Source organism: Ruminococcus flavefaciens AE3010, assembly GCF_000526795.1.
GTDB lineage: Bacteria > Bacillota > Clostridia > Oscillospirales > Ruminococcaceae > Ruminococcus > Ruminococcus flavefaciens_D.
Genome location: NZ_JAGT01000001.1, coordinates 395,001 through 625,686, shown reverse-complemented (window position 1 = coordinate 625,686; position 230,686 = coordinate 395,001). Strand labels below are relative to the sequence as shown.

Here is a 230,686-nt window from a genome sequence, read left to right as displayed (position 1 = left end):
AACATGATTCCATGGGTGAAGTAAAGGTACCTGCGGATAAGTACTGGGGAGCTCAGACCGAGAGAAGCCACGAAAACTTTCTTATCGGTGTAGGCATTGAGACGATGCCGAGAGAGATAACTCATGCTCTGGGTATACTGAAAAAAGCTGCTGCTCTTGCAAACCATGAGCTGAGGCCCGAAAAAATGACGGCTGAAAAGCTTTCGGCTATCAGTCAGGCTTGCGACGAGGTCATAAGCGGTTCTCTCAATGAACATTTCCCACTTGTCGTATGGCAGACAGGAAGTGGCACTCAGTCCAACATGAACACCAACGAGGTCGTTGCAAACAGAGGAAACGAGATCGCAGGCTCAAAGCTGCTTCATCCAAACGATGATATCAATATGAGCCAGTCATCGAACGATACATTTCCGACTGCAATGCATATTGCCGCTGTACTTGCAGTAGAGGATAAGGTGATACCTGCTGTTGATACTCTTATGGAGACTTTTAAGCGCCTTGAAAAAGAAAATGAGGGCATCGTAAAAAGCGGCCGTACTCATTTACAGGACGCAACTCCTATCAAGTTCTCACAGGAGATAAGCGGCTGGAGAGCTTCACTTGAAAAGGATAAGAAAATGCTCCTTGCAGCCTGCGACGAGCTCAAAGAGCTTGCAGTGGGCGGTACAGCAGTAGGAACAGGTCTTAATGCGCCAAAGGGGTTTGCTGAAAAGGCTGCTGAAAAGATAAGCGAGCTCACAGGCAAAAAATTCATATCTTCGCCTAATAAATTCCACTCTCTTACTTCAAAAGACGAAATAGTATTCGCGCACGGCGCTCTTAAAGCTCTTGCTGCTGATATGATGAAGATAGCAAACGATGTAAGATGGCTTGCATCTGGCCCCCGTGACGGACTGGGAGAAATATTTATTCCCGAGAACGAACCGGGCTCGTCAATAATGCCGGGCAAGGTCAATCCTACACAGTGCGAGCAGGTAACAATGGTCGCAGTACAGGTAATGGGAAATGATGTTACAGTAGGTATGGCAGCTTCTCAGGGCAACTTTGAGCTCAATGTGTTCATGCCTGTATGTGCATATAATTTCCTGCAATCCGCAAGACTTCTTGCTGAGTCGATAACATCATTCAACAAGAACTGTGCTGTCGGCATAAAGGCTAATAAGGAAAAGATGCATCATAATTTACATAATTCACTCATGCTGGTAACTGCTTTAAATCCTTATATCGGCTACGAAAATGCTGCAAAGACAGCCAAAAAAGCTTTTAAGGACAATATTTCCCTCAAAGAAGCATGCGTTGAACTCGGTTTCCTTACTGCCGAGCGATTTGATGAAGTATTTCATCCCGAAGAGATGGTCTGATCATTTTAGAAAGGAAGCGCATATATGGAAACATTTACATATTATCCGGGGTGCACTCTGAGAACGAAGGCTAAGGATCTTGATACTTATGCAAGAAAAAGTGCCGAATTTCTTGGTATCGCACTTGAAGAGCCCGCTGACTGGCAGTGCTGCGGCGGCGCGTATACGACTGCTAAGGACGAAATAGCTACAAAGCTTTCAGCAGTAAGGACGCTCAACTCTGCAAAAGAGAATAACAGACCGCTTATCACTGTCTGTTCAGCCTGTCATAATGTAATAAAGCAGACTAATTACGATATATCAAACGATGAGGAAATGGCGGCAAAGGTCAATAATTACCTTAAACTTGATGAACCGTATAACGGCGAAACAACAGTGTATCATTACCTTGAAATGCTTCGTGACGTTGTTGGATTTGATGACCTTGCTCAGAAGGTTGTTAATCCTCTTAAAGGGAAGAAGATCGCCGCATATTACGGCTGCCTGCTTCTTCGTCCGTCGAAAGCTCTTGCTATGGATGATCCTGAAAATCCCAGTATAATGGAGGATTTTATTAAAGCTATCGGCGGCACACCTGTTATATACGCCCAGAGGAACGAATGCTGCGGGGGCTATATCACTCTTGAGGACAAGGCTCAGGCTGCTAAAAGAAGCGGCGCTGTAATGAACTCTGCTCAGGATCAGGGAGCTGATATGATCATTACAGCCTGTCCGCTGTGTCTTTATAATCTGAAAAAGAACTCGGATTCAGAGCTTCCTGTGTACTATTTTACAGAGGTACTCGCAGAAGCGCTTGGCTTGAAGGAGGATCAGAATGGATAATAATTTAAAAGAACAGGTCCTGCGTTCAAGCGGAGTAAATGTTCTCAAATGCATGCGCTGCGGTAAATGTTCGGGAACCTGTCCCTCATATGACGAAATGGAATATCATCCGCATCAGTTCGTATACATGGTGGAGCGCGGCGACATTGAGACCTTGATGAATTCAAAGTCCATATACAAATGTCTTACCTGCTTTGCCTGCGTTGACAGATGTCCCCGAAATGTTGAACCTGCAAAGGTGGTTGAAGCTGTACGTCTTGCCGCTGTTCGTAAGCAGGGTAACAACCATATGAACCCGAATCAGATACCTGAAATGCTTGATGACGATCTGCCACAGCAGGCTATCGTTACAGCATTCAGAAAATACATAAAGTAAGGAGAGACAGCACCATGAAGAGAATAGGCGTTTTTGTCTGTCATTGCGGTACCAATATCGCTGCAACGGTAGACGTCAAAGCTGTAGCCGAAGCGCTGGGGCATGAGCCTGGGGTTGTTATCTCTCAGGACTATCAGTATATGTGTTCCGAGTCGGGACAGAATCTTGTAAAGAATGCTATAAAGGAGCATAACCTTACAGGTGTCGTAGTTTGCTCATGTTCACCGAGAATGCACGAGAATACATTCAGAAAAGCAGCTGCTTCCGCAGGTCTGAACCCATATCTTGTTGAAATAGCAAATATTCGTGAACAATGTTCATGGATACACAAGGATATAGCTTCTGCGACTGAAAAAGCAATTATCCTTGGCAAGGCAGCAGTTGCAAAGGTACATCTCAATTCACCTCTGACAGCAGGCGAGAGCCCCGTAGTCAAGAGAGCTCTTGTAATTGGCGGCGGCATTGCAGGTATCCAGACTGCACTTGATATTGCCGAAGCAGGCTTCGATGTTGATATTGTGGAGAAGAATCCTACTATCGGCGGTAAAATGGCTCAGATAGACAAGACCTTCCCCACACTTGACTGCGCAGCGTGTATCCTTACACCTAAAATGGTTGAAGCTTCTCAGAATGAGCATATAACCATACATTCATTCAGCGAAGTTGCTGATGTCAAGGGCTTTGTGGGTAATTTCACAGTAAAGATAAAGAAAAAGGCACGTTTCGTTGATGAAACAAAATGTACGGGCTGCGGTCTCTGTACCGAGAAATGTCCCATGAAAAAAGTCCCCAACGAGTTCAATATGGGACTTGATAATCGTACAGCCATATACATTCCTTTTGCTCAGGCTGTTCCTAAGGTCGCAACTATCGATCCGAACCACTGTATGATGCTTTCAAAGGGCAAGTGCGGTATCTGTTCCTCAGTATGCTCCGCAGGTGCTATCGACTACAAGCAGGAGGACAGATTCATTGAGCAGAAGTACGGCGCTATCGTTGTTGCTACGGGCTTCAATCCTATCAATCTCGACAAGTACGACGAATTTGCATACAATCAGTGTCCTGACGTTGTTACATCACTGGAGCTTGAAAGACTTATGAATGCCGCAGGTCCTAACGGCGGCACACTGCTTCGTCCTTCCGACAAGACCCACCCTCACAAGATAGTTTTCGTACAGTGCGTAGGTTCAAGATGTGACGACAGCAAGGGCAAGCCTTACTGCTCAAAGATATGCTGTATGTATACAGCAAAGCATGCTATGCTTATCCGCGAGAAGTACCCTGATACTGAGGTATACGTATTCTACATAGACGTTCGTACTCCCGGCAAGAACTTCGACGAATTCTACCGCCGTGCTGTCGAGCAGTACAACGTACACTACATAAAGGGCATGGTGGGCAAGGTAACACCTCGTTCCGACGGTAAGATTGACGTACAGGCTTCCGACCTGCTGGCAAATGAACAGCTCCACATCGACGCAGATATGGTAGTTCTTGCAGCTGCCATCGAGCCTGACAAGACAGCACGTCCGCTGGCTACAATGCTCACAACTCAGATGGACACAAATGACTTCTTCACCGAAGCTCACCCTAAGCTTCGCCCTGTAGAGAGCGCTACAGCAGGTATATTCCTTTCAGGTGCATGTCAGGGACCAAAGGATATCCCCGAAACAGTTGCACAGGCAAGTGCTGCTGCTGCAAAGGCTATCGGACTTCTTGTAAAGAACAGCATAACCTGCAATCCCTGTGTTGCTCATTCGGACGAGCTCATGTGCAATGGCTGCTCGTCATGCGAAAAGGTATGTCCTTACGGCGCGATAACATATATCGACAAGGAATTCAAAATGCCTGACAGAACCATCGCTGTCCGCAGAGTTGCAAGTGTTAACCCTGCTGTATGTCAGGGCTGCGGCGCTTGTACAGTCGCTTGTCCTTCGGGAGCTATGGATCTCAGCGGATTCTCTAACAGCCAGATCATGTCGGAGGTGGACGCAATATGCAAGTAAATGATAATAAAGATTTTCAGCCGCTGATCGTTGCGTTCTGCTGTAACTGGTGTTCATATGCAGGCGCCGATCTTTCAGGTACAAACAGACTGAATTATCCCGCAAACGTCAAGATAATCAGAGTACCCTGCTCATGCAGAGTAAATCCCATGTTCATACTCAGAGCTTTCCAGCGCGGAGCTGACGGTGTTATACTCTGCGGCTGCCACCCGGGTGACTGCCACTATACATCGGGCAACTACTTCACAAGAAGAAGAATGACACTGCTGTTCAGTATGCTTGATTTCCTTGGAATTGAGCGTGACAGAACAAGAGTTGAGTGGGTATCGGCAGCAGAGGGCGCTAAGTTTGCTGCTACCATGAACGAGTTCACCGAGGCTGTAAGAAAGCTCGGACCAAACCGCAGATTGGAGGACCTGAGATGCAGGAAGCAATGATAAATAAAGCAAAGCAGCTTCTGGCTGACGGTACTGTAAGCCGTGTTATCGGCTGGAAGAGGGGAGAATTCGCTTATGACATTACCCCTGCTGTATTTGAAACAGCCGAAGAGCTCGATAAAGAGTTCGTATATGATGATTTTACAGCTGCAAATGTATCCAAGTACCTCGTAAAGGAGAGCAAAAAAGAGGGCAAAATCCTCGTATTCTTAAAGCCCTGCGATACATACAGCTTCAATCAGCTCACAAAGGAACACAGAGTTGTTCGTGAGAACGTTTATATAGTGGGTATCCCGGGCGGTCCAAAGCTTGACGCCGAGAAAATAAAGGCTAAGGGCATAACAGGTATACTCAGTGTGAAGAACGAGAACTATACGCTGAAAATAGATACTGTTTACGGCGAGGAGAAAATGCCGTTCTATGAAGCAGTCCTTGATAAGTGCGCTTCCTGCAAGAGCAAGAAGCACGTTGTCTATGACGAGCTCATGGGCGAGGAGGGCGACGTTCTCGACTCCAACCGTTTCGATATGGTTGAAAAGCTGGAGAATATGGCTGCTCAGGAGCGCTATGACTTCTGGCGTGAGCAGCTTTCCAAGTGTATCCGCTGTAATGCGTGCAGAAACGTCTGTCCGGCCTGCACTTGTGAGAAGTGCGTATTCGATAATCCTGATTCGGGCGTTGAGAATAAAGCTCCCGCTGACAGCTTTGAGGAGAATATGTTCCATATAATCAGAGCTTTCCATGTTGCGGGAAGATGTACAGACTGCGGCGAGTGTTCAAGGGTATGCCCACAGAATATCCCGCTTCATTTGCTGAACCGCAAGTTCATAAAGGACATCAATTCACTTTACGGCGAATATCAGGCAGGCGAGGATACTACCTCACGTGCTCCGCTTAACGATTACAAGCAGAACGACTGCGAAGCCTCTGTAGTACACGAAAGGGGAGTTGAATAATGCTGAAAATATCACTTGACAAGCTTGATAAGCTTTTTGAAGCTATTTCAGCTTCACAGACTCTCTATATTCCTGTAGACCGCGAGGACGGAGTTGCCGAGTACAAGAAGTACGAAGGCGGCATGAAGCTCAGCAGCGCTCTCAATACTCTTCGCAGTGCAAAGGATTTCTTCTTCCCTCAGACCGAGAACCTTGTTGACTTCAAAATGGAAGGCAAGAGCATTGAGGTAGTAGATGTACGTGAGGAATCAGAGGACTTCGTAATATTCGGCGTCCGTGCCTGTGACGCAAGAAGCTTCACCATACTTGATAAGGTGTTCCTTGCAGAGCCTGTGGACAGCTTTTATAAGAACCGACGCGATCACGGTACAGTAGTCACCATGGCTTGTACACGTCCTGCCGAGACTTGTTTCTGCGGAACATTCGGCATAGACGCAGCTGCTCCCGAGGGTGACGCGGCCTGCTACAGCGACGGCGAGAGCCTGTTCATAGAGGCACATAACGAAAAGGGACAGAAGTTCATCGACAGTATCTCATCACTCCTTGAAGAGGGCGACACTTCAAAGCTTGAAGCTGCACGCACCAAAACAAGAGAGATACTGAAAAAGCTCCCTCTTGCAAATCTTACTACTGACAATTTCGGCGGTGACAAGCTCAACGAATACTTCAGCTCTGACAAGTGGGGAGAACTTTCCGAAAGCTGTCTCGGCTGCGGTACATGTACATTCGTATGTCCCACCTGTCAGTGCTACGATATAAAGGACTTCAATACAGGTCATGGCATAAAGCGTTTCCGCTGCTGGGATTCATGTATGTATTCCGATTTCACAAAAATGGCACACGGCAACCCGAGACTTACTCAGCTTGAGCGTTTCCGCCAGAGATTCATGCACAAGCTTGTATATTTCCCAGCAAACAATAACGGCGAATTCGGCTGTGTAGGCTGCGGAAGATGTCTCTCAAAGTGTCCGATATCCATGAATATCGTCAAGGTAATGAAAGCATTGGAGGTAAAGTGATGAATAACGATACATTGATACCTTACATTGGTGTAGTTACCGATATAAGACAGGATACTCCCGATGTAAAGACATTCAGAGTTGTTTCTCCCGAGGGCGGAAAGGTCTTCGAGCATATGCCGGGACAGTGTGCAATGCTTTCCATTCCGGGCGTTGGCGAGGCTATGTTCTCTATAACCTCTTCTCCCACAAACAAGGAATTTATGGAGTTCAGCATAAAGAAGTGCGGCTGCCTCACCACATGGCTCCACGCTATGGACGTAGGTCAGCAGATAACTATCCGCGGACCATACGGCAATGCTTTCCCTGTTGAAACAGACTTAAAGGGCAAGGATCTTCTCTTTATTGCAGGCGGTATCGGTCTTGCACCTCTCCGTTCCGTTATCAACTATGTACGCGATAACCGTTCCAATTACGGCGACGTGCAGGTAATATACGGTTCCCGTTCAAAGGATGACCTCGTTGACTATCAGGAGATAATCGACGAGTGGATGGCTGATCCTAATATCGAGGTTAATCTTACTATAGACAATCCGCAGGAGGGTTGGGACGGTCATGTAGGCTTTGTTCCCAACTATGTCAAGGAGCTTAATCCTTCCACAAGCAAGACAGTTCTTGTCTGCGGACCGCCTATAATGATAAAATTTACCCTTGCAGGACTTAAAGAACTGGGCTTCACAGAAACTCAGGTCTATACTACCATGGAGCTTCGCATGAAGTGCGGAGTTGGTAAGTGCGGACGCTGCAATATCGGTAATAAGTATGTCTGCAAGGACGGTCCTGTTTTCCGTTTCGATCAGCTTGGGGAACTGCCCGACGAATATTAATAAGGAGAAATTCGCATGGATAATATGTTGAATGTTTACCTGTTCGGCAAGAAGTATGAAGTGCCTGCAGGTCTTACGATAATGACAGCTATGGAATATGCAGGCTATGACCTTGTAAGAGGCTGCGGCTGCCGTAACGGTTTCTGCGGAGCTTGTGCTACCATATACAGAATAAAGGGCGAGATAGAGCTTCACGGCTGTCTTGCCTGTCAGACAGAGGTTCAGGAGGGAATGTACGTTGCAACTCTGCCCTTCTTCCCACTTGAAAAGAGAGTTTACAATATCGAGGAAATAAAACCCACACAGCAGATAATGATGCAGCTCTATCCCGAGATATACAGCTGTATCGGCTGTAATGCCTGTACAAAGGCTTGTACTCAGGAGCTCAACGTTATGCAGTATATCGCATACGCTCAGAGAGGGGAGTACGACAAGTGTGCAGAGGAGAGCTTTGACTGCGTAATGTGCGGAGTATGTTCTTCACGATGTCCCGCAGGCATTTCCCACCCACAGGTAGCTATGCTTGCAAGACGTCTCAACGGCAAGTACATAGAGCCTGAGTGTGGACACCTCTCCGACAGAGTTAAGGAAGTAAACGAGGGTATCTTTGATAAGGAGATCGAAGAGCTCATGACCAAGGCGGTAAACAATATCGAAGAGATCAAGGATATGTACAACCACCGCGAGATAGAGAAGTAAGGGAGCGAGAGCATGTACAAGATAGATAAACTTAACGAGCTTGCAAAGGTAGTTGCAGCTAAGAGAGCAGAAAATGCAGCTCTTGAACCAAGACGTATGACAGCTGAGGAGAAGGACGACCTCCTCGCTCATTTCCACCCTGACTACAAGCAGGACGAATTCACTGTTCTTTCCGCAGGCGTAAACAAGGGCGATAAAGTTCCTACACAGCTTGCTGCGCTTTTACAGGGCAAGAGCCGTATCAGCGCTGACGACGTAGACCTTACAGCTCCCGATTATGAGACAGACGTGCTTATAATCGGCGGCGGCGGTGCAGGAGCATCTGCTGCCATCGAAGCTGATGAAGCAGGCGTAAAGGCAATGATCGTTACAAAGCTCCGTATAGGTGATGCTAATACAATGATGGCTGAGGGCGGTATTCAGGCTGCCGACAAGCCTAACGATTCACCTGCGATCCACTTCCTCGACGCTTTCGGCGGCGGTCACTTTGCAGCAAAGCCCGAGCTTGTAAAGAAGCTTGTTACAAAGGCTCCCGAGGCTATACAGTGGCTCAACAAGCTTGGCGTTGAATTCGATAAAGAGCCTGACGGCACAATGGTAACAACTCACGGCGGCGGTACTTCTCGCAAGCGTATGCACGCTGCAAAGGACTACTCAGGCGCTGAGATAATGCGTACTCTCCGTGATGAAGTCATAAACCGCGGTATCCCTGTTATCGACTTTACAGCTGCAATCGAGATAATCCTTGATGAAAACGGCAGGGCATCAGGTGCTGTGCTTATGAACATGGAAACAAAGGAGCTTCTCGTTGCCAAGGCTAAGACTGTTATTATCGCTACTGGCGGCGCAGGACGTCTTCACTATCAGGGCTTCCCGACTTCAAACCACTACGGCGCAACAGCTGATGGACTTATCCTCGGCTACCGTGTTGGTGCAAAGCTTCTCTATGCTGATACATTGCAGTATCACCCAACGGGTACAGGCTATCCCGAGCAGATATTCGGCGCACTCGTTACAGAAAAGGTCCGTTCACTGGGCGCAAAGCTTGTTAATATCGACGGTGATGTATTTATGCACCCACTTGAGACCCGTGACGTAACAGCCGCTTCGATTATCCGCGAATGTACAGAGCGCGGCAAGGGCGTGGAGACAAACCTCGGCAAGGCACTTTGGCTGGATACTCCCATGATAGAGCTTATCCACGGCGAGGGTACTATCGAGAAGCGTATCCCTGCAATGATGAGGATGTTCGGCAAGTATGGCATCGATATCCGCAAGGAGCCTATTCTTGTATACCCAACTCTTCACTACCAGAACGGCGGACTTGAAATATCCGACGACTGCGCTACAGGTGTAGAGAACCTCTATGCGGCAGGCGAGGTAGCAGGCGGTATCCACGGCAGAAACAGACTCATGGGCAATTCTCTCCTTGATGTCATCGTATTCGGTCGTAACGCAGGTATTTACGCAGCTGCAAAGGCTAAGGAAACAGCTGCTCCCGCAAAGCTCACACTTGCTCATATCGAGAAGTTCAACAAGGAGCTTGAAGCAGCAGGAGCTGCAAGCGAAGTAGCATCACCTATGCTTCTCCCCAAATATGCAAGAAAAAAATAATTTTAATGGGACGCTGTAAAAAGCGTCCCATAAATACGTATAATATAAAAGAAAGTTAAGTGATATAAATGGATTTTTTTAATGGAATTCTGTCGATTCACGGCGTTTCCTTCCTTATGCTGTCGGTCATTACTATTGCAGCACTTGGCTATATCCTCGGAAGAATAACTATAAAAGGCATTTCTCTGGGTACAGCAGGCGTTTTCATCGTCGCACTTATCTACGGCTGCATTTTTTATAAATACCTTTCGGCTGAGATAAATACCGACTTCGTTGGAAATGCTCTGAAAATAGTTGATAATCTCGGACTTATCCTGTTCGTTACGGCAGTCGGCTTTATTGCAGGCCCTAATTTCTTCGGCAACTTCAAGAAAAACTTCAAGTCCTATGTTATTCTTGCAATAATCATTATCCTGAGCGGAGGACTTTCCTGCGCAGGCTGCATCATGGTAGGCAGAAACTTCACTGACCTTGACAGCGAAGAGTTTACCGCAATGCTGACAGGTATACTTTCAGGTGCTCTTACAAGTACTCCCGGATTCTCGGCTGCCAAGGACGCTGTCGGAAGTGATCATCTTCAGAGTATCGTTTCCGTTGGCTATGCGATCGCATATATCTTCGGAGTTATTGGCGTTGTTCTGTTTGTACAGATCATCCCCAAGCTCACAAAGGCTGATATGGCAAAGGAAAGGGAACTGCTTGCACCTACAGCTAAAAAAGAAACAAGGGAAAAGAAGATGTTCAAGCTCATCGAGATGGACAGCTTCGGCATAATGCCATTTGCACTTGCTGCATTTTTCGGCATAATCATTGGTTCATTCAAATTCGGGAACTTCTCACTTTCAACAACAGGCGGATGTCTGCTTGTATCCCTTATATTCGGACATTTCGGACGCATCGGCAAGTTCTCCATAATGCCTAAGGATTCTACCCTCAAGGTATTCCGTGAGCTTGGACTCATGTTCTTCCTTATCGGCGCAGGAGTATCGGGCGGAGCAAAGTTCGTACAGTATTTTGATGCAGTATACTTTGTGTACGGTATGATAATGACTATCGTACCTATGATAATCGGATATCTGTTTGCTAAGTACGTTCTGAAGCTGAGCCTTCTCAATAACCTCGGATCTATCACAGGCGGTATGACATCTACCCCTGCCCTCGGTACTCTTATCAGTACAGCAGGTACAGAAAACGTTGCTTCCGCATATGCTGCTACATACCCCGTAGCTTTAATTTCAGTTGTACTGGTATCGCAGTTCCTGATAATCTTATTCAAGTAAATAAAGAGCACTTCCATATCGGAAGTGCTCTTTTTATCAGAGACGATAGGGAGGATAATCCTTATTTTCTTACTCCTTTTTATAGAAAAAAGAAAATATAAATAAGATATGGAAAATGCCTTTTATGCTCCCTGAGCCTTCCTGAAAAAGAAAGCCTGAGATTTTGTCACAGGCTCTTTTTTATTATTTTACACCGTACTTTTCTCTGTATTCGAGCATCTTATCAAGGTATTCCTTGCCCGGAACGATATCGTTCTTAATGGCCTCGATGATATCCTCCATAGTAACGATAGGGTAGACGATAACGCCGAAGTCTCTCTTGACTTCCTGAACAGCAGAAAGCTCACCTGTGCCTTTTTCCATACGGTCAACAGTGATGACCATACCTGTTACATTAACATCAGCAGCAGTCATAAGCTTTGGCATAGACTCGCGGAGAGCCTTTCCAGAAGTCATAACATCGTCGATGATGACAACTCTTTCGTTATCTTCGAGAGCCTTTCCTACGAACATACCGCCTTCGCCGTGGTCCTTTGCTTCTTTTCTGTCGAAGCAGTAGGAAACGTCGAGGCCGAACTTATTGCTCAGAGCAACAACAGCAGATACAGCCAGCGGGATACCCTTATATGCAGGTCCGAAAAGGGTATCTACAGGGATATCATTTGCTTTGATGCACTCGGCATAGTATTCACCAAGTTTTGCAAGCTGAGCGCCTGTTTTATAGTTTCCGCAGTTGATGAAGTAAGGAGCCTTTCTTCCGCTTTTCAGCGTGAACTCGCCGAATGTAAGCACACCGCAGTCCACCATGAATTTTATAAAGCTTTCCTTGTAATTCATTATGTATACCTCCGTATTAAATTAATTATCGTTTTATGCTGCTATATTGCCTCATAGATATGACCGCAAAATGGACAGCGAGGGTAATCAAGATCAATCTCTGCACCGCATTCCACACAGACCTTTTTAGGTAGGATATCAATGTTATCATCGATGTCCTGATTATACTTGCCCGCAAAGCCTGTAGGGTGAGTAACGGGGAAAACTCCGATAAGCATACCACATTCCGAGCAGTAATATCCGAGAGTAGTATCCACAGGGACTTCACATAACTTGTTGTCTCCTTCGTAGAACGTAGAGACAGGATACTCGAGAGAAGCTCCTCTTGTTGGGATACCGCGCTTTTCAATTTTAAAAAAAGCCCTTTATCATTGGTTTGCCGCAATGGATCATTAGATCATCCCTCCTTAAAACATTATAATACCATTATAGTCCTTTTTCGTGAATAATTCAAGACGATAAGCAAAAATAAAATAAAACTTCCTAAAAGTATTGCAAAGAATAATAAAAAGAGGTATAATATATGTAACTGCCGTAACGGCAAATCATAGCGCAGTGTGCCTTGAAAAAGCCGGCGCTTAATTATTTCAGGAGTATATATGGCTAAAAAGAAAAGCATAACAAGAATATCTGACAAGAAACGCGGCAGACCAAAGGTCAGGTTCAGCTTTTGGGGACTTATTTCGATTTTTCTGCTCTCGTTTGCCGCGTGTTTCATATTATATATGGTTGCGGCAAACTTCAATGAGAATTTTTTCAGTGATGAATTTGAAAATGTTGTTGTTGAAGAAAAACCTCCCGCAGAGTCGGACGGAGAAAGCTCAGGCGGTTCAGACGGTTCGGCGCAGACTGTTCAGCAGAACGGCTCTTCCGTTACAAATCCGATAGCTCAGTCTCAGCCAAGGGACAGCTCATATCTTGATTCCTGCTGTCTGGTAACAGACAATACTCTTATCGATATGGGAAAGTATACGGGACTTACGGATATTATCGGAAGCGGAGAGCTCGGTGCGGCGAACTGCAACACTTATACGTTAGAGTCTTCATACGGAACTAAAACCGTATATGAGATACTGCAAATCAAGAAGCCCGAAGTTGTTTACATCATGCTTGGAGATGATATCGGAACATCATCTGTAGATGACATGATATCAAGCTATACCGAGTTAGTAAAAAACGTAAGAGGCTATCTCACAGACGCAGATATATACATTATGCAGCTTCCGCCCGCGAGTGAGGGAGGCGCCATTGATAACGGAGTTATAAACGAATTCAATACAAAGCTTCTCTCTATTGCAAACACAAACAATGTATACTGCATAGACACCAATACAGCTCTAAAGGGAGTTGACGGAAATATCTCAAAAGAATTTATAAGCACTGATACAGGTGCTCTTACCGAAAAAGCATATAAAACCATTGCCGAATATGTGCTTTGTCATATTGTATAATTTTTCGCCCAAACACTATATATAGTGTTTGGGCGTTTTACTGTCTGTAGACCGCTTCAAAGCTCGGAATATCGCTAAAAGCCTATTTTATAAATGATTTATGCACGAATATTCTAAAAACTTCCGCCTTTTCAACAGTTACATTGTCTATAACCTACATTGACATTCATTGAATAATGCTATATACTTATAAAGAACGATTGAAAAGAGAGACACTATATATTGTGTTTGGAGGTATGATAAAGAAATGATAATCCATATTATTAAAAGAGACGGAAGAAAAGTTCCTTTTAATATAGAGAAGATCGCAAACGCTATCTTTAAGGCTGCACAAGCTCGCGGAGGTACAGATTTCAACGTTGCAATGGACGTTGCAGTCGAGGTGTGCAGACTGTATGAGGAACAATACCCGGGAAAAACTCCAACTGTTGAAGAGATCCAGGACCTCGTCGAGAAAGTTCTTATCGAAAAAGGTCACGCTAAAACAGCAAAGGCATATATTCTCTATCGTTACGAGCGTACACGCTCACGTGAGATGAAGACCAATCTGATGTGCGTACTTAACGAGCTGACTTTCAGTCCTGCAAAAGACAGTGATATAAAGCGTGAGAACGCTAATATAGATGGCGATACAGCTATGGGCACCATGCTCAAATACGGTTCTGTATCCGCAAAGGAATACTATGAAATGTATGTCCTTGAGCCTGCACACGCAAAGGCTCACCGCGAGGGCGATATCCATATACACGACCTCGATTTCTATACTCTGACTACCACATGTACACAGATCGATCTTAAAAAGCTTTTCACTAACGGCTTTTCCACAGGACACGGCTTCCTCAGAGAGCCAAACGATATTGCAAGCTATTCTGCTCTTGCCTGTATCGCTATCCAGTCCAACCAGAACGATCAGCATGGCGGACAGAGTATCCCTACTTTTGATTATGCAATGGCTGACGGCGTAAAGAAAACATATGCGTCAAGATATACACAGAATGTTGCAAGAGCTCTGTCGCTTATAGGCGGAGTTGAGAACGAGTTTGAAGCAATAGATGAAATAAAGAAAGAGATGTCAGAAAACTTCGGACTTAAACCAACACTTGCCAATGATAACGGCTATAAGGAAAAGGAACTGGAGCTTCTGCTGAAGTATACAGATAAGGAAACTGCGGAGAAAATTCAGGCTTTCGCTACAAGAAACGCTGAAAAAGAGACCGACAGAGCTACTTATCAGGCTATGGAGGCGCTTATCCACAACCTTAATACCATGAACAGCCGTGCAGGCGCTCAGACACCTTTCAGCTCTATAAATTACGGTACAGATACAACTCCTGAGGGAAGAATGGTAATAAAGAACGTCCTTCTTGCTCAGGAAGCAGGTCTCGGCAACGGCGAGACTCCTATCTTCCCGATACACATATTCAAGATCAAAGAGGGCATCAACTACAATCCTGATGATCCTAACTATGATCTGTTCAAGCTTGCCTGCAGAGTTTCTGCAAAGCGACTTTTCCCGAATTTCTCGTTTATCGATGCACCGTACAATCTCCAGTATTACAAGGAGGGCAATCCTGATACTGAGATAGCATACATGGGCTGCCGTACAAGAGTAATCGGAAACAACTACGATCCTTCAAGAGAGATCGTTACAGGCAGAGGCAACCTCAGCTTTACATCTATAAATCTTCCTCGTCTTGCTATCAAGGCCGACCATAACGTTGGTCTGTTCTTTGAAATGCTCGAGGAAAAAATGGAGCTCGTTATCGACCAGCTCATGCACCGCTTCAATATTCAGTCTCAGAAGAGAGTAAGAAACTATCCGTTCCTTATGGGACAGGGGATATGGATCGATTCCGACAAGCTGGGTCCTGATGATACAGTAGGTGAAGTACTTAAACACGGTACGCTATCTGTTGGCTTTATCGGACTTGCTGAAACCTTAAAGGCTCTTATCGGAGCTCATCACGGTGAGAGCGAAGAGGCTCGTGAGCTCGGTCTCGAGATCATTTCTTCAATGAGAAAGCGTCTTGACGAGGAATCAAAGAGAACAGGTCTTAACTTCTCACTTCTTGCAACTCCTGCGGAAGGTCTTTCAGGTCGTTTTGTACGTATGGATGCCAAGAAGTACGGTATAATCGAAGGTGTTACAGACCGTGACTATTATACAAACTCATTCCATGTACCTGTTTACTATCCTATCAGTGCATTTGAGAAGATAAAGATAGAGGCTCCTTACCACGAGCTTACTAACGCAGGTCATATAAGCTATATCGAGCTCGACGGCGATCCCCTTGAGAACCTCAGCGCATTTGAAAAGATCGTTCGCTGCATGAAGGAGTCGGGAATAGGCTATGGCGCTATCAACCACCCTGTTGATCGTGACCCTTGCTGCGGATACACAGGCATCATCGGTGAGACCTGTCCCTGCTGCGGACGAAAAGAGCATTCCGACAATGTTGCGTTTGACAGGATACGACGAATCACAGGCTATCTTGTTGGTACACTGGATCGTTTTAACAACGGAAAGCGTGCAGAAGAGCATGACCGAGTTAAGCATAATGTATAAGGTGATATAATGGAACTCAGAATTGCAGGAACCGTCAACGACTCAATAGTTGACGGTCCTGGAATAAGATTTACTGTATTTGTTCAGGGCTGCCCGCATAACTGCAAGGGCTGCCATAATCCACAGACTCATGATTTTGAGGGCGGAACTGTTACTACAACAGAAAAGCTTCTTGAAAAGATAAAAGGGAACCCATTGCTTGACGGAGTAACATTCAGCGGGGGAGAGCCCTTTTGTCAGGCAGAAGCTCTGGCTGATTTAGGCAGAGAGATAAAAAAGCTGGGACTTGATATAATAACATATACGGGCTATACGTTTGAAAAGCTTTTTGAAGAGCGCGATCAGAATCATTGGGGAGACTTGCTTGCTGTGACCGATTATCTCATAGATGGACCGTTTATCCTTGAACAAAAGGATTGGGAAATAAAATTCCGCGGAAGCTCCAACCAGAGATATATCGACTGTCAGGAAAGCCTTAAAAACGGAAAAGTTATCGAAAAAGAACCATAAAACACCCCCACCCGTAAAGCGGGTGGGGTGTTTTACAATTTGCATAATATTGAGCATAAATAATTATCTGTATTTTTTATTAGAAAATATTGACATAAATGTATAAATGATGATATAATTAAATTATCGGTATATCCGAAATAATTTTATATGTTAAGGAGGCAATTATATGGAATCAATCAAAAAATATGTAGCAGAAGTAATAGGTACATTCGTGCTTGTTCTTCTTGGCTGCGGTACGGCAATGCTGGTAGGCTGTGACGCAAAGAACGGCGGGGGATATATACTTACTGCTCTCGCATTCGGACTTGTTATTGTCGGTATGGCTTATTGTGTAGGCAATATTTCTGGATGTCATATCAATCCTGCAGTATCGCTTGGAGTTCTTTTGAGCGGAGGAATGACATTTACTGATTTTGTAGGCTATGTCGTTTCACAGTGCCTTGGCGCGATCGCGGGAGCAGGTACATTAAAACTCATCTTTGATCTTGGTGATGTTACAGATATGACAGGAGGATACGGTGCTAATGGTCTCGCAGGTGTAAATGGTAATGCAGGCGCAGGTGTGATCGTAGAGATAATCCTTACATTTATATTTGTACTTACTATTCTCGGAGTTACATCAAAGAATGCTAAGCACGGTTCATTCGGCGGACTCATAATCGGTCTTACACTTACACTTGTTCATATTTTCGGAATAGGTCTTACAGGTACATCTGTAAATCCTGCAAGAAGCCTCGGTCCTGCACTTTTAGCAGGTGGAGATGCTATCAGTGATCTTTGGGTATTTATCGTAGGTCCATTTGTTGGTGCGGTTATCGCTGCAGTAGTTTATAAATGTCTTGAGCCAGCTGCTAAAGTGGCTCCTGCACCTGTAGAAAAAGCTTCTCCTGTTAAGAATAACGCTCCTGCAAAGACAAATAATCACAATAGCAGCAAGAAAAAGAAAAAGTAATTTCAGAAAGCTCCCGTAACAGGGAGCTTTTTTATAGCTGTTTTCTTGAAATTGTATCACAAAAATGATATAATAAGACTAACGAAAAAAGAGACAAAGTTTCACCAAATCAAAGTTTGGTGAAACTTTGATAAGAGATAAAACGAGGGGACTATATTATGGAAAGATTATTCATTATGGATCAAAAAGACTATGATGATAGTTTTGCGCGTTTCAGACGTCCGTCAGTTCGCGGAGTAATAATTAAAGATGGAAAAATAGCATTAGTTTATAGCAAGAAATATGATTATTATAAGTTTCCCGGCGGCGGAATTGAAAACGATGAAGATCATATAACAACTCTTAAACGTGAGGTTCTTGAAGAAACTGGCTTAACTGTTATAGACGGCTCGGTTATGGAGCTTGGATCAGTGCTGCGTATCCAGAAAAGCAGATTTGCTGAGAATTTGATCTTTGAACAGGAAAACTTCTATTATCTGTGCAATGTTGAAAAATCTGTTGCAAATCAGTACCTTGATGAATATGAGCTTGATGAAGGCTTTACTCTGAAATATGTATTGCCGGAGCTCGCTATATCTGTAAATCGCACTCACGATCACGGAGATTACGATCTTTTAATGCTTGAACGTGAAGCGCGAGTTCTTGGATATCTTGTTGAGAAAGGTTATTTATGAAAAATTTAAACAATAACGCAAATCCTGAATTTTTAAACGAATATCTTGTGCATATAAAGATCGTTCAGCTTCTGGCACAGCGTACAATTGAGGAATACTACACAGATATACGCCTTTTTTTAAGGTATATCTACGAATGTAACCATAATACAGGCAAAGATATCGAGGATATTGATATTCGGGATATGACTGTTGAGGAGCTTCAGAAAATCTCGGTCAGTGATATTTATAATTTCATCTTTTATACATCCGATGAACGTCATAATAAGGACAGAGCTCGTTACAGAAAGCTTTCTTCACTTAGAAATTTTTTCAAATATCTTGAAAAAGTAGCTCATATTATAAAGGAAAATCCTACAAAGGACCTTGATGTTCCTGTTCCGAGGGCTTCCCTGCCGAAATTTCTTTCTCTTAACGAAAGTATGCGTTTGCTGCAGACAGCTGATACAGCTGATTCTAAACGTGATTATTGTATTATAACTCTTTTTCTGAACTGTGGCATGCGATTAAGCGAGCTTGTTGGTATCAATATCTCTGATATTGATTTCTATGAGAATCGTCTTAAAGTTCTCGGTAAGCGCAGCAAGGAACGAATGGTTTACCTTAATGATGCATGTGTTGATGCGCTGCAGAAGTATCTTGCGATCAGGAAAAATAATCCTAAAGCAGCTGATGAACCTGCTTTATTTATAAGCAATCAAAACAGGCGTATCTCCAAGCGCAGAGTTCAGCAGATAGTTGAGGATACTATTAAAAAGGCTGAGCTTGACGGCAAGGGTATTACAACACATAAGCTAAGACATACAGCTGCAACTCTTATGTATCAGTACGGAGATGCTGATGTTCTTACTCTAAAGGAGCTTCTCGGACACGCAAGCATTTCCACTACAGAGATATACACGCATTTAAATGACGAAAATGTCAGAAACGCTATTGAAAGCAATCCTCTTTCAAAAATCAAATCAGATGATCCCGACGATAAATAATAATTCCGAATTGTGGGTTTGGTGTTGCAAAATCCTTTAATATGTAGTATAATATTGTGGGAGATTTTGTAGATAGAAAATCGGAGGTAACTTTTATATGTGCGGAATCGTAGGCTTTACGAATAATATTTATAACTCAAACGACGTTCTTGAAAAAATGATGGACCGCATAAGACACAGAGGTCCTGATGCCGAGGGAAAATATATAGATGAGGATATTGCTCTGGGGCATCGCAGACTAAGTATCATCGATGTCAGCTCTTCGGGAGACCAGCCTATTTTTAATGAAGATTCCTCGCTGGTGATCGTTTTTAACGGCGAGATATATAACTATAAGGATATACGTCAGGAACTTGTTAAAGCAGGTCATAAATTCAGGACCAATACTGATACCGAGGTGCTTATACACGGATATGAGGAGTTCGGCGAAAAGCTTCTCAATAAGCTGAGAGGCATGTTTTCCTTTGTAATATGGGATAAGAACAAAAAGGAGCTTTTCGGCGCACGCGATTTCTTTGGTATCAAACCTATGTACTACGCAAATATGAATGGTACATTCATGTTTGGTTCCGAAATAAAGAGCTTCCTTGAACATCCAAAGTTTACAAAAGAGCTCAATACAACCGCACTTGAGAACTATCTCACCTTCCAGTTCTCCCCTACTTACGAGACGTTTTTTAAAAATGTTTACAAGCTTCCCCCTGCACACTATTTCAAATTAAAGGACGGTCGCTTTGAAGCCAAACGCTACTGGGACGTTCACTTTAATGCAGATGAAAAGCCTTCTCTCGACGAATGGGTAAATAAGATATCCGATACCTTCCACAACTCGGTAGAAGCACATAAAATAGCTGATGTTGAGGTAGGTTCATTCCTTTCCAGCGGTGTTGATTCAAGCTATGTTGCAGCAATTGCAGATGTTGACAAGACATTTACTGTAGGCTTCGGCACAGATGAAAAGTACAATGAGATTGGCTGGGCAAAGAACTTCTCAAAGGCTATAGGCAAAGAGAATACAAGTAAGGTTATCACTCCTGAGGAGTACTGGGATAACCTTTCAATGATACAGTATCATATGGACGAACCTCTTGCAGACCCGTCAGCTATCGCCCTGTATTTTGTCTGCAATATTGCATCTGAAAAGCTGAAAGTAGTTCTTTCAGGCGAGGGCGCTGACGAGATATTCGGCGGCTATAATGTTTACAGTGATCCAAACGGTACAGTTTATGACAAGCTGCCGCGGTTTGTAAAACGCGGTATAGGTAGCATCGCTTCCAAGCTTCCCGCTAAGCGCGGAGTTAATTTCTTCGTCCGCAAGGGCAAGGACGTTGAGGAGCGCTTTATCGGTAACGCTTATATGTTCAGACCCGAGGAGCGCAAGGAACTTCTGAAGATCACTACAGACGCTCCCGAGCCGACAGTTATTACGAAGCCCTTTTATGCCAATGTCAAGGGCAAGGACGATGTTACAAAAATGCAGTATCTCGATCTGCATATGTGGATGGCAGGAGATATCCTCCTGAAAGCCGATAAAATGAGTATGGCTAACTCTCTGGAGCTTCGCGTTCCTTTCCTTGATAAAGAGGTCATGGCTTTAGCCGAGAAGATACCTACAAAGTATCGCGTAACTCACGATAAGGGCACGGACGAGACAAAGTATATCACAAAGTATGCTATGCGTCTTGCCGCAAAAAAAGATACTCCCGAGCAGACAGCAAAAACAGCTGCAAAGAAAAAACTGGGCTTCCCTGTTCCTATAAGAGTATGGCTCAAGGAAGATAAGTACTATGAGCTTGTTAAAAGCTATTTTGAAAGCGAGAGCGCACAGGAGTTCTTCAATATCGCTCCCCTGCTGAAGCTTCTTGACGACCACAGAGAGGGAAAGGCTGATAACAGCCGAAAGATATGGACAGTGTTCATATTCCTTATCTGGTACAAGGTCTATTTTGAAAATAACGGAAAATATTGATCAAACGGAGATATTATGGCAAGTAAAGTTACATACAAGTACATTAAACAGAATCCTGATATCATGGAGTATATCCGCAGAGCCGATCAGGCTCTTGAAGCACTCGGCTATACCGAGCATTCCTTTCCTCATGTTGAAAGAGTTGCTTATACCTCGTCCATGATACTTGAAACTCTGGGATACGATGAAAGAACTGTGGAGCTGGCAAAGGTGGCTTCAATAATGCACGATATCGGTAATGTTATAAACCGAGTTGACCATGCGCAAAGCGGTGCTGTTATGGCTTTCAGACTGCTTGACAGTCTGAGCATGCCTGCTGATGAGATATGCTCTATAATATCAGCTATAGGCAATCATGACGAAGGTACAGGACAGCCCCTTGATCCTATTTCTGCGGCTATGATAATCGGCGACAAGACCGATGTGCGCAGAAGCCGTGTCCGCAATACAGATCTGCTCACATTTGATATCCACGACCGCGTAAATTACGCTGTTGTACAGTCGGCTGTTAAATTCAACGATGATAAGTCGTCAATTATTCTTGAGCTTCAGATAGATACTGAGATATCCTCTGTTCTTGAATATTTTGAGATATTTATGAAGCGTATGCTCCTTTGCAGAAGAGCTTCGGAATTCCTCGGAGTTCAGTTTGAAATGATAATCAACGACAGTAAAATACTGTAATTATAAACGGAGGTATAAAATATGTTTTCGGAATATCAGCATCTTATAGATCTGAACGATTATCCTGTTTCATGGTGGAAAAAGGTGGTAGAGCTTGGTGAGGAGATATACAAGGCTCCTGCTGATTTTGCCCATGTGTGCGACGGAAAGATCATGGCTACACTTTTCTATGAGCCGTCCACACGTACACAGATGTCCTTCCAGACAGCTATGATAAGACTTGGCGGTCAGATAATCGGCTTTGACAATCCCGCAAATTCTTCTGTTGCCAAGGGCGAGACAATTAAGGATACCACAAAGATCGTCAGCAATTATGCAGATGTTCTGGTCATACGTCACCCTATCGCAGGAGCTGCCAAAGCAGCTTCACTTACGGCTGACTGCTCCGTTATCAACGCAGGTGACGGCGGACACCTCCACCCTACTCAGACTCTTACTGATCTGCTCACGCTGAAGATCGAGAAGAAAACTCTTTCGGGACTTACTATCGGTATGTGCGGTGATCTTCTCAACGGAAGAACTGTTCATTCTCTCTGCAAGGCACTGAGCATGTTCCCTGACAATAAATTCGTGTTCATATCTACTAAAGAGCTTGGTATGCCTGCTTATATCAAGGATATTATCAAGGCAAACGGAAGCAAGTACAAGGAAGTAAAGACTCTTGAAGAAGCTATCGGCAGTCTTGATGTGCTTTATATGACAAGAATACAGCAGGAGCGCTTCGCAAGTGAGGAAGAATATCTTGCTCAGAAAGATGTCTATGTTCTTGACAGAAAGAAAATGATGGGGGCTAAGAAAGATATGATCGTAATGCACCCCCTGCCGCGAGTTGACGAGATCACTGTTGAGGTGGACGACGATGAGCGTGCAATGTACTTCAAGCAGGCTAAATACGGTATGTATGTGCGTATGGCACTTATAATGACTATATTAAAGGAGAAGAAGTCCTCCGAAACACTGAATGGCAAGGTTTTCAGCGGAGTTCGCTGTTCAAATCCGAAATGCATAACCAATCACGAAGAATATCTCCCCAAGAGCTTCCGTTCAAGCGGTGACGAAACGCTCCTTGAATGTGAATACTGCGATGAGAGAAAGCTTATATAACTAAAAAAGCCACAGCTTTATGCTGTGGCTTTTGTTTATGGATCGCATCGATGTATGACCTTTACAGGACATGACTCCATGCAGAGACCGCAGTTCGTGCAGTTGCTGTGGTCGATATAAGCATGGAAATTATTTACGATGATAGCTTCGTTAGGACACTTTTTCTCACATATCCTACAGCCTATACAACCGTTCTTGCATACAAGCTTAGTGACTTTTCCGTTGTCGTATGAAGCGCACAGAACGTCCACACGTTTTGAAACAGGCTTTATCTCTATAAGCTCATTTGGGCATGCCTTTGCACATTGTCCGCAGGCTCCGCAAAGAGAAGGAGTTACCTTAGCAATACCGTTTATGATTTTGACAGCATCGTGCTCACATACCGCAACACAGTCACCAAGACCGATGCAGCCATACTTGCACATTCCGCTTCCGCCGTAAAAACGCTTTACAGCTTTGCAGGACTGTACTCCGTCGAAAAGGAACGCCTTCTGTGTAGCATTACAGTCGCCGCTGCAGTGTACAACGGCTGTCATGGGCACAACTTCAGCAGCTGCAGTTCCGAGAACGGACGCTATCTGATTAGCGGCGTCACTTCCTCCCGGACGGCAGAGGTTTGTTGCTGCGCCTTTATTAACTATAGCCGAAGCATAATCAGAACAGCCCGCAAAACCACAGGCTCCGCAGTTTGCCTGCGGCAGAGCAGCGTTGATCTTTTCTATTCTTTCATCGATTTTCACGTAGAAAACTTTTGCAGCTATTGTAAGCAGTACTCCTGCAAGTATGCCGCAGCCGCCGAGAATAAGAGCAGGGATAAGATAAGTCAAATCGTCTCCCCCTTTCACTTGATAAGTCCCGCAAAGCCCATAAAGCTTATTGAGACTATAGATGCAGCTATCAGAGTTGCAGGAACTCCCTTGAAGGTCTCAGGGATATCAGCGTATTCAAGCTTTTTGCGAACTCCCGAGAAAATGATAAGTACTATCATAAAGCCCAGTCCGCCGAAAAGGGCGTTTATTATTGACTGGAAGAATGTATAATTGTTATCGATGTTAAGCACTGTAACGCCGAGAACAGCGCAGTTTGTTGTTATGAGCGGAAGATATACGCCCAGTGAGCTGTACAGTGCCGGTACGCACTTTTTGAGGAAGTTCTCGACGAGCTGTACAAAAAGCGCTATAACAAGGATAAATACCACTGTATCGAAGTATTCAAGTCCATTGGGTACGAGAATACCATGATGAATAGGATATGTAACTATAGTTGCACATATCATTACGAAGGTAACTGCGATTCCCATTCCTGCTGCGCTGTCAAGCTTTTTTGATACGCCGAGGAATGGACAGATTCCCATGAATTTGGAAAGCACGAAGTTATCTGTCAGCATTGCCGAGAGCATTATAGCAAGTATAGTTTTCAATGACAGTCACCTTCCTTTCCACAGTTTTTAGCATTTGGACATCCGCCACAGCCAAGCTCCTGAGGGGGCTTTTTCTTTTTGAGTTTATTCACAGCTGCAATTATCATACCAAGTGTAAAGAAGCCGCCTGCTGGCATGATAAAGAACAGCATAGGATTCTCGCTGAGTACGGGCAGGGTAAGTCCCATCCATTTTCCTGCGCCGATTATCTCACGAACAGAGCCCATGAGGAACAGAGCAAGTGTAAAACCTGCACCCATGCCGATAGCGTCAAAGGCAGATGCTATAATACCGTTTTTGCTGGCAAACATCTCGGCTCTGCCGAAGATGATACAGTTTACGGTAATAAGCGTGAGGTAAATACCAAGGCTGTCATATAGGCTCGGCACGAAGCCTTCAAGCAGGAAGCCTATGAGCGTAACAAAGCTTGCTATTATTACAATAAAAGCAGGTATACGTACCTTGTCTGGGATGACCTTTCTGAGTGCGGAAATAACGATGTTAGAGCCAAGGAGAACGAATGTGGTCGCAAGTCCCATACCTATTCCGTTCATAGCCTGTGTTGTAACGGCAAGTGTAGGACACATACCCAGCAGCATTACAAGCGTCGGGTTTTCCTTTATAATGCCCTTTGTAAGCTCCTTGACAAGCGGAGTTTTCTTATCAGCCACCGAGTATCGCCTCCTTGTTCTCATTGTATACTTTAAGTGCAGTATCAACTGCATGCTTCATACCGTTGGAAGAAAAAGTTGCACCGCTTATGGCGTCAAAGCTGTCTGAGGGCTGAGTAAGTCCGTAAAACTGCTTTCTGAAATCAGCCTCATCATGGACCTTTGAACCAAGACCGGGAGTTTCGCCAAGAGAAACGAACTCTATTCCCGAGATACTTCCCTGCTGGTCAAATCCTACAAGTATGTTTATACCGTCCTTTGAGTAGCCGTCAGTACATATCTGGATAACGGTTTTCTTATCCGGGGTTACAGCTATGGTCTGTATCTCATCATATCCGCATTTCAGCTGCACTACCCTGCTTTCGGTCTTTCCGAAGAGAGCTTCAACACTGCTGCTGAATTTCTGAGCTTTCTGGTCTGCTATACGGTCTTTTGTGAGCTCATATGCATACACAAGAAGCAGCGAAGCTACAACACATATTATTGTAAGTACAACGGTAGGCTTTACCTTATCCTTCATTCTTCTCAGCCTCCTTTGCACCAAGTACCTTTGTTCTTGTAAGCTGCTCTATATAAGGAGTAAGAACATTCATAAGCAGAATTGAGAACGAAACTCCCTCGGGATATGAACCGAAACGCCTTATAATAAAGGTTATGATTCCGCAGCCGAGACCGAATACTATTTTGCCTTTAGTAGTAATAGGAGTTGTGGCATAGTCTGTAGCCATGAAGAATGCTCCGAGGAACACACCGCCTGCAAGTATCTGATAAACGGGATCAGAGCCGCTTATCCAGCTTAAAACGAACAGGCTTCCTATAAACGAAAGCGGAGCTGCAAGCGAGATTATCTTTCGTGCAGCAAGGTAAAGTCCGCCGATAAGAAGTGCCGCGGAGCAGGTCTCACCAAGACAGCCGCCGCATTTACCAAGGAAAAGGTCAAGGTATGAAGCTGCATTATCCGTGCCTGCAAGAGGAAGCGGAGTTGCACTTGATATAGCATCAAGGTCTGTATGAGTGAATGGCTCTACCCATCTGGTCATTGCCGCGGGGAAACTTATCATAAGTACGATTCGTGCTGTTATGGCAGGATTTGCAAAATTCTGCCCAAGTCCGCCGAAAAGCTGCTTGACAATGACGATCGCAACAAAAGAACCGATAACTGCCATCCAGTACGGCAGAGTCGATGGCAGATTCATTGCGAGAATAAGTCCTGTTACAACTGCTGAAAGGTCGCCGATAGTATTATCGCGCTTCATCATCTGGCGGCAGACATACTCGAAGAATATACAGCTGCCTATACATACCGCTGTCAGCGGAATAACACGCATACCGAAGAAATATATCGCCGCTCCCCATGCAGGAAGAAGAGCGATTATAACGTTCAGCATTATATTTGTGGTTTTAGTGTAGTTCTCGTCATGGGGGGACGGAGAAACAATAAGCTTATCCATTGGTCTTCCTCCTCCTTACTTTCTTGGGATAAGTGCTTTTGCAAGCTGATTTGTTTCTGCAAGCTTTCTGTTTGCAGGACATACATATGTACAGCTTCCGCAGTTCATACAGAGCATTACCTTGAGCTTCTTGAGCTCCTCAACATTGCGTATCTTATAAGCTCTGTCTATATCGGCAGGCATAAGTCCGAGAGGACATACTCTTACGCAGCGTCCGCAGCGGATACAGCTTGAGGTTTTACGCTCATCATAATGATTGAAAGCAAGAAGTGCATTGGAAGTCTTAACAACAGGCATATCTATATCTGGCACGCTCATACCCATCATGGGACCGCCTGCAATAAGCTTTTTGATAGAGTCAATATCTGCTTTGCAGAATTCAAGGAGCTCTCGAAATGAAGTTCCGATAACTGTGCGGACATTCTTGGGCTCCCCAACTGCGTTTCCGTCGATAGTAAGGCGGCGCGTTACAAGAGGCATACCTGTCTGCATATAACGGTAAAGGAATGCAACTGTAGAAACGTTCATAACTATAACGCCTGCATCAGCAGGAAGCGAGCCCTCGTTTACAATCCTGCCCGTCGAGTTATAGATAATGACCTTTTCGGCCCCCTGCGGATATGCAGAGGGAAGAGTGATTATATCGATAGTATCATCGTTTTCAGCCATAGCTGTGAAGTTCTTTATCGCCTCTGGCTTATTGGCTTCAATTGCAAGCTTTGCTGTCTTGATTCCGAGCTTAGACTTTACCAGATTGATACCGTTGATGATGTCCTGTGGATTCTCCATCATTTCACGATAATCCGCAGTTATGTACGGCTCACATTCGGCTGCGTTGATTATAAGAGTATCGATATCGGCTTTGGGATTGAGTTTTATATGCGTGGGAAAACCTGCACCGCCAAGTCCGCAGGCACCGCTCTGTCGAACTGCCTTTACAAAACTTTCTTTGTCGGTAACAACAGGCGGCTTTACTTCATCCGAAACTGTCTGAAGTCCGTCTGTTTCGATCTCTATCATCTTACAGACTGTTCCCATTACGTTACGATAATCGGTTATTGCAGTTACTTTTCCGGAAACTCCCGAATGAACAGGAGCACTGAATGCCGCATCGGTATCGCCTATTTTCTGTCCGACAGCAACTGTGTCTCCGACCTTTACAAGCGGCTGACATGGAGCTCCCATAGTCATTGACATGGGAATAGTAACTTTTTCAGGAACAGGAAAATCTACAGTAGAGCTGTTTTCCGTATTTTTACGGTGTTTCAGCTTAATACCGTTAAGTTTTTTCATAAAATTCTCCTTGATATAATGGCTGAATATGAGCCATATTTTTTTCAAAATAAGCTGACGTTATGATTCAGGGCAAAAAAGCCCATACATTAATATTATATATGAAATTCACATAATATTCAAGAGGTTTTTGCAAAAAAAAATCTATATTTAAATTTAGAAAATGCAGGCAATAAATAAAAGACACCCGAAGGTGTCTTTTTAACTAATTATTTTTCTCTCTTTTTAAGTGAAATCAAGAATGCAGCTGACGAAACTCCGAATGCTGTCAATACAGCATATATTGGCTTGCTGCCTGTTTTGGGAGAATCTGTCTTTTTAGTAGCAGTGGCTATTTTCGATGTAGTCGCTACTGTTGTAGTAGTAGTTTTGGAAGCGTCTGTAACATCCAGTGATGTTGTAGCTGTAGTCGTGGTAGTTGTAGTAGTCGTGGTAGTTGTAGTAGTCGTGGTAGTTGTAGTAGTCGTGGTGGTTGTAGTAGTTGTGGTGGTCGTAGTAGTCGTGGTGGTCGTAGTAGTTGTGGTAGATGTGGTAGTTGTGGTAGTTGTAGTAGCTGTGGTAGTTGTAGTAGCTGTGGTAGATGTGGTAGTTGTGGTAGATGTGGTAGTTGTGGTAGATGTGGTAGTTGTGGTAGTTGTGGTAGTTGTTGTGGTGGTAGCCGTGGTAGTTGTTGTGGTGGTAGCCGTGGTAGTTGTTGTGGTGGTAGTCGTGGTAGTTGTTGTGGTGGTAGTCGTGGTAGTTGTTGTGGTGGTAGTCGTGGTAGTTGTTGTGGTGGTCGGTGTGGCAGTAGTTGTTGTTACCTCTTCCTCAACAAGCATTTTGGGATTGAATGAAGAATAACCGAACTGTATACCTCCATCAAAGGATTTGGCTATTGTTGCACCTGCAACGTGTCCACCCTCATCTCCTGTACCGTCTGCATTGGGAGCAAGCGTCGAACCTTGTATAGAACCAAGATATTTGAACTTTGTGGCGTCCTTCAGGTTGTAAAGGACAGGCATGTTTTCGCCCTTGTCCTGCATTAATTCTCCGTCGTCGCCATAGAGCTTCATATTAGTCAGCGGAAGCTTTACATCGTCTCCCGGAACATTTATTACAAGATAAGAGCCCTCGGGGATATAAACGTCGATCTGTAAATATCCCGAATTGAAGATCTTAGCTTGTTCTTCATCGAGATTTATAACATTCAGATTTTTATCTGTTCCTGTGAAAGTCCAGCCTTTGTCATAATCCTTGGCAATTCCGAGATGAGCATTTGGAGTCAGCTCTGAAAGATACTTGCTTCGCTGATTGAGAAGCTCAAACTCTATATCGAAATCAATGAGCTCACCGACATACACCTCGCAGTGCCCTGCATTCATATGGTCTGTTATTTCCTGACTTATTGTCCCCTCGCTGCCCATAACGAAGTTTTTGTCGTCAGGCTGGAAATTACGGAGCGTATCACCGCCTATAACGACTTTAGCAGCTTTTGTTCCTTTATCAAGCTTAGCACCGACGGAATACGATGCAATATCACCAATATTTGCGTTTCCGCCTGCCGCAAGTCTGCCCTCACAGTCGGAGCCACGTGCGGCAAAATCATCATGCAGGAACACCGAGAACTGTGAAGCTGCTCCAAGAAAATACTCATTTGTATCACTAATGCCAAGAAGCGTTTCCTTGTTCTGATCGGTGACCTGCTGCATTCCTTGATCATCAGGCTCGATGCTGTGAGTAATTATCGGGACAGCTCCCATAATACACACGGACGTGATAATACTCAGAAAGCGCTTAAAATTATTTTTAAACATAAGCATATCCCCTTTTATATATTTTGTATAATTATACCATAATTCAACAAGAAATTCAATAAACATTTTCAACAAACATTATATAAAGTGATAAAATGCTATTAACATTTTTGTCATAAAAATAAAAAGACTCCTTCGTTTAAGAAGAAGTCGGAGAATATGACCCAAAAATAAAAAGCACCTGCTGTTGCAGATGCTTCGAGAGGCGCCACCCAGATTTGAACTGGGGATCAGGGTGTTGCAGACCCACGCCTTACCACTTGGCTATAGCGCCGTCTTTGGAGCGGATTACGAGGCTCGAACTCGCTACCTCCACCTTGGCAAGGTGGCGCTCTACCAGATGAGCTAAATCCGCATAATGGCGACCCCGAACAGATTCGAACTGTCGACCTCCTGCGTGACAGGCAGGCGTTCTAACCAACTGAACTACGAGGCCAAAGAATTGGTGGGGACTACAGGGCTCGAACCTGTGACCCTCTGCTTGTAAGGCAGATGCTCTCCCAGCTGAGCTAAACCCCCACTTTTTCTTCCGTTCATCGGTTAATCAGTTCCGACGACTTTAATATTATATCACGAATACTTTTGTTTGTCAAGCTTTTTTTGGAATTTTTTCAAAAAAATTTTTTGTGCTTAGTATTACGCCTTATATCGTCTCATATTATGTAAAACCATGTCTCGTCGGGATCCACTTCTGCTTTCTGTACAGGTATCTGTGAGTCAAAATTATATCTGAGCTCCTGATTTTTTATGCTTACCTTTGCGCCTGCAGGTATGGAACGAGTGATAAATGCGTTACCGCCAATTACAGCATTCTTGCCTACAACAGTTTCTCCGCCGAGTATTGAAGCTCCCGAATAGATAGTGACGTTATCCTCAATTGTAGGATGACGCTTTTTGTTACGAAGGGACTGTCCGCCTCTTGTTGAAAGCGCACCAAGAGTAACTCCCTGATATACTTTTACGTTATCCCCTATTTCTGTTGTTTCACCTATAACTATTCCTGTACCGTGGTCGATAAAGAAATATTTGCCTATGGTAGCTCCGGGGTGTATGTCTATACCTGTTTTGCTGTGAGCATGCTCAGTCATTACACGTGGGATAAGCGGCACACCCAGCAGAAACAGTTCATGAGCCAGTCTGTTGACCAGTATAGCATATAAACCGGGATAAGAATAGATTATCTCATCTTTATTATATGCAGCAGGGTCGCCGTCATATGCAGCCTGAACATCAGTTTCGATATAGCTTCTTATTTTTGGAAGCCTGTCAAGAAATTCAAAGGTGATCCTTTCAGCATTCTCGTTTATTTCATTTTCATCAAGATCAACATATTTTTTATCATAGCGAAGTACAATGGAAATCTGACGGATAAGCTTAAAAATTACATCTTCAAGTATCATGGTGATATTATTGCGCACAGTGTAGACGCGATAGCTTTTATTGCGGAAATATCCGGGGAAAACGATTCGTCTCAGTGATTCTATTATACCAACAATATCATCGTTGTCGGGGTGATCAAAGGTCTTTACTTCATCAATAGTCCTGTTACCGTTATAATCCATAAGAATTTTTTGGGTAAGCGAATTAATATTATCTTCGAGCTTATGCATTCTCGTCACCTCATACGCTTAATTATATGTACAACTCTGTTCATTTTATACTTTTTATTATTATACATCATTTTACTTATATAGTCAATAGGCATTATATGCGTATTTTTACTTGACTTTATCAAAAATTAGCGTTATAGTATAATATGAATAAAATTAAGCGAGGGATATCATGAACAGCAGCATAGACAGCTCCATAACAGGAGAATTCAGCAAAAGCATATGGTCAAAATTCCGCAGGGGCATCGAGGAGTACAGACTTATCGAAAATAATGACAGGATAGCTGTATGCATTTCAGGCGGCAAGGACTCCATGCTAATGGCAAAGTGTATGCAGAGACTTCAGAAATACGGGAATATTGATTTTGATGTTGAATATATAGTTATGGATCCCGGTTATGCCGATGAAAACAGGCAGAAGATCATAGAAAATGCTGATCTGCTCGGGATACCTGTCAATATAAAGAATACGAGGATATTTGAATCAACGGAAAAAGCTGAAAAGCACCCCTGCTTTTTATGTGCAAGGCTTCGCAGAGGCTGGCTTTATAAAACTGCTCAGGAGCTTGGCTGCAACAAGATTGCTCTGGGACATCATTTTGATGACGTAATCGAAACTATCCTCATGGGTATGCTGTATGGTTCACAGGTGCAGACCATGATGCCAAAGCTTCACAGCGAAAACTATGAGGGGGTTCAGCTCATACGGCCGCTGTATCTTGTACGCGAAAATGATATTATTCGCTGGTGCGAATACAATAAGCTTGAATTCATACAGTGTGCCTGCCGCATCACAAAAAGCGAGGGCAGTTCAAAGCGTGCAGAGATAAAATCACTTTTGCATCAGTTAAGGCTGACAAATCCTGCTGTTGATATGAATATATTTCGTAGCGTGGAAAATGTGAATCTACAGACACTTATATCATATCATCGCGGCAGCGAGACACATCATTTCCTCGACGATTTTGATAAGGGGCTGAGCATTAAAGGCACTAACAACTTCCAAAATAACGAAACGGAGCCAAAGCAATGCTGAAAACTTTTCGCGGCAGTTTTATGCTCCTGCTTGCAGCTTTGATATGGGGTACTGCTTTTGTGGCTCAAAGCAAGGGCATGGATTATGTGGAGCCGTTTACGTATAACGCTGTACGAACTCTTCTCGGCGGTGTTATTTTGATGCCTATAGTATATTTATTCGGAAGAAAAGGACACAAAAGTGCTAAAGCATACAGCAGCAAAATAAGTTTGTTAGGAGGTATCTGCTGCGGACTTGTGCTTTTTGCGGCAAGCTCATTTCAGCAGTACGGAATTGCCTTTACTTCTGCGGGTAAAGCGGGCTTTATAACGGCGCTTTATGTTGTTATTGTCCCGATAATCGGTATAGTAACAGGACGTAGACCGAATATAATGATATGGATATGTGTTTGTATCGCAGTTCTCGGCTTTTACCTGCTTTGCATTGAAGAAGGCTTCGTGCTTTCCAAGGGCGATCTCTTTGTATTAATATGTGCATTTTTTTATTCGGTACATATTATATTTATAGATCATTTCAATTCAAATGGTGCAGATCCTGTAAAGATGTCTTGTATACAGTTCTTTACCGCGGGGACAATTATGCTGATCTGTATGTTTATCTTTGAAGAGCCGGCTTTAAAAAGCGTTTTCGATGCTAAATACACTATTTTGTATACAGGAATAATGTCCTGTGGCGTTGCTTATACATTGCAGATAATAGGTCAAAAATATACTGAGCCTGCTGCTGCAACGCTTATAATGAGCCTTGAATCTGTATTCGCAGCATTAGCAGGCTGGATAATACTTAACGAACACATGAACTTAAAAGAATTTGCAGGCTGTTCGCTTGTATTCGCTGCTGTTGTACTTTCACAGCTTGATATCGGCTCAAAAAAACAAATATCTCTCAATAAAAAGGGCAATACATGAGTATTGCCCTTTTATACTGTAACATTCTTTGTAATAAGCAGCCTTTCGTTTTCTATGTCAAGCTTCAAGCTGTCCCCTTTTGCTATTTCGGAGTTGATTATCATATTTGCAAGCTTATTTTCCACAAGCTCGACAGCTTTACGCTTTATTTGACGTGCTCCGTATCTGGAAGTTCCTTTTACTGCTGCCAAGGATTCAATGACTTTGTCGGTAAACTCTATCTCTATCCCTATTGAATGTGAGCGCTTTCGCAGATCATCAAGAGCAAGTCTGCTCAGCTTCAACAGGTCGTTTTTTTCAAAGCTTTCAAATACAACGATCTCGTCAAGTCTGTTCAGCAATTCAGCTGAAAAATACCTTTTTACAGCTTCCAGTGCCTTATCCTCAAGTCTTTCCTGACAGTCTTCTGCAAAGCCAAGGGAGCTTTTGCCTATCATTTCTTCTGCACCGATGTTGGAGGTCATAATAATTATGCAGTTTCTGAAACTCACCTTTCTCATAAGTGAATCTGTCAGCATGCCGTAATCAAGTATTTGAAGAAGAATATTCAGGACATCTTTCTCGGCTTTTTCAACTTCATCGAATAATACAAGTGAATAGGGAGTACGTCTGATTTTTTCACACAGATTATTATCGCTGCTGTCGTATCCTGCATAGCCGGGAGGGGCTCCGATTATCTTTGAGACTGAATGTTTCTCCATATACTCTGACATGTCAACCCGAATGAGATTGTTTTCACTGTCAAAAAGACATTCGGCAATCGCTTTTGACATTTCGGTTTTTCCCACTCCCGTAGGACCCGCGAATAAGAGAGAAGCAATTGGTCTGTTAGTGTCACGCAGTCCCGCTTTTGCACGATATATTGCGTTTGTGACCTTTTTCACTGCGCGTTCATGACCTATGATTCGTTCGGAAAGGACATCTTTCAGTTTTTCGAGTTTCTGTGATTCCTGTGATGTTATTTTGCTTGTGGGAATACCTGTTTTCAGTGAAATTACAGTATTAAGATCATCTTCGGTAACATGGAGTTTTTTATTAGCTTCAACAACTTCATTCAGCCTTGAAAGCCTGACCCCGTCCATATCAATAAAGTCGGTATCTTTTGTGAGCTTTTTGCAGCTGTTTTTTATTTTTGCCAATGCGCATGCTTCATCAAGTATATCAATGGCTTTGTCAGGCAAGAATCTGTCTGTAATATAGCGCTTTGAAAGCTCTACCGACAGATCAATTATTTCGTCGCTTATCTTTATATCGTGGAAGGATTCATACTTTTTACGGAGACCTTTTAGTATCTCTATACAGCTGTGATTATTCGGTTCGTTTACCTTTACTGCCTGAAAACGGCGTTCAAGTGCGGCGTCTTTTTCGATCGTCTTTCTGTATTCGTCAAATGTGGTAGCACCTATGAGCTGAAGCTGTCCCCTTGCCAGCTGAGGCTTCATAATATTTGCAGCATCTATGGCACCTTCGGCGGCTCCTGCACCTACAATGGTGTGAATTTCGTCTATAAATAGAATAATATTCTTAGCTTCTGCGGCTTCTTCAATACATGATTTCACACGTTCCTCAAAGTCTCCGCGATATTTTGCTCCCGAAAGCATCGAAGTCAGATTAAGTGAAAAAATAAACTTGTTTTTCAGATTATCAGGGACGAGATTCCTTATAAACATTGCCGCAACGCCCTCAACTATTGCGGTCTTTCCTACGCCTGCTTCTCCAATTAGACAGGGATTGTTTTTAGTCCTGCGTGAAAGTATCTGTAAGATACGTTCAACTTCGTTTTTTCGTCCGATAAGCGGATCATTCTGGTTAATGACTGTAATATCTGTAATATTCCTTCCAAATCTGAAAAGATTAGGAAGCTGCGAGGGTTTTGGCTTCAATGATTCGTAGAGCTTTATGTTCATCTCCTCATTCGTTATATTTCTGAGCCTGTCGCATAAATAAGGTATATCTGCGCTTATATGCTTTAGCACCGTGCAGGCACTGCATGATGATTCCTTTATCAAAGCAGCAAGAATATGCTCGGGAGCGGCTTTCTGTGCTCCTGCGTCTGCTGCCGCTGAATATGCTACTTCAAGGATACGCTTGGTAGCTGTTGTGAAAAAACGCTGATTTAGAATAGAAGGCGTTCCCCGCCCTACCATATCGATTATCTCTTTTTCAGCGTCTGAATAGCATATTCCACTTGCAAAAAGCATTTTGGCCGCTTCCGAGCCTTCATCATCAAGAATAGATAGGAGGATATGCTCGCTGCCTACATAGGTATGTCCCAGCTCAGAGGCGTGATCAATGGCGCCTTCGATTATGAGTATGGCTTTTCTTGTGAATTTTTCGTTATTTATCATGGCTTGCTCCTTTATAATGTTCTATATATATTATGCCATTATATCAGCGCGATAACTGTCGAAACAGCGTCTGCAATAAAAACTGTAACACTTTTTTTGCTATGGCATACTATGTACTATAAAGCGAAGAAAACGCTTTAAATACATTATTCAAGGAGCTTTTTATTATGTGCAATTCATGTTTTGGCGGAAACAACTGCTGGTGTATCATTCTCTTAGTACTTCTCGTTATCATCCTCTTTTCGGGCTGTGGCAATAATGGCTGCGGCTGTGGTGACTGCGGCAGCAATAACGGCTGTGGCTGCGGCTGTTAAATCAAGCAAAAAAGGGACTGCACATGCAGTCCCTTTCGTTTATTCAGCTTTTAAAAGCTTGTTTCTTCTGTTGATAAGCAAAGGCTGTGTTTCATTGATAACACAATCAGCTGTAACAGTTACCTTAGCAATGCTTCCGTCAGACGGAACGGTAAACATAGTTTTCATAAGGATAGATTCAAGTATGGAGCGAAGTCCTCTTGCACCTGTCTTCTGAGCAATAGCTTTCTTAGCGATCTCAATGAGAGCTTCATCGTCTATCTCAAGCTCGATATCATCATATCTGAAAAGCTTCTTATACTGCTTGATAAGAGCGTTCTTAGGCTCAGTAAGTATTCTTACCAGTGATGCCTCATCAAGCTCTTCAAGAACAGATATAACAGGCAGTCTTCCTACAAACTCAGGAACCATACCGAATTTTACAAGGTCCTTCGGAACGACTTTTTTGAAGATGTTTTCAGTCTCAACATTGTGAGTATTGATATCTCCGCCGAAGCCGATAGGAGCTTTTCCTATACGCTTCTGTATCTGCTTTTCAAGTCCGTCAAAAGCTCCGCCGCAGATAAACAGGATATTCTTTGTGTTTATCTGGATAACCTCCTGATTAGGGTGCTTTCTGCCGCCCTGAGGAGGAACATTTGAAACAGTTCCCTCAATGATCTTGAGAAGAGCCTGCTGAACGCCCTCACCGCTTACATCACGTGTAAGTGACGTGTTTTCGGACTTTCTGGCTATCTTATCTATCTCGTCAATGTAAATGATTCCGCGCTCTGCTGATTTGATATCAAAGTCTGCTGCCTGGATCAATCTGAGAAGAACGTTTTCAACGTCATCACCGACATATCCCGCTTCGGTTATAGTAGTTGCATCGGCAATAGCAAAAGGAACATTAAGAAGCTTTGCAAGAGTCTGGGCAAGAAAGGTCTTGCCGACGCCTGTAGGACCGAGAAGAAGTACATTGCTCTTCTGGAGCTCAACACCGTCCTTGTCGGAAAGGTCCTTGTCGTTTTCCTGACTCATTATGCGCTTGTAATGATTGTAAACTGCAACAGAAAGCGATATTTTCGCATCATCCTGTCCGATCACATATTCATCAAGAAAAGCCTTTATCTCCATAGGCTTCATGAGTTTCATTGCAGAAACATCATTATCATTTTCTGTTTTTGATGCTTTTCTGTGCGCTTTAGCTACACCAGAACCATAGAGCATTTCATAGCAGTAAGTTACGCATTCATCACAAATATTAGATGAACCTGCCGAAAACATACTGCGAACTCTGTTTTCCCCTTTGCCGCAAAAGCTGCACGATTTAAACGTTTCAGCCATTTAAAAACCCCTACCTTTTTGTGATAACCTTATCGATAAGCCCGAATTCAAGAGCTTCCTGAGCTGTCATATAATTGTCTCTCTCACAAGCTGTGTGTATCTCTTCCACAGTCTTGCCTGTATTATTTGCGATTATTTCTTCCAGTCTGTCTCTTGTACGCTCGAGATTCTTAGCGTGGATCATAATATCTGTCTGCTGACCGCCGAGACCGCCGCCGATAAGAGGCTGGTGGATCATTATCTCACTGTTGGGAAGAGCGATCCTCTTGCCCTTTGCACCGGAAGAAAGCAGGAATGCTCCCATGGAAGCAGCCATACCGATACATATTGTAGAAACATCGCACTTGATGTAGTTCATAGTATCATATATAGCCATTCCTGCGGTTACAGAACCGCCCGGGCTGTTTATATAGAGTGAAATATCCTTTTCCGAATCCTGACTTTCAAGATAAAGAAGCTGAGCAACAACGACGCTTGCTGTGGCGTCATTGACCTGATCGGAAAGCATGATTATTCTGTCATTGAGCAGACGGGAATATATATCGTATGATCTTTCTCCTCTGCTTGTCTGTTCTACGACATAAGGTACAAGTACGCTCATAGTTTATCGCCCTTTCTTTAAAAACAGTTGTCCCACATAAGCTGCGGGACAACATGATATTTTTATGATTAATTGTCGAAAAAGCTATTATTCAGCCTTTTCTTCAGCAACAGTGTTGTCTACTACAGCATTTTCCTTAACGAGTTCGATAGCCTTCTGAACTCTGAGATCAGTGATATAATCCTCAACAGGGATAAATCTCTTAACTGTTTCAACGTCAATGTTATTAGCTGCTGCGATCTCGCCGAGGCTGTTGTTGAGCTCTTCGTCAGAAATCTGGATATTCTCGAGATCAGCGATCTTCTCAAGAGCAAGTCTGAGCTTAACCTCATTTACAGCTCTGTCTCTGTATGTCTCTCTGAATGAATCCATGTCCATTCCGGTGTACTGGAAGTAGAGCTTGATGTCCATGCCCTGCTGCTGGAGCTGCTGCTCGAATGATCTCATAAGAGAATCGATTCTCTGCTCATACATGCAATTCGGGATAGGAGCGTCAACCTTGCTGATAAGAGCTTCCATAACAGCGTTCTCAAAACCTGACTCAGCCTGCTGTGTAGCAGCTTCCTCAAGCTTTGTCTTGATGTCGTCCTTATATTCTGCTACTGTTTCAAACTCTGTAGCGTCCTTAACGAGATCGTCGTTGATCTCAGGGAGCTCTTCATAGCTGATAGCCTTGAGCTTGCACTTGAATGTAGCGTCCTTGCCTGCATAATCAGTCATCTGATAATCCTCAGGGAACTTGACATTTACATCGAACTCATCGCCGATGTTGTGACCAACGATCTGATCCTCAAATCCGGGGATAAACTGACCGCTGCCGAGACGAAGAGGATGATCCTCGCCCTTGCCGCCTTCAAATGCCTCGTCGCCGAAGAATCCCTCAAAATCAATGATAACTTCATCGTCGAGCTGAGCTGCTCTGTCTTCAACAGAAACGATACGAGCGTTCTTCTTTCTGATGATGTCGATCTGCTTATCAATATCTTCCTCAGTGATCTCCTTAACTTCCTTAGGAGCCTTGATTCCCTTATAATCAGCTATCTCGATCTCAGGCTTTGTAACGCATACAGCCTTGAGCTCAACGCCCTGAGCCTTATCGATAGAAGTAACTTCAACATTAGGTCTGTCAACGAGAACAAGACCTGTCTCCTTAACAGCTGCATCTATTTCAGGACCGAGGAGTGAATTGATAGCGCCCTCATAGAAAGCACCCTCACCGAACTCTCTCTCAGCAAGCTTTCTGGAAACCTTGCCCTTTCTGAAACCTCTGATCTGGATATTCTTCTTCTGACGCTGATATTCTTTTTCAACAGCAGCCTCAAAAGCGTCTGCGTCAATTGAAATTACTAACTCTGTAGTATTCACATCTGTCTTGTTTGATGATTTTAAACTCATATTGATACGTCCTCCAATATTTATATAACATACTTGGTATATTATACCACATTTCCAAAATTTTTTCTACTAATTTCCAACACTTCTGTATAATGCACAATTTATAAGATTTTCTCAGGGATAAATTGTAAATAATCGCCTGCAATGAGATGAAAATTCACATCATCATAAGTATTTTTTACACACAGATCATGTGCGGAACGTCCGTGAATGTGACCGTAGTAGCAATCTTTTATCTTGTAGCGATAAAGGACTTCAAGTATGTCATAATTAAAATTTGTAGCAAAAATAGGCGGATAGTGCAGAAAAACAATAGGTTCGAGTTCTTCTGCAATTGCGGACTTTATTGAGGTTTCAAGCCTCTGTACTTCCCTTTTCAGGACTTTTTCGTCCTGAGATTCCCCGGGCATATTGACCCAGCCTCTTGTGCCGCAGATACCGTATTTTTCGTATGCATAATGATTATTATGCAGTATTTTTATTGTATCAAGCTTCTCGGAGGAAAGGAACTCTTCCATTTTTCGCATGGTAGTCCACCAATAATCGTGGTTGCCCTTGATTATTATCTTTTTTCCAGGAAGCTCGTTGATGAACTGAAAGTCAGGCAATGCTTCGGCAAGAGACATTCCCCACGAAATATCTCCCGGAAGCACCACTGTATCATCATCGTTTATAAGGTCGAGCCAGTTCTTTTCGATCCGTTCCTGATAGTTCTCCCAACCGCTGAAGATACTCATTGTCTTTTCGGGAGCACCCTTGCACAGGTGAAGATCAGCAAGTACAAATAAGCTCATCTTATTCGCTCAGAGTTCTGAGCACATAATCCTTCTGATCGGCTTTATCTATGATATCGTTGAAGCGCTCGGGCTTGTTTCTGAGGTCAGCCAGAGCAGAAGGTACAGGAATATCCGAAAGCTCTGCTATCTTGTCTACCTTGGAGTATTCATCAATGTCTGATACCTTGCCCTCAAGAGCTTCAAGAACAGCAGCGCTGAACTTGTAAGGACTTGCAGTTGAAGCGATAACAGTCTTTGTTGTATCGCCTGTAGATGCCTTATAGTTGTTATATACATTGACTGCAACAGCTGTATGTGTGTCGCAGGTATATGAATATTTCTCATATATAGAGTGGATAGTTTCCTTTGTCTGTGCGTCGTCACAGAAGCCTGCTGCAAATTCGTCTGCAAGTTTTGCCTTTACGTCAGCATTTACTTCATATTTGCCCTCAGAAGCAAGCTTGCCGAACCACTCGCGGATCAGAGCGTCATTCCTGTCTGTCATGAGGTAAAGAAGTCTTTCAAGGTTGCTTGAGATAAGAATATCCATTGACGGTGAAACAGTTGCGTAGAACTGTCTGTTTCTGTCATAAACGCCTGTATTTATAAAGTCGGTGAGTACGTTGTTGATGTTTGAAGCGCAGATAAGCTTGTTTACGGGAACTCCCATGTGCTTTGCATAGTAAGCGGCAAGGATATTACCGAAGTTGCCTGTAGGAACTACAATGTTTATCTTGTCGCCGAGAGTGATCTCGCCGTCCTTGACAAGCTCAGCATAAGCTGATATATAGTAAACTACCTGTGGAACAAGACGTCCCCAGTTGATGGAGTTTGCGCTTGAGAAAACCATGCCCTTTTCATCAAGTGCTTTCTTTACATCATCGTTAGTGAAGATATCCTTAACGCCGTTCTGGCAGTCGTCGAAGTTGCCCTTGATAGCGCATACGCCTACATTTGAGCCCTCCTGAGTTTTCATCTGTCTCTTCTGCATGGGGCTAACGCCGTCCTCGGGATAGAAAACAAGGATAGAAGTACCCTCAACGTCCTTGAAGCCTTCGAGAGCAGCCTTACCTGTATCGCCTGATGTAGCAACAAGAATAACTATCTTCTTGTCAAGCTTTATCTTCTTTGCGGATGTTGTAAGGAAGTATGGGAGTATCTGGAGCGCCATATCCTTGAATGCACAGGTAGGACCGTGCCAGAGCTCCAGCATATATGTACCATCGAAGAGATGTGCCATCTCTGCAATGCTTTCTGTTTCAAAGTTCTTTGTGCTGTACGCATTATCGGTACAGTAATGTATCTCGGCATCTGTAAAATCAGTGAGATACTTAGCAAACACATAAGCAGCTCTGTCGGCATACTTCATTTCGCCGATAGATTTTATTTCGTCAAGAGTGAGCTGAGGTATGCTCTCGGGAACAAAAAGTCCGCCCTCTGCTGAAATACCCTGTGTAATGGCTTCAGCGCTGCTGACCTTGACGTCGCTGTTTCTTGTGCTGTTGTAGAACATATTTATCACCTTTCAAAATATGAAATTATAGCCTGTTGTATCATAGGCATTGATTATATAATCAATGCTGAGCACCTTTCCGGCCGAAACGATGACTTGTGCGACATCAAATCTCGGCTGCAGCATATTTGGGTGCTTACAGCAATAATCAGCGGCTGTTTTTATTATAAGACCGCGTTTTCTGTTGTTGACTGCTTCAAAGCCTGATACCATGCTGTCTGGTTTTCTGGCTTTGACTTCAACAAATGCGATATAGTCGCCGTTTTCGGCAATTATATCTATTTCTCCGCCTTTTATCCTGTAGTTTCGGGCGGCTATTTTATATCCTCGCTCGGTTAGATAAGCACATACGCTTTCTTCGCCAAGCTTTCCTATTTCATTTTTAGTCATAAAGCTTTTTCAGGAATGTTTTGCGGTGAACATCTGATACACCGTATTCCGCCAGTTTTTCATAATGGAGCTTTGTACCGTAGCCTTTGTGTTGGGAGAAGCAGTACTCGGGATACTTTTCGTCAAGCTCACGCATATATCTGTCTCGGGAGACCTTTGCGAGAATAGATGCAGCCGCTATGGAAGCTGATACCGCATCGCCGTGTATGACGAATCTGCTCTCGCATTCAAGCTGTGGCAGTCTGTTTCCGTCGATAAGTGCTAAATCAGGGTGAACTCCAAGTCCGTCAACAGCTCTTCTCATAGCCAGCATTGTTGCCTGAAGAATATTCAGTTCATCTATTTCCTGCACGCTTGCTGTTGCCACGCAGTAAGCATCGGCTTTTGCTATGACTTCATCATAAAGAAGCTCTCTGCGCTTTTCAGAGATCTTCTTGCTGTCATTGAGGTAGTCTATAAGGGCATCGTTATTCAGAATAACCGCAGCGGCATAAACATCACCTGCAAGCGGTCCCCTGCCTGCCTCATCGACTCCGCAGATAACATGGTATTCCTTTCGGAGCTCGGCATCGTAGTCAAAAAGCTCCTTGTGAAGAACTATTCGTGCCATTACTGCTCCTTTTGCGGCGGTGCTTCAAGAGTGATTTTTCCAAGCTTACCGCTTCTGAATTCATCGAGCACTGTTATTGCAGCTCGTTCTGTATTTATTTCGCCGCCTGAGATCATCATGCCGCGTTTTTTTCCGACCTTTTCAAGGAGTTCAAGCCCCGTATCATCGTCGGAAAATTCTATTTTATAGCGTTCTTTAACAGAATTGGGATAGCTTTCTGCCAAAAATACCAGAAGCTTCATTGCCAGAGTTTCAATATCGAGTATATCATCGCTGATAGCGCCTGTAAATGCAAGTCTTACAGCGACGTTCTGATCTTCAAACTTAGGCCACAGTACACCCGGCATATCCAGCAGCTCAGTGTTGTTATCGAGCTTCACCCACTGCTTTGTGCGTGTAACGCCCGGTCTGTCCTCGACCTTAGCACGCTTAGAGCCTGCTAACTTATTTATAAGAGATGACTTTCCAACATTTGGGATACCAACTATCATAAGGCGGACGGCTGCTCCTGTCATGCCGTTTTTGGCACGCTTGTCCATTAACTCTTTTAAAACTGTGTTTTTTATAGCAGGAAGTATCGACTTTAGTCCTTTTCCTGACTTACAATCAACAGCCAGTGCTGCACAGCCGCAATTTTTAAAATAATCTATCCAGCGCTGTGTTGTGCTTTCATCGGCAAGATCACATTTATTGAGCAGGACCATTCTCGGCTTGCTTTTTGTAAGCTTGTCCATTTCAGGGTTGCGGCTGCTCAAAGGAGTACGAGCGTCCAATATTTCTACAACTGCGTCAACAAGAGAAAGATTTGAAGATATCAGACGTCTTGTTTTTGCCATATGCCCAGGAAACCACTGGATCTGTTTCATATCGCTGTTATCCATAAATGCCTCCTGAATGCTTTTTAGTGAACGATCAGAAAATAAGAAACTTGAAGTCCTTGATAGGTGAATATCTGATAAGTGCCTTGCCGTATATCTGGTCTTTCTTTATAAGACCTACATCACCGCAGCGGCTGTCAGAAGAATTTCTTCTGTTATCACCCATTACGAAATAGTATCCATCAGGTACGGTGATCGGGAAATCAAACATTCCTCCGTCCGAATCAACGGTTTCTTTTATGTAAGGTTCGTCAAGCACCTTGCCGTCAACTATAACCTTGCCGTTTTCTGCGTCAATATCGATAGTCTGTCCGGGTTCAGCTATTACTCTCTTGATTATACACTCCTTGAGTGATGAACCTGTTATATCTCTTTCATATATGCTTCCGTCATCATTGAGAAGATAAGCTTCGTCATTGTTGATAACGATAATATCTCCGTAGTGCGGACCACCGTAAATAGTTGTCATAAAGATCCTGTCATTATCCATAAGGGTGTTGTTCATGGATCTTCCCACAACATTTACAGGGTGAAGCAGATATGTAAATATCATAACTATTACGAATACAGTAACAAGCGTAGATTCGATGATCTCAAGAATATCATCAACTATCTTGCTCTCCTTTTCCTCAGCTTTCTTATCTATATCATCTTCATCAGCAGAAGCGTTTTCGATTTTTTCAGCAGCTTCAGCTGTTTCCTCGGAAACTTCATCTGCTTTTTCTTCAGCTTCAACAGCAGCTTCGGATATTACTTCTTCGGTATTTTCAGATAAATCTTTTATTTTATCAGCCATATTTGCCGCCTCCGGACTATTTTAAAAAATATGAAAATGTAGCAAAAAAGGGACTTTAAGTCCCTCAAGGAAAGAAGATGAGTCAGCCGAATTGATTCGGCTGAACTCAGTCTGCAACCTGTTAGCGGATCTGTTCCTTAACCTTAGCAGCCTTACCAACTCGGTCTCTGAGATAGTAGAGCTTAGCTCTGCGAACTTTACCGTATCTTACGACCTCTACCTTGTCAACAACAGGAGAATGAAGTGGGAATACTCTTTCGATACCGCAGCCGTGAGCAACACGTCTTACAGTAAATGTTTCGTTGATACCGCCGTGCTTCTTAGCGATAACAGTTCCCTCGAAAACCTGAATACGGCTCTTGTCGCCTTCCTTGATCTGTACGTGAACCTTTACAGTATCACCTACGTTGAACTGTGGAACATTTTCCTTCATGCTTGATTCGCTGATTAACTTGAGTGCATCCATTTTATTTTCCTCCTAAAATTTCCGAACATTCTTACCTGTCCCGCATTGACCGTTCAGCATTCGGTTCATGCAGGAATAAATAATAAATAGGTGTACACAGTACACAGGCTCAAATAATGAGCATCAGGCAGCGGACTATCCGATTTAATGTCTTTCGGCATTAACCCTCATTCGGGCATAAAAATACCTGAACGGATTTCAAATGCTTTTATATCATACCATACTTTAACAGAAAATGCAAGAGTTTTTTTTGAAAAAAATAAAATTAATATATTTACTTCTTTATAAGTACAGCATATGAGGCGGAATGAAGTATTTCAAAGGTCTCGGGAGCGATTTTTTCAAGCAGCTTCATGTGCTCATTCTCCCATGCTGCAACATCTTCGTCGCTGAGTGAAGCGCCTATTCCACGGCAGGCTTTCATTCTGCCGTTCCAGCTTTCGCGTGTGAAAGGCACCATGAGATCATATTCCTCACTGAATTCGATGTCGAAGTACTTCTCGGCGATATCAGGAACGTAAATAGGTCTGCGGGTATATCCTCCGCCTGTCCACTGAGGATTGTATTCAAGTACAAGTCTCTCGCTCTCTCCTGCGATCTTGTCCTCGTCAGGGAGCCATGCCATGAAAAGAATAACAAGCCTGCCGCCTTTTTTCAGAAGCTTTGCAAGCTTAGGGATAACGACGTCATAATCAAAGTAGAAAAAGCACTGACAAGCTGTTATAACGTCAAAATATTCCTCAGGAAAGTCTATATCCTCTGCAGCCGAAACGATAAAGTCTATTTTCATTCCGTCCTTTTCAGCAAGTACTTTTGCCTGAGCTATCTGATTAGCAGAAATATCAGAGCCTGTCCATTCAGCTCCGTATTTGTACATATTTCGCGGCACAACACCTGTTCCTGTTCCGAGGTCAAGTGCTCGCTGACCTTTTACACAAATTCCCTTTTCTGCTATCTTCTCAAAGAAAAGCGGCGGGTAAATATCGCGGTATTTAGCGTAGTCTAATGATGTGCGTCCCCAATCGAAAGCCTTTCCGCCGTCGATGTTCTTGTTGGTAATATTCATTGTGTTACTCCTTTTAGTTATTCAAATACTGTATTATCGGCACATAATATAGCGGTTCTGCGAATGTTTTCGGTTTCAAAAGCGATGTCTGTCGTTTTCTTCAGCGCTTCAATGAAGAGTGTGGGGTTGTAATTGGTCTGAGTACCTGCGGGAAGATACATGGATATATCCACCGATCTTTCGGTCTTATTGCAGGTCAGTATCTCCATATCAGGCTTTATATCAACGGTTTTAATGCCTTTTTTGGTCTTTTTTTCGATCAATATTTCGGGACTTGCGATTAGTTTGTTTACATCTGCATAAAGTGAGTCAACGGCGTCAGAAACAAGGGAAAAGCTGTATTCAGCCTTTGCTATGGCTGTTATCTTCTGCTTTTGCTCTGCGACCTTAATTATACGCATGCCCTCTGGCATTACAGAATTCAGCTTGTCTTTTATCTCGTCAAAGGGGATATCCTCGTTCAGATTGAAGTCAAGTATCTCGCAGCTGCTCTCAAATCCAAGTGAGAGCGCCAGTGCAAAGCTGTAATACGGGTGAGGATTGAAGCCCTCTGTGTACCATATAGGCAGACGGGAGCGTCTGAATGTTCTGAGCATACAGCGGTTCAGATCAAGGTGGGAAATATATTTTGCACGGCCGCATTTCTCAAAAGTCGCTCTAACACGTATCAAAAACATTCCCTCCCAACTTTCTTATTTACGCCGCAGCCCGAACATCTCAGGCGGCAGTTAGGCGTAGTTTTGGACTGACGGGCTGTCTTGTTCTCACGGACAAGGAATTCCTTTGACACAAGATAGTCAAGATGGTCCCATGGCAGTATCTCGTCGTACTCAAATCTTCGGTTTGCATAGAATGACGTATCTATACCGCATTCCTCAAAAGCTTCGAGCCATTTGTCAAAATGGAAATACTCGTCCCAGCTGTCAAATTTGCAGCCTTTTTTCCATGCGGCATAAACTGCCTTGCATAGCCTGCGGTCACCCTTGGCAAGTATGACCTCAAGCATGCTTACATCGGGGTTATGATAGCTGACTTTTATCTTTTTGGTCTTTATGGAATCAAGAAGCAGTTTCTGTTTATGCTCTATCATTTCACGGGTATCCTGCGGCTCGAACTGGAATGGTGTGAATGGCTTCGGAACAAAAGTCGCACAGCTTATGGATATCTGTACTCCCCTGCCCTTGGGTCGATTCTCAATGCTGTAATAGAGGTCGATTATACGATTTGCAAGCTCTGCGATGCCTACAATGTCTTCATCGGTCTCTGTAGGCAGTCCCATCATAAAATAGAGTTTTACGGAAGAATATCCGCCCTCAAAAGCGATGCGGCAGGTATTCATTATTTCTTCTTCGCTTACATTTTTGTTGATAACGTCACGGAGACGCTGTGTACCGCCCTCTGCCGCAAATGTAAGACCGCTTTTGCGGACTCTTTTTATCTTTTCAAGGAGTGATTCCGAGAAATTATCGACTCTCAGCGACGGCAGCGACAAATTGATCTTCTCGCTTACAGTGTAATCAAGAAGCTTTGTCAGCATAGGGTCTATCTCAGAGTGATCGCTGGTACTGAGGGAAGCCAGTGATATTTCATCATAGCCTGTATTTTTACACAGGTTTTTGGCAGATCTGCAAACTGTTTCAGCATGCTTTTCGCGGAAAGGTCTGTAAATAAAGCCTGCCTGACAAAAACGGCAGCCTCTTATGCAGCCTCTCAGGACCTCTACCGATACTCTGTCCTGAACTATCTCAGTAAATGGTACAACAAAGTTATCGGGATAATATACTTTATCAAGATCTCTGATTATACGCTTGCGTATGACTTCGGGAGCACCGTTGGTGGTTTCTATATGGTCGATCGTGCCGTCATCTTTATAGACAAATTCATAGAATTTCGGTACGTATACACCCTCTATTTGACAGGCTTTGCGCAGAAATTCGTCTCTCGTAGCTCCTTCTTTCTTCAATTCATAATACAGATCCATGAGTTCGAGGTTGACTTCTTCACCCTCACCAAGAACGCATATATCAAAAAAATCAGCAAGGGGCTCGGGATTGCAGACACACGGACCGCCTGCGATCACTATCTGTGTAAGCTCCTGTGTCCTGTCCTTTGAGAATATAGGGATACCTGCAAGATCAAGCATATTCAGAACATTGGCATATGAGAGCTCGTACTGCATAGTAAAGCCTATAAAATCAAAATCCTTTATGGGATCAAGGCTTTCCAGTGCGTAGAGAGGAATATCATTTTCACGCATTACTGCTTCAAAATCCTCACTTGGAGCAAAACAGCGCTCACACCAGTAGTTCTCGCGCTCATTGGTAAGAGAGTACAGTATCTTCATGCCAAGATGTGACATTCCGATATCATATGTATCAGGAAAGCAAAATGCAAATCTTACATCTACCTTTGACTTGTCTTTTATAACGCTGCCCACTTCTCCGCCTATATATCGTGAAGGCTTCTGGACTTCCAGAAGATGTTTTTCAATCTTATCTTTAAGCATATTTCCTCCGTGCATCAGTATCTTTTTTCAGCAGGTATCAGCGACATGAAGCTTCTGTACTCGCCGTGCCAGCCTATAGGAACGAAATTCTCAAAGCTTTCGGGCTTCGGAAACTGAGAATACATGGTATTTCGGTCAAAATCAATATAAAGGGAAGCGTCATAGTCCTTTTTGCGGTCATCGTGAGCAACTATCCTGAGCAGTCTGAGCTCGTCTGCTGAGTATCTGCAATTGAAAAGATGCGCAAGAAAGCTGCTTGCTGTAAATCCGTCCACGACTTCGATATTCCAGCGCTTTTCACAGAACTGCTCATAGCTTCCGATATCAGCTTCAAGCTGTGCCTTTGTCTTTCCGCTTCGCTGATATGCAAGCTCCCATACGGAATACAGCTTTTTATAATCCATTTTCCACAGATTTTTGGGAGCAACATACCATTCAAAATGTCGCTTGAACATTACTCCCACTACTATATTTTCACCGTATTTCGGCAATACCTTCTCTATCTGTTCCATGATCTTCGGAAAGCTCCTTTTCAAAACATATCATATCACACAATTGAACACCCGCTTCGATTATTGGGTGGTCATAGTTATCAATAAAAAAGTTCTTGATAACTCCGCATTTTCTGAAGCCGCATTTTTCATAAAACGGCACGGTCAGCGGACTGTCTCCCGTACCGACAATGAGCCTTTTGAAAGCTCCTGCAAATTTACTTTCTATGAATGAGATAAGCGTTCTGCCGAATCCATGGCGTTGTACTTTCTCCGAAACGGCGATGTTTTTCAGTTCAAGAGTGAAATCGCCTTCGTCGGTAACAACACAGACTGCGCAGACCTTATCATCATCTTTCAACACAAAAAGTCTTCCTCTGTCAAGGTACTTCATTATCATTTCTTCCTGTTCGTCCCCAAGGATAAGAAGCTCCATATAATCGGATTTGCAGGCTGAAATTTCGTCTATATGGATCATTTCATGCTTTCCTCATTGAATCGTTTGGGGAGAAAATCAGCAAGGCTGTGCTCACCGTCAGCGAGTAATATTTTGAAGTCGTCTCCGCAGAATTCACTGAGAACCTGTAAACAGGCTCCGCATGGGGAGCAGGGCTTGGAGAAGTCATTGTTTCCACTGCCTGCAATGGCAATGGCTTTAAAATCGGTATATCCCTCCGAAACAGCCTTGAATACAGCTGTGCGCTCGGCACATATGGTCAGTGAGTAAGATGCGTTTTCAATATTGCAGCCTGCAAATAGCTTGCCATCCTTTGTAAGAAGAGCTGCTCCTACAGTGAAATGTGAATAGTTAGAATAAGATTTCTCAGCGGCTTTTACAGCTGCTGCAAAAAGCTCCTTATTGCTCATTAACTCACCTTCCCTTGCCCACCTTGCGCTTTTTGCCGTCGGGCGTCATAATGTATGTATGTTCAAGCTGTGCAGCGAGATTGCCTGTTACAGCTCGGCGATATTCGTTTCTGAGCTCGGTCTGCTCGGCTTTTTCGGCTTCTGTCAAGCCCTCTGACTTTGATTTGCGTGCAAGCTCGTTTATACGGTCGATTTTTTTCTGATCCAATTTAAACACTCCCAGATTAATATATTTTATATTGTAACACGGATTCGCAGTAATTTCAAGTATTGTACTGGATTTTTTAATTTGTATATGTTATAATGAAAACTAACCAATTCGTTACAAAGGAGATAAATATGAAAACTGCACTTGTCACAGGCGGAGCAGGCGGTATCGGAGAGGCTATCTGCCGACGTTTGGCTGCTGACGGATATTTTGTATATGTAAACTATGCTCATTCTGCTGAAAAAGCAAAGCATATCGCCGGAGAGATAGGCGGAGAAGCTGTCTGCTTCGATGTCTCTGAAGCTGAAGCGGTCAAAGAAGCTTTCGGTAACATCGGAAAGCTTGATCTCCTTGTCAATAACGCAGGCGTATCAGCTATTGAGCTTTTCAACTCAATGTCACAGGATATAGCCGATAAGATATTGAATATCAATCTTAAAGGAGCTATGAACTGTGCAAGAACTGTGCTTCCGCAAATGATAAAGGCAAAAACAGGCAATATAATCAATATCGCTTCTATGTGGGGGCAGTGCGGAGCTTCCTGCGAAGTGGATTATTCTGCGTCAAAGGCAGGAATGATAGGTTTTACAAAGGCACTTGCAAAGGAAGTGGCGCCGTCGGGAATCCGCGTTAACTGCGTATCGCCCGGCTTTATAATGACACAGATGAACAAGAATTTCTCATCAGAAGATCTGGAACTGATAAAAGAGGATATCCCCCTTGGAATATTCGGCAAACCCAAGCATGTCGCAGACGCTGTAGCATTTCTGGCTTCTGACAGCTCAGAGTATATTACAGGTCAGGTGCTTGCGGTAAACGGCGGAATGGTAATATAGGAGTGATTAAAATGAATGAAAGACTTGAAAAGCAAATCGGATTTATACTGGAACTTGACAAAATGAAGAATCTGTACCGTCAGACCTATGTTCTGCATGAGAACAGAAAGGAAAACGATGCAGAACATAGCTGGCATATCGCTATAATGGCGATATTGCTGTCAGAATATGCAAATACCGATATTGACGTTACAAGAGTTATTAAAATGCTGCTTCTGCACGATATTATCGAGATAGATGCAGGAGATACATACTGCTACGACGAAGCAGGAAATTCAACTAAAGCCGAGCGTGAGGAAAAAGCTGCACGCAGGATATTCGGACTTCTTCCGGAAGATCAGTGTAAGGAATTTTACGGACTCTGGCGCGAATTTGAGGACAGTGTTACCAAAGAAGCAAGATTTGCAGCTGTTATGGACAGGCTGCAGCCGCTTTTGCTGAATTATACAAAGGGCGGTATTTCGTGGACGGAACATGGTATTCACAAGGAACAGGTATTGAATAGAAACGAAGCTTATTTCCACGAAGCCGATGAACTTTCACAGCTTATCAGATCAGTCATTGATGATGCGGAAAAGAAAGGCTGGCTCAAATAGCAATCCACAATATGCACAATTTTTACAGCTGAATGTCGTACACCTTTACCAATGCGCCGAATTTCGTGAATAAATGATGATAATTTTTTCGATAACTTGAAGTTTATAGCGTATTATGTTATATTTATAATGATAGATAATATATATACCTGTACTGTGATTGAAAAAAGGATGATAACTTTATGAAGAATAAAAACAATTTGAATGTAAGTTCTCCTGCCGAAAAAGAGAAAACTTCGTTCATGAATGATATAAATGACCCTATTGAGGCTGCTATGGAGTCTCGATCCGAAGACAAAAAGCATTTTTCTGCATTCAGGAGATTCAAAAACAAGCGCGAAGAGAATACAACTAAATATCATAAGTTCAATTTTTTCCTTATGCTCATTTTCCCAATATTCATCTGCTGTATGGCAGAAATTAATCAGGGAAAATATATCAAGCCCTTTCTCAATTTTGCAGCCGACAGACCTACTGTTTTGCTGTTTGACTTTCTGCTGACAGGTGCAGTCTTTGCTTTTTTGCTCGGAATATTCAAAAAGGGCTGGATCGCTATACTGGTGCATAGTATCATATATATGGCGCTCAGTACTACGGAGCTTTTCAAGTACGGCACCAATGGAAACCACCTGATACTTTCTGATATGAAGCTTCTGAGAAGCGTAAAAAGTCTTACATCTTTTGCATATATCAAGATAACGCCAAGACTGCTTATATATTATGCCATTGTTATATTGTTTGTACTCATTGCATTATACTTTAATCCACAGATAAAGGCTTCACCAATGCGCAGGATCGCTGTTTGCTGCGGTTGTTTGCTTCCGTTTGCTGCACTTGTCATATTACCATCGTTCTATAATCCTGTTTATAAGACCTTTAAATTGGATACTACAAGTGCTACCAACGCCTTTAAACTTAACGAAAAGTTTGAAAATAATCATTTTCTGGCTTTTCTTGTACAGACTGCAAGCGAAAGCTACTCAAACAGGATCGTTGTCCCTGAGGATTACAGCGAGGAGTACATCGACGAAATAATGGATATCCCCGTTGACACCGATGAGGACTTCAATGGCGGCAAAAAGCCTAATGTTATAGTGATAATGAGTGAATCATATGCTGATTTCCGTGCTTTTGACCAGCTTGATATCGACGAAAAGTATTACAAGTATTTTGATGAAGCTATTTCAGAAGGACATGGCGGTACAGCTATAACTCCTACTTATGCAAGCTGGACGGTGCGCTCTGAGTTTGAACTTCTTTTCGGACTCCCTGTAAGAGGTATCAATACTCCAAATATGCCGCAGAGAGAGCTTGCTGACCGAGCACAGCCTGCACTTGCTCAGTATTATAAGGCATGGGGATACAACACTATTTATGTCCACCCGTTCCAGAGCAATTTCTACAGCAGATCAAGGATATACGGTCACTTTGGCTTTGAGAAAATGATATTCCATGACGATCAGGCAGGTATTTCGGATTTTACGGTTCCTGTTAAACATTTTGGTACATATGTTGACGACTCAACTGTGTTTGACCAGATAATAAGCGAGATCAAGAGTTCAAAGAAGCCTATTTATCTCCATACTACCACAATGCAGAATCATCAGCCTTACAATCAGGGAGAAGATCCTGATGATGAATTCACCAATTATCTCACATGGTTAAGTCATACAAATGACGGTCTGAATGATTTCCTTGCGGAGCTCAAAAAAATAGACGAACCTACACTTGTATTCTTTGTGGGAGATCATTTCCCGTCACTCAGAGGTGAAACGAGTGTATATAATCAGCTTGGACTTACAGGAGCAAACTGTGACGCGCTGTATCAGCAGAAGTACTTCTTCTGGAGTAATTATGACGCTGATTTTTCATATATTCCCGATAATGAGGTCTCGTTTTTCTATATTCCTTATGTTATTCTGAATATTATCGATGCACCGAGGGATGCTTTCATTGAGAAGATGAACGATTTTATGGAAAAACTGCCTGTTTATTCAAACGAATACAACAGCGAGATCCCAAGAAATGAAGAGCTTGATATACTTACAATCGACCGAGTTGTAATGGAAGAGTACTCGCCGTCCCCTATCCCTGAAGAAGAACTCACAACTCAGGATTAAGGAGAGATCTATGAAAGAACTTACCAAAGGAATTACAGGAACATCGGAACTTACTGTAACTGAAAGTGAGATGGCAGTAAATGTTGGAAGCGGAAGCCTTGAAGTGCTTGCAACTCCCGTAATGATAATGCTCATGGAAAAGGCAGCGTGCAGCTGCATTGCAGAATATCTCGAGGGAGACGAAACGACTGTCGGAACAGAGATGAATGTAAAACATATCTCTGCGACTCCTAAAAATATGAAAGTATGCGCTGAAGCTGAACTCAAAGAGGTAAACGGCAGAGAGCTTGTATTTTCTGTAAAAGCTTATGACGAGGCGGGAGATATTGGCGAGGGTATCCACAAACGATTCCTTGTTTACGGCGAAAAATTCACTGCCAAAACATACTCAAAATTATAAAATATAAGGTTTACTCATTCGAGTGAACCTTTCTTTTAATTTGATGTTTCTTTTATATCGCTTCTTGTATTTTTGCGTTCAGCAGTAACATTTTTAGCTTCTTGAAGCGTTACCTTAATTTTTATATCCATTCCGTTTCGTGATACGGTGAGATTAACAGTATCTCCTGCCTTGTATTTATTTTTTATCTCGTTAAGCTCCTGTGTTGTGGCAACGGCTTCTCCTTCAATATCAATAATAACATCGCCGATCTTGATACCTGCAAGGTCAGCTGCACCGTCCTCCTGCATGGATATTACAAAAACGCCTACAGGAATATCCCAGTAACGTGACTCTGCTTCGGTAATATCCTTTGTACTGATTATACCAAGCTGAGGTCTGCCTGTAACGTATTTGTAGTTTATAAGATCATCAATAATACTTTTGGCTTCTTTGATAGGTATAGCAAAACATAATCCCTCAACGCTTGCCGAACTTGAACTGTAGCTTGAAGAGATCTTTGCAGAATTGATACCGATGACCTGTCCGCAGCTGTTGAGCAGGGGACCTCCTGAGTTACCGCTGTTTATTGCTGCATCGGTCTGTATAAGGTTCATCTTTTTCTCGTTTATATTGATCTTTCTGTTCAGAGCTGAAACGATACCGCTTGTGACAGTTCCGAAAAGATCAAATCCAAGAGGATTACCTACTGCAATGACAAGCTCGCCGACTCTGAGCTCGTCGCTGTCTCCGAGAACGGCGGGAGTCAGTCCTTTTTCGTCTACCTTGAGGACTGCAATATCGGTTTCGGGATCATAAGCGATTATGCTTGCTTCATGCTCGGTCTCGTCACTGAAAAGCACGGAAACATCAATGGCCTCGCCTGCTTTGTATTCTTCATCATAGACCACATGTGAATTCGTAACAATGTATCCGTCCTCAGTTATAACGAAACCGGTACCTGTAGTTCTGAAACGCTGGATCTGAGGCTGAGGATTCCAGCCCCAGATGCTGAAAGTCTGCTCCTGCTCATACTCAAATGTCGAAGCCACACCGACAACCGACGGCATTATAGAATCAACAATATCAGGCAGCGGTTTTGCATCTGATCTGGAGGCGAGCTCGATAAGACTGGGCAATGGTTCTTTGTCTGCATCTGCAGACTTATCTTCCGCAGGTTTTTCAGGAACAGTACGTGAAGGGATACCTGTGTATTCTGCAACGAGCTCGTCTTTAGTTACTCTGAGGAATTTATAAGCCTTTACGCCGCAGAATCCCAAAACAGCAACGGCAAGAACTGCCACTGCACCTTTAAGAACAGTATTTTTTTTCTTTTTTGCTGGTTTTTCCGAATTTTCGGAAGTAAATGCATATGATGAACTTGTATCGTATTTTGATTCAGTGCTGTTCGCACTGTAGTCAAATGATTTTTCACTGTTTTCAGAAGAGACGCTGTCAAATATATCACCGGCTCCATTGCTGTCAAAGCTGCCGGAAGAAAAGGAATGTTCCCTATCATTGTACTTGTCTGACATACTGCTCGTCCTTTCTACATAAAGTCACTATTTTATATTATAAACATTTTTGTGATAAATATATGATAACATAAAGAAAAATACAAATTTTATATGCTTTTATCTTCCGCTCAAAACAGAAAAGCCCCGATATATATCGGGGCTCGAATTATTCTGTTTTATTTTATTATATAAAGCGACTTTCATCACTTTGCTGAATTACCCTTTGGACTCACCCTTTCGGATCAGATATTTAATGTGTACCACTTTTTCATGTACATCATTCCTTTTTAAAAAGTAATTAAGCGATATAGTTTTACTCCATTGGAATCACCTATAAAGTTGTATTTATCCGATATCAACGTCGAATATTTGCAATTTCATAAAGTAATAACCTATTTTCTCATTGGACTCTACCTCTTCTGAAAGATTTTTCGCAATATATCTAAAGACTCATTGTCGAAATTTCAGATAACTCTGTATCTAAAGATATTAGACATGAAGCCGTTTAGATCAGCAATACGTCAGCCTCGTAATCGAATTATAAAGCCTTTTTGAGCTATTATCAATGGAACAAGCACGCAGCCTATATTCCCTTTTTACTGAATCCAATTACTCAGCAAGCCCGCCGGCTTCACGCAGCTGTGCGAACTTTTCTTCCATTGGACTCACACTCCCTTCCGCGTATTATCATTTACATTGAGGCTTTCGCCTCAGTCCAAGTAAATACAGCTTGGATCGCTCATCTGAGCTCTCCTATTCTTTGATTATATATTACCACACTTCTTGTGCATTGTCAATAGAAATCACATAATTATCACAAATATTTAGTGTAATTCGGCGTATCTAACAAGTAAAGCAGCTTCTCATTGGTAATATTATCAATAAGCAGCTCAATGAATTTACCTCTTGATTTTTAAATATTTTTAGTGTATAATTAAATCATCAAATAGCGTAAGCTGGAATGGAGATTATTATGTCAGAAATGAATGAATACACACCTGACCTCTTTGAGCTTATCGATGAGGAAGGCAATAAAAAACAGTTTGAACTTTTTGATGCAGCAGAGATAGACGGCGAACAGTACTTTGCTATGCTGCCTGCTATTGAAGATGAGGATTTCTTAAACTCAGACTGTGAGCTTGTTATTCTGAAATCGATTGAAGAAGACGGTGAAGAAATACTTGCTTCAATAGACGATGATGATGAGTTTGAGACTGTGTCAGCATTCTTTATGGAAAGATTACAGGACGCTCTCGAAGAATAAGATATTTTCATCGAATTTTAATAATTTTACATAGATTTGCTATTGATTTTTTGAAATCTTTATGATATAATAAATATAGAAAAGAAAATATTCTGCCTTGTTCGGGTAAATATAGTTTTTATAATCCAACACATAATTCAAGGGAATTCAGCTCCGTATGTGGACTGCAGACCTCCCGCTTGCGGACGAAGGGAGCGAGAAGCATAAGGGCGTTTACCCACCTGCTTCGTGCGGGTTTTATGCACTATATGACGGCAAGGCGGATTTTTTTTACCCTTTCATAGCTTTTTGTTTAACGGCTGACTTAAAAGTGTGAGGGGGTGATATTGATAATGTCTCTTGTTATGACGATACCTCCTTTGTTGTTTTAGTTTGGTTGGCAGACCGCATCTATTATAACAAAGGAGGTATGTTTTGGCTAATAGCTAAAGCTTTTTGTATTTCGATGAAAAGGCATAAGTAAATAAAAAACCGATACTCAATGAGTATCGGTTTTTGGGGTATGCTGATCGCATTGGTCTGAGTGACGGGACTTGAACCCACGGCCTCTACCACCCCAAGGTAGCGCGCTACCAACTGCGCCACACCCAGACGGTTACTTTATCGCAATCAACGATATATATTATATCACCATTATTATAGTTTGTCAAGCACTTTTTTGAAAAAAATTAAAATCTTTTTTATGCTTTGAAAAATCAGCAAAACGGATTATTTTTATTGTGCCTGTTGCTATTTATATATTTTTATGTTATAATGTTGAATGGAAGGAGATGAAAGAATGTATAAAAAATTTATTAAAGCCTCTTTGTTGGCTGATGTTCTCTCATTTCTTTTGTATGCATCAGGTACATGCGCTTTTGCAGCTGATAGCTCCGGCAAGACAGATGTACCAAAGGGAGTTATCATACTTATAATGATAGTCGTTTTTATCAGCTCGGCTGTAACCGCAGGTTTTGCAAGCTATAAAATAAAAACCGGAAGAAATAAAGCATCTGGAAAAGATAATACACAAAATACAAAAGATCAATAAAAGGAGTCATATATTATGGATATTGATCTTTATATCGACTTTATCTATCATGGCTTTTACAGACTTGAAGATATAGAAGAAAGATTTGAAGAGTATCATTCCATGGCAATTGAAGCTTCTTCTGAACTTGCTGATGATGAAGTTATCCTTTTTGCGATATATGCCTTTGACGAAGAGACAGAGCAGTTTATTTACGCAAACTTTATGCTGCGTAAGCTTAAACTTGATCATTACGCAAGAGTATGTCAAAGGCTTTCAAAATTTTGCAGATTATTCTGCATCTGGCAAAGTTAGGTGGTAATTCAATGAGTTTAAAAAATATTGCGGCAGCTGTATTTTCGGCTGTTTTTGTTTCGGCAGCGGGGCTTGCTGTATTTGCGGCAGGTTCAGTCTCAACATTAAACGGCAATAACGCCGTAGCTGCAACTACAGTTAATACTACAAATTCTTCGGGAACTGCTTTATCAGCGACCTCTGAAACAACAACTACAACTGTTACCACTGAACCTACTACTGAGCCCACAACTCTGAAAACATACTATATAAAGTTTCTGGACTTTGACGGAAAGCTAATGACTACTCTTGAAGTCGAAGAGGGCGATCCTATCAATTACAGCTCTGTTGATACATCTTCTCTTCATAAGCACTTAGGTGTTAATACTGAGCAGGCTTTTTCGTCATGGGATATAAAACCGTCATTTGCGGATCAGGATTATACTATCCATGCATTATCCCAGACGGCTACAATTACATTCAAAAAACCGCCGCAGAAGTACCGCTATTTCTCCGCAAGAGGCAATGTTATTCTTGACGGTCTTGAAGTATCGGTTACAAAGACAGTTCAGAAACCCGAAAAAGATAAAAACGGCAATTATATCGTTGAAGAAAATATTGTAGATATTTCTGCAAGCTGTAAAGCCTCCCCTTCTTCTCTTGCGGAAGCCTTTGCAAAATCCGATAAAGCTACAATAACCGTATACCCTCTCGGAGATAAAAAATCCATCTGTCAGTTCGATATCATCTGCTACAGAGACCTTGGCGATGTCAATGAGGACGGTTATATCAACTCAACGGACGCTTCTGCTGTGCTTACTGCATATGCAAATATGGCTGCATCGAAAAACTACACCGTGTCCGATAAGTTTGTCAGTCTGGCTGACGTAAATATGGACGGCAGTGTAAATGCCCGTGATGCTTCTCATATACTGAATTATTATGCCAAAACATCTACTACCACTGAGTTTATGGACTGGGAAAGCTTTTTCGATTATGATAAAATACTCGGTAAAAAATAATATGGTTTATCGGTATGAATAAAGAATGGTCCGTACTTAATAAAACTATGCAGCAGCTCCTCAAAAAGGAAGATACATATAAAGGTGGTATTGACGCTTTATTTAACCTGAGGGATCAACTCATGGAGGTAATGGATTCTTTCAGAGCTGAATTGTCCCGCGAAGACTTTAACGCTATACCTTTTATGAACGCAGACGGTTATCACAGTAAGACTATCGCCTATTCCATGTGGCATATATTCCGTATTGAAGATATAGTTGCACATACGCTTATAAACAGTGATGAACAGTTATTCTTTGCTGAAGGCTATCAAAAGCGTATAAACTCCCCTATCATTACAACAGGAAATGAGCTTGTAAAAGAGGAAATAACTGATTTTTCCATGCAGCTCGACATTGATGAGCTGTACAGTTATATACATGATGTAAAAAGCAGTACAGAAAGCATTATCAGCAGCATTCCCTTTTATATGCTAAAAAACAAGGTATCCGTAGAAGGTAGAAAAGCTCTTGAAGCCTCAAACAGTGTGAGCAAAGATGAAAACGCTGTCTGGCTCATAGATTACTGGTGCGGTAAGGATATCCGAGAACTTATCCAAATGCCCTTTTCACGGCACTGGATAATGCACACGGAAGCTGCGATACGTATAAAAAACAAAATCAAAAAATAATTTAATTCCTGAAAGTGTATCAAACTACTTTCAGGAATTTTTTCTTGTCTGCTTTAATAAAAATTTTTATGAACTTTTTTCGTTTTTCCTATTGAAATTTATAGAAATATAATGTATAATTATAAAGTAATGCTTTTGCGCAGAACACTATTATTAAAGGAGTGCTTAAAATGTACAACGATCTTATGGATTCAATCGGTTTCGTTAGCAGCTATGATCCTGCTGTAGGCGAAGCTATGGGCAAGGAGCTCGCTCGTCAGCAGAGAAATCTTGAGCTCATCGCAAGCGAAAATATCGTTTCTCCGGCAGTTATGGCTGCTATGGGAAGCGTTCTTACTAATAAGTATGCTGAGGGTTATCCCGGAAAGCGTTACTACGGCGGTTGCCAGTGCGTTGACGAGGTAGAGGCTATAGCTATTGAGAGAGCATGTAAGCTCTTCGGCGCTAAGTTCGCAAACGTTCAGCCACACTCAGGTGCTCAGGCTAATACAGCTGCATATTTCGCAGTTCTTCAGCCGGGTGATACAGTTCTCGGTATGAGCCTTGCAGACGGCGGACACCTCACACATGGTTCACCTGTTAACCTCTCAGGTAAGTATTTTAACTTTGTTTCATACGGTCTCGACGATGAGACAGAGATGATAAACTATGATACAGTACAGGCTCTCGCAAATGAGCACAAGCCAAAGCTCATCGTTGCAGGTGCAAGTGCTTATCCAAGAGCTATTGACTTCAAGAGACTTCGTCAGATCGCTGATTCAGTAGGAGCTCTCCTCATGGTAGATATGGCTCATATCGCAGGTCTTGTTGCAGCAGGCTGCCACGAGTCCCCTGTTCCTTATGCTGATATTACAACAACAACTACACATAAGACTCTCCGCGGACCAAGAGGCGGACTTATCCTCACAAACGACGAGGCTCTTGCTAAGAAAATCAACTCTGCCATCTTCCCGGGAACACAGGGCGGTCCTCTGATGCACACTATCGCTGCTAAGGCTGTATGCTTCGGTGAGGCTCTCAAGCCTGAGTTCAAGGACTATCAGCAGAGAATCGTCAAGAACGCAAAGGCTCTTGCTGACGGTCTCGTAAAGAGAGGCTTCAACCTCGTTTCAGGCGGTACAGACAACCACCTAATGCTGGTTGATCTCCGTCCTTTCAGCATCACAGGTAAGGAGCTTGAGCACAGACTTGATGAGGTTTACATCACAGTAAACAAAAACGCTATCCACAATGATCCTGAGAAGCCTTTCGTAACAAGCGGTATCCGTATCGGTACTCCTGCTGTTACAACAAGAGGTCTGGGCATCGAGGAAATGGAAAAGATCGCTGAGTACATCTACCTCTGCGCTACAGATTTCGAGAACAAGGCTGACGAGATCCGTGCAGGCGTAAACGCTATCTGCGAGAAGTTCCCACTTTACAAGTAATCAAAAGCCAATAAGGGACGGACGAGCTGTCCGTCCCTTGATTTTTATAATTATAGGAGTATACTATGAAACGCGAACTCGGAATAGCCAGATGCGGACTGGCTTGCTGCCTGTGCTCTGAAAATGTTGAATGTAAAGGCTGCAAACGTGACGGTTTTCTTGATCTTTCATGGTGCAAGGACGCAGAATGGTGCGTAAACAGAAAATGCGTAATTGAAAAGAACATAAACGGCTGCTATGAGTGTGAACCGAAAGACTGCCGCAAAGGTTTATATGCGGATAAAATAAAAGCTCGCGCTTTTGCGGAATATGCAAGAAGATTTGGCGTAGATGAGCTTCTGGACTGTCTTGAAAAAAACGAAAAAGCAGGTATTGTTTACCACAGAGAGGGCATTATCGGCGATTATGACGATTTCGACGACATCGAAGCCCTGATACGTTTTATTCAAACAGGCAATCGCTGATTCATAATATGAGAATTAACATAAAGTCGCTCTATCTTTGCGTTAAAGACATGGAAAGAGCTATAAAGTTCTACGAGGAGCTTTTTGAGCAGAAAGTAACCGAAAAAGACGATGTTTACAGCGTTTTCGATGTAAACGGTTTTCGATTGGGCTTATTTGCCTATGAAAAGAAGAATGAACTGCACACTTTCGGCAGCAACTGCCTGCCAAGTATCAGCGTTGAAAGTATTGACTGCCTGAATGAAAAGCTTAACGGAAAAGAGATATGCTTTCCTGTAACCCGTATTGGAAACAACTGGGTGGCTGAATTTGTTGATTCAGAGGGTAATCACATTGAAATCACCGCACCTGCAAAGTAAAATGAAAGGAGAAACGTTATGTCTGCACCTTTAGCCGATAAAATACGTCCGAAAACTCTTGCCGACGTGGTCGGTCAGGAGCATATACTCGCCGAGGGCAAACCGCTCCGCCGAATAATCGAAAGCGGTACTGTTCCCAACATGATATTCTACGGACCGTCGGGAGTCGGTAAGACCACTGTTGCCCGTATTATTGCCGAAAACTGTGGTATGTCACTGTACAAGCTGAACGGCACTAACGCTTCACTGTCTGATATCAAGGACGTTGTTGCAGATATAGGCACCTTCGGCAGCGAGAACGGCATACTCCTCTATCTTGACGAGATACAGTACCTCAACAAAAAACAGCAGCAAAGTCTCCTTGAATACATCGAAAACGGTGATATCACTCTTATTGCTTCTACTACTGAAAATCCATATTTCGCCGTTTATAATGCCGTTATCAGCCGAAGTACCGTATTCGAGTTCAAGCCTGTTACTGCAGAACAACTCATACCCGCCATAAAACGAGCCTTTCGCATAATGTCCGAGGAAAACGGCTATGAGGTCGTGGCTTCAGATGATATCATAAACAAGATCGCGTACAGCTGCGGCGGAGATGTGCGAAAAGCTATGAATACTGCGGAGCTTGCTGTTGTCTGCGGTGAAGCTTCTGACGGCAAGGTGACGGTCACTGCTGATTCGCTGGAGGTTCTTGCTCAGCGCAGCAATATGCGCTATGACCGCGACGGTGACCAGCATTATGATATACTTTCTGCGTTTCACAAGTCTGTACGCGGCTCCGACGAAAATGCGGCTCTGCATTATGCTGCCCGTCTTATTGCCGCAGGTGATATTATCTCTCTGTGCAGGAGAATGCTGTGTATAGCTTCCGAGGATGTAGGTCTCGCCTACCCTATGGCTGTACCGATAGTAAAGGCTTGTGTGGACTCTGCTTTGCAGCTTGGACTTCCTGAGGCGAAGCTTCCTATTTCTGAGGCAATAATCCTCATGGCTACAGCTCCGAAATCAAACAGCGCCTGCATGGCTATAGATGCTGCACTTGAAGATATAAAGAGCTGCGACGCTCTTGACTTTCCGCGGCATTTGCAGAATGTTCACTGCGACGGCAAGGGTGCAAAGGTCGTTGGACAGCATTATCTTTACCCTCATGACTTTCCCGATCATTATGTTAAACAGCAGTACCTTCCAGATGCTCTCGCAGACCATGTTTATTATCAGTTCGGGGATAATAAGCAGGAACAGGCTGCATACCAGTATCGACAGAAAATACTGGAAAAACATGATAAATAGACCTATCCGCAGTATCAACTGCGGATATTTTATTGTCAAGATACCTAATTTCATCGTATAAAACTGAAATTATTTGGTCTTGACAAAACTCTTAAAAAATGTTATAGTAATTAAGTAGAATACAATTGTTCACCACTGGCGGACTATTTTTACAAAAACATTTAAGGTGATTTCGATTATGGATAATAAATCACAGCTTATTGTTGCCGATTCAAAAATACTTCCTGAGGTCTTTACCAAGGTCCTTGAAGTAAAAAAGCTTATGGCACAGAAGGGCGAAAAGAGCTTCGCTTCTGCCTGCAAGCGTATCGGCATATCACGCAGCGCTTATTATAAGTACAAGGACAGCGTTTTCTCCTATGAGGAGCTTTTCAATCGCAAGATAGTCAATATCTATCTGCTTCTGAGCGACAGTCCCGGGGTACTTTCGAGTGCTCTTGTTTTTCTTCATGATCTGAATGCTAATATCCTTACCGTAAATCAGAGTATCCCTGTTGACGGAGCTGCTGCGGTAAATATTTCGCTCAGACTTACAGGCGAGTCAAACGACGAACTCGTCAAGCTTAATTCAATTACTGAACTCGACGGAGTCTTGGAGGTCAAGATACTTTCTGCCGAGTAATTTACGGAGGTTTCTTTTATGTCAGCTAAATTTGCAGTTTTAGGTCACGGTGTAGTAGGTTCGGGCGTTGTTGAGCTCTTTTACAAGAACAGAAAGAGCATCGAAAAGCACGCAGGAACTGAAATGGATATAAAGTATATTCTTGATCTCAGAGATTTCCCTGAGTCTCCTTATGCTGACAAGTTTACCAAAAACTTTGATGATATTCTCAATGACGACGAAGTTGTTTCTGTTGCAGAGTGCATGGGCGGCGTTGAACCTGCATTCACTTTTGTAAAAGCTTGCCTTGAAAAGGGTAAGAGCGTTTCAACATCAAACAAGGAGCTTGTAGCTGAAAAAGGTGATATTCTTCTTCAGACAGCTAAGGAGCATAACTGCAACTTCTTCTTTGAAGCCAGTGTTGGCGGTGCTATTCCTATAATTCGTCCACTCCACAGATGTCTTGCAGCCAATGATATAACAAAGGTAGCAGGTATCCTTAATGGTACAACAAACTTTATTCTCACAAAGATGTACAATGACAATATGCCTTTCGCAGAAGCTCTCAAGCTCGCTCAGGAGCTTGGCTACGCTGAAAAGGATCCTACAGCAGATATCGAAGGTCACGACGCCTGCCGCAAGATATGTATTATCTCTTCACTTGTATTCGGCAAGCACGTTTATCCCAAGAACGTTTTCACAAAGGGTATCACTGATATACAGCTCTGCGACGTAGAGGCTTCAGATGTGCTTGGTTATGCTATCAAGCTTATTGCCTGCGTTTCAAAACTTGATAACGGCAAGATCCTTCCGTCTGTAATGCCCATGCTTGTTTCATACGACAGCATCATGTCAGGTGTAAATGACGTTTTCAATGCAGTACTTGTTTACGGCGACGGCATCGATCAGACGATGTTCTACGGTCGAGGTGCGGGTAAGCTGCCTACTGCAAGTGCGGTAATGGGCGATGTTATTGAAGCTGTAAAGCACAAGGTAACTGTTTTCTCACAGTCATGGGAGTCGTCTTCCGACAATTCATTCGTTGAAAGCATTGATAACTTTAGCTCACACTGGTATTTCCGCGTTCCAAGCGGTTCTGAGATCGGCGGAGTTGAAGTTTACAATAATGAGAACGGCTTATCTTACATTACAACAGAAAAGCTTTCATTTGCAGAAGCAAAGGCTAAAGCAGCTGCGCTTGGAGCTCTTGCTTATCTGCCTGTTCTCGAATAATATAATAATCCCAGATGCTTCCGAAATAACTCGTAAGTATCTTTTTTAGGAGAAAAAGATGTCTTACCTAATATCAGATAAGTACAAGGAATGGGAAGCTCTTTGCGACAAACGTTTCCAAAGGCTCAAACAGAACGAAGAAAAGCTGAATCGTTTCTTTATTGATCTTTACAATATTGCCGACGAGCTTGACCCACAGGTCGATGATGCGGATATAACTGTCAGACGTGCCGAACTTACACGCGAGATAAAGAGCCTTATAAGCTATGCCGTAGGCTGCATATTCGGACGATATTCCGTTGACAGAGAGGGATTGTGCTTTGCTGGAGGAGAATGGGACAGTTCAGCATACAAGACTATAATCCCCTGCGCCGATAACATCATGCCTGTTAACGATTGGGAACACGGTCTTACAGCAGCTGTGATCGATTTTATGGAAAAGGTTTACGGCGGCGACACCATTGAAGAAAACCTTGATTTTATTGCTGCCGCTCTCGGAGACGCTTCTGATTCTCGTAAAGTAATTCACGATTATCTGCAAAAATCTTTTTTTGCTGATCATGCCAAAATATACAGGAACCGTCCGATCTATTGGCAGTTCAGCTCAGGAAAAAAAGGAGCTTTTCGCGCAATAATGTACATTCATCGTTACGATGATGAGCTTCTGAGCGTACTTGAAAACAATTATGCACTCCCCTATTTTGCCGAACTGAAAAGCAAGCTTTTAAAACTCAGTGAAGAATATAATAAAGCCGTCGGCAATGATAAAGCCGGACTGCGGCGCGATATTTCACGTATGCAGACGCTGATACTTGAGATGGAGGGCTTCATAAACAAGCTCCACTTAATGGCTGAAAAGCACATAAAGCTTGATCTGGACGACGGCGTAAAAGCAAATTATGAAAAGCTGAAAGATATACTCGTATAAATGGTATCATAAGACACAAAAAAGCGATAGACTGGATGTCTATCGCTTTTATCTATACTGTTGCGTAAAGATTTGTTTCCCATGCAGGGATATAAAGCTGATGTCTGATATACAGCTTATATGCGGGATTGAGCTTCTTTATGAGCAATGGAAGTTCAAAAATATCCTCGTTTCTGTGGTATAGTGATACCATCATCTTGGGAGCATAGTGAGATATAGTCCTTGCAGCTCCCCATATAGCCTCGCGCTCAAAGCCCTCAACGTCCATTTTGATAATAGTCGCCGGCTTTTTAGCAAGGATACTGTCTACTGAAAGAGCTCCTATCATATTCTCCGACTCAGCCGTTATTGCGGACTGACGTCCTGCTTTTGCAGCAAAAGGAAGCTCGGTATCAATGCACCATGCTGCTGAGTTATATGCATAAACATGTGGCATACCGTCGATGAATTTAGCAAGCTTTTTGAAATTCTTTTTGTCAGGCTCCAGAGCATATATGGAAGAATATCTGCCCTGAGTAAACTCAAGGAGCTCCTTTATAGTATCGCCGTTATATGCTCCGAGATCCACATATATCTCACCGAAATTAGGTTTTATTATACGCTTGTAGATATCGGCTTTTGTTGTAGTAACAGCTGAAAGATAATCTATCTTGCCGCTTATCTTAAAATTAATGATATTGGCATATACCTTGCGTGAATAGTCGTCTGCAAGACTGTCATAGACCTTCTGTATTTTGTCTTCGTTCTCCATGCAGTATTCATAGGTGAACAGTCCCCTGCCCACAACCGGCACGTCAGGTACATACAGGGTATGCTTTGAAGCTATCTCCTGTACCTTGTCAACTATTTCCTGATAGCCTGCCGCAAAAGCAAGAACTACGACAAAGTCGTCAACTGCTTCCTCTATCTCGGAAAGCTTATGGACTCTGTAGCCCTCGAATGAATGACCTCGTACAAAATCATCGCTTGCAAAGATACCTGCTACCGTTATATGCTTGTCACGGAAAACGGACATTATCTTCAATGCGCCGTCGCCCATTCCGTAGATGAATATGGGACGTTCTTCCGCTTTTAGTCTGTCCCAGCTGGATTGTTTTTCAGTTATAAACGAGAGCATTGCCCCTATCACCTCTTTAATCAATAATCGCCGTCATGATCACCCACATCATCGTAATCGTCGTGGTCGTGGTCGTGATACATGGCTGCCATCATGTCTCTGCCTCTGATACCATACTTATCTCTCATGATATTCAGATATTTATCAATAAGCTCCGATACCTTTCTGACATTCTTGACACAGTGAACTTCCTTTGAAGGAGTATCTGCATCACGGCTGTATATGATTATTGTTCCGCAATTGAATAAACGCTGAAAGAAAGGATATTTTACCTTTTTATCGGTTATCTTATAGAGATCTATCTCGTCCTCATCAATGTTGAGGAAACCTGTTCTTGTGATGAACTTTGTCTCTGTAAGATAATAGCGTGTAAAAGTAAGAGGCAGTCCGAAAAGAGAACGTTTTTTATCTGTCCATACATAATCAAACGAATTTTTTTTCATAGCATGATCCTCCAATCCTTATCTGACAAACCTTATATTACTATTTTAACACATATTGCAGCGATAGTCAACTATCTTACCTTATAAAACTATATTTGCAACAAATTGGAGAACCCATATATATTTCTTTTGCACAAAAGGAACTTATTTTTTTCGTAAAAATGGAAAAAAACTCTTTACAAAACATTTTTTATGTGGTATAATATTATCACCGTGTACTTGGTTCGGGGCTTGACCTCGATTTTCACCCCCCACTGAGTTGACGGAATATTTATTAAGAGGTGCTTCAAATGTTATTGAAGGATGAAAAGACAGCCGTTATTGAGGCTAACAGAACACACGAAAAAGACACAGGTTCTCCTGAGGTTCAGATCGCTATTCTCACAAGAAGAATCAACGATCTCACAAACCACCTCAAGACACACAAGAACGACCATCACTCAAGAAGAGGTCTTCTTAAGATGGTTGGTCACAGACGTAACCTTCTCGGATATCTCAAGAAGAAGGACATCAACAGATACCGTGCTGTCGTAGAGAAGCTCGGTCTCCGTAAGTAATTACAAATGTAAAAGAAGGCAGTGGGGTTCTATGCCCTTCTGCCTTTACGTCTATCAGAGTGCAGGGATTAGAAGTCAGAGGTAAGAGTTATGAAACTGATCTATCGTGCTTTTACCTCTAACTTCTAAAAGCTCTCCTCTGATAAATATTAAAAAATTGGAGGCATAATAAAGATGTTTGAAAACTACAGAACTTTTGAAACAACTTATGCAGGCAGACCTCTCGTTGTAGAGACAGGTAAGACCTGCGGACTGTCAAACGGTTCTTGCTGGGTAAGATACGGCGAGACTGTTGTTATGGCTAATGTTACTGCAAGTGCAAAGCCAAGAGAGGGCGTTGACTTCTTCCCTCTTTCAGTTGACTACGAAGAGAGACTTTACTCAGTAGGCAGGATCCCCGGCTCATTCACAAAGCGTGAGGGCAAGCCTTCCGAAAAGGCTATCCTTACTTCACGCTGCGTTGACAGACCTATCCGTCCTCTGTTCCCCAAGGACATGAGAAACGATGTTTCTGTTGTTATGACAGTTCTTGCTGTTGAGCCTGATAACTCACCTGAGATCGCAGGTATGATAGCTACATCAATTGCTATCTCTATTTCTGATATCCCATGGAACGGCCCTATCGCAGGCATCAACGTTGGTCTTGTTGACGGTGAGATCGTTCTCAATCCTACTCTCGAGCAGAGAGCTAAGACAGACCTCACACTTACAGTTGCAGGTACTGCTGAAAAGATCGTTATGATTGAGGCTGGCGCTAACGAAGTTCCCGAGGACACTATGCTGGAAGCTATCCTTAAGGGTCATGAGGAGATCAAGAAGATGGTCGCTTTCATCAGTGATATCCGCGCACAGATTGGTAAGCCTAAGTTCACATTCGAGTCAATGGAAGTTGATCACGATATGTTCGACGCTATCGAGGCTTTCGCTGCTGACCGTGTAAAGGTAGCTCTTGATACAAACGACAAGAATGTACGTGATGAGAGACTTGCTCCTATTGTTGACGATATCCATGCTAACTTTGATGAGAAGTATCCCGAGCAGATTGCTATGATCGATGAGTGCATCTATAAGCTCCAGAAGAAGATCGTTCGTGCATGGCTTTATGAGGGCAAGCGTGTTGACGGACGCGGCATTGACGAGATCCGTCCTCTGGCAGCTGAGGTCGGCGTACTTCCCCGTGTTCACGGTTCAGGTCTTTTCACAAGAGGTCAGACACAGGTACTCACTATTGCTACACTTGGTCCTGTAAGCGACGCTCAGAAGATAGACGGTCTCGACGAAGAAGACTCCAAGAGATATATGCATCAGTACAACTTCCCAAGCTACTCAGTTGGTGAGACAAAGCCCAGCAGAGGACCCGGACGCCGTGAGATCGGTCACGGTGCTCTTGCAGAGAGAGCTCTTGCTCCTGTTATCCCTCCTGTTGAGGAATTCCCATACGCATTCAGACTCGTTTCAGAGGTTCTTTCCTCTAACGGTTCTACATCACAGGGCTCTATCTGTGGTTCTACACTTGCTCTTATGGACGCAGGTGTACCGATCAAGGCTCCTGTTGCAGGTATCTCCTGCGGACTTATTACTCTTCCCGACAGTGATGACTTCATGACAATGGTAGATATCCAGGGTCTTGAGGACTTCTTCGGCGATATGGACTTCAAGGTAGGCGGTACTCATAAGGGTATCACAGCTATTCAGGTAGATATAAAGGTTGACGGTCTTACACCTGCTATCATCAAGGAAGCATTTGAAAAGACAAGAAAGGCTCGTCTGTATATCCTCGACGAGATCATGCTCAAGGCTATCCCGGAGAGCAGACCTACAGTAAATAAGTACGCTCCCAAGATGCTCCAGACAAAGATCCCAGTTGACAAGATACGCGAGGTTATCGGTCAGGGCGGTAAGGTTATCCAGAAGATCTCAGCTGACTGTGACGTTAAGATCGATATCAGCGATGACGGTAATGTATTCATCAGCGGTGTTGACGGCGATAACGCTAACAAGGCACTCCAGATAATCCATACAATTGCCAACGATCCTGAGGTAGGTGCTATCTACAAGGGTAAGGTTGTAAGAATCATGGACTTCGGTGCTTTCGTAGAGATAGCTCCAGGTAAGGACGGACTTGTTCACATCTCTAAGCTTGACAAGCAGAGAGTTGAAAAGGTAGAGGACGTTGTTTCTATCGGTGACGAGATAGTTGTAAAGGTTACAGAGATTGATCGTCAGGGCAGAATCAATCTCTCACGCAAGGACGCTCTTGCTGATATTGAAGCTAAGAAGAACAGCTAAAAACATTAGCTCCGTGAGTATCATATTCACGGAGCTGTTTTACTGCATAAAATCAAGGCGGTCAATGACCGCCTTTTTTCAGTGATAATTGTGACTTTGTTTCAGCACCATATCCTTCACCTTCATAAGTGAAGTAGTGGTGCTTCTTTCGTTTTCGGAAAGCTTCATGGTGATGAACTTGATAGTTTCCTCATAGTCGGGTATCATGATATGCTCAAGAGCATTTACACGGCGGCGGGTCTTTTCTATCTCGTCTGCCATGAGCTGACAAGCCTTTTCGACTTCCGCAAGTCTTATCATTTTAGGAAAGACCTTGCTGAGAGCGCTTACTGCGCCGTCAAGGTCGATAGACGTGAATGCCATACCGTATGAGTATATATCATTTGTATCACCTGAGCGGTACTTGGTCTTGAATTCGGGGATATAAACGCTCATGACGTTTTTCTCCGAAACTTCAAGCTCAACTTCCTGTTTAGGAAGCATAAGTGCAGTTTCAAGCACCTCTCTCTGCATTACAGAACCTGCTACAGCCATATAGCGGTTGGCTTCCGATATAGCAGCTTCTACATCTGCTCTGAGCTGTCGGTTCTCCTTTATCAGTATCATGAACTGACGCATGAGCTCGTCGCGCTTATCTTTCAGAAGCTTGTGACCTCTTCGGGCAGAAGTGAGCTTCTTTTTCAGCTTGCTGAGCTCCATACGCGTTGGATTAACATTAAGTCTTGCCAATCAGCTCACCTCATTTCTGAGTATCATAGTACTTGACCAGATATTCCTCTCTAATTCGGCGCAGCTCACTTCGCGGCAGCATTTTAAGAAGCTCCCAGCCTATTGAAAGCGTATCTTCGATACTTCTGTTGTTCTCAAAGCCCTGAGATACGTATTTTTTCTCGAATTCGTCGGCAAATCTTGCGTAGATAAGGTCTGTGGGGGTAAGAGCAGCTTCACCGAGAACTACCATGAGCTCCTTGGCGTCCTTTCCTCTCGCATATGCGGAGAAGAGCTGATTCATAGTATCCGAATGGTCGGCACGGGTCTTGCCCTCACCTATTCCCTTGTCTTTCAGACGGGAAAGTGAAGGGAGAACGTCTACAGGCGGATTGATACCCTTTCTGTAAAGCTCGCGGGAGAGAATTATCTGTCCCTCGGTGATATAACCCGTAAGGTCAGGGATAGGGTGTGTCTTATCGTCTTCGGGCATAGTAAGGATAGGAATCATGGTAATGCTTCCCTCTTTGCCGTCCTGACGGCCTGCACGCTCATAGATAGTAGCAAGATCGGTATACATATATCCGGGGTAACCTCTACGTCCCGGAACTTCCTTACGTGCTGCGGAAACCTCACGCAGAGCATCTGCGTAGTTTGTAATATCCGTAAGGATAACCAGTACGTGCATGCCCTTTTCAAATGCAAGATACTCAGCAGCTGTAAGTGCCATTTTAGGTGTAGCCAGTCGCTCTATAGCCGAGTCATTTGCAAGATTTATAAAAAGAACTGTTCTGTCAAGAGCGCCTGTACTGCGGAAGCTCTGTACAAAGTACTCCGACTCCTCAAAGGTGATACCCATAGCAGCGAAAACAACAGCGAATTGCTCGTCTTTTCCGCGAACCTTAGCCTGTCTTGCTATCTGAGCAGCAAGCTGTGCATGGGGAAGTCCACTGGCTGAGAATATAGGAAGCTTCTGACCTCTTACAAGGGTATTCAGTCCGTCTATGGCAGATACGCCTGTCTGGATAAACTCCTGGGGATAGCGTCTTGCAACAGGGTTCATAGGAAGTCCGTTTACATCAAGACGCATTTCAGGTATAAGCTCGGGACCGTCATCGATAGGTCTGCCAAGTCCGTCAAAAACTCGTCCAAGCATATCCTCGGATACGCCAAGCTCCATCTGATGACCTGAGAATACTACACTGCTGTCCTGCAAGTTGATACCTGCAGCGTTCTCAAAAAGCTGTACAAGTGCATTTGAGCCGTCTATCTCCAGTACTCGGCAGCGTCTCTTCTCGCCGTTTTTAAGTCTTATCTCAGCAAGCTCACCGTAAGTTACATTCTCAACGTCCTTGACAAGCAGCAGAGGACCTGCCGCTTCCTCAATGGTTCTGTATTCTCTTGGCATTAGTCTTCCTCCTTGTCAAGCAGCTCATTGAGCTCTGAGGATATTTCCACACTGAGCTTGTCAAATTCTGCGTCTGTTTTATCTTCTTCAATATACTTGAATCTGCCGATCTTCTCTCTTACTTCAAGATTAGCAACTGTTTCCACGTCAGCACCTTTTGCGAGCACGTCCGCAGCTTCATCGTTGAAGTTGAGAATGAGCTTCATCATATAAAGCTGCTTTTTAAGGCTGGTATAGGTATCTATCTCGTGGAATGCAAGCTGATGCAGGAAGTCCTCACGGATAGAGCGTGCAGTTTCCATTTTCAGTCTGTCATTGGGAGAAAGTGCGTCCATACCGATGAGCTTTACTATTTCTTTAAGCTCTGCTTCATCGTGGAGTATCTCCATGAAACGTGCACGCAGCTTCATCCAATCCTTTGATACGTTGTTATTGTACCAATCTGCCAGAGAATCTGCATACAGCGAGTAGCTTGTAAGCCAGTTTATAGCAGGGAAATGTCTCTGATATGCAAGATTTGAATCGAGTCCCCAGAATACCTTTACGATACGAAGGGTAGCCTGAGATACAGGCTCTGAGATATCACCGCCCGGAGGCGATACGGCACCTATTACAGAGAGCGCTCCTTCCCTGCCCTCTGTACCTGTTGATATTACACGTCCTGCACGCTCATAGAACTGAGCAAGACGGCTTCCGAGGTATGCAGGATAGCCTTCATCACCGGGCATTTCTTCAAGACGTCCCGACATTTCACGGAGAGCCTCTGCCCAACGTGATGTGGAGTCAGCCATAAGAGCTACGGAATAGCCCATATCACGGTAATACTCCGCAATGGTGATACCTGTGTATACAGAAGCCTCACGGGCTGCAACAGGCATATCAGACGTATTAGCGATAAGAACTGTACGCTCCATAAGTGACTTTCCTGTATTTGGGTCGATAAGCTCGGGAAACTCGTTGAGAACGTCGGTCATCTCATTTCCGCGCTCACCGCAGCCGATATAAACAATGATATCAGCATCTGCCCATTTTGCTAACTGATGCTGTGTTACTGTCTTACCGCTTCCGAAAGGTCCCGGGATAGCAGCAACACCGCCCTTAGCGATAGGAAAAAGACAGTCAACTACACGCTGACCTGTTACCAGCGGCATAGTCGGTGAAAGCTTCTTCTTATAAGGTCTGCCCTGACGAACAGGCCATTTCTGCAAAAGAGAGAGCTCCTTTTCACCTTTAGCTGTCTCAATAACACAAACTGTATCATCTGCGTGGAACTCGCCCTCTGATATTTTCTTTACAGTTCCTTCGACGCCGTTTGGTACCATTATCTTATGGAGAACAATATCTGTTTCGGGAACTGTACCGATAACGTCTCCGCCAATGACTTTATCACCTGCTTTAACTGAGGGAGTAAATTTCCAGATAGTTTCTCTTTTTAAGGAAGGAACTTCGACACCTCTTGCAAGATTGTTTCCGCAGACCTTTCTTATAGCGTCAAGAGGACGCTGTATACCGTCGAAGATGCTTCCTATAAGTCCGGGACCAAGCTCAACACTCATGGGCTCACCTGTTGACTCGACATTCTCACCTGTTCCAAGTCCTGAAGTTTCCTCGTAAACCTGTATTGAAGCACGGTCACCGTGCATCTCTATTATCTCACCGATAAGACGTTTCTCACTAACGCGGACAACGTCAAACATATTGGCATCTCTCATGCCCTCGGCAACTACAAGCGGTCCTGATATTTTAACTACTGTACCTTTGCTGTTCATTTCTGCTTATCCGCCTCTTTCCTAATTTAATATATCCGAGCCTACAGCCTTTTCGACTGCTTCGTGAAGAGCTCTTACGCCTTCTCCTGTATTGCCTTCGATAGCAGGTATAAGAACTATTGACGGAAGCTTACTGCTCCGATATTTGTTTATTGTATCTCTCACAAGTGCAGCTGCAGGTTCGGTTATATATATAACTGCGAAATCATTGGCTGCAAGCCTTGAAATAAGCTTGGTAATCTTTTCGGGTTCAGTCTCACGGAAAACAGAAAGCCCAAGAGCTGCAAAGCCTGACACACTTGCGCTGTCACCGATAACTGCTGCTTTATACATATAGCTTTCTCATCCTTTCCGTGATAGTTTCCTTGTCTGCGCCGAATTCCTTGCAGACAGAAAGTATTCGTAGATTCTTTATCTCTGCTTCCTTTGCGATAAAATATGCTGCAAGAGGCTCTGAACCGAAAGCCTGCATACGTGCAGTCTCCGCAAGCTCCATTATAACGTCATCGCACCATTTTTCGTACTGTGCGGCAGATTCTTTCAGAAGTGCAGCTGCATCGCTGTACGTTGTTCCCTCAAGAAAGCTGAAAAGTGATTCCGTACCGCCCAGCGCAGCTCTGATAAGCTGCTCCTTGTCCAGTTCTGTGCTTCCGCATATGGCACTTTCCATGAACTGAGCACTTTTGCCGAGTATACTGCATCTGTATGCAGTCTTTACATCTGCACATACAGTAAGCAGTTCTGCGTATTTCTGCATAAAGCTGCTGCCGCTTTCTTCTGCGCTCTTCTGCATAGCTTTAAGTGCAGAGGTATCAATAAATGAATCGGAAAGCTGACCATCAAGGGTCTGAGTTATGAGCTCATAAGCCTCCTCTGCTGTACTCTGCATATAATTCGGGAGCAGATCGTACTCTTTTGAATTTATAGCTTCAACAAGAGCAGAAAGCTCAACATTTGAAGGCTCTATATAATACTGTTTCGGCTCTCTGTTTGAGATGATCGCTTTGAGCACTGCTTTCAGATTATGGAAATCATTCCTGTAAAGAAGAATAGGAAGTTCCTTGCAGTCAGACGCATATTCCCTGAGCATCACCCATACATCTGAAAGGCTTTCACTGTTGTTTGAGCCGCTTCTCGATGCAATAATAGAAGCTGTTTCAGCCTTGCTCCTTGAATTGATAAGCTGATCTATATCAGTTCCGGTAAGCAGTGAATTCTCCATTGCTCTGACAGCGCCTACAGCGTTTGCGTATTTTGTATCGTTCATGATCTCACCTACTGAAAAGCACTCTTGCCGCCGTATCTCTTATCTCGTCCTTTTCGGATTCGATGATCGCACGGAAGCTGCAATTTTCCGAAATAAGCCCATAGCTGAGTATAAAGCCGTCCTCAATGTCAGCAGCTTCTTTTGAAAGACTGATACTGCCGCCTGTTTTCTTCACGCACTCGTTGAGTCTGCTCTCAAAATCCGCAGGAACTCTTGCAAGATCTTTGCTGCATAATGAGAGCACGCCCTTATCAGGCTGACTGTGACGCTCTGCGAGCTTGATTATAAGCTGAAAATACTCGCTGTCAGGCAATGATTTCAGCTTAGCTATAGTCTTTTCGACAGCTTCGTCGATTAGACCGACTTTAAATGAAAGGATTCGGCGTTTCACGTCGGCGTCCGCAGAGTTACAGGCATTTTCAAAATCTTTCTCGGTTTGCTCCTTGGCTCTGTGGAGAAAATCTTCATATGCAGTCTGAGCTTTTTTGTCGCCCTCAGCCTTTATAGCCGCTGCCTTGCTTTTAGCGGCTTTCAGGATCATCTCTTCTCCCTGCTGCTGCTGAGTTTCAATGAGGTTAAGAATCTCGTCAAGTCCTGACATATCCCCACCTCCGTCATACTGCGATGTTCAATATCATAAGAACTGATATAAGAAGTGCAAGGATAGCGTATGTCTCAACCATAGCTGCCATGATGATAGCCTTACCGTTATGATCGGGCTTCTTAGCAGTGATGCTTACGCCTGCTGCGGCTGTTCTGCCCTGCATGATACCTGATATAAGACCTACAACAGCGATAGGAAGTGAAGCTGCGAGAAAACCAAGTCCCTGCTGTACTGTGAGCTCAGCAGCACTGCCGCCGAGTACGCCTGTACGAAGAAGAATAAACATAGCTGCAATAAGTCCGTAAAGTCCCTGTGTACCCGGAAGAAGCTCAAGAACGAGCACCTTGCTAAACTTTGAAGGGTCAACGGAAACCACTCCGGAAGCAGCCTCACCTACAAGGCTTACGCCCTTTGCAGAGCCGATACCTGCTAAAAGTGCTGCAAGAGCAGCGCCTATAATTGCTAAAACTAAACCGTTAGTCATTTGAATTTTCCTCCTTGAATTTTATATACTTGGTATTTACAGTAAGCGGTGAGAATTCTCTGCCGCCGCCTGTGTAGAATTTACTGAAAAGCTCAACGAACTGCAGTCTGTCGGTATGAACATATGCTCCAAGCAGATTAATAGCAAGGTTTGCGATATGGCCCACAACAAATACAATGATGAGCAGTATGAGCTTGAATACCTTATTCTCAGGCATTGTACCTATAAGATTAATTACGCTGGCGATACTTCCTGTTGCCAGTCCGAGAGCAAGAAGTCTCGAATAGGACAGGATATCTCCGAAATAGCCAGTGGCTGTATTGTAAAGCGCATACAGACCTCCGAAGAACTTGCCGAATATGGATTTAGATGTTCGACCTGCTGTCAGAACAAGTATGATAACTCCTGCGAGAAGCATATATATACCTGTTGTTTTGAGAGCCTCAGGCACGGCAATGAACATTCCTGCACCCAATGGTGCAACTCCGAGAACTATTAGATATATGGGCAGGGCATCGAATACAGCGTCAAGCTTTTTGCCGCTGTCCCATGTCATCTTGAACGCAACGGCAACGCCGAGGAATAAATGAAGTATTCCGAGTCCAAATGAAACAAGAAGCAATTTTACGGGATCTGTCAAAGGCTCGAACCACAGTGCAAGACTTCCAATCTCTTTATCGAAAAAGTTCCTTGCTACGACCTGAGCTATATCTCCGAACCAGCTTCCGAAAAGAGCTCCCCAGAATACTGTGGATATACCGCAGTTTCGGAACATGGTGAGTGTCTTTTTCATGCTTGATTCAAGCTTGAATTTTTTTAGCGCAATGGTGGTCCCTATTACCATAAGCAGTCCATAGCCTGCATCTGAAAGCATCATACCGAAAAACAGGTAGTAGAAGAACGACATTACAGGCGTGGGGTCAACATCGCCCTTGCCCGGCATTGCATACATTTTCGTAATGCCCTCTACAGGGGCGGAAAACTTACTGTTTTCCAGTAAAACAGGTACATCGTCCTCATCTGTCGGATCAGTAAATGTGATAGCTGCCGTGTACTTGGCTTCTATCTCTTTTTGCAGCGATTCAGCATATTTTTCGGGAATAAATCCTGTCAGCACAAAGGTGCTCTCCGTAAATCCAAGTCCGCTGAGAGCGTCGTATTTTTCCTTGCGCATTTGCAGATAATCAATAACGAACTTCAGCTGCTTTCGGTTCTCAGAAAGCTTTTCTATGGAATCCTTAGCTTCGTCGATTTTTTTATTGAGCTGTTCCACTTTTTCCTTATATGAATCGATAAGTTCATTAGGTGTTTTGCTTTCCGGCTCGGAAACAAAAGCAAATGCCAGCTTTCTCAGCTTATCGCCTGCTTCTTCGTACGAATCCTTGCTGCAAAGAATGAACAGATTTGTCTGCTCCTTTGAGCCGCTGACAACTTCAACGCTGCAATTATCAGGAAGCTGTTCTTCAAGCTCTTCAGCTGTTATCTGGTAAGGCAATGTACCTATATAAGCAGAAGTCGAAGCAGTTCCCTTAAAATTGAGAGGAACGTCAAGCGGAAGCCATCTGTCAAGCATATCACACTTTATTTCAAGCTGTGAGATGCTTGTATTTGCCTCCGTGATAGTTCGCTGATTCTTGATGATCTCATTTGCCGCAGCCATGACTTTTTCCATCTGCATGGCTTCCTGACCGAACTCATGCTTTTCCACCTCTGTCTTGCCGCTGAACAAATCAGCTAAGCCGACCTTTTCGGGAAAATAATTATCGATTATCTCCAGCGCTTGTACAGCAGTATTTCGGAATTTGTCAAACTCTCCGACAACTGCTGTCACGTTGGTGTTTTCAAGCTCTTCATCTTCGTTTTTGGAGATCTCGACAACACCTCGCCGCTGCAGGAGCTCGATTATCTTTTTACTGTCAGTGAGCATAGCAATAAGCTCTATTTTCTTCATTTTGAGCTTCGCCATATTTTACATCACTCTCCTTTTCAAGAGCAAAAATCAAAAAAATCTGCTGATTATCTCATCAACAGCTGACGCCATGTTCTTTTCAGCCTTTTGCTTTATATTTTCAATGTCTTTTTCACAGGCAGCATTGACTTTCTTTTCGTATTCTTTGAATTTTTCATCGAAATCAGCCTTTAGTTTTGCGACCTCCGAATGTGCTTCACTTAGTCGCTTCTGAATAGCAAGTGAAGAACTTCCTGAAGCAGCGTCAATTATCTCGTCACGTTTTTTGCGTGCTTCCGAATTCTTTTTATCGGATAGAGCTTCCGCTTCGAGAATTTTTTTAACAGCTTCCGACGCCATTGATGTACCTCCTTTTAAAATGACCAACGGTCATTTGATATTCAGATTATACCATTATAACTATTCACAGTCAACAGATGAAATATGAATAAATTTACAAATATACATAAAGGGAGCTTATCCCTACAGACAGCTCCCTTAGATGTTTTCACGGTACAGTTAATATTATACACCAACTTTATAAAAAAGTCAATGCAAATCTATAAAAAATATATATTTTATACGCCAAAAATTTCATATTCGCCTGCTTTAAGCGTTATTGATCTATAGTCGCCCTTTTCAAGGGTGTTATCTATATTATCGATATACGCTTTCAAAATGGCTCGGCTCATATTTGTAATATCAGTTCTGTCAACAGCCTCCTGCGGCGTAAGCAGCAGTACTTCGCTGTTTTCATAGCCGTCGGAACGCGGTTCGCCAGCAATATACCTAAGCTTGAATACGATTATCCACTGCTCAGTGCGGAACTGAACAGCAAATACTGACTCAGCCTCGGCAGTAACGCCTGTTTCCTCAAAGAACTCGCGTTTTACTGCCTCTGAGGGAAGCTCTCCTTCCTTGACATATCCGCCAGGAATAAGTATACGCTCCTTTGCAGGACCATATGTATGTCTTACAAATAGTATTTTACCGTCTATGTCGAGTATTCCGCATACTGCGTAAAAACGATTACTCATCTTCTTTTTTTACAACGGTGATGCCGAGAACATCAAGGCTCTCGTCGTCAACTGTTGACGGACATTCAGACATAAGCTCGCTTGCGTTCTGAACCTTCGGGAATGCAGTAACGTCACGGAGACTATCAGCCTTGCACATTATCATCGCAAGACGGTCAAGTCCGATACCCATACCACCGTGAGGCGGTGCACCGTAACGATATGCGTCAACGAGGAAGCCAAACTTAGCCTGTATCTCTTCGTCAGTCATGCCCAGAGCCTCAAACATCCTCTGCTGAAGCTCAAAGTCGGTGATACGCATAGAGCCGCTTGAAAGCTCGGTGCCGTTGAGTACAAGATCCCACGCCTTTGCGCGGACATTTGCGGGATCAGTGTCGAGGTATTCAAGACACTCCTCCATAGGCATTGTGAATGGGTGATGTGCAGCTACCCATGTATTGTTCTCGTCGTCATGCTCGAAGAAAGGCATTTCTGTGATCCAAAGGAAATTGTACTGATCCTCGGGGATAACTTCCATTCTCTTTCCGCAGATAAGTCTTATTGCGCCGAGAGTTGCAAGAACGGTCTTTGTCTTGTCTGCGCATATGAGCACAAGGTCTCCCTCGTGTGCGTCAACTGCGGAGCATATCTTTTCAAGGTCACCGTCAGCAAGGAACTTCTTGAATGAGCAGTTAGGCTCGTCGGCCCAGCGGATGTAAGCAAGACCTTTAGCGCCGATGCCCTTAGCATGTTCAACAAGCTTGTCTATTTCCTTACGTGTATATGTTGCAGCGCCGTTCTTTACGTTGATAGCGCGTACAGAGCCGCCGTCCTCGATAGCGTTCTTGAATACTACAAAGTCGATATCCTTTACTGTATCAGTGATGTCCTGAATCTCGAAGCCAAAACGTGTATCAGGCTTATCGGAGCCGTAACGGTTCATAGCATCAGCGAAGGTAAGTCTCGGGAGAGGAGTTGGTACGTCAACTCCCATAACTTCCTTGAATACGCGCTGAACGAAGCCCTCAACGCACTCCTGTATATCCTCAGCGTCAACGAATGACATTTCAAGGTCTATCTGTGTGAACTCAGGCTGTCTGTCTGCACGGAGATCCTCGTCACGGAAGCAGCGGGCAAGCTGGATATATCTGTCATAGCCCGATACCATAAGAAGCTGCTTGTATATCTGAGGAGACTGTGGCAGAGCGTAGAACTTGCCCTGATGAACTCTTGAAGGGATAAGATAGTCTCTTGCGCCCTCGGGAGTAGACTTCATCATCATAGGAGTCTCTATTTCAAGAAATCCATTCTCGTAGAAGTATTCACGGGTAACTCTTGCGATCTCATGGCGCCTGATGATGTTCTCCTGTAAAGGGGCGCGTCTGAGGTCAAGGTAACGATACTTGAGACGGAGTTCGTCATTTACCTTTGTTTCATTAACGATCTCGAAAGGCGGTGTCTGTGCCTTTGCAAGTATTCTGAGATCAGTTACGAATATCTCTACATTACCTGTTTTCAGCTTATCGTTCTTGCTCTCGCGTTCACGAACCTCGCCCTTAGCCATGAGAACATACTCGCTCTTGCAGGAAGCTGCCTTATCAAATATCTCACGGTCTGTCTCATCGTTGAAAAGGAGCTGAACAACACCCGTTCTGTCCCTTAATACGATAAAGATAACGCCGCCCTTATCTCTTATTCTGTCAACAAAGCCGCCTACAACGACTTCCCTGCCTGCTTCTGTGACCTCACCGCAGTAATGAGTGCGCTTGAGACCTTTCATACTGTCTACCATTTTACTTATCCTCCCCTGTGAATGCGAACATCGGACTGCCCTCAGCGTCCATTACGTCCAGGACTTTATTGAAAAATTCATTTTCAAAATTTGCTGTAAATTTGTCGTTAAGAAGAATCTCTGTCTCCTTGCCGCTTTCCATTTCCTTTAGCTTTGCCTTACCCTCCTGAAGCTCGTTATCACCGAGAACCAGTGTATAGACAGCGCCGATCTTATTAGCATACTTCATCTGAGGCTTTATACCTCTGCCCATGAGATCATACTCAGCGCAGTAGCCGTACTCGCGGAGTCCCTTTGTGAGCTCCATTGCCTTTTCAAGTGCAGCGTCGCCCATTGTTGCGAAGTAGATATCGCACTTCTTGGGAGTGAGATAATCACAGCCCTGCTTGTCCATTACAAGAAGAAGTCTTTCGATACCTGTGGCAAAGCCAAGAGCGGGAACGTGCTGTCCGCCAAGCTGCTCGATAAGTCCGTCATATCGTCCGCCTGCGCAAACTGTACCCTGTGCGCCTATTTCGTTCGTTATAAACTCAAAAACAGTCTTTGTATAATAGTCAAGACCTCTTACTATCTTGGGATCAACTATATAATCGATACTCCAATTTGTCAGGTACTTTTTAACGCTTTCAAAATGCTCTTTGCACTCATCGCAAAGATAATCGATTATCAGAGGAGCGTCCTTGCCTATTTCCTTACATATAGGGCTCTTGCAGTCAAGAAGTCTCATAGGATTCTTGACAAGTCTTTCCTTGCAGGTATCGCAGAGCTCCTCACGATGCGGCTCGAAATAAGCTTTGAGTGCCTTGTGGTACTCGGCACGGCAGGTCGGACATCCGATAGAATTTATATGAAGCTCTATATTCTTCAAGCCAAGGCGATCCAGCAGATTCTTTGCAAGAGAAATTACCTCGGCGTCTGCTGTAGGAGCTGCACTTCCTGCCATTTCAAGGCCAAACTGGTGGAACTCACGTAATCTTCCTGCCTGTGGTCTTTCGTGGCGGAAACACGAAAGTATATAATATACCTTCTGAGGCAGCGCCTCATTGAGAAGTCCGTTCTGGAGCATAGCACGGATAGTACCTGCTGTACCCTCGGGACGAAGAGTGAACTCAGTCTCCTTAGCCTTTACGGTATACATTTCCTTCTGAACAACATCTGTAGTTTCACCTACAGAGCGCAGAAACAGGTCTGTATTTTCAAAGGTAGGTATCCTGATCTCAGAAAAACCAAAGCTCTCAGCGGTATCTCTTGCGATCTTCTCGATTGTATGCCATTTATAGACATCCTTTGGAAGAACATCTTCGGTGCCGTTTGGGCGTTTGATATTAATTGCCATAGATTTCAAGCCTTTCCTGTTTGTTTTTACATGAAAATTGTCCCTTTAAAAGGGACAATTAAAGATTTAGATGCTGGGGGTACCGACCTCACGCCAGTCAAGATCGCCTCTTTCAAGAGCGAGTATCAGCGCTTCTGCGGTAGCGATATTTGTAGCAACAGGTACGTTGTGAACATCACAAAGTCTGAGAAGATTCATTCCGTGAACATCTGCTGCCTTTGGATTGATAGGATCACGGAAGAAAAGGAGAACATCGACTTCATTACATGAGAGAAGTGCGAGTATCTGCTCTGCTCCCCCCTGACCGCTGAGATACCTCTTGATAGGAAGTCCTGTAGCTTCACTTACCTGCTTGCCTGTTGTATTTGTAGCGATAAGAGTGTGCTTGGATAAGATTCCGCAGTACGCGCTGCAGAACTGTACCATAAGCTCTTTTTTTGCATCATGTGCTATAATTGCTATCTTCATATTTCTGCCCTTTCCCCGCAAAGCGGAATGATTTTCATGATTTATACAGTTTTTACTGTAAGCGGAACAAACTCTCCGCCAAGTCTCTTAGAGATAGCATCGAAAGCCTTGAGGGCTTCGCTGTCTGTAGGAATAGGATTACCCTTTCCTGTTGCAACTGTCATCTTGAAGTCATCAGGGATAACTCCGATAAGCTGTACTCCTACCTTATCGATGATCTCGTCAAGGTTAGTGATGAGTTCGCTGCCGATGATCTTCTTGCTTATCTTGTTGATGATAAGTCTCTGGCTTTTATTTCCTCTGTTGTAGAACTCGTCAGACATGAGGCTGGCATCTCTGATACATACAGGATCAGGAGTAGAAACAACCAGTATAAGGTTAGCCTGTTCAACAATATCGAATACGTGGGAATTGATACCTGCACCTGTATCGATGATGATATACTCAAAATACTTCTTTACAGAACGGCATATATCAACGATCTGTTCTGCGTTAACAGCTGTAAGAGTCTTAGGTGCGCACAAAATATTGAGGTTTGAAGCCATAGGTATCTGTGCAACAGCATCAAGAGCACTTTTCTTGCCGCTGAGGACATCGCCCAGATCATACTTGATATTATCCTCAACACCGAAAATAATATCAAGACACCTCAGACCGAAATCGAGCTCGATGATAAGTGTCCTGTGTCCCTGTTTTGCAAGAGTATAACCAATACCTGCGCATACAGTGGACTTTCCTGTACCGCCTTTTCCTGATGTAACAGCAATTATTTTAGACATTTTAGTTCCTTTCCGATATCCGCAAGCCAGAGCAGTTTTGCTGCATAAACGGCACGGAAGTCTTATAATTACTTTATAATAATAATCCTACTGTACATTATAACATATAATTAGCTAAATGTCAAAGCACTTTTTCAAATAAAGGATAAAATTGTGCAATACCGCTTTTTTTTATACACTGAATTGTACAATTCTTACAAGTAAGCATCTATGCTCTCCATTATCTTTCCAACTGTTTTTTCAATATTGCAGCCGTTTTCATCAATGATAATATCGGCATATTTCTCATAAAGAGGGGCTCTTTCCCTGTAAAGTGAACTGAGAGTCTGTCCCTCCCGAATAACAACACCGCGATTTTTGATGTTATGAAGGCGATATTTCAGCTTGTGATAATCGAGTTTAAGATAGACCACTGTACCGTTCCGTGAAAGATTCTTCATGGCATCTTCACCGTAAATAACGCTTCCGCCTGTGGAGATCACAGAATTAGTAACATCAAGACTGCTCAATATACGGTTTTCAGTTTCAATAAATCCGTCTATTCCCTTTTCGGCAATTATATGCTTCAAAAGCTTGCCTTCGCTTTTCTGTATAACAAGATCGGTATCAACAAAGCTGTAACCAAGCAGTTTCGCAAGAATAACGCCTACAGTGCTCTTTCCGACGGCAGGCATACCGATGAGAACAATATTCTTTCCATTCATATGATGACCTCGAATTTTGATTACTATTACATTTTAACTCATTTTGTGCAAAATGTCAATAGACAAAGGTACCATATATTGCTATATTTATTTTTTTACACTAAATATTGACAAAACATAGCTTATATGATAACATATTTTCACAAGGAGAGATGATATGAGCAGTAATCCTTTTAAATATACAAGTGATAACAAGCGGTATAATACCCTGAATTATTACAACCAGCAAACGTTTGGCAAAAAAATATATAAAGCTGTTATAGACCTCGGTCTGACGTGTCCTAATATAGACGGCTCGAATGGTAAGGGCGGCTGTATCTTCTGTGACAGCGGAAGCGGATATTTTACACACGGAGAAGCTGATATTCTCACTCAGTTAACGCTTGAAAAAGACAGAATATGCTCAAAATATGGTGATGACGCTGAGTTTATTGCATACTTTCAAGCAAATACAAATACTTACGCTCCTGTTGAGTTTCTGCGCAAAGCATACTATACCGCACTTGGATTTTCTAATGTTTTCGGCATATCCATAGGCACTCGCGCTGACTGCCTGTCTGACGATATAGTATCACTTCTCTGTGAATTAAACAACAGAACTCATCTGACAGTTGAACTTGGAATGCAAAGCTGTCACGAAAAGACGATTTCCCTGATAAATCGCTGCTGCACTCATGAAGAATTCAAAAGAGGCTATTCTAAGTTAAAAAGCGCAGGTATACGCACCTGTCTGCACGTTATAAACGGGCTTCCGTTTGAAAGTGAAAGCGAAATGCTTGAAACTGCCAATGAAGTCGCATGGCTTCGTCCCGAAGCGGTTAAGCTCCAGATGCTGCACGTTATCCGCGGAACTAAGCTGGCTGAAATGTACTCAAATGGCGAGTTCAGGCTTCTTGAACGCGATGAATATATAGATATAATCGCACATCAGCTTGAACTTCTTCCACCAGAAACAGTCATCGAGCGAATCACAGGCGACGGAGATAAACGAAAGCTTATCGCTCCTATGTGGAGTGCCGATAAAATAGCAGTTCTCGGCGGCATCGATAAAAGGCTGGCGGAGCTTGACACATGGCAGGGCAGATTATATTCAGACAGATAAAACGGGCAGGAAATATTCCTGCCCGTTGGTCTTATATATCGTTTCTGATTATATCGTCAAGTGTTTCACGCTTTACAGCAATTCTTGATTCACCGTTGTTTACAAATACTACAGCAGGCTTCTGGAGTCTGTTATAGTTTGAAGACATGGAATAGTTATATGCACCTGTTGCGCACACAGCGATTATATCGCCTGCTTCTGCGTGCTGAAGAGGCATATTCTCGCCGATAAGGTCTCCGCTTTCGCAGCATTTACCTGCAATAGTGACCTTTTCTGTACGCTCTTCGCCTGCCTTGTTGGCAACAACAGCGTCATACTCCGAACCGTAAAGAATATATCTCGGATTATCAGGCATACCACCATCAATTGAAATATAGGTACGTATATCAGGTATTATCTTTCTTGCTCCGACAGTGTAAAGAGTGATTCCGGCAGGAGCAGCAACAGATCTTCCGGGCTCTATGTAGATGAATGGCTGCTCTATATTAAGTTTAGCACATTCTTCCTTTACAACAGCAGATACTCTTTCAAGATAATTCTCAAAAGGCTGAGGATCATCCTGTGAAGTATACTTTATGCCAAAACCACCGCCAAGATTGAGTTCCCTGATCTCAAATCCAAGTTCATTTTTTACCTTAGCAATAAATCTGAGCATTACCTTTGCTGCTTCTTCAAATGGTACTATATCGAATATCTGTGAGCCGATATGACAGTGAACGCCTGCAAGCTCTACATTCTTACAGGAAAGCGCTTCCTTTACAGCTTCAAACGCTTCGCCAGTTTCAAGTGCAAATCCGAATTTGCTGTCGATCTGACCTGTCATTATCTTATCGTGGGTATGAGCAGAAATTCCGGGCTTAATACGGAACATGATATGCGGAACAGCATTCTTTTCAGCAGCTATCCTTTCAAGTCTGTGAAGCTCTGGGATATTGTCGACAACGATATGACCTACCTTATTATCGACAGCAAATTCAAGTTCTTCATCTGTTTTATTGTTGCCGTGGAAGCCGACTTTCTCCATAGGGAAGCCTGCTTTGAGAGCCGTATACAGCTCTCCGATGGAAACAGCGTCAAGACCGTCGCCCTCGCTTGCAACTATTCGGCACATCTCCATGCATGAAAATGCCTTGCTTGCATAGTGTACACTGCCTTTGCCATCATAGTATTTGTTGATACTGTCATGAAAGCGGCGTAGAGTTCTGCGTATCTCCTGTTCGTCCATGACATAGAGCGGAGTACCGTATTCTTTTGCGAGCTCCACTGTGTCAACTCCGCCGATAGCAAGATTACCTGCGGCGTTAACGCTTAAATTTTCGGATACAAACATTTGTAACAATCCTTTCGGGTATAATTTATTCGTCAGCGACGTCATTGTCGTCTGCGATATCCTCAACTATCTGTCTCAGTTCCTCAACGCCCTCAAATGTCTGCGATGAAAACGGGATAGAGTGTATGTCCTCAAAACATGGTATCTCAGTCTTAAATGCCTCCATGCGCTTTGCACGTTCTGTCTTATTGAGCTTGTCGGCTTTTGTAAGTACAAGTACAAAAGGCATTTCAGTATCAATGAGATAGTTTATCATATGAACATCGTCTTTTGTGGGAGCATGCCGCATATCAATGAGCATAAACACGAGCCTTATATCTCTGTCTGAACCGAGATATCCCTCGATAAGTCCTGCCCAGCGGTCCTTTTCGGACTTTGATACCTTAGCATAGCCGTATCCCGGAAGATCGACAAAGTAGATATTTTCAAGTCCGTAGAAATTGATAGTAGCTGTTTTTCCCGGAACAGAACTAACTCTTGCAAGATTCTTTCTGTTGAACAATTTGTTTATTAGAGTAGATTTTCCCACATTCGAGTGTCCTGCAAATGCGATCTCTATCCGCTCGGGAGCGGGTATCTGCGAGAATTTACCATATGCTGCGGCAAATTCCGCTTTATTGTAATTAAGCTTCACGCTCTTCCCTCCCGATCATTTCTTTATCAATGCTGTATCAAGAACATCTGAAAGATTTTCTGCATAAACAAATTCGATAGCGTCCTTTACAACTTTATCAACTTCTTCAAGATCGGGCTTGTTGGCAACAGGTATAATAACAGTTTTTATACCTGCCTTGAATGCTGCCATTGTCTTTTCACGAAGTCCGCCTATAGGCAGCACCTGTCCGTGAAGAGTTACCTCGCCCGTCATAGCAACATCAGAACGAACCTTTAAGCCCGAAAGAGCTGATACAAGGGCTGTAGTCATGGTAACGCCCGCCGACGGACCGTCCTTGGGAACAGCTCCCTCGGGAGCATGTATGTGAAGATCGTTTTCTTTATAAAAATCAGGATCTATCTTGTATTTATCGGCAATGCTGCGGACATAGCTCATTGCTATCTTGGAACTCTCCTTCATTACATCGCCGAGAGAACCTGTTACCTCAATCTTGCCTGTGCCCTTCATAACAAGAACTTCTATAGGCATAAGAACGCCGCCTACAGAGGTCCATGCAAGTCCGTTTACAACGCCGACCTGATCTTTTTGAGAAGATAGGTCGCTGAGGTACTTTCTGATACCAAGATAATCGTTAATGTCTTTGGCTTTGATGCTTACACGCTTTGCTTCATCAGCTGCTATCTTCTTTGCTGTCTTTCTGCAAAGTGAGGCAATGCTTCTTTCAAGGGAACGAACGCCTGCTTCTTTTGTGTAATACTGGATAAGCTCGTTGATAGCATCGTCGGATATTCTCAGCTGTGAAGCCTTTAAGCCATGCTCCTTGAGCTGCTTGGGAACAAGGTGTTCCTTTGCGATATGGAACTTTTCCTCAGCAGTATAGCTGGGGAGCTCAATGACCTCCATACGGTCAAGAAGAGGCGCAGGTATAGCGCTTACGTTATTAGCTGTTGTTATGAATACAGCCTTGCTCAGATCAAAAGGTACTTCTATGAAATGATCACGGAAAGCGTAATTCTGCTCTGCATCAAGGACTTCAAGCATTGCTGATGAAGGATCGCCCTTTATATCACTGCAAAGCTTATCGATCTCATCAAAAAGAATGAGCGGGTTTGCTGAGCCTGCCTGAGTAAGTGCGGTTATGACACGTCCCGGCATTGCGCCGACGTAGGTCTTTCTGTGTCCGCGTATATCAGCTTCATCTCGTACACCGCCAAGAGAAACTCTTGCGTATTTGCGTCCCATAGCCTTTGCTATAGACTTGGCAATAGATGTTTTACCGATACCGGGAGGGCCTGCGAGACAGATTATCTGTCCCTTTATTTCAGGATTTAGCATGTGGACTGCAAGGAATTCAAGAATCCTTTCCTTGACCTTTTTAAGGCCGTAATGGTCTTTTTCAAGAACAGCTTCTGCCTTATCCATTGAGAGCTTAGCTTTTGTATACTTGCCCCACGGAAGATCAAGAACAGTATCAAGATAATTCTTTATAACGAATGCTTCCTGTGATGACGGCGGCAGCTTTGTGAGCTTGTCAGCTTCCTTCAGAAGCTTTTCCCTGCTCTTCTCGTCGATCTTGAGGTCCATTATATCATTGATATAGCCGAAAGCTTCTTCGCCCTCGTCCTCGCCGAGCTGCTCCTGTATAACACGGAGCTGTTCACGGAGATAGAACTCTCTCTGACCCTTATCTATGCTGTTCTTAGTCTGCTCGTTGATAAGATTTTCCAGTTCAAGTATCTCAACCTCGGAAGTAAGACAGGCAAAGAGTACCGAAAGCTTATTGATAACGTTGGTCTCTTCAAGAAGAGTCTGCTTGTCTCTGTAATTAAGGTTGCAGTTGAATGTAACTGTTTCAAAAAGCTTCAGCGGAGAATCCTGAGTCATTATAGATGCAAGGAGCTCCTTTGGCATTTTCGGGAAGAATGATGCATATCTCTCAAAAACGTCCTTGACAGAGCGCATAAGTGCTTCGGCTTCCACGTCATCAAACTTCGCACGTGAATATGTGGGGGTGCGCTTTACTTCTGCTTTCAGAACCTCTCCGTCGTCTATAAGACGAACAAGATTTGCCTTGTATACGCCCTCTACGAGAACTTTCATGATATTATCAGGCAGTTTAAGCACTTGTTTGATCTCAGCAACAACACCGACCTTGTACAGGTCAGAAGCCTTTGGGTTATCAACATAAGCCTCATGCTGAGTTACAAGAAAAAGCTTGCCTCCCTCTTTAAGGGAATGTTCTATAGCAGAGATAGATTTTGATCTTGAAACATCAAAGTGCATCACCATTTTAGGGAATGCAACAAGACCTCTCATCGCAACAGTATAAAGAATGTTGCTCTCTTCAATATTTTTATCACTTTTAATGGTCTGTTCCATAAAATCACCGCATTTCTGTTGGTATCATACTAATCCTTCCAGCCAAAACAATAGGCTTAAAATTATTATACTATAAAAACGAAACAATTTCAACCCCCACAGCGAAAACATAAACATATTTTATTATCTATTGCTACACCAAATTAAATTACAATCGTCGGAATATTAAATATAGATACCAAAATTTCGGCATCGTCAAAAAATGTCTTTTGAATATTGCTGTTTTATACGAAAACTTGCGTTTATTTGGTGCGTTACGCCAAAATTTGCGAAATTTACAAAATGTTCTTTACTTTTTGTTGATTCTATGGTATCATTTACACAAAGGTATAAATAATAGGATACTTATATCATATCGCATTAAACTAAAGTAAAATCTTTTCAAAAACCACTTTACTTTTGCGTAATAATGTGTTACAATGTAAAGTACAAAATTGTTTATTTATGCCTTTATGGCAGATTGGAGAATTATAATGATCGAAAAAATCAAATCAGAAAGTATGGATCTGCTCTTTGAAGCTATTCTCACTCTCGAATCAGTTGACGACTGCTATAAGTTTTTTGACGATCTCTGTACAAGCATCGAGCTCAAGTCATTTGCTCAGCGTCTCCACGTTGCAAAGCTTCTCGACGAGCACAGAGTATATAACAGTATCGTTACAGAAACAGGAGCAAGTACTGCTACAATCAGCAGAGTAAACCGTTCCCTGAAAGACGGAAACGACGGCTATAATATCGTTTTTGACAGACTCAAGGGGAAGAATCTGCTCAAATAAAGTCTAAACTGGGCTTTTCTGCCATAGAAAAGGCTCAGACAATAACATTCTTGAAAGGAAGATCTTAAATGAAGAGGGCGAAGATATTCAAGAAATCATTAGCCTGCCTGTCTGCTGCCGCAAGCCTTTTGTCAAGCGGTATCATGACAAGCACAAATGCCGCGGTAATAACCGAAGGCAAGGAAAACAACTACCACAACTATGCTGAGGCACTTCAGCTCGCACTTTGCTTCTATGATGCAAATAAGTGCGGTGACAAGGTAGCAGATGACGGCTACTACTCATGGCGCGCTAACTGTCATGTTATCGACGGTGAGATCCCGCTCCAGCCTATGAGTCCTATGCCGACTGTCGGAAAGGGCAAGACCGACGATCAGCTCAAGGAGGATCAGGGACTCGGCGCAGGCGACGACGGAAAGACAAAGCCGAATCTCGGCGATGACGATCCTGATCTTTATGTAGGCGTTAATATGTCCAGCGCATTCATTGAAAAGAACAAGAAGTACCTTGATCCCGACGGAAACGGTACTGTAGACCTCACAGGCGGCTGGCACGACGCAGGTGACCACGTAAAATTCGGTCTCCCCGGAAGCTATTCCGCTTCTACTGTAGGCTGGGGTTATTATGAGTTCCGTGATTCTTATGAGGATCTCGGTCTCCAGAAGCACGTTGAAGACGAGCTCCGCTGGATCAACGATTACTTTATGAAAGCTACATTCCTTGATGACGACGGAAATGTAGTTGCATACTGCTATCAGGTCGGCGAAGGTAACAACGACCATAACTACTGGTGCCCACCTGAACTTCAGCAGGAAAACACAATGGTTGCTTCTTCGGGATGTGCTGTTAAGCGTCCCGCTTACTTCGCTACAACAGAAATGCCTGCTTCCGATCAGTGTGCAGGCGCAGCTGCTTCCCTGGCTATCAACTACCTCAATTTCAAGGACACAGATCCTGAGTACGCTGAGGAGAACCTCAAGTACGCAAAGGCTCTTTACGACTTCGCTGTAAAAACTCATATCGAGGAATGGAAACCGGGTATGGTACCGAGCAACTCAAGCCTTGGCTACGACGGAGGTTTCTATACATCAAGCTATGACTACGATGAACTCGCATGGGCTGCTGTATGGCTCTACTACTGTACCGAAAACTATGATTATATAGATGATATCATCGCAGTTGATGATTCTAAGCCAATTTCTGACAGCGGTTCATATGATGCAGATGCTCAGACAGGTCAGCAGCCTTCTTACGCTTACACAGGCTATATGAAACGTATCATTACTGATACTGGTAACTGCTGGCAGAATATCTGGGTTCACTGCTGGGATACAGTATGGGGCGGAGTTTTCGCAAAGCTTGCTCCTATTACAAACACTGCACGTGACTGGTATATCTTCCGTTACAACCTTGAGTTCTGGTCAGGCTGTTCTAAGACAACTGATTGCTCTGCTTGGGGTTATGAGCCTGTACACGGTCACAAGTATTTCGGAAGAGACGATTATCTCTGGAATATGCCGATGACATATGACCAGATCCCTGATCTTCCCGACAGTGAGACAAGCGGCGACTTTATTGCTAAGTCACCTTACGGCTGGGCAGTAGTTTCAGGTTACGGTTCAGCTCGTTACAACACTGCAGCAGGTCTCTGCGCTTGTGTATATGCAAAGACAACAGGCGACGAAACTTTCCTCCCATGGGCAAAGGCTCAGATGGAATACATTCTCGGTAATAACCCTATGGGTTATTCTTACGAAGTAGGTTATGAATCCAACTTCGCTTGTCACCCTCACCACCGTTCATCACACTGCTCAGCTACACAGAGCATGGATGATCCTATAATCCAGGTACATACCCTCTGGGGTGCTCTCGTTGGCGGTCCTGACCTCAAGGACAACCACGTTGATGAGACAAAGGACTATATCTACAACGAAGTTACCGATGACTATAACGCAGGCTTCTGCGGCGACCTTGCAGGTCTTTACCACTACTTTGGTGCTAAGGGCAAGGAGTACGAAAAGGAAAATTACGTTATCGAAGGCTTCGATATGTCCAAAAACGCTATCGGCTACGATCAGGTAGACGAGGACGGAAACGCACTTCCTGTCGGATACTTTGTATCAGGCGGTAAGGCTCAGGAAAAGGAAGACGGTATCCAGCTCAAGCTCGTTCTCCACAACAGAACAATCAATCCTCCAAGATTTGAGTGCGATGTAAAGGCAAGATACTTCTTCAACATCAAGGAGCTTCTCGATAAGGGCTATGGTGTAGATTACCTTGTTCCTCGTATCGATTACGATCAGGAGGCAGGTTACACAAACAACAAGTCTCATGCTACACTTTCCGATCCTGTCAAGTACGACGACGACGGAACATATTATGTTGACGTAACATGGAAGGACTGTAAGTTCTACGGAAGTCGTGTATATCAGTTTGCTCTTACAACAAAGATGGATCCCGAGACTAATGAATATCCTGAGTGGGATTCTTCAAATGACTACAGCTATGCTGATCTTGTAAGCTTTGAGGACGACAACTCCGCAGCTGCTATCACCGATAAGGTAACTCTCTACGCAGGCGATAAGCTCATCTGGGGTACAGAGCCCGACGGCACAACAGCAGGCGGCAGCGAGTACGTTGTAACTCCAAAGGATACAACTACAACAACTAAACCTACAGGTTCTGCTACAACAACTACAACCACAAAGGTTGATCCTTCTAAGACAACAGACGGTACATCAAGCGATGTTGTATACGGTGACGCTAACTGCGACGGTTCAGTTGATATGTCAGATGTTGTACTTGTAATGCAGTCACTTTCAAATCCGAACAAGTATGGCCTTGAAGGTACTGACAAGAATCACATCACAGCAAAGGGACAGAATAACGCTGACTGTGACGCAACAAAGGGCGTTACAACAAATGACGCTCTTGTTATTCAGCAGTACTTGCTCAAGCAGGTCACTAAGCTTCCCGTAAAGTAATGCTATAAAAACAAAAACGGAGAACTTTTTCAAGTTCTCCGTTTTTATTATAATACGATATAAAAAATACAGCCGTTCTTATGAACGGCTGTATCAATATCCCCCGAAAGGAACGGGCAATCATTATTAGGCTGACTCAACAGCTTTTTCCATTGTCTCCTTCTTGAGCTCCTTGCTGTTGAAGGCTTCGGGAGTTGTAAATGTAGGAACCATATCATGCAGAGCATCTACTGCGACCTTTTCATTGTTTTCAAGAGCCGCATTTCTGAGAGCGTTAAGTCTGAAAGCAAAATTTCTCTCATCGATCTCTATCTGCTTGCCAATGAATATGAGTTTATTTGATGTCTTTTTGAGCCCCTCTTCGTTCATGAGAAGCTCTTCCTTTATTTTCTCACCGGGACGAAGTCCTGTGAACTTTATCTCAACATCTTTATATGGCTCTTTTCCGTACATACGAATTAAGTTTTCTGCAAGAGTAACTATCTTAACAGGCCTTCCCATATCAAGTACGAATATCTCTCCACCATTGGCTATTGCAGCAGCTTCCATTACAAGGTTTACAGCCTCTGGAATGGTCATAAAATAGCGTATAATATCAGGGTGTGTAACTGTTACAGGCTTCCCCTGCTCTATCTGCTTTTTAAAAAGCGGAATGACTGAACCGTTTGAGCCAAGAACGTTTCCGAAACGGGTTGTTACGAACTCTGTTCTGCCCTCGTGCTGCTGAGCAAGATACTGAACTATCATTTCACAGCATCTCTTTGAAGCTCCCATTACATTTGTGGGATTGACTGCCTTATCAGTGGATATCATTACGAACTTCTCAACGTTATGATACTGAGCCAGTGTCGCAACATTAAAAGTGCCTATGATATTATTCTTGATAGCCTCCATCGGAGAGACCTCCATAAGCGGAACATGCTTATGTGCAGCCGCATGGAAGACAACATCGGGCTTATATGACTCAAATATCTGATTCATACGGAAATAATCTCTTACAGAAGCTATAAGCGTTACAAGCGATAATTCGTCACCGTATTCCATTTTCAACTCCTGCTCGATATCATAGGCGTTATTCTCATAGATATCGACGATTATCACACGCTCCGGATTGTATTTAGCAATCTGGCGAACAAGCTCGGAGCCGATGCTTCCGCCGCCGCCTGTTACCATACAGACCTTTCCACTGATAAAATTACGTATATCATTATTATTGAACTTGATCGGATCACGGCCAAGCAGATCTTCCACTCTTATATCACGAATCTGATGTATGATCGTCTTGTTCTCATTGTCAAAAACGAGATTTCCGATGAACGGAACGATTTTTACAGGGATCTTGGTATCTGAACATATATCAAGTATACGTTTTCTCTCATCATCAAGACAGGACGGTATAGCAAAAAGTATCTGCTCTACCCTTTTCTCTTTAACAAATCTTGATATTTCAGCAGTAGTTCCTACAACTTGAACTCCGCTTATTTCTGTACCAATCTTATCTCTGTTATCATCGATAATACATACAGGATCAAACAGCGTCACCTGCTTGTCACCTGTATACGGAGAATTCTGAGCATTGTGTATCTCTTTAAGGATAGTCTTGCAGGCTTGTCCGCCGCCTATTACCATAGTACGCTTGCCCTTAAAAGGTTCCGCCTTGACAAGATTTATGAATGTGCATTTGAACATATACCTGAAAAGGCAGATCCCAGAAGTAAGAAGCACTAAGTGAATAAGCGTATATAAAGGAAAAAACGTGCTGTTGATGATATAAACTATAGAAGATGAAACAACAATTCCTATTACAGCGCCGTAAACGCAGGTAAGATAGTCTTTCCTGTTGAAATATCGCCATAGCTTACTGTATGCGCCTGTTATCAGCAAGCTTCCGATACAGCATATGGAACTGACTGCAATAGAAGCTCCGATCAGCGATTCATCAAGTGGCCTCCCGACAAATGAAAGAATAAAATTTGCAATAAGCGCAGCAACAGAAATAATAAAGGCGTCAGCAAAAGCAAGTATGACTTTTCTGCATTTAAAATTTCGACATAGATCTTTCATAACAATAATCCCTCCGATTCAGCCGCTATACAACTATTTAGCTTGATCCATTGTAACGATCAAAAGATAATAATAATACTAAAAGTTAAAAGCAACCTTTAAAAAATTTATAAATATATATTCCCCATCTATATTAATATGATTTTATTATAATAATTGTTTCATAAAAAATCAATACAAAATATGAAATCAATAAAAAAGTTTAGAGAAATTCGTCACATTTGACAAAGGCGTATTATAATTTAAGCTCTTAATGCTGAAGAATGACTTAAACCGCTATTTATAGCCTGTAGAACTAATACGCATGTTTACTGTTCGTATATTGATTTGGCCACTCTATTCAGCCTTCACGAACTCTGTCAGGCTCTTTAATTCGCATATTTCGCATATACTGCCGTTGGAGCTTAGATGCTCGCGGACATGTTTTTTCAGATCATCATCAAATTGTCCTGTCATTATAGCAGTATTTATAAAGCTTAAATCTTCGCCGTCAAAGCCTTTTCTCTCACACAGAGCTCTGTACATTCCGCTGTCGCCTGCTATTACATTAGGAAGATATCTCAGTATTGCCTTGTCGATGTCATTATTATTGAAGTTTGGCAGTATGACAGCTGTCCCTCCAACAGAAAAAACGGAATGGATACAGGTGCAGATACCAAACGCCTGCGATATTGGAATAACAGCAAGAACTCTGTCAGCCTTTTCAATATTGCCGCACATATCAAGGCAATATACCGCAAAATCATTGAACTTCTTATTACTTACTTTACAATACTGTACTGTATCTGATCCCTCACTTATAAATGCCCAAATAGTATTACCTGTTGAATGTGCCGATATATATCTGTCAGAGGGAGAAGCCTTTGAGATAAAGCTGTTCCAGTCCATAAACAGGCTTCTTCTTTTCTTTATGCCGAAATTCTTCAGAATATGCCCTGTTTTCATAATAATCGGCATTTCATCGCTTACAGAAGCTGTTACGAGAAGACTAACATTAAGCTTGCTGTTGAGCGTTTCTATCTTTTCATAAATAGTATCCAGTGCAAATATATATCTGCTCCCGCTTTGTTCGACTCTTGCGATAATGTCATTTTCACCAATGTAAGGGTCAATGATATCCGATACTGCTCCAAGCTTGTTTATAGCGTATAGGAGATATACAGCCTGTGGTATATTAGGAAGACAGACAGATACAACATCTCCTCTGTTGATCCCGCAAGCTACAAGAGCACAAGCGCACCTGTTTATCTCACGGATCAGCTCACGATAAGATATTTCTCTGCCGAAATAGTCAAGGGCACATAGACTTCCATATTCCTTTACACATATTTTCAGATTATCATATACCGATCTGTCGGGAATGATAAGTTGTTTTTTCATTTATATCACTCCATTCTATATTTGCTTTTTAGTCAGATATCATTATATCATCTTTACTTTACTGTTGCAAGACAAAATGCTTATATACATATATTACCACATTTAAATTACTATTATATAGTGTCATTTGTCACTGAAAAAGTGACAAATGTCATTCTGAAAGTGACAAATAACACCTTACAATATGAGCTGAAACGTGTTATTATATAGTCACAAAAAAACAAACTCAACCGCAAAGAAAGGATGATGGTTATGTTAAATATTTCTCTTATAACAATGTTTATATTAGCTGTACCGATCATAATTCCGCTTATGATAATTGGGATAGTAAAAATGTGTGACAGCAAAAACACACATCAGAATTACCCGAATTTCAATTATCCGCCTCAGAATGGATTTTACGGCTATCCACAGTCTCCATATCAGGCAGCTCAAATGCCACAGCCTCCTAAGCCCAAGAAGAAACATGACATGACAGTATCAAATGTACTCTTCCTTATAGGAACAGCATTTGTAGTTCTTTCAGGTCTTGCATTTGGCGTAGCAAAATGGGTACACACTTCCCATGAGGGCAGAGTTGCAATAATCATGGCAGCTTCATTAGTTTCATTCACTCTCAGCGCCGTTGTAGGAAAATTCCTCAAGCTTAACGGCACATCGACTTCATTCTATGTACTTGGCTCGGGCTTTATTGCTACAGCTGTCCTTACAGCAGGCTTTTACAAGCTTATGGGCGAATGGCTCTCATTAAACGGCGACGGCAAGTTTGCTCTTCTTGCAATATCAACGGGCATTTCAGCTGTAATGATGTTTATCGGAGATAAGCTCTTCAAGAAGCTTCCTCTTATCTACACAGCTCTTTCAGCTGCTGCACTTACAATACTTTTTGCAGTATTACAGATCAGCAATGACCTTATGGTAACAGCGCCCATATTCCTTGTACTTCAGACTCTTATTACTGCCGCTATCTATGCTGCAAACCTTTTCAAAGGCAAGAAAAACGAGTTCCCGATCAAGTTCGTCGGTTCATGTTCAGCATTTATCTATGGCTGCTTCCCTGCTGCGTATATTTTCAGCTCTCTTCGTCAGCCAACTTTTATAAGCTACATTATCCTTGCAATTATCATTGGACAGCTTCTCTGCTATGCTAAAAAGACAAAGGAAGAAGTCTTTTCTGCAATAAGCTCAATGGTTACTGTTCTTTTCGCATACATGGCTTCCACAAATATCGTGGAAGAATCAAAGGCAAGATATGGGATCCTTGTATTTGCTGTTCTTTCAATAGTTCTTTACGTAATTCATCGCCTTGTACCACTGATAAAGAACAGATATACCGAATCGATCACACTTTTAACTTCAGTTATCAGCGCCTTCGTGTGTATTTCCACAGCAAGCAAAGGAGCTTTCATTACTGAAATGATCCTTGCACTTATAGTTTCGGTATTTATTGCTGCATACATCTTCCATAAAAATGAAATCATCCAGAATGTCGCAGGATTTATCGCTCCCGTGCTCCCGGCATTCGTAACAGGAGCAGCTATCGTAAATATTATAAAGACATACAACATAAAAAACACAGATATGCTTTATTCAGCTGCATGGAGCATTTTTGCTGCAGGTCTAATAGCAGCTGCTGTACTCATTGCATATCTTCCCAAATACGCTTTTAACTTCCACGCAAAGCACCCACGAAGCAATGACATCGTACTATATGTAAATATGGTAGCATCAGGTCTCTTACTGATACTCATTCCTTCTTCAAAAGCACTCGTGATTATTCCGGCTGTTATAAGCTTCATACATTTTGCATTTTCAAACAAGCTTCGCTGCAATATTACAGCAGTTCTTTCACCTGTTGCATTTATCAGCTGCATACACGCGATCCTCGATGAAGGAACACAGGGCAACCTCTTTTCTTCAATCGTATTCATGACAGTGTTCTGCATCTTCATGGCAATATCAAAGCTTATCTACAATGATGGTATAATCGTTAGAGCAAATGACAGACTTATGTTCGATCCTATGCTCTTATCAGGCTGGCTCGCAGTAATGATGATGTATAGGGATACCACAAGAACATCTGCATTCTTCTTCCTTATCGGACTTGCAATTTATCTTGCTTGCTTCATAAAAAAGAATACATCTCGGGAAACAGCTGCTATTCTGCTTACAGCAACTTCTTCTCTCACAGCTCTGGCTCTTATGATCAGACCCTTCTTTGTACCTGAGTCAAAAGCAGTATCATGGAAGATCTCAATTGGCATAGTTGCACTTGTAGGAGTTGCATGCAGATATATCTGGCGTGAATTTCCAAACGCATCAAGATTCTCTTCAAACAGCATTTTCCTCACATCATTCATCGCACTTCTCATTGACGCAATGTATTTTGATACCGCAGCAAATACCATATTCGTAATGTCAGTTATGTTCTTCGTTCTCGTTACTTCAATAATGGCAAGATCGAAGACATGGTTCATCGCTTCCGCAGCTTCACTCTTCACAATAACAATATACGCAACAAGAGAATACCTTATGGCTCTTAACTGGTGGATATACCTCTTCCTCGCAGGAATCACGCTCATAGCTCTTGCTGCAGGAAACGAATACTGCAAAAAGAACAACCAGACACTCAGATCCTCTGTCGCTAAGAGATTCAGCGGCTGGACTTGGTAAATACTTCAATGCTCCGCGTTCTGCGGAGCATTTTTTTTATTTTTACCAAAAAAACAGTTGCCGAAAAACTTTTAATGTGTTATAATAATTATATATATATATTTACAGTAAATGGAGGTGCATTACCACGCCAACGATCACTTCAGCTGTGCTCCTTATACTTGGTCTGTGCGGTATGCTTGGATCAGTAACATGGATACTCAGGCGCGGCAATAAAAACAGGCTCACCCGTTTATTTCTTTTCTGTCAGTCTTCTATTGTTTTGTGGTTGATCTCGGAGCTGCTCATATTGTTTTCGTACACAAAGCAGCAGTTCTGGATAAGCTACATTATTGGCAATATCGGAATCAGCTGCTTCGGACCGCTATGGCTGTGGCTGTCACAGGAGTACACATATAACGGTCAGAAAAAAATGAAATTTCTCTGGATACTTCCGCTTATAACCATATCATCTATATGCGTTGTGCTGACTAACCCGATGCATCATCTGTATTACGCTGCATTTGTTGAGCGCCGATTTACATACGGTCCCCTTTTCTATGTGTATCAGGTTATCTATTACATATGTATAATTGCAGGAATCACTATAATATGCCTTAAACACACAAGAAATTCATCACAGATAAGCAAGCAGTCAGTTCTGCTCATTCTTTCTGCTGCAATACCTCTTGGAATAAATACCCTGTCTCTGACAGGAGTCTTTCATTCAAATGTTACACTTACTCCTTTATTTTTCGGCTTATCGAGCCTGCTTATAATAATTGCCCTCGGACGGTACGGACTGCTTAATATAAACAGTATTGCTATTCGTGACACTATCAATAACATCAACAGCGGTGTCATTATTTTTGATAACAGCGGCATGGCGACCTATAAAAATAAATACGCCGATTCACTTCCGTTTTTTAAGGATATATCAAGCATAAACGGATTCCTTGATACTGTTTCCGAAATAAGCGGAAATGCTACCGCCCCCGATTTTAAGTCTCTGGAGATCAAGTGCGGTGATGAATACTATAATCTAAAGCAGGCTCACTGTGACAACAAAAATGGCAATAAAGTCGCAAGCGTCATTACAATAAGTAATGTTACGGAATATCATGAGCTTGTAAACGCTGAAAAGAAGCTGAGCCTTGAACAGGAACGCAATCGTATTGCTCAGGAGATGCATGATTCCGCAGGGCATACGTTCACAATGATCAGTTCTCTTGCAAGACTTCTCAAATTTGAGGCGGATAAAACAGAGCCCGACAATGTAAAAATGCTTGAAAATATTTCCGAAATAGACGGTCTGTCAAGGAGCGGTGTAACACAGCTGCGATGTACCATCAATAATCTCCGTGATGATGAATTCATGACTTCCGTCACAAAGGCGGTCCAAACTGTCATTACTGCTGTCAGAGGTGTTGAGATCGAGCTCTGTGTACAGGGCGAGGAAGACGACCGATGCAGCTTCTGCGTAAGAGAAATGTATGACAACTGCCGTGAGACAATTACTAATTCACTGCGTTATTCTGAGGCATCAAGAATAGATATCATACTCAAATTCCTTGATAATCGTATTGAAATGTATATTCTCGACAACGGAAAGGGCTGTGAAACTATTTCTGAGCATAACGGACTTCGCGGAATACGTGAAAGGACTGACAAACTCGGAGGTACTGTGAAATTCAGTTCCATTCAGGGCGAGGGCTTCAATACTATTATAAAAATACCATATAAAGAGGTGCAGATATGATAAAAGTTATTCTGGCAGATGATGTTAAGATACTGCGTGCAGGACTAAAGGCAGTTCTTGTAAGTGACGAAGATATAAATGTTGTAGGCGAGGCTTCGGACGGCAAGGAAGCATACGAAATGTGTGTCCGTCTCAAACCCAATGTTGTACTTATGGACATGAGAATGCCTGATTATGACGGAGGCTATGGCACAAGAAAGATCAAGGATACACTCCCTGATGTCAAGGTTCTTGTACTGACTACATTTGACGACAAGGAAACGGTTGAAAAGGCTATTTCGAGCGGAGCTGACGGCTATATCCTAAAGGAAATGGACAACGATAAAATAATCAACTCCATAAAGGCTGTTGCAGGCGGTATAAATGTATTCTGCGATAATATTTTTCGTTCTATCAAGAAAGATGTCCTCTTACAGCAGGACGCCAAGAACTTTGATCTGAGCGACCGAGAAATTGAATTTCTAAGGCTTATCTGTGACGGATATGACAACAAGGAGATCGCTTCCCGCCTGTTTCTTGCAGAGGGTACTGTTAGAAACGGCGTATCGAGACTTCTTGAAAAACTCGGCTTGAAGGACCGTACTCAGCTTGCAGTATTTGCAATAAAGAATAATCTGATATGAAAAAAAGCCGTCCATATGGACGGCTTTCAATTTTATACGTTGTAGATGATCTCGGAATATGCGGGGATAGGCCATTTTGAAGCAGGCATGTTTAGTTCGATCTCGTCAGCAATACTTCTCATTATATCCATTTCAGCAAGCACCTTGTCATGGAAGAATTCAGCCTGTGCCTGAATCTCCTTGACAGCGTTTGCTTCGGTAATACGCTGTTCGAGGCGCTCGATAGAGTCATACAGATTATCGGCAAGCTCATTTAGCTTCTTTGCGATCTTTTCATCTGTATTGCAGGTGAAGCCTATCTGCTTCTTTGTAGCGATAGACTCGCAAAGCGTCTGAACATGTTCCATAGTTGCGGGAAGAAGCTGCTTTCTTGCCATTTCAACCATGGTACGAGCCTCGATACGGACTGTCTTGGAGTACTTTTCAAGGTGTATCTCGGTTCTTGCGGCTACCTCATTTTGGTTGTATATCTCAAACTTGCGGAAGATACGGATATTCTTCTCGTCTGTGTAGTGAGGCATACAGTCAACGGTAGAAGCGTAGTTGGGAAGTCCCCTTCTCTCGGCTTCCTTTACCCATTCTGCCGAATAGCCATCGCCGTTGAAGATGATCCTTCTGTGATCCTTTATGACGCTCTTGAGGAGCTTTCTAACCTCAGCATCAAAGTTATCTTTGCCCTTGAACGGCTCAAGTATTTCAGTGAACTGGCTGAGCTCCTCGCACATAATAGTGTTGAGAAGGACATTAGGACAAGCGATATTATCGGAAGAACCGACCATTCTGAACTCGAAACGATTTCCTGTGAATGCAAAAGGAGATGTTCTGTTTCTGTCAGTAGAATCCTTTGGGAATGATGGAAGTGCATCAACACCTATCTTAAATGTACGTGTCTTGGTCTTGTACTCGCCGTCTTCCTCAATAGCCTGTAATACAGCTTCAAGCTCTTCACCGAGGAACATTGAAACGATAGCAGGCGGAGCTTCGTCAGCGCCAAGTCTGTGGTCATTGCCTGCAGAAGCTGCGGAAAGTCTCATAAGGTCAGCATATTCATCAACACCCTTTATAAGAGCGCAAAGTATGGTCAAGAACTGGAGATTATCCATAGGAGTATCGCCGGGATCAAGAAGATTCTGACCGTCATTTGTTGACATAGACCAGTTGTTATGCTTACCCGAGCCGTTTACACCCTCGAAAGGCTTCTCATGAAGGAGACAAACAAGACCGTGCTTGAGAGCTACCTTTTCCATAACTTCCATTGCAAGCTCATTCTGGTCTGTACCGAGGTTTGAAGTTGTGAATATAGGCGCCATTTCGTGCTGCGCAGGAGCAACCTCATTATGCTTAGTCTTTGAGTATATGCCAAGCTTCCAGAGCTCCTCATCAAGGTCTGCCATATAAGCGGCAACTCTTGGACGGAGATTTGCGAAATACTGGTCGTCAAGATCCTGTCCCTTTGGTGGCTTAGCACCGAAAAGTGTTCTGCCTGTGAGTATAAGATCCTCACGCTTGTCAAATTTCTCCTTATCTATGAGGAAATACTCCTGTTCCGCGCCTACAGTCGATGTTACTCTTGTAACTTTGTCATTGCCGAAAAGCTTCAAGAATCGAACAGCTGTCTTGCTGAGAGCCTGCATTGAACGAAGGAGAGGTGTTTTCTTATCGAGAACTTCTCCTGTATATGATACAAATACTGTCGGGATATAAAGGCTGCCCTCTTTTACGAAGCAGTAAGAAGTAGGATCCCATGCTGTATAGCCTCTGGCTGAGCTTGTTCTTCTGAGTCCGCCCGACGGGAATGAAGAAGCATCAGGTTCGCCCTTGACAAGAGCCTTCCCTGAAAACTCCATGATAGCCATACCGTTAGGTGCAGGATTTATGAAGGAATCGTGTTTTTCGGCTGTTGAACCTGTCATTGGCTGGAACCAGTGAGTGTAATGTGTAGCGCCTCTTTCTATTGCCCATTCCTTTATGGTATTTGCAACTACATCTGCTGTTTCCATATCGGCAAGGGGCTCATTGTTCTGCATTGTTCTTTTAAGTGCCTTGTAGACATTCTTGGGAAGTCTTGTTTTCATTACTTCCTCGTTAAAGACATTGCAGGCAAAAATCTCGGGAATGTTAACTGACATAATCTTTCCTCCTCAGAGCATTTCCGCTCCTAAATACAATACTCCATTATATTTTTAAATTATACCACTACAGCGGTGATTTGTCAATATTACATCAACTCAGGCGGGTTACTTTTTCTTCTTGATACAAAATATATGTACCTGAATGTTAAAAAAGGTATATTTTGACAATCTATAAAAATAACCTCGGAAAAATCCGAGGTTATTAGTCATATAACAAAATTTAACGGCATACCGTTTTTCATTATTGGGTGCAGTTCTCCCTGAATAAGAGGCATAAGATAATCATATGCAGGAGGAAGAACATTGTTGCCTTCCTTATTTATCCACTCACGCGGGAAGAATTTTTCGCGGTTAGCAGCCTTTGCAGCGTCTACCATATCTATTCTGTAGCTGTACGGCATATTTGACTCCCTTACAAATGTCATCATACAGCCGGATTTTCCCTCAAGGCCTGCATTTACAGCTGCCATGCCGATTGCCTCTGCTGATTGTATATCCTCTAAGGAGGCTATATGCGAGCTGCATCTTTGCATAACGTTAAGCTCTATAGAACGTACCTTGCAGCCTATTTCAGCGCCCACCAGTTTTTCGAGAAATTTGCCGATTCCTGAAAGATATGTATGTCCGAAAACATCTTTCTGACCTGACTGGTATTCTTCTGCCGCAAACTTGCCCTCAGCTGTTTTCACGCCCTCTGAAACAACTACAATAACAGCTCGATGTTTTTTCATCTGTTCCTTTACATCTCTGAGGAAGCCCTCAATGCTGAATGTTGTTTCGGGAAGATATACCAGATGCGGAGCACTTTCACCATTGGCTCTGATGCAGCATGAAGCTGCTGCAAGCCAGCCTGCGTGACGTCCCATTGTTTCGATTATCGTTACCGACGGGATACTGTAAACATTACCGTCACGGGTTATCTCCTGTACTGTTGCAGCAACATACTTTGCAGCTGAGCCAAATCCGGGGGAATGATCGGTTTCACAAAGGTCGTTATCAATTGTTTTGGGAATACCGATTATTTTTATATCGTCAATATTGTTTGCACGGAGATATTCTGAGTACTTTGCAACAGTATCCATTGAATCATTTCCGCCGATATAGAAGAATAAGCCTATATCACGCCAGCGAAGTACTGCCGTTATTTTTTCATAGACCTCAGTGCTCTCAGTGTAGCTTGGAAGCTTTTTTCTGCATGATCCAAGAACAGCGGAAGGTGTTCTAAGAAGAAGCTGATAGCTTACGTCGCTGTTGATCTTCTCTGAAAGATCTACCATCTGATCATTGATGATACCCTCGATTCCGTTTAAAACGCCAAATATCTTATCGATCCTGCCGCTTTTTTTACCTGCATTGAAAACACCTGCCAAAGAAGCGTTTATAGCGCAGGTAGGACCTCCTGACTGTGCAACTGCAATATTCATATTTAATATTTAGCTCAGCAAAGAATGTGAGCCGTCCCTCCCATATATTTAGCCGCATGGCTTCAATTATATTATATCATGATAAATAATATTTTTCAATAAGTATAAAATCCAAAAAACAGCAACGCTAAAGCGCAATATTTGAAAAAAACAGCAATTTATGCACAACTCATATACGTTCTGTTATATTAAATTGAAATGTAACAGTGCGTTTTTTATTCCGTCCTCTTCTATAGCAGACGTTATATACGATACATAGGGATAGATCTTCTCAGCTCCGCCCATTGCAATACTATTCGGAACAGCTTCAAGCATAGGAAGATCGTTCATGCTGTCCCCTATTGCATAAGCATTTTCCATTGGGATACCAAGTCTTTTTAAAACCATATCTATACCCGTTGCCTTTGAATAACCAAGCGGTACATTCTCGTAGAATCCGCTGCCGCGGTCGATGATAGAGAAATTCTTACCTATTTCACGGTTAAACAGTTCCATATCACTCTGAGGATTTACCCAAATAACAAATTTGTCAAATCCGAAATCTTCGTCCTCTACCCTGCCACTTATGTCTATACCCGAATCTACGAATACATCCATAAATTCTTTTAGTCCGTCCGTCATAACAGCTGAGTCGTCAAAAAAATACCCTTCCGAATGTTCATATACAGGCGTAACATTGCATTTTCTCATAAGTTCTGCTATACTTCTGCACTGATCCTGCGGAATGGTCCTCGAAAACATAACTTCTCCGTCGTATTCGATATATGTTCCGCAGCCGCATATGTATCCGTCAAATCCAAGCTCTTTGACTCTGTCGTTTATATTAAAAGCAGTTCGTCCCGAATTAATAAAAGTCAGATTTCCTTTTTTGCGCGTAAGCTCAATAGCTTCACGTGTGCTTTGGGGAATAATAGCTCTTGCATCTTCTGTTACAAGAGTACCGTCAATATCGAAAAAAATTACCGATCGCATCATTAACACTCCTTAATCATTAACAATAAACATTATATTACGAAATAACGGCATTGTCAAGAAATTTCAGAGTTGCAAACAGTAATTTAAAATGATATAATATATCTGAGGTGATAGTAATGCTTCATATTTATTACGGAAACGGAAAAGGGAAAACTACTGCTGCAATAGGTCTTGCTGTACGTGCAAGCGGTGCATGTCTTAAAACAGCCGTATTTCAGTTTTTGAAAAACGGTTCTTCCTCTGAGATATCCGTTCTGAAAAATATTGAGAATATTGATGTGATATGCTGTGAAAAATGCAGCAAATTCACTTTTTTAATGAATGATAAGGAACTCAGCGCAGTTACCGAAGAGCATAACGAAATGCTCAGAAGAGCGGAAAAAATACTAATAGACGGTGACGTTCAGCTTATCGTACTTGACGAATTCCTTGATGCATACAATAAAAAGCTCGTTGATACAGAGCTTGCGGATAAGATTATAGATAACATGATAAGCAAATGCGAGGTAGTTATGACGGGACGCGCTCCTTCGGATAAGCTGATTGAAGCTGCTGATTATCTGACTGAAATGAAAGCTGTAAAGCACCCATACAATAAGGGAATTTCTGCAAGAAAAGGTATAGAATACTAAAGCTGCCGCATAAGCGGCAGCTTTTTATGTCATATCTTTCAGCTCTTCAAAAAGAGCGATGTCTTCGGAATTAACTTTAAGATTTGTTATTATCGTCTTTTCATCACTTTCGGGAGGAATTACCTTTATCTCGATAATACTCCCCTCTCTGACCGAGCCAACGGCAGCTTTAAAGAAAAGCGGCAGCTTCGGATGATTCTCCTTGAACCTATCAAAAAGTGATTTCAGCTTTATCATATTCATTGGATTCATTCTTTTCACCTCAAAGATATTATAACATATCCCGAAGAAATTTTCAATCCGTTTTTTCAAGACTTCCTCTTTTAATGAGAAACTGCGCACATAAACCTGTGAACGCTCCTGCGATACAGCCTGCTGTAAGCAAAAACGGATATACAGAGATGACCGCAAAGGACCGCATAACGAGAACAGCAACTATGATCTGTCCTGTATTATGCAGTATCGCGCCTAAAATACTGCTGAGCCAAATATACTTCAAAGGAACGATACGTTTGACAAGCAGCATACCTACAAGACACATAACAGCACCGGCCATGCTGTACATTATAGCTGCTATATTACCTCCGAAAATGGCGCCAAGCAATACTCTTGTCAATACTATGGCAGCAGTTTCCTTTGCAGAATACTTATAAACAGCATATACGGTAACGATGTTTGCAAGTCCAAGCTTAACGCCCGGAATAGGTATGATGTTCGGTATCTGAAGCTCGATGATGAATATTATGAGCGCCACAGCTGTTAAAAGTGCAAGTTTAGTGATTCTGCGTGCTTTCATTCTATTTATTCTCCTTATCAGCAAATCTGATGACAAGTCTGTGCGGCAGACATACTATAGGTACACTTTCAGAGCGCAGAATACCTGTTTTTACACAGGTCCTGTCAGGACAATCCGCATCGCATATCGATATCTCTCCGTTTTCGATCTTTACTTCATTCCAGCCGCCGTCAGCAGCTTCTATACAAAATGTCCTGTTCTTTTCGACTGCAAGGTCAAATGAATATATGACCTTATTGTTCTGAACTATCTCCACATAGGTCTTATCAGTTTTCCTCAGACTTAATAACACCGCAGTAAGAGACACTAAAAATATCAGACCAACAGAAATAATAAGAGCTTTCAGTCCTTTAGTCAACAGCAATCACCTCAGCAGTCATGGAGCTAATATTTTGGAAATTATCAGCAATCCCTTTCGTATAGAGAATTTTTTCATCGTCTGTAACAAAGATAAAATCGTAATCGGCATACTCTTTTATTATATTTTCATATCCATCTTCTCCTGCAACAAAAAGTGCTGTTGAAAGGCAGTCGCAGTTAAGTCCGTTATCGCCTATTACTGTGACCGAAACAAAGCCGTTATCAGCAGGATACCCATCAGCAGGATCAATTATATGCCAGTATTTTTGACCGTAATCATCAGTGAAGAATCTTTCATAGTTGCCCGAAGTTATTACAGCCTTGTCCTTTACCTCAACAACGCACATATCTGTATCGGGAGAAAAAGGGTCACGTACCGCAACTTTCCATGCCGAGGCATCAGGCTTGCTTCCAATTGCCTGAACATTACCTCCGAGACTTACTATTGCCGAATCGATACCATGTGACTTGAATATTTTCATTATTTCGTCACCTGTATATCCTTTTGCAAGTGCTCCAAGATCAATCTCGGAATTATAAGGAATTGAAACAGAATTCCCATCAATCTCGATTTTTCTGTAATCCACATTACTCAGCAGTGTATCGAGCTTAGCTTTTTCTGGTATATGATACTCCCCTGTTGTAAATCCCCATTCTTTAAGAATAGGAAAAACAGTAATATCAAGGGCTCCATTGGTGCAGCTGCCGACTTCGATCGCTTTTTCAATCAGTACAGCTGTGTCATCGCATAGCGCGACCTCATTTCCGTTGGAATGATTTATCTTCCATATATCGCTTGTCTCAGATGTAGCTGACAATTCCTCTTCAAGCTTATGTATTCGATTTTCTGCCTCTTCAAGAGCTGTTTCAGCTTCTTTGCCATAGGCTTTCATATTCATATATGTATCCATTGCAAATACATCACGGGTCACAGCTTCGTAAGTTTTTCTATCATCGTTATTCGTGCTGCCGCAGCCGACAAAAAATGCAGACGCGGCAAACAACATTAATATCAGGCTTTTTTTTACTGACATAAGTGCTCTCCTAATTTAAACTCAAATAATTATACCATTTTTTGTTAGTATTTGCAACCACATAAGTAAACCAAATGCAACAAAAAAGCGGATCACTTGATCCGCTTTTAATATTACTTCTTGAGGAGACTCTTTCCTGTCATTTCAGCAGGCTGAGGTACTCCCATGATATCGAGCATTGTAGGTGCAAGGTCTGCAAGAACGCCGCCTTCAATAAGCTCACCCTCTACACCGACTGCAATGAGCGGAACAGGGTTTGTTGTATGAGCTGTGAAAGGACTGCCGTCAGGCTCCATCATCTTATCAGCGTTACCGTGATCAGCTGTAATAAGAGCAGCACCGCCCTTTGCAAGTATCTTGTCTACCATACGTCCTACGCAGGTATCAGTTGCCTCAACAGCCTTTACAGCTGCATCGAATATGCCTGTATGACCTACCATGTCGCAGTTTGCGTAGTTGAGTATGATAACATCATACTTGTCTGAGTCGATCGCTTCGCATACAGCATCGCAAACCTCATAAGCGCTCATTTCAGGCTTGAGGTCGAATGTTGGAACGTCAGGCGACTTGATAAGAATTCTGTCTTCGCCCTCGAACTGCTTCTCTTCACCACCGTTGAAGAAGAATGTAACGTGCGCATACTTCTGTGTCTCAGCAATACGGAGCTGTGTCTTGCCAAGCTTTGCAAGGTACTCGCCCATTGTCATTGTGAGCTGCTCGGGAGGATATGCAACTGATACATTTGGCATTGTTGCATCATATTGAGCCATGCATACAAAGTTAACATTAAAGAAGCCGTTTCTTCTCTCAAAACCGCTGAACTCAGGATCAACGAATGAACGTGTGATCTGTCTTGCTCTGTCAGGACGGAAATTGAAGAAGATAACGCTGTCGTCAGCCTTTATCTGAGCGCCGCCCTCGATAACAGTAGGAAGCATGAACTCGTCAGTAACTTCATTAGCGTAGGAGTTCTTGATAGCCTGTACAGGATCTGTTTCCTTTACGCCCTCACCGTAAACCAGTGCAGCATAAGCCTTTTCAACTCTGTCCCAAGCGTTATCCCTGTCCATTGCGTAGAAACGTCCGGAGATAGTAGCTACCTTGCCGAGGCCGATCTTGTTGAGCTCTGCAACTGCTTCTTCCATATACTCGGCAGCAGACGAAGGCGGAACATCACGTCCGTCAAGGAACGCATGGATATAAACCTTGTCAAGACCGTTTTTCTTAGCCATTTCAACGATACCGTACATGTGCTCCATATGGCTGTGAACACCGCCGGGTGAAAGAAGTCCCATAAGGTGGAGGGCGCTGCCCTTTGCCTTGCAGTTATTCATAGCATCAAGGATAGCCTTGTTATTGAAGAAGGTGCCGTCCTTGATATCCTTGGAGATCTTAACGAGCATCTGATAAACGATACGTCCTGCACCGATATTGGTGTGACCTACCTCAGAGTTGCCCATCTGTCCGTCGGGCAGACCAACGTCAAGTCCGCTTGCGCCGATTATAGTATTGGGGCACTCAGCCATGTATTTGTCTATGTTGGGCTTCTTAGCGGCAGCGATAGCATTGCCGTATGTATCGGGATTGTAGCCGAAGCCGTCCATGATTATAAGTGCAACAGGTTTTTTTGACATTATAATTTTCCTTTCATACATAAGGGCGGAAAATATCCGCCCTCATAAATATAAACTTTATCAGCCGTTTACAGCAGCCTGTACGATTACGTTAAAGTCCTCAGCCTTCAGTGAAGCACCGCCGATAAGACCGCCGTCGATGTTGGGCTTAGCAAGAAGCTCGGCAGCGTTCTTAGCATTCATAGAACCGCCGTACTGGATAGTTACAGCGTCAGCTGTAGCCTGATCGAAAAGCTTAGCAAGCTGTGCACGGATAAATCCGCAAACTTCCTCAGCCTGATCGGGAGTAGCTGTAAGACCTGTACCGATAGCCCATACAGGCTCATAAGCGATAACTACATTCTTTACCTGCTCTGCTGTCAGTGACCAAAGGTCGAGCTTGATCTGACGAGCGATAACTTCCTCAGTGATGTTGCACTCGCGCTCCCATTTGAGCTCGCCAACACAAACGATAGGCTTGAGACCTGCTTCAAGAGCAGCAATAGTTCTCTTGTTAACAGTCTCGTCTGTCTCGCCGAAGTACTGTCTTCTCTCGCTGTGACCGATAACAACGTACTCAACGCCAAGCTCTGTGAGCATATCAGCAGAAATTTCGCCTGTGAAAGCGCCGCTCTTCTCAAAGTGAACGTTCTCAGCACCGATCTTTACGTTGCTGCCTGCTGTTGTGTTGATAGCTGTTTCAAGGTTTGTAAAAGGTACGCAAGCGATTACCTCGATCTTACCCTCAGCGTTTGCAACGAGGGGCTTGATAGCCTCGAGAAGTGCCTTTGCCTCGGGACGAGTCTTGTTCATTTTCCAGTTACCTGCGATAATAGCCTTTCTTAATGACTTGTTCATGTTAATTAACTCCTTTTATCAGAATTTGATTTCGTCTTCATCGTCGTAGTACGGCAGCATATCCGGCTCGCTTTTATAAGAGCTGTTACCGTTGTTGCAGCCTATTTTTACGCCTTTCTTTATTGGAGAAAGGAAAAAACCTAAGATGATGCCTGCAAGGAAGCTGCATACAGCAAACAGCCATATAGCTGTACCGCTGCTTTTGAGTTCCTCAGTAAATTTGCATGTGCAGTTACATTTTTTCATAATCGTATCCCCATTTATCACAATAAGGGCGAATATCTCTATCCGCCCGATTGTTTATATTCTTACTTTTCAGCGATAGCTGCAACGCCTGGGAGTACCTTACCCTCAAGGTATTCAAGTGAAGCACCGCCGCCTGTTGAGATGTGGCTCATCTTATCAGCAAAGCCGAGCTGGATAGCAGCTGTAGCAGAGTCACCGCCGCCGATGATAGTTGTAGCATCAGCCTCAGCGAGAGCCTCACAAACAGCAACTGTACCCTTCTTGAGTGTTGGGTTCTCAAATACGCCCATAGGTCCGTTCCAAACAACTGTCTTAGCAGACTTTGCAGCCTCAGCAAAGATAGCAGCTGTCTTTGGTCCGATATCAAGTCCCATCTTGTCAGCAGGGATCTTGTCAGCGTCAACGTAGTCTACAGCGATCTCAGCGTCGATAGGATCAGGGAATGAAGCAGCGATAGCTGTATCAACAGGGAGAAGGATCTTCTTACCGAGCTTCTCAGCCTTTGCAAGCATTTCCTTGCAGTAGTCGAGCTTCTCTTCGTCAACCAGTGACTTACCGATAGAACCGCCCTGTGCCTTTATAAATGTGTAAGCCATACCACCGCCGATGATAAGTGTATCGCACTTTTCAAGGAGGTTAGAGATAACGTTGAGCTTATCAGCTACTTTAGCGCCGCCGAGGATAGCAACGAACGGTCTCTCTGGAACCTCTACTGCATTACCGAGGTACTGGATCTCCTTCTGCATGAGGTAACCAACAGCTGTCTCCTTAACGAACTTTGTAACGCCTGCTGTTGAAGCATGAGCTCTGTGAGCAGAACCGAAAGCGTCCATTACGAATACTTCGCCGTCGATAAGGTCAGCAAGCTCCTTGGAGAACTGCTCACCGTTCTTTGTCTCCTCGTCGCCGCGGAAACGTGTATTCTCGAGAACTACGATATCGCCGTCCTTCATAGCTGCAACAGCCTTCTTAGCGTTGTCGCCTACAACTGTATCGTCAGCTGCGAAGATAACATTTGTCTTAACGAGTTCGCCGAGTCTCTTAGCTGCGGGAGCAAGAGAGAACTTAGCCTCAGGACCGTTCTTTGGCTTGCCGAGGTGTGAGCAAAGAACAACCTTTGCACCGTTCTCAACGAGCTTATTGATAGTTGGGAGAGCAGCCTGGATTCTGTTATCGTTTGTGATAACGCCGTCCTTCATAGGAACGTTGAAATCAACTCTAACGAGTACCTTTCTGCCCTTAACGTTAATGTCTTCTACAGTAACCTTGTTTAATCCTGCCATGGGTATGACATCCTTTCGTAATATAATACATTCTTAGCTGTTGTTATAATATTAACAACGTACATTTCTATTTTACACTATTCTGAAAGATTTTGCAAGCTTTTCCGTAATATTTTTCAAGTTAAAGATGTAAAATTTTTGTAGCAGGCTCAAAAAAGGCAGAAATGTCCACGAATTCGGGCGTTTATTTGACAAAACTGCGTGTGTAATGTATAATATTATTTGCAAAAATCTTATAAAAGTATTCAAGGTGAAAATGATGAGCAAGTACATTTCGATAAAAGACCTGTTTGAAAGGCATGCAGATCCTGAAAATGCCGCAGCTATGTCAAAATATATGAAAAACAAATTCGTATTCTATGGTATACCCTCGCCTGAGCGCAAGGAATTATATAAAGACTTCATCAAATCAGAGAAAAAAGGAAAAACAATAGACTGGGATTTCCTTGATAAATGCTATGAAGATGAACACAGAGAATTACAGTATCTTGTTTATGATTATCTTATTGCTATGAAGAAGCACCTTACTTTTGAAGATATTGAGAAAATAAAGTCTTATATTACCGCCAGATCATGGTGGGATACTATTGATTTTCTTTGCAAAGTCATCGGTGATATCGGTCTGAGAGATAACAGAGTCGGCAAAATTATGATAGAATGGTCCGAAAGCGATAATATCTGGCTGAAAAGAACAGCTATCCAGCACCAGCTGGCATATAAAGAAAAAAACCGATACCGAGCTGTTATCAAAAATAATACTCAATTGCCTTGGTACCGACGAATTCTTTATAAATAAAGCTATCGGATGGGCGCTGAGGGAATACTCAAAAACAGCTCCCGCTTGGGTAAAGAGCTTCATAGAGCGAAATAAAAGCGCTTTAAGCAGCCTGAGTTTAAAAGAAGCAAGCAAATATATCTAAAAAACAAACCCGAAAGCAGGTCGTATGGCTTGCCTTCGGGTCATTTTTATATTATTTTACTTAAATACTGCAAGGAGGAAACCTGCTGCGATAGCAGAACCAATAACGCCTGCTACGTTCGGGCCCATAGCGTGCATGAGCAGGAAGTTTGAAGGATTAGCCTTCTGACCTTCCATCTGAGATACACGAGCAGCCATAGGAACGGCAGAAACACCTGCGGAACCGATAAGAGGATTTACCTTGCCGCCTGTGACCTTGTACATGATCTTGCCGACAAGAAGTCCGCCGACAGTTGAGAAGCAGAATGCTGTAAGACCAAGAACTATGATCTTGATCGTCTCAAGTGAAAGGAATCTGTCAGCAACCGTTGTTGCACCAACAGAGATTCCGAGGAATACAGTTACGATGTTCATAAGAGCATTCTGTACTGTATCGGAAAGTCTCTCTGTAACTCCGCACTCTCTCCAGAGATTACCGAGCATAAGGCAGCCGATAAGAGGAGCGGTTGACGGGAGAAGAAGAATAACAAACATTGCAACGATTATCGGGAAAATGATCTTCTCTGTCTTGGAAACAACTCGTGTCTGCTCCATTTTTACCTCTCTCTCCTTCTTAGTTGTAAGGAGCTTCATAAGAGGCGGCTGTATCATAGGGATAAGAGCCATGTATGAATAAGCTGCGATAGCAATGGCACCGAGCAGATGAGGAGCAAGACGTGTCGTCAGGAATATAGCAGTAGGACCGTCGGCACCGCCGATGATACCGATGGAAGCTGCTTCACTGCCTGTAAATCCGAGACATATAGCTCCAAAAAATGCGAGGAATACGCCCATCTGAGCAGCAGCGCCCAGGAGAAGGCTCTTAGGATTGGAAATGAGCGGACCGAAGTCTGTCATAGCACCAACGCCCATGAATATAAGTGAAGGGTAGATACCTGCCTTAACACCCATATAAAGGATATCAAGAAGTCCGCCGTGAGCCATAATGTGTCCGTAGCTGTGGTGGAACTCACTGCCTTCATCGAGGAACTGATCCCAGAGATCAAGGTGATAAAGTGCATCGGAAGTGTCGCCGCCTATAAAGTATGAAAGGTTAACGAGAAGACAGCCAAACGCAATACCAACAAGAAGAAGCGGTTCAAACTTTTTCTTTATTCCGAGGTAAAGAAGGACGCAGGCAACAAAAATCATTATGAGATTTTTCCAGCCTCCGTCAATGAGAAAGCTATGGAAGCCAGAGCTTTCCCAAAGGGTCTTTAGGGTTTCGAGAATGTCCATTTTCTGTCCCCCTTATGCTATAACAACAAGAGGAGCGCCAGTATCAACAACTGCTCCCTTGCTTGTAACGACCTGAGCAACTGTGCCATCCTTCGGAGCAACGATCTCGTTCTCCATTTTCATAGCCTCAAGTATAATGAGAATCTGACCTGCCTTTACTGTATCGCCCTGAGCTACGTCAACTCGGAGGATATTTCCGGGCATAGGTGCTGTTACTGTCTCGCCTGCTGCAAGATTTACAGGAGCGGCGGGTGCAGCCGCAGGAGCAGGAGCTGCTGTCGGAGCAGCGGCAGCAGGAGCTGCAGGTGCTGCCTGAGCCGGGGCAAGTGCTTCATATTCTTCAAGAAGAACAGCTTTTCCCTGCTCTACCTCTACTTCATAGGTTTTACCGTTAAGTGTAACTTTATATTTCATGATTATTTGACCTCCTTAATGGAAATAAAGTGCAGCTCATTGAGCGGCTTCTGCATTTTATCGGCAACGATAGCCATTATCATTGCAGCTTCCTTATCAGGAACGTCAAAGAGCTTGACATGACCTGCTGAGCCCGGTGCAAGAGGAAGCTCTGCCTTTGTTTCAGCTGCAGGAACTGTGGGAGCAGCCTTTTTTGCAGCAGCTTCTGCGGCAGCCTTTGCTTTTGCGTCCTTGGATTTGAAAATAGATCCTGTAATATACAGAACTATCATAAGACACACAAGTCCTGCAAAAACAACAGCGTATCCGAATAAAGCGGTTACTGCTGCGTCGCCGACAGACATATCGTCAACAGCCTGAGAAGCGGCAGAAATCAAGAGATTATCATACATAACTCTGCCTCCTTACATTTCTTCAATTGTGTATACTGCTTCATTCTCTTCCTTAGCCTTGCGGTCATTAAGGAACTTTATAGTCTGATCGGGATAGCAGATGTAGCTCATTACATCTTCCTCGCTGCGGCAAAGGTCACCGAGAGCTTCTCTTGCAGCTGTGAACTCTTCGCCTGTGCGCTTTTGATCCTCGATACGGCAGTCAACTGCTTCGCTGTCACCGAGTACCTTCTCAACAAGCTCCTGTGCGATAGGTGCAGGAGGATTGCCGTATTCGCCTTTTATGTAATTCTTTATCTCCTTGGAGATATTCTTGTATCTTTCGCCTACAAGAACGTTTGTTACAGCCTGATTTCCCACCATCTGTGAAAGAGGGGTAACAAGCGGAGGATAACCCATATCGGCTCTTACCTTTGGAATTTCAGCGAGAGCATCATCAAACTTATCCATAGCGTGCATATCTGTAAGGTTGGCGATCATATTTGAAAGCATACCGCCGGGCACCTTGTAAACGAGAGCCTGAGCATCTGTTGCAAGGCTCTTTGGGTTGAGCTGTCCGTTGTCGATATACTTCTGCTTGATAGGCTTGAAGTAATCGTTTACTTTATTTATAATGTCCTCATTAAGACCTGACTCAATGCCGTACTGCTGGAGAGCATAGAACATTGTCTCTGTTGCAGGCTGAGATGTACCGCCTGAGAAGCATGATGTTGCACAGTCGATAACATCAATGCCTGACTCGATAGCCTTGGTAAGTGTCATATAAGCCATACCTGTTGTACAGTGAGTATGGAGTATAAGTGTCATATCGCCGATAGCGTCCTTGATGCCCTTTATAAGATGCTCAGCCTCATAAGGAGACATTGTACCTGCCATATCCTTGAGGCAGATGGTATCAAAGCCCATTGTCTTGAGCTCCTTGCACATCTCAATATACTTGTCAACTGTATGTACGGGGCTCTGTGTGTATGAGATACATCCTGAAGCGATAGTCTTTTCTGTTGCGTATTTCTTCGTAGCTTCAAGAGCTGTACCAATATTTCTGAAATCATTGAGAGCATCAAAGATACGGATAACGTCGATACCGTTTTTGATAGAAAGTTCAATGAACTTCTCTACTACATCGTCGTGGTAGTGCTTATAGCCCAGAAGATTCTGACCTCTGAGAAGCATCTGGAGTCTGCTGTTGGGAAGATTCTTTCTGAGATTGCGAAGTCTCTCCCACGGATCCTCACCGAGATAACGCAGACATGAGTCGAAGGTAGCTCCGCCCCAGCACTCGATAGAGTAATATCCTGCCTTGTCCATATCGGCGAGGATACCCTCATAATCCGAATAAGGCAGACGTGTTGCCATCAATGACTGATTGGCGTCACGCAAAACGGTTTCTGTCAGTTGCACTTTTTTCATGTACAAGCCTCCTCAAAAATAACTCTGCATAGCAGAAAAAATTTATATAAGTAATTAAACAGTGGGATATAATGCATTTCCTGCAAAAACCCCAATCAAATTTTATTATATCACAGTTAAAAACAAATTTCCACTATTTTTTCCAATTTTATAATTATTTTTTTATTTAAACAAAATCTGACACAGAACAAACAAAAAGACTTGCACATCGCAAGTCTTTTATTGCTATTATAATGCGTCAATAAACTCTTTTATTGCGCTCTCGGCAGCATCTACCCGCTTTCTGAATTCTGCTGCGGATATCCTCATTGCTCCGTTACCGAGAATTATCATCTGTTCAAGTCCGTCAGAAGTCGCCACGCGGACTCTGTGTTTCTTCGAAAGCTCATGACTGACCTTTTCAATGTAAGAATCAGCTGTTTCCGATTCCTTTGTGTAAACAATATTAATATTGCAATACTTTTCAATGTCACGATGCTTGCCCTTTACTTTGTAAGCATCAAACACAAGGATAAGTTCACTTCCGTTATAGCCCTGATAATTGCACATTCTGTGTATCAGCTCGGCTCTTGCGGCGTCTAAATTCTCCTCAGCTATCTTTTTGAGGTCGTCCCATGCAAAAATAATATTATATCCGTCAACGAGAAGATAGTCAGGTCCCTCATATTGAGGAAGCCGAACTTTTTTATCTTCTATCGATGCAGCTTTCGTTTTCTTGAAGGCTCTTACGGGATCTCTGTTTATCTTACCGTAGGTCATTTCAAATATCGCCATAAGCTCCTCGTCACTTACGGCTTTTTCAATGAATCTGGCAGCTTTTTCGTTTCGCTGTTCGTTGCTGTCAATATCTTCGGCATCATTTGAAATAAGCGGAAGGTGCATATGTTCATAGGCTTCATTCCATTTTACGACATATCCCGCTCCGTGACTGCAAAATATTGAATCAGCACTGTTTTCGGTATCCCTGTCACAATCATAACCTATTTCTTCAATTACCTCTTCAGTATTGTGACACTCTTTGTAGCCGCTAAGTGCAAAAGATATTCTTCCCTTTCCGTGAGTATATGCAATAAAGTCAGAGCGGTAGTCGTTTATCTCGGAAACAGGTGCGTTTCCACGAATTATTGACATCTCTCCAAGACTTTCGGGAGCCTCGAATTCTGCACACATATGCTGGAGATCAGATATTGCTTTACCGACATTTTCAGTGGGAAGTTCTATCTCATAATCATAGTATGGTTCAAGCAATATAGATTCAGCAAGACGAAGTCCCTGTCTTACGGCGCGGTAAGTTGCCTGTCGGAAATCTCCGCCCTCTGTATGCTTCAAATGTGCTTTTCCCGAAACGAGAGTCATCTTTATATCGGTTATGGGGGAACCTGTCAGAACACCAAGATGAGTTTTCTCTTCAAGATGTGTCAATATCAGTCTCTGCCAGTTGCGATCAAGCTCATCCTCGGAGCATACTGTATCAAAGATAATGCCGCTGCCTCTCGGCATTGGTTCAAGAAGTATATGAGCTTCGGCATAGTGGCGCAGGGGCTCATAATGTCCTACTCCCTCAACAGATGATTTTATAGTTTCTTTATAAGTGACCGCACCATTCTCAAATGAGACAGCATATCCGAAACGTTCAAAAACAAGCTTTGTCAGCACTTCAAGCTGTACAGCCCCCATTATCTGTATATGAATGTCTTTGTTCTGCTCATTCCAGCAAATATGGAGCTGAGGATCTTCATCTTCAAGAAGCCGGAGCTCTTTAAGAACATCAAAGGCATTTTTTTCTTTTGGATAAATAACTCTATACGTCATAACAGGCTCAAACAAAACATCGCTTGAACTTCTCTCGGAGCCTATACCCTGTCCCGCAAAAGTTCCGACAAGACCTGTTAAAGCACATATATCACCTGCTTCTGCGGTATCAGATGTTCTAAACTTTTCGCCTGTGTAAAAACGAATAGAGCTTACTTTGCTTTTTTGCTCGCTGCCATCGCAGTCAGTATAACAAAGCTCGTCCCTCATTTTCAGACAGCCGCCTGTTATCTTCATATGAGTGAGACGGCTCCCTTTTGAGTCGTAAGAGATCTTATAGACCTTGGCACTGAATTCATTTCGGTATGTTTTTTCGCATGTGTATTCATCAATAACCGATAAAAACTCCTCAACGCCCTGCATCTTTAAAGCAGAGCCGAAAAAGCAGGGAAAAACTCGTCGCTCGTTCAGAGCATGTATAATATCATTCTTTTCCACGAAGCCGTTTTCAACGTATTTTTCCATGATCTCTTCATCGCAAAGTGCTGTATTTTCCGAAATATCGCGGTAATCAGCTGTAAAATCAACTATGTTCTGCGACAGGCGGCTTCTGAGATCATTTACAACAAAGCTTTTATCAGCACCAATAAGGTCCATTTTATTTACGAAGATAAAAACAGGTACTTCATACTTTCTGAGCATATTCCATAATGTGGAAGTGTGGCTCTGAACGCCGTCTGTACCGCTTATAACTAATATAGCATAATCAAGGACACACATAGTTCGCTCGGTTTCTGCAAGAAAATCGACGTGTCCAGGAGTATCAAGGAGCGTGATCCGAGAATCCTTTGTGAAAAGCTCAGCCTGTGCAGAAAAAATGGTAATTCCGCGTTCTTTTTCTATTGAATTTGTGTCAAGAACTGTATTTCCGCTGTCAACTCGTCCGAGACTGCGTATACTTCCTGACTTATAAAGCATCGCTTCTGCAAGTGTTGTCTTACCCGAATCCACATGAGCAGTTATTCCAACAGTAATTCTTTTCATCGTATCACCTCCTGTTACATATGAATAATTTCATAATAAAGAAAACTGAATACAAATAAACTATCACATAACGATATAATAAAGAATATAATACCAATAAATACTAAAATAAGGTGGAATATGAGGTACAGAAAAAAATCCGGCAAATCAAGATGTAAAATATTTGTTGTATTTGTGACTTTGGCTTTCTTGGTCATTCTATTTATAATAGAAAAAAGAATAAGTCCCGTAGCTGAATTGCAGGCGGAGCATATTGCTCAGAAGAACGCCACTGATATTATCGAAAAAACAGTCTCGGATTACCTAGAAGATAACAGATTTACATACAGCGATTTTGCAGCTGTTTTATATGACGACAAGAAAAAAGTCACAGCGATAGAGACTATACCTTATAACATCAACAAGGTACAGTCAGAGCTTGGAGAACTTTTAAACAGAAACCTTGAAAAAAGCAGTCAAAAATCAACTAAAATACCAATAGGTTCGCTTGCAAACTCACATATTCTGTCAGGTAAAGGTCCTAAAATCAGAATAAGAGTATCGCCTGTAGGTTCGGCACAGATAAAGCTCCGAAACGACTTCCAAAGTGCAGGAGTCAATCAGACATGCCACAGGATAACTGCGATCATAAAGGTAAAAATGACATCATCAGTACCGCTTTACAGCTTTGAGACATGTGTGGAGTTTGAGTTTATTATCGCTGAAAACGTAATCGTTGGAGATGTGCCCGACTATAACCCATATTCTTTTATTGATTCAGTCAATTGAGTCTGATTTTACTTGTTTCCCTCTGCACAAACCCATTTTTTACCGTCCTGAGTGTGTATTTTTATTGCTTTAAAGCCTGCATTTTCAAGAAGTTCATAAAATTCTGCAAGTGTGGGATTGAAGAGCCGATACTTTTGTATCCCTTCAATATCTTCCTTGTCAAGCTCTGCATCGCCGTTTATATCAGCAACGATAAGGAATTTACCGCCTTTTGCAAGAACACGGTATACTTCTTTAAGATTTTGCTGCGGCTCAGGCCAGAAATAAAAGCTCTCAACCGTAATTATTTTATCAAAAGAATTATCCTCGAAAGGAAGTTTCTCTACAGATGCTTCAGCGACTTTGACTTTTCCACATTCAACATCGTTTATATTATGCTTTGTTGAAAGTTTTACAGAAAGCTCAGAGTAATCCACACCGATGATCTTTCCGTTTTTAACCTTTTGCGACATTTTTCTTATTGTCTCACCGCCGCCGCAGCCAATATCAAGAACATTGTCATTATCCCTGAACTCAAAAAATCCAAGAGCCCAATCTGTTACGGGAGCATGGTGTTCGTTCATGCCTGCAAGCATTTCTGCACCTGCGTCGCCATGAGGCTTGCGCGGATCACCCAATTCGGTTATTGATACTTTTTTGTCTTTCACTCTTATTCTCCTGTTCCGTCTTCAACCTAAAAAGGCTGACGTAAAACGACAGCCTTTTTGTAATTATTCTACTGTAACACTCTTTGCAAGATTTCTCGGCTTATCTACATCATAGCCCTTTGCAACCGATACATAGTATCCGAGAAGCTGAAGCGGGATGACCGAGAGACTGCCTGCAAAATGGCAATCGGTCTGAGGAATATATACTGTAAAGTCAGCAAGATCCTCCATACTGTAATTCCCATATGTTGTAAGTCCCATGAGAGAAGCGCCACGGCTCTTTACCTCGACCATATTGCTTACGGTCTTTTCATAAAGATCCTGCTGGGTAAGTACACCGATAACAGGCACGCCCTCCTCGATAAGGCTGATAGGACCGTGCTTGAGCTCACCTGCGGCGTAAGCCTCGGAGTGGATATAGCTGATCTCTTTCATCTTGAGGCTTCCCTCAAGTCCGATAGCGTAGTCAATGCCTCGTCCGATAAAGAATGCGTCCTTAGCGCTTGCAAGCTTGTTTGCATACCACTGGATACGCTCCTTATCCTCAAGTATCTTTTCGATCTTGTCAGGAATAGTGTAAAGCTCATTAAGAAGCTCTTCACACTTCTCCTCTGTCATTTCTCCTCTTGCAACAGCAAACTGAAGGGCAAGCAGATATGCAGCAATGAGCTGAGTGCTGTATGCCTTTGTAGTTGCAACAGAAATCTCGGGACCTGCAAGTGTGTAGAATACGTTATCAGCTTCACGTGCAATTGAAGAACCAACAACATTAACGATACCAAGAGTCATTATGCCCTTAGCCTTTGCCTCTCTGAGAGCTGCAAGGCTGTCAGCTGTTTCACCTGACTGGCTGATGATTATAACAAGACTGTCCTTAACAAGAGACATCTTTCTGTATCTGAATTCGGAAGCAAGCTCAACTCTTACAGGAATAGATGTGAAGTCCTCAATAACATACTGTGCAGCCATACCAACGTGATATGCGCTTCCGCAGGCAACAATGTATATCTGACTGATCTTCTGCATTTCCTCGTCTGTGAGTCCCACATCGGAGAAATCGATCTTTCCGTCTTTTATTACTGAGTTGATAGTATCACGCACAACCTTTGGCTGCTCGTGAATCTCCTTGAGCATGAAGTGCTCGAAACCGCCCTTTTCAGCAGCCTCAGCGTCCCACTTGATCTCTGTGAGAGGCTTTGTGATCTCTTCACGGTCAATATTGTAGAAAGTAACTGCCCCCTTTTCAAGCTTAGCGATCTCCATATTGCCGATATAGTATACATTTCTTGTATATTTAAGGATAGCGGGAACATCGGAAGCAACATATGTTTCACCGTTTGCGATACCGATTATCATCGGGCTGTCCTTACGTGCAGTATATATCTCACCGGGATAATCCTTGAACATTACGCATAAAGCGTAAGAACCTCTTATACGGATCATTGCGCGAGCAATAGAATCTACTGGTCCGAGACCGTACTTCTTGAAATAGTAGTCGATAAGTTTGACAGCTACCTCGGTATCTGTCTGAGAATTGAAGCTGTAACCACTCTTTACAAGCTTCTCCTTGAGCTCCTGATAATTCTCGATAATACCGTTATGAACTGCAATAACATTTTCGTCGTCACTGCTGTGAGGATGAGCATTGAGAGCTGACGGCTCACCGTGAGTTGCCCAGCGTGTATGACCAATACCGCAATCGCCCTTTACAGCATTACCGTTATTTGTCATTTCCTTGAGGACTTTAAGCTTTCCCTTAGCCTTTACGACCTCAGTCTCTTTTTCGCCGTCACGAACAGCGATTCCCGCTGAGTCATAGCCTCTGTATTCAAGCTTTGAAAGTCCGTCAAGCAGAATAGGTGCTGCCTGCGCACTTCCTGTAAAGCCAACGATTCCGCACATATTTTATTTCCTCCAGTTTATGTAATAATCTTTTATTAATCAATAATTTATATTGAAAAAAGCCATAGTATATTTATTATATAACAAAGATGTTGTTTTGTCAACTCAAATATTGCGGATAGTATTATTTCTTTGAAATATTATTCTGAGTAGGGGCTGTTGCTCTTGCAATAGGAGATTTTTCGACTTTAGTGCCAAGGTGGTCGTCTGTTTTGACGGACAGCTTGAAACCATCCTGCTTTCGATAATCTGTTGCACCTGCTTTTTTGTGAACAGACTTCATACTTGATCTCATTATCGATACAACTACAAATCCTATAAGCATTCCGATTATAAGACTGATAAAAAATGTCTGTATAGGGCTTGGCTGACTTGCGCCAACACGTTCATCTTGTGTACCTGCACTTGCGTCATATTCACCTGCATAGTCATTCAGTATATCTTCGGCATCGTCCTCGTCAATAAATTCAAATTCATAATCTGCAGAAGCCGTCATTGCAATATTAAGTGAAGGAGTTTTCTGACCCATTGAGCCTGCTGCACAGAACATAAGCAAAACAGAAGCAGCAGCTGCTGCGAATTTTTTCAAACTCATTTTCTCATCTCCTTATAAGCCTAAAACACGCATCAAAATAAAGCAAACAGCAGTTGCAGCTGCCGATACGCCAATGAACCACTTCATAGCTGCTCCCGAATCGACAGGCAGATCTCCCACAAATTTACCCGTCTGACCGTTCATAGCAAAGGTATACTTATTTCCGTTCCATGTAGTATTAAGGAGCCATACGGGATAAAGCGCGTATTTCGCTTTTCCTCCTTTAAGAGAAATATTTCCGTTTTCCTTATTGAACGTATCATATCCCTGTACAGTGCTTGCGAAAAGCTGCTCCGTTGTATTTTTTATACGCTGATTTGCACGTTCAACGCTATCCTCGGCTGTTACATCGTATTTATCCGCAAGATATCCCGATAAATATGCAGTCTGGAAATCAACAGCACCATTTGCATCAAACGGTTCTATGGACTCCATAAGCTCATCGGCCATTTTCTTTGAGCCGTCTACAGGTACGTTTTCAAAAACAACACTGCCCTCACGTCTTACAGAGTAGTAGCTTCTTTCAATATAATTGAAGTTGTTGTCGCTCCTGCGTTTAATTTTTTCAGCCTTGTATATAATCTGAGCGTCAGCTTCGGCGTCAAAAAGCCATACAGGAACGTAAACTCCCTTAATTTCGTCGATGTGATTCTGGTCCTTGAAAACCTTTGGAAGCAGCTTTCTGCCCTCAATATGTTTATTAAGCGCGTTTTTTGCTGCATTTTTATCGAATTTGAAAGGAATTATTCTATCAGGCTTGAGTACACCCGAGAAATTACCGCTCATAACAACAGGATTATCACAGTAGGGACACGTAGTTGCGGAAGTAGTTGCGTCTGTAATGATCTCGCCGCCGCAGGACTTGCACTTATAAACACGCATGCCCTCAGCTTCGCCCTCGCTCCATTCGCTTCCCGCTTCTGATTCCCATGCCATATCATCTTCCTTGGCATTTTCAAGAACACTGTCATATTCCTTTAAAGACTCAACATCAAATTCAGAATCACAAAAGGGGCATTTCATCTTCTGAGTGTTGCTGTCAAATTCAAGCTTTCCGCCGCAGGCAGGACACTTGTATTCCATAACATCAGGCATCTTTTTCACCTCATCAATATCTTTATATTAAAACAGGCGGACGCCGAGGTCCGCCCGTTATGTAGTAATTACTTTACAATATCATCATCGGTGAAAGGATCGCCGCACTCAGGGCAGAACTTAGGAGGATTCTTTGGATCCTCAGGTTCCCAGCCGCACTTGTCACACTTGTAGAGAGGTGCGCCCTCAGGCTTTTTCTGTCCGCAGTTTGAGCAGAATCTGCCCTTATTTACTGCGCCGCAGTCACATGTCCAGCCATCGGGAGTAAGTACAACAGGCTTTTGCTTTCCACAGCTTGCGCAGAACTTGCCTGTATTTGTCTCGCCGCACTCACACTTCCATGATTCAGCTGCGCCGCCTGTAGGTGGCTGTGGCTGCTGAGCCTGCTGTGCCTGATTCTGCTGCGCCATACCAAAGAGGCTCTGAGCATTCATGCCGCCTGCCTGCTGAGCCATGCCCATACCGAAAAGTCCCATTGCAGCACCGTTTGGATTGCTTGCGGCGTTCTGCATAGCCTGTGCCTGCGCTTCAACGAGAGTAGCAGCAGCATTGCCGGGATCGCGGTTCCAAGCTCTGTCTTCAAATTCCTGGATACGCTTCATATCAGCGTCGCTTACAGTTGCTGAAAGAATGCTTACGGACCAGATCTTGAGACCTCTCTTCTCGATCCATACAGGATTTACCTGTGTCTCAAATGCCTGCTTAACCTCGCTCTGCTTGCCGGGAAGCTCATCGTATCTGATACCTGTAGCTGAGATAGCAGCAAATGCAGGCTGCAGAGCATCAACGAATTCGCCTCTGAGCTGATTGTCAAGCTCTGAACGAGTATATCTGTCTGTAACGTTTCCGCATACGTTAACGTAGAAAACTACAGGATCAGCAATTCTGTAGGAGTAGATACCGTTGCAGCGAACGCCTACAGTAAAGCTTCTTCCGAGATCGGGATATGTCATTCTGAAAGGAACAGGGTTCTGTGTACCGAACTTATTGTCAACGAGCTCCTTCATATTGAAGTAGTAAATTCTCTGATCCTTAGCAGCTGTACCGCCGTGCTTGATACGATCCCACATCTCCTTGAAGGTCTCCTTGAGACCAGCACCGAAGCTGCTGGAGAAGATACTGGGTGAAGTACCTGTTTCATATTTGTATACGCCGGGCTCTGTAGCAATTTCAGTTACCACGCCCTGGTCGACCATGATCATAGCCTGACCTTCATGTACAACGATACCGCTTCCGTCGGAGATTACGTTATCATTTCCCTTTGTGTTGGAAGAATGTTTGCCAAGCTGCTTCTTTCCTCTTACAACGAGAACATCAGCAGGAATTGATTCACATACGAAGAATTCCAGCCATGTATCAGCCAGTGTTTGACTTGCTCCTACGAGAGCTGCCTTGATAAGTCCCATAATTTAAGCTCCTTTCGGGAATGATCCCTATAAAATTTCACGGAAAATAGCTGATTTCCGTCAATTATCTGTCAGTTTTTAACCAACATATTGTAATTATAACATATTTTAAAGAAAAATGCACTACCTTTTAGCAATTTTTTCCTGTTATAGAAATATTTTTATTATTTAACAATATTATTCCCATTCTTTCCATACATCGGGACAGTAGCCAATGGTCGCTTTTTTACCGTTTCTGACTACAGGAGTTCGTATTATCTGAGGATTTCCCAGTATCTTTTCCTCCTTGTCCTCCTCGGACAGATATTGCAGCATTGCAAGCAGGTCTTTATCCTTATGATCGGTATTTATAAGCATGTCAGTACCGCCCACAGCCTGCTTCACATTATTGAACTCTCCGCGGCTCATACCCTTTTCTTTCATGTCTATGAACTGGTATTTTACGCCACGTTCCTTGAAATAGCGCTCGGCTTTTTTACTGTCGAAGCACTTTTTAGTACCAAAAATCTGTATATTCATCGTTAATTCTCCTCGGCAAAGGCAAGATCCATATTATCAGCTTCGCGTACAAGCTTGAATTCTATGCTGTGAAGATCGAGTCCGTTCTGTGCAAAATAAAGGCGTATTGCCGTAAAGCGTGAGAACATGGGTATTTCACAGGCCAGCGGTATGAGCTTTCCCTCTGTTCCGTTCCATGTAAGAGTGCCGCTGGCTGTACCCATTGCAAATATGGTAACAGGTATCTGCGCAAGCGGGCTCTGAACAGATGATGCTGTGATAGTAACATTATACCAGCCAAGCTTCTTTATGATAAGTGCAAATGAGTGATTCTTACCCTTTTCGCTTCTGATGTTTGAAAGATCAAGCTTTAAAGAATCCTCAATTTCGTAGAAAACAACAGGTTCGTCAGACAGCTCTTCACTGTCGGGACGGTTTATTATCTCAACAATGTCTTCTTCTCCAATGAGGCGCTTCATTGCGTGGGTGCCCATAATAAAACCAAGTACATTCATTGCATTTCGCTGAAGCTCCGCTCTTGTGAGGGAGCCGTTCTTTAGTGCAGCTTCAATATCCGCATCAACGCAAGAGCTGTCTGAGCAGACCATATATACGTCGTTCTGAGCTCTTGCCATAGGAACATAATAGCTTCGCTTTGGTTCTTCACCTCTGTAGTTAACATTCGCCCACCAGTCAGTCATGGTAAAGCCCTTGAAGCCCCATTCGTCACGAAGCACCACAGTGTTCAGATCAAAGCTTCCTGCGGTCCATAAGCCGTTTATAGCTCCGTAGGTCGTCATTATCGTTTTGGCTCCTCCTACTTTAACAGCTATTTCAAACCCTCTGAGATATATCTCACGGAGAGCTCTTTCGGACACAACTGAATCAAGGAAATGACGGTTCGTCTCCTGATTGTTTGCACAGAAGTGCTTAATTGTACCTGTAACACCAACTTTGTGAAGTCCGTTTAGCTCTGCCGAAGCCATCTGTCCTGTGAGGAAAGGATCTTCCGAGAAGTACTCAAAGTTTCTGCCGTTAAGTGGATGACGATGAATATTCATTCCGGGGCCGAGCAAGCAATCCACCTTGTTTGCTATCATTTCAGTTCCCATGAACTCAAAAAGCTCCTCGACAAGCTCACGGTTGAAGGTAGAAGCTATAAGCGTGCCATTGGGCAGGCTGAAAGCCTTTGTTCCGCAGTCGAGTCTCATTCCTGATGGACCGTCAGAACAGCATCCCGCAGGGATACCGAATTTAACGAGTTCATCGGAAACTCCGCCAAATGCAGAAGCTGTTCCTGCAGTTACTCTCGGACTTCCCATGCCCTCGCCGCGAATTATACACGAGAGATCGTGGTCTGACAGCTGAGCAACGAACTGCTCCATTGTGGCATTTCCGTTCTTCACATCAACAAGCTTTATACCTTTATCTCCTGTGTATGCAATCTCCTTTGGAAGATGTTCGAGTCTGCGCTTTTCTTCGTCAACATTGCTGAGAGGGACACTTTCCAATATCTTCGTAATCCCCTCAGCGTTCTCAGCTGCCTTGAATCTTTCAAAGGCTTCAACAGGTGCCAGCACCTGCGAACACTGCTCAATAACTGTATCTTCTTCTATCTCAAAATGGAATTGATCGATACAGTTTCTCGCGTTGCTGCCTATATGGAGCGCATATCTGCCTTTTTCAAGTACCCAGCAATGCTTGCCCTCGCTGTCATCATATGAAGCTATATCTCTGTGATCTATTTTTATTTTCAAGGACTGTGACTCGCCCGGCGCAAGTTCTTTTGTCTTTACAAATCCGCAGAGGACTCTCTTGGCTCTGCCAAGCTTCCCCTGTGGAGCTTCGCAGTATACCTGAACGACTTCCTTGCCGCGGTAGCTTCCTGTATTTGTCACTCTGACATTGATCATGCTTTCACTATCGTATTTTTTTGCGTAAGTCAATTCAATATCAAATGTTGTATACGATAATCCAAAGCCAAATGGATATAGAACTCTGTCTTTTGCAAAGGTCTCGAACCAGCGGTAGCCTACGAAAATATCCTCTGCATAAACCGCTTTATTCTTGTCACCGAAATACTCGTCCGAGGGATAATCTGAAATTTTATATGCTATCGTGTCAGGAAGCTTGCCCGATGGGCTGGCCTTACCTGTCAGTACAGCAGCAGTACCTGTTCCGCCTGTCATGCCGCCCTGCCATACATATAATAATGAATCAGGTGAGCATTCCAATATCTGCTCAAGGTCGATAAGTCCGCCGACATTGAGAAGTACAACGACTTTCTTGAAATACTTCCTAACTTTTCTCAGCATATCAAGCTCCACAGATGTGAGAAGATAGGAGCCTTCTTCAAGACGTGCGTCCTGCTCCTCGCCTGCTGTTCTGCCTATTATAACAATAGCAGTTTCACTTACAGACGCAGCTTCCTCGGCTATGCTGTCGTCAAGAGGCATTTCCTTTTGGTTCCATGGCTCTCCGCCCCAGCCTCCGCCCTGATCAAAGGGGTTCTCTTCGTCCCATTTGCGGTATATATCACGCAGTTTTTCATTTATCTTAACGCCTGCTTCCGCAAGTCCGTCAACGATGCCTGTTACCTTTGATACATTGACCATACCGCCAGAGCCTGTACCGCTCTTATAATAATGGAGCTGTATACGTCCGAAAACAGAAACCGTCTTGCTCATATCCAGCGGCAGAGCATTATTGTCATTTTTTAGCATGACAATGCCCTCAGCAACAATTTCTGCGGCTTTTTCAAGATATTTATTCCAGTCAAGAGTTCTTTTCATAGCAATAGCCTCCCTGCGAAAAAATATTATGAATACATTATATCAAATTTGATCTTCCATTTCAAGGACTTTAGTCAAAATTAAACAAAAAGTTCATTTTTATAAAAAAAGCGAGGCATTTGCCTCGCTCTTATGTATAATTAACCGAAGTATCTCTTGAGAAGTCCCTCGAAAGCCTTGCCGTGACGAGCTTCGTCCTTTGCCATTTCATGAACTGTATCATGGATAGCGTCCAGATTGAGCTCTTTAGCTCTCTTAGCGAGCCTGAGCTTGCCCTCTGTTGCACCGTGCTCGGCAGCAACTCTCTTTTCAAGGTTTTCTTTTGTGGAAGATGAAAGCACCTCGCCGAGAAGCTCTGCAAACTTAGCAGCGTGCTCAGCTTCCTCATATGCAGCCTTTTCCCAGTAAGCGCCTATCTCAGCATAGCCCTCTCTGTAAGCTACTCTTGCCATTGCAAGATACATACCAACCTCTGAACACTCACCGCTGAAATTAGATCTAAGTCCGTCAAGGATCTCCTGATCTGTTACAGCCTTTGCAACTCCAAGCTCATGCTCGCAGGCAAAAACAAGCTTGTCGCCCATTTCCTTCTCAATGAACTTTGAGCCGGGAACACCGCACTGTGGACATTTTTCAGGTGGTTCGTTTCCTTCGTGAACGTATCCGCAAATTGGACATACATAGGTTTTCATAGTAGTATACCTCCATAGTTTTAAAATATTTTAGTCCGTGCTAAGCTGAAAGCCTTGCTGAAATGGACATTTTAAACTGAATGCTTTACTCTGTCATGCTCCTCTGCACGTTTTCCGTTGTTGAAACGGTCAAGTGTACCAACGAGATAGCCTGTAATTCTTCTTATTCTGTCGAAAGGAACATCCTGCGCAAAATCATAGCGGAGATCAACGTATTCACCGTCGGTCTTTACTGTCATGCCAAGAATCTCTCTGTCGCTGTACTTTTTCTTGCCATAGTCGATATAGGCGTTGATCTCGTCCTGTGAGAGCTGTTCGCCGATAACATTGATTTTCATAATATTTTGACCTCCATAAACATAGTATTGACAAATGTCTGAATATATTGTATCATAAAACATATTAAAAATCTGTTGCATATGCAACATCAGGAGAGTTTTTTTATGTTACCTGAAGATAATATACTATTTAAAGGCATTGAGCATGACGACTGTCACCGCATGATAAGCTGCTTTAACGCGGATATAAAGAAATTCAAGTCCGGAAACCGCATAATGGATTACTCTGATAATCCCGACAAGCTCGGAATAATATTAAACGGCACAGCAGTCATGGTACGCTATGATATGAATGGTGTACGTTCTATTTTGGAATCCCTTGAAGAACAAAGCATTTTCGGGGTATATTTCACTTTTACAGCCTCACAGCGAAGCGGTATTGAGATAGTTGCTGAAAGCGACTGCGAAGTCATGTTTGTTAAACGGTCTGAAATTACAAAAAGATGCGAAAACGCCTGTCAGTGCCATTCACGTGTAGTCGAAAATCTACTTGATCTTATGTCTGAAAAGGCTATATCCCTGAATGAACGTATCGAAGTCCTGAGCCAGCGCTCCATTGAGGATAAGCTTATCATCTGTCTGAGTATCATAGAGGAAAAAACTCCAAAAGGCAAAGCTCCTCAGATACCTTTTTCAACTACTGCTCTTTCAGACTACCTTTGCGTAAACAGAAGCGCCTTACAGCGTGAGATATCAAGACTGAAAAAAGCAGGGATACTTACAATATCCAAACGAAAATTTCGGTTACAGCATAATCAGGAACACGATATATAAAAAATAACAATTTTGTCATATCTGAAATTATGTGTTGACTTTTCTTTATTGAAATGATAAACTTATAAATGCTGATTTTTAAATTGAAAGGAAAAAATAAACTATGATTTGGGAGATAATCAAAACAATTATTCTCGGAATCGTCGAGGGGATCACTGAATGGCTGCCCATAAGCAGTACAGGACATCTTATCCTTGTCGGCGAATTCTTAAAACTCGACCAGTCAGATGACTTCAAAGAGATGTTCGACGTTGTAATACAATTTGGAGCTATTCTTGCTGTCGTTGTCATATTCTGGAAGAAGCTGTGGCCCTTCGGCAAGAAAGACAACGCTCACCCGCTGAACAAATCACCTTTCGGTCAGATGATAAAGACAGATATCTTTATGATGTGGTTCAAAGTCCTTGCAGCCTGCATACCAGCAGCTGTTATCGGACTCCTGCTTGATGACTGGATAGACGAGCATTTCTACAATCCGTGGACGGTTGCAGTAGCGCTCATTGTTTTCGGTATCGCATTTATTGTTGTTGAAAACTGGAACAAAGGCAAAAATCCCAAGATAAAAACAATATCCGAACTCACATTCAATGCAGCATTCATTATCGGCGCTTTTCAGCTTATAGCAGCTGTTTTTCCGGGAACCTCACGTTCGGGTGCAACTATTGTCGGAGCACTTCTTATCGGAGTTTCTCGTACTGTAGCAGCTGAATTCACATTCTATCTTGCTATTCCCGTTATGTTCGGAGCAAGTCTCCTTAAACTTGTAAAATTCGGATTCGACTTCACAGGCAGTGAGCTGGCAGTCCTTCTTATTGGCTGCGTTGTTTCATTCCTTGTCTCAATATTCGTTATCAAATTCCTTATGGACTACATAAAAAAACACGATTTCAAGGTCTTCGGCTGGTACAGAATAGTGCTCGGTATACTTGTACTGCTCTATTTCGGTGGAAAAGCTCTTATAAAATGACGAAAGGCAGCTCGATGAGCTGCCTTTTTATTATTCTTCATCGAAGGAATCAAGGTCGATGCCTGCAAGAAGCTCCTTGAGCTCTGCAAGCTCGTCAGCTGTAAGAGTAACGCCCTTACCCATTCTTGAATGATCGGGAGACCACTCACGGATATCGTACTTTGGCTCGTGCTCGTTCCAGCTTACCATATTAAGCTCCTTTGTCCACCCCTTTGCATTCTCTGAGAGAACGCCTACCTTCTCTGTTATTTCGTATTTAAGCTCTGCCATTTTCATTTCTCCTTTCATTTTTTGGCTGTTTACCATTCAATTTAGTATTATAACATAAAACATAATAAAAAGCAACAGCCACGGAGAAAAAAATTCAAATAGATACTCTTAGAAAATCAAGCGCCTTACTGTAAAGCTGTCTCGGGCGGCATCTCTCTGATATCAGAGCCTCTGCAAAAGCTACAGCATCTTCGATATTACGTGAAAAATCGGATATTATCTCCTTTTCGCCGCTTTTTCTGTCGATGACCTCTATCCCGTATGTAATAAATTCGTCACCGTACATATAAAGCCTTCCGCTCAGAACACGGTACGTGACCTTGTTATCGCCGTATATCTCCATATATACAGTTTTGTCTTTAACCTCATGCTTTATTCTTTTTACTATCCCGAACATATTTATGCTCCCTTCGTTTTGTTCCGTCATATGACAATATCATTATAACATCAACAGGATACAATGTGAACGGGTATTTTTTTTGTTGAACAGAAAGCTTTAAGCAGCTTTTTGACGAAAAAACTCGCCGAAACGGCGAGTTTTTTCTATTCCATATCATTTATCTGCATATATAACCGCTGCATCTGGATATCAGTCTCAGCTATTCTTTCGGCGCATTCACGGAGCTCTTCGGATATTTCGGGGGTTATCTCCGTCGAGGTCTTATATTTGAGCTGATGCTCAAGGCTTGCCCAGAAATCCATGGCTATGGTTCGTATCTGTATCTCTACAGGAGCATATTCTTTGTGAGTTGACAGATAAACAGGCACATTCAGTATCATATGATAGCTTCTGTATCCGCTGGGCTTTGGATTCTTAATGTAGTCCTTGCGCTTTATAACAGTGAAATCATCACGTCTGCCAAGCATTTCGACTATTGCATATATGTCAGATATATAGTAGCAGGTAACACGGATTCCCGCAAGGTCGAGCAGATTCTTCCTTGCGGCATCTGTAGAGATAGGCAGTCCCTTTTTTTGTAGTTTCCCGATTATGGACTGTGGCGATTTCAGTCTGCTTTCAATATTATGGATAGGATTTCTCTGGAATTTAACACTGAATTCATTGTCAAGAATGTTTAGATGTGTCCTTACTACTTCAATAGCCGAATCGTAAAGGTGCTGAAGCTGTAAAAAATCATAGAAAACATGAGAGAACATCTCCTTCATTGACTCGCTGTTGTCCGTAAGTGCGGGGAGATTGTCAAATGCTTCTGTAATGAAGTCTTTTTCGCTCATATGTTTCCTTCCTTTCTGTCTTTAGTCCGTATTATCCTCGCCTTCTGTATATTCAAAACGTTCTGTACCGCTTTCAGCCTTACTGAACTGCGTCTTGTAAAGCTCGGTATATACTCCTCCCTTATTCACAAGCTCGCTGTGAGTACCTCTTTCTGATATTATACCGTCCTTGATGACAAGTATCTCATCAGCGGCGAGAATAGTGGAAAGTCTGTGTGCGATAAGAATACTTGTTCTTGACGAGATTAGGGGATCTATGGCGTCCTGTATCTTCTGCTCGGATATAGAATCCAGAGCAGATGTAGCTTCATCAAAAATCATGAGCGCAGGATCCTTTAACAGTACGCGGGCAATTGATATACGCTGTTTTTCGCCGCCTGAGAGCTTCAGTCCTCTGTTTCCGACAACAGTATCAAGACCTGTCTCCTGCTTTTCAATGAATTCGTAGATATTAGCCTGCTTGCAGGCTTCAATAAGCTCCTCTTCTGTAGCGTCAGGCTTTGCGTACAGAAGGTTTTCGCGGATAGTTCCGTTGAAAAGGTATGTTTCCTGACTAACGATGCCTATATGCTTGCGAAGATACTCAAGATCAAGCTTCCTGACGTCAATACCGTCAAACAGTACGCTTCCTGCGGTAACGTCGTAAAGGCGAGGAATAAGATTTACAAGAGTACTCTTTCCCGAGCCTGAGGGACCGACAACAGCAATGCACTTGCCGCTTTCAAGGGAGAAGTTGATATCATTGAGTATCTGACGCTCCTTATCGTAATAGAAGCCCACATTTCTGAACTCCACCTCGCCCTCGGGCTCTTTATCGGGAGTTATGGCGTCGGGAGCGTTCTCTATCTCCACCGGCATATCGAAATACTCAAATATTCTTGTAAACATAGCCATTGAGCGAATCCAGTCCACCTGAATATTCAGAAGCTGATTAACAGGACCGTACATTCTGCCGAGAAGAGCCACAAGTACTGTGATATCGCCCACAGTGAGATCAGAATCATACTTCATCATGAGAATACCGCCTGCAAGATATATGAGCATAGGTCCGATGCTTGAAAATGTTGTAAGAGCAACTCTGAACCAGCGCCCCGCCATTCCCTCACGAATATTTAGCTTTATCATCTTGCGGTTGACATTTTCGTACCTGTCGTACTCAGTCTGCTCCATACCGAAAAGCTTTACCAGAAGCTGACCGCTGACAGACATTGTCTCATTGAGTATGCCGTTGATCTCATCGCTGCAAGCCTGTGATTCCTTGGTTATGGACCACCTTGTTTTTCCTGCGCTTCGTGTGGGTATAGCAAAAAGCGGCACCACAAGCATACCCACGATTGCAAGTACCCAGTTCTGTCTGAACATTACTATCATAGCAACTATGAGAGTAATGGAGTTTGATAATATACTTGTCAGTGTATTTGTGATTATCTGCTGAACGCCCGATATATCGCTTGTCATTCGCGTTATGATATCGCCCTGATTATTCGATGTAAAGAATCTCTGGGACATCTTCTGCAAATGAGCATACATCTTATTGCGCATATCATAGGTTATATGCTGAGCTATCCATGTATTCATGTAGCTTTCAAGTACTCCTATGAGATTAGCTCCGAGAGTTACTGCCAATGACATCACGATAAAGAATATCAGTTTATTGAGACTTCTTCCAATAAGTCCCTCGTCGATTATCTTACCTGTAATAACAGATGGCAGAAGGGTAAGCGTCGATGAAATGATTATAGCTGCAAGAACTATAAGCATCTGCTTCCAATACGGCTTCAGATAGGAAAAAATCCTTTTGAGCAGTGCTTTTGTAACTTTAGGGCGGTTTTTCTTTTCCTCATCGGTAAGGTAGCCCATTCCTCGCGGTCCACCAACAGGCGGCATAAATATCAACTCCCAATGTTATTTTTGTTCATGAAACTGTTTTTCCGTCCATGGCTTCAACTATTTTATTAACAGCACCGTAATAGTCCTCCTTGACGGTAAGTTCATTTGCTGCCTTTAGCGCTGTATCAAGCTCCTTAGGTGTCTTTTCTTCGGAGTATGCGATCATTTTTCTGCTCTTTGTATCAAGCATAAGCATTATCCCGCTTTTGTCGATGTATTTACGTTTATAATAGGTTTTCAGTATATCTTCATTTGGCGTTGTTGAGTTGTTTTTTGAGACAAGAAGCGTTATATCTTCCTTACACGATGAAAGAGCTTTCTCCAAAGCCTTGCTCTGCTCATATTCAAAAAGCTGAACATTATCGGTTATATGATCGGGGCACAGCTCTCCCAGCTGTAAAAGACGCATGATCCCTTTTCTGTAATCGCCTTTCATTATCTCCTTTGTGGACCAGTATACAGCGTTTTCCTGAGCTTTTTCACCTATATTTGTCAGACAGGTGCCCGTTTTATAGACAACATCTTCATTAGTGTCATTATTTATGAGAATTATAAGGCAGCTGCCCTTTGCTTCATATATATCAGCAAATGCATCAGCAGCATAATCATAAGGCGATTTATCACCGAGCTCATTTACCGTAATGACAGCCGTGTTAATAAGCTTCGCATTATACAGCCAGCCTGCATAGTCGTTGCATGCTTTTGTATCTTCAAGACTTAGCAGACCTGCTTTGTCAAAGACATACGTTCCCTCGGCAGCTTTTACCTCGCGTTCCGTAAATGGCTGGCTTGTTGCTTCGACGTTGTGCTTTGGTACATAGGTGCTGCTCTTTGAGGAACAGCTGCAGATCGTAAGTGCGACAGCAGCTGCAAAAACAGCTGCGGATAAAAATTTTTTCAAAAAAATCATTCCTTGCTCTTGTAATTACTATTATATTTTAGTATAATTTAATAGAAAAATCAAGTACAACCGATCAATAAATTTTTTGTAAAGGAGCTGCAGTATGGATTACCGCGTACAAGGCAGAGATATTATCGTACATGAACCAGACCTCGACCTTGATGAAACTCTTGACTGCGGACAGGCTTTCCGCTGGAAAAAGATACCCTCTGATTATGGCTGTACATATGAGGGATATTTTATAAACGACAAACTTACGATCTCGCAGACAAGCAAAAGTAATTTTATTTTTCACGATACATCTGAGAACGATTTTGTCTCAAAGTGGATAAACTACTTTGACTTTGAGACCGACTACTCAGAGCTGAAGCGCTGCTTTTCGGAAGATGAAACTCTCTCAAAGGCCTGCGAATTTGCACAGGGCATCCGCTTGCTGAAGCAGGACAGCTGGGAGTGCCTTATTTCCTTTATTATTTCCCAGAACAATAATATTCCCCGTATCAAAGGCATTATCGACCGTCTCTGCGAGCATTACAAAGGGAAATTTCCCGACCCGCCGCAGCTCAGTTCCGAAACAGAAGAGTCTCTGGCATATCTCAGAAGCGGCTTCCGCGCAAAATATATTCTCGACGCCGCCTGCAAGTCTGCCAATAATGAGATCAGTCTCGATAAGATCGCAGAAATGCCGATAGACGAAGCCCGTACTGCTCTGAAGCAGATAAAAGGCGTTGGACCTAAGGTCGCTGAATGTGTTCTGCTTTTTGGAATGTACAGGACAGAAGCATTCCCTGTTGATGTGTGGATAAAACGAGTTCTCGCTCAGTATTACCCGGAAGGATTCCCTGAATTTGCCAAAAGCAAAGGTGGTATAGCTCAGCAGTATCTTTTTCATTACATAAGGAATTTGCCCAAACAAGGCGAATAAACCATAAAAAATCTGCCGATACTCCCCATAAATAACTTTTGAGGAGATATTATGGTTAAAGGTGTAAACAAAAACATTATCGAGATTCAAAATCCTGACAGTCTGTATTTTGAAAAGGCTGTACTTTATGTAAGACCCAATGTTACCGTATTCCCTGAAGCTGTCAGGCGCAAGGAAGCCGAACGGCTTCTTCACAGTCTGATGCCTGATAAAGGTACAGGGAAAAGGAACAGGCTCAAAAAAGCTGTTTTAGCTGCTCTGCTGGCTTTATTTCTTGGTATTGTACTGTTTCTGCTTCTATAGACATTAGTTTCTTTTTGTGGTATAATTAATTTATAGCAAAGCTTTTATAAAGGAGTCAGAGTATGGAACATCATGAAAAAAAAATACAGAAATAAGCTTTCAAAACGAATAATATCCACACCTACTCCTGCTGCCAAAAGCGCCTTCTTCTATATACAGGAAGCAGGCAGCACAATGAAAGAAGACCCGTATTCAGCAGCTCGCCGTGACCTTGAGCTTTTTCTCATAGGAGCCGTTGTCAGCGGTCGTGGTGATCTTACAGTCGAAGACGAATCAATTTCACTTGTAAAAGGTGATTGCTTCTTCATAGACTGCCGTAAGCGGTATTGCTGTAAAAGCTCAGAAAACGAACCGTGGGAAATGATGTGGATATACTTTAACGGCAGTGCTTCACAGCAGTACTATGATTTTTTTGCTTCAAATTCAAAACATACTTTCAGACCTCTTTTCTTCGATAAAGTCGTCTCTGATATCAGTAAAATTATCGAGCTTCACGAAAAAAATGAGTCTAATGCGGAGCTGTATACTTCAAAATACATCGTTGATCTGCTTACTATCTCTCTGACATTCAATAATAATGAGCAGCAGTACGATTCAGCTCTGAAACAGAAGCTTGCTGCCGTAAACAGCTATATAGAGGATCATTTTACGGAAGATATTTCCCTCGAAAAGCTTTCCTCGGAGTTTTATATAAGCAAATATTATCTCACACGAGAATACAAGCATATTTACGGGAAGACGATCTTTCAGCACATAATCAACGCCCGAATCAATTACGGCAAGAAGCTTTTACGCTTCTCCGATAAGTCAGTTGAGGAAATCGCTCATCTATGCGGGTTCAATGACCAAAGCTATTTCGCAAGGCAATTCAAAAAATCCGAAAATCTCACCTGCTTTTCCTACAGAAAAATGTGGCGTGACTGATATATAACAAAAAAAGAGAGCATATGCTCTCTTTTTTTATGACCAGACCGATAAGCCGAGTTCTGTCGTGTGCGGTAATTTATCTACGCTTATCGTCGCCGATAAGCTCAAGCCGTCATTACCTGTTATCCGCCGAGCCGACGTTATGATAACAGACACCAATAGACGTTGCATCGGATAGGGTTTACATAGCAGCGCTGTCTCCAGCGCTCTGGTGAGCTCTTACCTCGCCTTTCCACCATCACCGTCAAAATGACGGCAGTATATCTCTGTTGCACTTGCCCTAAGGTCGCCCTCGGCTGCCGTTAGCAGCTACCCTGCTCTGTGATGCTCGGACTTTCCTCGTAAACTAAAACGTTTCCGCTACCGCATAGTCTGCTCACTTGTTAATAATATCATTATTTCATAAAAAAGTCAAGCTTCAACCTTTTCGCCAAGCTTATAGCCAAGAATATCGGCTATTTTTCTTACATCGGCTGCTTTCATAGCCTTTATCTTGAAGCGCTTGTGCTCTTCACCCTCAAACCATATACTCATGGCGCATCTGCCGCTCATAGCCTGTAAAAGGTTCTGTTCAAGCTCTATTTTGACGATCTTTTTACGCTCCGACACAACTGTATGAAAACGAGTCCATATGGAGCAGCGTATCATTATCTTATCATCATACAGAGCAACTCCGCTGGTGAGAAGAGCTACGAATTTAACAATTATGAACCATACAGCAGGTATCTCCAGCATGACAGCGACGAAGAATGAGAGCTCCGAAAAAGGGGGAAAAAGCTTCGCCAACCAGTCATGTGACGGAAATATAAGCGCTGCTACAACAAGGGGTATCAGCAGATAAGAGCCTATACCTGCGGGCTGTGCGCTGTAATCGTTCCTTATTCCGCTGTATATGCCTATTACCTGTAAATTGCTGCCCAGCTTCTTTTCCAGTTTTACAGGAAGAAGCACAGGAAGGCGATTCTTTGAAGCTCCGTAACCGGCACAGTTTATATTAACAGCTACTGCCTTGAAAAGCTTCATTATCAGGTTTTGCCGCAGATCTGTATAATTTATATGTGAGTTTTTTATCCTGTATTCCTTACGGTCAAAAATACCATAGGCGACCTTCATGCAATTCTTATCGCAGTCTATACTGAATCTGCCGTATCTGAACAGGTTTACAAGAAAAGACAAAAACCATGAACCGATAAAGAATACACCGATAAATATCGCCGCTGTAGGTATCTTGAGGACCAGTTTTTCGGTGAGCTTGGCTGTTTCAGCGGTAAGAATATTTAATGAGCGGCTGATAATGTCATAGGCAATATCTCCGCCCTTGAAGAAGAATGTGGCAAGATAGATAGTTCCCGAAAAGCCGCTGGAAAAGAAAACGGAGAAAAGAAGTACAGAAAGGGAGTTGGGCTGTGGTATACCATTTATTTTCTCGTTTTCATTGATATCAGGCATATGGTGCATTATAGCGTTGCGTGTTTTTTTACTTACAAGAAGCTTCAGATCAACGGTCTTGAAAATCCCTGCACGTGTATCACACCTGAAGCGCATAGCTCTGAACATTGACATATAAAAAGGTCTTTCGATGGTGACTGAGCTGACATTCTTGAATGGGATATAGGTATTCACACGCACAAATACTCCTTCACGGTGAACGAGCTCCTCCTGGGTGAAGTCGATTTTGGAAAAGAACCAGCGTATAAAACCGAAAATAATGATGGCTCCGAGAACTGCTATATCGAACCATGCGCCCTTGACCCAGCTGTACAGCCAGTTTTTGTCAAAGTGATAAGTGTAGACTCCGCGAAGCAGAGGAAAAATCAGAAGCCATATGTTCTTCGCTGAATACTTTAATATTTTCAGAGGGTGTTCATGGTACATACCTATCCCCCTTTACACTTATGCTGCCCGAAAGCTCAAGTATCTCCTTGGCGTCCGACTGCTTGAGAAAAAGAAGTCTCAGCTGACCGCCGTAAACGAAGAATATTATAAAATTAAATCCCGTATACTGAGAAAAGGGGCTGCTGATGATAGTTGTATATTGAATAGATGAATAACGAACCGATTGATGAACTTTTATAAAGACGCCGCTGCTTTTCATTACTTCCGTCTCAGTGGCTGTATATTTTATGGACGAAAAATACATGGGGAGATGAATGAACATTTCAAAGCAGGCTATTGAAACAGCCGAAACTACAATAATAAATACAATATTATCAAAAGGGATAAAATACTTTGCCGCAGCAGATATAATACCAACAGCCGCAGTTATAAGTATCCTCAAAGTTGACAGACAATGCCTGTCAGGTACATATTGCTTCATTCTCCGCCCCCTCTCTCATTAAAAAATCCTTTTAATGATTTACTCTTTATTATATCACAAATATTATTTAATGTAAAACAAAATTTAAAAACAAATTGTAAACTTTACAAGGAGCATCTGTCGATATGCTTGAAAAGATCAATTCATTTGTATGGGGCGGCGGACTTATTTTTCTTCTTCTGATAACAGGTATAATATATACCTTAAAGCTAAGATTCATACAGTTCAGAATATTTCCGTATTTTCTCAGACGTGCGAAAAAAGGAGGTTTCCGCGCTCAGTTCAAAACAATATGTATGTCCCTCGGAACAGCAATGGGTACAGGTAATATAACAGGAGTTGCATCAGCGATTTCCATCGGCGGTGCAGGTGCGGTTTTCTGGATGTGGGTATCTGCCTTTCTCGGAATGGCAACTGTATATGCGGAAAACAGCCTTTCAGCAAAATATACCGATGAATCGGTACGCGGAACAATGGCGTATATAGAAAAGGGTCTCGGCAGTAAGCGAATAGCTGCTTTTTTCTCGATATGCTGTGTTCTTGCCTGCTTTGGTATGGGCGGAATGGTACAAGCAAACGCTCTTTCCGAAAGTGTTCTGGCCTGCATCGATATACCGCCGTTTTTGCTGGCATTAGTATTATTTGTACTTATTTTCGCTATAATCAGCGGAGGTGCAAAGCGGATTGGCTCGGCAGCACAGTTTCTTTTGCCGTTTGCAACAGTATTATATACTGTTTTATGCTTGATAGTAATAGTTAAATACAAGTCTGATCTCAAAATCGTTTTTACTCGGATATTTCAAGAAGCTTTCGGGATAAAACAAACAATTGGCGGTATATCCGGGTATACGCTCTCTAAAGCAGTATCGGCCGGGCTTCGCAGAGGAGTTTTTTCTAACGAAGCTGGTCTGGGAAGTTCCCCTATTCTGCACAGTTCCTCCGACAATGCAAATAACGGCATAGTTCAGGGAATGAGCAGTATGCTGGAGGTTTTTATTGATACGATGCTATGCTGTACGCTTACAGCTGTTGTGATACTGTGCGGCTCGAAGGATAAAACGGTAAGAAGTACGTTTATCAATGTTATAGGAGACAAAACGGATCTCTTTATTGCTGTTATCATGTTCGTATTCGCTCTTTGCACTGTTATAGGTTGGTTTTACTGCGGAGAAACTGCATTCAGATACCTCTTTAAAATTAAAAATACGCTTATTTTTGCTTTTGTATTCTCACTGGCAGCTTCCATGGGAGTTCTGTTCAAAGCCGAAGCAATATGGTCTGTATCCGACATTTCCAACGGATTAATGGCATTTCCAAACCTCATAGCTCTTATTCTTTTAATAAAAAATGTCAGGCGCGAATAAAAGTATGTATTAACGCCAATATATAAAATAGAAATATCATTACAGATGATTGATTTCACTATACAATAAATTCAACTCTCAGTAAAATTTTATGGATTTTGACTAATGTTTACTCTGTAACATTTTTGCTCTTGACAGCAGACACATGATTATGTATAATTATAGTTGAATAGTTATGCTTGGCAAATAATGTCATGACACTTTTAATTAGGCTTTTATGGCGAAAAATCGTCATTAAGATATAAGACCGTAAGGCGATATACGGTCAACAGCTTCGGAATCATAATGTTATCAGGTCACATATCCCAACAGGTTCGGCTCAAAATCCAAGAGCTTGTACGTTTGCCTGCTTGATGTGGTCAGTATTTTTATCGCTATTTTAAAGATAACACTTTATTTTACATTTCTGTGATAACAGCATCATTTTTACACAATGTAATATTCCGTCGCTTTTTTACATATTTTAAAGACCTTCACTGCGTTCATGTGAATGTCTTTCCCTATTTTTGAAAGCGAGGTCATATAGTGAACGAAAAAGAAAAAAACAACGCTAAGAAGTCTGACGCTCCAAAGAGAACGTACAGAAGAAGAACTTCTTCAAAGGAAAAAACAACAAAAGATAACGCTGTAAAGGCGGAGGCTTCTGCACCGGCAAAGGGCAGAACACGTTCAAGACAGCCTAAGGAAGTAAAAAAGACTCCTGTTAAGATAATCCCGCTTGGCGGACTTAATGAGATAGGCAAGAACATGACCGTATTTGAGTGCTCAAATGATATTTTCATTCTCGACTGCGGACTTGCTTTCCCTGATGCAGATATGCCCGGTGTTGATATTGTTATCCCTGATTTTACCTATGTTGAGCGCAACAAGGAAAAAATAAGAGGTATCGTCATCACTCACGGTCATGAAGACCATATAGGCGGACTTGCATATCTTCTCAAAAAGATAAATGTTCCTGTTTACGCCACAAGACTTACTATCGGTCTTATCGAGGGCAAACTCAAGGAACAGGGACTTTACGGGAAAGTCAACCTCAACATCGTTGAGCCCAAAAAGACAGTAAAAATGGGCTGTATGGCTGTTGAGTTCATCAAGGTCAACCATTCTATCCCCGATTCTGTTGGTATGGCTATCCATACTCCTGCTGGAGTTATAGTTCATACAGGCGATTTCAAGGTAGATTACTCCCCTATTGACGGAAAGATCATCGATCTTGCACGTTTCGGAGAGCTCGGGAGCCGCGGAGTTCTTGCTCTTATGGCTGATTCCACCAACGCCGAGCGCCCCGGATATACTCATTCCGAGAGAACTGTCGGTGATTCATTCGATAAGCTTTTTCAGAAAGGCGAGGGAAAGCGAATCATTATCGCTACTTTCTCCTCAAATATACACCGTGTTCAGCAGATAGTAAACTGCGCTGCAAGATATGGACGTAAAGTCGCTGTATTCGGCAGAAGCATGGTAAATGTAATCAATACAGCTATTGAGTTGGGCTATCTTGACGCTCCTGAGGGCATATTCATCGATATCGAAATGATGAACCGCTATGAGAGCGAGCGTATCGTTCTTATAACTACGGGAAGTCAGGGTGAGCCAATGTCAGCTCTTACAAGAATGGCTATGAACGACCATAAAAAGGTCAATATCACTCCCATGGATTTCATCATTATCTCGGCAACACCTATCCCGGGCAATGAGAAGTTCGTTACAAGAGTTGTAAACGAACTGATGAAATCAGGCGCTGAGGTAGTCTATGAGGCTATGTACGAGGTACATGTTTCGGGACACGCTTGTCAGGAAGAGCTCAAACTCATGCATTCTCTTACAAAGCCTAAGTTCTTTATCCCTGTTCACGGCGAGTACAAGCATCTAAAAAAGCATGCGGACCTTGCTCTGCAGCTGGGAATGCCAAAGGATAATGTAATTATTGCAGAAATAGGCAACGTTATTGAGACCGATGGAAATACAATGAAAGTCGTATCACAGGTGCCTGCGGGAAGAGTTCTCGTTGACGGCCTTGGTGTCGGAGATGTAGGCTCTATAGTTCTCCGTGACAGAAAGCACCTTGCTCAGGACGGACTTATTATTATCGTTATAGGAATTGAGAGAAGCAGCAATGAGATCGTTGCAGGTCCTGATATCATATCCAGAGGATTTGTATATGTCCGTGAATCAGAGGAACTTATGGACGAGGCAAAGGGTCTTCTTACCGATACTCTTGCAAATTGCTCCGCAAGTGAGCTCAGAGAATGGAATTCACTTAAAGGCAAGCTTCGTGACGCACTTTCCGACTATATTTATCAAAAGACAAAGCGCAGTCCTATGATTCTTCCTATTATCATGGAAACATGATACGCTCTGCCAGAGCTTAAAAAGCTTTGACGGCTTATCCGAAAGGAGCTTAAAGTTGAAAAAGAAATTTCCGGCAGTTCTGATGATTCTCCATGTTTTGGTTCTCGTAGCGCTTATACCAACATATCTGCTGATCGACCAAAGCAACAAGGTGCTGAATGTACTGGTACTGTCCGTAGTCTTATTAATTCTAATCTGTGTTATTTATACTATAATTTATTCCAGAAATTCTATGCGGCGCATTTCAAAAATGAATCAGCATCTTGAAAGCTCTGCTGCTGAATTTATGAATTCGCTCCCCGCTCCTGTGGCAGTTATCGATGACAGCAGACAATTTGTCTGGTATAATCAGATATTCGCCGAAAAAATCGGCTTGGGACAAGATGTGTACGGACTTGAGCTTGAAGGCTTTGTCAATATAGACATGAATATGCTTGAAAAGAACGGTTCTGCCATATGCCCCATGAATGGCTCGATCTATAATGTAACAGCTGAAAAATTCGATAAAAATGATATGTCCTTCCTTGTGCTGTATTTTCATGACGATACAAGCTACTATACAGTCAAAAAGCGTATGGACGAATCTCACCCCAATGTTGTTATAATAAACATCGACAACTATGATGATATAATGCAGAACGCAAAGGAAAGCGAAAAGGCACAGGCTTCTGTTGAGACCGAAAAGCTCATTGAGAATTTTATGAGCAAAACAAACGGCTTCATAAAAAAGACTTCCTCAAATACATTCTTTGCTATCCTTGAAAACCACCATGTTGACGAGATAATAAACGGCAAATTCAAGATACTTGACGCTGCAAGAAACATCAAAATTTCAGGAAAGTATCCCCTCACCTTCTCCATTGGCGTCGGGCAAGGAGCTGCTTCCCTTGCAGAAAGCGAAAAGATCGCCCGTCAGTGCCTTGATATGGCCCTCGGACGAGGCGGCGATCAGGCTGTGGTAAAGACGGACAACGGATACAGATTCTTCGGCGGCGTATCAAACGGCATTGAAAAACGCTCCCGTTCAAAAACAAGGATAATCGCAAATGCACTTCAGGATCTTATAATGAACAGCGATAATATCTTCATTATGGGTCATCGCTTCGGTGATCTTGACTCTGTGGGAGCAGCCTGCGGCCTTGCAGGAGCTATTTCCCTTGTGGGCAAATCTGTTTATATTGCTGTTGATCGTACAAAAAATCTTGCAACAAACCTTATTGATATAGTTGACGAAGAAACAGAAGGCGGTCTTTTTGTCACTCCGTCCGAAGCAGAGGGAATGATCGCACAGAATGATCTGCTAATCATCGTTGATACCCACAATAAGGACTACATTGAAAGCAGAGTCCTCTATGAAAAGGCTAAAAATGTAGTTGTTATCGACCACCATAGAAAAACCGTCAACTTTATAGACAATGCAGTTATCTTCCACCATGAGCCTTATGCTTCATCGGCTTCGGAAATGGTAACCGAGCTTCTTGAATACTTCAATTACGACGGTGACGAGAAGCTGAGGACGTGTTTTGCAGACGCGCTTCTTTCAGGAATCATGCTTGATACCAAGAACTTTGTAATGCGTACAGGTGTCAGGACATTTGAAGCTGCTGCTTTCCTGAAAAAAATGGGAGCAGATACTGTTGCTGTAAAGCTGCTGTTCTCCAATTCTATTGATTCATACAGACGTAAAACTCAGATAGTTGCTTCTGCAAAGATACATAATAACTGTGCTATCGCAGCAGCTGATTTCAAGTCTGACGACATACGCCTTGTAGCACCGCAGGCAGCCGATGAGCTGCTCGGTATCACAGATGTAGATGCTTCCTTTGTAATTTACAGGACAGGAAACACACTGAATATCTCGGCAAGATCACTCGGCGCACTCAATGTACAGGTGATAATGGAACAGCTTGGCGGAGGCGGTCATCAAACAATGGCTGCTACACAGCTGGAAGGAATCTCTGTTGAGGACGCTGTAAAATCACTTATATATGCAATAGACGAATGCCGTAAAAATACGGAAAATTCACAGTAAGAAAGGTTGGATAAACTAATGAAGGTAATTTTTTTACAGGACGTTAAAGGTTCAGGTAAAAAGGGAGAAATAAAAAATGTAGCAGACGGCTACGCTCGCAATATGCTGCTGCCTAAGGGTTACGCAGTTGAAGCCACAGCAGCTAATATGAACAAGCTGGAGGGCGCTCAGGCATCTGCTCAGCATAAGATAGATGTGGACATACAGGCTGCAAAGGACGCAGCTGCCAAGATCAAGGGCAAAAAAGTCGAGATCATCGCTAAGGCAGGCTCGAACGGAAAGCTCTTCGGCTCAGTCACTGCTGCAAATGTTGCCGACGCTCTGTCACAGCAGCTCGGCGTAAAAGTCGATAAGAAAAAGATAGTTCTCAGCACTGATATAAAGAATTTCGGTTCTTATACCGCATCAGTAAAGCTTTATAACGGAATTGCAGAGACTATCGACGTTGAAGTCAGCGAAGGCTGATAGGTGCATAATATGGACGAAAATGATATCCTGCTCTCCGCCAGAGAACTGCCCCACAGTATCGAGGCGGAGCAGTCTGTTTTAGGAGCGATAATCTCCGATCCGCAGGTCCTTTCAGATGTCATCGAGCTCATAAAGCCCGAATACTTCTACAATGATCAGCATAAAGCCCTTTACTCCATTATGCTGCAAATGAACTCGATGAGCCTGCCTGTTGATATCGTGACAGTGCTCAACGAGGCGGAAAAACAGCATATTTTTGATAGCCCTGCCGAGGGCAGAAGGTACCTTGCAGAGATTGGAAATATGCTCCCTTCCACTGCTAATATCGAGAGCTACTGCAAGATAGTTGCGGATAAGTATTTTCTCAGAAGTCTCAGCTATGTTGCAAGGTCCATTCTTGAAGAAGTACAGTCGGGCGAGCAGAATGCTCAGCTTCTTCTTGATGCAGCAGAGCAGAAGATCTACGATATACGTCAGGGACGTGATGTAAGAGGACTTGTTCCCCTTTCAGAGGCTATTTCCGAAGCCTATGACCGCCTTGGCAAGATCTCGGGGCCCGATAAGGATAAATATGTGGGCGCAAGAACGGGCTTTACTCTTCTTGACAGCATTACCTCAGGACTTAATAAGTCCGATCTTATCATAATTGCCGCCCGTCCGGGTATGGGAAAGACTTCATTTGCCATGAATATAGCTACAAATGTGGCAAGGCGTGCCGAAAAGGAAGTTGTTACCTTCAATCTCGAAATGTCAAAGGAGCAGATCGCCACAAGAATACTCTCTACCGAAGCACTTGTAGAGTCAAACACTCTCCGAAACGGTAGAATATCAGGTGACGACTGGGTCAAGCTCGCCACAAGTGCAGGCTATCTCAGCACGCTCCCCCTCTATATCGATGATACAGCGAGCATGACAGTTCAGAAGATGAAAGCCAAGCTCCGCAGAACTAAGAATCTTGGTCTTGTAATTATAGACTACCTTCAGCTCATGGAGTCAACATCACGTTCGGATAACCGAGTTACCGTAATCAGTGAGATAACCCGTCAGCTCAAGGTAATGGCTAAGGAGCTCAATGTTCCTGTAATACTGCTTTCTCAGCTCTCCCGTGCTGTTGAGAGCCGTACCGATAAACGTCCGATGCTGTCAGACCTGCGTGAATCGGGTTCTATCGAGCAGGACGCTGATATAGTTCTTTTCCTCTATCGTGACGCTTACTACAATAAAGAAAGCCAGCGGCAAAATATATCCGAATGTATCGTGGCGAAAAACCGTCACGGTGAAACGGGCACTGTGGAGCTCATCTGGGACGGTCAGTTCACACGCTTTTCCAATCCTGATTACAATGCTCCGCCTGAGAATATCTGACCATGTTAACCAAGGTTTACAAATTTATAACGGATAATAAGATGGTCACGCAGGGTGACACGGTCGTCTGCGGTCTGTCAGGCGGCGCTGACAGCGTTACGCTTCTTATTTGCATGTGTGAGCTTAGCGAAAAGCTTCATATAAACGTTGAAGCACTGCATGTGAACCACTGTCTCCGCGGAGCAGAAAGTGACAGTGACCAGCAATTCTGTCAGGAACTCTGTAAAAAGCTTGATGTACCATTTATAGCTGTTTCGTGCGATGTAAGCTCATATGCAGTGCAGCATTCTCTTTCTACCGAGGAAGCCGCAAGAGTTCTCCGATATGATATCTTTAAGGAATATTCCGAGGGTAAAAGGCTTGCTACAGCTCATAATGCAAATGATAATCTTGAAACCGTCATACTGAACCTCGCACGAGGAACAGGTATCAAAGGACTTGCAGGTATCCCCCCTGTTCGCGGTAATATCGTAAGACCGCTTCTTACTGTCACCCGTCAGGAGATAGAAGCCTTTCTTTCTGAACGCTCTCAGACTTTTGTAACAGACAGCACAAATCTTTCTGACGACTATACACGAAACAAGATACGGCATAAAATACTGCCGCTTCTCGGAGAGATAAACATCTCGACAGTAGAAACGTCCATAAACTCTATAAATACCGTACGCGAAGAAAACGCATTTATAGAGGAACTCACAGATGAAGCAATGACGAATTGCAGAAACGGCGATTTATTAAATGGACTGGACGGCTATTCTGCGGTAATCAGGAAACGCTGTATCTCTCGGCTTCTTACGGAAAAAAAGCTTCCCTATTCTCACAAACGTCTTGAGGAAGCCGATAAGGTACTTGTTAACAGCGGAAAGATAAATATTTCTGGAGATGTATATCTGATCGGAGCCAACGGTTCATTAGAACTGAAAAAAATATCTGCTCCGACAAGTGAGTATAAAGAAATACCACTTGAAATCGGTACAAACCGAATTTTCGACAACTGTGAGCTTTTTTGCGAAATTATCGAATGTGATAATTTGAAGAAAATTGAAGCTGTTCATAAAAAATCCACATTTTATCTCCTTGATTATGATAAAATAAATGGAAGGACTGTTTTACGAAGCCGCAAGTTCGGCGATAAAATAAGACTTAGCGGACGGAGCTTCACTTCTTCCGTGAAAAAACTGATAAATGAAACTATTGATGCTGAAATTCGTCCTACACTTCACTTTATCGAAGATGAGGCAGGCACGGTTTTTGCGGAGGGGATCGGTATAGCCGACCGTGTTACGCCTGATAATAATACAGTCAGATGTCTTAAAATTTCAGTAAACAGATAATAAAGAATGGAGAGGATAATTTGACACCTAAAAAAAGTAAGGGAGTTTTTACCTATCTTATCGTTATTACCATCGCGGTATTATGCCTTGTTCTTATTAGTTCAAAGCTGAATGCAAATACCGATAGGACCGAGTACACTACCATAATCAGTTATTTTGATAATTATGAAGTATCAAGTTATGTACTTGATCTCGGTACAGGTGATCTCACGTACACTATCAACGACGAAGAAAAGGAAAGACATTACACTGTCCCCAATGTAAATATCTTTCTTGAGGATACCAAGGATTATCGTAAGGAATACAACGCTCATCACGATAAACCTCTTGAACAGGATTATATCAAGATAACAGACAGGACCTGGCTTTATTCTCTGATACCTGTTATTCTTACAATTCTTCTCGGTATCGCTATACTCTACTTCATGATGAAGCAGGGCGGCGGCGGCGGAAAGTACGCTACATTCGGCAAAGCAAACCTGAAAAACGGTGCAAGCGGCAGAAAGGCGACTTTCAAGGACGTTGCAGGTGCTGACGAAGAAAAACAGGAACTCATCGAGATAGTTGACTATCTAAAAAATCCAAAGAAATATACAGAGCTTGGTGCAAAGGTGCCCAAGGGCGTTCTTTTGCTCGGCCCTCCAGGTACAGGTAAGACTCTTCTTGCCCGTGCTGTTGCAGGCGAGGCAGGCTGCCCGTTCTTCCCTATCTCGGGTTCCGATTTCGTTGAAATGTTCGTCGGTGTGGGTGCTTCACGTGTAAGAGACCTTTTCGAGCAGGCAAAGAAACATGCTCCTGCTATAATATTCATCGATGAGATCGATGCGGTGGGACGTCACAGAGGCGCAGGTCTCGGCGGCGGACACGACGAGCGTGAGCAGACTCTTAACCAGCTCCTTGTTGAAATGGACGGATTTACAGGCAACGACAGCGTTATCGTTCTTGCTGCTACAAACAGACGTGATATCCTTGACCCTGCTCTGCTGCGTCCGGGACGCTTTGACAGGCAGATCGTGGTTGGATATCCCGATGTTAAGGGACGTGAGGAGATACTTCTCGTTCACTCAAAGAACAAGCCTCTTGGCCCCGATGTTGACATCAAGCGTATTGCAAGAACTACACGAGGATTTACAGGTGCAGACCTTGAAAATGTTCTTAACGAGGCTGCTCTCCTTGCTGCAAGAAATGACCGCCTTTCTATTACAGAAGCAGACATTGAGGAAGCTACTCTGAAAGTCATTGCAGGTCCTGAAAAGAAGTCAAGGATCGTTACTCCGCGTGATAACTTCATCACTGCTTATCATGAAGCAGGTCATGCAATTGCTTCATATAACCTCAAAACCCAGGATAAGGTTCATCAGGTTACTATAATTCAGCGCGGAATGGCTGCAGGTATGACAATATACCGTCCCGAAACGGACGATCAGCATCTTACAAGGACAACAATGTTCGAGAATATCATTTCACTGCTTGGCGGACGCTGTGCTGAGGAATTATTCACCAATGACATATGCACAGGAGCATCAAACGACATTGAGCGTGCAACTGCTACCGCAAGAAAAATGGTTACAAAGTACGGCTTCTCAAGCAAGCTTGGTACAGTTGTATACGGTTCGGATAATGACGAGGTATTCCTCGGTAAGGATTATGGTCATACAAAGAACTACAGCGAGGCTGTTGCAGCTCAGATCGACGAAGAAGTCAGAGCTATTATTGACAAGGCGTATGCAAATTGTCTTGAGATACTCAGAGCAAATGCTGATAAAATGCATCTCCTTGCAAAATATCTTCTGAAATATGAAAAGATAGATGGCGATGACTTTGACAAGCTTATGAAAAATGAGCTCATAGTTGATGTTTCCGATATTCCTGACGAGATCCCTCCATACGAAAAGGCTGATCTTGATGGAAGCGACAGCAATATATAAAATATATCCCGAAGAGCAGCTCTTCGGGATTTTTATTGTAGCTTTAATATTCGTTTGTTGTTTGTTGCTGTTTAATGAATTATATGATATAATGAATGTAAATGCATTCATTATACTTGATCAAAAGCCCTTGCAGATACGCAAATCAAGGATTTGCTCCCTGTAATCGGGCGATTATACCGTATAAGCTTCACTCATATGGTATAGTAAACTTATATTCAATAACCGCCGCAATGTTCAAATCATTGTAGAGCATTATCGAAACGGAGGGTTTCTTTTGGAATCACTTGATACGATTTTATGTATTACAGCAGCTGCGGCATTTGATATTTGCATTCTCGTGCTTCTGCTGACTGCTTATCGTGAACGTAAATCATCAAAAAAGACATGGCATGAGCTGTCACATGATATGGTACTTACAGAACAGGGCGTTACTTATGAGCTTGGCTGCGACGAAGTCCTCATCGGGCGTCACGCGTCGGCGGATATAAGACTCCCCGATCTTTCTGTATCAAGGTATCATGCAATGCTGACTGTTTCAAACGGTATATGGACTATACACGATATGGGCTCCAAATCAGGACTCTTTGTCAACGGCAGTATGGTCCGTGAGGCTGTACTTCACGAAAACGATCTCATTACACTTGGCAATCGCCGACTTATTTTCAGAGCAAGGAGGTCAGAACGTGTACGCTAACCCTGTTGCATACGTTTTCTCTTGTATATTTGTGCTGATAGCGCATATCGCAATGCTTGTAAACGTATATTTCAACGGTAATTATACAGACGTAAGAGACGTAGCTGTTCTAGGTGCAGCAGTTCTTATACTGGATATTTCCTATTTTGTTATAATCCTGTTTTTTAAGCAGACCTCATATGTTCTTGATTTTCTGCTGATACTCATTCTTAATATGAGTTTTATTTTTCAGTCTTGCTTCGGAAAAGTCGGATTTGATTTAAAGCACCTTATTACCTGCATAGTTTGTCTCGCCTCCTGCAAAGCAGGTTATATACTTTGCAGGAATCACAAGCTGCTACAGGACAAAAAGCCATTTATCTACGGCGGCGTATGCTTTGTAATGCTCGTAGTTCTTATATTTACCAGCGCGGAGGATATGTGGATAAGAATAGGCAGCTTCGCAATACAGCCGTCTGAATTTGCTAAGCCGCTGTTCATTCTTGCCTGCGCTACATCGATCGCTGACCAGCAGAAAAAGCACAAGATATTGACATTCAGCGTTGTTTACGAAAATATTGCTCTGCTTGCACTTACTGCTATTGTTTGTCTTGTACAGGTCAAATCCCATGACTACGGAAGCCTGCCTACTTTTTTAAGTATTTTCGCAGTCGGCTTCCTGCTCAGAATATGTTATCCAAAGGCTAAATTTTCAAAGAAGAAGCTCTTTGGTGTAATTGCACTGGTTATATTTTTTGTTCTGATCGGTCTGAAATATGCCCCTGAATATGTACAGCACAGACTTCATGTCGATATTTGGAGCGATAAGACAGGAGACGGCTATCAGCAGTCTCAGGCACTTATTGCCATTGCTAAGGGCGGCTGGTTCGGAGTAGGTCCCGGAAACGGTTTCCTTTCAAATGTTTTTGCCTATGAAAACGATATTGTTTTTGCCACTATAAGTGAAGAATGGGGACTTCTCTTTGCTCTTATGGCAATATTTGCAATTCTTGTAATGGCATCTGTCCCCCTTGTAAATCCTGCTCGTTCATACTATCACGGAACCATTTCTGCCTGCGTTTGTTCTGCTTTCGTAGTTCAAATGGCTCTCAATATATTCGGTTCCTGCAATATTATCCCCTTTACGGGCGTTACCATTCCGTTTATTTCCGCAGGAGGAAGTTCCCTTATGGTAAGCGGATTCATGATAGGTATGCTTATGGCAGGTCAGTCGCCTTCCTTCAAAGAGCCTAAACACAAAAAGAAGGAAGATAACGTACCTACGTGGAGGTGGCAGGAATGAAAAGCATAAGAAGAACTCAGCGTATTATCAGTCTTATCATACTCCTGTTTATTGCAGGTATGGCATTTCTTGTACTAAAAATTAACCATGAAGCTGATTTTTATATGATGAACTCAGATACACGTCAGCTCGGATTTGTATATGACCGCAGAGGCGATGTTCTCTTTGACGGTACCGGACAGGGCTCTTATCCTGACAACTATCTCATTGACGTTGGAAACATAATCGGTGATGACAAGGGGCAAATGGATAATACCCTTGTAGCCCGCAATTTGCAGAAGCTGAACAACTACAGCTTCTCAGAGGGACTAAAAAACGGCGGTAAAGCTGCAATTTACACTACTCTTGACCATAATGCCAACCGCGCTGTGTACAACACCTATGGTTATATGGAGGGCTGTGTATCAGCTTATAACTATAAAACAGGTGAGATTCTTGTTTGCACAAGTCTCCCCTCTCTTGATGTTACAAAGGGCTATGAAGGATTAGGCAGCTTTAAATCAGGTACACTTCTCTCCAAGAATCTTTACGGAACAGTCCCGGGTTCAACACAGAAAGTCTCCACAGTAATTTCTGCTGTTGAGATAATGGGCAGCGCAAGGCTTTTCTCCAAGAGCTACACCTGCAATGGAAAATATACAAATAAAACAGGCAACGATATTGACTGCCACAACATCTATGGTCATGGTACTCAGAATATTCAGGAAGCCTTTGAAAACAGCTGCAACCCATTCTTTGCTCAGCTTATTGAAGATCCTGATATGCCTCTTGACAAGGTCAAAAAACAGTATGAGAAAATGGGCTATGTTCTCAACGGCGGTACGCCAACATACATCGATATAAACGGCATAGAATGTGAAACAGCATCCACTACTCTTGAGAACTCATATGAATTCCGCACACAGTGGGGCTGTATAGGTCAGGGTGATACTCTTGTCAGTCCTATTCAGCTTATGATGTGGCAGAGCGCCATTGCAAACGGCACAGGCAAAATGACCATGCCCTATCTTATCGATCACGTTACCGATCTTAGCGGTCACGAAAAAGAAAAAGCAAAAACTCAGTACAGCGAGAAGATCTTCTCGGAAAGCACTGCATCAACCGTCAAACAGATAATGCTTACAAATGGCGCTGACAGGTATTCATGGCTTATAAACGGGTATACAGTCGGCGTCAAGAGCGGTACTGCTCAGGTAGATGAAGGTGCAAAGGAAAATTCCCTACTTGTTGGCTTTGTTGACGATCCTTCATTCCCTATTGCATTTTGTATTCTTATCGAGAATAAAGACAGCGGATATCTTACCACTGAACAAGTTGCTCAGGTGCTTCTTGATAATTTAAAAAACAATTATTGATGTCAAAACAAACAAATAATGGTAAGCTCTTTGTGCATTTATACAAAATTAATAAAATTCTATTGTAAGCCCATTTCTTTTATGGTATAATATAACCATAAACTTATGCTTTGTTTTTACAGAGCAAAAAGGAGGACCAATATGAAAACAACTATCACAGCTAAAAAAATGCAGATTCCAACCAACTTCACAGAGTACGCTGAAAAGAGGATCGACTCCCGTCTGGGAAAATTCTTTGGAGAGGACGCTGATGCAAAAATTGTAATTTCCGAGATCAAGACACAGATAGTTCTTGAGCTCACAGTAAAATATAACAGCATTATTTTCCGTGCTGAAAGATCTGCCGAGGACAAGTACGTTGCCCTTGACGATGCAATAGACAAGATCATCAGACAGATACGCAAGAACAAGACCAAGGTCGAAAAGAAACTGAAGGACGCCGCTTTCAAGGAAGCATTTGCTTACCCTGTACCCGAAACTGTTGAGTATGAGGTAATCAAGCACAAGAAGTTCAAGATGAGACCTATGGATATCGACGAGGCTATTCTCCAAATGAACATGCTCGACCATGAGTTCTTCATGTTCACAAATGCCGAGACAGGCGATATAAATGTTGTTTACAAGCGTGACGACGGAAACTACGCCGTTCTCGAACCTGATAACGCTTGATATATGTTCAATATGATATGCGGGACATAAGTCCCGCATATTAAATTTATAAAGGAGTTTTTAATTATGGACGATAACAAAAAAGCAATACTCGAAAAAAGAATAAATAAGGTCGGTGAGAACCTAAAAAAGAACAATATGGAGTTCTACTATGCAGAATCAAAAAATGATGTCTGTAAGATCGTTAAGGAGCTTCTAAATAAAGGCGACGTTATAACCCACGGCGGAACTGTATCTATGGCTGAGTGCGGTATTAAGGAGCTTATCAGCTCCCCAGACTACAGCTATCTTGACCGTTCAAAGGCTGCAACTCCCGAGGAAGCCGCTGAGATCTACAGAAAAGCATTTTTTGCCGATGTATATATATCAAGCTCCAATGCTATAACAGAAGACGGCGTTCTCTACAATGTTGACGGAAACAGCAACCGTATCGCCGCAATAGCATTCGGCCCGAAGTCAGTTATAATCATCGCAGGATACAATAAGATCGTCAGAGACCTCAAAGAAGCTGAGCTCCGCGTCAAGCGTGAGGCTGCTCCGCCTAACTGTGTACGTCTTAACTGTGAGACCTACTGCAAGGAAAAAGGCGAATGTGTTTCTCTCTTAAAGGCAGACCATCAGATGTCCGACGGCTGCGGCGGTGACGGCAGAATATGCTGCAACTACCTTATATCTGCTCAGCAGCGCCATAAGGGTCGTATAAAGGTAATAATTGTCGGCGAAGAGCTTGGATATTAAGCAATGATTGATACTGCTCTTGCCGTATATCATACAGCAAGCTATTTCGTTATATATGCCTTTTTAGGCTGGTGTCTGGAAGTCGTATATCAGGCAGTCGAGCACGGTAAATTTATCAACCGAGGATTTCTGAACGGTCCATACTGTCCTATATACGGATTCGGAGTGATTCTTGTCTGCTTTGCTCTTGACCCTATCAAGGAAAACATTGTGATACTATATATTGGCTCAGTGCTGCTTACAACTTTTCTTGAGCTTATTACAGGCTTTCTCCTTGAAAAGATTTTTGCTCAAAAATGGTGGGATTATTCCGAAGAACGATTTAATCTGAAAGGTTATATTTGCCTGAAGTTCTCACTTTTATGGGGAGTGGCCTGTCTTGTAACGGTTCGGCTCATTCACCCGCTGACAGAAAAAATCGTCAGCGATATTCCTCATACACTTGGGATCATAATGGTCTCTGCTATTCTTATCGGCTTTATCAGCGATACTATTATAACAGTCGCGGCTATAATACACATAAAGCAAAGACTTGTACTTCTTGAAGGCATATCCGCTGAAATGCGAAAAATATCTGATAAGACAGGCGAAAAACTGTTCACCGGCGTCGAACACGTTATGGATAAGAAAACACAGCTTGATGAACGAAATGCCGAATATAAAGAAAAGCTTGCCGAGCTTAAAGATAAATATGCAGCACTCCGCGAAAGACGCAGCATGACGCTCAGACGTATCTCAAAGGCTTTCCCTCAGCTGAATTTTTCTGATCTAAAAGGATTTAAGCAGCAGCTTGAAGAGCTTCAAAGGAACATAAACAATAAAAATAATTAATTACATGGACCTCTTTGAGGTCCATTGTTATTTTATACAAAAAATTCGGCTATTAAACCTTAAAAAAGTATTTGACAAAGGATTGATTGTGTGCTATACTATATAAAGAAACGCAACGCTTTAAAGCTTAAAAGCTCAAAAGCTTAAAGTGTTACAGTTCAATTTTTAAAGAGGGATAAAAATGAAAGAGATTTCTAAACTTATGAATTACAGATCAGATGTTAGAGTTGTAGACGCAACTCTCCGTGACGGCGGACTTGTAAACAATTTCAGATTTACAGATGAATTTGTCAAGGATCTTTACCTTGCAAACATCAAAGCAGGCGTTGATTATATGGAATTCGGCTACAGAGCTGACAAGGAAATGTTCAAGGTAGAAGAATTCGGTCCATGCAAGTTCTGCGATGATGAGTATATCCGCACGATAGTTGGTGAAAACCACACGGACTTAAAGATCGCCATTATGGCTGATGTTGGACGCTGCAACTATAAGCAGGACATTGTAGAGCGTGAGAACTCCCCTGTTGACCTTATCCGTGTTGCAACTTATCTCCATCAGATACCGACTGCTGTTGATATGATCGAGGACGCAAAGAAGAAGGGCTATGAGGTTAGCTGTAATATTATGGCTATATCAAACGCTCAGGAGGGCGACCTTAAAGTAGCTCTTGACATTCTTGGACAGTCTCCTGTTGATGTTTTCTATATCGTTGACAGCTTTGGCGCACTTTATCCCGAGCAGTTGGCTCGCATTGCCGATCTTTACCTTGAGGCAGCTGACAAGTACGGAAAGAAAGTCGGTATCCACGCACATAACAATCAGCAGCTTGCATTCGCAAATACTATCGAGGCTGTTGGTGACGGTGTAGACTGGCTCGACGCTACATATTCATCAATGGGAAGAGGCGCAGGCAACTGTGCAATGGAGCTTCTTCTCGGATTCCTGAAAAATCCGAAGTACAATGCTTATCCTGTATTCCAGTTTATCGAGAAGCATATGGACAGGCTACGTGAAGAGGGTGCTGTATGGGGCTATGATCTCCAGTATCTCCTCACAGGTCTCTTCAACCAGCACCCAAGAACAGCTATCCAGTACACAAAAGAAAAGCGCAAGGACGTATCTGAGTTCTACAAGGAGATCATTTCTCAGGAATAATAAAATTAATCCCGAAAGCAATTGCTTTCGGGATTTTTTATCAGAATGTGAGCTGATTGCTGTCACCCAGCTCCTTGGCAGGCTTTCCTGCGGCAGGAACACTCTTTGAGCGATACTTTTCAAGCTCCGGAAGCTCCTCGGGAGCGATGAGAGCAGCTGACGAAAGCAGAGCTTTCTTTCTCAAAGTTATTACCTGAACGCCCTGTGAGTCTCTTGTGGACTTTGGCAATATCATACCTGTATTGAATACAAGAGCATGACCGCTTGTTGTTCTGAGAAGTATATCTGAATCTTCTGATATAAACAGTGCCGCAATAAGAGGAGATTTTGACGAATAAGCATTTGCAAGCTTCTTACGGTTCGTCTTGGTCTCATATGACTTCATCGGAACCTTTGCTGCCTTGCCGTTTTCAAAGAAGAATACAATATATCCGCTGTAATCAGTTGTGGCAACAAGAGTTTTAAGTCCCTCTCCCTCATCAAAGCTGAGCTTTGCAGGGATATAGTCACCCATAACGCTTGCCTTAGTATCATCAAAAGCACTTGCTCTCGTTTTGTATGCCTGAGCCTTATCAGAGAAAAATACCAGCTCTGTTTTATTAGTAGCCTCAAAGCTCTGGCTGATGAAGTCGCCCTCTTTTAGCTTCTGCTCGCTGCTCATTCGCAGAGACTGCGGAGTTATTTTCTTGAAGTATCCGCTGTCAGAAACGAAAATATTAACAGGATAATCGGGAGTATCGTCGATCTCTTCTGCTTCTTCGACGTCAGCCTGATAATAGAACATGGTCTTTCTGGGCTGAGCGTAATTCTTGATAACGTCGCGGAGCTCATTTACGATTATCTTGCGTATCTTCTTCTTATCTCGGAGAATGTCTTCCATTTCCTCAATATCCTTTTTGAGCTGGTCGACCTCCTCCACACGGCGAAGAATATACTGCTTATTGATATTGCGGAGCTTAATCTCAGCAACGTATTCAGCCTGTATCTCATCGATACCGAATCCGATCATAAGGTTAGGCACAACGTCTGCTTCGTTCTCGGTCTCGCGGATAATCTTTATAGCTTTATCAATATCAAGAAGTATCTTTGAGAGCGCTTCCAACAAATGAAGCTTCTCTTTTTTCTTCTGCAGGTCGTAGTAAGTCCTGCGCTGGACGCACTCCTCACGGAATGCTGTCCACTCGATAAGTATTTCGCGGACACCCATTACTTTTGGAGTACCTGCAATGAGGATATTGAAGTTGCAGGGATAGCTGTCCTGAAGCGGCGTCAGGCGATACAGCTTCTGCATGAGTTTATCAGGGTCTGTGCCGCGTTTAAGATCAATAGCTATTTTGAGACCGTCGATATCAGTCTCGTCACGGATATATGATATCTCTCTTATCTTTCCCTGCTTTACAAGGTCGATTATCTTCTCGATAATAGCCTCGATAGTGGTTGTGTAAGGTATTTCGGTTATCTCGATACAGTTAGCGGCTTTATCATAGCTGTACTTGGAGCGTACCTTGATACTGCCTCGACCTGTCTCATAGACCTTGTTGAGCTCGGCTTCATCATAGAGCATAAGTCCTCCGCCAGGGAAATCAGGACCCTTTAATGTGCTGAGGATATCATGGTTCGGGTCTTTCATGAGAGCTATTGTGGTCTCACAGACCTCTTCAAGGTTGAAGGGACACACGTTACTTGCCATTGATACTGCAATACCTGTATTTGAGTTTACAAGTACAGTTGGAAAAGTTGCAGGGAGCAGTGTTGGCTCCTGCATGGTATTGTCGTAGTTTGGTACGAAATCTATAGTCTCCTTGTCGATATCACGGAAAAGCTCGTTGCATATCTTTTCAAGCTTTACCTCTGTATATCGAGGAGCCGCAAAGTGCATCTTGCTGGAATACTGCTTGCCGAAGTTTCCCTTGCTGTCAATGAACGGGTGAAGAAGAGCCTCGTTTCCCCTTGTCAAACGAACAAGAGTCTCATATATAGCCTGGTCGCCATGAGGATTGAGCTTCATGGTCTCGCCCACCACGTTGGCAGACTTTGAACGCTCCTTATCAGGGCTGAGAAGTCCCCTTTTATACATCATATATAGGAGCTTTCTGTGTGAGGGCTTGAAGCCGTCTATCTCAGGAAGTGCACGGGAGATGATAACGCTCATGGCGTAGGGCATGTAATTCTTTTTAAGCGTATCTGTTATCTTTTCATCAACTACGCTTCCCGAGCCCTCAATATAAGCTTCATGCTTGAAAGCAGGCTGTTTTTTGGGAGTTTCCTTTTTTTTTGGCATTTATTCTTCTCCTTCTTTACGTCTTTCGCTCTTTTTGATGAGTTTTTCGGGATCTTTGACAAAGCTTCTCACAACGCTTCCGCAGTCTCTGCAGATAGTATGATACAGAGATGTGGATCTCAGCATACTGTCCGCACTGTAAACAGCACCATAAAAATTCTGATAGCCTGTAATGAACTCAGTACCGCCGCAGAAGCGGCATTTTGTCATTCTGATCTTTTTCATAATCATCGCTCCCTTAGCTTATATCAGCAAGCTCGAGATAGTCAGCGCCGTATTCGGATATATAATCCTTACGTCCCTGTAAATCGTCTCCGAGAAGCATCTCAAATACCTCTGCAGACTCGGTGATATCCTCCGCAGTTACCTTGATAAGACGTCGGGTATCAGGGTTCATAGTCGTAAGGCTCATCATATCGGGCTCGTTCTCACCGAGACCTTTCGAGCGCTGTATGGTGTGCTTTTTATCGCCGATCATTTCAAGTATACGCTGCTTTTCCTGCTCGGTATAGGCAAAATATGTCTTTTCCTTAGTATTTATTTCAAATAGCGGCGACTCAGCTATATAGACATAGCCCTGCTCGATAAGAGTCGGAGTTAGTCTGTAAAGCATGGTGAGTATGAGGGTTCTTATCTGGAAGCCGTCAACGTCCGCATCGGTACAGATAACTATCTTGCTCCAACGGAAATTGTTTATATCAAAGTTTGAAAGCTCCTTGTTGGCTTTGGTAGTGACCTCGACTCCGCAGCCAAGGACCTTGATAAGATCAGTGATTATCTCACTCTTGAATATCTTGGAGTACTCTGCTTTAAGGCAGTTGAGTATCTTGCCGCGGACAGGGATGATTGCCTGAAACTCCGCGTTTCTTGCAAGCTTTACAGAACCGAGAGCCGAATCACCCTCCACGATATATATCTCACGGCGTGAAACGTCCTTGGTACGGCAGTCTACGAACTTCTCCACCATATTTGCAAGGTCGATAGTACCTGTCAGCTTTTTTCTTACGTTAAGACGTACCTTTTCCGCATTTTCACGGCTTCTTTTGTTTATAAGTATCTGCTCGGCTATCTTCTGAGCCTCATCGGGATTCTCAATGAAGTAGACCTCCAGCTGATGGCGCAGGAACTCTGTCATAGCCTCGCGTATAAACTTATTGGTAATAGCCTTTTTGGTCTGATTGGCATATGAAGTCTGGGTCGAGAAGGACGAGGAAACGAGAATAAGACTTTCCTCAACATCGGGGTAAGTTATCTTTCCCTCATTCTTCTGGTAGCCGTTCACAGACTTGATATAGCTGTCTATCTGTGCGACAAAAGCACGCTTTACAGCTTCCTCGGGCGAACCGCCGTGTTCAAGAAAGCTTGAATTGTGATAGTACTCCGTGAGCTTTGCCTTGTTGGAGAAAGTTACTGCCACATCAAGCTTCACCTTATACTCGGGCTTATCATCACGGTCGCGTCCCTTTTTTTCAGCAGTCCAGTGCTGTATGGAAGAAAGCGCACCCTCACCTGCTATCTCCTGAACATACTCGGTTATACCCGACTCGTAGAAGAACTCCTGCTCATTGAAGCCGCCTGCTTCATTTTCCGAGCGGAACACAAAGAGTATATTTGGATTTACTATAGCCTGACGTTTAAGAATATCGCAGAAGAACTCGTCGGAAACACTGATATCAGTGAATACTTCAAGGTCGGGGCGCCAGCGTGTCTTGGTTCCTGTCTGCTTTTTCTTGCAGGGCTCTTTTTTTAAGCCGCCTACGTTATTGCCCTTTTCAAAGTGCAGGTCGTACTTGAAACCGTCACGTATTACCTCAACGTCCATAAATTCAGACGAATACTGGGTAGAACAAAGACCAAGTCCGTTAAGTCCCAGTGAATACTCATAAGACTCAGCAGCTGTATCATACTTACCGCCTGCATAGAGCTCACAGTAGACAAGCTCCCAGTTATAGCGCTTTTCGTTATTATTATAGTCAACAGGACAGCCGCGTCCGAAGTCCTCGACTTCAATATCGTTATTCCTGTAATGAGTAATGATTATCTTATTGCCGTAGCCCTCGCGAGCCTCGTCAATAGAGTTGGAGATGACCTCAAAAATTGAGTGCTCGCAGCCGTCCAAGCCGTCAGAGCCGAATATAACCGCAGGGCGCTTACGGACTCTGTCCGCGCCCTTGAGCATTGATATACTGTCATTGCCGTAATCTTGTTTCTTAGCCATAATCCTCTGCCTTTCGGTCACGTTTTAATGCATACTTTGATATTATATCACATTTCCGTGACTTTTGCAAGTCCGCAGCAATAATTTCCCGATATACTGAAAAAAGCAGCCTTAAAGACTGCTTTTCATTATGTTTCACTGTTTTATGCCAAGATATTTATAGCCTGCAGCGGTAACTGCTTTCGTGACAGCTTTTTCGTCCATATTGCCTGACAAAGCTATCTCGGCAGTCCCCTTTTCATGGCTTGGCAGGGCTTCATCGACAAAAGGAAGCTCTTCCAGAGCCTTTTTCACTCTTGCTTCACAGTGTCCGCACATCATGCCCTTTATCTTTACGGTTAAAGTTCCTGTTTGCTCACTTGCTTCCGCAGAAGTATTCGCGCGTCTTTTATCGCGGCTGCTGTCATGGACTTTGAAAAGGTTTAGTCTAAGTGCATTAGTCACAACAAAAAAGCTTGAAAGGCTCATTGCTGCCGCTCCGAACATCGGGTTCATCTGCCAGCCGAAAAGCTTTGAATACACACCTGCTGCAAGAGGTATACCTATAATATTATAGATAAAAGCCCAGAACAGGTTCTGGCGTATGTTACGCAAAGCTGCTCTGCTGAGCCTTACTGCCGCAGGAACATCTCTCAGGCGACTCTTCATAAGAACTATATCCGCCGCGTCAATTGCTACATCTGCACCTGCTCCAATGGCAATACCCATATCAGCCGCTGTTAACGCAGGAGCATCATTGATACCGTCACCAACCATGATCACCTTTCCCTGCTTTTTAAGCCTGCGTATTTCAGCTTCCTTACCCTCAGGAAGAACACCCGCTATAACCTCGTCAACGCCTGCCTGAGTACCGATAGAAGCCGCTGTTTTTTCATTGTCACCAGTCAGCATCACTACGCGAATGCCCATATTCTTTAATTCGCTTATTGCCTGTGCACTGTCGTCCTTTATAACGTCGGCTACGGCAATGATTCCTGCGAGTTTTCCGTTCACTGCGAAAAACAGAGGTGTCTTTCCCTGTTCCGAAAGATTCTCAGCTATTGAGATAATTTCATCACTGATATCTGCCGACGAACTTACAAGGCTGTGATTTCCGCCTATATATGAGCTTTCTCCGCACTTTCCCGATACGCCATTGCCTGCCATGACCTTGAACTCAGTGACATCGTCAGCTTTAATACCGTTGTCGCTGCCATACTGCACTATTGCCCTTGCAAGGGGGTGTTCGCTTTTTATTTCGAGTGAATAGGCAATTGCAAGAAGCTCCTGCTCCGAAAAATCAGCAGCAGGGATAATATCTGTTACGATCGGCTCGCCTTTTGTAATAGTTCCCGTTTTATCAAGAGCTATTATCTGTGCTTTTCCCGCTTCTTCAAGAGAAGCGGCTGTCTTGAACAAAAGACCGTTCCTTGCGCCTACGCCGCTTCCTACCATTATGGCAACAGGTGTGGCAAGTCCCAATGCGCAGGGACAGCTTATTACAAGAACTGAGATTGCTCTTGCCAGTGAAAAGCCTACATTCTTCCCTATTATAAGCCATATAATAAATGTCAGAAGTGCTATGCCTATTACCACAGGCACAAATACTCCGGAGACCTTATCGGCTATCTTCGCAATAGGAGCTTTAGTCGCAGCTGCGTCACTGACCATTTTGATGATCTGCGCCAGCGTTGTATCTTCACCTACACGGGTGGCTTCACAGCGCATATATCCCGAGCTGTTAATAGTCGCAGCCGATACACTGTCGCCCACTGTTTTATCTACGGGTATGCTCTCACCCGTAAGAGCCGATTCGTTAACAGCGCTTTCTCCATCAATAACTATTCCGTCAACAGGTATGCTTTCTCCTGCACGTACAACGAATATATCGCCTTTCTTTACCTGCTCCACAGGGATCTTGACCTCACTGCCGTCACGGATAATAACAGCAGTTTCGGGAGCAAGCTTCATAAGACTTTTCAGTGCATCGGTAGTTTTTCCCTTTGAACGTGCTTCAAGCATCTTTCCAACAGTTATCAGCGTGAGTATCATTGCCGCAGACTCAAAATACAGATCGTGCATATATGAGTGTACAGCTGCGGCATCACCTCGCTGCTGTGCTGCTGTCATCATAAACAGTACCGCTGTGCTGTAAATAAAAGATGCTCCCGAACCAAGTGCTACAAGAGTGTCCATATTGGGTGAGCGGTTTATAATGCCTTTAAATCCGTTTATGAAAAATTTCTGATTGATGACCATTACTATGGCGGCGAGAAGCAGCTCCGCAAGAGCTGTCATTACATGATTGCCTGCCATTGCAGACGGTAAAGGAGCTCCGAACATGGTGTGTCCCATAGAGATATACATAAGAACGAACAGGAATACAAGAGACGCAATAAGTCTGCGCTTCATCTTGGGCGTTTCGGTATCCCGAAGTTCATCGAGCTTTGAAGCCTCCGATCTGCTTCCGCCCTTTTCTGATGCACCGTAGCCTGCATTTCTTACGGCAGCGATAATTGCCTCGGCAGACGCTGTGCCTTCAACACCCATAGAATTAGTAAGCAGGCTGACAGAACATGACGTAACGCCATCAACTGATGATACAGCCTTTTCTACTCTCGCACTGCATGCAGCACAGCTCATTCCTGTTACATTATACTGCTTCATAATCCTGCTCCTTTCATTTATATAATTATACCCTAAATGCTGACAACTGTCAATTAACCGCAGCTAACAAAAAAGCGGACATGTCGTCCGCCTTTAGTATTACTTGAATAGCTCCTCGTATTCCTTTTCTCTGAAACCGACAAGAACTTTTTTCCCACTGACAAGGATAGGTCTTTTAACAAGCATTCCGTCTGTCGCAAGGAGCTTTATCTGCTCGTCGTCGCTCATATTCGGCAGCTTATTTTTCAGCTCCATAGACTTATAGAGCAGTCCGCTTGTGTTGAAGAATTTCTTCAAGGGCAGCCCGCTGTTCTTATACCACTCTCTTAGTTCATCAGCAGTTGGATTATTCTCCTTAATGTCTCTCAGTTCATAGGATATACCATTTTCATCAAGCCATTTCTTTGCTTTCTGACAGGTAGTACATTTTGGATAACATATAAATTTCATATCAATTCTCCTTTTTAATTTTGTTTTCGATCATGCTTTTAAGCTTTGCAGGGGCAGCCTTACCTGTTGAGAGCTTCATAGCCTGTCCCACAAGATATCCGAGAGCATTTTTCTTTCCGTTCATATAATCGCAGACGCTCTTCTCGTTTTCAGCTATTACCCTGTCCGCAATATCATTGAGGAATCCATCGTCTGAATTCTGAGCAAGCCCAAGTCTTTCAATTATCTCCGAAACATCTCCGCCCTGTGTTAACAGTTCATTGAATACAAGCTTTGCTCCTGTGCTTGATATTATCCCGTTCTCAGCTGCAGCGCATAGCTCACTGAGGTTATCCGCAGTCAGCGGCGTATCAGATATGCTTCTACCTGTATCGTTCATGAACTTTGTAACATCACCGAGTATTCTGTTTGCCGCAGAGCGGGGCTTACACTTTCCAAGTGCAACACACTCATCATAAAGTGCTGCCTTATCAGGTGAATCTGCAATAGTAAATGCCGCATCACAATTCATTCCATGTTCTGTGACATAACGTATCATTTTACGGTTCGGGAGCTCGGGTATCTCACCGCGAAGCTGCTCTATCCTCTCAGCATCAAGAACTATATCTCCCAGGTCGGGCTCAGGAAAGAATCTGTAATCCTGCATATTCTCCTTAGTCCTCATAATAGTACTGATACCCTTTTTGTCATCCCATCGCCTTGTTTCCCGCTCTACTTTGATACCTGAGCTGATAATATCGGTCTGTCGCTTTATTTCATATTCTATGCCTCTGACTGCGGCACTGAAGCTGTTTACGTTCTTCAGCTCACAGCGTTCTCCAAGAGGTGTACCTTTTTCGTGAACGGATACATTTACATCGCAGCGAATACTGCCCTCCTGCATTTTACAGTCGGATATATCAATATACCTGAGTATACTGCGGATAGTTTCAAGAAAAACATAAGCTTCACGTGAGCTGCGTATATCAGGCTCTGTAACTATCTCGATAAGCGGAAATCCGCAGCGGTTATAATCACACAGCGTACCTGCAAAATCATCATCATGTATAAGCTTCCCTGCGTCATCTTCAATATGGATACGTGTTATACCCACAGAGCATATCTCGCCGTCAACCATTATATCAAGGCTTCCTCTGCCGCATATGGGTATCTCTGACTGTGATATCTGATAGGCTTTCGGCAGATCGGGATAGAAGTAGTTCTTTCTGTCCAAATGGCTTACGTTATTTATTTTACAGCCAAGTGCATGCCCCATTTTAACAGCGTAGTCACAGACCTTGCTGTTAAGCCGAGGAAGTGTCCCCGGGAGTCCGAGACACACAGGACAAACGTGAGTATTGGGAGCTGCTCCGAACTCGTTTTTACAGCCGCAGAATATCTTGGTCGCAGTACTGAGCTCAGCGTGGACCTCAAGACCTATGGCACATTCAAGCTCAGCCATCGTAAACACCTCCTGCAAGCTCATATCCGTATGCGGCACTAAGTACTGTTTCATCATTATATCTTCTGCCTATGAGCTGTAAGCCTATTGGCAGTCCGTTGAGTGCTCTGCCGCAGGGAACGCTTATTGCAGGCTGCCCTGCCAGACTTGACGGGATAGTACAAATATCAGCCGCGTATATCTCCGCAGGCTTCTTTTGGGCTCCAAGTGGTATTCCTGCTTCGGGATATACGGGCGCTGCAATAATATCACATTCTTTGAATATTTCATCAAATTCCGAGCAAAGCTTCTGACGCAGTGCGGCTGCACGTTTATAGTACATATCGAAGCAGCCCTCACTGAGTACAAATGTACCAAGCATAATTCGCCTTTTCACTTCATCACCAAAGCCCTCCGTGCGGCTCTTTCTAAACATATCAGCAGGAGAAGAGCAATTCTCGGCTCTGTAGCCGTAACGCACTCCGTCATATCTTGCAAGATTTGAGGAAGCCTCCGCTGAGGAAATGATATAGTAGGCTTTTACAGCCGCAGAAGCCGATGGCAGCCTTATTTCCTTAATAACCGCACCTGATGACTCCATAAGCTTTACAGCGTTCATTACAGCCGTCTTTACTTCTTCGCTTATTGATTCACAAAAAAGTTCTTTGGGAATGCCTATACGAAGTCCGCTTAGACTGCCGTTTAAGCTCCGCGGAAATTTTTTAGGATTTTTTGTCACATCTTTGTTGTCAGCAGCGTTTATTATATTGTGGAGCAACTCAGTATCACGGACATTTCTTCCGATAACGCCTATACGGTCAAGCGAAGACGCGAATGCAATGAGTCCGTACCTTGAAACCGCACCGTATGATGGACAAAAGCCTACAGCACCGCAGAATGAAGCGGGCTGGCGCACTGAACCTCCCGTGTCAGACCCCAGAGCTAATACCGCTCCTCCGCTTGCAGCTGCGGCAGCTGAACCGCCAGACGAGCCTCCTGCCGAATAAGATGCATCAGCAGGATTTTTAACTGCTCCGAATATACCCGTATCCGAGGCAGAGCCCATTGCAAATTCATCCATATTGGTTTTGCCGACTATCACAGCACCTGCAGCTTCAAGAAGCTCAACAGCTGTGGCGCTGTAAGGCGGAATATAGTTTTCCAGCATTCGTGAAGCACATGTGGTTCGGAGCCCTTTAGTGGATATATTGTCCTTGACGGCGACAGGTATACCGCACAGCGGAGGTATATCTTCGTCCCGAGCAATGAGTATGTCAGCTTTTTCTGCGGATTTAAAAGCGTCCTCATTGAATGTTATATATGCATTTAATTCAGGCTGAACTTCCTTTGCTCTGCACATAACTTCGCTGAGGAGTTCAACGGCACTGCACTGTTTGCTTCGGAGCATCTCCGAAAGCTCATATGCGCTTTTTTTATACAGCTTCATCAGTACTCCACCGTCCTCGGGACTGCAAAGCAGCCATTTACTACTTCGGGAGCATTCCTCATAAGCTCTTCTCTCGAATATTCGATTTCCTCAACAGTATCACTGCGAAGCTCCATAGGCGTTTGAGCATAGCCGTTTCCGTCAATATTGGGAAGCTCCGACACCATAGCCGCTATTTCTTCCATATCACGCTCAAAACGCGGTATATCAGCTTCAGAGATATCCAGTGAAGCAAGCTCTGCAATTCTTCTTACATTTATTTCCATAGTTAACTCCATAACATTTTTAGTATAGTATATCACATATCACAAAGTAATGCAAATAAAAAAAACAGCCGACTGAACGCCGACTGTTTTCATCCTATTAATAGAAATGGTTACTGTAACCGTCACCCCAGAACCCAATGTAACCCTGAGTAAAGGATCCATTATCACTGAAGTAAAGGTTTACCGCGTCCTTGACGCTCTGTGTAACATAATTGCTGTATGTGCCTAAATTTGCGTATGTCCATGCTCCCGAGAACTGGTACGGCTGTGTGATTACACCGTAAATTGTGTTCGGGAATGATGTAGAAGAAACTCTATTCATAATCACTTCTACTACCTTTGCCTTTTCCTCGGTACTGATCCAGTATGAACCTGCTTCGTGTGCAACAGCGTTACAAAGGAGTATGTACTCTGCATCGGAAATCGGCAATGAGCCCTCTTCTGTTTCAACATCTAATACTACAGGCTCTGTCTCAGGCTCAACATAAGTCTCTGTTGTTTCCTGCGGAGCTTCAGTTGTTGGTTCAACATACTCTGTAGTAGTTGTTGTCTCTACTGTCGTGGTAATTGTGGCAGTAGTCGTTGTTGTAGTTGCTAATGTTGTTGTAACTACCGGCTTTTCAGTCGTAGTTGTTTTGCTTACTGCCTCAATAGCCTTTGTAACTAATGCAGCAGTTGTAGTTGCCTGCGTTGCAGGCTGTGTGATTGCAGCCGGCGCATGTGCCGGTGCGGGCACCGATCTTGAAATCTGAGCAGCTGTTGTAGCTACTTCTATACCGTACAGTGAAGTTGTGCCTTCCTGTGCAGCAATTGATTTTTTGCTTGCAGCCGTCGACTTTTCGACTGTATAAGATTTCTTGGTGGTTGTTCCTTTGTTTGCAGTTGCCTTTTCGGTCGCTGCTGAAAGATCAGCAGCTGTGGAAGAGATAGCACTCTTGGCACATGCCACTGTGTTATCCTCACAGACTATATCAGATGTACTTACGGTCGAAGCTGTAAGATATGCAGTTCCGAATCCTCCGCCCAATACTGAAGCAACCACTCCGCAAGCTAACGCCGCGGTTTTGAGATTACCCATCAACTCATCCTTTCCTGAAAAAGTGTTTTCAATTTTTTCGGGCTGTTGATATGATAACACATCTTCCTCGAAATGGCAATACTTTTAGGATTTTTTCCATTTTGTGGCCATTTTTTTCCACGGTATTTATGGGCTCGGAGCAAATGTGCACATATTATATTTCGATTCAGTGAACCAAATGTTAATTTTTTATTAATATTATTCCATTTTTAACAGCTGTAGGTTACAAAAAAGTAACAAGCAGCTTGTTTTTATGTAACAGCTCTCAAAATCAAATTCCCAGTTCTACGTTGATTTCCCTGTTTTTATGATGTTTTGTGACATATATTTCGGTAACCGAATTGTTACAACCACTTATTGTAAAAATATACAGAGAGCTATTGCAAATGTCTGCATTTAATGCTATAATAATAAAGTATAATCATATTCATAGGAGAAACAACATGGACAAAACGTACTATACCAATCAAATAAATTCTGTGATCGCAGAAGTAAAAAAAGCTGTTATCGGCAAGGACGCCATCATTGTCAAGGCGCTGCTCGCTATGCTCTGCAAGGGCCACATATTAATAGAGGATATTCCCGGCGTGGGCAAAACTACTCTTGCGCTTGCCTTTTCAAAGGCGCTGTCTCTTGAACACAACCGTATGCAGTTCACTCCCGATGTTCTTCCGTCTGATGTAACAGGATTCTCTGTATATAATAAGAGCAACGGAAAATTTGAATTCCGTCCCGGTGTTGCATTCTGCAATCTCTTCCTTGCTGATGAGATAAACCGTACATCAAGCAAAACTCAGTCCGCTCTTCTGGAGCTCATGGAGGAAAAAAGCATTACTGTTGACGGTAATACCTACAAGCTTCCCGAGCCTTACACTGTTATAGCTACACAGAATCCTATCGGCTCAGCAGGCACACATAACCTTCCCGATTCCCAGCTTGACCGTTTTATGATAAAGCTGAGCATGGGCTATCCCGATTTCAGCGGTGAGGTGTCCATACTCAAGGCTAAGCACAATGACAATCCACTGCAGAGTGTCAGACCTGTTGCGGACGCCTCATTTATTATGGAGCTTCAGGAATACATATCCAACATTTATATTGATGACAGGATATATGAGTACATCGTTTCTATTTCTGCTGCTACACGTAAGCACCCAATGCTCAAGCTCGGCGTCAGCCCCCGCGGCACTCTCGCTCTTATGCAGCTCTCAAAGGGCATCGCTGTAGCAATGGGACGCGATTACGTTATCCCCGAGGATATTTCCTACATATGCAATGATGTATTCGAGCACCGTATCATGCTCAATTCCAAGGCTAAGCTCTCGGATACCAGTGCATCTGACATCATAACCGAAATTCTCAGAACAGTTCCTGTTCCTGGTATCGGCGAAAAGTAAGGCGGCAGCATGATACTTACCAAGCTACTGTTCATAGTTCTGATAATAGTATGTGCTTTGTTCTATATACTATATATATGGGACTTCGCACTTGTACTTCTTATTGTAATGATCGCACTTCCGATCATTATGTTCATCACTACATATATAACAAAGAAAAACATTTCGGTAGAGTTTGCTGTTAAGGACAAAACTGCTGTCAAGTCAAAGGATTTCCCTGTTCAGCTTGTCGTTACAAACAAGAGCATTTTCCCTATCGGCAAAGCTGAGGCAAGAATCGAATACTATAACACGTTCAGCAATGAGATCTCTTCTTTTGACCTGTTTCTTCCCATACAGCCAAGGAACTCCCAGCGCGTTACATTTCAGCTGAACTCGAAATTCTGCGGCAATATCAAAATAAAGACCTTATTTCTGAACATATACGATCCGCTCAGAATATTCAAATTCACAACGGCAAGCAATATCCATACCGAGGTCACTATCATGCCCGAGGGACACGATATCGGCGGTATCGTTCATTACAGCGACCGTGTGAACGAAGAGAGCGACCTCTTCTCAGAACATCGCCCCGGCGATGATCCGTCAGAGGTATTCGATCTCCGTGAATATAACGCAGGAGACAAGCTCAACCGTATCCACTGGAAGCTCAGCTCCAAAAAGGACGATTTCATTGTAAAGGACTACAGCCTTCCCATAGATGTGCCATGTATGCTGTTCCTCGATCTGAACTGCAATAAGGTAAGCAGTCTTGCTCTGCCTGTATTTGATACGCTTATCGAAACATTCCTTTCGATCTCGCAGTTCCTGCTTGACAACGAAAGGTGTCACTCGGCTGTCTTTTTCAATGCTTCACAGAATCAGTTTTCCGAGTACAGCATAACAAGCCCGACAGATCTTGCCGCTGCTGTAAAAGCTCTTATTTCTTCAGTAGATGAAAATCACTTCTGTCAGAATCCCGAGACATATTTCACGGATAATGCTTCGCTTTCATTTGCCTCGTTCACTTATATCACCTCCGCTTTTAATGAAAAGCTCCTCGACAGTATTGATGAGGAGATCGAAGCTGACTTCAAAAACGCCGTTATAGTAATCGACAATGTTGAAAAGCTTTCTTCAATTGGCGGCGGTTATTCTTCACTTAACGTTATGCCTGTTGTAGTCGGCAGGATCTCTGCCTCGATAAAGGATATAGATATATAATGAAAAGAAAGAACATACAAAACTCCAACGGCATTACTATAAGCGACAGCATAGTAATGTCTGTAAAACAAAAACATCCGAGCATGAGAAAGCTTTATGCCGCTGCCATCTCCATTATCGGCATGTTATCGGTCATAATGGCTTTTCTCGGAATGTTCCATTTCCGCTACCACCAAGGAAATGTTGCGGCAGCCTTTTTATTCTTTGCAGCTTTCCATATTTTTATCGCTCTGAAAGGCGGAAAGGCTCTCGGAGCTTATTTGCTGTCAGTTGTAAGCTTCCTGTTTCTGGCTTACAAAAAATCATCAAAGCTGGTCCTCGGCTTTAAATTTGTATATAATATCATATACAAGGAAACCTTTGAATCAAATCTGAATTACTACAAGGGTCTGAGAAGAGTTCTTGAAGAACCCTGTATAACGACACTTTTTGTATTTTATATCTGGCTTCTTGCCATTGTGCTCTGCTATTTTACAATATGCAGACCGAACCCTGTACTCCCTCTTATGGTGACATTCCCCATATTGGAGATAGGTATGTACAACGGTGTGAAAATGCCTGTATTCTGGGGCATAATGTGTATTGCATACTGGCTCGCCATACTTGCCATGTCAACAATTGATGTGGGAGAATACTCGGGCGGTCAGAGCGGTTTTGTCCGAAAGAACAATCTGTTCTTCCCCAAGCGGCACATGAAACTTAAAGTCACGGAGCGCTGCGGTATGTTTATCATTGCCTCGGTCATGATAGTTGCGGTCCTTTCATACGGCTTTCTCAAGATAACACATTATAAAAGAAGCGATTCTATCAATGAAAAGCGCCGTGATATTTCCGATGCCTTTGATGATTTCACATTTGAAAATCTCGGAGAGAGTCTTTCAAATATCACAAATGCTTTCGGCTTTAATCTTGATTACGAAAACCATAAGCTCGGAGCCAGCGACCATATACGATACAAAAACGTCACCGACCTGACAGTAACTATAGAAAAGCCTGTCAAAGGTGCGCTGTATCTCAAAGACTATGTCGGCGCTGTCTATAAAGACAATCAGTGGTTCAAGCTTCCGTCGTCAAAGTATAACGCAGATATATTCGATGACTTTAAGGATTACGATGTACATCCTCAGAACTTCCCTGCACTCTTCTCAAGATATATCAAACGCAGTGACGAGAAAAACACTATCTGGATAAAGAACAGCGCAAAGAAAAAGAATCGCATATATTCTCCTTACGGCGTTGAGGATCTGGGAAAAATAAAATACGAAAACGATACCCTTGCATTCCCCGGAAACAAAAAGGGCGGCGAAACCTCTTACAAATTTGTGCCTATAAGCCCTGATAATATGGAAGTCCTTCTGGACAGCGGCATTGAAGTGTTCTTCAGTAAAAACAGCGGCAGCAGCTTTTCTTTAGAAGCGCCAAACCGTTCCGTATACTCTGCCTCAAGCATAACCGATAAGAAGTGGCAGGACGCTGTATATAAATACTGTGATGAAAACGGTCTTATCAGCTACGATGACTATTTCACAATAGACTATGAGCTTCCCTCCGACGATGCTTACCTGTACGATCACGGCGATGTTCTTATGGCTGAGCTTTTGCAGAACGACTATAAAAAATTCGTTTACGAGAATTTCCTTGATGTTCCCGATAATCAGGATATGGCGGAAGTCAGAGCAGCATACAGTGATCTCGTTGATGTGGAGCACGGCAACACTCCCAAAGAGGTTTTCGAGATACTTAACAATATCCGTACAAGAATAGCTGCTAACAGCACCTATTCCCTTGCTCCCGGAAAAACTCCTTCCACCCGCGATTTCGTTAATTACTTCCTGCTTGAGAACCACAAAGGCTTCTGTACCTATTATGCTACATCAGGTGTACTTCTGGCAAGAATGGCAGGTATACCTGCACGTTACGCAACAGGATATATCCTCGTTGAAAACGATATCAAGGCAGGCAAGACCAACAGTGACGGTTCTGTTACAATAGACGTCAAGGATAACCGAAGCCATGCATGGGCTGAAGTCTATATCGACGGTATCGGCTGGATACCTTATGAGTTCACCGCAGGCTATACACAGCAGGAGATTAATACAGAGCCTACTCAGGCTACTACAACTGCCACAACACAAAATTCTTCAACTACCACCACAACAGGTACATCTGTATCAAAAACAACAGGAAACTCCTCTGTTACTACTTCACATACTACAACAAAAGCTGCTGGTTCAGATGTTAGTGCTACAACCATCGTGCCTGGCGGAAAGAATAAGTCAGGCATACATATACCAAAGTTTATAAAGAAGCTGTTCTTTTTCATACTCTTTATTGCAGCAATGGTAATGCTGATACGCGCACGAAGAGCTTTCATATTAAAGACAAGGGAAAAGCACTTCAAAACAGGCGATCCCCGAACACGTATCAGATATATGTATTCCTACGCCGAAAAGCTTCTCAATGAGCTGAACCTCAGGAGCGAATACGGCAATTATAAGCAGTTTGCTTCTGAAGTTGAAAAATGGCACGGCGGTATCTCTTTTGAGGACGGAGGCTTTGAAAAGCTTACGGATATTGCACTTGATTCAGCATTCAATAATAAAACGCCGGACAATGAGGAACTGAAAAAATGTGAAAAGACGCTTTCGGATCTCGGCGAATATATCTTCAAAAAGGCTACTGTAACGCAGAAATATAAGCTTATGTATCTGAATGTTCTTTTAAAGGGGGATGACTAATATGAAGATCGACAACTCGGGATATATTGCCAAGGGGATTTTACTTGCGGTGTGCGGCGTACTTTTTGCCTTTTTCCCTAATGTTATCACGTGGGTATTCTACATAATCGGCGGAATAATCGTTGCAGGCAGTGCACTTACCTCACTGGGCGGTATATCTCAGGGAGACGGTTCTCTTCTTCCCGCAGGCGGCATAGGCGTTGCCATCGGTCTTTTCATAATGTGCATACCAAAGGTAATAAGTGCACATATTTCTATGATAGTCGGATTTATTCTTCTTATAATCTCCATTGTTCAGATAGTAAAGGCGCTTTCTAAGGAAATGAAAAAGGGAATCAAGATTTTTCAGCTCATCTTCGGAATAGTACTCCTTATCGGGTCTGTATTCCTGATCTTTGATCCTTTCAAGGGCGGCAATGTTATCCGAATCATCGTTGGCTTTATAATGATAGGTTATGCTTTATTCAACTTCTATGTTGCTTACGTTATAAACGAACGCAACGGCGGTGTTGTCAGCAGTACATCAGGTGCAAATAAAAATGACAACATAATCGATACAAGCGGTCATGATGTTCCCGACGGGGACAGCATCAAAAAGCTTCAATAATTTACAGGAACTGCTGGGTCATTCAGCAGTTCTTTTTTACTCTGAAAATCGAACAAGTGTTTGACAAAGACTATTTTCTGTGCTATAATATAGAGTGGTAATTCTGAAAAGGAGGCGTGAAAATGTCAGACACAAAAGAGATACTTCATCAGATACTAAATGACGAAAAGCTTCTGAACAGCCGCGCCTTCCGTGACAGAGTATATACGGACGAGCCTATAATAAGAACTGCCGCACAGCTCAGAAAGCCTGAAACTCCTGCAAAGATCAAGGAAATGAAGGGCATTGCATTTTCACCAGAAGCATACTGGAAAACCTCGGCATGGCTTTTCTATAATCAGGGAAAATTCATGGAAAACTACGAGGACGTATATCCAATGTGTGACGATTTCGTCAAATACTATCCATGCTACCGTGACCTTGATGACAAGCAGCTTAGAAGCTATTTCGCGTGGCGTACAAATGTGAGGAAAGATGTCATTGAAAAGGCTCCCCTGTCTTTCGTTTATATCTATATCTATGAGCTTATAAACTGCATAGGTGCCGACGAACCGCAGGAATGTTTTTCAAGGCTGAAAAGCTTCTGCGACGTGTACAGGCTCATTGATGGCAGTATATCAAAATATACCGATGTATGGCTAAGCGATATGATAGTTTATTACGGGCTTCCACCTTCCCTTGCAGACGATTTTGAGGACATCAGATACGATATGAAACTGCTTACCCTTATATACTGGGAGAAAAGCTCCGATGATGAGCTTTTTGAAGCTATTAGCGCCCTATCTTCTTATCGGCTTGAAAAGTCTCTTTACTATACAGCTGAACTCGAAGAATTCAAAAAGGTTCTTGTGAGAAGCTTTATAAAGCTGTCTGAGTTCTTCCGTGATAAAAGAAAGAATTCCCTGTGCGACAAGCTCTTCGGTAATATAGTGGAATGCACATATAATATGTTTGCTTCGGCTATTTTCTATGACAGGCAGGCACTTCGCAGCTGCGAATACAGCTTTAGCGAGATACACTCATACACCTGCAAAAGCGGCAAATGGAAATGCCGAAAATTCTACGGCAACAGAGGAAGAAACGGAAATCTGGGCGATCTTCTGAGAGCAGTGGACAGTTTGCTGCGTGAAAAAGCTGATTTCCGATACAAGATAAGCATTGAAGGAGTCTCAAAGACTGCTCTGAAGATAATTCAGGCAGAGATCGACAGCTTCTATGCTGAAAAGCAGCGCGCCGAAGCACAAAAGATCGAAATTGATCTTTCAAAGCTCGTAGAAATAAGAAAGGCTGCCGATATTACACGGGATAAGCTTATCGTTGATGAAGAAGTCGAAGAACCTGCTCCCGTTGCTGAACCCAAGGAAGAAACAGCCGCAGAAGCCTCTGCGTGTCCTTTGCTTGACGAGAATGAGATACTTTTCATGCAGGCACTGCTATACAACGGTGATGTTTCAGATGCTGCGAGAAAATGTGGGCTCCTTGTCTCTATACTTGCCGACAGCATTAATGAAAAGCTTTTCGATACATTCAGCGATACCGTCATAGATTTTTCGTCAGATGTGCCTGTGCTCATAGATGACTATACTGACGAACTTAAACATATGATACCCAAGGAGTAAAAATATGAAAATACCCAAAAGGATCGCTTCTGCGGTCATTAACTCGCTTAAAGGCGGCGTTGTTCCGCGTATTGGTCTGCCATACATAACCGTTGGACGTGAAAACGAGATAGATGCGCTTCTCCATGATGTGGATATAATCGCAGACGGCGGAGCATCGTTCCGCTTTATCGTCGGTAAGTACGGAAGCGGTAAGAGCTTTCTTTTGCAGACTATACGCAGTCACGTTATGGACAGGAACTTTGTCGTTGTTGACGCTGACCTCTCACCTGAGCGCCGCTTACAGGGCACCAAGGGTCAGGGACTTGCCACATACAAGGAGCTTATCCGCAATATGTCAACAAAGACACGTCCCGACGGCGGTGCGCTTACACTTATACTTGACCGCTGGATAAGCGGAGTTCAGTCCGAAACTGCTGCTGAAAGCGGACTTTCAACTGATTCCGCAGAGTTCGCTAAAGCTGTAGAAAAAAAGATATTTGAAGTTGTAAATGCACTGAGTGAAATGGTGCACGGATTTGACTTTGCAAAGCTGCTGACTATATATTACAGAGCTTCTGTAAGCGGAAACGACGAAGAAAAAGCCAAGGTTGTAAAATGGTTCCGCGGCGAGTACGCCAACAAGACCGAAGCTAAGTCCGAGCTTGGAGTAAATATCATAATCAGTGACGACGACTGGTATGAGTACATCAAGCTCTTTGCAGCCTTTCTCAAAATGGCAGGCTACAGCGGCCTCCTCGTCCTGGTGGACGAGCTTGTGAACATCTACAAGATACCTAACAGTATCACAAGGCAGTACAACTACGAAAAAATACTCACCATGTACAATGATACATTGCAGGGCAAGGCTAAATACATAGGTATCATAATGGGCGGCACTCCACAGTGCATTGAGGACACCCGCCGCGGCGTCTACAGCTACGAAGCTCTTCGCTCGCGTCTTGCAGAGGGGCGTTTTGGACGTGAGGGCGTAAAGGATATGCTGGCTCCTGTCATACATCTGACTCCTCTCACCTATGAGGAAATGCTTGTACTTACCGAAAAGCTTGCAGATATACACGCTCAGCTATTTGACTATACCCAGATGATAACACAGGAGGATATGATAAGCTTTATAAAGCTGGAATTCGGGCGCATAGGCTCCGACAGCCATATCACTCCCCGTGAGGTTATCCGCGATTTCATCGAGCTTCTTGATATTATCATGCAGAACCCGAGTATTAATGTAAGTCAGCTTATCTCCTCGGAGGCTATGGAATTCACCAAGCCAAGCGGTAACGACGATACAGCTGACGAGGAATTTGCAGAATTTGAGATATAAGGATATGCTATGAGTATTTTTGAAAGATATGCTCCTTTTATACAGGATTTCATCTACCGAAATAACTGGGAGTCCCTGCGTGCAATCCAGGCTGCCGCAGGTGACGCTATTTTCAATACCGACGAGAACGTTCTCCTGACGGCTTCAACTGCCTCAGGCAAAACAGAAGCAGCTTTCTTCCCTATTCTTACGCTCTTTTCAGAGGATATGCCCCGCTCCGTGGGTGCTATATACATAGGACCGCTGAAAGCACTTATCAACGACCAGTTCATGCGACTTAACGAGCTATGCGACGAGGCGGATATACCTGTCTGGCACTGGCACGGCGATGTGGCGCAGTCCCATAAAAGCAAAATGCTGAAAAATCCGTCGGGGATATTGCAGATAACTCCCGAATCTCTTGAGGCTATGCTTCTGCGCAAGCACGCCCTTATACCTAAGCTTTTTGGAGACCTGCGCTTTATTGTCATTGACGAGATACACTCCCTTATGCGCGGTGACCGCGGCGGTCAGACCATATGTCTTATGGAAAGGCTCTGTAAAATGGCAGGGGTCAATCCGCGCAGGATAGGTCTGTCAGCTACTATAGGCGATCCCGCCGCCGCAGGAGAATTTCTGTCTTACGGTACGGGACGAGGTACTATTATACCCAAAATAGAAAGCAAGGGAGTAAAATGGCGACTGTCCATGGAGCACTTCTACATCAGTCAGCAGAATCAACCCGACGAAAAAGAAAACGCAGATGCTCTTCCCGTTCTTGATGAAAAAACAGATACTGCTCCAGAACACGCTGACGCAGGCATGGGATATATCTTTGAGCATACGCGGGGCAAAAAATGCCTTGTGTTCGTCAACTCCCGTGAAGAATGTGAAGCAGTCACAACTACACTGCGCTCCTACTGTGAGGCTAAACATGAGCCTGACCGCTTTCTTATCCATCACGGCAATCTCTCCGCAGCCTACCGTGAAACTGCAGAGGAAGCCATGAAGGACGAGGATATATTCATGACTACCTGTACCACAGCCACCTTGGAGCTCGGTATCGACATAGGCAGGCTTGAACGTGCATTTCAGATAGACGCTCCTTTTACAGTTTCATCGTTTTTACAGCGTATGGGACGTACAGGCAGACGCGACCTGCCGCCTGAGATGTGGTTCGTTATACGTGAAGAGCTCCCCGAGCCCCGCTCAATGCTGCCTGAGACTATACCGTGGAAGCTTTTGCAGGGCATTGCTCTTGTACAGGTATACCTTGAAGAAAAATGGGTGGAGCCCCCAAAGCTTGACAGGCTCCCCTACAGTCTGCTCTATCACCAGACCATGAGTACTCTCGCTTCATGCGGTGAGCTTACCCCCGCCGAGCTTGCTTCAAAGGTACTGACACTTAAATATTTTCACCGCATCACTAAGGACGACTATAAAATACTGCTTCGGCATCTCCTTGAAAACGACCACATACAGCGTACAGATGAGGGCGGATTTATCATAGGTCTTGCAGGAGAACGCATCGTCAACAGCTTCAAATTTTATGCTGTATTTCAGGAGAATGAAGAATATACCGTGCGATGGGGCTCTCAGGAGCTTGGCACTATAGTTATGCCTCCGCCTGCAGGCGAAAAGATAGCTATTGCAGGGCATGTGTGGATAGTAGAGGAAGTTGACCACAAGCGCCGACTTGTTTACTGCGAGCAGATCAAAGGAAAAGTGCCTGCATATTTCGGTGACTGCCCGGGCGATATCAACACCAAGATACTTCTGCGTATGCGTGAGGTGCTCCGTGAGGACAGAAGCTATCCATATCTTATGAAAAACGCTGCTGCACGACTTGCGCAGGCTCGTCAGACTGCCCATAACTCAAAGGTGACGGATACACCGCTGATATGTCTCGGCGGCAATATGTGGTGTCTGTTCCCGTGGCTTGGCACCTACGCTTTTTTTGCCATGGAGCGCTTCCTTAAACTTAAATGCGCTGACAGACTGGGACTTCGGGGTATGGATTCCTCACGTCCTTACTATATTCAATTCACCATGAAGGTCTCTCCCGGGGAATTCTTTGAAGTCCTCGCAGATGAAGCACGCAAGGAGTTTGACCCGATGGAACTGGTATATCCGGGTGAAGTACCTGTATTTGAAAAATATGATGAATTTCTTCCGGAAGTCCTTGTGAAAAAAGGCTTCGCTTATGGAATACTCGGGATATCTGAAATGAAAGAGCGCATTTTAAGCTGGATAACTTAAATTAAATTATTAGAAATTTAGTATTGCAATTTCATTTATATCGTGATATAATATTTATATAGATTACTTTTTATAATGATAAGGTAGGATTTACTTATGAAAATACAGCAGCTTGAATATGTTATTGCCGTTGCAAGAGAAGGCAGTATAACAAAGGCAGCCAAGAAGCTTTATCAGGCTCAGCCCAATATCAGTATCGCCCTTAAAGAGCTTGAAGCTTCACTGGGCATACAGATATTCAACCGCTCTCCCAACGGTATGATACTTACCCCTGAGGGTGAGGAGTTCCTTGCCCGTGCTCAGACTATCGTTGATGAAATGCAGAGCCTCGAAAGAGACTATGCACAGACACCCGATAATGAAATGAAACTAAAAGTTGCGGCTGCGCGTTCAACATATGCAACTGCGGCTATAGGTAAGTTTATCAGCAGCTACGCCGATAAGACAGATAAGATAGACGTCCATGTTATGGAGACAAGCACCGCAAAGGTACTTGAGGATATTTGTGCGGGCAAATACGATATCGGTTTTATTCGTATTCCCAGCACGTATGCTGAAATGATCGAAAGCCGTCTTAAAGCTCGTAATCTTGTTGGCAGAACTATTATGGAGTTCCCTCTTCAGATCGTTATGAGCGAAAAACATCCCCTTGCTAAATACGATGACGTTCCTTATGAGCTGCTTTCAGAGTATCCCGAGATAATCCACGGCGATGATGAATCCGAAATGGTTCGCCGAGCTTCTATCAATCAGGATTTTGACGAAAAGCGTTTTACAAAGAAGATCTTCATTTACGACAGAGGTACTCAGATAAGTATGCTCAAAACCGTTAAGAATGCATATATGTGGGTAGCTCCCATGTCTCAGCTCATATTGAAATTTAATGAGCTTTGCACCAGAAAGAGCTCCTATGCGACTAATCTCAACCGTGATATGATAATCTATCGTAAGGCAAGCGAAAACAATGCGCTCATCTCGGACTGTATAAGAACAGTCTTTGAGTACGCAGACAAGATCGAAGGACTGGAAATATAATAAATATACCCCGATCAGACGGCAGTTCGTCTTTGATCGGGGCTTTTTTTGAAAAAAAAGAATGAGAGCCATTAGGGGGGAGGTTCTCATTCTTAATAAGGGGATATGAGATTGTCATTTATGAAAGAATGACTTTCCATATGTTATTATAGCATAGGGCAATACTTTTTGCAAATATAAATAATTAATTGCAATATATAGATTATTGATAAGTAAAATTTAAGTAATTTTTATCCTGATATTTACTCTGAGGAATTATATAGGTATAAAAGCCCCCGAACATAGTTCGGGGGCTTACTTTTAGTCTGCCATAAATACTTCAAATGCCTTATACGCCATATATGTGTCAAGCTTTGATACTATCTCATAGGGGGCGTGCATTGAGAGCACAGGTACTCCAAGGTCAATGGTATCAACGTTAAGATTTGCAATGTAAGCAGCAACTGTTCCGCCGCCGCCCTCATCTACCTTGCCAAGCTCACCTGTCTGCCAGATAACATTCTTTGAGTCCATAAGTCTTCTGATACGTCCTGTGAACTCTGCGGAAGCATCAGATGTGCCGGCCTTGCCCCGTGCGCCTGTATACTTTGTGATAACTACGCCGTGGTTTATATAAGCGCTGTTGTTGCGCTCATTTACCTCAGGGAATGTGGGGTCGTATGCAGCGTTAACGTCTGCGGACAAGCACTCGGAAGCTGAAAGAACAGTCATGCTGTCGCTTCCAAGAGTTTCAGCTATATCAGCTACAAAGTACTCGAGGTATGCAGAACGGAGACCTGTGTTTCCGTCGCTGCCTGTCTCTTCCTTATCGGTAAGTATAGTAACTACAGTATGCTTTGGCTTCTTGCACTCAGCTGTAGCCACAAGTGCAGGATATGCGCATACCTTATCGTCATGACCGTATGAACCTATCATGCTTCTGTCGAAGCCGATGTCCTTTGCCTTGAATGCAGGAACTGCTTCAAGCTCTGAGGAAATAAAATCAGCCTCGGTGATACCGTACTTCTCAAAGAGAATATTCATTATGTTGAGCTTTACAGAGCCGCTCTCCTCATCGTCTTTGAAAGGACGTGAACCGATAACGATATTAAGCTGCTCACCTGTGATACCTTTTGCAAGGGGCTTCTGCATCTGTGCAGATGCAAGGTGAGGAAGCAGGTCTGTAACACAAAAAACAGGGTCACTGTCGTCCTCGCCGATATTTACAGGAACGGTAGTCCCGTCAGCCTTTATAACTACACCGTGAAGTGCAAGTGGAATAGTAGTCCACTGATACTTCTTTATGCCGCCGTAGTAATGAGTCTTGAAAAGAGCCATCTCTGTGTCCTCATAAAGAGGATTCTGCTTTAGGTCAAGTCTTGGTGAATCGATATGAGCTGCACAAAGTCTTACGCCCTCAGAGATAGGTGCTGTACCTATAACAGCTGCAAGTACAGACTTGCCGCGGTTGTTGCGGTATATCTTATCCCCTGATTTAAGCTTCATGCCTGCTTTAAATTCCACAAAGCCCTTCTTTTTAAGGAGGTCTATGGAGTATATAACTGCTTCACGCTCGATCTTTGCCTTGTTCATAAAGTCCTTGTAGCCCTCGCAGAATTTGTCGCAAGCTTTTATGTCCTTGTCCGAAACAAGATGATATGCGTTTTTGCGCTGCATAAGGAGCTTTTCTTTAAGCTTCTTAGCGGCATCCTTTTTTTCTGCCATTATTGTATTTCTCCTTTCGCAGAAAATCTATAGCGCAGCCCTTTTGCGGCTGAGTTATCACACTGTCATGGGAGTCTGTTTGTTCTTAAAAAGCTCTCTTATCTTTCCCGAAACTTCCCATGCGATGCCGTTCACTGTATCCATATTTCCGTTATTATGGATTATGTAGTCGGAATGGCTCTTGAAGAATTCCTCGTTGAGCTGAGAATTCATGCGTCTGCGAGCCTGATCAACAGTAAGTCCGTCGCGTGAGATAATACGTTTTTCACGTATATCGGCATCTGCAAGAACCGATATGATTATCTCGCAGAAATCATCCGCACGGCTCTCAAAGAGCGTGGGAGCATCGAGAAGTATGAGCTTCTCGCCTTTCATGGAATGAACTCTTATCTCGCGAAGTATCTCACCTGTGATGTAAGGATATGTAATGGTGGTAAGAGCTTCAAGCTTGGATTTGTCAGAGAACACTATACCTGCAAGTCCTTTTCTGTTGAGAGTGCCATCCTCGTTTATAACGCTTGAACCGAAGAGGTCAGCTATCTCATCAAGGCATTTTGTGCCCTTTTCAACTATCTTGCGAGCAACCTGATCGCAGTTGATGACTGTAAAACCGTTGGAAGCAAAGATCTTTGAGACTGTGCTCTTCCCTGCCCCTGTCTGGCCGGTCAGTCCGACTACCATGACTCCGTTGAGACTGTTCATATCCTTATCACCTCGAATCCTGCCGCCCTGATAAGGCGGTTATATACTGCAAGTCCTACGCCGTCCGTTTCTGGAGCGCGGACATAGACTCTTTCTGCACCTGCGTCATCAAGCTCACGAAGCCTCTGAAACAAAAGATGTGCCTGCTGTGAACTGTCACTGCCGTAGGTCATATATCTGTATGGGAATACTTCCCTGTCATTATCGAATATAAGCGAATATACATTGTCGCCGTTGTGCTCTCCCACATATGAGATAAAGCTTTCAAGTGAACCTTCCACCATGATTATATCTGCTTTAGGCGAATAGTGCTTGTACTTCATTCCGGGAGAAGCAGCCTTCTGACCTGCTTCAAGCTCGTGGAGTATAGCGTGGTCGATTATTACGTCATCGCATACTTCAAGAAGCATTTCCCTTGTGACACAGCCGGGGCGAAGTATCCTTGCAGTGGTATCTCCCTCAATGGAGATAACTGTAGATTCAACACCGAACTCCGAGCTTCCGCCGTCAACCACAGCTGCTATCTTACCGTTCATGTCACGCATAACATGCTCAGCCGATGTAGGGCTTGGGTATCCCGAAGTATTTGCTGACGGAGCTGCAATAGGTCTGCCTGATAACTCGATTATCCTGTGCATTACAGGGTGTGACGGCACTCTGATACCCACTGTATCAAGTCCGCCTGATGTTATCATAGGTATCCTGTCATTTTTTGGAAGCACCATTGTGAGCGGTCCCGGACAGAATCTCTCTGCAAGTCTGTACGCAAGCCCAGGTATAGACGATGTGTAGTCCACAGCCTGTGAAAAATCTGCAAGATGTACTATCAGCGGATTATCAGCAGGTCTGCCCTTGGCTTCAAAGACTTTGCGGACAGCCTCCACGTTTGAAGCATCTGCGCCAAGTCCATAGACTGTTTCTGTGGGTATACCGACTATTTCGCCTTTTTTAATAAATTCAGCAGCTATTTCAAGGTCTTGTTCCTTGTTGTTTAGTAAAACTGTATCCATAAAAACTACGCTTCCTGACTTGCGAGCTTTGCAGCCTGATCGGCGGTTGCAAGCGCATCAAACACTTCATCAAGATTTCCGTTGAGAATGTCCTCCAGTCTGTATATAGTCAGACCGATACGGTGATCCGTAAGACGTCCCTGCGGATAATTGTATGTTCTGATCCTTTCGGAGCGGTCGCCTGTGCCGACCTGCATTTTTCTCTCCGAAGCGATCTTTGCGTCTTGCTCCTCCTGCATAGCCTCGTATATCCTTGAGCGCAGAATTTTCATTGCTTTATCTTTGTTCTTATGCTGGCTTCTTTCGTCCTGACACTCCACCACGGTATTCGTGGGGAGATACGTTATTCTTACAGCGGACTCTGTTTTATTTATATGCTGTCCGCCTGCACCGCTTGCGCGGAAATAGTCTATTTTCAGATCCGTGGGATTTATTTCAAGCTCGACCTCGTCTGCTTCGACGAGAACTGCCACGGTAACTGTCGAGGTGTGTATGCGTCCCTGTGATTCTGTTTCGGGAACGCGCTGTACACGGTGTACGCCGCTTTCGTATTTAAGGCGGGAATAAGCACCCTCACCCTCAATGGAGAAGCTTATCTCCTTGAAGCCGCCGAGCTCTGTGGGATTGGCGCTTAGCACTTCCTGCTTCCAGCCCATAGTCTCTGCGTACATTGTATACATACGATAAAGGGAATTTGCAAACAGCGAAGCCTCCTCGCCGCCTGCGCCGCCTCTTATCTCTATAATTACGCTCTTGTCATCGTTAGGGTCCTTAGGTAAGAGAAGAACTTTAAGATCCTGTGTATAGGTTTCCATATTCTCCTTTGACTCATCATACTCTGCCTGAGCCATATCCTTGAAGTCCTTATCGAGACCGCCGCCGTCAAGAAGCTCCTTAGCTTCGTCAAAGGCTGCCTGTGCCTTTTTGTATTCCCTGTATTTCTCGATAATGGGAGTCATATTCTTGAACTCCCTCATGAGCTGAGTGTACAGCTTATTATCGCTGATAATATCGGGGTCAGAGAGTTTTGCGCTTATTTCTTCGTATTTTTGCTCCATCAGTGCAAGCTTTTCAAACATTCAGTATTCTCCTTAATGCTAAAAATATTACAATAGATGCTGCACTGTGCTAACCCTCATCGGCGTGTTTTACGCTGCGGATACTCTTTTCAATCTTGTTGCGGGCAACCATGAATTCTCTTGCGCACTTTATACATCTGAGCCTGAAATCCATTCCTGCACGTATCACGAACATTTCGCTGCCGCCGCAGGGATGATTCTTCTTCATTGTAAGCACATCACCCGGTCTGATATCCAAGACATTATCCCCCTTTCGCGTAAATAGAAAAAATCGAACATTTTTATTATACCCTAAAATCAAGCTCAAATCAATATTTTGCGGGTATATTTTTTTCATTTTGGTGAAAAATAATAAAAACTCCCAAATAAACATATTGAACCCATACAAAAAAACAGAAAGGATCTTTTTATGATATCAAGAGTAACTGCCGAATTTGAAACGCCCGAGCTGGCTGAATACGCTTTGAAGCGTGTGCGTGAAAGCGTGGACTACGTGTATTCCGCAAAAATGATGTACAACAGGATAGCCGAGCAGTCTGCAAGACTTGGAAGAAGTACTACTTTTTCAATTATCCCGACTTATTATAATACCCATACAAACTTCCTGACAGCCGTTATGGAGTCTCCTGCTTCAAAGGATATAGTTCCCGAGCCTGCACGTAATCGCAAGACCACAGCCTGCATAGTATGCGGGAGCGCTGCGGTGGACAATGTTATATCCGTACTGAATGCTCTCGGCGCTCTGAATATCCGTTTTGCCCAGTAGCATATAATACTCGGCAGCCGCATATGATTGACTACAAAGTTATTATAACGGAGGTAAAAACATGGAATTCAGACCTGAAGGCTGCTTATTTGATACACCGTCAAATCAAAGGTATATATCCTCGGCAGAGGGATTGGCGGAAGCAATGGAAAAAGGTATAATACTTGAAGCAAGAGCAATGCTGTGTACAGGAACTCATGACCTGATGATCGATCTGCCATGCGCAAGAGGGATAATCCCACGCGAGGAGGGGGCCATAGGTATCACAGAAGGGAAGACACGTGATATAGCTCTTATATCACGTGTCAATAAAATAGTCTGCTTTAAAGTTACCGAGCTCGATCTGACTGACAGCGGAGAGCTTGAAGCAAGGCTGTCACGTAAAGCCGCACAGCTTGAATGCGAGAATAACATGATCTCAAAGCTCAGACCAGGTGATATTATCGACGCAAGAATATCCCACATGGAAAAATTCGGCAGCTTCGTTGATATAGGCTGCGGCATACCCTCTCTTGTACCCATAGATACTATGTCTGTGTCCCGTATCTCTCACCCCACCGACAGATTCAGGACAGGTCAGCTTATAAGAGTAATAGTCAAAGGGACTGAAAACGGCATGATATTTCTTACTCATAAAGAGCTCCTGGGTACATGGGAAGAAAACGCCTGCAGATTCAAAATCGGAGAAACTGTCCCCGGTGTTGTACGTTCCATAGAAAGCTACGGCGTATTCGTGGAGCTTACGCCAAATCTTGCAGGGCTTGCAGAATCAAAGGAAGGTATATCTGTAGGTCAGAGCGTCAGCGTCTACATAAAGGCTATCATTCCCGAAAAAATGAAAGTAAAGCTCATTATCGTAGACGTCTGCGGCGAATATACTCCCCCAAAGGAGATAGAATACTTTATAAAGTCAGACCATATAAACTACTGGAAATACTCCACCGATACTTCCGACAAGAATATCTCTACAAGCTTCTGACAAAAAATGCACCTGTAAAAACAGGTGCATAGTTTTTATATCAGTATGCGATCTCTTCAGCGATATGGTGAAGCTTTTCGTCATATTCCTTGTGCATTGAAAGTGCTTCCTGAATATCGTAATCAACGATCTTGCTGTCCTTGATACCAACAACACGGTTGCCGATTCCCTGCTCAAGAAGCTCTACTGCATAGTAGCCCATTCTTGTAGCCTCAACTCTGTCTCTAACTGTAGGAGAGCCGCCTCTCTGTACGTGACCGAGGATAGTTGATCTTGCGTCGATACCTGTCTTTTCCTGAAGCATCTTAGCGATCTCATCAGAGTGACCAACGCTCTCAGCAACGATAACTACAAAGTTCTGCTTGCCCTTTGCCTTCTTTGCCAGCATTGTATTTGCGATAGCATTGATATCATAAGGAACTTCCTTTGTGATGATATCTGTAGCACCGCATGCAACACCTGTATTAACAGCGATATGACCTGCTCCTCTTCCCATTACCTCTACAACAGAGATTCTGTCGTGAGACTGAGATGTATCACGGAGCTTATCAGCCATTTCCATAGCTGTGTTCATAGCTGTATCAAAGCCGATAGTATAATCTGTACATGCAATATCATTATCGATAGTACCGGGAAGACCGATACAAAGAACGCCCATTGCAGAAAGATCAGCTGCGCCTCTGAATGAACCGTCACCGCCGATAACTACAAGACCTTCGATGCCAAGCTCATCAAGCTTAGCCTTGCCCTTTGCAACACCCTCCTTAGTTCTGAATTCAGGACATCTTGCTGTATAAAGAACGGTACCGCCTCTGTGTATAATATCGGAAACGCTTCTCTCGTCCATCTTGATGATATCGCCGTTAAGGAGTCCAACGTATCCTCTGCGGATACCGTAAACCTCCATACCCTTTGCAAGAGCAGATCTTACAACAGCTCTTACAGCGGCATTCATTCCGGGAGCGTCACCGCCGCTTGTCAAAACACCAATTTTCTTGATCATACATACTCTCCATTCTGCACTTGGCATATATTGTTTAACCCGCAAAAAACTGCGGCGTAATTCCATACTCTTATATTTTACTACTTTGTGGAAAAAATGTCAAGAGGATTCCGTATTTTTTCGGTATTCAAATCCAAAATCACTGAATAAGCCCTATTTGTGAAGAATTATAATGCTTTTTCAGCTCATCGCAGAACTCTTTTGTCACCTTTACACTCAGCTTTGTGCGCGGAATAACAGTTTTTTTCATGTCTGTCAGATACAGACATACTGCTGTACCGCCGATGTTTCTGCCGCAAAGCTCAACAAACTCATTTGTAAATGAGGCTTCGGAAGAAGTTGTTTTTATACAGAGCTTCATATTTGATACAGAGCGTTCAAATTCAGTATCAGCGGTTATTGCTCCGCATATTACAGTAAGTCTGTCGTCCTTGACAGAAATTTTTCCGTTAATTAGAACTATACCGTCAGATACGAGCTTGCCGCCGCATACCATAAAAAGATCAGGGAATACAACGCCCTCTATCTCGCCTGTCTCATCTGAAAAGGTGACGAAGCTCATCTTGTCGCCGTTCTTTGTGACATGAAGCTTTGAGCTTTCCACGCAGCATAGGAGCTTTACGGAAGTACCGTCCCTGACGCTGCTGTCGGTAAGGATATCTCCTATCCTGCGGACGTGCATCAGTTCTCCTATCCAGTAATAAGGCGAAAGCGGATGTCCGCTGAGATACATTCCTGTTGCTTCCTTTTCCATCGCAAGGAGCTGTTTGGTATCGTACTCCTGCTTATAAGGGATACGCACATTCATCTCAGAAGTGTCCATTCCCTCGAGGAAGTTCAGCTGTCCCTCAATTACTCCTCTTGTACCCGAGCCTGTCATATCAAGAATAGTTTCGTAGCTTTCCAGCATCTGACGCCGATTATGTCCAAGTCCGTCAAATGCTCCCGACTTGATAAGGTTTTCGAGGGCTTTTTTGTTAAGCTCCCTGCCCTCCACACGCTCGCAGAAGTCCTGCAAGCCTGTAAAATTACCGTGTTCGTTGCGCTCGGCAATTATCTTGTCTGCGAGTCCGCTTCCCGCATTTTTTATGGCAAGTAGTCCGAAATACATCTTGCCGTCTGCAAATGTGAAGCCCTTGCCGCTCTTGTTTACGTCGGGACTTAGTATCTCAATGCCGTTTTCCTTGCAGGAGTTGATATACTCCGCAAGCTTATCGCTCTGTCCCATAACGCTTGACATAAGCGCCGCCATGTATATTCCGCGGTAATGGCATTTAAGAAACGCAGTCTGATAAGCAAGGTATGCATATGCTGCCGCGTGTGACTTATTGAATGCATAGGACGCAAAGCTGACCATTTCATCGAATACCGAATTTGCAATATCTTCCGATACTCCGTTGTCAGCCGCTCCCTTTACGAAGCTCTCGCGTTCTTTCAGCATTACATCGTGCTTCTTTTTAGCCATAGCTCTGCGGACTATATCCGCATGACCGTAGGAATAGCCTGCAAGCTTTCGGCATATCTCCATTACCTGCTCCTGATATACCATACAGCCGTAGGTATCTTCCAGAATATCTTTGAGAAGCGGGTGCTTGTAGGTGACGCTTTCGGGATGCTTCTTGTTTTCGATATATACGGGTATGGACTTCATAGGTCCGGGGCGGTACAGTGAGATTATAACTATCAAGTCCTCCAGACGCTCGGGAGCAAGCTCCATAACGCGGGCAGTCATGCCCTCGCTCTCAAACTGGAAAACGCCCTCTGTATCTCCCTGGGTCATCATTGCATAGACTTCCCTGTCGTCTACTGGAATTGCGCTTATATCAAAATCAGGGTCAGTCTTGTGTATCTCGTTAACTGTGTCTCTTATAATTGTAAGATTACGCAGTCCGAGAAAGTCCATTTTCAGAAGTCCCAGTGACTCCAGAATGCCCATTGTGTACTGAGTCACTACTGTATCGTCATTCTTCTGCAATGGTACAAGATCACTGAGAGGTACTGCCGATATTACAACGCCTGCCGCATGAGTTGAAGCATGGCGGGGCATACCCTCAAGCTTTTTTGCAAGGTCTATACATCTGCGCATATCCCTGTCGGAGTGATAAAGTCCGCTGAGCTCATCAGACTCCTTCATCGCCTGACTAAGCGTTGCACGGGGGTCTATCTCCTTGGCGGCTCTGTCACAGAGCTGATAGGATATACCAAGAACTCTGCCCACGTCGCGGACCGCCGCACGGGCTTTCAGGGTATCGAATGCTATTATCTCCGAAACATAATCAGCACCGTATCTTCTGACTACGTAGTCCTTGACGCTCCGGCGTCCCTCGATACAGAAGTCGATATCAAAGTCGGGCATGCTTACTCTCTCGGGATTGAGAAAGCGCTCGAAGAGAAGATTGAACTTTATGGGGTCTATACCTGTAATGCCTATGCAGTATGCGCAAAGGCTTCCTGCTCCCGAACCACGTCCCGGACCTACAGGCACATTATGCTCGCGGGCATAGCGGATAAAATCCCATACAATAAGGTAGTAGTCCGTGTAGCCCATTTTTGTGATGACGTCAAGCTCATACTCCATGCGCTCAGTGACGTTTTTCGGCGGAGCTTCACCGTATCGCTCTATCATTCCCCTGCGGCAAAGCTCGCGGAAGTATTCCCTGTTGTCGTCAACGCCCTCGATCGTAAACTTTGGGAGCTTTATGTTGCCGAACTCAAATTCAACATTACAGCGCTCTGCTATCTGGACAGTATTGCTTACAGCTTCTTCATGTCCTTTGAAGAGAGCTGCCATTTCGTCTGCTGACTTAACATAGAACTCATCTGTCTCAAAGCGCAAGCCTGTGGGATCATCTATAGTCTTTCCGGTCTGTATGCAGAGAAGTACATTCTGCATTTCGGCGTCCTTTTTTTCAATATAATGGCAGTCATTAGTAGCAGCAAGAGGTATACCTGTTTCCGTTGAAAGCTTATAGAGAAGCGGAAGTATTTTCAGTTCATCTTTGATACCGTGGTTCTGTATCTCGATGAAGTAGTTGTCTTCGCCGAATATGTCGCGATATTTCAGTGCGACCGACTTTGCTTCATCGTAATGACCGTCAGCAAGAAGACGGGGTATCTCACCTGCAAGGCAGGCTGACAGGCATATAAGTCCGCTGTGGTACTTTTTAAGCAGTTCAACATCTACTCTGGGCTTATTGTAAAAGCCCTCTATGCTCGCTATAGAGACAAGCTTTACAAGATTTCTGTAGCCCTCGTTGTTCTCGCATAAAAGTATAAGGTGATAGGGTGACGCGTCAAGCTTCGGCTCACGGTCATGGCGTGTACGTCTTGCAACGTATACCTCACAGCCGATAATAGGCTTTATTCCCTCTGCTCTTGCAGCGTTCCAGAACTCCACAGCTCCGTACATATTTCCGTGGTCTGTTATGGCTGCAGCAGTCTGTCCAAGCTCCTTAACGCGGACAATAAGCTCCTTAATGCGACAGGCTCCGTCAAGGAGACTGTACTCGGTGTGGACATGAAGATTTACAAATTCGTCACTTCGCATTTGCCCCTCCACCTCCGCGTATCTCGTCGGCTATCTTTGCCAGCTTCTTGAAGCGGTGATTGACTCCCGAACGGCTAATGGGCTCGCTCAGAGTCTCACCTATTTCCTGCAGGCTCATATCGATGTTCTCTGCTCTGAGCTGAGCTACCTCGCGGAGCTCGTCGGAAAGAGTTTCAAGTCCAACAGTCCTGTCAATGAGCTTTATATCCTCTATCTGCTTCATGGCAGCCTTTACCACCTTGTCGATATTGGCTGCATCACAGTTGGCTATCCTGTTGGCTTTATTGCGTATGTCCTTGTATATCTTGGTATTCATAAGCTCCAGTGTACACTGAGACGCGCCGATAAAGGTCAGCGTGTCCTCAATGGACTCACTGCCCTTGATATAGACTATATGCTGTCCCCTGCGGAGTACGGTCTTTGCGGTAACGCCTATATCTCCGAGAAGTGTTGCAAGCTGCTGTGCCAGCTGCTCCTCAGGGCAGGCAAATTCAAGGTGATACTCCTTATTGGGATCGTTTACGCTTCCGCAGGCAAGAAAAACTCCTGCTGTAAAAACTCCGAGACTATTTGTGGCAATAATCTCGGAATCGATAAGCCTTGCATCGTCAGCAAGGTGATATTTCTGAAAAACTGCTTCTGCGTCCTCGCCGTCAGCATCACAGGAACACAGTACAACACCGTTTTTTCTTGTGTGTTCGGTTATACTCAGCTCTCTTCGGAATACAGCCGAAAACAGGCTGCAAAAAAGCTCGGCTGATATCCTGCTCTCGCTCTGAAAGCATATGTGCTCACGGGTAAGGCTCCTGCAAAACAGCAGCATACCGTAAAGGCAGGCAAAACGCCTATCTTTATCGTTTACAGAAGAACAGATCTCCTGCCTTACATCATTTGAGAATGATATTTCAACTCACTCCCCACTCAGAATTTTTTGTCTTTAGTAATATCGCGGTGGTACTTCTGCACCTTGTATTCTTTTTCAATAAGATGATCAGCCATAAGCTCGGCAAAGGTTATGGAGCGGTGTTTTCCGCCTGTACAGCCGAAAGCAATTACAAGCTGGCTCTTTCCCTCCTGAACATAAAGGGGTATAAGATAGTCGATAAGGTCTTTAAGCTTGTCAAAAAGAGTCTGCGACTGCCCAAAGCCCATAACATAATCCCTGACGCAGCTGTCGCAGCCCGTATGGTTGCGGAGCTCCTCGATATAGAAAGGATTCGGCAGACACCTAACATCAAACACAAGGTCAGCCTCGGTAGAGACTCCGTACTTAAAGCCAAAGGACATTACCTTGATAATGAGCGAATCAGAGCTCTTTTCAAGAAAAATGGACTTTACCTGCTCCTTTAGCTGCGAAGTTGTAAAGTTGGACGTCTCTATGTAGTAGTCCGCTATCTCACGCAGCTGAGAAAGCTGTGTCCATTCATAGTTTATGGCTTCATGTATGTTTCCGTTGAATTTATCATAAAGGGGGTGTCTGCGGCGTGTTTCCTTATAACGCTGCAGCAGTACGTCGTGAGTTGCTTCGATAAACAGAACTTTTACGTCAACATCGGGGTGGCGCTTCAGTTCCAGCCACGATTGGTATATCTCCGCAAACATTTCGCCTGTACGTATATCGACAGCTACGGCTATCTTATTTATATCAGTTTCAGATTGCCTGCACAGGTCAACGAACTGTGTTATGAGCTTGGGCGGTATATTGTCCATACAGTAGAAGCCGATATCCTCCATAACGTCCATAACACTTGATTTTCCCGAGCCTGACATACCCGTTACGATCAGTAACTGCATAATTCTCTCCTTAATTACTAAAGATCAGCTGAGGATCACAGGTTCAAGCTCCAGCTGGAAGCCTGTTTTCTCCTTTACGATCTTTTTGACCTTTTCGCAGAGCTCAAGAACATCCGCACAGGTCGCATATCCCTTATTTATTACAAATCCGCTGTGCTTTTCGCTTACCATTGCACCGCCGCAGGTCAGTCCTTTAAGTCCGCACTGATCTATGAGCAGTGATGCATAGCTTCCCTCGGGACGCTTGAATGTGCTTCCTGCACTTGGATAATCAAGAGGCTGCTTAGAGCTTCTCTTTGCCATACATTCCGACATGGCTGCCTTTATCTCATCGGGATCACCCGATTCAAGCTCCATTGTAACAGAGGTTATCACTCTGTCCGAGCCTGAGAAAAAGCTGCTGCGGTATGAAAGCTCCATATCGTCGCGGCTTATGGTTTTGATATTGCAGTCCTCATCAATGTACTCAGCACAGACTACAACGTCCTTCATCTCGCTGCCGTATGCGCCTGCGTTCATGTACAGTGCACCGCCTACAGTTCCCGGGATACCGAAGAGGTTTTCCATACCTTTCAGACCGAGCTGCTGGGCGCGTACACAGGCAGATGCAAGAAGAGCTCCCGCATCGCAGCGTATTGTATTACCCTTAGCCTCGATGCGTGCAAAATCGCTTCCGAAAAGAAGTATCACACCGTCAAAGCCCTCATCGGAAACAAGTACATTGCTTCCTCTGCCGAGGATACCGTACTTGATACTGTTCTGCTTCATGTATTTTATAAGCTCGGCAGCTGACATTGCAGAATTAACATTGATAAGTGCCCTGCAGGGACCGCCAAATTTGAAGGTTATATATTCTTTAAGCGATACCTCGGGAGTTATCCTGCACCCGAGCTTTTCGCATAGTTTAGTCAATCCATTGATATCCAAAGTAGTTTCCCCCTGAATCTTTCAATTATGTATCTGCATTATCAGAATGCGTCGTACTCGCGCACAACTTCCTTGGGGTCGGACTCCATTCCAAGTCTGTTCAGAAGCTCGCGGGCAGCATTGTAGCCCATTTTCTTCTGTCTGTTGTTCATGGCTGCAACTTCAAGTATGACTGCAAGGTTACGTCCGGGCTTAACAGGTATGGTAAGAGACGGTATCTTTACGCCGAGAAGGCTTACAAACTCGGTATCTACGCCCATACGGTCGTATATCTTTTCTGACTTCCACTGCTCAAGCTCTACTACAAGGTCGATCTTCTCTGTCATCTTTACGGCACCGATACCGAAAAGACGTCTTGCATTGATGATTCCGATACCGCGGAGCTCAAGGAAATGGCGGATATTATCAGGTGAGCTTCCCACAAGACTGATATTTGACACCTTTCTGATCTCAACAGCGTCATCGGCAACAAGTCTGTGACCGCGCTTTACAAGCTCGATAGCTGTCTCGCTCTTTCCTACGCCGCTCTCGCCTGTGATGAATACGCCTTCGCCGTATATTTCAATAAGAACACCGTGACGTGTTATTCTCGGAGCAAGTGTAAGGTTAAGGAATGCGATAAGAGCTGCAATGAAATTGGACGTGCTCTCCTTGCTTCTGAGAAGCGGCACCTCATACTGACTTGCGAACTCTCTCATTTCAGCAAATTCAGGAAGCTCTCTTGTGATTATTATTGCAGGGATTCGCTTTGAGAAGAGACACTGCAGACGCTCTCTTCTTGTCTTTTCATCAATAGTTGAAAGGTAAGCGAATTCCATTTTTCCGATTATCTGGATACGCTCAGGGTTGAAGTACTCATAGAAGCCCATGAGCTGCAGTCCCGGACGGTTTACGTCATTCTCATCGATCATTATCTCGTTTGGATCTTTCGGCACATAAATTGCTTCAAGCTTGAATTCATCCATAATACGCTGAAGCGACACCTTGAAATTATCAGCCATAATAAACTCCTGTCTCCGACAAGCAGTCGGGAATTATTTTTTAGCCGAGTACATATGAATCGAATCCGTAATCGACTATTTCTTCCTTTGCATCAAGCAGATCCTGTGTACTTACCGTATCGCCAGAAACGCGAACAGCTACGTTGAAATCCTCAACGTCATCGCTCACAAGGTCAAGCATTTTCTTTACGTTTTCAGCAGGAGTACCGTTAAACTCATACACAGTGTCAAGTGTATAGACTCCGTAGCTGATAGCGTCCATATCTATATTCAGAACAACAGTATTTACTTTAAGAAGCATGGGCTGCAGAACATCGTCCTTGCCCTTTAAAAGGTCAGCCGCATCAACTTCAAGAAGCATGGTGGCTCCGTTATGCATTATCTTGTCATACATAAGGTTTGCAGCAGATGTAAGCGCCATATATCTGTCAGGACCTGTTACCTTGTCTCCAAGATATTCAACATCAGAGGGACGGAAATCAGGGAAGATGAAATCATAGCATACCACCTTGTTAAAGCCTGCCGATGATATCTCCTCAACAATGTCACTGTTGTAGCTTACGGCGGTTTCCGAGAAAGGATTCATCCACGGCTTTCCGCCTGCCTCAACGGTATTGTCGATCCACTGTGAACCGTCATCTACTGTGATATAGCTCATATCACGGAAGTATTTCGGGAGCGTATTGTCGTTGAAGGTGCTAACAAGTGCAACAGGCTTATACCCTGCATCACTTATAGTTGAAACTATGTCCTTGAGCCTGATATATGAACGCACCAGACCTGCCGACGTTGCGTAATAGTTGTTTGAAGCGTAATAAATATCGCCGCCGCCGACTTTCAGCGGAACCTCTACAAACTCTATGCTCTCACCCTGAGGTATACGCTTGAGAGCGTCCTTTAGGGTATCTGTACCTATCAGATCATTTGTGCTCAGGGCATAGGCTCTGTACTTTTCCGCGTCCAGAGGCAGCGGTACAGCAGGCTCTGTATTATCTTCAACAGGCTCGCCGTTTTCATCGGTAATACTTTCCGTAGCCGAAAGAACAGCAGAGCTGTCTGCGTTATCGCCCTTTTTCTTAGAGTAATTTATAAGCGGTTCGGCAACACTGTAGCCTATAAAGCCGATACCGCCTATAAGAAGAACAGTAAGACCTACAGAAAAAGCCTTTCCCACAGGACTTTTGCCGTAGTAATTCTTTTCTTTGGTCTTATAGATCTTTCTTCCTTTGTTTTTAAACTTCATTTAATAACTCTCCTATAATATCAGTATATTGCTTTTATTTAAGCGAATATACTGCCATTGAAATGATCCCAAGATATACAAGCATTGCAGGGAATCCTCTGAACGATGCAGGTACCTTTGCCGAATTGAGCTTGCGATATGCAGCAGCAAGGATCAGTGCCGCTACAATAAAGCCCAGACCTGCTTCAAATCCTGCGAAAACATATCCGCCAAGATCAAAAGCAATGCTATAGTCTTCTGCTCTGCCGCTTATGGTAAAAAGCGTTCCCATGACAGCGCAGTTGAAAGCGGAAACATGGATATATTTGCGGAAGTCCGCAAACCATTTTCTTCCCGCAAAATAAGACACAGTCAGCATAATGATATACAGTATCCCGATAACTGCCGTATAGAACAGCAGTCTCAGATCAGCAGCAGAGGTCGGCAGCAGGCTGTCTATCAAATAAGCCGCAGCCGAACCGAGTGTGGTGAAAACTGTAATGACGCACGATGTGGCAATCATGTTTTTCTTGCTGTCAGCCGCTATAAACATGGTACTTGTGCCCAGCGCCTGAGATAATATAAGATTAGCCGCAAGGAGCGCTATAAGTTCATCTATCAGAAACATCAGCATTACTCCTTACTTCGTTATTTTTTGAGACAAGTCCCCGAATGAATCTGTATGCTCCGCACATAAGTCCTAAGAATATGAAGCCGCCGAATGGCTGTGAAAGTCCGCTCACAAGCGTATTGACGTCAACTATCCTGCTGTTTATGGTGCCGTATGCAAACAGCTCGCGGACCACGCCCGTAATGAGCATTACCGCATCAAATCCGAGGATACAGAATACAAGGGATATTATCATATCAAGCCTTTTCATGCGGAAGAACTTTGCTTCCGTCTGAAAGACTATAAGTGAATTAACCGCAAGCAGCGGAAAATAAATGCCTATGCGTTCTATAACTCCCGGGAAGAATTCTCGTGTCACAAGCTTTACAGGTATAAATACAAGGGCAGAAATTATTGCATATAGTATGACCTTTACGGTATACGGAAGCTTTTGGGGTACAAATGAAGCAAGCACAACCGAAATAAAGGTTATTGCCGTAAAGGCATACACGAGAGCTTCGGCGTTTTTCAGCGTATCTCCGCAGATTATCACGGGAGATATGACCATAAGTCCCGACAGGACGATATTATCCCCAAGGACTCCGCCGAGCAGCTTTTTATTGACCATGTACAGCTGCCCCCTCTCCGTTGGCGTTTTCAGCCGCTACAGTTTCCGCGTGTTCCTTTTCCGCAAGCTCTATCTTCTTTTCGAGATTTTTAAAGCCGAGAGCTATGGGAGTAAACAGCACAGATACGATAATAATGGCGTTTTCCTTTACGCCTGTAGCAACAAGCACATAGGAAATGACTCCGATGAACAGTCCGTAGAAAAAAGCATAGTAATTGCGCTTGGGAGCTATTCTTACATCGGAAACTATATATATCGCCGAAAATAGTACCATATTCAGCACAAGAGAATACTTCAGGGAAGCCGCTCTTGAACTGAGAACAGGTGTAACTACCGCAAAAAAGCCTGTGCCGAAAACGGTTCCGATAAAGGCTCCTGCGGAAATACTTCTTCTGAACATGAGCACGACTGCGGCAACACATAGGAGCAGCACGCTTACAGAGCCCGATGGTCCGCTGAAATTACCCAGCAGCAGTTCAAAATCCGTATGGGAGAAAACTCTTGTTGTATTAAAAACATATGAAGCCGACTTGACCAGCGAAGTCGGGTGATCGAATATTCCTGTCTTTGTGTATGGCTCAGTGTACTGGAGAAGCTGTCTGCCCCACGATGTAAGCAAAAATACATAGCCTGCTGCCGCAGGAGAAAAGATCATGTTTATCCTGCCGCCAAAGACGTTCTTTGCAACAATAATGGCAAACAGCACTGCTAAGGCTGCCACTTTATAGTCCATGACCACAGGCATCATTAGAGCAAGTATGAGCGCATCAGATGTACAGGTCAGGTCATCAGCCGTGAATTTTCTGTTCATGATACGAAGAGATATGAACTCTGCAACAGCCGAAACCGCCACACAAACTCCTGCAAGAACAACAGAACGCATTCCGTAATAGAAATAGGACATCAGCTCCAGAGTAAGGAGCGTAAGCATAATATCAAGCCATATAAGGCGTTCTTTTCTCGCTTTTTTCAGCATGACATATCTTCTTTCAGAGCCTTTGCAGCCTCAGCCATATTATCGGCAGCAAAAAGATAGCTTCCCGATACCAGAACATTTGCACCTGCCTCACGGACAGCAGCAGATGTTGTACCGTTGATGCCGCCGTCAACTTCAACATTGACGTTCAGTCCGAGTTCTGTGATCTTCTGACGAATAGCGCGTATCTTATCGAGAGTCTCGGGAATAAAGCTCTGACCGCCAAAGCCGGGCTCAACTGTCATAACAAGCACCATATCAAGATAAGGCAGATACTCAAAGACGCTTTCGGCGGAAGTTGCAGGCTTTATTGCAAGCGCCGCCCTGACTCCGCAGCTTCTTATTGTCTTGATAGTTTCAAGAGTATCGCTGTCGCTTTCAATATGAAAGCATATTATATCAGCACCGCTTTCAGCAAAACGCTGAACATATTTCAGAGGGTCGGCTATCATAAGATGAACGTCAAGGGTAATATCCGTGACCTTTCTTACCTGCTGAAGTACAGGAAGTCCGAAGGTTATATTATTGACAAAGATACCGTCCATAACATCAAAATGAAGCATATCTATGCCGTTATCCTCAAGCTTTTTTATCTCTCTGCCAAGTTCAAGCATATCTGCGCTCAGCACAGAAGCCGAAACATAATTTTTCAATTTATCACTTCTTCCGATATAACTCATCTGAAAGTACCGACAAAAGTCTTCCTTTCAAAAACCATACACATCTATTATATAATATTTATTCCTCAACGTCAATACAGATAAATTGTTTTTTATTTTATTTTTATTTGATCAAATTGCTTTTAGGATATGTTAAATGCTTTTATTTTTTATAAAGTCCATGCATTCAAACATATTATTAGCTATCCAGCTTAATGAGGTGATATTCTATGTTTATTGAATTGCTGCGGAATCTTTTCTTTTTCGCCCTGCATATCGAAAGCTCTTCCGTTTTTCCCAAGCCCCTTTCCAAAAAAGAGGAGGAAGAATGCTTTGAACTTATGTCAAAGGGTGACAGCTCCGCAAGGAACAGGCTTATTGAGCACAATCTCCGACTTGTTGCTCATATCGTCAAAAAATACGCCTCGGGAGCAGACGAACAGGATGAACTTATATCCGTAGGTACAGTAGGTCTTATAAAGGCTGTCTCCTCCTTTGACTACTCAAAGGGAGCTAAATTTGCCACATATGCAAGCAGATGCATTGAAAAAGCAACACTATCATTACGGCTCTAATAACTCAATAGGAAGCAATTCGAGAGCCTTTTCCAATATTTGGCGAATTTATCACAAAATCAGCAACAATTTCTTCATCATGTATAAGAAATACAACGGTATTATCAAATACGCTCCCCTGTTTCTCCATACAATACGCTTTATCAATAACCGTCACCTTACAAGATCGCAGTTATTCTTGCAGAACTCACCTGCTCCAGATGAACTTGAAACAGTATCGGACAAGCTCAAATGGTATCGTATCAACAACGGATTATTACAGCGAGAAGTTGCTAAGGTTATAGGCGTAGACAGAACAACTTACTCTCGTTATGAAGATAACATTCTCGAAGCCTACCCGTTGGATAAACTTTCAAAAGCAGCAGCTTTATTTAACATTGATATCTCTTTACTTCTTGATGACTATAACACTTTTCTTTACAGTGGACAAGGAAAACAAATAAAGGGACTGCGTAAGTCAATGAAGCTTACACAATCCCAGTTAGCTCAAAATATGAAAACGCCTCTCGGAACTCTCAAAAAATGGGAGCAGGACAAGTCTATAATTCCCAAAAAGACTTTTAAAAAGCTTTCCGAACTTCTAAACGCGCTCCATAACGTCTGACAGGCTCGTGAACAGCTTGCAGTTCTTTTCGCGAACCCGTTTGCCCTTAAAAATCAAACGCTTTAGAGAAGCTCTGAGAGGCGTGAAAAGAGGAAGATGAAATTAATAAATAAATTTGAATCCGTTATCAATGCAAATAGCCTTTTTAACATAGCTATCAAAGTTTCAGGCTTATTCATTCCCATTACTTGCAATAAATAGAAAGACGGAGTTGTAACGCTCCGTCTTTTGTCGATTTATGTATTGCTTTTCACTACAATTTTATCACAAATCATTGTAATAAGCTTTTTTGTTTCTTCTTCGGATAGATTCATTTTCTGAATCCTTTCAATCGCTGTTGTTGCATAAAACTCAGCTAAATTACTGCATAACCTTTTTTGAATATCTGCTGTTTTTGGATAATGAGGAATTATTTTCATACTCTTACCCCCATATTACAGCTTATTATTGCCAGTATGTCCGTTATGCTTTTTCTTACATTTTAAGTTGATTTGAATTCTCATTGTATGATTTACAACTTTTTCAACTTCTGTATCTGGATTCTTTTCAATAACTTCATAGGCTTTTTTATAATTACAATTCTCAAAATTGTACATTTCCTTTGCTTCGCCAAAGGTCATACTTATACGCTGAGGCTTTTTTATTCCTCTCGAACAGGCATAAAACTTTTTATTTGGTGGGTAAAAGCGCAATCTCTCGCCCTTAATTATACACTTCCTTTTATTTGGTTCTTCTGATTCTTTTTCAAACACGTCAAGATTTGTAAAACAGGCTGTAAAATATGCTCCTATATTATCATTTCCCGTCATTGGAGAAATGTAAGCAAAACCATGTCCCCAAATCTTTGTAATTTCAGCTATCGGAATATAAAGATTTCTATATTCCGTTGATTTCACCAGTGCATGAATATGCCAGCTCCCTGTTTGCTGTGGCTCAATTACACGGATATACTCTAAGTCACTATAGTGATATACGAATTTTTCCCAAAAGCGCTTGAAATCTATTGACGCTTTGTCAAAATCCTCCATTTTTTCAGCATAAGTCAATACAATAGCACGTTCATTAATTTCAGCGAAAAAGTTCGTATTTATAATCATACGAAGTCTTTCAAAAGATCTTTTCATCTTTCTTATGGTATTTTTGCTTAAATCATGCTGATACTGTCCTATTTCACCAGTTTCAGTATCAACATACAAATCCTTACTTTGACGTTTCAACCTACCGAGATTATAAGATTTACGTTCAACCAATCTGCCCTCGATAATATGACCACACTTGTATAACGTGATACTTGCATTATCACTGGGTTCATAGTCATACGCCTTACGAGTAAAGAATTTCATATTTGCATTTTCCATAAAAATGCCCTCTTTTCATGATTTAGTAAACCATAATCACATTGATTACAATTTCTAAATACTTCAGGCACTCAAAATTCAATTACTAGAAAAAACAAAATGATTAAAAATTTTTCCGCTGATGTAGCCTAATAAATCAAGTAAAAGGACATAAAAATAAGCACTCCACATTATCGTGAAGTGCTTAAAGCATATGTCTATTCAATATGGTTTTCTTTTCCCCAACCATATTCACTTTCTGTTTTATATTTATTTATCCATGCATCACTTTCAGTAAATTCACCTTTTGTATATGTAGTCATTTTTCCTGTACTAGTATCAAGTTTTATCATAACCGTCCACCATTTTGCTATTAGGTCAGGGCTCTTAGTCCATCCACGAACAATATAGTTATAATTACTGTCTTTATCAAGAATTTTTACATCATAAACTTCTGAATCATACTCAAGATTTTCCTTAATTTTCGATATTGCAAGCGTTTTTATTACATTTTCCTCTGTATCGCCAAATGTTTCTTTAAAAAACTCCTCTGATTCTGAACTTGATGAAATCTTCGTATCAGATGAACCTATTTTATCACTTTCATCATCACCAAAAATAGCAATAACAATTATTACGGCTAATAATAAAGCAAAAATGTATCCTATAATAATCAAACCCTTATGCTTTTTCTTAGGCTTCTCCGATACTTGTACTAAATTAGGCTGATTAGGCATACCATTAACATTTGTACCGCATTCGGGACACATATCTATACCGTCATTGATTTCTTTTCCACACTTTTTACAGATCATTTTTATACCCCCATTTTAATTAATCTTTTGATTTCTTCGATTATTCGTTCATCTGTTTCAAGAAAAACAGTGTTTCTTCTATTGATATGCTCAATAAAATTGATATTCATATAGGCAAGATTTATAGGCGGCGAAAAGCTTTTTATCCAAAGAACGCTCAATCCTGTATTGACACTATAAGAAGCAGGCATTGGCTCATCAGTTACAATTCCGATAGCCTTTATTTTCATTTCATTTTTCGTTGCTTGGTGAAGGGATTTTGCAAAAACCACATCGCCTTTCTGAATGTCAGCAATAACGCTTTCATAATTTGGCTTTACATCTTTCTCAAAGCCCATATACCAAACATTATTGTCAATACATTCCTGCAAAATGTCGATTGGATTATCGGTATAAGCTCCTAACTTTACACCAACACCATAAAACTTCATTGTACATACCCCCTAATTTTATTTTCTTAATTATAACATTTTTAATACTTATAGTCAATATTTAATGCTACAAATTAATTTATTCCGTTTTGTAAATAATGTATAATAAAAGAGTAAGGGAGTGAAGCTATGGAAAAAGAACTTGATTACGTCGCACTTGGAATGCGTATTCGCAAGGCACGAAAAGAACGTCATGTTACGCAGGAACAGCTCGGAGAAATATGCGAGCTTTCTACTGCACATATAGGTCATATTGAAAGAGGTACACGAATCCCCTCTCTTGATACACTTTTCAGAATCGCACAGGCACTTAATATAAGCACTGACTATCTGATTTTTGACTCCATTGCTCCCGACGAAAATCTTTTTACTTCACTTAATTCCATACTTCAAAACAAGGATAAACGAAAAGTAAAGACTTTTCTGACTATCATTCGAGCGATAGCAGATAAAATTGATGAATTATAAAATAAGTCCTATGATGAAATAACACATCGTAGGACTTTTTTATTACTATTTCCACATTATTTGCAAAATAATTAATCTAATTTCGTTAAAAGTGTTGCAAATTAAGCAAATTTGCGGTATAATAGTCTTAGGGGTAAAAGCCGCAATGATACATAACTTATCCACTATTTTAAGGAGGCTACTATGGCAGACTTACGTAAAACCGCTATTTATTCAAGAAAATCAAAATTCACTGGTAAGGGTGAAAGTATTGAAAGTCAGGTTGATTCATGTAAAGATTACCTTAAAAGATTTTATCCTGACACAAAAGAGGAAGATATAGTTGTTTTTGAAGACGAAGGATATTCAGGTGGTAACACCAATCGTCCCCAATTTCAAAAAATGTTAAATGAATGCAGACAAAACAATATACGCAGGATCGTTTGTTATAAGCTTGACAGAATCAGCAGAAGTCTTTCTGATTTTATGAAGCTTTATGATGAACTGGAATATTACCGAATTGAATTTGCAGCAGTTAATGATAGTTTTGATACCCATACTTCTACAGGACGTGCAATGCTTAATATGACAATGGTTTTTGCTCAGCTTGAACGTGAAACTATTGCAGAACGTATCCGTGATAATATGCTTTTCCTTGCAAGAGACGGACGCTGGCTTGGAGGCAATCCACCGTTAGGTTACGTTAGTAAGGAAACAATTGGAAGCACTACTACTGACGGAAAAACACGAAAGGCAAGAATGCTTTTATTAGTTGATGAAGAAGCAAGAGTTGTAAAAACTATTTTCTCAAAATTTCTGGAATACAAATCACTAACAAAAACAGAAACCTATTTTATTCAAAATGATATTCTTACAAAGCGTAATAATTCTTTTTCCCGATTTACATTAAGAAGTATTTTAAGAAATCCTGTATACCTAATCGCTGATGAGCAAGCATGGAATTACTTTACGGTAGAAGGCGCTACAATTTATGCTGACAAAGAACAATTCGATTGTATTCACGGAATGATGATATACAATAAAACAAATCAGCAAACAGGAAGAGCTAATTTGATAAATGACATAAAGGATTGGGTTATCTCAGTTGGCAAACATAAGGGAATTATAAAAGGTAAAGATTGGGTTCAAGTTCAGAAATTGCTGAATCAAAACAATTCAAAGTCTTATCGTAAGCCAAGAAGTAATGTCGCTTTGTTATCAGGTTTATTAATTTGTGGCAACTGTGGTAGCTTTATGCGTCCCAAACTCTCTCAAAGACGAAATAGCGGCGGAGAATTGATTTATGATTACGTTTGCGAGCTTAAAGAAAAAAGTAAAAGTCAGAAATGCAATATGAAACGTCCAAACGGAAATAAGATAGATCGTCTTATTTGTGAAGAAATAAAGAAACTATCGTCAGTAGAATCCGAATTTATGAAGTATTTAAAACAAGGAATCAGAAATATTGATTACAACACCGAAACCTATCAAGAAACACTAAAAGATTTAAGAAAATCAAAAACAAAATACGATACACAAATCAATAATCTTTTGCAATCACTTGCACAAGCTCAAGACTCAGCAGCTTCAACGTACATTTTGAAACAAATAAATGATATTGACATAAATATTAAAGCAATCGAAAAACAAATATCTGAGTATATGGAAATATTAAACACTACAGCCACATCAGAGCAAGATTTTGAAATTCTTTCTGAAATGCTTTCAAATACATCTAACTACATTGATAATATGACAGTTGAGCAAAAAAGAAACGCTCTCCGCAGTATCATACACAAAATCGTATGGGACGGCGAAAATGCTCACATCTACTTTTTTGGTTCTGATGATTCAGAAATTGACCTTTCAGACGAACCTCCTCCTAAAGCCGCAGCGATAGGGTTGCAAATGAGATACTCATGCAGTTCCGTGCCGCAAAAAAATCAGCAGGCGATGTTTATATCAACGAGCCCGTTGAGACTGACAAGGACGGCAATGCTCTGACTCTCATGGACCTTATCGACGATGGCATCGACATACACGAACAGGTGGATATACTCATACGCTCCCGACAGCTTTACAGCTTTCTGAACGAATGTCTTGACAGCCGTGAACTGGATATTATCATCTACCGATACGGACTGTACGGCAGTAAGCCCCATACACAGAACGAGACAGCAGCTAAAATGAGTATCTCAAGGTCGTATGTGTCCCGTCTGGAGAAAAAAGCCATTGGCAAACTGAAAAAAATGTTTGATAATGCTGCTTTTTAGTTGAAAAAAAACATAAAGTATGCTATAATTGATTCATATTTTAGAAAGGGGCTATAGGCTTGGATATTCTTGTTACAGGCGGAACTGTATTTGCAAGCAGATTTACTGCCGAATATTTCGCAAAAGCAGGACATAATGTATACGTCTTTAACCGCGGGAGCCGTCCCCAGCCTGAGGGAGCTACACCTATCATTGCTGACAGGCATGACCTCGGCGATATTCTTCGCCACAGGCATTTCGGTGCAGTCATCGATGTTACCGCCTACAATGGGCAGGACGTTGAGCACCTCCTTGACGGACTTGGCAGCTTTGACAACTATATCCTCATCAGCTCCAGCGCAGTTTATCCTGAAACGCTTCCTCAGCCTTTCAGGGAGACCGACAAATGCGGAGAAAACTCCATATGGGGCAGGTATGGTACTGACAAGATAGCCGCCGAAAAAGCTCTTTTCAGGCGTGTACCTAATGCTTATGTGCTTCGCCCGCCCTATTTATGCGGACCCATGAACAATCTGCACCGTGAAGCCTTTGTTTTTGAATGTGCCGAACAGGACAGGGAGTTTTATCTTCCGAAGCAAGGTGAAATGAAGCTTCAATTCTTTGACATAGGCGACCTGTGCAGAGTTATGGAAGCTATACTGCAAAAGCAGCCTGCTCAGCATGTTTTCAATGTTGGTAACGAAAAAGCCGTAACTATAAAAGAATGGGTCAGTCTCTGCTATAAGACTGTGGGCAAAACACCTCGATTTGAATATGTTGCTGAAAATATCCCTCAGAGAAGCTATTTTCCGTTCTATGACTATGAGTACTTCCTTGATGTTTCGGCTATGAGTTCACTTATCGGCAAGCTCACTTCCTTGGAAGAATCACTCCGCAGTTCATATGAATGGTTCAGAAATAACCGCCGGTCAATAGTCCGCAAACCGCTTAAAGAATACATTGACAAAGAGTTCAGAAAGGAAAAGCCATGATCTACACAAAACTAACCTGCAAAGCAATGGATATCGCATACAATGCACATCAGGGACAATTGGACAAGAGCGGTATCCCCTATATCTTTCACCCATATCATTTAGCTGAGCAAATGACAGACGAATTCACAGTCTGTGCTGCTCTGCTCCACGATGTAGTGGAGGATACCGACGTCACTATCGAGGACCTCGAAAAGGAATTCCCGTCGGAAGTCACCGAAGCTGTAAAGCTCCTTACACACACCGATAACGTGGATTACTTTGACTATATCCGCGCTGTAAAGAGAAACAGAGTGGCAAAGACCGTAAAGCTTGCCGACCTGCACCACAACTCCGATATCAGCAGGATAACAGACATCAAAAAGCGCATAAGCGATAAAACTATGGAGCGCATGCAGAAATACGCAGAAGCAGAAAAGATCCTTACGGAAGCAGACTGAAAATTGTACGTTTTGGTCTGTTGCTATTTTGGATCATTTGTGATATAATATCTCTTGCAGTCTTTTTTCGGAGGTGTCATTTTTGGAATTCAAGGTCAACTGCGGTATATGGGGTGCTATGTTCGGAGTTCCCAGTATCGTCGCCGATAATTTTCTCAAGCTCGCCACAGGCGGTCAGATAAAGGTACTTCTCTATCTGCTCAGATGTTCGGGCAAAATGTGCTCCGCCGAAGACATTTCATCAAATACGGGAGTATCTCCCGAAGAAGCCGAAGAGGCTGTACTCTTCTGGCAGCAGGCAAATGTTCTAAGCCCACAGGCAAACAGCGCACCTGCGCCTGTTCCGTCGTTAATGGAACAGCCTGTTACTAACAGAAGTGAAGCAGCTCCTGCTCAGAAAAGTACAGAGCCCGCTCCCGACCACAAGGTCAATCTCAGCGGTCAGGAGATCGCTGCTATTATGAAAGATTCTCAGGATATAAGAGAGCTGTTTACCATAGCTGAGAATATACTCGGGACACTGAAAAACAGCCAGATGAATTCCATAATTTGGATGTACGACCATCTTGGACTGAAAAAAGAGGTCATAATCACGCTTATATCCTACTGTACATCTATCGAAAAGACAAATACGGCTTATATTGAGAAGATAGCTTCCGTATGGGCTGAAAACGACATTAACACTATGGCTGCGGCACAGGACGAGATACAGCGTCTCAGTGCGTCAAGAGATTATATCTCGGGTATCATGCGTGCATTTGAGATGACACGCCGCCCCACTACAAAGCAGACCGAGCTTATACAGCAGTGGAAAAACGCAGGCTTTTCTGTTGAGCTTCTGCGCTATGCCTACGAAAAGACCGTTGAACGCATAGACAAGCTCAATTTCGATTACATAAACAAGATACTTCTCTCATGGAGAGACAGCGGATTTGCAACGGTTCAGGACGTAAAGAACGCCGAAACCGATTACCGCAATAAAAAAACTGCTTCAAAAAGCAGCATGAACGATACTGATGTAGAAGAATACGAATCAGTTATCAATCAATTCCTACACTGAGGTGCATATAAATGGACAGCGAAATTTTCGATAAAGCGCAGGCTATCCTCACTAACCGCCGCAAAAAGGCTGAAAGTGAAAACGAAGCGCGTATCGATGAGATAAACCGAAAAATCCCCCAGATAAGAGAGATAAACGACGTCCTTTTCAACACTGGAAAGGAGCTTATCGCCATTATCTCAAACAGCAAAGGTCAGGACGTCTCCGATAAAATAGAGCAGCTAAAGCAGTACAATCTGGGCGCTCAGGCTATGTCAAGAAAAATACTTGCAGAACATGGATATCCCGAGGACTATCTCGATATGCATTACACCTGTCCCGTCTGCTGCGACCGCGGCTACAACGGCAGCAGATACTGCGACTGCTTCAAGGCGCTGTGCGGCAAGCTTGCTGCGGACGAGCTCAATAAAAGCTCACAGCTGAATCTCTCGGATTTTGACAGCTTCGACCTTACTTACTACTCGGGCGATAACTACATGACAATGAAAAATATCCTCGAGTTTACCAAGCAGTATGCCGAGACCTTTACTCCGCAGTCAAAAAGCATTCTTATGTTCGGGCAGACAGGACTGGGAAAGACGCATCTTTCCCTTGCAATTGCAAATATTGTTCTGAAAAAGGGCTACAGTGTCATCTACGACTCAGCTATTAATATACTCCGCAGTATTGAAAAGGAGCATTTCAGCTATGAGCACTCCTCAGATATGATAGACCTCGTTATGAACACCGACCTGCTTATCCTTGATGATATGGGCACTGAATATGAGTCACAGTTCTACAACGCCACTATATATAATATCATAAACACACGTCTTAACTGCGGAAAGCCATCCATAATAAGTACAAACCTTGATTTTGCAGGCATCGCACGCAGATACGACAAGCGTGTTATGTCGCGTATAGTTTCAATGTATTCATGTCTTGAATTCAAGGGAAACGATGTCAGACTCCAGAAAAGAAAAAACAACGCATAAAAAAGGCTGCCTTTTCGGCAGCCTTTATCATTTTACATACTACTTAAATCAAGCTTGAAAGGAGTGAACTTTCTGTAAGCACTGCTGTTCTTTTCGGGAACATAGCTCTTTGTAATGCTCTTCATCATGTCCTCAAATTCATCGTAATAACGCTCGCTGAGCAGTGACTCGATGTTGCTTTCCGACCAGAGATCGGCAGAATTCATACGCTCCTTGATGTCAGCCTTGATGATGACATAAACTGTATTCTCATCGTACTGATACTTCTCAGCCTTGTATAATCCAAGCTTCTCGAAGATATAATCGTTATAGTCATTGTAAGCCTTCTGTGCAGCAATGGACTCCTCAGAAGCGGTTGTTGTGGTCACGTCAGCTGATGCATTGGGATCAACGGTAGTTGTTGTGCGCTTTGTTACTGTGACCTCATTTGCGTAAGGATCAGTTGTAGTGGTCGTCGTTACGCCTGAGGTTGTTGTAACTGTGGTAGTTGTTGTAGTTGTCTCGCCTGCTTCCTCGGCAGCCTTAGCCTCAGCCTCAGCAGTACGCTTCTCAACATACTCGCTGTATTCCTTCTCACATTCGTCGATCTTCTTGAGCTTTGCTGTATTTGTGCTCTCAGCATTGATGTCCTTTATATAACCATCGATCATATTGTTAAGGCGGCGCTTTTCATCAGCATCGAATGCTTCTCCGTTGTCATCAGTGAAGCTTACAGCAAAGTACTTTACTCTTGTGGTCTTGTCCTGATAGTACTCCTTGAGCTCGTCCTCTGTGCAGCCCTTTTCAGCGCCGAGTCCGTAATAGTGCTTGAATATTGCCTCACGCTTGTAATTGTTCGTCATTATCTTTGTAAGCGACTCCTCGCCTACGCCGTTATCAGCAAACATAGCCTGTGTGCTGTTCGATGAAACGAACTCCTTGATCTCATTGAGCTCGTCCTTTGTGAGCTCGCCGCCGATCTTTTCAAATTCCTTTTCGTTTGCAACGAAATCAAGACAATAATCTGTAGCCTTGTCCTGTATCCAGTCTGTAGCGTCCATGGACTCGAACTGGTGTTCCTTGACCTCATCAACGGAAGGCATTTTTCCAAGTGTGCCGTAGAGCTCATATGCAGCTGAGTTGTATGCATAAAGCTCGTTATAGATAAATACGCCTGCAGGAACTTCATATCCGTCAACAGTAAGCGCTGTCTGCGTATTCTTTCCAAATGTGATAGCATCGGGAGCACCGCATGAAGCAGAAGCTGCAGCGAGAGCAAATGCAGCAGCTGCTGCCGCAAATTTATTAAACTTGTTCATCTGTATATTCCTCCGATATAATTGTAGATTCCAGATACTGTTTAATTATACAACATTTTTTTCGGTTTGTCCATAGTTAATCGAAAATTTTTTCCGTTTTATCACCGAATTTACTTATTAAATAAATTACATTAATTAAAATTAGCGATATTTCCTTGACTTAAACGCGGATAAATGTTACAATAGATGTATATGCTTTATTATAAAGGAAGGTGTCTGTATTGAACGTCAAACTCTTATCACATACTCCTGACGCTGAAAAGCTTATCGCTACAGCCGCTAAGCTCTGCTATTCAAGCAGCGACATCGAGTCTCTCAGAGACGGGCTTACCGAGGATAAGATCGCAAGCTTCATTGATATGCTTGTTTCTATCGGACATGAGAGCGTTATGGAGCACGTCAGCTTCACTTTCGGTGTTGAGGGCATTTCAAGAGCCTGCTCACATCAGCTGGTCAGACACCGTATAGCTTCCTACTCTCAGAAAAGTCAGCGCTATGTCAATGAAAATGGTTTTGAATTCATCACTCCCCCTGCTATTGAGGAGATACCTGAGGCAAAGTCCGAGTACGACAGAGTTATTGCTGAGATAACTGAGAGCTATGAGAAGCTTGCCGCTATCCTTACAGAAAAGCATACCGCAGAATTCGTATCTCAGGGAATGGACGAGAAAACAGCACGTTCAAAGGCTTCAAAAATGGCAAACGAGGATGCACGTTTCATACTGCCCAATGCATGTGAGACTAAGATAGTCGTTACCATGAATGTAAGGTCTCTGTTCAATTTCTTCCGTCACCGCTGCTGCAACCGAGCACAGTGGGAAATAAGGGCTGTTGCAAATGAGATGCTCCGTCAGTGCCTTGAGGTCGCTCCCCATATCTTTGCTCATGCAGGTCCGTCCTGTGTGGCTGAGGGTAAATGTCCCGAGGGCAAGATGACCTGCGGAAAAATAAGCGAAGTAAAGGAATACTTCGCTGCTATGAAAAAGAACTGAGATAAGGCGATATAATGCTCGAATTCAGAGACATTGCCATAACCGACAAGGAGCGTATAACTTCCGCCCTGGACATATCGCAGTTTATGGGCTGCGAATACAGCTTTGCAAATAATATGGCTTGGAAGCGTCTTGGCGATTCGCAGATAGCCTTTTACAAGGACTTCTACATCTGCTGCTCTTTCCGCTCCGAGGACGGTATCCCACGTTTCTTTCTGCCGTCAGGTGATGGAAGCTACAAGGACGTCATTGCTGCTATGAAGGAATATGCATATTCCCTTGGCAAACCGCTCAGAGTTGCAGGTATTACAGAGCCGTCGCTGAAAATGCTCAATGAGCTCTTCCCCGATGAGTTCACCGTGGATACCGACGAGGGCGACTGGGACTACATCTACAATTCAGCAGACCTTATTGAGCTTTCGGGCAGGAAATACCACAGCAAGCGCAATCATCTCTCAAGGTTCAAAGAGCTGGGGGCTGAATTCTCGCTGATGACTGAAAAAGACTTCGATGAATGTATTATTTTCGGCGCTATGGAATACAACAGCCGTGCAGAGGAGCACGATCACTCCTTTATCGCCGAGCAGTACGCCATAAATACTTACTTCAATTATTTTCATGAGCTCGGTCTTACGGGCGGAGTTATTCGCATTGGCGGCAAGGTGGCTGCTTTCACTATCGGAGACAGACTCAACAATGATACGTTCTGCGTTCACATTGAAAAGGCAGATACTCAGTACAACGGAATATACGCCGGTATAAACAACAGCTTTGCAAAGGCTGCCGCTTACGGCTATAAATACATCAACAGAGAGGAAGACCTGGGACTTGAGGGACTTCGCAAGTCAAAGCAGTCCTATCACCCTGCGTTTCTCCTCAAAAAATACACTGTTACATTTAAATGAAAGGAAACAGATCATGATCTACGTTTTTCTCGCAAACGGTTTTGAAGAGACCGAAGCTATCGCTCCCATTGATCTTCTCAGACGTGCAGGCAAGCAGGTAATTACTGTAGGCGTTGGTGATAATATCATCACAGGCTCACACGGTATCCCTGTTGTGACCGACACAATCGCTCAGGAAGCTCAGCTTTCCGACGAGCTGGAGATGATCGTTCTCCCGGGCGGTATGCCGGGTACTCTCAATCTTGAAAAGTCAGAGTACGTTCAGGCTGCTATCGATTACTGCGCCGCAAATAACAAATATATCGGCGCTATCTGCGCAGCTCCGTCAATACTCGGACACAAGGGGCTTCTCCGCGGCAGGACAGCCGTTTGCTACGAGGGCTTTGAAACTCAGCTTGACGGCGCAAATATCGGCAGCGGCGGTGTTGCCGAGGACGGCATCTTCATCACCGCAAGAGGTGCAGGTGTTGCAGTTGATTTCGGTCTGAAGCTGGTTGAAAAAGTTCATTCAAAGGAAGAAAGCCGACGACAGCGTAATGCTATCTTATGTGATTGATATGGAAAATAAAAAAGAACTGCGCAAAGAATTTTCACATCTCCGTGCCGAGATACGCGATAAGGTATCAAAGGACATGGACATCACCGAAAGGCTTCTCGAAGAGGAAAAGATACTGGAGGCAGATAATATCCTCCTGTATGCTTCCTTTGGTTCGGAGGTCGATACATACCTGCTCATTGACAAGCTCATTGAAATGGGCAAGAATGTTGCTCTGCCCATATGCTGCGGCGAGCGCTCCATGACATTCCATATTATAGGCTCTGTAGCCGATCTCCATGAGGGAATGTACCGTATCTCGGAGCCTGACAGCGCTCTCCCCCAACCCGTTATAACCGACAGGACAGTCTGCATTATCCCGGGACTTGCTTTTACCGAGGACGGCGGACGCCTTGGCTACGGCGGAGGGTACTACGATAAGTTTATCAACGAAAATCCTCTTATGACGACCATTGCTCTCTCTTATGAGGAGCTCATTGTCGAACAGCTGCCCCTTATGCAGCACGACCTCAGAGTCGATATTATAGTTACAGAAGAAAGGACGGTGCTCTGCAATGGCTGATAACAACAATGATGTTATCAATGATATTCTGAATCAGCTTGACAGTGCTAAAAAACAGCAGGAAGCAGAGATAGGACCAACACCACAAAAAAACACAGAAGAAAAGACCGAAAGGGCTGCACAGCCTGTACGTGAGGAAGCACCTGCTCCAAGACCTGTACAGAGACAGGCAGAAAGGCGTCTGCGTAAGACAGCTGACAACGATCATCAAGCAGCTGCTGCTCCGCCGCCTGCAAGACCTCCACGTCCCCGTGTCAGCGAGGAAATGCATACACGCAACAGTGCAGCAGTTAAGCGCAATGCGGCTCACCATAAGAAAAAGAAGAAAAAGAGAAGAAGCAGACTCCCCGGCGTTCTCATACTCACTGTATTCATATTTGCCGTTTCTATCTGTCTCTCTCTTGTTATAATCGCTTTCGGCAAGGATATGTTCGGTATCGGCAAGGACGATACAACAAAAATGATCATCGTTCGCGAAAACACAAATACAGAAATGATCTCGCAGCAGCTTTACGATGAGGGTATAATTAATTCCCCCAAGTGCTTCCAGCTCTTCTCAAAGTTCAGAAAGACTCCCGATATCTATATCCCGGGTGAGCACTTCGTAAGCCCCAATATGGCATATGAAACTATCATAGATACTCTTACGAATGAGGAGGAAGAGGAGCGCAAGGAAGCTGTAAATGTTACCTTCCCCGAAGCTATCAACCTTTACAGTGCGGCTCAGCTTCTTGAAGAAAAGGGCGTCTGCAATGCAAGCGACTTCATGTTCTACTTCAATGCAGGCGGATATGGCTACAGATTTGAGGACAAGCTCAACAAGAACACAAATACCCTCAGATTTGCCGACACACGTATGGAGGGCTACCTCTTCCCGGATACCTATACCTTTACAAAGGAGATGGATCCCGAGCAGGTATGCCAGAAGATCTACTACAACTTCGATAACAAGCTTACTGACGATAGAATAAAGAGAATGGAGGAGCTCCATCTTTCACTGGATCAGCTCATCACACTGGCTTCCATCGTTCAGGCTGAGGCACCAAACCGTGAAGACATGAATCACGTTGCAAGCGTATTCTGGAACCGTCTTGACAACCCCGAAGCCGAGACTGTCGGAAAGCTTCAGTCAGACCCGACAAAGAATTACGCAAACTATACTATCAAGCCTCACATGACAGTACTCAACAACGAAATACTCAAGGCTTATGATACCTATCAGTCAACAGGTCTCCCGCCGGGAGCTATCTGCAACCCGGGACTTGACGCTATCGACGCTGTACTCCTGAAGATGAAGACCGATGACTACTACTTCATCGCTAATATCTATACTCAGAAGACCTACTTCGCTAAGACAAATGACGAGCATGAGATGAACAAGGCTATGGTAAAGGCTGACGAGGCTCAGTATGAGGCAGAACAGGCTGCAAGAGAAGCTGAGGAGGCCGCTAATGAATAAGCTGGAAGTCCTTGCCCCTGCTGGCGATGAGGAACGCTTCGCTGCTGCTGTCGATTACGGCGCTGACGCTGTATATCTTGGCAGAAAGCAGTTCGGTATGCGCTCCTCCCCTATGAATTTCGATTTTGAGCAGCTGTGCAAGGCTGTTCAGACAGCTCACGACAGAGGTGTTAAGGTGTATCTCACCTGCAACACCCTGCCGCGAAACAATGAGATACCTCATTTCGAGCAGTTCGTAAAGGAAGCTGTGGAAGCAAAGGTGGACGCTCTCATCGTTGCGGATATCGGACTTCTCATGCTGATAAAAAAATATGCTCCCGATATGGAGATACATATTTCCACTCAGACAGGTATCGTAAACTACGTTACAGCTCGTGAGCTCTATAATATGGGCGCAAAGCGCGTGGTTCTGGCAAGGGAGCTCTCCCTTGACGAGATAGCCGAGATAAGAGCAAAAACAAGTCCCGACCTTGATATCGAGACCTTTGTTCACGGAGCTATGTGCGTTTCATTTTCAGGAAGATGTCTCCTGTCACAGTATCTTGTGAACCGCGATGCAAACCGCGGTGAATGTGCTCAGCCCTGCCGCTGGGGATATCACCTTGTTGAGGAAAAGCGCCCCAATGAGTTCTTCCCTGTTTTCGAGGACGAAAAAGGCACATATATCCTCAATTCAAAGGATATGTGCATGATAGAGCATATCGACAAGCTTGCCAAGGCAGGTGTAACAAGTCTCAAGATAGAGGGCAGAGCAAAGTCCGCTTACTATGTTACAGTCGTTACAAATGCCTACAGAATGGCAGTTGACCACTACTATAAAGACCCGAACAACTTCGTTCTCCCCGACTGGATAAGGAACGAGGTGTACAAGGTAAGCCACAGAAAATACTGCAACGGCTTCTTCTTCGGTACTCCCGAGGAGTCCCAGTATTACGAAAACAGCGGCTATATTCGCAATTACGATGTTGTGGCAGTTGTTGAGAGCTGCGAAAACGGCACTGTATACTGCACACAGCGAAACAAGTTCTTTGCAGGAGATACCGTTGAGATACTCGCTCCGTCACTGAAGCCTGTGGAAATGGTTCTGCAAAATCTCTACGACGAGAACGGCGAGGAGATCGAAACTGCAAACCATGCAATGATGAAGTTTTCGTTCAAGTCCGACCTTGTATTCCCAAAGGGCACTGTAATAAGAAAAGAAACTACATAAAATTAAGGCTGATACTTTCGTATCAGCCTTTTTGTTATTTATCAAGCTTTTTGTAGTTCTTGTAGCCAAGCTCGTCAAGCTTGTCCGTAAGCTTGTCCACTGTGTTCTTAGCCGCAGTGTCGTCAATGGTTATTTCTATCTGAGTGTCCTTGTCTTTCTCGGAAATGATCTTTACAAGATCTTCAAGAAAAGTCACTTTATTATCATAGACATATTCGTTCTTGGAGACGGATATATTGATGACCTCTGACTTTTCTTCTGTTGCTTCTTCTGAAGTTGTCGTTTCCTTTTTCTCAACGACTTCTGATACACTTGTGTCGTTTTTGCCTTCGCCTTCGTCTGTTTTTTTGCCTAAGCCGCCAAATCCTTTAAGCTGGAGCAGCAGCCATATAGCTAATGCTATTATTGCTGCAAATAAAACCAATACTACGACCTTTTTCATTTCAATTACCTCACTTATTTAAATTTGAAAAATATAGATTAGGGTATTCACGCTGAATACCATCTATTGCTTCGTCAATTTCCCTGAATGCTTTTGCAGTTCCGAACTGTTCTCCGTCATAGGACAAAATACAGAGATATGTATCATCAGCAGCAAATCCCGACTTCATGAGAATATCTTTGATAGAACCTTTTATATCTTCATCTTCCCTTGAATTGATCATTCCAAGCTTTTCTTTTCCGAATGAAATAGTCAGGCTCCAGTTATCGCTCTTGTCGGCAACATCAAGCCTAAAATCAAAATAGTCACCTTTCTCAAATGCATTCAACGCCTTCTGATTTGTTGCCGCGTTTTTATCTGCGGATTTTAAGCGTTCCAGTTCGTTCTCGGCTTCTTCGTTCAATTCCTGCTGCTCAACTATCAAGTTATTATAGGTCTGTTCAGCTTCTTTTGCGTTGTTTAATACATTTTTGGTATCGATCGTACTGTACAAAACAAAAAAGAAAAGAATTATCATGATAACATCGAGCAAGGAAGTGAAATCAAGGATTATTTCACGTAGTTTCATACTGTCCACCCTGATTTGTTCTTGAGCGATTCATCAATGCCATAACTGATAAGCTTTTTCTTGAGCGAAAGTAGTCTCTGTATCAGGTCCTCAACATCGGCAAAAAAGTAAGCATTTGCTACTTTGAATGCAACGGAAAATATTATTCCCCATGTTGTTGATGTCAGCGCGTTGAAAAAACTGCTTTTGGCGGCGCTTATCGCCTCAGTATCAGACATATCGATGCTAAGAAGCGCAGTAACTGTACCAAACATCCCCAATAAAGGGAAGATCGAGATCAAGGCAATAAAAACCGTATAGCATCTGTTCAGGCGTCTGTAACTGTTTAATATCTTACTTGTTTTTTCCGGATTATTGGACATCTCATTACTTTTTTCCTCCCAGTCATATATATCATTTTCCACAAGACTGCGATATCTGCTGACTCTGAACGCAGCAAATAAAGTAATAAAAAAGAAAACCAGAATATAAAAATCAGATGAAATAATACTTTGAAGCAATTTAGCAATAATATTCATTATATCACCTCAAACAATATTATAACGCATAATATGACAAATTGCAAGATATTTTACGAATATTTGGCAATAAAAAACTCCGCGTTTCCGCGGAGAAAAGTTACTGTTTTGTTTTCTTTCGTTCTCTTTTCATGTTGATGATGCTTGCTGCAAAAGTCACTATTGCTCCGATAATAAGGATCAGATAGAAATTCAGTCCGCGGCTTATAAGAAGCGCAGGCTTTACCCTCTCCATTGTGAATATCTCGGAAAAAGCCAGCAGGAAGCAGCCCTCCGTGATGCCTGCCGCACCCGGAAGAGGAAGCATCTCAACTGCTATGGCTATCATTATCTGAATGGTGACGATATTGATATAGCTTGCTGCGCTCATGCCATACGCCTTGTAAATTATCCACGTTATGGAGAAATAGCACATACGCTGGACAACTGTAATAAGGAAAACATTGAAGACTACCCAAAGGTTTTTCTTGATGTAGTCCGCACCCATTGCATATGTATCGCATATGGTTATGAGCTTTTCAGTGTATTTTTCCTTGTTTCTGCGCTTCATTATATGAAGCTTTGTAAGCAGGTCAACTGTCTTGATACCAAGAGCCCTCGCCCATATAGGCTTTATGAAAACCAGAAGCAGCAGTACGATAAAGGAAAGATTCAGCACAAATCCCAGAACAATGAGCCACTTCATATCTCCTGCATACGCAGCGACAGTATTATAATTAAATATAAGAAATCCAAGTGCAAGCAGCACCAGAACAGATTTGTAGGCTATGGTTATAAGCAGCATTATCAGCGTAGAATAACCTATCTTTATCTTATCCTTTTTCATGTGATACATCTGCATAGGCTGACCGCCCGTTGACGACGGCGTTATATAACAAAAGAAAAAGCCGATAAACGAATATTTAAGACACCTTAAAAAGCTTGTTTTCTGATCAAGGACTCTCAGCATATAGTGTATGATCGACGACTCGCCTGCTACAAAAAGTATGGCGGCTGCCGCACCCAGAGCAATCCATCGCGGATCGGCTATCTTAATATCGCTGATTATCTCGGGCAGCTCCTGCTCCTTAAAGATAAGGTTCAGCGTAAAAAGCGTAATAACGAGGATAAGACCTATATTCAACGCGTATTTCAATATTTTTTTGATCAAGTCCACCCCCGCGCGATATAGATTTGTTAGCAACTTAAATTATAACATAATACCCCTTTTTTGTCAATACAAATCGTATTATATGCCGAATAATCAACATAAGATCATATATGCTTATCAATATGTCAGTTTTGTATCTCAGCAAATGAACTGTATAAATATCTCAACAAATAACATTATGTACTAAAAATAAAAATACTTCATTTTTTTCTCATTAAATGTTGTTTTGTAACAAAAAATACATTGACTAAAAAGAAAAAATGTGATATTATTATAATATAAAAACATATATATATTCTTAATATATGATCTTCATGGTGACAATCCGACCGAGGTGAACTTTTAATGGCTGCAAAACTGAAAACCATTGCGATTTTCGGCTGCTCTTATTCAAGCATATACAGACAGAATATGCCTACTGCTTTCAATGAGGCTGCTGAAGAGCTCAATGTAAATCTTGTATATATAAATTCACTCGGTAAGATCGGCGGCAAAAACGCTCAGTACGGAGACTATGAATTCGATCTCATCGAATTTATCGACCTCGATCAGTTCGACGGCATCATTTTTGACGGCGAGGGATATAATATCGACGGTATCGCCGAAAAAGTCATTCATAAGCTTCGCGGAGCAAAGTGCCCTGTTATCTCCATGAGCAGTCATGTTGACGGCTTCTATAATATAGATTTCGATGACTCTGGCGGTATATGCATGCTTATTGAGCATATGCTTGACTATCATCATTATAAAAGGATTGGCTTTATGGCAGGCTACCTGACTCACCCTGACGCTCAGCTGCGACTTAAAGAATTCCGCCGCATCATGACTTCAAGAGGATTTCCTGAGGACGGTGCAGGTGTATTTGAGGGCGATTTCTGGTTCCATAAGGGCGAAGAAGCTGCTGATTATTTCCTTTCCCGTCCCGAGCGCCCCGATGCAATCGTATGTTCAAATGACTACATGGCAATCTCACTTGTAACGGCTTTTAAAAAGCGCGGTATAAGAGTTCCCGATGATATTGCGGTATCAGGCTATGACGGTTCTATCGAGGGACAGGAGTATCTGCCGCACATATCCTCTGCTACAAGAGAACGTAAGGATATTGCGCGTAAGTGTATACAGGTCTTAAAGGACCTGAGTGACGGAAAAGGTATCACCACTGATCTGCATATTTCCCCGGCTCTTATATTCACACATTCATGCGGCTGTCATACTCTTGATTACATGCATGAATCAGAAAATATCAATAAGATATACGCGATCAATCGTTCTTTGACATATAACCTTTATGATGCCGAATCATCTATCCTAATGCTTAACAAAGTCGATGATCTGGAGGGACTGGCATCTGTCTACGGATCCGAATCCACTAATTTCGGTGATTACAAAGCATTTTTCCTTATGCTGCACATTGACTCCAGCGGAAGATTATCGAGTGAGAGCGATTACACCAGCCCGTCAGGCAAGTTCTCACCTGCTATCTGGATAGATAAAAATAATGAATATGACCGCTCTCCCCTTACATTTGACTTCTCGTCAATGGTTCCCGAATCAAGGTCGGAAAAGCCTCATTCAATATATATAATGAGCGTACACTGTGCCGAGAGAATGTTCGGATATGCTGCCATAGAAATGTCAGGCAAGGACATATTCAATGAGTTTTATAATATATGGCTGCTGAATATCGCAACGACACTTGAAACTCTTATGAAGAACGACAGGATCAAAAAACTTATCGGCTCACTGCAGAACCTGAGTATTAGGGACGTTCTCACAGGCATGCTCAACCGCCGCGGCTTCGATGACAAGTCAAGAGAGGCTATTCTCTCTCTTGATGGCAAAAAGACTGTTTGCACTATGGTCATTGATATGGACGGTCTTAAACGCATCAACGACGATTACGGACACTACGAGGGTGACCGCGCTATAAAGGGCGCTGCCGAGATCATTACACGCTGCTGTGACTCGGGCGAGATCGCAGGAAGAGCAGGCGGTGATGAATTCTATATATTCTCTCCCGACTACTCTGCGAAAAAGCTTGCACGATTTACTGAAAGGCTCAATGACCTGTGCAGAAGCTACAACGGATACTCCAAAAAACCTTACTCTGTAGAACTCAGCTTCGGTGCTTACCTTGTTGAGACAGACTCTACGGGCAGACTTGAGGACTTCCTGAAGATTAGCGATGCAAGAATGTATAAGCAGAAAAATGCCAAGCATACCAGAAGAAAATAAAACCACCCGTTATCGGGTGGTTTTTTCTGTATCTGTAAGCAGTTCAAATGTAACACCGTATTTCTCGGCTATGTCTCTGGCGTATGACATTCCCTCGGGCAAGCCGACCTCAACCTTAAATGAGCGCTGTCCGTTTTCGCTTTTTACAATGAGCGAGGACACCTTTGCCGCTCCTGCTGTCTGATTTATCTCATCAGCCTCCGCCGCAAGCTTGTGCATATGAGTATTGTAAATAGTACGGGTATGCTTCTGAGCTATTGCCTTTACAGAATCACGGGCAATAAAGAAGCCCTCCTCAAATGAAGTTGTGGAAAATGTCTCGTTGAGAAGCAGCAGGCTGTCCTTGGTACAAGCTGAGTATATGTCCCTGAATCTTACACATTCTTCGCCCAGTCTGCCAAGATCCATGGTCTTGTCCTCGTCAGCTGGAAAATGAGTGTAAATACAGTCCACAGGCTTATAGCGGAATGAATCAGCAGGTACGCATATACCGCCCTGTGCAAGAACAAACATTATTCCCACAGCCTGTGTGATAGTAGTCTTACCGCCTCTGTTGGCGCCTGTAAGTATATAAATAGTATGCTTGTCATCAAATACAAGGTCATTGCAGACTATATCGTCCATTTTCTCGCAGTTGACAGCAAGCTTCATATTATACATTGACTTGGCGTCCATGGATACAGTTCCCTCGGAAACAGCTTCTGCCTCACAGAATCTGAAGCCCTTTTCGGTGTACTGCTCTATAAAGTCCGCAAATCTGATATAGTATATGAACTCGGGAACAAGCTGGGATATATTTACTATAGCAATATCAGCATATTTCGTCAGAGTATCTCGGAGCTTCTTGACCATGGAGTCAAGCATTTTATTCAGCACCTTGTCAAGATAAAAGGTAGCACCTGATGTACCGTCGCCGTCGGGAGTCTGGGTAACCGTAGCTCTTATCTTTGCATCTACAAAAGGAGTGCTCCTCAGTGCAAGATAACCGCCTGTATTATTTATGAAATTCGATATCTTATGCTCATGGAGCTTATCTACCTGATGATAATGCATATCGCCGTCCCATGCCGCTTCACTGTTTATCTTACCCTTTGAAGCTATGGCGTCGGCAAAATTGCTTACGATATTTGATTTTCTGAACTGTCTGGAATTAACTGAGATAAGTCCCATGCTGACAGCCTCAAAGCGGTCGTTAACATTGATGCCCACTGTGACGCTCTGTATATCCGCAGCCTTGACTTTAAGCTCGGCAATGTCCTTTTTCATCTCGGCAAAGCAGGCTTCGTTATACAGCTCATCTATGTAGCCCAGAAAGCTTTTGAGTCCCTCGGATTCAAGCTTTTCATCTTCAAGACAGGTCTTCATATCCTCAACGCACTTGATGTAATCGTTGAGTTCATCGAGCCTGTGCATAAGATGCCAGAACCCCAGCTTTTCATCAGACTCAATACGTGATGCGCTGAAATTCCTTATGAAATCAAGCTTGTCAAAAAGCTCCGTCATACGTGTTCTGAGCTTTGGGCAGCGCAGTATATCCATGAAAACCTGTCGTCTGTACTCGGCAACATTTGGATCGGCAGTTATATTGGATATGACATTCATGATAAGATTCTGCTCTTTAACATCATTGGAAATACAGCTGCACAGAGTGTCAAGTCCAAGATCGTGGCAGCACTCCTGTGAAAGCTGTTTGTACTCTGCATCAACATGGCCTGGAAATAGTATACTGAATCCGTTCTTTTTCATGGCAGCTCCTTTCAGAACATTAACTGATTTTATTTTTATTATATCATCATACACGTCCCAAGTCAATGCGCAAACACAATAATGATGCATAAAACACTTGATATTTAGGACAATATGTGATAATATATATTTATGTATATTTTTCTATTTAAGGAGCTTTTATCATGAAGATCTTTCACAGAATACTATCAGTATCTGTTGCAGCATTAATGCTTGTTGGCTGTTCAGCTAATAATACCAGCAATAACAGCAGTGAACAAAATTCCGAAGCAAAAAATGCTGAACTAATCACACCTGAAATTACAGCCTCGGAAGAACAGACAGTCCTGCCGGTTCTTTCCATTCAAACAAAAAATACGGACAAAAATGTCCTTGACTTTATAACAAAGCCTGTTGCAGGTCATGTATCGGAAGCTATTGCTTCATGGACGCCGGGATATAAAATACCGCCTGAGCCTTATTATGAGGACTGCACCATAACTCTCAAGGGCAGCGACGGAAGTACTATGCTTGACGGAGCCGAAGCGCAGGTAAAGGTCCGCGGAAACTGGACGACAGTATATGATAAAAAACCGCTGAGAATAAAATTCAGTGAAAAGCAAAGTATGCTTGGGCTCAACGACGGAGCCGAGCAGAAAAACTGGGTACTTCTCGCTGAATACAAGGACGCATCAATGCTGAGAGACAAGGCTGCACTTTATGCTTCACGAGAGATACTCGGTGCGGACGGCTATTATGCAGCTGACACGGATTTCGTTAAGGTCGAAGTAAACGGTGAATACTGGGGAATGTATCTTCTTTCCGATATGCAGCAGGTCTCATCTCAAAGAGTTGACATAACTGAGCCCGAAAAGGATTACACAGGCACAGATATCGGATATTTCCTTGAATATGACGGATATTTCAGCAATGAAGATGACCTGAAAATGTTCCCTCTTGATTTTGCAGACAATGCAAGGCTGAAAGTTTATAACGGCAATTTCGACGACGAGCACTATATGCACCCGCTTGCAGTGACACGAACAGAGCACAAGGAAAAAGTCGGTATAACTATAAAAAGTGCTATCCGTTCACAGGAGCAGCACGATTTCATAGAAAATTTCGTCAATAAGACCTACAGGATAATGTATGAAGCTGCATACAACGATAAAGCCTTTGTTTTTGACAAGGATTACAAGGATATATCGGAAAGCAAGGATATAACGCCTCAGCAGGCTGTGGAAAATGTGGTAGACGTACAGTCGCTTGTTGATACATACATTATAAGCGAGCTTACCTGCGATGCCGATATTTACTGGTCAAGTTTTTACATGACCGCAGATTTCGGTCCTGAGGGCAGTAAAAAGCTCACCTTTGAAGCTCCATGGGACTTTGATTCGTCTATGGGCAACAAGAACAGATGCATTGACGGAACAGGCTTCTATGCATCGAATATCGTACCCGACGTTAACGGAGGAAGCGAATTCGGCGGATATGAAACCATTAATCCATGGCTCGTTGTCCTCGCTTATAAGGACTGGTATCAGGATATGATAAAAGCTTCATGGACAAAGGCTTATGATGAGGGTGTATTTGAACGCACCTGCAAGCTTATTGAAGATGATACATCCAAGTATCAGGACGAGTTTATAAAGAACTACGACAAATGGAACAATATCAAGAATAATTCAGACTTTGTAAATGAGCTCTCTGAGCCTGCCAAAAAGTGTAAAACTCAGCTTGAGGCAGCTCAGTTCCTGCTTTCATGGCTCACAAGCAGGATAAATTTCCTCAACGAACAATGGCATACCTGATAATTAAAGCCGCCTGTGTTAACAGGTGGCTTTTTTTACACATAAAAAAGCACTTCGTTATTGCGAAGTGCTTTATCAGTGGGCCATTAGGGACTCGAACCCCAGACCGTCCGGTTATGAGCCGGATGCTCTAACCAACTGAGCTAATGGCCCTTATAACATTAAATCGGAAGCTTTTTTCAGCTTCCGATAATGTATATAATGTCGGCACTGATTTAGTTTCCCGGGCCGTCACCAGCCAAGTATCGTCAACGTGAATGAGCTTAACTTCCGTGTTCGGAATGGGAACGGGTGTGACCTCATTGCCATAAGCACCGACTAATATGAAGTTTTGAAACGAATAAAGCGTAATGCGAGGCGATCACTCTGAATGAAGTAAAAAGGAAAAGCCCTCGACCGATTAGTACTCGCAAGCTGAACGTGTCACCACGCTTACACTTTGAGCCTATCAAACTCATAGTCTTTGAGAGGTCTTACTCTTACGAAGGGATATCTTATCTTAAGGTCGGCTTCACGCTTAGATGCCTTCAGCGTTTATCCGTTCCGCACTTAGCTGCCCAGCTGTGCCATTGGCATGACAACTGGTGCACCAGCGGTGCGTCCATCCCGGTCCTCTCGTACTAGGGACAGCTCCTTTCAAATATCCTACGCCCACGACAGATAGGGACCGAACTGTCTCACGACGTTCTGAACCCAGCTCGCGTACCGCTTTAATTGGCGAACAGCCAAACCCTTGGGACCGAATTCAGCCCCAGGATGCGATGAGCCGACATCGAGGTGCCAAACCTCCCCGTCGATGTGGACTCTTGGGGGAGATCAGCCTGTTATCCCCAGGGTAGCTTTTATCCGTTGAGCGACGGCATTTCCACTCACATACCGCCGGATCACTAACTCCAACTTTCGTTACTGCTCGACCCGTCAGTCTCGCAGTTAGGCTCGCTTTTGCGTTTGCACTCAAAAGCATGGTTTCCATCCATGCTGAGCGAACCTTTGAGCGCCTCCGTTACCTTTTAGGAGGCGACCGCCCCAGTCAAACTGCCCACCTAACAATGTCCCCTGACTCGATTCAGAGCCACAGGTTAGAATTCCAGCACCTCAAGAGTGGTATCCCAAGGTTGACTCCATAAAGGCTGACGCCCTTACTTCCCAGTCTCCCACCTATCCTGTACATGAAATACCGAAATTCAATATTAAGCTACAGTGAAGCTCCATGGGGTCTTTCCGTCTAGTCGCGGGTAACCGGCATCTTCACCGGTACTACAATTTCGCCGGGCGGGTTGTTGAGACAGTGCCCAAATCGTTACACCATTCGTGCGGGTCAGAACTTACCTGACAAGGAATTTCGCTACCTTAGGACCGTTATAGTTACGGCCGCCGTTTACCGGGGCTTCAATTCAGAGCTTGCACTCCTCCTCTTAACCTTCCGGCACCGGGCAGGTGTCACCCCATATACGTCATCTTTCGATTTAGCATAGAGCTGTGTTTTTGCTAAACAGTCGCTTGGGCCTATTCTCTGCGGCTCTTAAAGAGCACCCCTTCTCCCTAAGTTACGGGGTCAACTTGCCGAGTTCCTTAACAACCCTTCTCCCGTTGGCCTTAGAATCTTCTTCCTGTCTACCTGTGTCGGTTTGCGGTACGGGCTCCATCTTCTATACACACAGCTTTTCTCGCCTTCTTCCAAGTTTACTTCCCGCTCATTCGCAGTCCCTTACGACCGAGGCAACCAACGCTCGGCTAAACCCTTCAAAAGTGTCCCTGTGCTTAAATGAATGGAGGCTACGGAATTTCTACCGTATGTGCATCGGTTACGCCTTTCGGCCTCACCTTAGCTCCCGGCTTACCAGAAGCGGACGAACCTTCCTTCTGAAACCTTAGACTTTCGGCCATTATGATTCTCACATAATTCTCGCTACTCATTCCGGCATTCTCACTTGTGTAAAATCCACCGCCGCTTTCGCTACGACTTCGCCTCTTACACAACGCTCCCCTACCCCGCAGTATTGCTACTGCAGCCCAAGCTTCGGTATACGTTTTAGCCCCGTTGAATTTTCGGCGCAGAGTCACTCGACCAGTGAGCTATTACGCACTCTTTTAATGAGTGGCTGCTTCTAAGCCAACATCCTGGTTGTCTGTGCAACTCCACATCCTTCTCCACTTAAACGTATTTCGGGACCTTAGCTGTGGGTCTGGGCTGTTTCCCTTTTGACCACGAGACTTATCTCACGTAGTCTGACTGCTGTACTCTTAATTATCCGGCATTCTTAGTTTGATATGGTTCAGTAACCTCTCGGCCCCTAGCCAATTCAGTGCTTTACCTCCGGTAATCATATACAACGCTAGCCCTAAAGCTATTTCGGGGAGAACCAGCTATATCCGGGTTCGATTGGAATTTCTCCGCTAGCCACACCTCATCCGCCACCTTTTCAACGGGGGTCGGTTCGGCCCTCCATGGAGCTTTACCTCCACTTCAGCCTGGACATGGCTAGGTCACCCGGTTTCGGGTCTATGACATACAACTTGACGCCCTATTAAGACTTGCTCTCGCTTCGGCTCCACACCTTAAGTGCTTAACCTTGCTGCATATCATAACTCGCCGGACCATTCTACAAAAGGTACCCTATCACACTTTGATGTGCTCTAGGTGCTTGTAAGCACAGGGTTTCAGGTTCTCTTTCACTCCCCTCCCGGGGTTCTTTTCACCTTTCCTTCACAGTACTTATTCTCTATCGGTCATTGGGTAGTATTTAGGCTTGGAGGGTGGTCCCCCCGACTTCCCACCGGGTTTCACGTGTCCGGCGGTACTCTGGATCCTGCTCGCTGTCTTCGCTTTTCACTTACGCGACTCTCACGCTCTTCGGTCTGCCTTCCCAGACAGTTCAGTTAAGCTCTTACAATACTAAATGCAGTCCGTAACCCCACAAGAATTGCTTCCTGTGGTTTGGCCTCTTTCCCGTTCGCTCGCCACTACTTAGGAAATCTCGGTTGATTTCTCTTCCTCGCCCTACTTAGATGTTTCAGTTCAGGCGGTTTCCCTCGTATACCTATTTGATTCAGTATACGATGAATGAGGTTTTCTCATTCGGATTGCTCCATTCGGAAATCTGCGGATCAATGTGTACTTACCACTCCCCGCAGCTTATCGCAG

At 43.3% G+C, this 230,686-nt stretch carries 215 protein-coding genes, 6 tRNA genes, 2 rRNA genes and 2 other RNA genes (2 of these 225 only partly in view); 98 read left to right on the top strand and 127 right to left on the bottom strand.

Annotated features, from left to right (window positions below):
- The 11 genes from fumC to N774_RS0102795 form a co-directional block, all read left to right on the top strand.
- Positions 1–1,361: the 3' portion of a class II fumarate hydratase gene (gene fumC / locus N774_RS0102845; protein ID WP_024859788.1), read on the top strand. The gene continues 16 nt to the left of window position 1, outside the view; the window shows 1,361 of its 1,377 coding nt (coding positions 17–1,377); its start codon lies beyond the left edge, outside the window; its stop codon occupies positions 1,359–1,361.
- Between the two features lie 24 nt (positions 1,362–1,385).
- Positions 1,386–2,183 (top strand): CoB--CoM heterodisulfide reductase iron-sulfur subunit B family protein, encoded by a 798-nt coding sequence (locus N774_RS0102840; protein WP_024859787.1) that lies wholly within the window; start codon positions 1,386–1,388, stop codon positions 2,181–2,183.
- Positions 2,176–2,559: a 4Fe-4S dicluster domain-containing protein gene (locus N774_RS0102835; RefSeq protein ID WP_024859786.1), complete on the top strand. Its 384-nt coding sequence runs from the start codon at positions 2,176–2,178 to the stop codon at positions 2,557–2,559. Before N774_RS0102840 ends, N774_RS0102835 begins: the two co-directional genes overlap by 8 nt.
- A 14-nt stretch (positions 2,560–2,573) precedes the next feature.
- Positions 2,574–4,565 (top strand): CoB--CoM heterodisulfide reductase iron-sulfur subunit A family protein, encoded by a 1,992-nt coding sequence (locus N774_RS0102830; RefSeq protein ID WP_024859785.1) that lies wholly within the window; start codon positions 2,574–2,576, stop codon positions 4,563–4,565.
- Complete coding sequence (locus tag N774_RS0102825) at positions 4,556–5,002, top strand: hydrogenase iron-sulfur subunit (RefSeq protein WP_024859784.1); 447 nt, start codon at positions 4,556–4,558, stop codon at positions 5,000–5,002. The genes N774_RS0102830 and N774_RS0102825 overlap by 10 nt, the downstream gene beginning before the upstream one ends.
- Entirely contained in the window at positions 4,987–5,958 is a 972-nt protein-coding gene (locus N774_RS0102820; protein ID WP_024859783.1) for a 4Fe-4S dicluster domain-containing protein, read from the top strand. The genes N774_RS0102825 and N774_RS0102820 overlap by 16 nt, the downstream gene beginning before the upstream one ends.
- Positions 5,958–6,977: a 4Fe-4S dicluster domain-containing protein gene (locus N774_RS0102815; RefSeq protein ID WP_024859782.1), complete on the top strand. Its 1,020-nt coding sequence runs from the start codon at positions 5,958–5,960 to the stop codon at positions 6,975–6,977. The genes N774_RS0102820 and N774_RS0102815 overlap by 1 nt, the downstream gene beginning before the upstream one ends.
- Positions 6,977–7,804 carry an FAD/NAD(P)-binding protein gene (locus N774_RS0102810; protein ID WP_024859781.1) on the top strand — a complete coding sequence of 276 codons (828 nt, stop codon included), beginning with the start codon at positions 6,977–6,979 and terminating at the stop codon, positions 7,802–7,804. The genes N774_RS0102815 and N774_RS0102810 overlap by 1 nt, the downstream gene beginning before the upstream one ends.
- Before the next feature lie 15 nt (positions 7,805–7,819).
- Positions 7,820–8,503: a 2Fe-2S iron-sulfur cluster-binding protein gene (locus tag N774_RS0102805; RefSeq protein WP_024859780.1), complete on the top strand. Its 684-nt coding sequence runs from the start codon at positions 7,820–7,822 to the stop codon at positions 8,501–8,503.
- A 12-nt stretch (positions 8,504–8,515) separates the two neighbouring features.
- Positions 8,516–10,117: an FAD-dependent oxidoreductase gene (locus N774_RS0102800; RefSeq protein WP_024859779.1), complete on the top strand. Its 1,602-nt coding sequence runs from the start codon at positions 8,516–8,518 to the stop codon at positions 10,115–10,117.
- A 68-nt stretch (positions 10,118–10,185) separates the two neighbouring features.
- Positions 10,186–11,397, top strand: coding sequence for a permease (locus N774_RS0102795; RefSeq protein WP_024859778.1), 1,212 nt, complete (start codon positions 10,186–10,188; stop codon positions 11,395–11,397).
- 183 nt (positions 11,398–11,580) lie between these two features.
- On the opposite strand, the gene pyrE is transcribed toward N774_RS0102795, so the two are convergent.
- Together pyrE and N774_RS19700 are read right to left on the bottom strand one after the other, a co-directional pair.
- Positions 11,581–12,234: an orotate phosphoribosyltransferase gene (gene pyrE / locus N774_RS0102790; RefSeq protein ID WP_024859777.1), complete on the bottom strand. Its 654-nt coding sequence runs from the start codon at positions 12,232–12,234 to the stop codon at positions 11,581–11,583.
- 41 nt (positions 12,235–12,275) lie between these two features.
- Positions 12,276–12,491: a hypothetical protein gene (locus tag N774_RS19700; protein ID WP_242836544.1), complete on the bottom strand. Its 216-nt coding sequence runs from the start codon at positions 12,489–12,491 to the stop codon at positions 12,276–12,278.
- Between the two features lie 342 nt (positions 12,492–12,833).
- Here N774_RS19700 and N774_RS0102780 point away from each other — a divergent pair, with 342 nt between their 5' ends.
- The 9 genes from N774_RS0102780 to pyrB all read left to right on the top strand — a co-directional run bounded on the left by N774_RS0102780 (position 12,834) and on the right by pyrB (position 23,133).
- On the top strand, positions 12,834–13,685 hold the full coding sequence (locus N774_RS0102780) for a hypothetical protein (RefSeq protein WP_024859776.1): 852 nt from the start codon (positions 12,834–12,836) through the stop codon (positions 13,683–13,685).
- Between the two features lie 247 nt (positions 13,686–13,932).
- Positions 13,933–16,251 (top strand): anaerobic ribonucleoside triphosphate reductase, encoded by a 2,319-nt coding sequence (locus N774_RS0102775; protein ID WP_024859775.1) that lies wholly within the window; start codon positions 13,933–13,935, stop codon positions 16,249–16,251.
- 9 nt (positions 16,252–16,260) lie between these two features.
- Positions 16,261–16,761: an anaerobic ribonucleoside-triphosphate reductase activating protein gene (nrdG, locus tag N774_RS0102770; RefSeq protein ID WP_024859774.1), complete on the top strand. Its 501-nt coding sequence runs from the start codon at positions 16,261–16,263 to the stop codon at positions 16,759–16,761.
- A gap of 169 nt (positions 16,762–16,930) precedes the next feature.
- On the top strand, positions 16,931–17,716 hold the full coding sequence (locus tag N774_RS0102765) for an MIP/aquaporin family protein (protein ID WP_037280099.1): 786 nt from the start codon (positions 16,931–16,933) through the stop codon (positions 17,714–17,716).
- Between the two features lie 158 nt (positions 17,717–17,874).
- Entirely contained in the window at positions 17,875–18,390 is a 516-nt protein-coding gene (locus N774_RS0102760; protein WP_024859772.1) for an NUDIX domain-containing protein, read from the top strand.
- Positions 18,387–19,376: a tyrosine recombinase XerC gene (locus N774_RS0102755; protein WP_024859771.1), complete on the top strand. Its 990-nt coding sequence runs from the start codon at positions 18,387–18,389 to the stop codon at positions 19,374–19,376. The genes N774_RS0102760 and N774_RS0102755 overlap by 4 nt, the downstream gene beginning before the upstream one ends.
- Before the next feature lie 97 nt (positions 19,377–19,473).
- A complete protein-coding gene (gene asnB, locus N774_RS0102750) occupies positions 19,474–21,345 on the top strand; it encodes an asparagine synthase (glutamine-hydrolyzing) (RefSeq protein ID WP_024859770.1) in 1,872 nt (623 codons plus the stop codon).
- A 15-nt stretch (positions 21,346–21,360) separates the two neighbouring features.
- Positions 21,361–22,029 (top strand): HD domain-containing protein, encoded by a 669-nt coding sequence (locus N774_RS0102745; RefSeq protein ID WP_024859769.1) that lies wholly within the window; start codon positions 21,361–21,363, stop codon positions 22,027–22,029.
- Positions 22,030–22,050: 21 nt separating this feature from the next.
- Positions 22,051–23,133 carry an aspartate carbamoyltransferase gene (gene pyrB / locus N774_RS0102740; protein ID WP_024859768.1) on the top strand — a complete coding sequence of 361 codons (1,083 nt, stop codon included), beginning with the start codon at positions 22,051–22,053 and terminating at the stop codon, positions 23,131–23,133.
- A 35-nt stretch (positions 23,134–23,168) separates the two neighbouring features.
- Here the strand turns inward: pyrB and N774_RS0102735 are convergent, their stop codons facing one another.
- The 12 genes from N774_RS0102735 to epsC form a co-directional block, all read right to left on the bottom strand.
- Positions 23,169–23,960, bottom strand: a complete 792-nt coding sequence (locus tag N774_RS0102735; RefSeq protein WP_024859767.1) for an RnfABCDGE type electron transport complex subunit B — start codon at positions 23,958–23,960, stop codon at positions 23,169–23,171.
- 14 nt (positions 23,961–23,974) lie between these two features.
- Positions 23,975–24,553, bottom strand: a complete 579-nt coding sequence (locus N774_RS0102730) for an electron transport complex protein RnfA (protein WP_024859766.1) — start codon at positions 24,551–24,553, stop codon at positions 23,975–23,977.
- On the bottom strand, positions 24,550–25,224 hold the full coding sequence (gene rsxE / locus N774_RS0102725; protein ID WP_024859765.1) for an electron transport complex subunit RsxE: 675 nt from the start codon (positions 25,222–25,224) through the stop codon (positions 24,550–24,552). The genes N774_RS0102730 and rsxE overlap by 4 nt, the downstream gene beginning before the upstream one ends.
- Positions 25,217–25,744, bottom strand: a complete 528-nt coding sequence (locus N774_RS0102720; protein WP_024859764.1) for an FMN-binding protein — start codon at positions 25,742–25,744, stop codon at positions 25,217–25,219. The genes rsxE and N774_RS0102720 overlap by 8 nt, the downstream gene beginning before the upstream one ends.
- The gene (locus tag N774_RS0102715) at positions 25,734–26,675 is read right to left on the bottom strand and encodes an RnfABCDGE type electron transport complex subunit D (RefSeq protein ID WP_024859763.1); all 942 of its coding nucleotides are present in this window, start codon (positions 26,673–26,675) and stop codon (positions 25,734–25,736) included. The genes N774_RS0102720 and N774_RS0102715 overlap by 11 nt, the downstream gene beginning before the upstream one ends.
- Before the next feature lie 15 nt (positions 26,676–26,690).
- The gene (gene rsxC, locus N774_RS0102710) at positions 26,691–27,968 is read right to left on the bottom strand and encodes an electron transport complex subunit RsxC (RefSeq protein WP_024859762.1); all 1,278 of its coding nucleotides are present in this window, start codon (positions 27,966–27,968) and stop codon (positions 26,691–26,693) included.
- Between the two features lie 209 nt (positions 27,969–28,177).
- A complete protein-coding gene (locus N774_RS0102705; protein WP_024859761.1) occupies positions 28,178–29,761 on the bottom strand; it encodes a choice-of-anchor A family protein in 1,584 nt (527 codons plus the stop codon).
- Between the two features lie 203 nt (positions 29,762–29,964).
- Positions 29,965–30,035 (bottom strand) — tRNA-Cys (locus tag N774_RS0102700).
- Positions 30,036–30,040: 5 nt separating this feature from the next.
- Positions 30,041–30,116: transfer RNA gene (locus N774_RS0102695), tRNA-Gly, on the bottom strand.
- A gap of 4 nt (positions 30,117–30,120) precedes the next feature.
- Positions 30,121–30,197 (bottom strand) — tRNA-Asp (locus tag N774_RS0102690).
- Positions 30,198–30,204: 7 nt separating this feature from the next.
- Positions 30,205–30,280, bottom strand: a tRNA-Val gene (locus tag N774_RS0102685).
- Positions 30,281–30,414: 134 nt separating this feature from the next.
- Positions 30,415–31,371: a serine O-acetyltransferase EpsC gene (gene epsC / locus N774_RS0102680; RefSeq protein WP_024859760.1), complete on the bottom strand. Its 957-nt coding sequence runs from the start codon at positions 31,369–31,371 to the stop codon at positions 30,415–30,417.
- A gap of 172 nt (positions 31,372–31,543) precedes the next feature.
- Between epsC and N774_RS0102675 the strand changes: the two genes are divergently transcribed.
- Together N774_RS0102675 and N774_RS0102670 are read left to right on the top strand one after the other, a co-directional pair.
- Complete coding sequence (locus tag N774_RS0102675; RefSeq protein ID WP_024859759.1) at positions 31,544–32,407, top strand: tRNA lysidine(34) synthetase; 864 nt, start codon at positions 31,544–31,546, stop codon at positions 32,405–32,407.
- Positions 32,401–33,315 carry a DMT family transporter gene (locus N774_RS0102670; protein WP_024859758.1) on the top strand — a complete coding sequence of 305 codons (915 nt, stop codon included), beginning with the start codon at positions 32,401–32,403 and terminating at the stop codon, positions 33,313–33,315. Before N774_RS0102675 ends, N774_RS0102670 begins: the two co-directional genes overlap by 7 nt.
- Before the next feature lie 11 nt (positions 33,316–33,326).
- Here the strand turns inward: N774_RS0102670 and N774_RS0102665 are convergent, their stop codons facing one another.
- Positions 33,327–35,663 carry an ATP-dependent Clp protease ATP-binding subunit gene (locus tag N774_RS0102665; RefSeq protein ID WP_037280096.1) on the bottom strand — a complete coding sequence of 779 codons (2,337 nt, stop codon included), beginning with the start codon at positions 35,661–35,663 and terminating at the stop codon, positions 33,327–33,329.
- 167 nt (positions 35,664–35,830) lie between these two features.
- On the opposite strand from N774_RS0102665, the gene N774_RS19410 reads away from it, so the two are divergent.
- Positions 35,831–35,977, top strand: coding sequence for a hypothetical protein (locus N774_RS19410; protein WP_196231514.1), 147 nt, complete (start codon positions 35,831–35,833; stop codon positions 35,975–35,977).
- A gap of 39 nt (positions 35,978–36,016) precedes the next feature.
- On the opposite strand, the gene clpX is transcribed toward N774_RS19410, so the two are convergent.
- The 17 genes from clpX to N774_RS0102575 all read right to left on the bottom strand — a co-directional run bounded on the left by clpX (position 36,017) and on the right by N774_RS0102575 (position 49,866).
- The gene (gene clpX, locus N774_RS0102655) at positions 36,017–37,303 is read right to left on the bottom strand and encodes an ATP-dependent Clp protease ATP-binding subunit ClpX (protein WP_024859756.1); all 1,287 of its coding nucleotides are present in this window, start codon (positions 37,301–37,303) and stop codon (positions 36,017–36,019) included.
- A 10-nt stretch (positions 37,304–37,313) separates the two neighbouring features.
- Positions 37,314–37,904 carry an ATP-dependent Clp endopeptidase proteolytic subunit ClpP gene (clpP, locus tag N774_RS0102650; protein WP_024859755.1) on the bottom strand — a complete coding sequence of 197 codons (591 nt, stop codon included), beginning with the start codon at positions 37,902–37,904 and terminating at the stop codon, positions 37,314–37,316.
- An 87-nt stretch (positions 37,905–37,991) separates the two neighbouring features.
- Positions 37,992–39,299 carry a trigger factor gene (gene tig / locus N774_RS0102645; RefSeq protein ID WP_024859754.1) on the bottom strand — a complete coding sequence of 436 codons (1,308 nt, stop codon included), beginning with the start codon at positions 39,297–39,299 and terminating at the stop codon, positions 37,992–37,994.
- Between the two features lie 101 nt (positions 39,300–39,400).
- Positions 39,401–40,093 carry a metallophosphoesterase gene (locus N774_RS0102640; protein ID WP_024859753.1) on the bottom strand — a complete coding sequence of 231 codons (693 nt, stop codon included), beginning with the start codon at positions 40,091–40,093 and terminating at the stop codon, positions 39,401–39,403.
- Between the two features lies 1 nt (position 40,094).
- Positions 40,095–41,588, bottom strand: a complete 1,494-nt coding sequence (gene thrC, locus N774_RS0102635) for a threonine synthase (RefSeq protein ID WP_024859752.1) — start codon at positions 41,586–41,588, stop codon at positions 40,095–40,097.
- 12 nt (positions 41,589–41,600) lie between these two features.
- Positions 41,601–41,978: a YraN family protein gene (locus N774_RS0102630; RefSeq protein WP_024859751.1), complete on the bottom strand. Its 378-nt coding sequence runs from the start codon at positions 41,976–41,978 to the stop codon at positions 41,601–41,603.
- Entirely contained in the window at positions 41,971–42,588 is a 618-nt protein-coding gene (gene rnhB / locus N774_RS0102625) for a ribonuclease HII (RefSeq protein ID WP_024859750.1), read from the bottom strand. Before rnhB ends, N774_RS0102630 begins: the two co-directional genes overlap by 8 nt.
- Positions 42,588–43,469, bottom strand: a complete 882-nt coding sequence (gene ylqF, locus N774_RS0102620; RefSeq protein WP_024859749.1) for a ribosome biogenesis GTPase YlqF — start codon at positions 43,467–43,469, stop codon at positions 42,588–42,590. The genes rnhB and ylqF overlap by 1 nt, the downstream gene beginning before the upstream one ends.
- A gap of 31 nt (positions 43,470–43,500) precedes the next feature.
- Positions 43,501–44,262, bottom strand: a complete 762-nt coding sequence (gene lepB, locus N774_RS0102615) for a signal peptidase I (RefSeq protein ID WP_024859748.1) — start codon at positions 44,260–44,262, stop codon at positions 43,501–43,503.
- 121 nt (positions 44,263–44,383) lie between these two features.
- Entirely contained in the window at positions 44,384–44,728 is a 345-nt protein-coding gene (gene rplS, locus N774_RS0102610) for a 50S ribosomal protein L19 (protein ID WP_024859747.1), read from the bottom strand.
- Between the two features lie 274 nt (positions 44,729–45,002).
- Entirely contained in the window at positions 45,003–45,794 is a 792-nt protein-coding gene (locus N774_RS0102605) for a class I SAM-dependent methyltransferase (protein ID WP_024859746.1), read from the bottom strand.
- 17 nt (positions 45,795–45,811) lie between these two features.
- On the bottom strand, positions 45,812–46,471 hold the full coding sequence (locus tag N774_RS0102600) for a TIGR03936 family radical SAM-associated protein (protein ID WP_037280093.1): 660 nt from the start codon (positions 46,469–46,471) through the stop codon (positions 45,812–45,814).
- Positions 46,462–48,300, bottom strand: coding sequence for a TIGR03960 family B12-binding radical SAM protein (locus N774_RS0102595; RefSeq protein ID WP_024859744.1), 1,839 nt, complete (start codon positions 48,298–48,300; stop codon positions 46,462–46,464). The genes N774_RS0102600 and N774_RS0102595 overlap by 10 nt, the downstream gene beginning before the upstream one ends.
- A gap of 14 nt (positions 48,301–48,314) precedes the next feature.
- Positions 48,315–48,812, bottom strand: a complete 498-nt coding sequence (locus N774_RS17935; protein ID WP_024859743.1) for a hypothetical protein — start codon at positions 48,810–48,812, stop codon at positions 48,315–48,317.
- Positions 48,775–49,266 (bottom strand): GNAT family N-acetyltransferase, encoded by a 492-nt coding sequence (locus N774_RS0102585; RefSeq protein ID WP_024859742.1) that lies wholly within the window; start codon positions 49,264–49,266, stop codon positions 48,775–48,777. Before N774_RS0102585 ends, N774_RS17935 begins: the two co-directional genes overlap by 38 nt.
- Entirely contained in the window at positions 49,266–49,658 is a 393-nt protein-coding gene (locus N774_RS0102580; protein WP_024859741.1) for a cytidine deaminase, read from the bottom strand. Before N774_RS0102580 ends, N774_RS0102585 begins: the two co-directional genes overlap by 1 nt.
- A 4-nt stretch (positions 49,659–49,662) precedes the next feature.
- The gene (locus N774_RS0102575) at positions 49,663–49,866 is read right to left on the bottom strand and encodes a DUF896 domain-containing protein (protein ID WP_024859740.1); all 204 of its coding nucleotides are present in this window, start codon (positions 49,864–49,866) and stop codon (positions 49,663–49,665) included.
- 131 nt (positions 49,867–49,997) lie between these two features.
- On the opposite strand from N774_RS0102575, the gene ymfI reads away from it, so the two are divergent.
- From ymfI to N774_RS0102555, 4 genes are all read left to right on the top strand, one after another.
- Complete coding sequence (ymfI, locus tag N774_RS0102570; protein ID WP_024859739.1) at positions 49,998–50,702, top strand: elongation factor P 5-aminopentanone reductase; 705 nt, start codon at positions 49,998–50,000, stop codon at positions 50,700–50,702.
- Between the two features lie 11 nt (positions 50,703–50,713).
- Positions 50,714–51,298 carry an HD domain-containing protein gene (locus tag N774_RS0102565; RefSeq protein ID WP_024859738.1) on the top strand — a complete coding sequence of 195 codons (585 nt, stop codon included), beginning with the start codon at positions 50,714–50,716 and terminating at the stop codon, positions 51,296–51,298.
- A 182-nt stretch (positions 51,299–51,480) separates the two neighbouring features.
- Positions 51,481–53,418, top strand: a complete 1,938-nt coding sequence (locus N774_RS0102560; protein ID WP_024859737.1) for an LTA synthase family protein — start codon at positions 51,481–51,483, stop codon at positions 53,416–53,418.
- A 10-nt stretch (positions 53,419–53,428) separates the two neighbouring features.
- Positions 53,429–53,818, top strand: coding sequence for a thioesterase family protein (locus N774_RS0102555; RefSeq protein ID WP_024859736.1), 390 nt, complete (start codon positions 53,429–53,431; stop codon positions 53,816–53,818).
- Between the two features lie 35 nt (positions 53,819–53,853).
- On the opposite strand, the gene N774_RS0102550 is transcribed toward N774_RS0102555, so the two are convergent.
- A complete protein-coding gene (locus tag N774_RS0102550; RefSeq protein ID WP_024859735.1) occupies positions 53,854–55,332 on the bottom strand; it encodes a S1C family serine protease in 1,479 nt (492 codons plus the stop codon).
- 955 nt (positions 55,333–56,287) lie between these two features.
- Between N774_RS0102550 and N774_RS0102545 the strand changes: the two genes are divergently transcribed.
- Together N774_RS0102545 and ssrS are read left to right on the top strand one after the other, a co-directional pair.
- Positions 56,288–56,578 carry a DUF1292 domain-containing protein gene (locus tag N774_RS0102545; protein WP_024859734.1) on the top strand — a complete coding sequence of 97 codons (291 nt, stop codon included), beginning with the start codon at positions 56,288–56,290 and terminating at the stop codon, positions 56,576–56,578.
- Positions 56,579–56,664: 86 nt separating this feature from the next.
- Positions 56,665–56,848: non-coding RNA, 6S RNA (gene ssrS, locus N774_RS18675), on the top strand.
- Between the two features lie 245 nt (positions 56,849–57,093).
- Here ssrS and N774_RS0102540 read toward each other — a convergent pair.
- Positions 57,094–57,169, bottom strand: a tRNA-Pro gene (locus N774_RS0102540).
- Between the two features lie 187 nt (positions 57,170–57,356).
- Here N774_RS0102540 and N774_RS0102535 point away from each other — a divergent pair.
- From N774_RS0102535 to N774_RS0102485, 11 genes are all read left to right on the top strand, one after another.
- Positions 57,357–57,608: a hypothetical protein gene (locus N774_RS0102535; protein ID WP_024859733.1), complete on the top strand. Its 252-nt coding sequence runs from the start codon at positions 57,357–57,359 to the stop codon at positions 57,606–57,608.
- A gap of 15 nt (positions 57,609–57,623) precedes the next feature.
- Positions 57,624–57,902, top strand: a complete 279-nt coding sequence (locus tag N774_RS0102530) for a hypothetical protein (RefSeq protein WP_024859732.1) — start codon at positions 57,624–57,626, stop codon at positions 57,900–57,902.
- A gap of 11 nt (positions 57,903–57,913) precedes the next feature.
- On the top strand, positions 57,914–58,903 hold the full coding sequence (locus N774_RS0102525) for a dockerin type I domain-containing protein (protein ID WP_024859731.1): 990 nt from the start codon (positions 57,914–57,916) through the stop codon (positions 58,901–58,903).
- A gap of 14 nt (positions 58,904–58,917) precedes the next feature.
- Positions 58,918–59,574: a hypothetical protein gene (locus N774_RS0102520; RefSeq protein ID WP_024859730.1), complete on the top strand. Its 657-nt coding sequence runs from the start codon at positions 58,918–58,920 to the stop codon at positions 59,572–59,574.
- Between the two features lie 170 nt (positions 59,575–59,744).
- Positions 59,745–61,001, top strand: coding sequence for a serine hydroxymethyltransferase (gene glyA / locus N774_RS0102515; RefSeq protein ID WP_024859729.1), 1,257 nt, complete (start codon positions 59,745–59,747; stop codon positions 60,999–61,001).
- A 65-nt stretch (positions 61,002–61,066) separates the two neighbouring features.
- Complete coding sequence (locus tag N774_RS0102510) at positions 61,067–61,465, top strand: hypothetical protein (protein WP_024859728.1); 399 nt, start codon at positions 61,067–61,069, stop codon at positions 61,463–61,465.
- 8 nt (positions 61,466–61,473) lie between these two features.
- Positions 61,474–61,824, top strand: coding sequence for a VOC family protein (locus tag N774_RS0102505; RefSeq protein WP_024859727.1), 351 nt, complete (start codon positions 61,474–61,476; stop codon positions 61,822–61,824).
- Positions 61,825–61,842: 18 nt separating this feature from the next.
- Positions 61,843–63,117, top strand: coding sequence for a replication-associated recombination protein A (locus tag N774_RS0102500; protein WP_024859726.1), 1,275 nt, complete (start codon positions 61,843–61,845; stop codon positions 63,115–63,117).
- A 178-nt stretch (positions 63,118–63,295) separates the two neighbouring features.
- The gene (locus tag N774_RS0102495) at positions 63,296–63,739 is read left to right on the top strand and encodes an ACT domain-containing protein (RefSeq protein ID WP_024859725.1); all 444 of its coding nucleotides are present in this window, start codon (positions 63,296–63,298) and stop codon (positions 63,737–63,739) included.
- An 18-nt stretch (positions 63,740–63,757) separates the two neighbouring features.
- A complete protein-coding gene (locus tag N774_RS0102490) occupies positions 63,758–64,951 on the top strand; it encodes a homoserine dehydrogenase (protein ID WP_024859724.1) in 1,194 nt (397 codons plus the stop codon).
- A 58-nt stretch (positions 64,952–65,009) separates the two neighbouring features.
- Positions 65,010–65,879 (top strand): hypothetical protein, encoded by an 870-nt coding sequence (locus tag N774_RS0102485; protein WP_024859723.1) that lies wholly within the window; start codon positions 65,010–65,012, stop codon positions 65,877–65,879.
- A gap of 52 nt (positions 65,880–65,931) precedes the next feature.
- Here N774_RS0102485 and N774_RS0102480 read toward each other — a convergent pair whose 3' ends face one another.
- Together N774_RS0102480 and N774_RS0102475 are read right to left on the bottom strand one after the other, a co-directional pair.
- Complete coding sequence (locus tag N774_RS0102480; protein ID WP_024859722.1) at positions 65,932–66,996, bottom strand: FkbM family methyltransferase; 1,065 nt, start codon at positions 66,994–66,996, stop codon at positions 65,932–65,934.
- A gap of 20 nt (positions 66,997–67,016) precedes the next feature.
- Positions 67,017–67,439, bottom strand: coding sequence for a PH domain-containing protein (locus N774_RS0102475; RefSeq protein WP_024859721.1), 423 nt, complete (start codon positions 67,437–67,439; stop codon positions 67,017–67,019).
- 290 nt (positions 67,440–67,729) lie between these two features.
- Here N774_RS0102475 and rpsO point away from each other — a divergent pair, with 290 nt between their 5' ends.
- Positions 67,730–67,996, top strand: a complete 267-nt coding sequence (gene rpsO, locus N774_RS0102470) for a 30S ribosomal protein S15 (protein WP_024859720.1) — start codon at positions 67,730–67,732, stop codon at positions 67,994–67,996.
- Positions 67,997–68,170: 174 nt separating this feature from the next.
- Entirely contained in the window at positions 68,171–70,285 is a 2,115-nt protein-coding gene (locus tag N774_RS0102465; RefSeq protein WP_024859719.1) for a polyribonucleotide nucleotidyltransferase, read from the top strand.
- A 78-nt stretch (positions 70,286–70,363) separates the two neighbouring features.
- On the opposite strand, the gene N774_RS0102460 is transcribed toward N774_RS0102465, so the two are convergent.
- The 15 genes from N774_RS0102460 to N774_RS0102390 form a co-directional block, all read right to left on the bottom strand.
- Complete coding sequence (locus tag N774_RS0102460) at positions 70,364–71,014, bottom strand: V-type ATP synthase subunit D (RefSeq protein ID WP_024859718.1); 651 nt, start codon at positions 71,012–71,014, stop codon at positions 70,364–70,366.
- A 10-nt stretch (positions 71,015–71,024) separates the two neighbouring features.
- Complete coding sequence (locus N774_RS0102455; RefSeq protein ID WP_024859717.1) at positions 71,025–72,401, bottom strand: V-type ATP synthase subunit B; 1,377 nt, start codon at positions 72,399–72,401, stop codon at positions 71,025–71,027.
- Positions 72,401–74,170 carry a V-type ATP synthase subunit A gene (locus N774_RS0102450; RefSeq protein ID WP_024859716.1) on the bottom strand — a complete coding sequence of 590 codons (1,770 nt, stop codon included), beginning with the start codon at positions 74,168–74,170 and terminating at the stop codon, positions 72,401–72,403. Before N774_RS0102450 ends, N774_RS0102455 begins: the two co-directional genes overlap by 1 nt.
- 21 nt (positions 74,171–74,191) lie before the next feature.
- Positions 74,192–74,503 carry a V-type ATP synthase subunit F gene (locus N774_RS0102445; RefSeq protein WP_024859715.1) on the bottom strand — a complete coding sequence of 104 codons (312 nt, stop codon included), beginning with the start codon at positions 74,501–74,503 and terminating at the stop codon, positions 74,192–74,194.
- The gene (locus N774_RS0102440; protein WP_024859714.1) at positions 74,496–75,437 is read right to left on the bottom strand and encodes a V0D/AC39 family V-type ATPase subunit; all 942 of its coding nucleotides are present in this window, start codon (positions 75,435–75,437) and stop codon (positions 74,496–74,498) included. The genes N774_RS0102445 and N774_RS0102440 overlap by 8 nt, the downstream gene beginning before the upstream one ends.
- Positions 75,438–75,441: 4 nt before the next feature.
- Positions 75,442–76,038: a V-type ATP synthase subunit E gene (locus N774_RS0102435; RefSeq protein ID WP_024859713.1), complete on the bottom strand. Its 597-nt coding sequence runs from the start codon at positions 76,036–76,038 to the stop codon at positions 75,442–75,444.
- A gap of 13 nt (positions 76,039–76,051) precedes the next feature.
- On the bottom strand, positions 76,052–76,525 hold the full coding sequence (locus tag N774_RS0102430; protein ID WP_024859712.1) for a V-type ATP synthase subunit K: 474 nt from the start codon (positions 76,523–76,525) through the stop codon (positions 76,052–76,054).
- Positions 76,518–78,491 carry a V-type ATP synthase subunit I gene (locus N774_RS0102425; RefSeq protein WP_024859711.1) on the bottom strand — a complete coding sequence of 658 codons (1,974 nt, stop codon included), beginning with the start codon at positions 78,489–78,491 and terminating at the stop codon, positions 76,518–76,520. The genes N774_RS0102430 and N774_RS0102425 overlap by 8 nt, the downstream gene beginning before the upstream one ends.
- A gap of 33 nt (positions 78,492–78,524) precedes the next feature.
- Positions 78,525–78,833 carry a hypothetical protein gene (locus N774_RS0102420; RefSeq protein ID WP_024859710.1) on the bottom strand — a complete coding sequence of 103 codons (309 nt, stop codon included), beginning with the start codon at positions 78,831–78,833 and terminating at the stop codon, positions 78,525–78,527.
- A 218-nt stretch (positions 78,834–79,051) separates the two neighbouring features.
- Entirely contained in the window at positions 79,052–79,510 is a 459-nt protein-coding gene (locus N774_RS0102415) for an NUDIX domain-containing protein (RefSeq protein WP_024859709.1), read from the bottom strand.
- Positions 79,503–81,281: an aspartate--tRNA ligase gene (aspS, locus tag N774_RS0102410; RefSeq protein ID WP_024859708.1), complete on the bottom strand. Its 1,779-nt coding sequence runs from the start codon at positions 81,279–81,281 to the stop codon at positions 79,503–79,505. Before aspS ends, N774_RS0102415 begins: the two co-directional genes overlap by 8 nt.
- A 1-nt stretch (position 81,282) precedes the next feature.
- Positions 81,283–82,617: a histidine--tRNA ligase gene (gene hisS / locus N774_RS0102405; RefSeq protein WP_024859707.1), complete on the bottom strand. Its 1,335-nt coding sequence runs from the start codon at positions 82,615–82,617 to the stop codon at positions 81,283–81,285.
- 66 nt (positions 82,618–82,683) lie between these two features.
- Positions 82,684–83,085: a methylglyoxal synthase gene (locus N774_RS0102400; RefSeq protein WP_024859706.1), complete on the bottom strand. Its 402-nt coding sequence runs from the start codon at positions 83,083–83,085 to the stop codon at positions 82,684–82,686.
- 41 nt (positions 83,086–83,126) lie between these two features.
- Positions 83,127–83,864 carry an AAA family ATPase gene (locus tag N774_RS0102395; protein ID WP_024859705.1) on the bottom strand — a complete coding sequence of 246 codons (738 nt, stop codon included), beginning with the start codon at positions 83,862–83,864 and terminating at the stop codon, positions 83,127–83,129.
- A 194-nt stretch (positions 83,865–84,058) separates the two neighbouring features.
- The gene (locus tag N774_RS0102390) at positions 84,059–84,568 is read right to left on the bottom strand and encodes a shikimate kinase (protein ID WP_024859704.1); all 510 of its coding nucleotides are present in this window, start codon (positions 84,566–84,568) and stop codon (positions 84,059–84,061) included.
- 157 nt (positions 84,569–84,725) lie between these two features.
- Between N774_RS0102390 and N774_RS0102385 the strand changes: the two genes are divergently transcribed.
- A complete protein-coding gene (locus tag N774_RS0102385) occupies positions 84,726–85,670 on the top strand; it encodes a TIGR01212 family radical SAM protein (protein ID WP_024859703.1) in 945 nt (314 codons plus the stop codon).
- Positions 85,671–85,701: 31 nt separating this feature from the next.
- On the opposite strand, the gene lysA is transcribed toward N774_RS0102385, so the two are convergent.
- From lysA to lon, 3 genes are read right to left on the bottom strand one after another with little or no spacing between them, the layout of a single operon-like run.
- Positions 85,702–87,000 carry a diaminopimelate decarboxylase gene (gene lysA / locus N774_RS0102380; RefSeq protein ID WP_024859702.1) on the bottom strand — a complete coding sequence of 433 codons (1,299 nt, stop codon included), beginning with the start codon at positions 86,998–87,000 and terminating at the stop codon, positions 85,702–85,704.
- A gap of 25 nt (positions 87,001–87,025) precedes the next feature.
- Positions 87,026–87,634, bottom strand: coding sequence for a ribosome biogenesis GTP-binding protein YihA/YsxC (gene yihA, locus N774_RS0102375; protein WP_024859701.1), 609 nt, complete (start codon positions 87,632–87,634; stop codon positions 87,026–87,028).
- 15 nt (positions 87,635–87,649) lie between these two features.
- Positions 87,650–89,995: an endopeptidase La gene (gene lon, locus N774_RS0102370; protein ID WP_024859700.1), complete on the bottom strand. Its 2,346-nt coding sequence runs from the start codon at positions 89,993–89,995 to the stop codon at positions 87,650–87,652.
- Between the two features lie 473 nt (positions 89,996–90,468).
- Between lon and N774_RS0102365 the strand changes: the two genes are divergently transcribed.
- Positions 90,469–90,771, top strand: a complete 303-nt coding sequence (locus N774_RS0102365) for a YerC/YecD family TrpR-related protein (protein ID WP_024859699.1) — start codon at positions 90,469–90,471, stop codon at positions 90,769–90,771.
- A 68-nt stretch (positions 90,772–90,839) separates the two neighbouring features.
- Positions 90,840–93,755 (top strand): glycoside hydrolase family 9 protein, encoded by a 2,916-nt coding sequence (locus N774_RS0102360; protein WP_024859698.1) that lies wholly within the window; start codon positions 90,840–90,842, stop codon positions 93,753–93,755.
- 126 nt (positions 93,756–93,881) lie between these two features.
- Here the strand turns inward: N774_RS0102360 and N774_RS0102355 are convergent, their stop codons facing one another.
- Together N774_RS0102355 and N774_RS0102350 are read right to left on the bottom strand one after the other, a co-directional pair.
- Positions 93,882–95,819, bottom strand: a complete 1,938-nt coding sequence (locus N774_RS0102355) for a polysaccharide biosynthesis protein (protein ID WP_024859697.1) — start codon at positions 95,817–95,819, stop codon at positions 93,882–93,884.
- A 336-nt stretch (positions 95,820–96,155) separates the two neighbouring features.
- Positions 96,156–97,199 carry an AMP-binding protein gene (locus N774_RS0102350; RefSeq protein WP_024859696.1) on the bottom strand — a complete coding sequence of 348 codons (1,044 nt, stop codon included), beginning with the start codon at positions 97,197–97,199 and terminating at the stop codon, positions 96,156–96,158.
- Positions 97,200–97,475: 276 nt separating this feature from the next.
- On the opposite strand from N774_RS0102350, the gene N774_RS0102345 reads away from it, so the two are divergent.
- The 3 genes from N774_RS0102345 to N774_RS0102335 all read left to right on the top strand — a co-directional run bounded on the left by N774_RS0102345 (position 97,476) and on the right by N774_RS0102335 (position 102,233).
- A complete protein-coding gene (locus N774_RS0102345; protein ID WP_155250333.1) occupies positions 97,476–99,872 on the top strand; it encodes a hypothetical protein in 2,397 nt (798 codons plus the stop codon).
- A 148-nt stretch (positions 99,873–100,020) separates the two neighbouring features.
- Positions 100,021–101,610, top strand: a complete 1,590-nt coding sequence (locus N774_RS0102340; RefSeq protein WP_024859694.1) for a sensor histidine kinase — start codon at positions 100,021–100,023, stop codon at positions 101,608–101,610.
- Positions 101,607–102,233 (top strand): response regulator, encoded by a 627-nt coding sequence (locus N774_RS0102335; RefSeq protein WP_024859693.1) that lies wholly within the window; start codon positions 101,607–101,609, stop codon positions 102,231–102,233. Before N774_RS0102340 ends, N774_RS0102335 begins: the two co-directional genes overlap by 4 nt.
- Before the next feature lie 32 nt (positions 102,234–102,265).
- On the opposite strand, the gene N774_RS0102330 is transcribed toward N774_RS0102335, so the two are convergent.
- The 3 genes from N774_RS0102330 to N774_RS0102320 all read right to left on the bottom strand — a co-directional run bounded on the left by N774_RS0102330 (position 102,266) and on the right by N774_RS0102320 (position 106,761).
- Entirely contained in the window at positions 102,266–104,362 is a 2,097-nt protein-coding gene (locus tag N774_RS0102330; protein ID WP_024859692.1) for a glutamine synthetase III, read from the bottom strand.
- 209 nt (positions 104,363–104,571) lie between these two features.
- Positions 104,572–105,789: a 6-phosphofructokinase gene (locus N774_RS0102325; protein ID WP_024859691.1), complete on the bottom strand. Its 1,218-nt coding sequence runs from the start codon at positions 105,787–105,789 to the stop codon at positions 104,572–104,574.
- A 183-nt stretch (positions 105,790–105,972) separates the two neighbouring features.
- Positions 105,973–106,761, bottom strand: a complete 789-nt coding sequence (locus N774_RS0102320) for an HAD-IIB family hydrolase (protein ID WP_051463363.1) — start codon at positions 106,759–106,761, stop codon at positions 105,973–105,975.
- A gap of 119 nt (positions 106,762–106,880) precedes the next feature.
- On the opposite strand from N774_RS0102320, the gene N774_RS0102315 reads away from it, so the two are divergent.
- Positions 106,881–107,396 carry a cob(I)yrinic acid a,c-diamide adenosyltransferase gene (locus N774_RS0102315; RefSeq protein WP_024859689.1) on the top strand — a complete coding sequence of 172 codons (516 nt, stop codon included), beginning with the start codon at positions 106,881–106,883 and terminating at the stop codon, positions 107,394–107,396.
- A 24-nt stretch (positions 107,397–107,420) separates the two neighbouring features.
- Here N774_RS0102315 and N774_RS0102310 read toward each other — a convergent pair whose 3' ends face one another.
- The 8 genes from N774_RS0102310 to N774_RS0102275 form a co-directional block, all read right to left on the bottom strand.
- Entirely contained in the window at positions 107,421–107,639 is a 219-nt protein-coding gene (locus N774_RS0102310) for a hypothetical protein (protein ID WP_242836542.1), read from the bottom strand.
- Positions 107,640–107,691: 52 nt separating this feature from the next.
- Positions 107,692–108,192 carry a Gx transporter family protein gene (locus tag N774_RS0102305; RefSeq protein WP_024859687.1) on the bottom strand — a complete coding sequence of 167 codons (501 nt, stop codon included), beginning with the start codon at positions 108,190–108,192 and terminating at the stop codon, positions 107,692–107,694.
- Position 108,193: 1 nt separating this feature from the next.
- Positions 108,194–108,550, bottom strand: a complete 357-nt coding sequence (locus N774_RS0102300) for a NusG domain II-containing protein (protein ID WP_024859686.1) — start codon at positions 108,548–108,550, stop codon at positions 108,194–108,196.
- Positions 108,543–109,586 carry an FAD:protein FMN transferase gene (locus tag N774_RS0102295; RefSeq protein ID WP_024859685.1) on the bottom strand — a complete coding sequence of 348 codons (1,044 nt, stop codon included), beginning with the start codon at positions 109,584–109,586 and terminating at the stop codon, positions 108,543–108,545. Before N774_RS0102295 ends, N774_RS0102300 begins: the two co-directional genes overlap by 8 nt.
- A gap of 113 nt (positions 109,587–109,699) precedes the next feature.
- Positions 109,700–111,220, bottom strand: coding sequence for a 2,3-bisphosphoglycerate-independent phosphoglycerate mutase (gene gpmI / locus N774_RS0102290; RefSeq protein WP_024859684.1), 1,521 nt, complete (start codon positions 111,218–111,220; stop codon positions 109,700–109,702).
- Positions 111,221–111,280: 60 nt separating this feature from the next.
- A complete protein-coding gene (tpiA, locus tag N774_RS0102285; protein ID WP_024859683.1) occupies positions 111,281–112,057 on the bottom strand; it encodes a triose-phosphate isomerase in 777 nt (258 codons plus the stop codon).
- A gap of 18 nt (positions 112,058–112,075) precedes the next feature.
- Positions 112,076–112,303, bottom strand: a complete 228-nt coding sequence (locus tag N774_RS0102280) for a hypothetical protein (protein WP_024859682.1) — start codon at positions 112,301–112,303, stop codon at positions 112,076–112,078.
- 62 nt (positions 112,304–112,365) lie between these two features.
- Entirely contained in the window at positions 112,366–113,586 is a 1,221-nt protein-coding gene (locus N774_RS0102275; protein WP_024859681.1) for a phosphoglycerate kinase, read from the bottom strand.
- Between the two features lie 256 nt (positions 113,587–113,842).
- Between N774_RS0102275 and N774_RS16660 the strand changes: the two genes are divergently transcribed.
- Together N774_RS16660 and N774_RS19695 are read left to right on the top strand one after the other, a co-directional pair.
- Entirely contained in the window at positions 113,843–114,382 is a 540-nt protein-coding gene (locus N774_RS16660) for a DNA alkylation repair protein (RefSeq protein ID WP_242836540.1), read from the top strand.
- Complete coding sequence (locus tag N774_RS19695; RefSeq protein ID WP_347496229.1) at positions 114,303–114,506, top strand: DNA alkylation repair protein; 204 nt, start codon at positions 114,303–114,305, stop codon at positions 114,504–114,506. Before N774_RS16660 ends, N774_RS19695 begins: the two co-directional genes overlap by 80 nt.
- Positions 114,507–114,562: 56 nt before the next feature.
- Here the strand turns inward: N774_RS19695 and N774_RS0102265 are convergent, their stop codons facing one another.
- From N774_RS0102265 to N774_RS0102245, 5 genes are all read right to left on the bottom strand, one after another.
- Entirely contained in the window at positions 114,563–115,783 is a 1,221-nt protein-coding gene (locus N774_RS0102265) for a sodium ion-translocating decarboxylase subunit beta (protein WP_024859680.1), read from the bottom strand.
- Between the two features lie 12 nt (positions 115,784–115,795).
- The gene (locus N774_RS0102260; RefSeq protein ID WP_024859679.1) at positions 115,796–116,197 is read right to left on the bottom strand and encodes a biotin/lipoyl-containing protein; all 402 of its coding nucleotides are present in this window, start codon (positions 116,195–116,197) and stop codon (positions 115,796–115,798) included.
- Positions 116,198–116,199: 2 nt separating this feature from the next.
- Positions 116,200–116,589, bottom strand: coding sequence for an OadG family transporter subunit (locus N774_RS0102255; protein ID WP_024859678.1), 390 nt, complete (start codon positions 116,587–116,589; stop codon positions 116,200–116,202).
- A 12-nt stretch (positions 116,590–116,601) separates the two neighbouring features.
- Positions 116,602–117,999, bottom strand: coding sequence for a pyruvate carboxylase subunit B (locus N774_RS0102250; RefSeq protein WP_024859677.1), 1,398 nt, complete (start codon positions 117,997–117,999; stop codon positions 116,602–116,604).
- A 228-nt stretch (positions 118,000–118,227) separates the two neighbouring features.
- Entirely contained in the window at positions 118,228–120,795 is a 2,568-nt protein-coding gene (locus tag N774_RS0102245; RefSeq protein ID WP_024859676.1) for a translation factor GTPase family protein, read from the bottom strand.
- A 120-nt stretch (positions 120,796–120,915) separates the two neighbouring features.
- On the opposite strand from N774_RS0102245, the gene yunB reads away from it, so the two are divergent.
- On the top strand, positions 120,916–121,563 hold the full coding sequence (gene yunB, locus N774_RS0102240) for a sporulation protein YunB (RefSeq protein WP_024859675.1): 648 nt from the start codon (positions 120,916–120,918) through the stop codon (positions 121,561–121,563).
- An 8-nt stretch (positions 121,564–121,571) separates the two neighbouring features.
- On the opposite strand, the gene N774_RS0102235 is transcribed toward yunB, so the two are convergent.
- From N774_RS0102235 to nrdD, 9 genes are all read right to left on the bottom strand, one after another.
- Positions 121,572–122,138, bottom strand: a complete 567-nt coding sequence (locus N774_RS0102235; RefSeq protein ID WP_080770537.1) for a class I SAM-dependent methyltransferase — start codon at positions 122,136–122,138, stop codon at positions 121,572–121,574.
- Positions 122,139–122,273: 135 nt separating this feature from the next.
- Positions 122,274–124,112, bottom strand: coding sequence for a glutamine--fructose-6-phosphate transaminase (isomerizing) (gene glmS / locus N774_RS0102230; RefSeq protein WP_024859673.1), 1,839 nt, complete (start codon positions 124,110–124,112; stop codon positions 122,274–122,276).
- Between the two features lie 124 nt (positions 124,113–124,236).
- Positions 124,237–124,707, bottom strand: coding sequence for a hypothetical protein (locus N774_RS0102225; RefSeq protein ID WP_024859672.1), 471 nt, complete (start codon positions 124,705–124,707; stop codon positions 124,237–124,239).
- Positions 124,708–124,719: 12 nt separating this feature from the next.
- A complete protein-coding gene (locus tag N774_RS0102220) occupies positions 124,720–125,802 on the bottom strand; it encodes a hypothetical protein (protein ID WP_024859671.1) in 1,083 nt (360 codons plus the stop codon).
- Between the two features lie 68 nt (positions 125,803–125,870).
- Complete coding sequence (locus N774_RS0102215) at positions 125,871–127,208, bottom strand: SPFH domain-containing protein (RefSeq protein ID WP_024859670.1); 1,338 nt, start codon at positions 127,206–127,208, stop codon at positions 125,871–125,873.
- A gap of 177 nt (positions 127,209–127,385) precedes the next feature.
- Positions 127,386–127,727, bottom strand: coding sequence for an arsenate reductase family protein (locus N774_RS0102210; RefSeq protein ID WP_024859669.1), 342 nt, complete (start codon positions 127,725–127,727; stop codon positions 127,386–127,388).
- Positions 127,728–127,729: 2 nt separating this feature from the next.
- A complete protein-coding gene (locus N774_RS0102205; RefSeq protein ID WP_024859668.1) occupies positions 127,730–130,498 on the bottom strand; it encodes a glycoside hydrolase family 3 protein in 2,769 nt (922 codons plus the stop codon).
- Positions 130,499–130,638: 140 nt separating this feature from the next.
- Entirely contained in the window at positions 130,639–131,190 is a 552-nt protein-coding gene (locus N774_RS0102200) for an NADH peroxidase (protein ID WP_024859667.1), read from the bottom strand.
- A 71-nt stretch (positions 131,191–131,261) separates the two neighbouring features.
- Positions 131,262–131,528 carry an anaerobic ribonucleoside-triphosphate reductase gene (gene nrdD / locus N774_RS0102195; RefSeq protein WP_024859666.1) on the bottom strand — a complete coding sequence of 89 codons (267 nt, stop codon included), beginning with the start codon at positions 131,526–131,528 and terminating at the stop codon, positions 131,262–131,264.
- A gap of 105 nt (positions 131,529–131,633) precedes the next feature.
- Between nrdD and N774_RS0102190 the strand changes: the two genes are divergently transcribed.
- Both N774_RS0102190 and N774_RS0102185 read left to right on the top strand, forming a co-directional pair.
- A complete protein-coding gene (locus N774_RS0102190; protein WP_024859665.1) occupies positions 131,634–132,302 on the top strand; it encodes a Crp/Fnr family transcriptional regulator in 669 nt (222 codons plus the stop codon).
- Between the two features lie 103 nt (positions 132,303–132,405).
- Entirely contained in the window at positions 132,406–133,269 is an 864-nt protein-coding gene (locus tag N774_RS0102185) for an undecaprenyl-diphosphate phosphatase (protein ID WP_024859664.1), read from the top strand.
- A 30-nt stretch (positions 133,270–133,299) separates the two neighbouring features.
- Here N774_RS0102185 and N774_RS0102180 read toward each other — a convergent pair whose 3' ends face one another.
- From N774_RS0102180 to N774_RS0102160, 5 genes are all read right to left on the bottom strand, one after another.
- Positions 133,300–133,539 carry a YdbC family protein gene (locus N774_RS0102180; RefSeq protein ID WP_024859663.1) on the bottom strand — a complete coding sequence of 80 codons (240 nt, stop codon included), beginning with the start codon at positions 133,537–133,539 and terminating at the stop codon, positions 133,300–133,302.
- Positions 133,540–133,633: 94 nt separating this feature from the next.
- The gene (locus tag N774_RS0102175; protein ID WP_024859662.1) at positions 133,634–133,936 is read right to left on the bottom strand and encodes a hypothetical protein; all 303 of its coding nucleotides are present in this window, start codon (positions 133,934–133,936) and stop codon (positions 133,634–133,636) included.
- Between the two features lie 146 nt (positions 133,937–134,082).
- Positions 134,083–134,775, bottom strand: a complete 693-nt coding sequence (locus N774_RS0102170) for a GTP pyrophosphokinase (protein ID WP_024859661.1) — start codon at positions 134,773–134,775, stop codon at positions 134,083–134,085.
- Positions 134,776–134,796: 21 nt separating this feature from the next.
- On the bottom strand, positions 134,797–136,662 hold the full coding sequence (locus tag N774_RS0102165) for an ABC transporter ATP-binding protein (protein ID WP_024859660.1): 1,866 nt from the start codon (positions 136,660–136,662) through the stop codon (positions 134,797–134,799).
- 28 nt (positions 136,663–136,690) lie between these two features.
- Positions 136,691–137,566: a TPM domain-containing protein gene (locus N774_RS0102160; RefSeq protein ID WP_024859659.1), complete on the bottom strand. Its 876-nt coding sequence runs from the start codon at positions 137,564–137,566 to the stop codon at positions 136,691–136,693.
- Between the two features lie 103 nt (positions 137,567–137,669).
- Here N774_RS0102160 and N774_RS0102155 point away from each other — a divergent pair, with 103 nt between their 5' ends.
- The 3 genes from N774_RS0102155 (at position 137,670) to N774_RS0102145 (ending at position 139,718) form a co-directional block, all read left to right on the top strand.
- A complete protein-coding gene (locus N774_RS0102155) occupies positions 137,670–138,491 on the top strand; it encodes a DNA-3-methyladenine glycosylase family protein (protein ID WP_024859658.1) in 822 nt (273 codons plus the stop codon).
- Between the two features lie 51 nt (positions 138,492–138,542).
- Positions 138,543–138,794 (top strand): hypothetical protein, encoded by a 252-nt coding sequence (locus N774_RS0102150; RefSeq protein ID WP_024859657.1) that lies wholly within the window; start codon positions 138,543–138,545, stop codon positions 138,792–138,794.
- Positions 138,795–138,866: 72 nt separating this feature from the next.
- Positions 138,867–139,718 (top strand): AraC family transcriptional regulator, encoded by an 852-nt coding sequence (locus N774_RS0102145; protein ID WP_024859656.1) that lies wholly within the window; start codon positions 138,867–138,869, stop codon positions 139,716–139,718.
- Positions 139,719–139,753: 35 nt separating this feature from the next.
- Here N774_RS0102145 and rnpB read toward each other — a convergent pair.
- From rnpB to N774_RS0102135, 3 genes are all read right to left on the bottom strand, one after another.
- Positions 139,754–140,100: RNase P RNA component class A (gene rnpB, locus N774_RS18560), an RNA gene on the bottom strand.
- Between the two features lie 32 nt (positions 140,101–140,132).
- Positions 140,133–141,596 carry a PH domain-containing protein gene (locus tag N774_RS0102140; RefSeq protein WP_024859655.1) on the bottom strand — a complete coding sequence of 488 codons (1,464 nt, stop codon included), beginning with the start codon at positions 141,594–141,596 and terminating at the stop codon, positions 140,133–140,135.
- Positions 141,586–142,038, bottom strand: a complete 453-nt coding sequence (locus N774_RS0102135; RefSeq protein ID WP_024859654.1) for a PH domain-containing protein — start codon at positions 142,036–142,038, stop codon at positions 141,586–141,588. Before N774_RS0102135 ends, N774_RS0102140 begins: the two co-directional genes overlap by 11 nt.
- 125 nt (positions 142,039–142,163) lie before the next feature.
- On the opposite strand from N774_RS0102135, the gene N774_RS0102130 reads away from it, so the two are divergent.
- From N774_RS0102130 to N774_RS0102065, 14 genes are all read left to right on the top strand, one after another.
- Positions 142,164–143,402, top strand: coding sequence for an alanine/glycine:cation symporter family protein (locus N774_RS0102130; RefSeq protein ID WP_024859653.1), 1,239 nt, complete (start codon positions 142,164–142,166; stop codon positions 143,400–143,402).
- A 525-nt stretch (positions 143,403–143,927) separates the two neighbouring features.
- A complete protein-coding gene (locus N774_RS0102125; RefSeq protein WP_024859652.1) occupies positions 143,928–145,754 on the top strand; it encodes a ribonuclease J in 1,827 nt (608 codons plus the stop codon).
- A 55-nt stretch (positions 145,755–145,809) separates the two neighbouring features.
- A complete protein-coding gene (locus N774_RS0102120; protein ID WP_024859651.1) occupies positions 145,810–147,786 on the top strand; it encodes a DHH family phosphoesterase in 1,977 nt (658 codons plus the stop codon).
- 18 nt (positions 147,787–147,804) lie between these two features.
- Positions 147,805–148,251, top strand: coding sequence for a 50S ribosomal protein L9 (rplI, locus tag N774_RS0102115; protein WP_024859650.1), 447 nt, complete (start codon positions 147,805–147,807; stop codon positions 148,249–148,251).
- Between the two features lie 12 nt (positions 148,252–148,263).
- Positions 148,264–149,619, top strand: a complete 1,356-nt coding sequence (gene dnaB / locus N774_RS0102110; protein ID WP_024859649.1) for a replicative DNA helicase — start codon at positions 148,264–148,266, stop codon at positions 149,617–149,619.
- A gap of 2 nt (positions 149,620–149,621) precedes the next feature.
- Positions 149,622–150,953, top strand: coding sequence for a tRNA lysidine(34) synthetase TilS (gene tilS, locus N774_RS17930; RefSeq protein WP_024859648.1), 1,332 nt, complete (start codon positions 149,622–149,624; stop codon positions 150,951–150,953).
- 20 nt (positions 150,954–150,973) lie between these two features.
- Positions 150,974–152,881, top strand: coding sequence for an ATP-dependent zinc metalloprotease FtsH (gene ftsH / locus N774_RS0102100; protein WP_024859647.1), 1,908 nt, complete (start codon positions 150,974–150,976; stop codon positions 152,879–152,881).
- A 277-nt stretch (positions 152,882–153,158) separates the two neighbouring features.
- On the top strand, positions 153,159–153,578 hold the full coding sequence (locus tag N774_RS0102095) for an FHA domain-containing protein (protein WP_024859646.1): 420 nt from the start codon (positions 153,159–153,161) through the stop codon (positions 153,576–153,578).
- Entirely contained in the window at positions 153,568–154,860 is a 1,293-nt protein-coding gene (locus N774_RS0102090) for an FtsW/RodA/SpoVE family cell cycle protein (RefSeq protein ID WP_024859645.1), read from the top strand. The genes N774_RS0102095 and N774_RS0102090 overlap by 11 nt, the downstream gene beginning before the upstream one ends.
- Positions 154,857–156,215 carry a penicillin-binding transpeptidase domain-containing protein gene (locus N774_RS0102085; protein ID WP_024859644.1) on the top strand — a complete coding sequence of 453 codons (1,359 nt, stop codon included), beginning with the start codon at positions 154,857–154,859 and terminating at the stop codon, positions 156,213–156,215. The genes N774_RS0102090 and N774_RS0102085 overlap by 4 nt, the downstream gene beginning before the upstream one ends.
- Positions 156,216–156,356: 141 nt before the next feature.
- A complete protein-coding gene (gene hpf, locus N774_RS0102080; protein ID WP_024859643.1) occupies positions 156,357–156,884 on the top strand; it encodes a ribosome hibernation-promoting factor, HPF/YfiA family in 528 nt (175 codons plus the stop codon).
- Between the two features lie 66 nt (positions 156,885–156,950).
- On the top strand, positions 156,951–157,622 hold the full coding sequence (locus N774_RS0102075; RefSeq protein WP_024859642.1) for a lactate utilization protein: 672 nt from the start codon (positions 156,951–156,953) through the stop codon (positions 157,620–157,622).
- Positions 157,623–157,625: 3 nt separating this feature from the next.
- Positions 157,626–158,453, top strand: coding sequence for a putative ABC transporter permease (locus tag N774_RS0102070; RefSeq protein ID WP_024859641.1), 828 nt, complete (start codon positions 157,626–157,628; stop codon positions 158,451–158,453).
- A gap of 181 nt (positions 158,454–158,634) precedes the next feature.
- Positions 158,635–159,609: an aldolase catalytic domain-containing protein gene (locus tag N774_RS0102065; RefSeq protein WP_024859640.1), complete on the top strand. Its 975-nt coding sequence runs from the start codon at positions 158,635–158,637 to the stop codon at positions 159,607–159,609.
- 40 nt (positions 159,610–159,649) lie between these two features.
- Here the strand turns inward: N774_RS0102065 and N774_RS0102060 are convergent, their stop codons facing one another.
- From N774_RS0102060 to N774_RS17925, 9 genes are all read right to left on the bottom strand, one after another.
- Positions 159,650–161,890, bottom strand: coding sequence for a DNA gyrase/topoisomerase IV subunit A (locus N774_RS0102060; protein WP_024859639.1), 2,241 nt, complete (start codon positions 161,888–161,890; stop codon positions 159,650–159,652).
- Complete coding sequence (locus N774_RS0102055) at positions 161,891–162,115, bottom strand: hypothetical protein (RefSeq protein WP_037280080.1); 225 nt, start codon at positions 162,113–162,115, stop codon at positions 161,891–161,893.
- 13 nt (positions 162,116–162,128) lie between these two features.
- Positions 162,129–164,108: a toprim domain-containing protein gene (locus N774_RS0102050; protein WP_024859637.1), complete on the bottom strand. Its 1,980-nt coding sequence runs from the start codon at positions 164,106–164,108 to the stop codon at positions 162,129–162,131.
- Positions 164,109–164,243: 135 nt separating this feature from the next.
- Complete coding sequence (locus tag N774_RS0102045) at positions 164,244–166,754, bottom strand: heavy metal translocating P-type ATPase (RefSeq protein ID WP_024859636.1); 2,511 nt, start codon at positions 166,752–166,754, stop codon at positions 164,244–164,246.
- 99 nt (positions 166,755–166,853) lie between these two features.
- Positions 166,854–167,204, bottom strand: coding sequence for an arsenate reductase family protein (locus tag N774_RS0102040; protein WP_024859635.1), 351 nt, complete (start codon positions 167,202–167,204; stop codon positions 166,854–166,856).
- A gap of 1 nt (position 167,205) precedes the next feature.
- Positions 167,206–168,645 carry an Asp-tRNA(Asn)/Glu-tRNA(Gln) amidotransferase subunit GatB gene (gatB, locus tag N774_RS0102035; RefSeq protein ID WP_024859634.1) on the bottom strand — a complete coding sequence of 480 codons (1,440 nt, stop codon included), beginning with the start codon at positions 168,643–168,645 and terminating at the stop codon, positions 167,206–167,208.
- Positions 168,638–170,071, bottom strand: coding sequence for an Asp-tRNA(Asn)/Glu-tRNA(Gln) amidotransferase subunit GatA (gatA, locus tag N774_RS0102030; protein WP_024859633.1), 1,434 nt, complete (start codon positions 170,069–170,071; stop codon positions 168,638–168,640). Before gatA ends, gatB begins: the two co-directional genes overlap by 8 nt.
- Entirely contained in the window at positions 170,071–170,337 is a 267-nt protein-coding gene (locus N774_RS0102025) for an Asp-tRNA(Asn)/Glu-tRNA(Gln) amidotransferase subunit GatC (RefSeq protein ID WP_024859632.1), read from the bottom strand. The genes gatA and N774_RS0102025 overlap by 1 nt, the downstream gene beginning before the upstream one ends.
- Positions 170,338–170,434: 97 nt before the next feature.
- On the bottom strand, positions 170,435–171,415 hold the full coding sequence (locus tag N774_RS17925; protein WP_024859631.1) for a cell wall hydrolase: 981 nt from the start codon (positions 171,413–171,415) through the stop codon (positions 170,435–170,437).
- Positions 171,416–171,858: 443 nt separating this feature from the next.
- Here N774_RS17925 and N774_RS0102015 point away from each other — a divergent pair, with 443 nt between their 5' ends.
- The 8 genes from N774_RS0102015 to N774_RS0101980 all read left to right on the top strand — a co-directional run bounded on the left by N774_RS0102015 (position 171,859) and on the right by N774_RS0101980 (position 183,573).
- Positions 171,859–172,812 (top strand): AAA family ATPase, encoded by a 954-nt coding sequence (locus N774_RS0102015; RefSeq protein ID WP_024859630.1) that lies wholly within the window; start codon positions 171,859–171,861, stop codon positions 172,810–172,812.
- 9 nt (positions 172,813–172,821) lie between these two features.
- Entirely contained in the window at positions 172,822–174,015 is a 1,194-nt protein-coding gene (locus tag N774_RS0102010; protein ID WP_024859629.1) for a DUF58 domain-containing protein, read from the top strand.
- Positions 174,015–176,753, top strand: a complete 2,739-nt coding sequence (locus N774_RS0102005) for a transglutaminase-like domain-containing protein (protein ID WP_024859628.1) — start codon at positions 174,015–174,017, stop codon at positions 176,751–176,753. The genes N774_RS0102010 and N774_RS0102005 overlap by 1 nt, the downstream gene beginning before the upstream one ends.
- A gap of 1 nt (position 176,754) precedes the next feature.
- Positions 176,755–177,360, top strand: coding sequence for a DUF308 domain-containing protein (locus tag N774_RS0102000; protein WP_024859627.1), 606 nt, complete (start codon positions 176,755–176,757; stop codon positions 177,358–177,360).
- Positions 177,361–177,482: 122 nt separating this feature from the next.
- Entirely contained in the window at positions 177,483–178,979 is a 1,497-nt protein-coding gene (locus N774_RS0101995; protein ID WP_024859626.1) for a TerB N-terminal domain-containing protein, read from the top strand.
- A 4-nt stretch (positions 178,980–178,983) separates the two neighbouring features.
- Positions 178,984–180,300, top strand: coding sequence for an ATP-binding protein (locus tag N774_RS0101990; protein WP_024859625.1), 1,317 nt, complete (start codon positions 178,984–178,986; stop codon positions 180,298–180,300).
- A gap of 9 nt (positions 180,301–180,309) precedes the next feature.
- Positions 180,310–182,538 carry a DEAD/DEAH box helicase gene (locus N774_RS0101985; RefSeq protein ID WP_024859624.1) on the top strand — a complete coding sequence of 743 codons (2,229 nt, stop codon included), beginning with the start codon at positions 180,310–180,312 and terminating at the stop codon, positions 182,536–182,538.
- A gap of 96 nt (positions 182,539–182,634) precedes the next feature.
- Positions 182,635–183,573, top strand: coding sequence for a LysR family transcriptional regulator (locus tag N774_RS0101980; RefSeq protein ID WP_024859623.1), 939 nt, complete (start codon positions 182,635–182,637; stop codon positions 183,571–183,573).
- 300 nt (positions 183,574–183,873) lie between these two features.
- Here the strand turns inward: N774_RS0101980 and N774_RS0101975 are convergent, their stop codons facing one another.
- From N774_RS0101975 to N774_RS0101955, 5 genes are read right to left on the bottom strand one after another with little or no spacing between them, the layout of a single operon-like run.
- Entirely contained in the window at positions 183,874–185,277 is a 1,404-nt protein-coding gene (locus N774_RS0101975) for an aminopeptidase (protein WP_024859622.1), read from the bottom strand.
- A 57-nt stretch (positions 185,278–185,334) separates the two neighbouring features.
- Complete coding sequence (gene coaE / locus N774_RS0101970) at positions 185,335–185,979, bottom strand: dephospho-CoA kinase (RefSeq protein ID WP_024859621.1); 645 nt, start codon at positions 185,977–185,979, stop codon at positions 185,335–185,337.
- Positions 185,976–186,989 carry an L-threonylcarbamoyladenylate synthase gene (locus N774_RS0101965; RefSeq protein ID WP_024859620.1) on the bottom strand — a complete coding sequence of 338 codons (1,014 nt, stop codon included), beginning with the start codon at positions 186,987–186,989 and terminating at the stop codon, positions 185,976–185,978. Before N774_RS0101965 ends, coaE begins: the two co-directional genes overlap by 4 nt.
- A 5-nt stretch (positions 186,990–186,994) precedes the next feature.
- Positions 186,995–188,068: a peptide chain release factor 1 gene (prfA, locus tag N774_RS0101960; RefSeq protein WP_024859619.1), complete on the bottom strand. Its 1,074-nt coding sequence runs from the start codon at positions 188,066–188,068 to the stop codon at positions 186,995–186,997.
- 49 nt (positions 188,069–188,117) lie between these two features.
- A complete protein-coding gene (locus tag N774_RS0101955) occupies positions 188,118–188,306 on the bottom strand; it encodes a DUF951 domain-containing protein (protein ID WP_024859618.1) in 189 nt (62 codons plus the stop codon).
- Positions 188,307–188,477: 171 nt separating this feature from the next.
- Between N774_RS0101955 and N774_RS0101950 the strand changes: the two genes are divergently transcribed.
- On the top strand, positions 188,478–188,834 hold the full coding sequence (locus N774_RS0101950) for a hypothetical protein (RefSeq protein WP_024859617.1): 357 nt from the start codon (positions 188,478–188,480) through the stop codon (positions 188,832–188,834).
- A 61-nt stretch (positions 188,835–188,895) separates the two neighbouring features.
- Positions 188,896–189,813: a S1 RNA-binding domain-containing protein gene (locus N774_RS0101945; RefSeq protein WP_024859616.1), complete on the top strand. Its 918-nt coding sequence runs from the start codon at positions 188,896–188,898 to the stop codon at positions 189,811–189,813.
- Positions 189,814–189,853: 40 nt separating this feature from the next.
- Here N774_RS0101945 and pfkA read toward each other — a convergent pair whose 3' ends face one another.
- From pfkA to rpe, 11 genes are all read right to left on the bottom strand, one after another.
- A complete protein-coding gene (gene pfkA, locus N774_RS0101940; RefSeq protein ID WP_024859615.1) occupies positions 189,854–190,816 on the bottom strand; it encodes a 6-phosphofructokinase in 963 nt (320 codons plus the stop codon).
- 139 nt (positions 190,817–190,955) lie between these two features.
- Positions 190,956–194,363, bottom strand: coding sequence for a DNA polymerase III subunit alpha (locus N774_RS0101935; RefSeq protein ID WP_024859614.1), 3,408 nt, complete (start codon positions 194,361–194,363; stop codon positions 190,956–190,958).
- On the bottom strand, positions 194,353–195,267 hold the full coding sequence (gene whiA / locus N774_RS0101930; RefSeq protein WP_024859613.1) for a DNA-binding protein WhiA: 915 nt from the start codon (positions 195,265–195,267) through the stop codon (positions 194,353–194,355). The genes N774_RS0101935 and whiA overlap by 11 nt, the downstream gene beginning before the upstream one ends.
- A 17-nt stretch (positions 195,268–195,284) precedes the next feature.
- A complete protein-coding gene (gene rapZ, locus N774_RS0101925; protein ID WP_024859612.1) occupies positions 195,285–196,157 on the bottom strand; it encodes an RNase adapter RapZ in 873 nt (290 codons plus the stop codon).
- Between the two features lie 24 nt (positions 196,158–196,181).
- Positions 196,182–197,084, bottom strand: a complete 903-nt coding sequence (murB, locus tag N774_RS0101920; RefSeq protein WP_024859611.1) for a UDP-N-acetylmuramate dehydrogenase — start codon at positions 197,082–197,084, stop codon at positions 196,182–196,184.
- A gap of 41 nt (positions 197,085–197,125) precedes the next feature.
- The gene (gene hprK, locus N774_RS0101915; protein WP_024859610.1) at positions 197,126–198,085 is read right to left on the bottom strand and encodes an HPr(Ser) kinase/phosphatase; all 960 of its coding nucleotides are present in this window, start codon (positions 198,083–198,085) and stop codon (positions 197,126–197,128) included.
- A gap of 40 nt (positions 198,086–198,125) precedes the next feature.
- A complete protein-coding gene (locus N774_RS0101910; protein ID WP_024859609.1) occupies positions 198,126–199,328 on the bottom strand; it encodes a putative glycoside hydrolase in 1,203 nt (400 codons plus the stop codon).
- Positions 199,329–199,362: 34 nt separating this feature from the next.
- Positions 199,363–199,935, bottom strand: a complete 573-nt coding sequence (locus N774_RS0101905; protein ID WP_024859608.1) for an Rnf-Nqr domain containing protein — start codon at positions 199,933–199,935, stop codon at positions 199,363–199,365.
- Positions 199,919–200,545, bottom strand: coding sequence for an Rnf-Nqr domain containing protein (locus N774_RS0101900; RefSeq protein ID WP_024859607.1), 627 nt, complete (start codon positions 200,543–200,545; stop codon positions 199,919–199,921). The genes N774_RS0101905 and N774_RS0101900 overlap by 17 nt, the downstream gene beginning before the upstream one ends.
- Positions 200,535–201,521, bottom strand: a complete 987-nt coding sequence (locus tag N774_RS0101895) for an RnfABCDGE type electron transport complex subunit D (protein ID WP_024859606.1) — start codon at positions 201,519–201,521, stop codon at positions 200,535–200,537. Before N774_RS0101895 ends, N774_RS0101900 begins: the two co-directional genes overlap by 11 nt.
- Positions 201,515–202,201 (bottom strand): ribulose-phosphate 3-epimerase, encoded by a 687-nt coding sequence (gene rpe / locus N774_RS0101890; protein WP_242836536.1) that lies wholly within the window; start codon positions 202,199–202,201, stop codon positions 201,515–201,517. Before rpe ends, N774_RS0101895 begins: the two co-directional genes overlap by 7 nt.
- 209 nt (positions 202,202–202,410) lie before the next feature.
- Here rpe and N774_RS0101885 point away from each other — a divergent pair, with 209 nt between their 5' ends.
- Positions 202,411–202,755 (top strand): sigma factor, encoded by a 345-nt coding sequence (locus N774_RS0101885; protein ID WP_024859604.1) that lies wholly within the window; start codon positions 202,411–202,413, stop codon positions 202,753–202,755.
- Positions 202,756–202,834: 79 nt separating this feature from the next.
- Entirely contained in the window at positions 202,835–203,359 is a 525-nt protein-coding gene (locus N774_RS0101880) for a helix-turn-helix domain-containing protein (RefSeq protein WP_024859603.1), read from the top strand.
- A 236-nt stretch (positions 203,360–203,595) separates the two neighbouring features.
- Here the strand turns inward: N774_RS0101880 and N774_RS0101875 are convergent, their stop codons facing one another.
- From N774_RS0101875 to N774_RS0101860, 4 genes are all read right to left on the bottom strand, one after another.
- Positions 203,596–203,778, bottom strand: coding sequence for a hypothetical protein (locus N774_RS0101875; protein ID WP_024859602.1), 183 nt, complete (start codon positions 203,776–203,778; stop codon positions 203,596–203,598).
- A 15-nt stretch (positions 203,779–203,793) separates the two neighbouring features.
- A complete protein-coding gene (locus tag N774_RS17920) occupies positions 203,794–204,717 on the bottom strand; it encodes a rolling circle replication-associated protein (RefSeq protein ID WP_024859601.1) in 924 nt (307 codons plus the stop codon).
- A gap of 197 nt (positions 204,718–204,914) precedes the next feature.
- Positions 204,915–205,511 carry a zinc ribbon domain-containing protein gene (locus N774_RS0101865; RefSeq protein WP_024859600.1) on the bottom strand — a complete coding sequence of 199 codons (597 nt, stop codon included), beginning with the start codon at positions 205,509–205,511 and terminating at the stop codon, positions 204,915–204,917.
- Positions 205,512–205,513: 2 nt separating this feature from the next.
- A complete protein-coding gene (locus N774_RS0101860) occupies positions 205,514–205,942 on the bottom strand; it encodes a hypothetical protein (RefSeq protein ID WP_024859599.1) in 429 nt (142 codons plus the stop codon).
- A gap of 129 nt (positions 205,943–206,071) precedes the next feature.
- On the opposite strand from N774_RS0101860, the gene N774_RS0101855 reads away from it, so the two are divergent.
- The 7 genes from N774_RS0101855 to N774_RS0101825 all read left to right on the top strand — a co-directional run bounded on the left by N774_RS0101855 (position 206,072) and on the right by N774_RS0101825 (position 212,107).
- Positions 206,072–206,410, top strand: coding sequence for a helix-turn-helix domain-containing protein (locus tag N774_RS0101855; protein ID WP_024859598.1), 339 nt, complete (start codon positions 206,072–206,074; stop codon positions 206,408–206,410).
- Positions 206,411–206,593: 183 nt separating this feature from the next.
- A complete protein-coding gene (locus N774_RS0101850) occupies positions 206,594–208,393 on the top strand; it encodes a recombinase family protein (protein ID WP_024859597.1) in 1,800 nt (599 codons plus the stop codon).
- Complete coding sequence (locus N774_RS0101845) at positions 208,309–208,662, top strand: sigma factor-like helix-turn-helix DNA-binding protein (protein ID WP_024859596.1); 354 nt, start codon at positions 208,309–208,311, stop codon at positions 208,660–208,662. The genes N774_RS0101850 and N774_RS0101845 overlap by 85 nt, the downstream gene beginning before the upstream one ends.
- Before the next feature lie 59 nt (positions 208,663–208,721).
- A complete protein-coding gene (locus N774_RS0101840) occupies positions 208,722–209,633 on the top strand; it encodes an NAD-dependent epimerase/dehydratase family protein (protein WP_024859595.1) in 912 nt (303 codons plus the stop codon).
- Positions 209,630–210,073 carry an HD domain-containing protein gene (locus N774_RS0101835; RefSeq protein ID WP_024859594.1) on the top strand — a complete coding sequence of 148 codons (444 nt, stop codon included), beginning with the start codon at positions 209,630–209,632 and terminating at the stop codon, positions 210,071–210,073. Before N774_RS0101840 ends, N774_RS0101835 begins: the two co-directional genes overlap by 4 nt.
- An 82-nt stretch (positions 210,074–210,155) precedes the next feature.
- Entirely contained in the window at positions 210,156–211,133 is a 978-nt protein-coding gene (locus N774_RS0101830; RefSeq protein WP_024859593.1) for a DnaD domain protein, read from the top strand.
- 11 nt (positions 211,134–211,144) lie between these two features.
- Positions 211,145–212,107 (top strand): ATP-binding protein, encoded by a 963-nt coding sequence (locus N774_RS0101825; RefSeq protein WP_024859592.1) that lies wholly within the window; start codon positions 211,145–211,147, stop codon positions 212,105–212,107.
- A gap of 32 nt (positions 212,108–212,139) precedes the next feature.
- Here N774_RS0101825 and N774_RS0101820 read toward each other — a convergent pair whose 3' ends face one another.
- Complete coding sequence (locus N774_RS0101820) at positions 212,140–213,405, bottom strand: hypothetical protein (RefSeq protein ID WP_024859591.1); 1,266 nt, start codon at positions 213,403–213,405, stop codon at positions 212,140–212,142.
- Between the two features lie 221 nt (positions 213,406–213,626).
- Between N774_RS0101820 and thyX the strand changes: the two genes are divergently transcribed.
- The 6 genes from thyX to N774_RS0101790 are packed head-to-tail and all read left to right on the top strand — an operon-like array spanning position 213,627 to position 219,089.
- A complete protein-coding gene (thyX, locus tag N774_RS0101815) occupies positions 213,627–214,397 on the top strand; it encodes an FAD-dependent thymidylate synthase (protein ID WP_024859590.1) in 771 nt (256 codons plus the stop codon).
- Positions 214,398–214,411: 14 nt separating this feature from the next.
- Positions 214,412–215,302 (top strand): DUF2156 domain-containing protein, encoded by an 891-nt coding sequence (locus tag N774_RS0101810; protein WP_024859589.1) that lies wholly within the window; start codon positions 214,412–214,414, stop codon positions 215,300–215,302.
- A gap of 13 nt (positions 215,303–215,315) precedes the next feature.
- Complete coding sequence (locus N774_RS0101805) at positions 215,316–215,858, top strand: DJ-1 family glyoxalase III (RefSeq protein WP_024859588.1); 543 nt, start codon at positions 215,316–215,318, stop codon at positions 215,856–215,858.
- Between the two features lies 1 nt (position 215,859).
- Positions 215,860–216,420 (top strand): 5-formyltetrahydrofolate cyclo-ligase, encoded by a 561-nt coding sequence (locus N774_RS0101800; protein WP_037280446.1) that lies wholly within the window; start codon positions 215,860–215,862, stop codon positions 216,418–216,420.
- Positions 216,413–217,879, top strand: coding sequence for an endolytic transglycosylase MltG (mltG, locus tag N774_RS16640; protein ID WP_024859586.1), 1,467 nt, complete (start codon positions 216,413–216,415; stop codon positions 217,877–217,879). Before N774_RS0101800 ends, mltG begins: the two co-directional genes overlap by 8 nt.
- A complete protein-coding gene (locus N774_RS0101790) occupies positions 217,872–219,089 on the top strand; it encodes a peptidase U32 family protein (RefSeq protein WP_024859585.1) in 1,218 nt (405 codons plus the stop codon). Before mltG ends, N774_RS0101790 begins: the two co-directional genes overlap by 8 nt.
- Positions 219,090–219,123: 34 nt before the next feature.
- Here the strand turns inward: N774_RS0101790 and N774_RS0101785 are convergent, their stop codons facing one another.
- From N774_RS0101785 to N774_RS0101770, 4 genes are all read right to left on the bottom strand, one after another.
- Complete coding sequence (locus tag N774_RS0101785; protein WP_024859584.1) at positions 219,124–219,531, bottom strand: hypothetical protein; 408 nt, start codon at positions 219,529–219,531, stop codon at positions 219,124–219,126.
- Between the two features lie 10 nt (positions 219,532–219,541).
- Complete coding sequence (locus N774_RS17915; RefSeq protein ID WP_024859583.1) at positions 219,542–220,099, bottom strand: hypothetical protein; 558 nt, start codon at positions 220,097–220,099, stop codon at positions 219,542–219,544.
- On the bottom strand, positions 220,096–220,617 hold the full coding sequence (locus N774_RS17910) for a MotA/TolQ/ExbB proton channel family protein (RefSeq protein ID WP_024859582.1): 522 nt from the start codon (positions 220,615–220,617) through the stop codon (positions 220,096–220,098). The genes N774_RS17915 and N774_RS17910 overlap by 4 nt, the downstream gene beginning before the upstream one ends.
- Positions 220,618–220,717: 100 nt before the next feature.
- Positions 220,718–221,767, bottom strand: a complete 1,050-nt coding sequence (locus N774_RS0101770) for a lysylphosphatidylglycerol synthase transmembrane domain-containing protein (protein WP_024859581.1) — start codon at positions 221,765–221,767, stop codon at positions 220,718–220,720.
- Positions 221,768–222,112: 345 nt separating this feature from the next.
- Here N774_RS0101770 and N774_RS0101765 point away from each other — a divergent pair, with 345 nt between their 5' ends.
- Positions 222,113–224,002: a diguanylate cyclase domain-containing protein gene (locus N774_RS0101765; RefSeq protein ID WP_024859580.1), complete on the top strand. Its 1,890-nt coding sequence runs from the start codon at positions 222,113–222,115 to the stop codon at positions 224,000–224,002.
- A 9-nt stretch (positions 224,003–224,011) separates the two neighbouring features.
- On the opposite strand, the gene N774_RS0101760 is transcribed toward N774_RS0101765, so the two are convergent.
- Positions 224,012–225,748 carry a MutS-related protein gene (locus N774_RS0101760; protein ID WP_024859579.1) on the bottom strand — a complete coding sequence of 579 codons (1,737 nt, stop codon included), beginning with the start codon at positions 225,746–225,748 and terminating at the stop codon, positions 224,012–224,014.
- A 164-nt stretch (positions 225,749–225,912) separates the two neighbouring features.
- Here N774_RS0101760 and N774_RS0101755 point away from each other — a divergent pair, with 164 nt between their 5' ends.
- Complete coding sequence (locus N774_RS0101755) at positions 225,913–227,541, top strand: CotH kinase family protein (protein WP_024859578.1); 1,629 nt, start codon at positions 225,913–225,915, stop codon at positions 227,539–227,541.
- A gap of 79 nt (positions 227,542–227,620) precedes the next feature.
- Here the strand turns inward: N774_RS0101755 and N774_RS0101750 are convergent.
- The 3 genes from N774_RS0101750 to N774_RS0101740 all read right to left on the bottom strand — a co-directional run.
- Positions 227,621–227,694: transfer RNA gene (locus N774_RS0101750), tRNA-Ile, on the bottom strand.
- A 49-nt stretch (positions 227,695–227,743) separates the two neighbouring features.
- Positions 227,744–227,860 (bottom strand): 5S ribosomal RNA (gene rrf / locus N774_RS0101745).
- 61 nt (positions 227,861–227,921) lie between these two features.
- A 23S ribosomal RNA gene (locus tag N774_RS0101740) occupies positions 227,922–230,686 on the bottom strand; it runs 65 nt beyond the window's last position.

Excerpts from the sequence above, each read along its gene's own strand:
- N774_RS0102040 (WP_024859635.1), bottom strand. The coding sequence starts at position 167,204 with ATGAAATTTATATGTTATCCAAAATGTACTACCTGTCAGAAAGCAAAG.
- N774_RS0102775 (WP_024859775.1), top strand. The coding sequence starts at position 13,933 with ATGATAATCCATATTATTAAAAGAGACGGAAGAAAAGTTCCTTTTAAT.
- N774_RS0102050 (WP_024859637.1), bottom strand. The coding sequence starts at position 164,108 with ATGGCTAAGAAACAAGATTACGGCAATGACAGTATATCAATGCTCAAG.
- N774_RS0102795 (WP_024859778.1), top strand. The coding sequence starts at position 10,186 with ATGGATTTTTTTAATGGAATTCTGTCGATTCACGGCGTTTCCTTCCTT.
- N774_RS0101995 (WP_024859626.1), top strand. The coding sequence starts at position 177,483 with ATGTCAGACACAAAAGAGATACTTCATCAGATACTAAATGACGAAAAG.
- N774_RS0101975 (WP_024859622.1), bottom strand. The coding sequence starts at position 185,277 with ATGGCAGAAAAAAAGGATGCCGCTAAGAAGCTTAAAGAAAAGCTCCTT.
- N774_RS0102535 (WP_024859733.1), top strand. The coding sequence starts at position 57,357 with ATGTATAAAAAATTTATTAAAGCCTCTTTGTTGGCTGATGTTCTCTCA.
- N774_RS0102265 (WP_024859680.1), bottom strand. The coding sequence starts at position 115,783 with ATGGACATTCTCGAAACCCTAAAGACCCTTTGGGAAAGCTCTGGCTTC.
- N774_RS0102580 (WP_024859741.1), bottom strand. The coding sequence starts at position 49,658 with ATGAGCAATAAGGAGCTTTTTGCAGCAGCTGTAAAAGCCGCTGAGAAA.
- glyA (WP_024859729.1), top strand. The coding sequence starts at position 59,745 with ATGTACAACGATCTTATGGATTCAATCGGTTTCGTTAGCAGCTATGAT.
- N774_RS0101835 (WP_024859594.1), top strand. The coding sequence starts at position 209,630 with ATGATCTACACAAAACTAACCTGCAAAGCAATGGATATCGCATACAAT.
- N774_RS0102135 (WP_024859654.1), bottom strand. The coding sequence starts at position 142,038 with ATGAAGCAATATGTACCTGACAGGCATTGTCTGTCAACTTTGAGGATA.
- N774_RS0101965 (WP_024859620.1), bottom strand. The coding sequence starts at position 186,989 with ATGGATACAGTTTTACTAAACAACAAGGAACAAGACCTTGAAATAGCT.
- clpP (WP_024859755.1), bottom strand. The coding sequence starts at position 37,904 with ATGAGCGTACTTGTACCTTATGTCGTAGAACAGACAAGCAGAGGAGAA.
- N774_RS0101905 (WP_024859608.1), bottom strand. The coding sequence starts at position 199,935 with ATGTTTCTGATAGATGAACTTATAGCGCTCCTTGCGGCTAATCTTATA.
- N774_RS0101755 (WP_024859578.1), top strand. The coding sequence starts at position 225,913 with ATGAAGATCTTTCACAGAATACTATCAGTATCTGTTGCAGCATTAATG.
- N774_RS0102200 (WP_024859667.1), bottom strand. The coding sequence starts at position 131,190 with ATGAAAACCTATGTATGTCCAATTTGCGGATACGTTCACGAAGGAAAC.
- N774_RS0102815 (WP_024859782.1), top strand. The coding sequence starts at position 5,958 with ATGCTGAAAATATCACTTGACAAGCTTGATAAGCTTTTTGAAGCTATT.
- N774_RS17935 (WP_024859743.1), bottom strand. The coding sequence starts at position 48,812 with ATGGAACAGATAGAGAAGGTATTGCCGAAATACGGTGAAAATATAGTA.
- N774_RS0102440 (WP_024859714.1), bottom strand. The coding sequence starts at position 75,437 with ATGAACGATACAAAATACGCAAACGCTGTAGGCGCTGTCAGAGCAATG.
- N774_RS0102605 (WP_024859746.1), bottom strand. The coding sequence starts at position 45,794 with ATGAATATTACCAACAAGAACATCGACGGCGGAAAGGCTTTCGATTGG.
- rapZ (WP_024859612.1), bottom strand. The coding sequence starts at position 196,157 with ATGCAGTTACTGATCGTAACGGGTATGTCAGGCTCGGGAAAATCAAGT.
- rsxC (WP_024859762.1), bottom strand. The coding sequence starts at position 27,968 with ATGAAAAAACTTAACGGTATTAAGCTGAAACACCGTAAAAATACGGAA.
- N774_RS0102720 (WP_024859764.1), bottom strand. The coding sequence starts at position 25,744 with ATGAAGGATAAGGTAAAGCCTACCGTTGTACTTACAATAATATGTGTT.
- coaE (WP_024859621.1), bottom strand. The coding sequence starts at position 185,979 with ATGAACAGTCTCAACGGAGTCATGGTAGTCGGACTGACCGGCCAGACA.
- N774_RS0102705 (WP_024859761.1), bottom strand. The coding sequence starts at position 29,761 with ATGTTTAAAAATAATTTTAAGCGCTTTCTGAGTATTATCACGTCCGTG.
- N774_RS0102630 (WP_024859751.1), bottom strand. The coding sequence starts at position 41,978 with ATGACTAAAAATGAAATAGGAAAGCTTGGCGAAGAAAGCGTATGTGCT.
- N774_RS0101880 (WP_024859603.1), top strand. The coding sequence starts at position 202,835 with ATGTATAAGAAATACAACGGTATTATCAAATACGCTCCCCTGTTTCTC.
- N774_RS0102150 (WP_024859657.1), top strand. The coding sequence starts at position 138,543 with ATGGTTAAAGGTGTAAACAAAAACATTATCGAGATTCAAAATCCTGAC.
- tig (WP_024859754.1), bottom strand. The coding sequence starts at position 39,299 with ATGAGTTTAAAATCATCAAACAAGACAGATGTGAATACTACAGAGTTA.
- N774_RS0102010 (WP_024859629.1), top strand. The coding sequence starts at position 172,822 with ATGATACTTACCAAGCTACTGTTCATAGTTCTGATAATAGTATGTGCT.
- N774_RS17915 (WP_024859583.1), bottom strand. The coding sequence starts at position 220,099 with ATGAAACTACGTGAAATAATCCTTGATTTCACTTCCTTGCTCGATGTT.
- N774_RS0102760 (WP_024859772.1), top strand. The coding sequence starts at position 17,875 with ATGGAAAGATTATTCATTATGGATCAAAAAGACTATGATGATAGTTTT.
- N774_RS0102500 (WP_024859726.1), top strand. The coding sequence starts at position 61,843 with ATGTCTGCACCTTTAGCCGATAAAATACGTCCGAAAACTCTTGCCGAC.
- N774_RS0101985 (WP_024859624.1), top strand. The coding sequence starts at position 180,310 with ATGAGTATTTTTGAAAGATATGCTCCTTTTATACAGGATTTCATCTAC.
- N774_RS0102455 (WP_024859717.1), bottom strand. The coding sequence starts at position 72,401 with ATGCCAAGAGAATACAGAACCATTGAGGAAGCGGCAGGTCCTCTGCTG.
- lon (WP_024859700.1), bottom strand. The coding sequence starts at position 89,995 with ATGGAACAGACCATTAAAAGTGATAAAAATATTGAAGAGAGCAACATT.
- N774_RS0102060 (WP_024859639.1), bottom strand. The coding sequence starts at position 161,890 with ATGCCAAAAAAAAAGGAAACTCCCAAAAAACAGCCTGCTTTCAAGCAT.
- N774_RS0102310 (WP_242836542.1), bottom strand. The coding sequence starts at position 107,639 with ATGAATATGATAAAGCTGAAATCACTTTTTGATAGGTTCAAGGAGAAT.
- N774_RS0102045 (WP_024859636.1), bottom strand. The coding sequence starts at position 166,754 with ATGAAGCAGTATAATGTAACAGGAATGAGCTGTGCTGCATGCAGTGCG.
- N774_RS0102215 (WP_024859670.1), bottom strand. The coding sequence starts at position 127,208 with ATGGGACTTATCAAGGCAGCTCTCGTAGGAGCAAGTCAAACACTGGCT.
- N774_RS0101805 (WP_024859588.1), top strand. The coding sequence starts at position 215,316 with ATGATCTACGTTTTTCTCGCAAACGGTTTTGAAGAGACCGAAGCTATC.
- N774_RS0102675 (WP_024859759.1), top strand. The coding sequence starts at position 31,544 with ATGAACAGCAGCATAGACAGCTCCATAACAGGAGAATTCAGCAAAAGC.
- dnaB (WP_024859649.1), top strand. The coding sequence starts at position 148,264 with ATGGACGAAAATGATATCCTGCTCTCCGCCAGAGAACTGCCCCACAGT.
- rplI (WP_024859650.1), top strand. The coding sequence starts at position 147,805 with ATGAAGGTAATTTTTTTACAGGACGTTAAAGGTTCAGGTAAAAAGGGA.
- pyrE (WP_024859777.1), bottom strand. The coding sequence starts at position 12,234 with ATGAATTACAAGGAAAGCTTTATAAAATTCATGGTGGACTGCGGTGTG.
- N774_RS0102005 (WP_024859628.1), top strand. The coding sequence starts at position 174,015 with ATGAAAAGAAAGAACATACAAAACTCCAACGGCATTACTATAAGCGAC.
- N774_RS0101800 (WP_037280446.1), top strand. The coding sequence starts at position 215,860 with ATGGAAAATAAAAAAGAACTGCGCAAAGAATTTTCACATCTCCGTGCC.
- N774_RS0102565 (WP_024859738.1), top strand. The coding sequence starts at position 50,714 with ATGAATGAAAGACTTGAAAAGCAAATCGGATTTATACTGGAACTTGAC.
- N774_RS0102810 (WP_024859781.1), top strand. The coding sequence starts at position 6,977 with ATGAATAACGATACATTGATACCTTACATTGGTGTAGTTACCGATATA.
- N774_RS0102165 (WP_024859660.1), bottom strand. The coding sequence starts at position 136,662 with ATGCCGCCTGTTGGTGGACCGCGAGGAATGGGCTACCTTACCGATGAG.
- N774_RS0102525 (WP_024859731.1), top strand. The coding sequence starts at position 57,914 with ATGAGTTTAAAAAATATTGCGGCAGCTGTATTTTCGGCTGTTTTTGTT.
- N774_RS0102670 (WP_024859758.1), top strand. The coding sequence starts at position 32,401 with ATGCTGAAAACTTTTCGCGGCAGTTTTATGCTCCTGCTTGCAGCTTTG.
- N774_RS0102000 (WP_024859627.1), top strand. The coding sequence starts at position 176,755 with ATGAAGATCGACAACTCGGGATATATTGCCAAGGGGATTTTACTTGCG.
- aspS (WP_024859708.1), bottom strand. The coding sequence starts at position 81,281 with ATGGTAGACAGTATGAAAGGTCTCAAGCGCACTCATTACTGCGGTGAG.
- N774_RS0102065 (WP_024859640.1), top strand. The coding sequence starts at position 158,635 with ATGAAAGAGATTTCTAAACTTATGAATTACAGATCAGATGTTAGAGTT.
- N774_RS0102560 (WP_024859737.1), top strand. The coding sequence starts at position 51,481 with ATGAAGAATAAAAACAATTTGAATGTAAGTTCTCCTGCCGAAAAAGAG.
- N774_RS0102825 (WP_024859784.1), top strand. The coding sequence starts at position 4,556 with ATGCAAGTAAATGATAATAAAGATTTTCAGCCGCTGATCGTTGCGTTC.
- tilS (WP_024859648.1), top strand. The coding sequence starts at position 149,622 with ATGTTAACCAAGGTTTACAAATTTATAACGGATAATAAGATGGTCACG.
- N774_RS0102780 (WP_024859776.1), top strand. The coding sequence starts at position 12,834 with ATGGCTAAAAAGAAAAGCATAACAAGAATATCTGACAAGAAACGCGGC.
- N774_RS0102255 (WP_024859678.1), bottom strand. The coding sequence starts at position 116,589 with ATGTATGATAATCTCTTGATTTCTGCCGCTTCTCAGGCTGTTGACGAT.
- N774_RS0102055 (WP_037280080.1), bottom strand. The coding sequence starts at position 162,115 with ATGAAAAAGATCAGAATGACAAAATGCCGCTTCTGCGGCGGTACTGAG.
- N774_RS0102390 (WP_024859704.1), bottom strand. The coding sequence starts at position 84,568 with ATGAATGGAAAGAATATTGTTCTCATCGGTATGCCTGCCGTCGGAAAG.
- N774_RS0101945 (WP_024859616.1), top strand. The coding sequence starts at position 188,896 with ATGGAATTCAGACCTGAAGGCTGCTTATTTGATACACCGTCAAATCAA.
- N774_RS0102415 (WP_024859709.1), bottom strand. The coding sequence starts at position 79,510 with ATGAGTAATCGTTTTTACGCAGTATGCGGAATACTCGACATAGACGGT.
- N774_RS0102475 (WP_024859721.1), bottom strand. The coding sequence starts at position 67,439 with ATGAAAAAAAATTCGTTTGATTATGTATGGACAGATAAAAAACGTTCT.
- epsC (WP_024859760.1), bottom strand. The coding sequence starts at position 31,371 with ATGCATAAGCTCGAAGATAATATTAATTCGCTTACCCAAAAAATTCTT.
- N774_RS16660 (WP_242836540.1), top strand. The coding sequence starts at position 113,843 with ATGATGAGCAAGTACATTTCGATAAAAGACCTGTTTGAAAGGCATGCA.
- N774_RS0102330 (WP_024859692.1), bottom strand. The coding sequence starts at position 104,362 with ATGTCAGTTAACATTCCCGAGATTTTTGCCTGCAATGTCTTTAACGAG.
- N774_RS0102355 (WP_024859697.1), bottom strand. The coding sequence starts at position 95,819 with ATGAAAGATCTATGTCGAAATTTTAAATGCAGAAAAGTCATACTTGCT.
- N774_RS0102360 (WP_024859698.1), top strand. The coding sequence starts at position 90,840 with ATGAAGAGGGCGAAGATATTCAAGAAATCATTAGCCTGCCTGTCTGCT.
- hpf (WP_024859643.1), top strand. The coding sequence starts at position 156,357 with ATGAAAACAACTATCACAGCTAAAAAAATGCAGATTCCAACCAACTTC.
- N774_RS17925 (WP_024859631.1), bottom strand. The coding sequence starts at position 171,415 with ATGGGTAATCTCAAAACCGCGGCGTTAGCTTGCGGAGTGGTTGCTTCA.
- thrC (WP_024859752.1), bottom strand. The coding sequence starts at position 41,588 with ATGTTCTACAACAGCACAAGAAACAGCGACGTCAAGGTCAGCAGCGCT.
- N774_RS0101845 (WP_024859596.1), top strand. The coding sequence starts at position 208,309 with ATGCAGTTCCGTGCCGCAAAAAAATCAGCAGGCGATGTTTATATCAAC.
- N774_RS0102220 (WP_024859671.1), bottom strand. The coding sequence starts at position 125,802 with ATGCCTGATGTTATGGAATACAAGTGTCCTGCCTGCGGCGGAAAGCTT.
- asnB (WP_024859770.1), top strand. The coding sequence starts at position 19,474 with ATGTGCGGAATCGTAGGCTTTACGAATAATATTTATAACTCAAACGAC.
- N774_RS0102145 (WP_024859656.1), top strand. The coding sequence starts at position 138,867 with ATGAAAAAAAAATACAGAAATAAGCTTTCAAAACGAATAATATCCACA.
- N774_RS0102435 (WP_024859713.1), bottom strand. The coding sequence starts at position 76,038 with ATGTCAGGACTTGACGAGATTCTTAACCTCATTGAAACTCAGCAGCAG.
- N774_RS0102365 (WP_024859699.1), top strand. The coding sequence starts at position 90,469 with ATGATCGAAAAAATCAAATCAGAAAGTATGGATCTGCTCTTTGAAGCT.
- N774_RS0102420 (WP_024859710.1), bottom strand. The coding sequence starts at position 78,833 with ATGGCGTCGGAAGCTGTTAAAAAAATTCTCGAAGCGGAAGCTCTATCC.
- N774_RS0102260 (WP_024859679.1), bottom strand. The coding sequence starts at position 116,197 with ATGAAATATAAAGTTACACTTAACGGTAAAACCTATGAAGTAGAGGTA.
- N774_RS17910 (WP_024859582.1), bottom strand. The coding sequence starts at position 220,617 with ATGAATATTATTGCTAAATTGCTTCAAAGTATTATTTCATCTGATTTT.
- N774_RS0102305 (WP_024859687.1), bottom strand. The coding sequence starts at position 108,192 with ATGAAAGCACGCAGAATCACTAAACTTGCACTTTTAACAGCTGTGGCG.
- N774_RS0102800 (WP_024859779.1), top strand. The coding sequence starts at position 8,516 with ATGTACAAGATAGATAAACTTAACGAGCTTGCAAAGGTAGTTGCAGCT.
- tpiA (WP_024859683.1), bottom strand. The coding sequence starts at position 112,057 with ATGAACAAGTCATTAAGAAAGGCTATTATCGCAGGTAACTGGAAAATG.
- N774_RS0101785 (WP_024859584.1), bottom strand. The coding sequence starts at position 219,531 with ATGAAAAAGGTCGTAGTATTGGTTTTATTTGCAGCAATAATAGCATTA.
- N774_RS0102765 (WP_037280099.1), top strand. The coding sequence starts at position 16,931 with ATGGAATCAATCAAAAAATATGTAGCAGAAGTAATAGGTACATTCGTG.
- N774_RS19410 (WP_196231514.1), top strand. The coding sequence starts at position 35,831 with ATGTGCAATTCATGTTTTGGCGGAAACAACTGCTGGTGTATCATTCTC.
- N774_RS0102490 (WP_024859724.1), top strand. The coding sequence starts at position 63,758 with ATGTCAGCTAAATTTGCAGTTTTAGGTCACGGTGTAGTAGGTTCGGGC.
- N774_RS0102495 (WP_024859725.1), top strand. The coding sequence starts at position 63,296 with ATGGATAATAAATCACAGCTTATTGTTGCCGATTCAAAAATACTTCCT.
- hisS (WP_024859707.1), bottom strand. The coding sequence starts at position 82,617 with ATGGCAATTAATATCAAACGCCCAAACGGCACCGAAGATGTTCTTCCA.
- N774_RS0101935 (WP_024859614.1), bottom strand. The coding sequence starts at position 194,363 with ATGCGAAGTGACGAATTTGTAAATCTTCATGTCCACACCGAGTACAGT.
- N774_RS0102250 (WP_024859677.1), bottom strand. The coding sequence starts at position 117,999 with ATGAAAAAAGTGCAACTGACAGAAACCGTTTTGCGTGACGCCAATCAG.
- N774_RS0102025 (WP_024859632.1), bottom strand. The coding sequence starts at position 170,337 with ATGGAAATAAATGTAAGAAGAATTGCAGAGCTTGCTTCACTGGATATC.
- N774_RS0102665 (WP_037280096.1), bottom strand. The coding sequence starts at position 35,663 with ATGATAAATAACGAAAAATTCACAAGAAAAGCCATACTCATAATCGAA.
- gatB (WP_024859634.1), bottom strand. The coding sequence starts at position 168,645 with ATGGCTGAGCTTGAATGTGCCATAGGTCTTGAGGTCCACGCTGAGCTC.
- N774_RS0101790 (WP_024859585.1), top strand. The coding sequence starts at position 217,872 with ATGAATAAGCTGGAAGTCCTTGCCCCTGCTGGCGATGAGGAACGCTTC.
- N774_RS0102545 (WP_024859734.1), top strand. The coding sequence starts at position 56,288 with ATGTCAGAAATGAATGAATACACACCTGACCTCTTTGAGCTTATCGAT.
- N774_RS0102745 (WP_024859769.1), top strand. The coding sequence starts at position 21,361 with ATGGCAAGTAAAGTTACATACAAGTACATTAAACAGAATCCTGATATC.
- N774_RS0102350 (WP_024859696.1), bottom strand. The coding sequence starts at position 97,199 with ATGAAAAAACAACTTATCATTCCCGACAGATCGGTATATGATAATCTG.
- N774_RS0102295 (WP_024859685.1), bottom strand. The coding sequence starts at position 109,586 with ATGTCAGTAAAAAAAAGCCTGATATTAATGTTGTTTGCCGCGTCTGCA.
- nrdG (WP_024859774.1), top strand. The coding sequence starts at position 16,261 with ATGGAACTCAGAATTGCAGGAACCGTCAACGACTCAATAGTTGACGGT.
- N774_RS0101810 (WP_024859589.1), top strand. The coding sequence starts at position 214,412 with ATGCTCGAATTCAGAGACATTGCCATAACCGACAAGGAGCGTATAACT.
- N774_RS0101910 (WP_024859609.1), bottom strand. The coding sequence starts at position 199,328 with ATGAAGTTTAAAAACAAAGGAAGAAAGATCTATAAGACCAAAGAAAAG.
- N774_RS0102280 (WP_024859682.1), bottom strand. The coding sequence starts at position 112,303 with ATGAAAAAATGTAACTGCACATGCAAATTTACTGAGGAACTCAAAAGC.
- mltG (WP_024859586.1), top strand. The coding sequence starts at position 216,413 with ATGGCTGATAACAACAATGATGTTATCAATGATATTCTGAATCAGCTT.
- pyrB (WP_024859768.1), top strand. The coding sequence starts at position 22,051 with ATGTTTTCGGAATATCAGCATCTTATAGATCTGAACGATTATCCTGTT.
- N774_RS0102385 (WP_024859703.1), top strand. The coding sequence starts at position 84,726 with ATGAGCAGTAATCCTTTTAAATATACAAGTGATAACAAGCGGTATAAT.
- N774_RS17920 (WP_024859601.1), bottom strand. The coding sequence starts at position 204,717 with ATGGAAAATGCAAATATGAAATTCTTTACTCGTAAGGCGTATGACTAT.
- N774_RS0102530 (WP_024859732.1), top strand. The coding sequence starts at position 57,624 with ATGGATATTGATCTTTATATCGACTTTATCTATCATGGCTTTTACAGA.
- N774_RS0102715 (WP_024859763.1), bottom strand. The coding sequence starts at position 26,675 with ATGGATAAGCTTATTGTTTCTCCGTCCCCCCATGACGAGAACTACACT.
- N774_RS0102820 (WP_024859783.1), top strand. The coding sequence starts at position 4,987 with ATGCAGGAAGCAATGATAAATAAAGCAAAGCAGCTTCTGGCTGACGGT.
- N774_RS0101850 (WP_024859597.1), top strand. The coding sequence starts at position 206,594 with ATGGCAGACTTACGTAAAACCGCTATTTATTCAAGAAAATCAAAATTC.
- N774_RS0102395 (WP_024859705.1), bottom strand. The coding sequence starts at position 83,864 with ATGTCTAAAATAATTGCTGTTACATCAGGAAAAGGCGGTACAGGAAAG.
- N774_RS0102520 (WP_024859730.1), top strand. The coding sequence starts at position 58,918 with ATGAATAAAGAATGGTCCGTACTTAATAAAACTATGCAGCAGCTCCTC.
- N774_RS0102320 (WP_051463363.1), bottom strand. The coding sequence starts at position 106,761 with ATGCGATCGGTAATTTTTTTCGATATTGACGGTACTCTTGTAACAGAA.
- N774_RS0101765 (WP_024859580.1), top strand. The coding sequence starts at position 222,113 with ATGGCTGCAAAACTGAAAACCATTGCGATTTTCGGCTGCTCTTATTCA.
- N774_RS0102550 (WP_024859735.1), bottom strand. The coding sequence starts at position 55,332 with ATGTCAGACAAGTACAATGATAGGGAACATTCCTTTTCTTCCGGCAGC.
- N774_RS0102835 (WP_024859786.1), top strand. The coding sequence starts at position 2,176 with ATGGATAATAATTTAAAAGAACAGGTCCTGCGTTCAAGCGGAGTAAAT.
- N774_RS0101865 (WP_024859600.1), bottom strand. The coding sequence starts at position 205,511 with ATGATCTGTAAAAAGTGTGGAAAAGAAATCAATGACGGTATAGATATG.
- ylqF (WP_024859749.1), bottom strand. The coding sequence starts at position 43,469 with ATGGATAACAGCGATATGAAACAGATCCAGTGGTTTCCTGGGCATATG.
- N774_RS0102505 (WP_024859727.1), top strand. The coding sequence starts at position 61,474 with ATGAGAATTAACATAAAGTCGCTCTATCTTTGCGTTAAAGACATGGAA.
- hprK (WP_024859610.1), bottom strand. The coding sequence starts at position 198,085 with ATGGCTGATAATTTCAAGGTGTCGCTTCAGCGTATTATGGATGAATTC.
- N774_RS0101760 (WP_024859579.1), bottom strand. The coding sequence starts at position 225,748 with ATGAAAAAGAACGGATTCAGTATACTATTTCCAGGCCATGTTGATGCA.
- nrdD (WP_024859666.1), bottom strand. The coding sequence starts at position 131,528 with ATGAAAATCAATGTTATCGGCGAACAGCTCTCACAGGACGAGATCAAC.
- N774_RS0101860 (WP_024859599.1), bottom strand. The coding sequence starts at position 205,942 with ATGAAGTTTTATGGTGTTGGTGTAAAGTTAGGAGCTTATACCGATAAT.
- N774_RS0102180 (WP_024859663.1), bottom strand. The coding sequence starts at position 133,539 with ATGGCAGAGCTTAAATACGAAATAACAGAGAAGGTAGGCGTTCTCTCA.
- N774_RS0101980 (WP_024859623.1), top strand. The coding sequence starts at position 182,635 with ATGAAAATACAGCAGCTTGAATATGTTATTGCCGTTGCAAGAGAAGGC.
- N774_RS0102450 (WP_024859716.1), bottom strand. The coding sequence starts at position 74,170 with ATGAACAGCAAAGGTACAGTAGTTAAAATATCAGGACCGCTTGTAGTT.
- N774_RS0102805 (WP_024859780.1), top strand. The coding sequence starts at position 7,820 with ATGGATAATATGTTGAATGTTTACCTGTTCGGCAAGAAGTATGAAGTG.
- N774_RS0102480 (WP_024859722.1), bottom strand. The coding sequence starts at position 66,996 with ATGCTCTCGTTTATAACTGAAAAACAATCCAGCTGGGACAGACTAAAA.
- glmS (WP_024859673.1), bottom strand. The coding sequence starts at position 124,112 with ATGTGCGGAATCGTTGGCTTTACAGGAAGTGCGCAGGCAGCACCTATT.
- N774_RS0102425 (WP_024859711.1), bottom strand. The coding sequence starts at position 78,491 with ATGGCGAAGCTCAAAATGAAGAAAATAGAGCTTATTGCTATGCTCACT.
- N774_RS0101875 (WP_024859602.1), bottom strand. The coding sequence starts at position 203,778 with ATGAAAATAATTCCTCATTATCCAAAAACAGCAGATATTCAAAAAAGG.
- N774_RS0102155 (WP_024859658.1), top strand. The coding sequence starts at position 137,670 with ATGGATTACCGCGTACAAGGCAGAGATATTATCGTACATGAACCAGAC.
- N774_RS0101950 (WP_024859617.1), top strand. The coding sequence starts at position 188,478 with ATGATATCAAGAGTAACTGCCGAATTTGAAACGCCCGAGCTGGCTGAA.
- N774_RS0102465 (WP_024859719.1), top strand. The coding sequence starts at position 68,171 with ATGTTTGAAAACTACAGAACTTTTGAAACAACTTATGCAGGCAGACCT.
- N774_RS0102430 (WP_024859712.1), bottom strand. The coding sequence starts at position 76,525 with ATGACTAACGGTTTAGTTTTAGCAATTATAGGCGCTGCTCTTGCAGCA.
- N774_RS0101900 (WP_024859607.1), bottom strand. The coding sequence starts at position 200,545 with ATGGTCAATAAAAAGCTGCTCGGCGGAGTCCTTGGGGATAATATCGTC.
- N774_RS0102130 (WP_024859653.1), top strand. The coding sequence starts at position 142,164 with ATGCTTGAAAAGATCAATTCATTTGTATGGGGCGGCGGACTTATTTTT.
- N774_RS0102640 (WP_024859753.1), bottom strand. The coding sequence starts at position 40,093 with ATGAGCTTATTTGTACTTGCTGATCTTCACCTGTGCAAGGGTGCTCCC.
- N774_RS0102275 (WP_024859681.1), bottom strand. The coding sequence starts at position 113,586 with ATGGCAGGATTAAACAAGGTTACTGTAGAAGACATTAACGTTAAGGGC.
- N774_RS0102170 (WP_024859661.1), bottom strand. The coding sequence starts at position 134,775 with ATGAGCGAAAAAGACTTCATTACAGAAGCATTTGACAATCTCCCCGCA.
- N774_RS0102235 (WP_080770537.1), bottom strand. The coding sequence starts at position 122,138 with ATGCTTGCAGGCATGAACGAACACCATGCTCCCGTAACAGATTGGGCT.
- N774_RS0102245 (WP_024859676.1), bottom strand. The coding sequence starts at position 120,795 with ATGAAAAGAATTACTGTTGGAATAACTGCTCATGTGGATTCGGGTAAG.
- rplS (WP_024859747.1), bottom strand. The coding sequence starts at position 44,728 with ATGGATGCACTCAAGTTAATCAGCGAATCAAGCATGAAGGAAAATGTT.
- lysA (WP_024859702.1), bottom strand. The coding sequence starts at position 87,000 with ATGTTTGTATCCGAAAATTTAAGCGTTAACGCCGCAGGTAATCTTGCT.
- gpmI (WP_024859684.1), bottom strand. The coding sequence starts at position 111,220 with ATGTCAAAAAAACCTGTTGCACTTATAATCATGGACGGCTTCGGCTAC.
- N774_RS0101990 (WP_024859625.1), top strand. The coding sequence starts at position 178,984 with ATGAAAATACCCAAAAGGATCGCTTCTGCGGTCATTAACTCGCTTAAA.
- N774_RS0102140 (WP_024859655.1), bottom strand. The coding sequence starts at position 141,596 with ATGTACCATGAACACCCTCTGAAAATATTAAAGTATTCAGCGAAGAAC.
- N774_RS0102595 (WP_024859744.1), bottom strand. The coding sequence starts at position 48,300 with ATGCTTAAAGATAAGATTGAAAAACATCTTCTGGAAGTCCAGAAGCCT.
- N774_RS0102345 (WP_155250333.1), top strand. The coding sequence starts at position 97,476 with ATGTTTATATTAGCTGTACCGATCATAATTCCGCTTATGATAATTGGG.
- N774_RS0102555 (WP_024859736.1), top strand. The coding sequence starts at position 53,429 with ATGAAAGAACTTACCAAAGGAATTACAGGAACATCGGAACTTACTGTA.
- N774_RS0102510 (WP_024859728.1), top strand. The coding sequence starts at position 61,067 with ATGAAACGCGAACTCGGAATAGCCAGATGCGGACTGGCTTGCTGCCTG.
- pfkA (WP_024859615.1), bottom strand. The coding sequence starts at position 190,816 with ATGATCAAGAAAATTGGTGTTTTGACAAGCGGCGGTGACGCTCCCGGA.
- N774_RS0102830 (WP_024859785.1), top strand. The coding sequence starts at position 2,574 with ATGAAGAGAATAGGCGTTTTTGTCTGTCATTGCGGTACCAATATCGCT.
- N774_RS0101820 (WP_024859591.1), bottom strand. The coding sequence starts at position 213,405 with ATGAACAAGTTTAATAAATTTGCGGCAGCAGCTGCTGCATTTGCTCTC.
- N774_RS0102600 (WP_037280093.1), bottom strand. The coding sequence starts at position 46,471 with ATGTTTTTGATACGTGTTAGAGCGACTTTTGAGAAATGCGGCCGTGCA.
- rpe (WP_242836536.1), bottom strand. The coding sequence starts at position 202,201 with ATGAGTTATATCGGAAGAAGTGATAAATTGAAAAATTATGTTTCGGCT.
- N774_RS0102190 (WP_024859665.1), top strand. The coding sequence starts at position 131,634 with ATGTTACCTGAAGATAATATACTATTTAAAGGCATTGAGCATGACGAC.
- N774_RS0101825 (WP_024859592.1), top strand. The coding sequence starts at position 211,145 with ATGGACAGCGAAATTTTCGATAAAGCGCAGGCTATCCTCACTAACCGC.
- N774_RS0102185 (WP_024859664.1), top strand. The coding sequence starts at position 132,406 with ATGATTTGGGAGATAATCAAAACAATTATTCTCGGAATCGTCGAGGGG.
- gatA (WP_024859633.1), bottom strand. The coding sequence starts at position 170,071 with ATGAAGCTGTATAAAAAAAGCGCATATGAGCTTTCGGAGATGCTCCGA.
- N774_RS0102205 (WP_024859668.1), bottom strand. The coding sequence starts at position 130,498 with ATGAAAAGAACTCTTGACTGGAATAAATATCTTGAAAAAGCCGCAGAA.
- prfA (WP_024859619.1), bottom strand. The coding sequence starts at position 188,068 with ATGTTTGAAAAGCTTGCACTGATGGAGCAAAAATACGAAGAAATAAGC.
- N774_RS0102755 (WP_024859771.1), top strand. The coding sequence starts at position 18,387 with ATGAAAAATTTAAACAATAACGCAAATCCTGAATTTTTAAACGAATAT.
- yunB (WP_024859675.1), top strand. The coding sequence starts at position 120,916 with ATGAGGTACAGAAAAAAATCCGGCAAATCAAGATGTAAAATATTTGTT.
- N774_RS0102085 (WP_024859644.1), top strand. The coding sequence starts at position 154,857 with ATGAAAAGCATAAGAAGAACTCAGCGTATTATCAGTCTTATCATACTC.
- N774_RS0102210 (WP_024859669.1), bottom strand. The coding sequence starts at position 127,727 with ATGAATATACAGATTTTTGGTACTAAAAAGTGCTTCGACAGTAAAAAA.
- N774_RS0102315 (WP_024859689.1), top strand. The coding sequence starts at position 106,881 with ATGCTTCATATTTATTACGGAAACGGAAAAGGGAAAACTACTGCTGCA.
- N774_RS0102445 (WP_024859715.1), bottom strand. The coding sequence starts at position 74,503 with ATGTATAAAGCAGCAGTTATCGGTGACAGCGCAAGTGTGTCAGGCTTT.
- rpsO (WP_024859720.1), top strand. The coding sequence starts at position 67,730 with ATGTTATTGAAGGATGAAAAGACAGCCGTTATTGAGGCTAACAGAACA.
- lepB (WP_024859748.1), bottom strand. The coding sequence starts at position 44,262 with ATGGCTGATAAAATAAAAGATTTATCTGAAAATACCGAAGAAGTAATA.
- N774_RS0101885 (WP_024859604.1), top strand. The coding sequence starts at position 202,411 with ATGTTTATTGAATTGCTGCGGAATCTTTTCTTTTTCGCCCTGCATATC.
- N774_RS0102335 (WP_024859693.1), top strand. The coding sequence starts at position 101,607 with ATGATAAAAGTTATTCTGGCAGATGATGTTAAGATACTGCGTGCAGGA.
- N774_RS0102840 (WP_024859787.1), top strand. The coding sequence starts at position 1,386 with ATGGAAACATTTACATATTATCCGGGGTGCACTCTGAGAACGAAGGCT.
- N774_RS0102015 (WP_024859630.1), top strand. The coding sequence starts at position 171,859 with ATGGACAAAACGTACTATACCAATCAAATAAATTCTGTGATCGCAGAA.
- N774_RS0102070 (WP_024859641.1), top strand. The coding sequence starts at position 157,626 with ATGATTGATACTGCTCTTGCCGTATATCATACAGCAAGCTATTTCGTT.
- N774_RS0102485 (WP_024859723.1), top strand. The coding sequence starts at position 65,010 with ATGTCTTACCTAATATCAGATAAGTACAAGGAATGGGAAGCTCTTTGC.
- ymfI (WP_024859739.1), top strand. The coding sequence starts at position 49,998 with ATGAAAACTGCACTTGTCACAGGCGGAGCAGGCGGTATCGGAGAGGCT.
- N774_RS0102225 (WP_024859672.1), bottom strand. The coding sequence starts at position 124,707 with ATGAGTTTGAAAAAATTCGCAGCAGCTGCTGCTTCTGTTTTGCTTATG.
- N774_RS0101855 (WP_024859598.1), top strand. The coding sequence starts at position 206,072 with ATGGAAAAAGAACTTGATTACGTCGCACTTGGAATGCGTATTCGCAAG.
- N774_RS0102400 (WP_024859706.1), bottom strand. The coding sequence starts at position 83,085 with ATGAAGATAGCAATTATAGCACATGATGCAAAAAAAGAGCTTATGGTA.
- clpX (WP_024859756.1), bottom strand. The coding sequence starts at position 37,303 with ATGGCTGAAACGTTTAAATCGTGCAGCTTTTGCGGCAAAGGGGAAAAC.
- N774_RS0102175 (WP_024859662.1), bottom strand. The coding sequence starts at position 133,936 with ATGTTCGGGATAGTAAAAAGAATAAAGCATGAGGTTAAAGACAAAACT.
- N774_RS0102075 (WP_024859642.1), top strand. The coding sequence starts at position 156,951 with ATGGACGATAACAAAAAAGCAATACTCGAAAAAAGAATAAATAAGGTC.
- N774_RS0102325 (WP_024859691.1), bottom strand. The coding sequence starts at position 105,789 with ATGAATATTGCAGTTGCACAGTCAGGAGGTCCTACCTGCGCTATAAAC.
- rnhB (WP_024859750.1), bottom strand. The coding sequence starts at position 42,588 with ATGGCACGAATAGTTCTTCACAAGGAGCTTTTTGACTACGATGCCGAG.
- N774_RS0101895 (WP_024859606.1), bottom strand. The coding sequence starts at position 201,521 with ATGCTGAAAAAAGCGAGAAAAGAACGCCTTATATGGCTTGATATTATG.